Source organism: Humibacter antri (assembly GCF_054777235.1).
The window spans coordinates 115,344-307,140 of sequence record NZ_BAAHAW010000021.1; the positions used below are offsets into that span (position 1 = coordinate 115,344).

The following is a 191,797-nucleotide window of genomic DNA, read 5'->3' on the forward strand; positions in this document are numbered from 1 at the left end:
GTCTCCCCTGGTCGCACGTATGCGACGTCCGCGACGGGGATCGGCCCGGCATCGTTCCCGTTGTCGAGCACGTTGACGCGGATCAGGCCCGTGGTCGTCTTCGCACCCGCGGCGAGCGTGTACTCCAGGTAGTACTCCCCCGGCGTCGACGACGTCACCGTCACCGTCTGCTTCTGCGGATCCGTCACGATCGAGGGCTCTGCAGGCCCACTGCTGAAGTTCGCTCCCACCAGGCTCAACTCGTCGCCCGACGGCGACAGGTCGTTGTCGAGCGGGTTCACCACGATCGGTGCCCCCGCGAACCCGGAGGCGAAGTCGGGGGTGGCGATCGGGTCGAGCGTGCCCTGCGGCTTCACCGTCACGTAGAGCGAGCCGGTCGCACTCGCCCGTCCGTCGGTGACGGTGTACCGCACCTCCTTCACGCCGGTCTGGCCGTTCTTGCTGGTGAAGGTGATCTTGCCGTCCGGCTGGAACTGCACCTGGTCATCCGTCGTGGACTGGGCGCCCGACAACGAGATGTCATCGCCGTCCGGATCGATCCAGTCGTTCAACACGTCGTACGAGATCGACTGACCCACCTCGACCTGCGCGTCGCTCTCCCTCTTCGACACCGGAGCGGCGTTCACGTTCGGCGGATGCACCGTGGCGTTCACCTGCGCACTGGCGGTTCCGCCTCGGCCGTCGTCGATGGTGTACCGGAACGACACACTCCCTGTGACGTTCGGCGGCACGGTCAGCTGCACGGCGCGGCCGCCCTCGACGATGTCCAGGTGTCCCTCCGCAGCCGGCACCGGTGTCACCTGGGTGACGGTGAGCACGTCGCCGTCCTGGTCGGTGTCGTTGTCCAGCACCGGCAGCACAGTCGAGCGACCGGCTCTGACCCCGAAGTTGTCGTCCACGGCCACCGGCGGATGGTTGATCTTCGTGCGGTGCGCGAGCGTGTCCTGGAACGACTGCAGCACCGGCTTCTCCTGGCCTGTGTCGCCGTTCACCTGCGAGTCGTTCGGCTTCAGCGTCGCCCAGTTCTGCACCAGCACCATGTGGGTGGAGACCACCCACGCGTCGCCGTTGCGCAGGTTGTTCAGGGCGATCACGTTGTGGTTCACCCGGAACTCGAGATCGTCGCCGCTGACCTGCTGCGCGATATCGACACCGACGGATGCCCTGCCATCGCAGGCATACAGGTACCGGGACGCGCCCGCCCAGGCGCCGTACGAGCATCCGTTCAGCCAGACCGGCGCAGACACCTGGTCCGCCCTCGTCACGGCGTGCTGGATGCCCGCCCCTACGATGTCGACATGGCCTCCGGCCAGCGGCACCTTCATGAGCGCGCTGCCGGAGGCGACGAGCGCGTACGAGTTCGCCTCACCGGGCTGCTGCAGCTGCAGCCCCTCCGACGGCAGATTCACGGTCGTGCCGGTGCCGACGAGCAGTCGGTTCACCTTCGTGTCGAGCACCACCGGCTGGTCCCCGACTGCGGACAGCTGGAACGAGCTGGAGACGGCGAGGCTCGAGCGCTGCGCCTGCGCGCCCGGATGGTCGAAGCGCACGAGCAGGTGCTTGCTCGGCGAGACGCTGTACGCGACGCCGCCCTTGGTCACCACCGTCTGACTGCCCGAACCGAGCTTCGCGGTCGGCGTCGTCTTCGACGGGTCGAAGGCCAGCCGCGACGAGGCATCCAGAACCCACACCTTGCCGTCGGGTGAGGTGATCGCGATCGTGCTCGCCCCGTACGACACCTGCGATCCCGGCGGAATGCTCACCCGATCGACCAGCGACACGAACGCCGGATCGATCCGCTCCAGCGTGCCGCTCTTGGAATCGGCGAGAAAGTACGCCGAGCCGTCCTGCAGCACGTTCAGATCGCTGGACGCACCCGACACCGCGGCATCCAGCTGGTCGATCTGGTGGTTGAGACGACCACCCATCAGCTTCTGACCGTTCGTCACCCACACGTCGCGAGCATCGAGATTGACGTTGTCGGTAGGGAAACCCTTGTGCAGTACGGCGAACGTGACAGGGATGGAGGCGACCAGAGCAATCACGACGGCAGAAGCGATGGCCTTATGGGAGCGGATCCACGCGGCGAAAGGCCTGAGCACGATGCTGCGTTCTCCCTGATTCCGTCCTTGCCATCACGAGGAAGCGGCGCCCGCCTCTCAGCCCGAATCTGCTCCCCCGAGCCCGTTCAAGCTAGCACGCGCCCGTTCGCGGGACGAAACGGAGGGTGCGCTAGTCGGATGCCTCGTCGCGGTCCAGGAGCGGGAGATCCTCGACTCCGACCAGGTGCGTCGCGACCGCGTATTCGACCAGTCGGGTGCGTCTGCTGGTGGCGAGCTTGCCCGCTCCGCCGCGCAGCCCCGCCACGCCCAGCTTGTCGAGCTTGTCGCACACGTTGTCGAGCTTGCGGTTGAACGTGGTGAGCGACCACCCGAGTCGCCCTGCGGCGTCCGCGGACGTGGGCACTGTCGCTCTCCCCGGCAGCTGCTGCCTCAGCACACCCTCGGCGAGCGCGACGATCAACTGGCGCTGGGTGGTGGTGAGCGTGACGGGCAGGATCGTGGTCGATCCTCCGGACTCCTGCAGCACCCGCGAAGTCGTGTAGAGGTCGTCCGCATTCTGGATCGAGAAGTCGTACGTCGTGGGCCCGGCGCTGAACATCACGTGCATGGTCTCGAACACGATGGGAAGTCGTGCCCCGGGTGCCAGCCACGCCTGCACTCCGCCGGTGCCGTCCGTGACGGTGGCCGTGAGCAGGGTTCCCACATTCGCCAGCCACCACATTCCGTGCTCGTCGAACACGCGAAGGAACCGCCGGTGCAGGTACGGATTGTCGTCGAGGGTGAGGTCGGACTCACGGCCGATCGTGAAGTCGCCTGGGCTGTCGACCCGGTACTCCTCACCGCAGAATTCGATGGTCACGGACTTCACGACGAGCACGCCTTCAACGCGTTGGGTGACGTACGTCCGTCGCGCACGATGACCACGACGATGCACACGCCCGCTCCCGGGGTGAGACCCGTGACGGTGGCCTGGGGCTTGTCCGTGCTGGTAGGCCCGTGAGTCGTGCCCTCCTGCAGCCATTGGTACAGGTCCTGTGGCTTCGGCTTCGGGTTCTTCCAGGTGAACGTGACGCTCGTGCCGTCGGCGCTGCGTACGGCCGAGCCGAGCATCGGGTCGGGCACGGACGAGACGTCGATCTGCCCGTCGCCGCTGCCCGGGGCATCCGTGCGTGTCGAGGCGGGCGAACCGTGCGGGACGAGCAATGCGGCGGCCGTGATGCCACCGGCCACCACCAGCACGCAGGCTGCCGCGATTCCCGTGATCAGGGCGGCGCGACGGGGTCTGGCAGGGGCCGTCTGCTGCTCATCGGGCCCAGGCGATCCCGGGGGTGTCTCCGGCACCGGTGCGCTGCTCTGCTCGCCCTTCGCTGAGACGGGCATCGCACGCCGGATGACGGTGCGTTCGCCGGGACGGATGATCGTGGCCTCGTTCACGACCGGCGCCTGCGCCCGCACCGACGCGACATCACGCAGTCGCGTGGAGTCGACACTCGGCGCGGCTGAGACGCCAGCGGGCGACGGCGGCGGAGGCTGCGGTCCACGTGCCGGCGGCGCGCCACGCGGGGTCGGCGGCTGCGCCACAACCGTGGCGACCTGTCGAACCCTGGTCTCATCCGCCGGGTCGGCGGTGCCGGAGTCCGGACGGGACACTGCCGCGGCCAGGTTCGGCACCTCGATTCCCGTCGGCGAGTATCCGAGCTCGAGCTCCACGCGCTGCAGCGCCCTCGCGAAGTCGACGGCGGACGCGAAGCGGTCCTCGCGACGCGATGCCATGCCTTTGGCGAGCACCGCGATCAGCGTGCGCGGAGCATCCGGCCGGTTCAACGGTGTGATCGCGCCACGTTCGATGCGGCCGATCAGATCCAGTGTGCCGTTGGACCTGCCGGGGACTTCGAACGGGGTGTGCCCGGCCAGCAGGGTGTAGATCGTCGCGGCCAGCGAGAACACATCGCTGCGCACGTCGGGCTTCGGGTCGTCCTCGAACATCTCGGGCGGCGACCAGGGCACCGAGAGCCCGACGGACTGCCGCGAGGTGGTGTCGTTCCCGCCGGAGGCGGGCAGCCGGGACAGCGTCGTCGTGGTGTGGATGGGCAGCTCGTCCTCGAGCGTCGAGGAGATGCCGAAATCGGTGAGTGCCGGCCACCCGAAGTCGTTCGTCAGCACGTTCGCGGGCTTGATATCGCGGTGCAGGATGCCTGCGGCGTGTGCGGTTGCGACAGCGCCTGCCACGCGCACCCCGATTCGCAGTGCATCTTCGACGTCGAAGCGCTCACGCTTGTACCGCTCGCCCAGCGAGGGTCCCGAGCAGTACTCCATGACGAAGTACGGGCGGTCGTCTTGCGACACGTCGGCGTGGAAGATCGTGACGATGTACGGATGCGCCGACAGCTGCGCCATCACGTTCGCCTCGTCGACGAAATGCGCACGCGACTGCTGGTCGAGTTGGTCGGTGAGCAGGACCTTCACAGCGACCTTGCGCCGCGGAAGCTTCTGCTCGTAGAGGAACACGTCGGAGAAGCCGCCCGAACCGAGCAGCCTCTGGAGGCTGTAGCCGGGCAGCTCGGGCGCCTCGGATGCGACGCGCCTGCTCATGTCTGCATGAGGGCCAGCGTGACGCCGCTGCCGAGGTCGATCACGGTGCCCGCGATCACCGACGTGGGTTCACCTGCACGCAACTTCTGCGGCGGCTTGCCGGGAAGCGCGATGAGGGTTCCGTTCCGGGAGTGCAGGTCGGTCACCACCACCGTTCCGCCTTCGACCGTGAGCTGAACGTGATTGCGCGAGATGTCGTGCTCTGCGCTGTCGACGGTGACGAGGCGCGGCACCCGGCCGCCGCCCATCTTGCTCACACTGGGAGCCCGGCCGACCACGACCATGCCGTCGATGGGTTCCGTTCGGCCGTCGGGCAGTCGAAGAGTGAATCCGTCGTCGTCGACGGCGCCCGGGCGCACGACGTCGGACTCATGCGACGCATCCGCTGCCCCCGGAATCGGCACGGATGCCGCTGCACTGCGCATCGCCTTGAGGTCACCGCTCAGCACCGTGAGACCGTCGTGGTCGCCGAGTCTCGCCTCCGCCGGTGCGGCTGCCGCAGTGGTGGCTGGGGCTGCGGGAGGGAGCGGCGGGATCGCCGCGGATGCCGGCTCCGGCGAGGCATCGACGTCTTCCGTCTCTGGCCGGGCGGCGGCATCCTCCACCGTGCGCATCATGGTGGCGCCGAAGAGATGGTCGTACGCGGTGGTCTCGTGCGTCCCATCGTGGGCGGATGCTTCCGAGGGGACGGGCTGCTGCGCCATTGGCTGCTGCACCGCGGGCTCCTGCGCCGCGGAGCCGGACTCGGCCGCCGCCTCGCCGGCTACGGTGACCTCGAGGTCGGCGATCGTCCGGTCCAGGTCGTCCATCCGGGCCGCGGGCTCGGAGAGTATCGGCCCGCGTGCCGCCGGCGCAGAAGGCACCGGCGCAGAAGGCACCGGCGCAGAGGTCACCGGCTCGGGGGTGGCCTCCGACGGCGTCGGAATCGCGTCGATCTGCGTGGCATTGCCCGACTTCTCGGGCTGCTGCCTCTCGGGCCACTGCTTCTCGGAAGGCTGCGACGCCGCTCCGTGGGACTCAGCGGCGCTGCCGAACGACACCGCGCTCACCCATGCCGATCCCTCCATGAGCGGCAAGGGTGGCCCGCCGGCCGGCTGTGCCGGAATGCACTCGACACGGAACCCGCGCACGCCGTTCACCACACGCTCCACCCACGTGGAAACGCCGTTCGCCGTGATGTCCTCGCCGCCGGTCGCGGTCTCCACGACCACTCCCGCGCCGCCACGCACGATGAAACGGCAGTTGCACGCATCGCCGGCCCCTTCCCACTCGGCGAGCACGAAGCCCGGCACCGAGATGAGGCCGTTGCGGGCCAGCTCGTCGAGCACGTGACGGATGCCGTCGTCGCCGCCGAGCGCCGTCCACAGTCGCACCGCGAACGCGGCATCCGGTTCGGGATGATGCACCACGGCCAGTCGTCCCGGCATCACGGCGGCGAGCCAGCCGCCGGGGGCTGTTGGTTCGACTGTGATCACGGTGGTCATCCTTCGATCTTCGCGGTCGTGGGAATTGATGTCGTTCTGCACGGTGGCCGGCGGCCGGCGGTCAGACGCGCGGGCGGGTGTCCTCGAGGTACTGGCGCTGCTCGGGTCGGTCAACGGTATCCTGCTCAGCCGCTGCCGGGGTCGGCCACGAAGAGACGATCAGCGCTGTCACGTTGTCGCGTCCGCCTGCGGCGATCGCGGCGTCCGTCAGCACGTCCGCGAGGTGCTGGTCGTGCGGGTTCTCGCGCAGGATCGCGGCGATCTCGTCGTCGGCGAGTTCCTTGCTGAGGCCGTCTGAGCAGATCAGGAACGTCTGCTCCCCCCCGGCGGGCAGCATCCAGACGTCGACATCGACGTCGTCCGAGGCGCCGAGGGCGCGCGTGATGACGTTGCGTTCAGGGTGCCCGCCCGCCTCGGCTGCGCTGATCAGCCCCGCGTCGAGCAGCTCCTGCACCGCGGAGTGGTCCACGCTCAGCTGCGTGAGGCGGGCGCCGTCCCAGCTGTACACGCGGGAATCGCCGATGTTGACGATCATCCAGTAGCGGACGCCGTTGTCGCTGCCGTTCACCGCGACGACGCCGGCGAGCGTGGTGCCGGCGACGGACACACCCGAGGCATCGGCCGTCGAGAGTGCGCGCACGGCCTCGTTGGCTGCGGCGATGGCGTCGAGCACGTCGTTCGGCGTCACGAAAGCCCCGTCGCGGATCCGCTCACCCATCACCCGCACGGCCGAACTGCTCGCGAGGTCTCCCCGCGCATGTCCGCCCATGCCGTCGGCCACGATGAACAACGGGTCGCGCGCCAGAACGGCGTCTTCGTTGACCGCGCGCACCGCGCCGGCGTCAGTGCGGGCGCTCACCGCCAGCGTCAGCTTCACCGAACGCGTTCTCCTGCCTTGTACCGTGCTCGCGCGCGAGACTCTCGTTCCGCTCATCCGGAACGCGCGCGTCCAGAGGGCTCGCGGACCGACGGTCTACCCACATCGTGATCAGACTTGCCATGGTAGCCACAAGCATGGCGAGTGCGATGAATCCGAGCGACGCCCAGGTGCCGATCTCCGGCGCCCATTCGACCGGATGCCCGCCGTTGATGAACGGCACCTGGTTCTCGTGCAGAGCGTGGAAGACGAGCTTGACGCCGATGAAGACGAGGATCGCGGCGATGCCGTACTTGAGATAGACGAGACGCTTCACCAGATGCCCGAGCAGGAAGTAGAGCTGCCGCAGACCCATCAGCGCGAAGACGTTCGCCGCGAACACCAGGAACGGGCTCGTGGTGATGCCGAAGATCGCGGGGATGGAGTCGAGGGCGAACAACAGGTCGGTCGTGCCCAGCGCGAGGAATACCAGGATCATCGGTGTGAACATCCGCTTGCCATCGACCGTGATCCGCAGCTTCGCGCCGTTGAACTCGTCGTGCACCCGCAGGTGCCCGCGCGCGAAACGCACGAAGCCGGAGTCCTTTCCGCCGCCTTCCTCCGGATGCCCGAACGCCTGCGTGTAGGCGGTGTAGAGCAGGAATGCACCGAAGAGGTAGAAGATCCAGCTGAAGTTGTCGATGAGGCCGGCGCCGACCACGATGAACACGGCACGCAGCACGAGCGCGATGAGGATGCCCACCATCAGCGCTTCCTGCTGGTAGCGCACCGGAACGGCGAACCTGGCCATGATCACGATGAACACGAACAGGTTGTCGATGCTCAGGCTGTACTCGGTGAGCCAGCCGGCCAGGAACTGCCCTGCGTGCTCCGGGTCGCCCATCCAGAACAGAAGCAGAGCGAACAGCACAGCCAGTGCCGAGTAGAAGCCGATCCAGACGGCCGCTTCCGCAGGCTTCGGAACGTGCGGACGCTTGAGCGCCAGCAGTAGGTCGGCCGCGAGGATGAGGCAGAGCACCACGATCGACGTGATCTCGAACCAGAGCGGTAGCTCGGTCATACGGAGACTTTCGAGAGGACTCGTCACGACGCGGGTACCCGGTCGCGACGAGAGTCTCTCCCGCGCTTCACGCGCTGCACGCCCGGAGCCGTCGCGCCGCATTTCGCTGACGCTGGGTGCTCGTGATGACGACCGTGCTCACGACCGACGATGCGGCCGCTGGGATACTCCCCCTCGCAGGGACCAGTCTACCGGACGCGGCCGGACGGATGGCCCTAACGTGGACACTGTATGGGCTGGTTCGACGCGACGGAGTATGAACTGGCGCGGCAGGTGCTCGAGCGGGGCATAGCCGCGGTGTACCTCGTCGCCTTCTTGTCGACTCGCGCCCAGTTCCCGGCGCTGCTGGGAGAGCACGGTCTGCAGCCGGCTCCCACGTTCATCCGCCGCATGGGCGACCGGCTTCCACCCACACTGTTCAGGTGGCGGTACTCCGACCGGCTCCTGAAGTGGGTGACCTGCGTCGGGGCGCTGATCGCGGCATCCCTCGTCGCGGGACTTGCGCAACTGGCCCCGTCGTGGGCGCCGATGGTCGCGTTCCTGCTCATCTGGCTCGGTTACCTCTCCATCGTCGACGTCGGCCAGACGTTCTACTCGTTCGGCTGGGAGAGCCTCCTGCTCGAGGCGGGCTTCGCCGCCGCGTTCCTGGGAGCAAACGACCAGGCTCCGCCTTGGGTGATGATCGTGTTCTTCCGCTGGCTCGTGTTCCGGCTAGAGTTCGGCGCCGGCATGATCAAGATCCGCGGCGACCGTTCGTGGCGCGACCTGACCGCGCTGTACTACCACCACGAGACGCAGCCGATGCCAGGGCCCCTCAGTTGGTTCTTCCACCATCTGCCGCGCTGGGCGCACCGGGTCGAGGTCCTCGGCAACCACATCGCACAGCTGATCGTGCCGTTCTTCCTGTTCGCGCCGCAGCCTGTGGCGAGCGTCGCGGCGGGAGTGGTGATCCTCACCCAGCTCTGGCTCGTCGCATCGGGCAACTTCGCCTGGCTGAACGTGTTGACGATCATCTTGGCGTTCGCCGCGATCTCCGACCCCGTCTCTCACTTCGTGATCACGGCGATGCCCGCCCACACCGATCATCTGGTGACGCCGACCTGGTTCTTCGTCGTGATCTGCGTGGTCGGCATTCTGCTGCTCTGGCTGAGCTGGTGGCCGCTGAAGAACCTGTTCGCTCGGCACCAGCTGATGAATGCCAGTTTCAACCGGTGGCACCTCGTGAACGCGTACGGCGCATTCGGCTCGGTGACGAAGAAGCGGTACGAGGTGATCGTGGAGGCGACCGACTCGACGGATGCCTCCACCGCCGTCTGGCGCGAGTACGAATTCAAGGGAAAACCGGGCGATCCGCACCATTGGCCCCGTCAGTTCGCGCCCTACCACCTCAGGCTCGACTGGCTGATGTGGTTTCTCGCGCTCGGCTCGCGAGGTGAGAGCTGGTTCCACCCGCTGCTGCACAGACTGCTCGAGGCGGATCCCGCAACAGTGCGCATGCTCCGCACCGCCCCGCTCGGCACTGAGCGTCCCGCGATGGTGCGAGCGTCGCTGTACCTCTACCGGTTCTCCAGCTGGAAGGAGCTGCGCCGCGACCACGTCTGGTGGGTGCGCGAGCGCGTGGCGGAACTCGTGCCGCCGGTGACGTCGACCGGTCCGCGGCGCTGAGCTCGACGCGGTCGCGGCACGGGAGCTCTATCGCGATCCGTGCGCGTTCGGCCGGCTGGAGCGTGGTGGTCGCTCATCGCCGGCTGGAGCGTGGTGGTCGCTCATCGCCGGCTGCATCGTCGGGCGGCTCGGTGACCTCGCCGGCGTGGTGCGGTGCCGTCTCGCTGTCACCGTGCTCGTCGGCCGGCGCAGGGCGATCGTGCGAGTGCAGCATCGCCGTGATCATCGCGTTCGCCACGGCGAGGAACGGCACGGCGAACAAGGCACCGGGCACACCGGCGAGACCCGTGCCGGCCGCCACTCCGACCACGACGGCGAGCGGATGCACCTTCACCGCACCGCCGACCAGCAGCGGCTGCATCACGTGAGCCTCCAGCAGGTGCACACCGAGCACGCCGGCCAGCATGATGATCGCCTGGACCGGTCCCCCGAACACCAGCGCGATGGCTACGGCGACGATACCGGAGACGATGGCGCCGATCACCGGGATGAAGGATGCCAGCAGCACGATCACCGCGATCGGCACCGCGAGCGGCAGCCCGAGGAAGAACGCCACGAGGCCGATGCCGACGGCGTTGACGACGGCGACCAGAATCTGCACACGCACGAAGTTGGTCAGCGTGTGCCAGCCCGCGTCGCCTGCCGCGGTCAGCCCGGGCTTCGCCGCCTTCGGGAAGATCCGGACGATCCAGTTCCAGATGCCGCGACCGTCGATGAGCATGAAGATCGTCGCGAACACCGCGATCAGCGTCCCGGTGAGCAAGTGTCCGGTCGCCGTCCCCACCTTGAGCGCCCCGCCGAGGATCGTCGCCGAGTCCTTCTGGAGGAACGCCGCCGCCTGCGAGAAATAGCCGGCCAGCTGGTGGTCGCTGATGCTGAACGGGGGCTGTCTGAGAGCATCCCGCACCCTGTCGTAGGCGGCCACAGACTCCCGCTCGAGCTGGGGAAGCCCGGCGCGAACCTGCCAGACGATGAGCAGCACGAGTCCGGCGACGATCGCCGCCAGCCCCACCAGGCACACCACGATCGCGAGCCACTTCGGCCATCGGTGCCTGCGCAGCGCGCCGACGGACGGGGCGACCAGTGCACACACCAGCAGTGCCACCATCAGTGGCACCACGATGTCCTGGAAGACGATGACGAGATAGACGACGACGCCGGCGAGAGCGACGATGACCAGCAGCCGCCACGCCCACTCGGATGCCACCCGCATTCCACGCGGCAGGCTCGCGCTCACGCGACGAGGCCGGCCCTCATCCTGCACCTCGTACATCCGCCACTCCCCTCCGCTGCGCCGCGACCGGCGGTCGCAGGCGGACGATTCGGCCGCGCAGACACGAAACCCGGTTCCCTTGCATGAAGAGAACCGGGCTTCGCGGTGTGTGACCCCAGCGGGATTTGAACCCGCGTTACCGCCGTGAGAGGGCGACGTCCTAGGCCGCTAAACGATGGGGCCGTTCGTGCCGGAAAGGCAACTCATCGAGTATGCCATACGCCTCGGATGCCTGCCAAACCGCCCATCACCGGCCTGCTGACGCGCTTCGACGCGCGGCGCAGCGCGGCGCCACTCATGCGTAGAGCCGCAATGCTCCCGGCACCACCGAGACCTCCACCGGCAGCGGCCCCACCCGCTCTCCATCGGCGTAGGCGACGATCCCCTCCGCCTCGATCATCACCGTTCGGGCTCTGGTGATGTGCACCTCGGGAAGCGTCGTGTGCGCGCCGCGGAACACGCGAGGGAACAGGCGCAACAAGCGGTGCCTCGGCATGCGGTCGACGACGAACACGTCCAGCATTCCGTCGTCCACCTCCGCGTCGGGAACGATCCGCATGCCGCCTCCGATCGAGCGACCGTTGGCCACCGATACGAGCATCGCCTCCTGCACGGTCGCCGCGCCGTCCACCTCGATGCGGTACCTCGCCGGCCGGAACGACAGAAGCTCCCGAACCATCGCGATCGTGTAGCGATGGGCACCCCGTGGTCGCGTCATGCGGTTGGCACGCTCGTTGACGACCGCGTCGAAACCGGCGGAGAGCACGCACGCGAACCAGGTGGTCAGCGCGCCGTGGCGAACGCGGCCGAGGTCGATTCGACGAGGTTCGCCCGCGAGGGCGTTCAGCAGGGCGTCGATGGAGGCCTCGGTGTCGTCAACCGGCAGGCCGAGCGTTCTGGCCATGTCGTTGCCCGTTCCGCTGGCAACGATCCCGAATCCCACATCGGTGTCCGCCACGATGTTCACGCCGAGGCTCACCATTCCGTCACCGCCCACCACGATCAGCGCGTCGACGCCGCCGTCCTCGACGGCACGCGTCGTCTCCCGCCGAAGCAACTCGTAGTTCGGCTGCGCAAGCGCGATCACCTCGTGTCCGGATGCCCGCAGCGCGGCTACCACGGCAGGCCCGGCTGCGCGGCGCCTGCCGAACGACGCCTGGGGATTGATGGCGACGGCGATGCGCGAAACGCGCTGAAACGCATGCTGGGCGTGCGCGCCCTCCTGCGTGTTCATAGCCCGATTATGGCCGGGCCGGGCCCGAGGCTCGACTCTCGACTCGAGCCTCGGCCCTCGGCTCGACACGTCGGCCCGCCTCTGCAGGGCAAGACTCGCAGCGCGAGAATGAGTGCATGAAACTCACGAAGCTCGAGCATGCGGCACTCATCCTCGAAGACGACGGGGCCAAGCTGTTCGTGGATCCCGGCTCGTTCACCACCCCGATCACCGATGCGATGGGCGCCGTGGCGGTCGTGATCACGCACGAGCACGCCGACCACTGGACGCCTGAGCAGCTCAAGCGCATCCTCGAGCAGAGCCCCGGCGCCGTCATCCTCGGACCGGAGGGCCTCGCGAAGGCCGCTTCGGACTTCTCCGTGCGCGTCGTGCACGCGGGCGACACGGTCGAGCTGGAGCCGTTCACACTGCGGTTCTTCGGTGGTGAGCACGCGGTCATCCATTCCTCCATCCCGGTCGTCGACAACGTCGGCGTCATCGTGAACGAGCAACTCGTCTACCCTGGCGACTCGTTCGCGGCTCCCGACCTCACCGAGATCGACGTGCTCGCCGTACCGTCTTCGGCGCCGTGGCTGAAGGCATCCGAGTTCATCGACTATGTGCTCGATCTCAAGCCGAAGCACTCGTTCTCCACCCACGAGATGGTCAGCTCAGTGGTCGGCAAGCGGATGGCGGATGCCCGCATCCAGTGGGCGACGGAACAGGGCGGCGGACGCTACCTCAGCCTGCAACCCGGCGATTCCTACGAGATCTGAGGTGCGTTCGCCCGGGAGTTGACGGCGGAGACGGCCCACGCGATCCACACCAGCTGGCTGAGCAGGAACAGGCGTTCCACCATTCCCGACGCCTGCCAGGCCGCGGCACCGCCGAGCGCCAGCAGGAACACGATGCCCAGCGAGGCGACCACCAGCAGGCCCACCGCGGATCCCTGCGATGCCGCCTGCCGTCGGACGACCGCGAACGACATCACGAACGTCGCGATCGCCACCGCCACGAACCCGCCGAACGCCAGCACCAGGTGCACCAGGCCGCTCGGCACCCGAGGAAACCCTTCGACGTTCGCCGGAAAGAACGCCAGCAGAGCCGATGAGACCGCCCAGATGCCGAACAGCACCGCCGTCCAGGTACGTGCGATCCGACGCCTGAAGAGCACGATCAACGCGAGCGCCGACAGCACGCCGCGAACGACGAAGTTCACATCCATCAGCCAGGAGAACCTGCCGCGCCCGTAGTCGCTCTCGAAGTCGCTCACGATGCTGTAATCGGGGCGCAGGATGCCCAGCGCGACATCGATCAGCACGTAGACGACGATCAGGGCGATCGTGACGATGACCAGCACGCGGTCGCGCGAACCCTCTGCCCCGCTCATCCTGATGAATCCTCCCGACATCGTGATCATCACACCCGCGGCGCGCACGAACACGCCGGCAAGGGCTCGGATACCGCCATCTGTCTGAAGCCTCAGGGAGGCCTGACATCGCCTTCATGCCCCTGTCGGCGGCGGTTTTCGTCCCCATACCACTCATCCGCACCGTGCGCACAGGATTGCGGCGGGAGCCACGACGTGGTCGAGTCGAAGGGTTCCATCGCGAACACTGCGTTCCCCGCGAACGCCGACGAAGGGGATTGGACGGAAGCGATCTGATGCGACTGAAAGACAAGGCCGCCATTGTCACGGGCGGAAACAGCGGAATCGGTGAGGCGATCGTCAAGCGACTCGCTGCGGAGGGCGCGAGCGTCGTGATCGACTACGTGTCACGGCCGAATGACACGGCCGACCTGGTCGAAGACATCACGTCGGCCGGCGGCAAGGCGATCGGCGTTGAAGCGGATGTCTCGAAGCCGTCCGACATCCAGTCGCTGATCGATACCGCCGTTCGCGAGTTCGGCCGGCTCGACATCATGGTCAACAACGCGGGCATCGAGACGCGCCACAGCCTGATCGAGTCCGATGAAGACGCCTTCGACACGGTCATGGCCGTCGACCTGAAGAGCGCCTTCTTCGGCACACAGCTAGCGGCCAAGCAGTTCATCGCCCAGGGCGGCGGCGGCGTGGTCGTGAACGTCTCGTCGGTGCACGAGGACTGGCCGATGCCCGGCAACATCGCGTACTGCGTGGCCAAGGGAGGCATGCGGATGCTCACCCGCACCGCCGGCGTAGAGCTCGGCCCGCAGGGCGTGCGGGTGGTGAACGTGGCACCCGGTGCAGTGGCGACGCCGATCAATACCCAGACGCTGGACGACCCGGACCAGCGCAAGAAGCTGGAAGACGCGATCCCGCTGCGCAAGGTGGCCGACCCCTCCTACATCGGCGACGCCGTGCTCTTCGTCGCCTCGGACGCCGGCCGATACCTCACCGCCACGACGGTGTTCGTCGACGGCGGCATCATGCAGTCCAGCGTCGGTCTGTGACCATGGCCACCGCGAAGAACGGCACCGCGAAGAACGACGCCGCGAGCAACGAGCAGTCCGCCCCGATCGAGGACTACGCGATCATCGGCGACCTCCACACCGCCGCTCTGGTGTGCGTCGACGGATCGATCGACTGGCTGTGCCTGCCGCGTTTCGACTCCCCCTCCTGCTTCAGCAAGCTTCTGGGCACGAGTGACAACGGCTTCTGGCGTATCGCGCCGGACGGTGCCGCACGATCCACGCGGCGCCAATACCGGCAGGACACGCTCATTCTCGAAACGGAGTGGGACACCGACACCGGCACAGTGCGGGTGACCGACTTCATGCCCGTTCGCGACGACGTCGCCGATCTGGTGCGCGTCGTCGAAGGACTCAGCGGCACGGTTCGCATGCGGTCGGAACTCGCGCTCCGCTTCGACTACGGGCACACCGTGCCCTGGGTGACACGCAATGAGCGGGGCATCCGTGCCGTGGCGGGACCCGACGCCGTGGTCATCAGCACTCCCGCGCCGCTGAGAGGGCGCGACATGCGCACCGTGAGCGAGTTCACGGTCGACGAGGGCGAACGCATCCCGTTCGTGATGACCTGGTATCCGAGCCACACGCGCCCTCCGGTGCCGGTGGATGCGCTCAACGCGTTGGAGGCGACCGACGGTTATTGGGACACCTGGTCGCGTGCCAGCAAGGCTCACGGGCCGCACGCCGACGCCGTGCAGCGTTCGCTGATCACGCTCAAAGCGCTCACGTATGCGCCCACCGGCGGCATCGTCGCGGCGGCCACGACGTCGCTTCCCGAGCAGCTCGGCGGACCGCGCAACTGGGACTACCGCTACTGCTGGCTGCGTGACGCCACGCTCTCTCTGCAGTCCCTGCTCACCGCCGGCTACACGAGCGAGGCGAAGGCGTGGCGCGACTGGCTGTTGCGGGCTGTGGCGGGCGATCCGGCGAAGCTGCAGATCATGTACGGCCTGGACGGGCGACGCAGGCTGCCCGAGCAATCCCTCGACTGGCTAGGCGGCTACGCCGGTTCCCGCCCGGTACGTGTCGGGAACGCCGCCGCCGACCAACTGCAACTGGATGTCTGGGGCGAGGTGCTCGACGGCCTCGCGCTCACACGCGCCACCCTTCACACCGGCAACGACACATCGTGGAGCCTGCAATGCGCTCTCATCGAGCACGTGCAGAAGATCTGGCATGAGCCCGACAACGGCCTGTGGGAGATGCGCGGACCACGCAGGCACTTCACGCAGTCGAAGCTCATGGCGTGGGTCGCTGCGGACCGCATGGTGCGCGCCTGCGAGAGGTTCAAGCTCAAGGGGCCCGTCGAGAAGTGGAAGCGGTTTCGTGCCGAGGTGCGGGCGGACATCCTGAAGAACGGGTACGACGCCGACAAGAACACCTTCGTGCAGTCCTACGGCAGTACGGAACTGGATGCCTCGCTGCTGCAGATTCCCCGGGTGGGCTTTCTGCCGGGCGACGACCCCCGCGTGATCGGAACCATCGAGGCGATCCAGCGCGAGCTCACCGAAGACGGGTTCGTGCTGCGGTACCGGCCGCAGGCATCCGACGACGGTCTGCCGGGTGGCGAGGGCGTCTTTCTGGCGTGCTCGTTCTGGCTCGTCGACGCGCTGATCGGCGCGGGTCGCAGGGAAGAGGCGACCGAACTCTTCGAACGCCTTCTGACCCTCCGCAATGACGTCGGACTTTTGAGCGAGGAATGGGATACGATGAACAACCGGCAGCTCGGCAACACCCCTCAGGCGTTCAGCCACTTCGCGCTCGTGCGCAGCGGATTCCATCTGCTGGCCGACGAAACGCCCACCAGCGACAGCCCGATGTCCATTCCGTCGAACGGCAGGCGGAACCGCTGATCATGAGATGGTTTCGACGCGCGGCCGGCTGACGTCAGCTGAAGTCGGTTCGCGGGTCCGGCGGACAGTTCCAGCGCAGGATCGCCTGCTGCTCGTGCTCGTACCCGAGCTCGCAGACGCTTCCCGTCTCGAGCCGGATGACAGCGCCCGCCGTCACCGGAAGGCGTGCCCAGGTCACGGCGAGCATCCGCAGAAAGTGCCCGTGCGAGACCAGCAGCACGTCGTCGCCGTTCAGCAGGCTCGGGGTGCACTTGTCGATCACGCTCTGCGCCCGAGTCTGAACGTGCTCGGCGGTCTCCCCCGGCGTCTGCCCGGGGATGACGCCATCGCGCCAGAGGTCCCACGGCGCACCGTCTCGAGAGGCGACGATCTGGGGAGTCGTGATGCCCTCGTATCCGCCGTAGTCCCACTCGACGAGGTCGTCGTCGACCGTGGGATGCGCGTAGCCGGCGAGCGCCGACGTGCGCCGCGATCGTGCCCGCGGACTGCACAGCACGAGTGCGAAGTGATGCCCCCGGAGCATCGACCCCTGATCGCGCGCCTGCTGCTCGCCGCGCTCGGTGAGCGTGAGATCGGTGACGCTGGTGTGCTTGCCGACACGGCTCCACGGCGTCTCGCCGTGCCGGATCAGCACCAGCCGTCCGTTGCGATCGGTCTCGCCGTCAGACATGCGTCCTCCCGATGCTCGCGGTCTGTTCCCACCTTGTCAGATCCGGACGGCAGCGACCACGACCTCGAACGCCGGGCCGAACTCCGTCGCGCTACACCTATCGGCATCCGCTACACGAAAAAGCTGTCGCGAATGCCGATCGGTGTAGCGCCAGCGAAGCCCACAGCCCGCTAGCGACCTCTACGATTCGCTAGCGAAGTCCACCGGGCGCCGCAGGCCTCGGCTATCCTCGTTCTCGTCCGGTCCGCCGCCTGGCGCTTGCTCCCAGGCGCACGTGGAGCCGGTGCTCGAAAAAGGGGCACTTGAGCCGCGCACGTCGGCGAGACACATACGGAATCGCATCCGTCTCGTCTCGAAAGGCTTTGTCATGCCCTCCGTCTCCGCCCACGTCGCCATCACCCTTGCCGAACATCTGGACAACGTCTTCGGCGTGATGGGCAACGGAAACGCCTACTTCCTCGACGCGCTCGCACGTCAGACCGATGCGCGCTACACCCCGGTGCGCCACGAGGCCGGGGCGGTCGTGGCAGCGGATGCCCACTTCCGCGCCTCTGGCCGCATCGCAGCCGGAACCGCGACGTACGGTGCCGGCTTCACGAACACCCTCACCGCGCTGGCGGAGGCGGTGCAGGCGCACGTGCCGCTCATCCTCGTCGTGGGCGATGAGCCGACGTCGGGCCCTCGGCCGTGGGATGTGGACCAGATCGCGCTGGCCTCAGCAGTGGGTGCCCGCACCTACACGGTGGGACGAGCGGACGCCGCCGCCACCACCGCGATCGCACTCGAGCACGCGCTCGCGTACAGCGTTCCCACCGTGCTGGCCATCCCGTACGACGTCGCCCAGCTCGATGCCGGCCCGGTTCCCCAGGCTCCCGAGCCGAGACTGCCGGCACCGCTCGCCCCGCGCGACGAGTTCGCGCGGGCGCAACTGCAACGTCTCGCCCGAGCGCTCGGGGACGCGGAGCGGCCGTTCCTTCTCGCCGGCCGGGGCGGCTGGTTGGCAGGAGCGGGCAACGCGTTGGGCGAGCTCGCGGCCGCCACGGGAGCGGTCACGGCTTCCACAGCGCTCGGACGAGGCGTGTTCCCTGACGCCCGCTACGACCTCGGCGTGACCGGCGGGTTCGGCGCGGACGGCGCGATGGAACTGGTGCGCGAGGCCGATGTCGCGGTGGTCTTCGGGGCGTCTCTCAACCAGTTCACGATGCGTTTCGGCCGGCTCTTCTCCCCCGCGACGCATGTGGTGCAGGTGGACACCGGTGCCGCAGCCACGCATCCGAATGTGGGCGGATTCATCCGTGGGGATGCTCGGATCGTCGCCTCCGAACTCGTCGACTCGCTGCACGAACGGGGCGCGTCACCAAGCGGTTGGCGCGAGACGATCGACCTGGACGCGCTCACCAGGCGCCCCGAAGGTGCCGGAATCGCCTCCGACGGCCGACTCGATCCCCGCTCGCTCGCCGTGCGGATCGGAGAGCTGCTGCCCGATGACCGGGTCGTCGTCTCCGACGGCGGGCACTTCATCGGCTGGGCGAACATGTACTGGCCGGTGGCCTCTCCTGATCGGATGATCATGGTCGGCACCGCCTTCCAGTCGATCGGACTCGGGATGTCGTCGGTCGCCGGCGCCGCGCTCGCGAAGCCGGACTCCACGGTCGTGCTCACCACGGGCGACGGCGGCGGGCTGATGGCGCTCGCCGATCTGGAGACCGCCGTGCGCGTGGCCGGCGGACGCGGCATGGCCGTGGTATGGAACGATGCCGCCTACGGTGCCGAAGTGAACCTGTACGGGCTGAAGGGTCTCGCACGCGAGCCGATGCTGATCCCGGAGGTGGACTTCGCGGGCCTTGGCGCCGCGGTCGGAGCCGAAGGCGTGGTCGTGCGCACCCTCGGCGACCTCGAACGCCTGCGCACGTGGGCGGCGACGCCGGCATCGGACCGGCCGTTCCTGCTTCTGGACTGCCGCATCACCCACCAGGTGATCTCGCCGTACCAGGAAGAGGTCATTCGGGTGAATTCGTAGGCCTGGTACAGACTCCAGGCCGCCGGTCCCTACGCCGCGGTCAGCACGACGGGCCCGTCCTCCGTGATCGCGATCGTGTGCTCACTGTGGGCGGTGCGCGCTCCGGTGGCGCTACGCAGGGTCCAGCCATCCGGATCGGTCACCAGCACGGCCGTGTCGGCCATCACCCAGGGTTCCAGGGCCAGCAGCAGCCCGGGTCGCAGTTTGTAGCCTCGGCCCGGCCGACCCGCGTTCGGGATGTGCGGATCCTGATGCATGGTCGTTCCGACGCCATGCCCACCGAACTCGGTGTTGATCGGATACCCGGCGTCGGAGAGCACTGCGCCGATCGCCCGCGAGATGTCGCCGATGCGCGATCCGAGCACGGCGGCCTCGATGCCGCGAGCGAGCGCGCTCTGCGTGGTCTCGATCATGCGGGCGTCCGCGTCGTCGACCGTGTCGCCCACGATGAAGCTGATCGCCGAGTCCGTCACGATGCCGTCCAGGGATGCCGCGAAGTCGAGCGAGAGCAGGTCACCGTCGCGTAGCGAATAGTCGTGCGGCAGCCCGTGCAGTACGGCGTCGTTCACCGAGGTGCAGATGACGTGGCGGAAGGGCCCTCGTCCGAACGACGGCGCATAGTCGACGTAACACGACACCGCACCCGCGTCGGCGATGAGCTGTGCGACCCACGCATCGATCTCGAGCAGATTCGTGCCCACCTTCGCGCGGTCGCGCATCTTTCGCAGAACGTCGCCGACGAAGGCGCCGGTCGAGCCGGCGCGACGCAGTTCGTCGGGTCCGAGAAGTTCGATCATGGGTTCCTCACAATGCACGAAACGCGGTACCGGTAATACTATACCGGTATTATCATCGGTTCATGGTCAGATTGCCGCTGTCACCGCTCGAGGTTCACCGGGGAGAACGTCTCGGCGCACTTCTGCGTCGAGCGCGGAGCAAGCGCTCGATGGTGGATGTCGCGCTCGCGGCCGGCATCTCGCCGGAGACGCTGCGCAAGATCGAGACCGGCCGCATCGCAACGCCGTCTTTCACCACGATCGCCGCGATCACCACGGCGCTCAGCCTCTCGCTCGACGACGTCTGGACGTCGATCAGCGATGACGACACCCGGCCGTCCGCCGAAGGCGACCGCCGGATCGCCTCGTAGCGCTCACATGCCCGACCCGCAACCGCTCGTCGCCGACGCTCGCACTCAGCTGACCCGCCTCGTCGACCGCATAGACCCGTCGGCCTTCCGCGAACTCCGCATCGGTGATCGCGGCGAGCGCCCCGCCGCAGTGCTGGTGCTCTTCAGCGAAGCGGAGGCGCGGGCATCCTCTCCTGCTGAGCTGTGCATCCTGCTGCAGCTGCGTGCAACCACGCTGAGGCAGCACGCCGGTCAGGTGTCGTTTCCTGGTGGCCGGGTCGAGTCCGGAGACGCGGATGCCGCCCAGACGGCTCTCCGGGAGGCGGCGGAAGAGACCGGGCTGGACCCGAGCGGGGTCGAGGTGCTCGCAACGCTTCCGCCGGTGCCGCTGGCCGTGAGCAATCACCTGGTGACGCCCGTGATCGGGTGGTGGGAGCGGCCGATCGTACTGAGCGCGATCGATCCGGCCGAGACGACGCTCGTGTGGCAGGTTGCGGTGTCCCAGCTCCTGGACCCGGAGAACCGCTTCACGTTCGTCATCGAGCGCAGCGAGTCGCGTTTCCGTGGCCCGGCGTTCGACATCGACGGCGTCGTCGTCTGGGGATTCACGGCCATCCTGCTCGATCGCCTCTTCGACGCCCTCGGCTGGACGCAGCCGTGGGATGCCACGCGAGAGCGCCGTATCGAACGCTGACGTGCGTCAGATCTCCACGTCGCTGCCCATGGTCACCGTGCGCAGCGCGGGCAGGCCGAAGCGTGCCGCCGGATTGGCGGCGTTGTGCGCCAGTGCGACGAACAGAGATCGCCGCCACGGGACCATGCTGTGCGTGCGGGTGGTGCGGATCGCGCCGCGAGAGATGAAGTACGACGCCTGCTGGAAATCCCCTGCCTTGAGCGGCAGTACACCGGCGCGGCACGCGGCACGCAGCGCTCTGGGCAGGTCGGGCTTGTCGGAGAAGCCGAAGCGGATGCTCAGATGCTCGATGCCGTCATCCGCGTACCCGAGGTCGTCATAGGCGAAGGCCTCCGACGTCGGCACGTGCGGCACCTGTGCGGTCGTGACCGAGACGATGATCACGTGCTCGTGCAGCACGTGATTGTGTTTCACGTTGGCGCGAAGCGCCAGCGGAGTCGTGTCTTTGTTCGGGTGCGGGAAGATCGCTATCCCCGGCACCCGAGGCAGATTCTTCTCCCGTACGTCCTCGATGAACCGTGCCAGCGAGCCCTCTTTGCGCCGCCGGTCCTGTTGTACGAGCTGGCGCCCTCTGCGCCAGGTCGTCATGACCAGGATGACCAGCGCCGCGATGAGCAGGGGCACCCAGCCGCCGTTGAGGATCTTCGACAGGTTGCCGGCGAGGAACGTCAGTTCCAGGCCGCCGAATGCGACGGCCGCGATCACGATCTTCCAAGGAGCCCAGTGCCACAGGGGTCGGGCGACCAGGAGCAGCAGCAGCGTGTCCACGACCAGAGCTCCGGTCACAGAGATGCCGTACGCGGTCGAGAGGCGGTCGGATGAACCGAATCCGAGTGTCACTGCGATGACGCCGATGAAGAGCAGAATGTTGACCGCGGGGAGGTAGATCTGGCCGCCTTCCTGTTTGGATGTCTGCCTAACGGTGAGCGGCGGCAGCACCCCCAGGTGCACGGCTTGACGCGAGAGCGAGAACGCGCCGGAGATGACGGCCTGGCTCGCGATGACGGTCGCCGCGGTGGCAAGGATCACCATCGGAAGCCGCCCCCATTCCGGGATCAGCAGAAAGAACGGATTGACCCGCGCTGCAGGATTGTGCAGGATCAGCGCCGCCTGGCCGAGGTAGTTGATCGTCAGTGCGGGGAAGACGAGGAAGAACCAGGCGCGGCGGATGGGCGAACGTCCGAAGTGGCCCATGTCGGCGTAGAGGGCCTCTGCACCCGTGATGGTCAGCACGACGGCGCCGAGCGCGATGAACGACACTGCCGGATGAGCGACCATGAACACCACGGCGTAGGTGGGCGACAGCCCGAGCAGAACGGACGGATACTGCACGACCATCGTCAGGCCGGCCACCGCCAAGGCAACGAACCAGAGCACCATCACCGGCCCGAAGAGCACTCCGACGCTGCCGGTTCCGAAGCGTTGAACCACGAAGAGCGCGACCAGGATGACCGCCGCGATCGGGATGACCAGATGGGTGATCGCCGGAACTGTGACGTGCAGGCCTTCAACGGCCGAAAGCACACTGATGGCCGGGGTAATGATCGAGTCGCCGTAGAAGAGCGCGACGCCCACGATGCCGATCACCAGGAGCGCTCCGGCGCGTGCGGCCTTGCTGGCATACAGGCGCTGCGCAAGCGCCGCCAGGGCCATGACACCGCCCTCGCCGTCGTTGTCCGCGCGCATCAGGATGGCGAGGTACTTGATCGACACGATGATCGTGATGCTCCAGAACATCAACGAGACGACACCGTATACGTCGTCCTGCTCAGGGCGCACCGCGCCGCCGTCGAGCAGGAACACGGTCTTCAAGGCGTACAAGGGGCTGGTGCCGATGTCGCCGAACACGACCCCCAGCGCAGCGAGGGCCGCCGCCGCTGTCGCGCCGTGTCCGCTACCTCTTGTGGGCGCCTTGGCGCCGTGATCGGCCGCCGGCCCGGCGACGGTCTTCCCTCTCGGATGCACCTGCGTCACGCTACGCCGGTTCCGCACCCATGCGCGTAACGGCGCTCGCACGAACACGGCGAGAACACAAAGGAAGCACTCAGCATCACCCTCGACCGCCATCTACTCGACGCATTCCGGTCGTGTTGATCGGGATTCGGCTGCGCACGTCCTGAATTTGCTCTTCGAGTCGGTCGTCGTCCCGTTGACATGTTCCGCCGCGGCGCGTAGCACGGAAAGTGCGGGTTCTTTCGGGGTGATCAGCCGCCGCGACCACGCGAATTCGCCGATCGGACCACCCCTGGTGGGTGCGACATCAGCGGGAGTTTCCGTAGGCGAGGAAGCCTGGCACTGGTTATCGGGGCGCAATTTGTCGGGGCGCAACGACGAACTCCGTGTTCGTGGATGTCGTCGGGCAGGCAACAGGGAGGGCGATCATGGCGGGAAACATCCTCAAAGTCACCGAGTCCCGCGAGGTGCATGTGCGATTGGATATCGATGCGGACCGGATCGAGACCGTGAGCCTGGTGGTGGTGCCGCGGGACAACGATCTCGTCGAGATCGATCTCGAACGCCATGTTCTCGGATTCATCGAGCGGGCCGGCCAAGTGTTCGTGGCCCTCGCCGGCGAACGCCTGGATCGCGCCGAGGAGTGCGGCCAATCCCTGCTCTGGGATCAGGCGGCGGCCGAGCTGATCAAGAAGGCGAGACTGGAGCGAACGCGCGCGTCGCTGTCTGCGTGAGTCGGTACGGGCCGACGCACTCGGATGATCCACACGAGCCGACACGCAGCGGACGGTCCACCACGCAGCGGACGAACCACCACACAACGGGCACCCGTAATGTGCTGACTCGTCAGCACCGTGCGGGGTGGACCACTTCGTGGCCGCTCGTCACGTCATTCGGCAGAACGCCGCGGCCCGAGGCGGGCGGGACCATCCATACCGCGGTTTCGCATCGTTCGCACCCCCTGTCGCCCGACCCGGCGTCGGCGTAGCGTCCGCATCATGGAGAACACCAAAGCCGGGCTCCTTGAGACGCTCGACACACGCGATATCGGCCGGTTCTACATCTATCTGGCCGTGCTGGCGACCATCGGCGGGTTCCTGTTCGGATTCGACTCATCGAACATCGGCTCGGCCCTGATCTTCCTCCCGTTCAAGCTCGGCCCTGTGGCGATCGGCATCATCGTCGCCGGTGCGTCGCTGGGCTCGTTCGTCGGGGCTCTTGCTGCGGGCCCTCTCACCGACAGGTTCGGCCGCAAGTCGTTGCTGCTGATCGACTCGGCGTTGTTCGCGCTCGGCTCCCTCATCTCGGCGTTCGCGTTCGAGCCGACCACGTTGACGATCGGGCGGTTGATCATCGGGATCGCCATCGGAGCGGATTCGGCCATCGCCACCGCCTACATCTCAGAGTTCGCGCCGAAACGCCGACGCGGCTCCCTCGCCATCATCCAGCAGTGGATGATCACCATCGGCATCCTCGCCGCCTACGTGATCGCCGTGATCGTCTTGTCGATCGCGCCGGGCGCGGCGTCCACCGTCGACTGGCGCATCCTGCTGGGCATCGGGTTCATTCCCGCGATCATCTCGCTGATCATGCGGGCACGTATGCCGGAATCGCCTCGATGGCTGCTCGAGCACGGCAAGGAGGAGAAGGCCGTCAAGGCGTTCCACCTGCTGGGACTGGAGGCGAGCCCGGAGCAGGTGCATGCCGAGGCCGTCGCTGTGCGGACGGAACAGGAACGTGTGGCCGGCCGCACGCAATGGACCAAGCCGGTCAAGCGCGCGCTCGTGATCGTGTGCGTGTTCTTCATCCTGCAGCAGATCACCGGCATCAATGTGGCGTTCTACTACGGCCCGCATCTGCTCACGCCGTACTTCACACACCCCGGAACCAGCCCGGTGCAGGCCGAGATCCTCGGGGTCATCGCAGCGGGCATCCTCGCCGTCGTCAACGTCATCGCGACCTACTTCGCGTTCCGATTCATCGACAGCGTCGGTCGCCGGCGCCTCGCGATCGGGGCGTACATCGGCATGGCGGTCTTCCTGCTCATCGGTTCGTACGGTGCGTCGTTCCTCTCCGGAGTGCCGCAGCTGATCGTCATCATGGTCGGGTTCGGACTGTTCATCGCCTGCTTCGCGATCGGGATCGGCGGCACCGGATGGCTGCTGCAGGGCGAGGTGTTCCCCACCGCCGTGCGCGGGCGCGCCTCGGGAATCGGCGCGGCCGTCGACTGGCTGGCGAACTACGGGCTGGTGCTCGCCTTCCCGATCATGCAGGTCGGAATCGGTCTGGGCTGGACGATGATCCTGTTCGCAGTGCTCTGTGTGGTCGGCATCTTCTTCGTCTACTTCTTCCTGCCGGAGACGAAGGGCCGCTCCGTCGAAGAGATCGTGCGCTTGTTCGACGGACCGGTGAACCGCAAGAACCCCTCGGAGCCGTCGGTGAGCCGTTGAGCGGCGATGCGCCCTCGCGTTCCTCCTGACCGTGCGCGAGCATCACCTGATCTCGATCGCCCCTCCGGTGGAACGTCAGACGATGCCACGCCCTTGCAAGGTGGCCAAGACCGTCGCGCCGTATGCATGGTTGGTTGTGAAGATCAGGCGCGTCCTGCCAATAACGGTACGCGATTGACAGTCTTATTGCGGGCCAACCTACTCATCTGGGTCGCTCCCGAATTAGACAGGGCGGGCGCGAAGGACCGCGATGTCGCGCTCGTGGTCGCGGACGGCGACGTCGGGCTGGGTCAGGAACGCGGGCTCGAGCCCGATGTGCGCACTAGCTTCCATGCCAGACAGGTGCGTAGCGCGTACTCATGCGCGTCTGCGGGGACGAGTGCGTACCTCATCAGCAGAGACGACCGTGAGACACGACTTACGAGGGTTTCTGGTCACTAAACACCAGATCGCGTCACTCAACGGAGTGATGAGGGAGCCGGACTTCTCAGGGAACTCTATCGATTCAGTGCTGGGGTACCTGGACTCGAACCAAGAACAACTGAACCAGAATCAGTCCGCTCCGCCTTCCGGCGATCCTCGGAGATTCGCCCCAATCCCTTTTATCAACTGGGATGTCACGCCGTCTCGTCCACTGCTAGAGTGTAGATGAGCAGGGCCAACTTGGGTTGAGATATCCCACGATGTCCCACGACGGAAGCAGTCACAGTGGCGAAGCGAAAGAAGCGCGAGACGTTCGGGCAGGTCGAGAAACTGCCCTCGGGCCGCTACCGTGCCCGCTACACCGGACCCGACGGGCAACGCCACGCAGCACCGACGACGTTCGACACGATGGGAGATGCACGCACCTGGCTCACGCTGCGGCACACCGATGTCGCTCGCGGCGAATGGCAGCCGCCAGTACGACGCAACCCCGTCGCATTCGCCGTCTACGCGCGCGAGCAGATTGATACCCGAACAAGCTCTCGCGGCGAGCACCTGAAGCCCCGTACTCGTGTCGAGTATCTGCGGCTGCTCGACGGCCCGCTCGCCCTGTTCAAGGACGATGCCCTCACCGCGATCACTACTGAGCGTGTGCGCCGTTGGTACAAGGAGCAGACAGCGACGGGACACAAGACCCAGACGGCTCGCGCCTATCAGGTGCTCAAGTCCGTGCTGGCCACCGCCGTCGCTGACGGGCGGATCACCTCGAACCCGTGCCAGGTGCGCGGTGCAGTCAAAGCGTCCACCGGGAAGCGCGTTGAGCCACCGACAGACGCCGAACTGGCAATCATCGTCGCGAGTATCGATCAGCGGTTCGCGCTCGCCGTGGGAGTCGCGGCGTGGGGTGGACTCCGCTACGGAGAACTGACCGAACTGCGCCGAGGCGACATCACATTCGTTCCGGGCATCGCAGCACCCGATGCGGCACTCTTGTCGATCACGCGCGCGGTCTCGCACACTGCCGACGGCGGCGATATCGTGGGCCCCCCGAAGTCCGCAGCAGGTGTGCGCACGATCGCACTGCCTGACACCCTTACAGATGACCTCAGGGCCCGCCTGGCAGAGATTGCGGCCACGGACGACGCGCTAGTGTTCCCGTCGCTATCCGACCCGGAGCGGCACCTGTCGTCAGGCTCGTTCTCGGCATACTGGCGGCGAGCGCGTGCCGCGGCCGGACGCCCTGACATGCCGTTCCACGCATTGCGGCACTACGGGGCGACACGGTACGCGATCGCCGGGGCGACAACGAAGGAATTGATGCGACGCATGGGCCACAACGACCTGGCCCTCGCGATGAGGTACCAGCACGAGGCTGGGCGGGACGCCGAACTGGTGGCAAGGATGGGAGCGACACGGTGACCGCACAACAGGAACGACCGACTGGCAGCGGGCTGCGAGACGCGGACTTTGTGAAACGCCGCACGATCCCGGCAACCGACGCCCAGCGTGAGCGCGAGACGCTGGCGGGTGCGCGTGCGATTGCGAAAGCCGAGGCACGCCGACAGGCCCAGGCAGCAGCCGATAGGCCGCGTATGTTCGCCAAATGGGAACATGAGTACCGGCGCGTATCGGACCAGGTGATCGCCGCAGCCGCCGAAAGCAAGAAGCTTCGCAAGTTCCTGACCCACCCGCAGCACCTGCCGGTCTGGCTAACGTGCGACGGCGGTAGTCCCGGCCACTGGCACCATACGGGGCACGGCATCTACCTGTACGAGCGTGACGGCCAACTCGTCATGGAGCCGGTGCATGACCCTGACCTGATCGAACCGCCTGCCGACGTGCTCGTCGGCCCCGGCCTGCCTACGCACGCCGCGTACTCCCCGCACAACCGCGTGAGCGTGACCAACCCGATGTCAGCGGCCCCGCACGCAGACGCCTGGTCGTGGTGGTGCGCAGGATGTGGGCGAACCGCCGAAATGGCTCAGGTTCATCTGTTGCAACAGGCCGTGGCCACTGTCGTCAAGGGTGTGTACGACGGCAAGCGGCTGGTGCTGCGAGTGGCGTCATGACAGCGGATCGACTCGCCGACGCATGGATTAGCGCAGCGAACCGGGGTGGAATATAGTTGCGAATGTTGAAGTTGATCTTCGACCGCATCGCCGGGGCTGGCGTACATAGTTCCGGGTAAGCAGACCTCTCAGATCGGGAGGAAGCGGAATCCCCAGATGGGGACTACGTGGCTGACGGGCCTCTGATTGATGGGCGCATTGCGCCTAGAAATCGAGCCAATAATGTCAACCGCTGTACCCGCCGCTACTGCGCTCACCACCCGTTGGGTGACCATCGCGGACGCGGCCAAATACCTCTCGTTCACTCCGTGGACGATCCGCCACATGATCGCTGAGGGGCAGATCACGGCCCGCCGCTTCGGCAAGCGGGCGATCCGCGTCGACTTCGACAGCCTGGTCGCATTGGGCCGCCCAGTGGTATGGGGCGGTGAGACAGCATGACCGCCGCCGACTGCTTCGCAGGAACGGTGCGTCACCGCGACCCTGGCACGAGCTGGGATGCGGCAGCGTTGCAGACACCCGAGCGCGTCGACGCACGTCAGCGGGCGATCCTGGCTGCGCTGCACCGGTACGGGCCGATGACCGATGAGCAGATCGCCGATCAGCTCGACGCCATGCGTGTGTTCGACTCCTCGATCCCGGCGAGCACACCGCAAGCGTTCAGGACGGCTCGCAGCGGCTTGTACGTCGGCGGTCGGGTGATCGCCACACACGAGCGTCGCCGCACGCGCAGCGGTGCCACAGCGACCGTGTGGGCGATCGGGGGTGATGCTCAGTGACGGATGCGCGACTACCGAGCAGATGGCTTACGGATGCTGCCGTCGATGGGCTTTCCGATCGCGCCTGGCGGACGTTCACCTTTTCGCTGATGTGGTGCAACGAGAGCGGCACTGATGGCACCATCCCGCGCTCAGCATTCCGTTGGTTGCATCCTGATGGCGTCGACTCTGCGACCCTCGGCGAGTTGGTGAAGGCGAGGCTCTGGGAGCCTGCCAAGGCCGATGTCCGTGTGCCCGACTGGGACACGCGCATGGGGCAGAGCACCGCCGCGATGGTCGCACGACAGCGCGAAGGCAACGCCAAACGCAGTAGGCAGTACCGTGCCCGCCAAGCCGCTCAGATGACCAAGCGTGACGCGTCACGTGATCCGTTGCGTGACGCATCCACGGGAGGACAGGACAGGCGAGGCGAGGACAGGCAAGGACAGGCTCTTAGCGAAGTGGATTCACGAAGAGACGCGAATGTTGTGGCTTGGCCCGTTGCGGCGATCCCGAATGACGGAGTGGCGTAACGATGCCGAGATATCGGCCGACCAGCTTCGCCGGACCGTGCTCAGAGTGCGCGGCGATATACGACCCATTGGATCGCACGGCAGTGGCCCGCGTCACGCACGAGATCAAGTGCCCGTACTGGGCACCGGCCGAGTCGCCGTCGCGGCCGCTGAAAGAGAACCACGACGGCACAACCCAAAGAGAGAACCGATCATGGGAATAACCCAGCTTCCACCCGCACACGACCTCGCGAAACGGCTATCAACGCTCGAACAGCAGGTGCAATCACTTGCCACCCGCGACGTGCTCAAGAACGCGTCAATCGGGTCGGACGGGCTCACCGTGTACGGCGGGCAGATTCACGTCACACAGGGGCGGCTCGCTGCTCGTCGATGATGACGGATCGATCACCATTCAGGGCGCGGGCTCGCTGAACGTCGGCTCGGGTGCGCTCAACTCGGCCGGTTCGATCACCGCAGGCACGACGATCAGCGCAGGCACCACCGTAAAGGGTGCGTCGCTCGTATCGACCGGCGGAGCATCCGTCGCCGGTAGTTTCGCCGCGGGCAGCATCGCCGCGGGCAACGTGATCAGCTCAGGTCAGGTGCAATCCAACGGCGCACCTTTGCTGTCGGTCCCGTCGCACAACTACATCGTGAACAAGGGCAATTGGGTCGCCTGGTGGATCGACTCGGACGGCACGCTCGGCACGTCGTCATCATCCGCAACCGTGAAGACTGACCTCACCGCGATGAACGGCACCGAGATCGACAAGCTCACCCCGTACTGGGGCCGGTACGTGTGGGACGACCCCGCAGCACCGCTGAAAGTGTTCGTGCTCGCCGAAGACGTGCAGGCTGCAGGGTTCGGGCCCGACGTTGCACCCCTGGTCGAAGGCGAAGCACTGAACATCTCCGCAGACCCCGACCGCCCGGTGCTCGTACAGCCGGGCAGCGCTTGGACCGTGAACTATTCACAGCTCGTCGTCCCGCTGCTCGCCGCATACAAAGCGCAAGCCGCGCAGATCACCGACCTACAGAACCGGCTCGCAAGGGCCGGCATGGCCTAACCCCGAACCGAACAAAGTGAGGAACACCATGACAACCCGAACAGGAAAGACAACGCGCAGCACGGCACGCGCTCTCAGCGATGCCCAGAAGGCCGCTGAGGCGGTCCGGATGCGCGTAACCGGCATGACCTACCGCGAGATCGCCGTCGTGCAGCACGTGGCCGTCTCGACGGTGCACGAGCGTGTCTGTCGCGCGCTCGCCGCGGTCCCGGTTGAGGCCGTGAACGAGCTGCGTGCGCTGGAGCTGCAACGGCTGGACGACCTGCAAGCCCGTCTGACGGCGATTGCATCGGCATCGCACCCGAAAGTATCCCGTGGCCGAGTTATCACGGGAGTCGACGACTGGGGGCCGGTGCTACGGGCTCTCGGGCAGTTGCGGCAGGTGTCAGAGTCACGTCGGAAGCTCCTCGGGCTCGACGCCCCGGCGAAGGTCGATCTGCACGTGTCCGACGAGATGACGGCGGAGATTGAACGTCTCGCCGCCGAACTAGGGGTCACCGATCCGACCGCCCGAGCGTCGGAGTGAGCCAGTAGACCAACGATCGATCACCGGTGAGGCCGGGTGCAGCAGACCTGACAGCGGCTGCGCCCGGCCCACTCGTGTCCGGGCCACTCGTCATCGACTCACGGCGACAACCACCCGCGCAGGTGTTCCCACGACACGAACGCCACGCTTCCGAAGCTGCCGTGTGCCGTCGGCCTACATCATCCACCGCAGGAGCTGATTCGTCGTCCAGTTGACGCGCGCCGGAAAGGGCGAGACCCGATGACGCGTGCACGCTTGCACTAGCGCTGTGATGAGCCACACGAGTGCGACCAGGATCACGATCATGAACCACGCCAGTAGGACGAACATCTTCACGAACGCCACCACAAGCCAGAGCACCATTCCCACGGCCGTGATCCTAGATCTTGACGAGCGGCCCTGAGAACATTCCCCCGAAGAGAGTCGCCACGATCTCGGCTCGATGACGCACGCCCGCACCATCGTGCTACCCCTTTGTTGGGGCACGCGGCTACGCGAATCTGACCGCTAGCGTTTCAGTGCTCAACGAACGAAAGGCCCTCGCCATGGCGAAGATCACGACCGAGACAATCGATGGCTGGCCAGTCATGCAGCCGCTCGGCAAGAAAGAGTCCGCGCTGCTGACGAGTCACTTGCTCGAAGGAGAACAAGTGCTCGGACAAGTGATCGGCAACTTCGGGCAAGCAGCAATCGCGACTGCACACAAGCTCATCGTGGTCAAGACGGGCATGATGTCCGGACAGAGCTTCGGCGGCAAGGCGACCACGTTCGACTATCGAACGGTCTCCGGGATCGAAGTCAGAACCGGCTTCACTCAGGGCGAGTTCGCCGTCATTGCCGCCGGCCTCTTAGCACCAGGTCAGCGGAACAGTGTCGGTTCCAAGGTGAACATCGCTGAGCAGCCCAACGGGATCGTGTTCCAGAAGCAGGACGCCGACAAGTTCAACGCGTTCGCTGCGAAAGTTCGGGAACTTGTGTCCCACAACCTCGGCCCATCGAACGCTCAGCCCGAGGCGACGATCGCATCTACTGACGACGTATTCGAAACACTTCGCAAGCTCGGCGAGCTTCGAGATGCAGGCATCGTCACAGGAGACGAATTCGAGACCAAGAAGGCAGAACTGCTCGGTCGCATCTGAGTCACCGCTGCACAGCGCTAACAGGATGCCGGCCCCGACGAAGGTCGATCTGCACGTGTCGGATGAGATTGAACGTCTCGCGGCTGAGCTGGTGTCATGGACCCAACCGCCCGCGGGTCGGAGTGAGACAGTAGACCAACGATCGATCACCGATGAGGCCGGGTGCGGCAGACCTGACAGTAGCCGCACCCGGCCGACAGCCCGTCGTTGCTTCACCGCGGCAACTCCAGCCCGCTCACGTGTTCCCACGGCACGAACGACACGCCGATGACGCTCGGCCCTGATCAGTGGGTCTACCTGACTGACCCTGGCGTTCGATCTCGGGAAACGACTGTCGGGTGACGGGTGGGCAAGGGGCTACCGACTCGCCGTGCGGGACGCGGAGGCAGCCTGCTTGCCCTGCTCATCGATCGCGCGTTCCAGGAACGTCACGGCGACCCGCAACAAGGCGTAGAGCATCGCGAAATTGCTCGTCAATTCGTACTCGGCTGAAGTTGGTGTCCTAGTGCGCCCCGTGCGCTGATGATCCAAAGTTGCGAGTGCGAACGAGCGATTGCCGTGCGCGAATCCGCTGCACGCTCGCCATGCATCTATGCCCGCAAAGCCGTCACGCAGCTTCACCACCCTGTCGGCCTCAATGACGATATCTGTGATGCTCGGAAACGCTCGGTCAAGTCTGTACTGAGTGCCGCCCTTGACCGAATCCTTGATCTGCGAAAGTCGCTTCCAAAGTGCGTCGGTTGTCTCAGGGGTGTGAAAGCCCATCCGCTTTGTGAACGTGTCCACGTTCTGGCGATCATTCCAAGTGAGCTGCAGGGAGCGAAAGACGCGCTTGGCCCGCACGCCACCATTCATGAGCCATATCGCGAGGCTGGACGTCTCGATCGCACTCCGTACAAGGACGTACCAAGCGAAGGGCGGCAGGCCGTCCTTCGAGGCGAGGATCACCTCCAGGGCTCGAAGGTGATCGGCAGAGCTACCAATAAGGAACCCAACCTGAAATGACTTGTGGTCATACGGGGTGCATTGGTCGTCACCGTACAGCTGGCTTCCGATGGTTGGCTCAGGGAGGTCGAATGCCCCCCGGACCACTTCAATCGTTCGAGTCCGCATGGCCGGCAGCTGCGCTACCGCGTATTGCTCTCGCTCATCCACGGTTGTGCTAGGAAGCCACCGTTGGGCCGTGGGCGTATCGCTCAAGTCAGCCATTCCGCGAGCGTATCTTGAGGTCAGTCTCCGGACCGATCTCCCACATATCTCCCACAGCCCCACTCAGTTGTCCGTTGGCGGAAACATGAGAAACAACGAAACCCATATCTGACCGGGGATTTCTTCACTGCTGGGGTACCTGGACTCGAACCAAGAACAACTGAACCAGAATCAGCCGTGTTGCCAATTACACCATACCCCACCGGTCTACCTCTAGGGGTAAACCGCCAGTCGGGATTCAATCCCAACTCGTACCGCCTGGGCGGCACGAGGGACCACTTTACCGGACGCGAGCCACGGCGGCCAAAACGACGATCGATCGCAGGCCCACCACTGTTGAGGCGCTGACCTGGCGGGTCTACCGTGAGCGCATGACGCAGGAGGATGCCGCTGGGTCCGACGACGTGAACGATCGCTTCGACGAGCTGGTCACCGAGTTCATCGGACGCGACGGCGTCGTGCCTCCCGGCGCGACCTCCGGCTTCGGCCACGGTTCGCTGCGCGTCGACGGGAGCATCTTCGCGATGCTCGTGCGCGGACGCCTGGTCGTCAAGCTGCCCGCTGGACGAGTTGGGGAACTCGTCGACGCGGGCGATGGCATCCGGTTCGACGCGAACAAGGGCTCGCCGATGAAGGAGTGGCTCGCGCTGGATCCCGCCTCCCGCGTCGACTGGGCTGAGCTCGCCGACGAGGCATACCGCTTCGTCCGCCGGCGGCGAGAGTAGCGGCGTAGCGAACGGAGCCGTTACACGCTTCGAAGCGCGAGTAGCCGCTCCAGCCGCGCGAGCGTCTCCGTCTTGCCGAGGATCTCCATGGACTCGAACAGCGGCGGAGACACGCGGCGACCGCTCATGGCGACGCGCAGCGGTCCGAACGCCACCCGCGGCTTCAGGCCCAGCACCTCGATCAGCGCCACACGCAGCGTCACCTCGATGCCGTCGTGCGTCCACAGGTGCTCGGCGAGCCGCTCCAGCGCCGGAATCGACTCGCGCAGCACCTCGACCGTGTTGTCAGGCAAGCCGGCGAGCGCGTCGTCCTCGTAGGGCAGCGCAGCCGCATCCGAGAACAGGAATCCGAGCATGCCGGGGGTCTCCCCGAGCAACTGCACCCGCTCCTGCACGAGTGGGGCCGCGGCATCCAGGACCGCGAGCTGCTCGTCGGTGAGCGGCTCAGAAAGCACGCCGGATTCGACAAGGTAGGGAATCGTGCGCTGCGCGAAGTCGGCGGCCCCGAGCATGCGGATGTGGTCCGCGTTGATCGCCTCCGCCTTCTTCAGGTCGAACCGCGCGGGGTTGGGATTCACGTCGGCGACGTCGAACCTCTCGACCATCTCGTCGAGGGTGAAGACGTCGCGGTCGTGCGAGTAGCCCCATCCGAGTAGCGCGAGGTAGTTGTCGAGGCCCTCTGGAATGAATCCGCGCTCTCGATGATGGAACAGGTTCGACTCCGGGTCGCGCTTCGACAGCTTCTTGTTTCCGTCACCGAGCACCGATGGAAGGTGACCGAACTGTGGGATGAAGTCGGCCACGCCGATGTCGATGAGCGCTCGATACAGCGCGATCTGACGGGCGGTCGATGGCAGCAGATCCTCGCCACGCAGTACGTGCGTGACGCGCATCAGCGCATCGTCGACCGGGTTCACGAATGTGTAGAGCGGTCGGCCGTTCGGACGCACGACGACGAAATCGCTGAACGATCCACCCGGGAACGTGATCGGTCCGCGCACGAGGTCGTCGAATCCGAGCTCGGTGTCGGGCACGCGAAGGCGCAAAGCCGGCTGGCGGCCTTCCGCGCGGAACACCTCGAGCTGCTCCGGCGTGTGCTCGCGATCGCCGTTGTCGTACCCGTGCTGCTTCGGACGCCCGGCGTCGACGTTGCGGGCCTCGATCTCCTCCGGCGTCGAGTAGCTCTCGTAGACATGACCGGAATCGATCAGTCGGTCCAGCACTGCTGCGTAGATCTCGCTGCGCTGCGACTGACGGTACGGGCCATCGGGACCACCCGTCACGACGCCCTCGTCCCAGTCGATCTTCAACCAGGTGAGCGCGTCGAGAAGCTGCTCGTAGCTCTCCTCGGAGTCACGCGCGGCATCCGTGTCCTCGATGCGGAAGATGAGCTTGCCACCGGTGTGCCTCGCATACGCCCAGTTGAAGAGCGCGGTACGGATGAGGCCGACGTGCGGAGTGCCCGTGGGCGACGGACAGAAGCGCACGCGCACGTCGGTTCCAGTGGCTGTGCTGAACGGATACGCGGCCGGCAAGGAGGTCTCGGACATCGCCCTCAAGTCTACGGGCGACGGTGCGTCCGACTCGTCGCGGCGGCATCCGTTTCGGCATGCCGACCCGCCGCCGCACGCTCAACCGGCTCGGGACGATCCACATGCGCTCAGCCGGCAGGGGCGAGCGACCAGGCCTCGGCATCCAGCTCGAGGATGGCCGACACGGTCGCCGCGATCGCCGGCACCTGGTCGCTCCCCTGCGCTCCGACCAGCTGGATGGTGCGATGGTCGTGATTCGCCGTCGGCCTGATCGTGACGCCCGCCGGGAGCGTCGAGACGGCAAGTGCGAGCGACGGGATGAGCGCCACCCCGAGTCCGGCAGACACCATGCCGAGCACGGCCGTGAAGTTGTCTGTCTCGTACGCGATCGCGGGGCGGAACCCGGATGTCTCGGCCAGCTGCAGCAGGTGTCCGCGGCACCGAGGGCATCCGGCGATCCAACTCTCGTCGCCGAGCTGTGCGAGGTCGACGGCGGCGGAACCGGCAGCCGGATGCCCCGATGGAACCGCGACCAGCATCTCGTCGCGCCACAGCGGCACGACGGCCAACCCCTTGGCACCCTCCGCATGAGGGTCGACGCGGTCGCCAGGGTAGGCGAACGTGATCGCCAGGTCGGCGCGCTGGGCGCGCACGGCCTCGACGGCCTCGGGCGGCTCGGCCTCCAGATAGCCGACCCCGATGCCCGGATGCGTCCCCTGCAGCCTGCGCAGCACCTGCGGCACGAGCGTGGACGACGCGGTGGGAAAGGCCGCGAGTCTCACCCGTCCGGCGCGCAACCCCGACAGCTCGGCGAGCTCCCCGGCTGCGGCGTCCAGCGCCGTCGTGATCGTGCGAGCATGCCGCGCGAGCACCCGTCCCGCCTCCGTCAGCCGCACACCTCGCCCGGAACGCGCGACGAGCGGCATGCCGATACGCGCCTCCGTGCGCCGCAGGTGCTGACTCAACGCGGGCTGACTGTAGCCGAGTGCCCCGGCTGCAGCGGTGATCGAGCCGTGCTCGACGATGGCGCGGATGATGCGCAGCGTGTGGGCATCGAGCTCCAGGTCCGTCGGGTCCGGCTGCAGGGTCATGAACATAGCATAAGCGCACGTTATGGATGTGATTGAACACCTGCGATTGTGCAATGACTTCGCATCGCTCAGGCTCGAAGCATGCTTGAACACTTCCGCTCCGAGTTCGATGGTGCAGGCGCCGGATACCTGGCCGCGTGCACCGGAGGCCTGCCAACGGGCGGTTCGATGAACGCGCTCCGCCGCGACCTCGACCTCTGGCGCGCCGGCGCCGCGAGCCCAGCCCACTATGACGAGTCGGTGGTGCGCTCACGAGCCGCTTTCGCACGTCTGGCCGGCATCGATGTCGAACGCGTGGCCATCGGCTCGCAGAGCTCGGTCTTCGCCGGGATGATCGCGGCATCCGTTCCCGACGACGCCGAGGTGCTCTGCGTCGACGGCGACTTCAGCTCTGTCGTGTTCCCGTTCCTGCAGCATGAGCGCAGGGGCGTGCGGGTACGTCACGTTCCCCTCTCCGCTCTGGCCGATGCCGTTTCCGACCACACCTGGCTGGTCGTCTACTCCCTCGTGCAGTCCGCGACGGGCGAGATCGCGGATGCCACAAGCATCCGCTCCGCCGCCTCTCGCGTCGGCGCGCGTGTGCTGTGCGACACTACGCAGGCCGCCGGCTGGCTTCCGCTTGCACCGGAGACCGCAGATGCCACGATCTGCCACGCCTACAAGTGGCTGTGCTCGCCGCGCGGCGTCTGCTTCTTCACAGTGACGCCTCAATTCGCAGACGAGCTGGTCCCGTTGCATGCCGGGTGGTACGCGGGTGAGAACCCGTGGACCTCCTGCTACGGGCCCTCCGCTCCCCTGGCCGCCTCGGCCCGGCGGTTCGACGTATCACCGGCTTGGCAGGCCATGGCGGGCGCGGCGCCCGCCCTCGAGTTGTATGCCGGTGCGGACATCCGCGCAATCCGTGACCACGACGTCGAACTCGCGGATGCCTTCGCCGAGGGTCTCGGACTGCCGGGTCGCGGCAGCGCCATCGTCACCTGGAAGGACGCGGACGGCGACGATCTGCGCGCGCTCACCGAGGCGGGCATCGTGGCGTCGGGCCGGGCCGGTCGGGCGCGCGTTGCGTTCCACGTGTGGAACGACGAGATCGATGTCGACATGGCCCTCCGCGCGCTGCGCCGAACCCACCGCGAGCCCGACACGGCCTTGGCCGGAGTCAGCGCTGGATCTCGACGAGAAGCACCCACGCGTTGAGCATCGAGCTCACGAGCACTGCCACGATCGCCGCAGCGAGCAACGCCACAGCCAGGGTGCTTTCCGCGATCATGAAGGCGCCTCCGAGCACCGCCAGCCCCACCGGCACGATGCAGAGAGCGCCGATGAAGGCGATCGACGACCCGGAGCGGTGATACGACGAATCGACGGCCATCCGCCGAACCATCACCAGTGGCGGAGCGAGACCGATGAGACTGGCAACCAGGATCTCGATGCCGAGAACGGTATCGGGCTGGTGCGGGATGAGCGCAAGCACCGCGATGACGAGGATCAGCACCATCGAGCTCACCGTCGTCGCTGCCCGCGACGGCAGCGAAGGCGACGCCAGGATCTCCTTGATCGTGACGCTGATCGCCACGATGATGAGGCCGGCCAGCGCGGCGGACGCTCCAGCTATTGCGACGAAGAACTCGCCCCAGCCTTCGGTCATGGCGGCAGTCTAGGGGTTTCGACAAGCTCAACCCACGGGAGAACTCAACCCACGGGAGAAGTGAACCCACGGGAGAACTCAACCCACGGGAGAAGTGAACCCACAGGAGAGCTCAACCCACGGAAGAGCTCAACACACGGGAGAGCTCAACCCACGGAGGACAGCCCGGCCCACGGGGGGCAGCCGACCCGACGGGACTGCCGAGTCCATAAGACAGCCCGGCCCACGGGACAGCTGAACCCGCGGAAGGCCGAACCCACGCGACGACGCCGCTCAGGATGGTGCTCAGCCCTTCGCGCGCACCGGGTTCGAGAGCGTACCGATGCCGCTCACCGTGACGTCGACACGGTCGCCCGCCGTCAGTGGGCCGACGCCTGCCGGGGTGCCAGTCATGATCACGTCGCCGGGCAGCAGTGTCCACACGCTCGACGCATAGGCGACGAGCTCCGGAATGCCGTGCATCAGGTCGGCGATGCGGCCGGACTGCCGCACCTCATCGTTCACCCGCGTCTCGATCGTGGCCGATGCCGCGTCGAACTCCGTCTCGATCACGGGCCCGAGCGGGCAGAACGTGTCGAACCCCTTGCCGCGCGCCCACTGGCCGTCTTTGCGTTGCAGGTCGCGTGCCGTGACATCGTTGCCGACCGTGTAACCGAAGACGTAGTCGAGCGCGTTCTGCGCCGAGACATCCTTCGCGATCCTGCCGACCACCACGACGAGTTCGCCCTCGTGCTCGACGCGTTCGGACTGCGGCGGCAGCACGATCGCGTCGTCCGGGCCGATCACCGCCGTGTTCGGCTTGAGGAACATGAGCGGCTCGGCCGGCGCCTCTGACCCCATCTCCTCCGCGTGCTCACGGTAGTTGCGTCCGATCGCCACGACCTTCGAGCGCGGGAGCACGGGCGCCAGCAGTGTGGCATCCGCCAGCTTCACCCGCTCCCCCGTCGTGTCGTAGCCGGTGTACATCGGGTCGCCGGTGAGCACGACCCACTCCCGCTCTTCCTCGTCGAGGATGCCGAACGAGAGTGTGCCCGCGTGGTTGAAGCGTGCGATCTTCACGCCGGGTCTCAGCCGTTCACCCGGGTGAGCCAGCCGTGCCGGTCCTCGATACGCCCATACTGGATGTCGGTCAGCTCCTGCCGCAGCGACATCGACAGCTCGGACGACTCGGCGCCATCGTGGACGATCTCGAAGTCATCCGCGGCGAGCCGCCCGATCGGAACGAGCACCGCAGCGGTGCCGCATGCGAACGCTCCGACGATCTCCCCGGACGCAGCACCGGCGCGCCACTCGGTGATCGTCACCGGCCGCTGTTCGATGGCCAGACCACGATCCTCGGCCAGTTGCAGGATCGACTTCAGCGTGATCCCTTCGAGGATCGAATCGGACTCCGGAGTCACCAGCGAGCCGTCGCGGCGAACGAGAACTATGTTCATGCCGCCGAGCTCTTCGAGGTACTCACCGTCGAGGTAGAGCACCTGCTCGCAGCCCTTCGCGTACGCCTTCGCCTGCGGGAGAAGGCTCGACGCGTAATTGCCGCCCGTCTTCGCCGCGCCCGTGCCACCCTTGCCTGCGCGAGAGTAGTTCTGCGCAAGGGCGATGCTCACCGGCTGCACTCCATGGGCGAAGTACGCACCCGCGGGGCTCGCGATGAGGTAGTAAGCCACCTTGCGCGCGGCGCGTACACCGAGGAACGCCTCCTTGGCGAACATGAACGGCCGCAGGTAGAGGCTGGTCTCGGCCGCACCGGGCACCCATGAACCGTCGAGGGCGATGAGCCGGCTGATCGATTCGAGGAAGTACTCGGTCGGCAATTCCGGCAGAGCCAGGCGCCTGGCCGAACGCTGCATCCGCGCGGCATTCTGGTCCGAACGGAAGGTGTGGATCGAACCATCGGCATGGCGGTACGCCTTGAGCCCCTCGAAGACCTCTTGCGCGTAATGCAGCACGGCCGCGGCCGGATCGAGCTGGATCGCACCGTACGGGCTCACCCGCGGGCGGTGCCATCCGCCCTTCTCGGACCAGCAGATATCGACCATGTGGTCGGTGAAGTGCTGCCCGAAGCCCGGGTCGCCCAGAATCGCCTCCCGCTCGACGTCGGCGATCGGGGCCGGGTTCCGCGTGACCTGCCACAGCAAGCCGCCGTTGGATGCCGGCAGGTTCGTGATGTCGGTGAGCGGAATGGTCATCAGTGATCCCCTTCGAGGTCGGTCGACGCGTCGAGCATTACGCCGCGCGTCGAGAACAGATTACGTCAGCAGCCCGAGCGCATTGAGGGACGTGCCCAGGGCGTTCAGCCCGCCAGCGCAGCGGCGATCGCGTCGCCGATCTCCGACGTGCTCCGCTGTGTCGACCGCCCGGCGAGGTCGGCTGCCACGGCCGCGCGAACACGGCCTGCGGCATCCTCGTACCCGAGGTGGTCGAGCAAAAGAGCGACAGAGAGGATGGCTGCTGTGGGGTCTGCCTTGCCCTCTCCGGCGATGTCGGGTGCTGAGCCGTGCACCGGCTCGAACATGCTCGGAAACACGCCGTCCGGGTTGATGTTGCCGGATGCCGCGAGACCGATGCCGCCGCTGATCGCGGCCGCGAGATCGGTCAGGATGTCGCCGAAGAGGTTGTCCGTGACGATGACATCGAATCTAGCAGGATCGGTGACGAGGAAGATCGTCGCTGCGTCGACGTGCAGGTAGTCGACCGCGACATCCGGATGCTCGGCCGCCACCTCGTCGACGACGCGCTTCCACAGGCCGCCGGCATGCACCAGCACGTTGGTCTTGTGCACGAGCGTGAGCCGCTTGCGCCGCTTCTCGGCCTGCTCGAACGCGTAACGCACGACACGTTCGACGCCGAACGCGGTGTTCACCGACACCTCGTTGGCGATCTCGTTCGGCGTGCCGACCCGGATGGCGCCGCCGTTGCCGACGTACGGCCCCTCCGTGCCCTCGCGAACGACGACGAAGTCGACGTCACCGGGTGTGCTCAGCGGGCTCGTGACACCGGGAAGGATTGCCGCCGGCCGCAGGTTGACGTACTGGTCGAGTGCGAACCGCAGCTTCAGCAGCAGTCCCCGCTCGATGTTCGCCCCGACCAGCCTCTGGTCGCCGGGCCTGCCTCCGACAGCACCGAGCAGAATGGCGTCGTGTTCGGAGATCGCCTCGAGGTCGTCATCCGTCAGTACATCGCCGGTCGCGAGGTAGCGGGCAGCGCCCAGCTCGAAATAGGTCTTCTCGAAGACGACATCCGCCCGATCCACCACGGCGTCAAGCGCCTTGACCGCCTCGGCGACCACCTCGGGACCGATGCCGTCCCCGGGAATGACGGCGAGCCTGATGACGGATGACATGGCGCTCCTTGCGAAGTCGTGGGCGTTGTGCACCCCTGCTGGTCGGCCGATGCGCGTTCCGTGCGGGCGGGACGCCACCGTGGGATACCAGCCTATCGGCCCACTCGTTCGTGGCGGAGCGTGATGGCGGCCAGCACCGCAGCGGCGAGCACCAGCAGCGCACCGATCGCGGCGGTGACCGTCACGCCGCTGTCGAAGGCGGCTCCGGCAGATGCCATCAGCGCGGCTCCCTGGTCGGCCGGCAGTTGCCCTGCAACTGCCGCGGCCCCGCCGATCGTCTGACTGGCGGCATCAGCCTGATGTGCGGTGAGGCCATCGGGCAGCACGACGGATGCCCGGTAGAAGACCGTGATGATGGTGCCGAGGATGGCCGTTCCGAGCACGGCGCCGAGTTCGTACGCCGTCTCGGACACTGCTGAGGCTGCACCTGCTTTCTCGGCCGGCGCCGTCGCGATGATGAGCTCGTTCGACACCGTCTCCGCCGCGCCGATGCCGATGCCGAGTGCGATGAACGCGACGACGAACGCCGGCACCGTGAGGTGGTGGGCCATCACGGCGACGAAGCCGTACCCGAAGACCGAGAAGGCCAGCGCCGCCGGAATGACGATGCTCGGCCGCACCCGGCGCGCGATCGGTACCACCACCAGTCCCGCCACGATCATGACGATCAGACCCGGCACGAGCGTGAGGCCGGCCTGCACAGGGTCCTGTCCGAGCACGAGCTGGAGGTGCTGAGAGACGAAGAACAGCCCGCCGACCAGCGCGATCACGCTGAGCAGGTTCACGAGCACGGCACCGCTGAACGCCGGGCGTGAGAACAGCCGCATGTCGAGCATCGGATTCGAGCGCCGAAGTTGCCTGCGTACGAAGAGCCAACCGCATGCGAGTCCGACCAGAACAGCCAAGACACCCAGCACACCGATGCCCTCGGTGGCGAGCGACTTGATGCCGAAGACGAGCGGAGCCATCGCACCGAGCCCCAGAACGATACTCGGAACATCCACCGGGCCGGGGTTCGGGTCCCGGGACTCCGGCACGAGGATCGGCAGCAGCACCAGCAGCGGAACGAGCACGGGCACGGCAATGAGAAAGACGGAACCCCACCAGAAGTGTGCGAGCAGCAGGCCACCGAGAATGGGGCCGAGCGCGGACCCGGCAGCGAAACCCGCCGACCAGATCGCGATGGCGAGTCTGCGCTGGTCACGGTCGGTGAACACCGAGCGCAGCAGCGACAGCGTCGACGGCATGAGCATGGCGCCGAAGAAGCCGAGCAGGGCACGTGCCGCGATCAGCATCGCGGCGGTCGGAGCGAACGCCGCCAGCATCGACACGAGGACGAAGCCGATCGAGCCTATGAGCAGTAGCTTGCGGCGGCCGATGCGGTCGGCGAGCGACCCCATGGCCACCAGCAGGCCGGCGAGTACCAGCGGATAGATGTCGATGATCCACAGCAGCGCGACACCGCTCGGTTCCAGCGCCGTCGAGATGGCGGGGAGTGCGAAGTTGAGCACCGTGTTGTCGACCGAGACGAGCAGCACAGGCAGCATGAGCACGGCGAGCGCCACCCACTGGCGCGCCCCGGCGCGAGCGGGCACCTGACGAACTTCGATCAGCTCGGTGTCGGACATCTTGCGGCACTCCCTCCAGTAGACTATACCGTCCAGCCGGTACACTAACGGAGATGGCCGGGCGTTCGCTGGGCATCCGACAATGGAAACGTGAGGGAGGATCCATGAGCAGGCGGGAGAGCTCGCGTGAGCGCATACTCGATGCTTTCGAAGAGCTGCTCACCGAAGACGGTGAGCGGATCGCGACTCTCGATGCCGTGGCGGCCAAGGCGGGCGTCTCGAAGGGCGGGCTGCTGTACCACTTCGCCTCGAAGGATGCCTTGGTCCAAGGTCTCCTCGAACGTCTGTCCGCACTCGTGGCCGACGACGTGCAGAGCATCCGCACCGCTCCAGAAGGTGCGATCGAGTACCTGCTGCGCACCTCCGTCGCCTCGGACTCGCCGCTGGAGCGCACGATCATGGCGTGCCTCGCCCTCGCACAGGGCGCGAACGAAGAGGTTCGCGCTGCGCTGCGCCAGATGCAGGATGCCTGGTTCGACGTGGTCGCGGAGGCGGTCGGAGATCCTGTACGTGCGCGCGTCATCTCGCTGGTGAGCGACGGCCTGTACTTCAACTCGGTGCTTCGTCAAGGAGACGAGGCAATCGATCAGCAGGAGCTCGACGAGGTGGTCGCGTTCGTCGCCCGCATGGCAAGGGGCTAGCTTGCTCGTGCTTGTCGCACGTAGGCTGGCCGAAACCGACGAAGGGGGCCTTTCGTGAGTCTCGGAGGCGGCATCTTTCTGATCGTGGTGGGCGCCATCCTGGCCTTCGCGATCAACGTCAACGTCAGCTGGATCGACCTGCATCTGGTCGGGTGGATCCTGCTCATCGCCGGAGTGGTCGTCTCGATCCTTGGAATCGTGCTGCTCACGCGCAAGCGCACGTCGAAGGTCACACGGAGCACCACTGTCGATCCGCGCTCAGGTCAGCAGATCGACACGACGCGGCGCGACGACCAGGGCTGAGTGGGACGCGAGCCCGGTCAGAGCCACACGACGCCCTCGAGCACCGTTCGGGTGCGACCGCCGATCCAGTATCTGCCATCCGAATGGCGCACGTGCACACGGCCCGATCGGCCGAGCACCGTTCCCTGCGATGCGACGTAGTTCTCGGGCGCACGACCTGATTCGATGAGCCACATCGCGAGTCCGGCGTTCAGACTCCCCGTCACCGGGTCTTCTGGCACCCCGAGCCCGGGCACGAATGCCCGCACTTCGAAGCGGATGTCCGAGCCATCCGGGTAGGGCGCGACGACTCCCACCTTCAGCTCACCCCTGACGGCGAAGTCCGGCTTCAACGCGAGCACCTGCTCCGGCGTGCGCAAGAGCACGGCGAGCCATCCTGGTCCGTTGTCGACCCACTGGCTCGACACGACGTCATCGGCCGCGATTCCGAGGGCCGCCACCACCTGGCGCACCGTGTCTGCATCGACCTCGCCATCGCGAGCAAGGGGCGGCGCCGCGAACGAGAGTGTGCTTCCGACCCGACTCAGCTCCACGAGTCCGACGCCGCACTGCTGCACGACCGTGCCGGTTCTCGCCGGCACGCCGCCTGCCTGCAACCACGCGTGCGCGCTGCCGAGTGTGGGATGCCCCGCGAACGGCAGCTCACCGCCCGGTGTGAAGATGCGCAGCCGGTAGTCGGCGGCCGGATCGGTCGGCGCCAACAGAAAGGTCGTCTCCGAGAGGTTCGTCCAGCGGGCGAACGCCGCCATCGTCTCCTCGGACAGGTCGTCGGCATCCACGACGACCGCGACCGGGTTGCCGCGGAGCGCCTCGGAACCGAACACATCGACCTGCGAACCGGCGCTCGTGCGACATGTGCCGGCCTACGATTCGGTGATGTCGATCGCCTGCATCACGTCGGCATCGATCGCGGCCCGAACGGTCTCGAGGATGCCGTCGGGAACCGGCGAGTCGACCGTCAGCACGCTGAGCGCCTTGCCGCCTGCCGTCGTGCGCGCGATCTGCATGCCGGCGATGTTGATGCCCGCATCGCCGAATTCACGACCGTACACTGCGACGATGCCGGGGCGGTCGTCGTACACCATGACGATGAGGTGCTCGGCGAGCGGCACCTCGACGTCGTAGCCGTCGATGCCGACGATCTTCTCGATCTGCTTCGGTCCGGTGAGCGTTCCCGATACTGAGACCTGCGACCCGTCGGCGAGCGCGCCGCGCAGGGTCAGCACATTGCGGTAGTCCTCGCTTGCGGCATCCGTCAGCAGGCGAACCTCGATGCCGCGCTGCTCGGCCAGGAGAGGCGCGTTCACATACGAGACGTTCTCGCTCACGATGTTCGTGAAGATGCCCTTCAGCGCGGCGAGCTTGAGCACGCTCACGTCGTAGTCGACGAGCTCACCACGGATCTCCACGTCGACACTCGTGATGGGGCTGTTCTTCGCCAGGCCGCTGAACACCTGCCCGAGCTTCTCGAGCAGCGGGATGCCCGGGCGCACGTAAGGATCGATCACCCCGCCCGCCACGTTCACCGCGTCGGGCACGAGCTCGCCGGAGAGCGCAAGGCGCACCGATCGCGCCACCGAGACGCCGGCCTTCTCCTGCGCCTCGGCCGTCGATGCGCCGAGGTGCGGCGTGACGACGACGTTGTCGAGCTTCAGCAGGGGCGATTCAAGCGGCGGCTCCGTGCTGAACACGTCGAGGCCCGCGCCGGCGATGGTGCCGCTGGTCAGTGCGCGGTAGAGGGCATCTTCATCGATGAGTCCGCCGCGTGCGACGTTGACGATGAAGGCGCTCTTCTTCATGAGCGCGAGCTGGTCGTCGCCGATCATGCCAGTGGTCTCCGGCGTCTTCGGCATGTGGATGGTGATGAAGTCCGCGCGCTGCAGCAACTCGTCGAGGCTCACCAGCTGCACGCCGAGCTGCTGCGCCCGTGCCGAGGTGACATAGGGGTCGTATGCGATGACCGACGTACCGAACGCCTGCAGACGAGCCGTGATCAGAGCCCCGATGCGCCCGAGGCCGATGATGCCGATGGTCTTCTCGTACAGCTCGGTGCCGGTGTACTTCGATCGCTTCCACTCCCCGGCGGTCAGCGACGCGTTGCCCGCAGGGATATACCGAGCGAGGGAGAGGATGTGCCCGATCGTCAGCTCGGCCGCCGAGATGATGTTCGACGTGGGCGCGTTGACCACCATCACGCCCGCTTCCGTGGCCGCCTTCAGGTCAACGTTGTCGAGGCCGACCCCGGCTCGCGCCACGACCTTCAGCTTCGGTGCATGGGAGACGGCTTCGGCATCGACCTTCGTCGCCGAGCGGATGAGCACGGCGTCGGCGTCGGCGAGAGCCTCCAGGAGTGCGGCGCGATCAGTGCCGTCGACCGAGCGGACATCGAAGTCGGACCCCAGGGCCTCGACGGTCGCGGGCGAGAGTTCTTCGGCGATCAGTACGACCGGCTTCGACACGGAAGGGACCCTTCGACGAGAGTGAGCGATTTCAGGTGGGGCGGACGCGCCCGCACGCCACGGTCATCGGGGCGCAAGTCACTCCAGATTAGCCGCCGTCGTGCACCGCCAAGCGCACATGAGCACTCACCGGGCGGCACGACACCGCGGAACGGCGCACACTCCTGCGCGGGAATCGGACCGGTGCGGACGCGCCCGCGCTCGTAGCCTTGCTGCGCAACATGACGAATTGTGAAGGGACCACGATGCGCATCCTCCTCGCCGGCGGCGCCGGCGCCATCGGACGACAACTCACACCGGCGCTCGTCGCAGCTGGGCACCAGGTGTGGGCCACGAGCCGCTCCGCCGTGAAGTCGAGTGCGATCGCTGCGATGGGAGGGCATCCGCTCGTGATGGATGTCTACGAACCGGCCTCGGTCGAGGCGGCGTTCGACGCCGCGCGGCCCGACGCGGTCATTCATCAGCTCACCGACCTCTCCGACTACGATCTGTCGGCGAACTCCCGCATCAGGATCGAGGGAACGCGAACACTCGTAGCCGCCGCAAAGCGGCACGGCACGCAGCGCATGGTGGCGCAGAGCATCAGCTGGGTCGTGGCGGACGGCGACACACCCGCGACCGAGAGCGAACCGTTCCGCGACGGGCTGATGCCCGGGGTCGCGGAGCTCGAGAGCGCCGTGCTCGGGATGCCGGCGGGCATCGTGCTGCGATTCGGCCAGTTCTACGGCCCGGGAACGTGGCGCAGCTCCCGCGCTGCGGGGTCGGCGGCCGAACTCGAACGCGCGTTGACTCCGATGGCTGAGATCGCCAGTTTCGTCCATGTCGGGGATGCGGCGATCGCGACCGTGGCCGCGCTCGGCTGGCCGCACGGCGTCGTCAACATCGTCGACGACGAGCCTGCGCGCGCTGAGGAGTGGATGCCCGTGCTCGCCGCTTCCCTCGGCACGACTCCTGCGCCGATTCCGACCGGCCTGCCGCACGGCCGTCCGGTCTCGAACGCGCTCGGGCGTGAGCTCGGCTGGACGCCACGATTCCCCTCTTGGCGCGAGGGCTTCATCGACCCGGATGGCGGTGTCGCGGTTGCTAGCAGGGAACTATAGCGACGCCGCGCCGCCTCAATCGGCCGGCGTCGCGAGCGACTGACGCGCCTGCATCACCGCGCGCACCGCGTCGGCGTCCGTCGCGTCGTATTCCGGATGTCCGCCGCCTGGCCCGCTGGCCTGGCCGGTGACGGTCATCCGCGCGGAGAGGTGAACTGCGTCCACGCCCGTCTCGGTGAGCATCGGCAGCTGGTCGGCCGTGACACCTCCGCCGGCCATGATCTGTACGACACCGGCCGCGCGTTCCACGAGCGAGCGCAGCATCGGCAGTCCGTCGATCGCGTGCGCGGCGGTGCCAGAGGTGAGGATGCGGCGCACGCCGACCGCGGCCAGCGCTTGCACCGCCGACGAGGCATCGCGCGCCACGTCGATGGCCCTGTGGTAGGTGACTGGCAGCGCACCTGCCGCGCTTACCAGTGCGGCCGTCGACGAGACATCCACGTTGCCGTGCTTGTCGATGAGACCCACCACGACGCCCCCGGCGCCGAGCTCCCTGGCCTGGCGGATGTCGCGCAGCATCACGTCGAGCTCGTCGACCGAGTAGAAGAACCCTCCGCTGCGCGGGCGGATCAGCACGTGCACGAAGCCGTCCCGTCCGCGCTCGCGGCTCAGCGCCGCCGCGCGCTCGATCAGGCCGGCGCTCGGGGTGAGCCCTCCCACCCCGAGCGCACTGCACAGTTCAACGCGATCGGCGCCCTCGTCGAGGGCGATGCGAACACCCTCGAGGTCTTGAACAGCGATCTCGATCTCGGGCGCGCCGGTGCGTGTCATGTGATCAGTATGGCCATCGGATGCCTCATCGCCGCCGACGATCAGAAGACCGGCGTCACGCCTCGCACCAGCCGCCAGTTCTCCACGTGGAACTGCGCAGGATCGATCGTGCCCTGAGCCGTGGCGTAGGCGACGATCGCCTCGCGGATGGCGACCTGCGCGTTGTACACGACCGGGGCATCCGCGATGTGCGGGAACCCGCCGCCACCTGACTGCCGGTAGTTGTTCACGGCGACCACGAACTGCTGCTCATCGGCCACCGGAGCGCCGTCGTACGCGAGCCCCGTGATGCGGGATCCTTCCGGCTGCGAGATGTCGATGTCGTAGACGATTCCGGAGAACTGGTCGTAGTTGTAGTCGGGCAGGTTGTGGTTGTTCGTCCACGACGCCGGGTCGACCGGCGCATCGGCGGCGACCTGCCGGTAATAGCGCGCCGAGTACTCCAGGTAGTCCTTGATCTGAGAGCCGGTCAGCACGGATCCGAGCAGTGTGTTGTCGTAGATGTAGAGCCCGGCGACATCCTTGATGGTCACGGATCCGGCGGGGAACGTTGCCGCCCGGTTGAAGGGCGCGGCAATCGACACGACCGGAAGCGAGGCGGAGGGGGTGCCCGCGATGGCCTCCGTGACCTTGGCCGTCTGCACCACGTTGATGTAGTCGAGGATCGCCGTGTCCTTCCAGCAGGCCTCGGCGGCCGACATGGTCTCGGTGGATGTCGCAACCGCCGTGTTCACGTATGCCACTACCGCGTCGTGCTCCGACTTCACCACCGCGACGAGCCTCGGGTCGTCGACGACCGTGTTCGTGTTGACGGTGATCGCCGACTTGGAGCTCACTCCCCAGCGCCCGCGCTCGAACTTCAGCGACAGATCGAAGACGCTCAGCCGCTCGCCCCAGCATTTCGGCTCGCTCATCACGACCTGCTCGCCCGTCGTCTTGTTCGTGACGAAGCGCTGCGGAACGTCGATGTGCGCGTGGCCGAACAGGATGGCGTCGACGCCGGGCACCTGCTCGGCGAGCATGGCTGCGGCGTTCTCCACCGGGATGTCGCCGCTGTACGACGACAGGCCGCTGTCGCCGGCGTGCACGCTCACCACCACGACGTCGGCTCCGTCCCTGCGCATGCGCGGCACCCAGCTCTTCGCCGTCTCGACGACGTCGAGCACATCGAGCTTGCCGCTGACGTTCGCCTTGTCCCAGATCACGATGCCTGGATTCGTAAGACCGAGCACGCCGACCCGCAGCGGCGGCATCCCTTTGAACTTCATGGTCTTGACGACGTACGGCTTGTACTTCGGGATCTTCGTGCCCGGGTGCACGGCGTTGGCCGCGAGGACCGGCGCGTGCATCTGCGAGATCCAGTGGTCGAGGAATTCCAGGCCGTAGTTGAATTCGTGGTTGCCGAGAACGACGGCGTCATAGCCGATCGCGTTCATCTGCAGGGCCATCGGGTGGACAGCACCGGTCTTCGTGGTGGGCTCGACAGTTGCGTAGTAGAAGCCGAGCGGTGTGCCCTGGATGATGTCGCCCGCATCGAACAGCAACGTGTGGTCGCGACCTCGGTCGGCCCTGATCTCGTTCACGACGCTCGACACCCTGGCCAGGCCGACCACGTCGTCTGCGGCGTCGCTGAACGGCCCGTCTTTGTAGTAGTCCCAGTTGATCGCGTTGCTGTGGATGTCGGATGTGCCCATGATCGTGATGGTCACGTCCTTGCCGGGTCCGCCGTGGCCCCCTTTGTCCGGCTGTGCCGCCTGTGCCGCGCCGGGCCAGCCGGCGGCGGCGAGAACACCAGCAGCGGACGCGCCGGCGATCAGACCGCGTCGGCTGATTCCGTGGCGGCGCGCTTCTGCGCGCTGTGCCTCGACGTCATCCGGCACGGCGCACGAGCACCAGCGCGGCGTGGGTTCGTTGTAGTGAGATGCCTCGTGGTCGTCCGTGGATTCGCTCATGGGACCCTATGCGACCACAGCCCCGACCCCCCGAACAAGGGACGATCAGGTGAACATCGCGTACTTGCTCGTCTGCGCGCAAACGACCGACACCGGGGCTCCCTACCGATAGGACCGAAACCGCCGGTCGAACCGAAACCACCGGTTGAGCATGTCGAAACCGCCGGTCGAGCCGAACCCGCCGGTTGAGCTTGTCGAAACCGCTGGTCGAGCCGAACCCGCTGGTTGAGCTTGTCGAAACCAAGGCCCCGCCCGGCGTGGCGGTTTCGACAAGCTCAACCGGCGGTGGGAAGCTCAACCGGCGGTACGAAGCTCAACCGGCGGTACGAAGCTCAACCGGCGGTAGGAGGCTCGACCGGCGATCGGAACTCCAGCCGGCCGTTGCGTGTCGGCAAGCTAACTCGCCATCCACACGGTGTCGACCAAAGGTCGACGCCCATAAGCACAGTCGCCTACGACTATGTGAAAGGCGAAGCACGAGCGTCAGCGAGCTACTTCGCCATCCACACAGTGTCGACCAAAGGTCGACGCCCATAAGCACAGTCGCCTACGACTATGTGAATGGCGAAGCACGAGCGTCAGCAAGCTACTTCGCCATCCACACGGTGTCGACCAAAGGTCGGCACCCATAAGCACAGTCGCCTACGACTATGTGAATGGCGAAGCACGAGCGTCAGCAAGCTACTTCGCCATCCACACGGTGTCGACCAAAGGTCGGCACCCATAAGCACAGTCGCCTACGATGTGAATGGCGAAGTACGAGCGTCAGCGAGCTACTTCGCCATCCACATAGTCGTCGTCGTCCGACGAATTCCACGCGAACAGCTTGCGGAGCTCGCGCCCGGTGGACTCGATCGGGTGGTCCTCGCCCTCCTTGCGGAGCCGGAGGAACTCGGGGGCACCGGCGTCCTGGTCGCCGATGAAGCGCTCGGCGAACGCTCCCGACTGGATGTCAGCGAGGATGCCCTTCATTCGCTCCTTCGTGCCGTCGTCGATCACGCGTGGCCCGGAGACGTAGTCGCCGTACTCGGCGGTGTCGGAGACGCTCCAGCGCATCTTGGAGATGCCACCCTCCCAGATGAGGTCCACGATGAGCTTCATCTCGTGGAGCACCTCGAAGTACGCGATCTCCGGCTGGTAGCCGGCGGCGGTCAGCGTCTCGAAGCCCGCCTGGATCAGGTGCGACACACCACCGCAGAGCACCGCCTGCTCACCGAAGAGGTCGGTCTCGGTCTCTTCGGTGAACGTGGTCTTGATGCCGCCGGCGCGCAGGCCGCCGATGCCCTTCGCGTAGCTGAGCGCGAGCGCCCAGGCGTTGCCCGTCGCGTCGTTCTCGACGGCGACGATCACCGGAACGCCGCGGCCGGCCACGTACTCGCGGCGCACCGTGTGGCCCGGCCCCTTCGGGGCGACCATGACGACATCGACGCCCTCGGGCGCCTTGATGTAGCCGAAGCGGATGTTGAAGCCGTGCCCGAAGACCAGCGCCTTGCCGTCGCTGATGTTCGGGGCGACGTCGTTCGCGTACAGGTGGCGCTGCACCTGGTCGGGCGCGAGGATGACGATGACGTCGGCCCATGCCGTGCCCTCTGCGGGTGCGACCACCTGGAAGCCTGCCTCCTGCGCACGCTGCGTGGACTTCGAGCCCTCCTGCAGCCCGATGCGCACCTCGACGCCCGAGTCGCGCAAGTTCTGTGCGTGGGCGTGACCCTGCGACCCGTAGCCGATCACGAGCACCTTCTTGCCCTGGATGATCGTCAGGTCGGCGTCGTTGTCGTAATAGATCTCAGCCATGGATGTTTCTTCTCCTTGTGAATCGTCCCCTGAACTTGTCGAAGGGTCCGTTGGTGTGGTGCTCCCGGCCTTTCGACAGGCTCAAGGCGCGGTGAGTGAGTACGTCAATTCTTGAAGACACGGTCGGTGATCGATTTGGAGCCGCGGCCGATCGCGAGAAGTCCGGACTGCGCCATCTCCTTGATGCCGTACGGCTCGAGCACCCGCAGCAGCGCTTCCGTCTTGCCGGTGTCGCCGGTGACCTCGATCACGAGGGCGTCGGTGGCCACGTCGACGACGCGGGCGCGGAACAGGTTCACCGCTTCCAGCACCTGCGACCGCGTGGTGTGGTCGACACGCACCTTGATGAGCAGGTGTTCGCGCTGCACCGACTGATCGGGGTCGAGTTCGACGATCTTGATCACATTGATCAGCTTGTTCAGCTGCTTGGTGACCTGCTCGAGCGGGGCATCCTCCACGTCCACCACCACAGTGATGCGTGACAGGCCGGGCACCTCGCTGACGCCCACCGCGAGTGAGGAGATGTTGAAGCCGCGCCGCGAGAACAGTCCGGCGACCCGCGTGAGCAGACCCGCCTTGTCTTCGACGAGCAACGACAGCACGTGCGTCGACATGGCCTACTCCTCTCCCCAGGTCGGTGCGTGATCTTTCGCGTACTGCACGTTCGAGTTGCTGACCCCCTGCGGCACCATCGGCCACACCATGGCGTCACGGCTCACGATGAAGTCGATGACGACCGGCCGATCGTTCGTCTCCAGCGCCAGCCTGATCGCGTCGTCGATCTCCTCTTCCTTAGTGACCCGGATGCCCAAGGCCCCGTACGCCTCGGCGAGTTTGAGAAAGTCGGGGATCATTCGCGTCTCGTGCCCCGTGTCGAGATCGGTGAACGAATGACGCCCGCCGTAGAACAGCGTCTGCCACTGCCGCACCATGCCGAGCGACGAGTTGTTGATGATCGCGACCTTGATCGGGATGTCGTTGATCGTGCAGGTGGCGAGCTCCTGATTGGTCATCTGGAAGCATCCGTCGCCGTCGATCGCCCACACCACCCGGTCGGGCTGAGACACCTTCGCGCCCATCGCGGCGGGCACCGCGTAGCCCATCGTTCCCGCGCCTCCCGAGTTGAGGAAGGCGTTCGGGCGCTCGTACTTGATGAACTGCGCCGTCCACATCTGGTGCTGCCCGACGCCCGCGACGTAGACGCCTTCCGGGCCGGTGAGCTCGCCGATGCGCTGGATGACGCCTTCCGGCGCCAGGAGACCGTCGCTGGTGGGCGCGTAGCCGAGCGGGAACTGCGTGCGCAGCCCGTCGAGCTTGGCCCACCAGTCGCTCAGGTCGGACTTGCCGACGGCGGCGACCTCGTGCTCGTAGGCGGAGGTCAGGTCGGCGATGACGTCCTTGGCATCGCCGACGATCGGTACGTCGGCGTGCCGGATCTTGGAGATCTCGGCCGGGTCGACGTCGACGTGCACGATCTTGGCGTGCGGGGCGAATTCCGACACCTTGCCCGTCACGCGGTCGTCGAACCGGGCGCCGAGCGAGACGATGAGGTCGGCATCCTGAAGCGCGAGCACAGCCGCCACCGTTCCATGCATGCCTGGCATGCCGAGGTGCTGCCGGTTCGAATCCGGAAAGGCACCCCTGGCCATCAGCGTGGTCACGACCGGAGCACCGGTCGCCTCGGCCAGCACCGCCAGCTCACCGGATGCCTGGGCCCGCACGACACCGCCGCCCACGTAGAGCACCGGCCGGCGCGCTTCTGCAAGAAGACGTGCGGCCGCGTGAACCTGCTTGCCGTGCGCCTTGGTCACCGGACGGTAGCCGGGCAGGTCGACCACGGGCGGCCAGGAGAACTCCATCAGGTTCTGCTGGGCGTCCTTCGTGATATCCACGAGCACCGGCCCCGGTCGCCCGGTCGAGGCGATGTGGTAGGCCGCTGCGACCGTGGCGGGAATGTCGTCGGCACGCCTGACCAGGAACGAGTGCTTGGTGATCGGCATGGTGATGCCGACGATGTCGGCTTCTTGGAAGGCATCCGTTCCCATCGAGGTGGAGAACACCTGACCGGTGATGAACAGAGTGGGAACGGAGTCCATGTGCGCGTCGGCGATGGCCGTGACCAGGTTGGTCGCTCCGGGTCCGGACGTCGCGATCGCGACGCCGACTCCGCGGCCGGCACTCGCGTAGCCTTCGGCGGCATGGCCTGCGCCCTGCTCGTGGCGCACCAGGATGTGCCTGATGGCATCCTGCGCCATGAGCTCGTCGTAGAACGGGATGACGGCGCCGCCCGGGATGCCGAAGACATCCTTGACGCCGAGGTGGGCGAGCGACCGCAGAATGGCGGCCGATCCAGTGATGAGATCTGGTTTCTCCGAGGAACCGTCGGTCCCGGCAGCACGCGCTGCCGGAGTCGGCACGGCTCGAGGTTCCGTTGTCATGGGGGACGACTTCCTTGAGATGCGTCGAATGGGAACTGTACGAGAACGCGAGAGCTACCCCGTGATCGCGCCCTCGGCGGCCGAGTGAACGAGCTTGGAGTACTTCGCGAGAACGCCACGGGTATAGCGCGGAGGAAGGGGCGCCCAGCCTTCACGGCGGGCGGCCAGCTCGGACTCGTCGACAAGTAGGTCGAGGGAGCGAGCCGCGATATCGACCCGTATCAGATCACCATCGCGCACGAAGGCTATGGGACCACCGTCCACTGCTTCGGGTGCTATGTGGCCGATGCACAGACCGGTTGTGCCGCCTGAGAATCGACCGTCTGTCAAGAGTAGTACATCTTTTCCGAGCCCTGCGCCCTTGATGGCGGCGGTGATCGCGAGCATCTCGCGCATTCCTGGGCCGCCCTTCGGGCCCTCGTAGCGGATCACCACGACGTCTCCGTGGTCGATCGCACCGTTGGTCAGAGCGTCCATGGCCTCACGCTCGCGCTCGAACACACGAGCGGGTCCCTCGAACACCGTCGCGTCGAATCCGGCGGTCTTCACGACCGCGCCGTCGGGCGCGAACGTGCCCTTGAGAATGGTCAGTCCACCAGTGGGATGCAGCGGGTTCTCGAGCGTGTGCAGCACCTCGCCGTCCAGTGGCGCGGGATCGAGTTCCGCGAGGTTCTCGGCGATGGTCTTGCCGGTCACCGTGATGCAGTCGCCGTGCAACAGGCCGGCGTCCAGCAGTGCCTTCATGAGCACCGGGATGCCTCCGTGCCGGTCCACGTCGTTCATCACGTACTTGCCGAACGGCTTCATGTCGGCGATATGAGGCACCCGGTCGCCGACGCGGTTGAAGTCGTCGAGCGTGAGCTCCACCTCAGCCTCACGGGCGATGGCGAGCAGGTGCAGCACGACGTTGGTGGAGCCTCCGAGCGCCATGGCGACCGTGATGGCGTTCTCGAACGCCTCTTTGGTGAGGATGTCGCGCGCCGTCAACCCGAGACGCAGCATGTTCACGACGGCCTCGCCTGAGCGGTGCGCGTAATAGTCGCGCCTGCGGTCCGCGGAGGGCGGAGCGGCAGATCCCGGGTAGCTCATCCCGAGCGCCTCGGCGACCGAGGCCATGGTGTTGGCTGTGTACATGCCGCCGCACGCGCCCTCGCCAGGCGCGATCGCACACTCGATGCGCTTCAGATCGTCGAGACTCATCGTGCCCGCCTTGCAGGCGCCGACGGCCTCGAAGGAGTCGATGATCGTGACGTCTTTCTCTGTCCCGTCACTGAGCTTGACCCAGCCGGGGGCGATCGACCCCGCGTAAAGGAAGACGGAAGCCAGGTCGAGCCGCGCCGCCGCCATCAGCATGCCGGGGATCGACTTGTCGCATCCCGCCAGCAGCACGGACCCGTCGAGTCGCTCGGCCATCATGACCGTCTCTACGGAGTCGCAGATGACCTCGCGGGAGACCAGTGAGAAGTGCATGCCCTCGTGGCCCATCGAGATGCCGTCAGAGACCGAGACGGTGCCGAACTCGAGTGGATAGCCGCCTCCGGAGTGCACGCCCTCCTTCGCCGCCTGCGCGAGGCGGTCGAGCGAGAGGTTGCACGGCGTGATCTCGTTCCAGGAACTGGCGATGCCGATCTGCGGTTTGTCCCAGTCCTCATCGCCCATACCGACCGCTCGAAGCATTCCACGGCTGGTGGTGGCTTCGATCCCGTCGGTGACCACGCGACTGCGCGGTTTCATGTCGATCTCTGGCATGAAGTCGAGTTTAGGGCCGTGCAGGGTGGCCGCGCAGAGCCGCAAGGAGTGCCAGCACGGCGGCCACTGCGTCCGGGTCCGCGACCCGGTGACCCGCCTTCGTCATTCCCCGGCCGACCTTGACGCCGACGTCGCCAGGGTGGAGCGCCGCGAATGCGTCTTCGTCGGTGACGTCGTCGCCCGCGTAGAGCACGGCGGTCGCCCGAACATGCTCCCGGAGCCGCTCGACGCCGTCACCTTTTGTCGCGTCGCGCACCGCGAACTCGAGGATGTCCTTGCCCGCCCGTTCCAGGAATCCGCCCCCGAGCGACACCACGGCCTCCCTCGCCGCGTCATCGGCCGCTCTCGCCCGCTCGGCCGGCACACCTCGGGTATGCAGGCCGAGGCCGACGGGCTTGCGTTCCAGCTTGGATCCGGGCGTCGCAGAGACGATGCGTCCAAGCTTGGCGGCGAGCGCCTCCAGCTTCGCGCGTTCCTCGTCGGTGAGCCCGACATCGACCGCTCCGCCGGCCAGGCGAACCTCCACGCCGTGGGAGGCGATCAGCAGCGCCTCGTCGTCGGCCTCGGTCACCCGAGCCAGTCCGGCGAGCGGGCGACCGGAGACGAATGCCACCCAGGTGTCTGGCATCCGTTCCAGAGCGTCGATGGCTATCCGCGCCTCGGGCGACACACGCGATTGCGCTGGATCATCGACGAGCGGGCTGACCGTGCCGTCGAAGTCCAGGGCGACCAAGAGGCGCTGTGTCTCCGCGAGCCGGCGGATCGCACGCCCCAGCCGATCGTCGATCATCGGTCGGTGTTCTCCTGTGCCTGTTCCGCTCGACGGTCGTGCGGGTGCTCTCCGGCACGACTCCTGGCCTGCCCGTGGGTGTCGGTGGCCATCTGCGGCAGCTGCGCGATCTCGTACGAGCCGTAGTCGTCTTCGTTGGTCACATGCGTCAGCGCGTCGAAGAAGGTCGCCGACCAGCGCTGCACGTCGTAGGCGAGAACACGTTTGCGCAATATGCGCATGCGGCGGGCGCGCTCGCGCTTCGGCATCTCGATCGCGCGGATCATCGCATCCTTCAGCCCGTCGATGTCGTGCGGGTTCACCAGGAGTGCCTGCTTCATCTCGTCGGATGCCCCGGTGAACTCGCTCAGCACGAGCACACCGTCATTGTCGATGCGACTCGCGACATACTCCTTGGCCACCAGATTCATGCCGTCGCGCAGCGCGGTGACCAGCATGACGTCGGCAGCGAGATAGAGCGCGACCATCTCCTCGCGCGGATAGCCCTGGTGCAGGTAGCTGATAGCCGTGTGACTGATCGTGGAGTAGTCGCCGTTGATGCGGCTGACGGTGAGCTCCACCTCATCGCGCAGCAGTTTGTATGTCTCCACCCGTTCGCGCGAAGGGCTCGCCACCTGCACGAGAGTGACATCCTCGACGTCGATCGAACGGTCGCGCAGGAGTTCGCCGTACGCCTTCAGCCGATGCCCGATGCCCTTCGTGTAGTCCAGACGGTCGACGCCGAGCATGATCGTGCCCGGATTGCCCAGCTCCTCGCGGATCTGAAGCGCTCGCGCCTGAATGTCCGGCCTCGATGCGAGATCCCGGTAACGCTCCGCGTCGATCGAGATCGGGAACTGCTTCGCGAGCACTGTGCGAACACGGGTGCCACGCCGATTCGTCTTCACGTGCCGGTGCCCGACGCCCTCATCGTCGTGCAGCGGCACCTCGATGACCGATCCACGGGTCTCGTAGCCCAGCAGTCGGCGCACGGCACGGGCGAAGTTGCCGGCGTCGGCCAAACGCTGGAATCCGATCACATCGGCGCCGAGCAGGCCCTCGACGACCTGCTTGCGCCACGGGAGCTGGGCGTAGATGCCGTACGGCGGGAACGGGATGTGGTCGAAGAATCCGATGACCAGGTCGGGACGGGCGTCGCGCAGCATCTTCGGCACGAGCTGCAGCTGGTAATCGTGCACCCACACGACGGCGCCGGGCGCGGCCACCGCGAGCGCGGCATCCGCGAACCGGCGGTTGACCCGCACGTACGCCTCCCACCACTCGCGGTGGAAGCTGGGAGGCGCGATGACATCGTGATACAGCGGCCACAGAGTGTCGTTCGAGAAACCCTCGTAGTAGTACTCGACGTCCTGGGCACTCAGTGCAACGGGCTTGATGTCGATCCCGTCGGCCTCGAACGGCTCGAACTCGGCGTCGGGTATGCCCACCCAGCCGATCCACACGCCATCCTCGCGCTTCATCATCGGCTCGAGCGCGGCGACGAGCCCTCCGGGCGAAGGACGCCAGACCGCGTCCTCGCCCTCCCCGGAGACGTGGTCCACCGGGAGTCGGTTCGAGACGATCACGAGGTCGAAGGTGCGAGACCGCTTGCCGGGCCCAGAACCGCGCTTGGGCCTCGGCGACCGTTTCGCCACTGCTTCCCCGTCACCGGACTCGGACTCGTCGTGAGCGGACGTCGGAAGAATGAGCGCCTCCTGAATGAAAGCCTGGTCGGCGTGAAGAACGTTACCAGGAGGGCAGGGAACACGCCGGAGACCCGAAGGTCGTTGACAGTGCGCACGGCGGCACGCTAGGCCGGAGTAGTCGGCCGACGAGGTGAGGGGATTCGATGCGCAAGTACCTGTTGAACTGGGGAGTCGTGAGCACGGCGCTGGGGGTCGTCTCCGTCATTCAGACCACACGCAACGGACCGCGCGACTGGCGGGTTCTGCTGGCCTGGGCGAGCTGGGGGCTCTCGCTCGCAGTGGTGATCACGAGCGTGCACGACCACTCGAAAGAGCTCACGAGTCGAAGGCCGCCGAGGTGAGGGCGACGCGAATCTGCTTGCGTCACCGAGCCGGTGAGCCACTGAACGGCATGACCGCGACAGCGATAGTTCAGCGGCCGATGGCTCGCGCTGCCGCACGGCGGCGTGTCAGCGGGAGCCTGAGTCAGGCATCCGTCAGACTGTGTCGTGCGGGGGTTGATCACGCACCACACAAGGGAGAAACCGGTCATGTTCGGTCGTCGGAGGCATGCTGCTCAAGCGGTGGCCCCCATCGTCGAGGTCGTCGAAGCCTCGGCTCCTCTCCCCCGCCTGGCCGAGGAAAAGGTCTTCGAGCTCGTGCACACGCGCATCTCCGCAGCGATCGGTGAAGGCGGCGAGTGGGTTGTGCGCAGGCGCACACCGAACGACACCGACGATCTCTTCCGTGCCGTGCTCGCACACCAGGTGGCACTGGATGTGACGAGTGCGCTCCGGAGCGCACAACTTCAGCTCGAGGCCGGTCAAGATCTCACGGTCGCCACACGCGAGCATGCAGTCGCGTTGCGGTCGGAGGTCCAAATGGACGAGACGGCCGCGCCCTCGTATCCGGTCGAGCGAACCGACGACGACCGCGACGGGGTCGCTGTCCCGAGTGCGCTGCACGAGACCACGCCGGCGCCGGATGACGAGGCTGAAGCCGTTCCTACGACCGTTGCCGCGGTGGACGATACGCACGACATCGAAGATTCCGAACACGGCCCGGCGCACCGGCACGACGAACCGTATGGCGACGACGCCGCCGTGCTCGACGAAGACGCCATCGCCCTGCAGTGGGAGCCCGCACCCATCACGGTGTGGACCGACCTGAAGAAGCCGGTGACCGACTCCATCGCCCTGCAGCTGAGCCAGGTCTGACCTCCGACACGGTGGGTCGTCGCCGTATCGGTCAATCGCGCAGCAACGACCTCAGCGACTGGATCGTGTCAGCCTCTGCTGCAGTCTTGTCGTCGCGGTATCGCTTGACTCGTGCGAACCGCAATGCGATGCCGCCCGGATAGCGAGAGGATGCCTGCACGCCGTCGATCGCGATCTCCACGACTGTGACCGGCTCCAGCCACACCGTGCCGGCGGTACGCCGCACCTCCAGCTGCAGGAACCGCTCGGTCTGCCAACGCAGCAGCCCATCCGTCAGGCCTTTGAACGTCTTGCCGACCATCACGAACCCGCCAGGGTCGCCGAACTCGCCCGTAGGGTCGTACGCGCCGAGGTGCAGGTTGGACAGCCATCCTTGTCGACGCCCTGAGCCCCATTCGCACGCCAGCACGACGAGGTCGTAGGTGTGCACCGGTTTCACCTTGACCCATCCGGAACCGCGTCGCCCAGCGGTGTACGTCGAGTCGATCGCCTTCACGACGACGCCCTCGTGGCCCTTCGCCAGGGCTTGTCGAGAGAACGCCTCGCCGACGTCCGGATCGCTCGTGACGACACCAGGAACGAGGAGGTGCGGGGCGATCTCATCCAGGAGTCCGCGACGCACCGACAGCGGCTCGTCGATCAGGTCCCGGCCGTCGAGATGCAGCAGGTCGAAGAACCACGGGCTCAGCAGCGCGTCGCGCGACGCCTCGGCTCCGAAGCGCGACATGGTCTGCTGAAAGGGCCGCGGTGCGCCCTCCTCGTCGAGGGTGAGAGTCTCACCGTCGAAGATGGCGTCGGTGAGCGGCAGGCGCTGCACCGCCTCGACGACCTCGGGCAGACGATGCGTGACCTCGGCGAGGCTGCGCGTGAAGACTCGCACCTGACCGTCACGGCGGTGCACCTGGATGCGCGCACCGTCGAGTTTGAACTCCACCGATGCCTCACCCGTGTCGGCGAGCGCCTCACCCACGGTCGGAGCCGACGCCGCCAGCATCGGCCGCACCGGGCGCCCAACGGTCAATGTCACGCGGGCGAGGGCATCCGCTCCGCCGAACAGGGCGAGCACGGCCGTGTCGCCGAGGCTCCCGGACAGCATCACGGCGCGTCGCACCACCTCGCCCGGCGCGTCGGCGGCACGCGCGATGGCGTCCACGAGCACGCCTTCCAGCGCACCCGTACGCATTTCGCCGAGCATCGTCCGAATCAGAAACCGCTGCTCGGCCTCCGTCGCGCGACCCAGGAGCTCCGCCAGCACAGCCCCGCGTGCCGCGGCCGAGCCCGCGCCCTCGGTGGCGACGAGCCGATCGAGGAACGCATCGACCTCGGCCACCGTCAGCGTCGGATCGACCGCCGGCAACACAGTGGAGGTCGACATGGAGCGCCAGCCGACGCCGAGCCGGCCCTGCACCGGTGAACCGATCAGCAGTCCCACTGCAGGCGCCACCTCGTCGCGGCCCACCCGCGAGAGGAGCGCGGCGAGAGCATCCACCTTGGCCAAGCGCGACCTCGTGGCCCCGACGACGGAATCAGTGGTGACCAGCTCGTTCAGCAGCACGGCTACAGTCTGCGCGTCGCCGCCGACACCCGGCCGAACCTGATCACGGTATGGCGGGCCAGTCCGACGGCCCATCCGAGCCGGCCGGGTAGTTCTCGAGCGGCACGTCTCCGCCGCGCCACGCCGTCAGCACCGGCGCGACGATGCGCCAGCACTCCTCGGCCGTGTCACCGCGTACCGACAGCGAGGGATTCCCGTCGAACAGGTCGGCGAGCACCTCGCCATAGGCCAGGAGGCTCCCCGGCCCGAAGTCGGCTTCCAGCGACGCCCGGCTCAGATAGTGCGGGTCGCCCGGTCCGTTCGTGTTGAGTTCGAGCTGCATCACATCGGGCCCGAGACGGATGCGCAGCCTGGTCGGATGCGCCGCACCGCGCAGGCCCTTCGGCACCCTGTGCGCGTCCCGGAATGTGATCACGATCTCGTGTCGTTGACGGCCGATCGCCTTCCCCGACCGCAATGTGAAGGGCACGCCGGCCCAGCGCCAGGTGTCGATGCTGAACGTGGCCTGGGCCAGCGTTTCGGTGTGGCGGCTCGGATCCACTCCGTTCTCCGCCACGTAGGACCGGAGCTCGCGCCCATCGATCCGTCCTTCGGTATAGCGGCCGCGGTGACTGTTCGCGATCGCGTCGTCGTCCCACACGTGCGTGGCGCGCATCACGATGCCCTTGGCATCCCGGATGTCGGCGGCACTCATCGTCGACGGCGGCTCCATCGCGGTGACGGCAAGCACCTGCAGCAGGTGGCTCTGCAGCATGTCGACCAGGGCGCCCGCATGGTCGTAATAGCCCGCGCGGCCCTCCAGGCCCAGGCCCTCGTCGTACACGATGTCGACCCTGGCGATGTGCTCAGCACTCCACAGCGGCTCGAAGATGCGGTTGGCGAACCGCAGCCCGAACAAGTTCTGCACCGTGGAGTTGCCGAGGAAATGGTCGATGCGGTGCACCTGGTCCTCCGGCACCAGGTCCGCCAGCCGGCGATTGAGCGCCGCAGCGCTCCGCTTGTCGGTTCCGAAAGGCTTCTCGAGAGCGAACCGAAGGCCTGCAGGCAGGTCGACCCCGGCAAGGGCGGCGCAGACCTCCTTCGTCACCGCGGGCGGCAGCGCGAAGTACAGGGCGGGCGTGCCGTCGGCGTGAGAGAGAAGTTCTCGCAGGTGATCGGGATCGGTCACGTCACCCGAGACGAAGTCGGTGCCGTCCAGCAATGCGTCGACCGCCGGGCCCTGAGCATCCACCGTCTTGAACGACGCCGTGACGACGCTGCGCCAATGCTGCGCATCCCAGTCGTGCATACCCGCGCCGATCAACGTGACGCGTCGCTTGCCTTCTTCGGTCAGCAGCTGTCCCAGCGCAGGCAGCAGGAGCCGCGACGTCAGATCGCCGTCCGCGCCCAGGATGATAAGAGTCCGCACCGCCTCGGTCATGATCCTCACGCTACCTGCCATGATGACTTGCGTGGCGTTGGCGATCGAAGACTATGCACTGATCAGCGACTGCTACACGGGCGCGCTGGTGGGGACAGACGGCAGCATCGACTGGCTCTGCCTACCGCGATACGACTCCCCATCCGTCTTCGGCGCGCTGCTCGGTACCCAGGATCACGGCAGGTGGTTGGTTGCGCCCGCGGACCCGGAAGCTATCTCCGTGAGGCGGTACAACGGCAGCTCTTTCGTCCTCACAACGAGATGGACCACGGCGACCGGCGTGGTCGAGGTGATCGATGCGATGCCGCGCACGGTGCACGGTGCGAACGTCGTGCGACGCATCCGCGGTGTATCCGGCGAGGTCGAGATGCGCGTTGATCTACGGTTGCGCTTCAGTTATGCGGCTGCGGTGCCCTGGGTGCGACAGCTTCGCGATCGGCATCACACGCTCGTGGCCGTCGCCGGCCCCGACGCCGTCGTGGTCAGGGGCGTCGCGCTCCACGCAACGAACCACGCACACGAGGCGACGTTCACCGTTCGCGATGGGGACGTCGTGGACCACACCATGACGTGGCATCCGTCGCACAAGCCGCTGCCTGGCCCGCTCGACGTGTCGAAGGGCATGAACGAGAGCGAGAAGTGGTGGGAGGACTGGGCGGCCACGTTCACTCATCGTGGTCAATACGCCGATGAGGTGCTGCGCTCGCTGCTCGTGCTGCGCGCACTCACGCACACGGACACGGGCGGCGTCGTCGCGGCGGCGACCACGTCGCTGCCCGAGGAATTCGGTGGCGGCCGCAATTGGGATTACCGCTACGTGTGGCTGCGGGATGCCTCGCAGACGCTCAGCGCGCTGCTCGGCCATGGATACAAGGACGAGGTCGACCACTGGCGCTGGTGGCTGCTGAGGGCGCTTGCAGGCGATCCGGCAGACGTGCAGATCATGTACGGGCTGGGCGGCGAGCGGTTCCTGCCCGAGTATGTGATCGACTCGTTGCCGGGGTACCACGGCGCCTCGCCCGTGCGCATCGGCAACGCGGCGGCCAAGCAGTTTCAGGCGGATGTGATCGGCGAGGTGATGATCGCCCTGCACGACGCCCGCCTTGCGGGCATCAAGGAGACGGGTTTCTCGTGGTCCCTGCAATGTGCGCTGATGGGTCGGCTGAACGAGGTGGCCCACCGCGCCGATCAGGGTATCTGGGAGATCCGCGGTCCGGCGCGAGACTTCACACACTCACGAGTCATGGTGTGGGCGGCTTACGACCGAGCCATCCGCGGCGCAGAGGAGTTCGGGCTGGAGGGCCCGGTGCAGGACTGGCGCAAGCGACGGCGCGTGCTGCGCAAGGAGATCGAACAGAAGGGGTATGACCGCCGCCGCAACACGTTCACCCAGCACTTCGATACCACAGAGGTGGATGCATCCTTGCTCCAGCTGTCGCAGGTGGGGTTCATTGCGCCTGACGACCCGCGCATGCTCGGCACGGTGGAAGCGATCGAGAACGACCTCATGCACAGGGGCTTCCTGCTGCGCTACCGCTCGCGTACCGACCTGGACGGACTGCCCCAGGGCGAGTACCCGTTCATCGCATGCTCGTTCTGGCTGGTTGAGCAGTATGCGCGTTCCGGCCGGTTGGAGAAGGCGCACGAGTTGATGAAGCGCATGTGCGCCGTGGCGAACGACGTCGGCCTCCTCAGCGAGGAGTACTCGACAGCCTCTGGCCGGCAGGCGGGCAACACCCCGCAGGCACTCTCGCACCTTGCGCTGGTTCGTGCCGCCGACGCGATCGCCCGAGCGGAGGGCCACGACGAAGCCATCGTCGGCGGTGCGAGCCCGTCGCGTGCCCTGGAGCTGGACGAGGACTAGGCCGGCGTCACCTCAATCGCCTCAATCGCCTCTATCGCGGCTTCGCGCTCAAAGGCTCAATCGGCTCGGCCGCGCGAGCAAGCTCGCCCGTCTCTCACCTCAATCGCCTCTATCGCGGCTTCGCGCTCAAAGGCTCAATCGGCTCGGCCGCGCGAGCAAGCTCGCCCGTCTCTCACCTCAATCGCCTCTATGCTGGGGCGGTGCCTGATCCGCTCACTCCGCCCTTCCGGAACCCGCACGACTACGACCACCGGCATTCGGACGTCTCCGGCGGCTGGTTGCGCGCCGCGGTGTTCGGCGCGATGGACGGCCTCGTCACGAACATCGCGCTGATCGCTGGGATCGGCGCGGCGGGGGCGCCGCTCGGCACGATCATCCTCACCGGACTCGCCGGACTCGTGGCCGGCGCCTTCTCGATGGCGCTCGGCGAATACACGTCTGTGACGACCCAGAACGAGCAGGTCGACAAAGAGGCCGCGGTCGAACGGAACGCGCTGGACCGCAATCCGGAGGGCGAGATGTACGAGCTCTCCGGGATGTTCCAGGAGATGGGAATGTCGGCCGGAACCGCGCACCAGGCGGCCGCCGAGGTGCATGGCAACCCCGACCGCGCCTTGCGCGTGCACGTCACGCAGGAGCTCGGCGTCGACCCCGACGCCAAGCCGTCGCCGTGGATCGCCGCCGTCTCGTCGTTCGTGATGTTCTCGGTCGGTGCGGTCATCCCACTGCTGTCGTTCCTGTTCGGATTCGACCAGCTGTGGCTCGGCCTCGCGATCGGCGGCGTCGGGCTGCTGGTGGCGGGGGCGTTCGCCGCCTATTTCACCGGCAAAGCCTGGTGGCGAGGTGCGTTGCGGCAACTCGTTTTCGGGGCGATCGCCGTCGCCGCAACGTACCTCGTCGGCCACTTGCTGGGCGTGCAGGCCGGCTGAATCAGAACCAGGAATTGAACGTGGCGTAGGCGTTGCTGAACGCCCAGCTCGGCTGTACGAGACCGTCGCAGGTGTTCGCGCCCTTCACGCCGGGGCATCCGCCGTTGTCCCGTTGCAGTGCCCAGAAGCTCATGGTCTGCACGCCGTGCGATTTCGCCCAGGCGACCAGCGGCGCCGCTTCATCGAGTGTGAAGGTCTCCTGCGGCCCGTAGTCATCGATGCCGTTCATCTGGATGATGCCGACCGTGTGCCGCAGTTGCCAGGATGAGGCGTGCGGCAGGATGGTCTGCTTCAGCTGGCCGGTGAGCGCGGTCGCAGCCTGCTCCGCGTCGGCGAGCATGTCGTGAGTGGCGCCATCCTAGTAGTCGAACGTCATCACGTTGACGTCGGCGATCTTCGCACCGTACTTGGCAGCGGACTGCAACACCGCGACACCGCTGGGAGCGAGCCCGGTCGGGAAGGTCGGCAGCGTGTACGAGAACGAGACCGGCCAATGGTGCGCTCTCCCCCACTGCTCCACCTCGGTGATCGCCTGATTGCGCCTGTCGATGCCTGCCTGGTTGGTGATCGAGTCGGCCTCGACATCCAGATCGATGCGGTGCACCTTGTAGACCGCGAACACGTTCTCGTAGGCGAGCGCGATGCTGTGCACGTCGGCGCAGCTGTCGGCGATGTCGGTGTTCGTGGTGTCTGCCGCGTATCCACCGAAAGACGGAATGACGTCGCCGCCGTGATTGCGGATGCGGTCGAACTGCGCGCCGTAGACATCCGGCGTCACGGGCTTCGACGTGTCGCCCGCCCAGTACGGCGTGCACGAGCCTGGCGCCTCGGTCTGCAGGAACGCGAGGCTGAGGAATCGCGACCCGGATGCCTGCGAAAGGTCGGCGAGATCGCTCACCGCGGTGATATCGACGTACGGCGCCGCGATGCGTGAAGGCAACGGAAGACCCGGGTACACGATCGTGTGCGAGTGCGGCGTCGGCAGCCAAGGATCCGGGCCCTGCGATCCGGCGGCCGATGCCGGTGCTGCAACGCCGAACAGGGCGAGTGCGGCAGCCAGTCCGGCGCCGACGACAACGGGGACTCGTTTCATCTGATGCTCCCTTGCATAGTGGTGTCGCGCGCGGATGCACGGCACGAGATGAGGCGGCCGACAGGGTTAGTATGTTTTCCTAACAAACCCACCGCCCTCCAGCCTACCTAGAGCACTGACCCCCGTACAAGGGTCATGTTCGACGCGGGAAGACACTGCTGCTACCGTCGGAGCATGCTTCGCTCCGGGCTCCTCCTCCTTCGCCGCCACGGCGGGGCCTGATTCACGACCGGCCTCCCGCCGTGGAGGTCGTCGCGTGCCGGTCGATCAGACCTGATGAAGAAGGATCATCGAACATGTCCGGCACTGTTTTCCCCTCCATCTCCACGCCCGCAGGGCCCGTTCCCGACCGCTCGCCATCGTGGAATCGTCAGCGACGTTCGCAGATGCCGTCGCACCGCTATACGGATGTCTACAACCGGGTGGCCGTGCCGCTCGCCGACCGCACGTGGCCTTCCCGCAGCCTCGAGCACGCCCCGCTCTGGGTGCCGGTCGATCTCCGCGACGGCAATCAGGCGCTCGCGGAGCCGATGGACTCGACCCGCAAACGTCGCTTCTTCGAACTCCTCGTCGCGATGGGATACAAGGAGATCGAGATCGGCTACCCGTCCGCATCGCAGACGGACTTCGACTTCGTGCGTCTCATCGTCGAGACCGCCGAAGCGGGAGCGCCGATCGCTCCCGACGACGTCACCATCGTCGTGTTCACCCCGGCCCGGCGCGAGCTGATCGAACGCACGGTCGAGTCGGTGCGGGGCATCCGCAATCCTGTCGTCATCCACATGTACGCCGCGACCGCCCCTACCTGGCGAAACGTCGTGCTCGGGCACGACCGCGACGCGCTGAAGCGTGTGATCCTCGGCGGCGCCGCAGACATACTGAGGTTGACGGGCGATGAGCAGCACGTGCGGTACGAGTTCTCACCTGAGGTCTTCAACCTCACCGAACCGGACTACGTGCTCGAGGTCTGCGACGAGGTGACGCAGTTCTGGGATGCCTCGGCCGAGCGTCCCGTCATCCTGAACCTGCCGGCGACGGTGGAGGTGGCGACGCCCAACGTGTACGCGGACCAGATCGAGTACATGCACCGCAACGTGGCCAGGCGCGACGCCGTCATCCTCTCTGTGCATCCGCACAACGACAGAGGCACGGGGATCGCGTGTGCCGAACTCGCCATGCTGGCCGGAGCACAGCGGGTCGAAGGCTGCGTGTTCGGCAACGGCGAGCGCACCGGTAACGTCGACCTGGCGACGCTTGCACTGAACCTGCACGCGCAGGGCATCGATCCGATGATCGACTTCAGCGACATCGACGAGGTGCGCCGCACCGTGGAGCACTGCACACGGATGCCCGTGCACGAGCGGCATCCGTACGTCGGCGACCTGGTGCACACGGCGTTCAGCGGCACGCATCAGGATGCCATCCGCAAAGGCTTCGCCGAACACCGCTCGCGGGCGAAGCAGATCGGCGTTCCAGAACGCGAGCTCGACTGGCGGGTGCCGTATCTACCGATCGACCCGACCGACATCGGCCGCAGTTACGATGCCGTCGTGCGGGTCAACTCGCAGTCCGGCAAGGGCGGCATCGCGTACCTGCTCGAGACCGAGTACGGGCTCTCGCTGCCCCGCCGGCTGCAGATCGATTTCGCGCGTCACGTGCAGCGGCACACCGACACGACGGGCGAGGAGGTCACCGCTCGGCAGTTGTGGCGACTGTTTCAGGATGCCTATCTGCCGAAACCCGGCGCCCGCAGCATCGAGCTGGTCGCGTTCGACGTCAGCGAAGGCGGCACCAGCGACAGGATCGCCGACACGGCAGTCGCCGTCACGATCGAGGGGGTCGAGCGCACGCGCATCAGGCTGTGCGTCGACGGTGTGGAGCACACGACCGAGCACAACGGCGTCGGTCCGGTGGAGGCCCTGACGGAGGCGCTGGCTGCGCGGGGCATCCGTGTCGACGTGCTGTCGCTCGCTCAGATGTCGACCACTGAGGGATCGTCGAGCCACGCCGTGACGGTGGTCGAGTTCCGCGGGGCCGATGGACCGCGATGGGCCGCGAGCCGAGATCGCTCCGTGCTCAGGGCGACGGTCGCGGCGGTACTCGTGGCGGCCGAACGAGTTCGGGCGTCGGATGAAACCGACCCGGAGGCCGCGAACGCGCCCGTGTCTGCTGCCTAGCGAACACCGTGCCACGTCGGGCCTGCCCCGAAGAGCCGGATCGGGTCTGTGGCCCGGGACGTCGTTCACCGTTGCTGAAACGACGTCCCGGGCCCGAGATTCCTCGATGCCGGTCGGCTCGCCGACTCCGACGTCACCAGGCGCTTCCGACATCTTCCCCGCACCGGATCGATTCGCCCCCGGCCGTCGGCTGATGCTATCGTTGTGCTTCGGTTCGGCAGTCCTCGTGGAAGCCGCACCATGCACCTCTAGCTCAATCGGCAGAGCAACTGACTCTTAATCAGTGGGTTCAGGGTTCAAGTCCCTGGGGGTGCACCACGTTCCCATCCTCTTCGTTGGTTCGACGAAGCGCACTTCAGTCGCGTACTTCGCGAGACTCCAGGTGCATGCACTGAAATCAGCCACATGGGCAAAGGTCTCATCGCATTTGCCCAGGCTCACAGCCGGGTTGCACATGCCGTCGGTCGATAGGCTTTCGCTTGTGCCCGACCTCGACGACGACCTGCAGCTCGCCCTCCGCCTCGCCGATGCGGCAGACGCCGTCTCCGGCGCCCGATTCCGCGCGAACGACCTGCACGTGACCACGAAACCCGACCGCACTCACGTGACGGACGCCGACCAGGCGGTCGAACGGACGATCCGAGCGCTGATCGAAACCGAGCGCGAGGGCGACGAGATCCTCGGCGAGGAGTATGGGAGCGCCGGCGGCGATCCTCGTACCGCACATCGGCTCTGGATCATCGATCCGATCGATGGCACGCACAGTTACGAGCGCGGGCTTCCGATGTGGGGCACACTCATCGCACTCGTGGTCGACGGCGAACCTGTGCTCGGGGTCGCCAGCTCGCCCGCGCTCGGCGGATCCGACGGCGTCGGCAAGCGCTGGTGGGCGTCGGTGGGTGGCGGAGCGTGGGTGAGCGAGAGCGGCCGGCGGCCGGCGAGGCTGCAGGTGTCAGGCATCCACGCGTTGGCGGATGCCACGATCAGTTTCCAGAGCATTCGCCAATGGGATGCAACCGGTCACCTCGACCAGCTCATCGCACTCAGCAGGAACGTCTGGCGCGATCGGGCATACGGCGATGTCTGGGCGTACACCCTGCTGGCGGAAGGACTCATCGAGGCGGTTGCAGAGTTCGGCCTGCATCCGTACGACATCGCAGCGCTGATCCCGATCGTGCGCGAGGCCGGCGGGCGGATCACCGCCGCGGACGGCGGCTCCGCGCTGTGGGACGGCAGCGCCGTGGCGACGAACGGCGCTCTGCACGACGAGTTGCTCGCGGCGCTCGCGGGTTGACAGTCGCTCGCAGGTCGATGAAGGCTCGCGTCGTCTCTCACTGGGTGCCGTCGGCGTCAGCGCTCGTCGAGGTGCGCCCGGCGTAGGCGGCGTCGATCGAGGCCACCACGCGTCGAGAAGCGACCAGCGTCCGGAACCATTCGGACTTCTCGAGCAGCTCGCGTGCACCGGGCTGCACATTCGCAAGCACGAGGAGCACCCCCGTGCCCTTCAGCTCCCGATCGAGGTCTTGGAGCCCGTCGAGCACGGTGGCTGAGGCGACCCTCATGTGCCCGACGTCCACGACCAGCGCGTCGAGCGGACGGGCAGCGTCGACCAGGGCCAGCAGGCGATTCTCCGTCGCCAGCATGTTCGCGGTGTACATTCCGCTGTCAACCGACACGGAGAGCATGCCGTCCCGACGCGCATGCTGGGTGGTGCGAACACGCGTGATCTCGCGGATCACGAGCGCGAACGTGATGATCACGCCGGCCGCGACGGCTACCAGCAATCCTGCGCTGAGCCCGAGCGCGGCAACGACGATGGCCGTCCAGAAGTCTCTGCTGCTCAGTCTCGCGAGCCGGATCAGCGCTTTCACATCGATCAGGCCGACAACGGCCACGAATACCAGCGAGGCGAGTGTCGCCTGCGGCAGGAGGCTCAGAACCGGTGCGAGCAGCACCGCGACGAGGATGGCGAGCACGGCCGTCACGAGGCCGGAGACCTGAGAACGCGCGCCCGCATCCTTGTTCACGGCACTCTGCGAGAACCCGCCTGCCGCGGGCATCGCCTGGAAGAACGCACCGGCGACGTTCGCACACGCGGTGGCCAGAAGTTCCTGATTGGAGTCAATCTGGGGTGCTCCGGGCTCACGGATGCCGCGCGCCACCGCCGCCGATTCGAGGAACGCCATGACAGCGATCGCCAGCGCGCCGGGAACGAGGCCGACGATGTGGCCGAACGAGGGCACCGTCGGCAGCGGGATGCCATAGGGAACAGGCGAGATCAGCTTGACACCGGCATCGGTCAACGGTGTGACCGCCGCAAGCACGATCCCCGCCACGACGACGAGCAGGGGGCCCGGAATCCGTTTGGCGAACCTTCGCAGCACGAAGAGGGTCGCGATCGAGCAGAATGCGAGGATCGTGGTCGCGAGGTTCGCATTCGGTACGGCGTCGATGACCGCGATCAGGGAGCGGATGAATCCGTGCCCGCTGACGTTGTCCGTCTCGCCGAGCAGCTTCGGCAGCTGTCCCACGGCGACCGTGGCCCCTACCCCGACCTGCACACCGATGAGCGTGGACTTGTTGATGGCCTCGACCACACCACCCAGGCGGAAGATGCGGGCGACGAGCAGCATCGCCCCGACGAGGAGCGTCAGCATGCACAGGTCCGTGGCGGGATCCTTGCTCGACGACGCCACCCCCGCCGAGACCAGAGTGGTGGCCGTCAACGTAGCGATCGTCGAGGTCGTAGAGACGCTCATCGCACGGGAGCCGCCGAGCATGGCGTACACGATCATCGGCACCATGCACGTGTAGAGGCCGACCTGCACGGGAAGGTTCGCGATGGTGGCGTAGGCCATCGCCTGCGGCACGACCACAGCACCGGCGGAGAGGCCCGCCAGCACGTCCCAGCCCAGGTTGGCGGGCCGGTACCCGGAGAGCGTCGGCAGGAACCATGAGCGCCTGGCCGTCCGCTCCACCGACGCTGCGGTCGTCATTCAGCCCCCGCGCTTCTCGGGCTCTGGGCTGTTCGACATCACCGCTCAGTCCCTGGCCATCGCCGCCGCGAGGTGCGCCTCCAGGTCGACGTAGGCGTCGTCGGCGATGTCGAAGACGACCTTCTTGATCTCGCCGCCCGTGTAGTCGAACCGGGATCCCTCGTACTGCTTCGAGACCGAGTCGGCACTGTCATATCCGATGCACAGGCCCTCGCCGCAAAGGGAGAAGTGCCCCAGCACCGTATGGATGTCCTGCTGGGCAACGAGTTCATCGTCGACGTACAGACGCAGCGGGCCGGTCGCCTCGCGATATTGCCCCGTTCCGGTCTTGGTGAACTCGACGCCGAAGATGTGCTTGCCGGGAGCCGGGACTGACGCGGAGACGTCGATCTCCGGCGGGATGCCCAAGAAGTTGTACGCGTAGGTCAGCCTTCCGTCCTTCACGAACAGCGCATGCCCGCCGAAGCGTGAACCGTGCGCGAAGATCACGCCCTCGGTGTCGGCGGTGGTCTCCACCTCGGCCAGCACCTTGTACGAGACCCCGTGCACATTCGCCGCACTGCGCTCTGGCACCTCGGTCGTTCCGGGGTAGTACGTGTACTGCCCCGACGGCGGAACCGGCACATGGAACTCCATGTTGATGAACGTCTCGAAGTCCTTCGGGTTGCCGAGGATCTGCAGATCGTTCAGCGGCAGCACGAGGTTGCGCTCCGCCTCCGCGAACCAGAGCTTCCTGAGCTCCTCGAGCTTCTCCGGATGCTCGGCTGCCACGTCGTGCGCCTCCGAGCGGTCGACATCCGTGTGGAAGAGCTGCCAGACATCGTTCTCGAAGTCGCCCTTGCCGCTCACCGGCCCGTGCTCGGTGACGGCCTTCCAGCCGTCGTGCCAGATGCCGCGGTTGCCGAACATCTCGTAGTACTGCGTCTGTTTCTGGGATGCCCCGTCGCCGATCGCGTCGAAGCTGTAGCGCATCGAGACGCCGTCCAGCGGGCGCTGCGTCACACCGTTGTAGCTCTCGGGCATAGAAGCGCCGCACACGTCGAGGATGGTCGCGACGACGTCGGTCGAGTGGTGGTACTGATGCCGCACCTCGCCCTTGGCGCTGATGCCCGCCGGCCAGTGGATGACCATCGGATCGCACACGCCGCCCTGATAGACGTAACGCTTGAACATACGGTAAGGCGACGAGAATGCGGCCGCCCACCCGGTCGGGTAGTGGTTGTAGGTGTCAGGGCTGCCCAGCTTGTCCACCATGCGCAGGTTCTCCTGCTCGTCGTCCGGGTAGCCACCGAAGATCTTTCCCTCGTTCACCGACCCGTTCGGGCTGCCCTCCCCGGATGCCCCGTTGTCGGCGCAGTAGAAGATGATCGTGTTGTCGAGTTGTCCGGTCTCCTCCAGGTAGTCGACGATGCGGCCGACCTGGGCGTCCGTGTACTCGCTGAAGCCCGCATACACCTCCGCCATGCGGCAGAACATGCGCTTCTCGTCGTCGTTCAGCTCATCCCACGGCCGCACCCGGTCGCTCTCCGAGAATGTGCCCTCCGGCATGGGATTGAGCTCGGTGAGTTCCGTGCCCTCCGGCACGAGACCCTTCTCGATCATGCGGGCGAGCACCCATTCGCGGTACGCCTCGTAGCCGTCGTCGAAGACGCCCTTGTATTTGTCGATGTACTCCTGCGGCGCGTGGTGCGGTGCATGGTTTGCGCCGGGGCAGAACCACAAGTACCACGGCTTTCCGGGCTCTGTCTGCTTGACGTCGCGCAGCATCTTCAGTGCTTGGTCTGCCAGGTCCTTGGAGAGGTGGTAGCCCTCTTCCGGCGTGTACGGCTGCTCGATGTAGCGGTTGTCCTCCGCCAACGACGGATACCAGTTGTTCGTCTCGCCACCGATGAAGCCGTAGAACCGGTCGTAGCCTTGACCAAGCGGCCAGTTCTTCTTCGACCCACCCGCCGTCCACTCGTCGATCGGCACATTGTGGTTCTTGCCGACCCAGAACGTCGCCCAGCCCGCATCGCGAAGGATGTGCGCCATCGGAGCATTCTCCGGCGGGATGTGCGAGTTGTAGCCGGGGAATCCGGTCGACGACTCGGCGATGGTCGCGAAGCCGTTGGCGTGGTGGTTGCGTCCGGTGAGGAACGTCGATCGCGTCGGCGAGCACAGCGCCGTCGTGTGCCATTGCGTGTACGTCAAGCCGCCAGCTGCGAGGCGCTCCATCGTCGGCATGTTGATGCGTCCGCCGTACGGCGACCAGGCGGCCTGCCCGGTGTCGTCGAAGAGCACGACGAGCACGTTGGGCGCCCCCTGTGGCGGTTTGTCGGGCAGGAAGGCGTCCCAGTCCGCCTTCGAGTCCCGCACGTCGAGCTTGATGTCGCCCTTGAATTCGCGTGGCATGTCCGCACCCTCCCTGTGGATATCACGAGTCTGGCGACGCCCGGCAGGGCGTCACCCTCACGCTAGGCAGGACAGTCGGCCCGCAACGGCGACGCGGAGGCAATCACCCGAAACGGAGGACCGTGACCCGGCGAGTTCGACTAGCGTCGAGCGCGGGGAATCGCCTTAGAAGCCGCACGAACGCGTAGATCGGAGGCCGTCATGGGACCATTCATCGGAACGACACTGCCCGTGGCGATCGGCATCGCCATCAGCCCCGTGCCGATGATCGCGGCGATCCTGATGCTTCTGTCACCGCGGGCGAAAAGCACGGGGGTCGGTTTCCTGGTCGGCTGGATCGTCGGGATCGCCGTGGCCGTCGCGGTGTTCTCCGCACTGTCGTCGATCCTGCCCGTCGCGGATCCGGCGGCGACGCATCCGATCGTGGGCGTGATCGACATCGTTCTCGGCGCGCTTTTGCTGCTGATCGGCATCCGCCAGTGGCGCAGCAGGCCGAAGAACGACGAAGAGCCGAAACTGCCGGCGTGGATGAAGGCGATCGATTCCATGACGGCGCTTCGGGGCTTCGTGCTCGGCATCGTGCTCTCCGCCGTGAATCCGAAGAACCTGCTCCTGGCGGTCAGCGCAGGTCTGGCCATCGGGTCCTCCGGCATCGTGCTCTGGCAGGAGATCATCGTGATCGTCGTATTCGTGCTGATCGCGGCGAGCTCGATCATCATCCCGGTCGGCGCGTACCTTCTGTCATCCAAAGCGATGGCGCATCCACTGGATGCGCTGCGCCGCTGGCTCACCGACAACAACGCCACGATCATGGCGGTGCTCATGTTCGTGATCGGCTTCGTCGTCATCGGCAAGGGCATCGGACAGTTCTGACACCGTCGCGCCGGACTGCGTGGAGTTCTGTCGCGCCCTACCTCAGGCGTCCTGTCGAACCTCGAGAATCTCCAGACCCATGTCGGCGATGCGGGCGAGCAGTCCGTGCAGCTGCGCCTGGTCGCGCAGAGTGCCCACCAGGATCGTCGTGGCCGGCGCGATCTGCACGGCCTCCATCTCGGGGAACGCGGCGGCCAGCCGCTCCGAGAGGGCATACGGAAGTCGGATCTCGTAGCGCTTCACACCGCACCTCCCCTGTGCTGCACATCCAGGTTCGTGCACGCCGGAGAGGTATGCGTCACCTACCGAGGGTGATTCCCTCGGTAGGTGGAGATGGTCGTCAGATCAGGCCGAGACGTTGCGCCGTGCCGACCGCTTCGCTGCGGTCGGAAACCCCGAGTTTCTGGTAGATATTGCGCAGATGCGTCTTGATGGTGTTCACGCTCAAAGAGTGTTTGCGCGCGATCTCCGCCACCGACTGGTGCACCGGCAGTTCCGCGAGGATGTCCCTCTCCTTCGGCGTCAGCGACTCGATGACCAGAGCCTCCGTGTCCGGATGCGCGCAAGCCCGGGGCGCGAACGACACGATGCGTCGTGCCTCGTCTTCCAGGTATCCGAAACGACCGAGCCGCCGCGTGATGAGTCCTATGCCATCGGTGGCCGGCGCGAGGAACGGACGTTCGACCCGGTAGCGCACCGCGAGCTCCACAGCCTGCAGCGTGAAGGCATCCGCCTCGGTGCTGCGGCCGTTGTCCTCGGCAGAACGGGCCAGATGCAGTGCCGCCGTGACGAACGAGGCGGAATGCCAGGCACGCCCGGTCTGGGCCGCTTCGCCGAGCTGGCGGGCGGCGGGCTCCGTGTTGCGCAGCGGCGGGCTCAGAAGATAGCGCACAATGGCGCCTTCCACACTGTTCGTTCCGAGCACTGATTGCGCGAGTTCAGCCGTCTCCTTCGCTCGGGCCCGCCCGTCGAGCGCGAAGCGTGCCGCGACCATCCGCGGTGCCGCGAGAGCGAACGTGCGCGGTACGTACACGGCGGTCTCTCGCATGAGTCGCTCGAGTTCGTCGAGCGCGTGCCGGGGGTTCTGCACGGTGTCGAGCGCTGGAAGCAACTCGAGCACACGTGCCGTCGCACTCAGCTCCGGGTCGAGACCGAGCGGGTCGGATGCCACGACAGCGCCCAGCCCGAGCGGTCCGCCCTCGACGCAGCGCAGGTAGCGCCTGGTAGCCGCTACCACCTCTACTCGCCGCCGCGCGCGGTCCCTCGGAGCGGAGGTGAAGCGGTCCGCAGCGTCGACCAGTCGGTCCTCTAGCACGACGGCCTCGTCCCAGCGACCGAGATGACTGAGGATGCTGATCGAGAACTCGCTGGCGACGAGGAACAGCCAATCCATGCCTGCACGGTGTGCAGAGACCCGCACATCGCGCAGCATCCCGAGCGCCCGTTGGGATTCGCCGATTCGGGCGAGGAGCCAGCCTTCCGCGGTCACGCAGAGCAGGTCGAGACCGAGACTCGCCTGACGCTCGGCAATGGCGACGGCATCCGTGAGACGGGATGCCCCGGCGGACGACTTGCCATCGCGCACCTCGACGAAGCAACGAACAGCGTCCAGCGCAACCACCCACGCGTCGCCGCCGGCCGGCGGGGATGCCGCAGCGGCGAGATCCGCCATCGCGAACACATGGTGCACTCGGCGGCGGTCCGCGAATGCGGGGGCGTCCAGCAGCAGTCGGAGAACGAGAGCGACCAGTGGCTCCTCGTCCTCAGGCGTGAACCGCGCGAGCGCCGAGGCGATCAGTCGGCTGCGTCCGGCGAGAGCGAGTTCGAGCCCGACGCGGGAGAGCATGTCGGCCAGCACCGCGCTGTCACCCGACTCGATGGCCTGGTGCAGGGCGTCCGCGGGCTGTTCGTGCGCCGCGTACCAGTCGGCGGCGCTCGCGTGGCCGCGTGCGGCACGGCTTCGGTCGAGCCTTCGTGCCTCCGCCTCGAGAAACGCCAGCAGCACCGGGTGGAACCGGAATCCGTGCGCATCCTCGGTGATCAACGCGTTCGAGGTCGCCACCGTGCGCAGCAGCGCCGCATGATCGGCGCGTCCGCTCAGCAGCGCGGCAAGATCGAGCGGCACGTAGCGGTTCACCGCCACTGAGACGAGCAACCGCCTGGTGTCATCGTCGAATCCCGCGAGCACCTCCGAGATGAGAAAGTCGGCGACTGCTCCGTCGTCGCCGCTGAACTCGCCGACGGCGGCCCCGACATCCGCGCTTCGTGCCAGCCACGGCATCGCCAACGCGATCGCAGTCGCCCAGCCGCCGGTGCGCTTGACCAACGCCGCGGCCGCGTCGTCGGCGAGTTCGAGACCATGGCGTGAGGCGAGTTCGGTGACCTCGTCCCCGTCGAACGCGAGATCATCGGTGCGCAACTCCAGCAGCCGGCCGGATGCCTGCAGGAGCGCGAGTCCCGACACCGGTTGATACCGTCCCGCGACCACCACGCGAATGTCGCCCACCGGGTCCTCGAGCACCGAGGTCAGTGCGGCCTTGGCCCGCACCGAGCTGATGCGGTGCGCATCGTCGATGAACAGGAAAGCCCTGCGTCGACTACCGCGCAGTTCCGCGAGTGCGTCGAGCAGCGCCGGTCCCCGCACCCAGCGCACCGTGTCGCCGCGCTCCTTCAGGCTGCGTGCCCACTGCGCGATGAGGGCGCTCTTGCCCGCTCCCGCCGCCGCCCACAGCGCTATTCCGGTGCGTTCCCCCGACGCCAGCTGTTCCAGCGGCTCAACCAGTCGTGGTCTGGCGACCTCGAACACCGCCTCACTCGGTATTCCGGCTGTCTGACGTGCACCGCTCTCGCGGCGCGTCTGTCCTGCAACCTCGGACCGTGCCGAGCGTGCTCCGATAGTCGACATGCGCCTCCCCCTGCAGCAGTGTCCCTGCCACCCTATCGACGGAGAGGCCCTCTGCAACAGATGTCGGTCATCTCGGCGACTCTGCCGACATCACCCCATTCAGGTGTGCCTGCCCGCGTTCTCCGTCTGTTGACTGGCAGTGGCCGCAAGCCTCGCGGTCTCATCCGCGCTCCCTGGCGCACAAGAGAGGACAACCACCATGAGTTTCTGGGACAACTTCTGGAATGTGATCTGGGTCATCTTCTGGAGCTTCGCGTTCGTCGCCTACCTGTTCGCGCTCTTCGCAGTGGTCGCCGACCTGTTCCGCGATCACAAGCTGAACGGCTGGTGGAAGGCGCTGTGGATCATCTTCCTCGTGTTCGTGCCCTTCCTCACCGTGCTCGTCTACCTCATCGCTCGCGGCAGGGGCATGGCAGAACGCAGCTCGAAGGAGCAGAAGCAGGTGCAGCGGGCGACGGATGATTACATCAAGCAGGTCGCGGGCGCTTCACCCGCCGATGAGATCGCCAAAGCGAAGTCCCTGCTCGACGCCGGCACGATCACTCAAGACGAGTACAACTCGTTGAAGACCAAGATCCTCGCCTGAGCGGGGGCATCGACATGACGTTCGCGGGTCTCATCTGGATGTTCCTCGACATCCTGTTCTTCGTCGCATACCTCGTCGCGGTGTTCTACATCCTCTTCGATCTCTTCTCCGACCAGAAGCTGAACGGATGGTGGAAGGCGCTGTGGGTACTCTGCCTGATCTTCATTCCACTGATCACGGCACTCGTGTACGTGATCGCGCGAGGGCGCGGCATGGCGGAGCGGGCGCAACGACGTCGCGGCGTCGTGCCGGAGGACGACTCGTATCGACCCCGCCCGTCGGCCAAACCGGCCAGCGACATCGCGCGGGCGCAGGATCTGCTGAACCAGGGTGCGATCTCACAGGGTGAGTTCGAGGCGATCAAGAACAAGGCGCTCACCGGCCGCTACTGAGGAACGGCCGGCCGGCGCCGGCGCCGGCGCCATCGAAGCGGGTACGGAACCACAAGGTTCCGTACCCGCTTCTTCGCCGTCGATCTCCTGTAGGCAAGTGGGTTCAGTTGCTCTTAGCTCGAGAGTTAGACTGATCTAACTTTTTGCACTACAGGTCATGAGGCGGGGCGATGACGCAGGGGTCGGTTGAGCAGTCGGCCACGGGCGTCCGCATTTCCCACCCGGCAGAGCGCCGACTTCTCTGGCTCATCGGACCCGCCTTCGTCGCCGCGATCGCCTATGTCGATCCGGGAAATGTGGCGGCGAACCTGACGGCCGGTGCCGAGTACCGGTACCTGTTGGTGTGGGTGCTGGTTGCAGCGAACGTCATGGCCGTCATCGTGCAGTACCTCTCTGCGAAGCTCGGCATCGTCACCGGGCGCAGCCTCCCCGAGCTTCTCGGGGAGCGGATGCCCCGCACCGCTCGCCTGTTGTACTGGGCGCAGGCGGAGATCATCGCGGCCGCCACCGACCTGGCCGAAGTGATCGGCGGAGCGATCGCATTGCAGATCCTGTTCGGGCTGCCACTCCTCATCGGCGGGGTCGTCGTCGGTGTCGTCTCCATGGGCATCCTGGCGGTGCAATCCCGCCGCGGACAGCGCGCGTTCGAGTTCGTGATGATGGGTCTGCTGGCCGTGATCACGATCGGGTTCGCCGCGTCGCTCGTCGTGAGCCCAGTCGATTGGGGCGAGGCTGCTACGGGCCTCGTCCCGCGCTTCGAAGGGTCACGGTCTGTTCTGCTGGCGGCCAGCATGCTGGGTGCGACCGTCATGCCGCACGCCGTCTACCTGCACTCGGCGCTCGCCCTCGACCGGCACGGCGCGTCGGATGACCCGCGGCGTGTGCGACATCTGCTGCGCGCAAATCGATGGGACGTGATCTTCGCGCTCATCGTGGCCGGATCGGTGAATGTCGCGATGCTGCTGTTGGCCGCGGCGAGCCTTCCCGGCGCGGGCGGGACGGACAGTATCGAGGGAGCGCACACCGCGATCACGCAGGCGCTGGGGCCCGTGGTCGGCGTGATCTTCGGCATCGGGCTGCTGGCATCCGGTCTGGCCTCCACCTCCGTCGGATGCTACGCGGGCGCCTCGGTCATGTCGGGACTGCTGCATGTGCAGGTGCCCATCCTCGTCAGACGCGCCATCACCCTCGTTCCCGCTCTCATCGTGCTCGGGCTCGGCCTCGACCCCACCTGGGCCTTGGTCATCAGCCAGGTCGTGCTGAGCGTGGGCATTCCGTTCGCGGTGATTCCGCTGGTCTGGTTCACCTCACGCCGCACGACGATGGGAGCGTTCGCGAACCGCACCGTGCTGCGAGCGGCGGGCATCGTGACGGTCGCCGCGATCGTCGCTCTGAACGGCGCGCTGATCGTACTGACCGCCACCGGCGCGGTGTAGGGCTACTATCGGCGCGTGTCTTCCGTGCGACGAAGCCTGACAGACGCCCAACGGCGTGAGTTCCACGAAGCCCTCGAGGCGCAGCGCCTTCAGGTGCTGGCGAGGCAGGGCAGGCTGGATGCCTCGCTCAGCGATGCGCGCGAGGCACGCTCGGGAGGGCAGGCCGACGACGAACACGACCCGGAGGGTCCGACGATGGCGGCGACCTGGTCGCAGTTGACGGGGCTGCATGAAGATCTCGAGCTGGAACTGACCGAGATCGATCACGCACTGGCTCATCTCGAGGCCGGAACCTACGGTGTCTGCATGAACTGCGGCAAACCGATCGGTGTGGCTCGATTGCGCGCCCGACCGTTCGCCGAGCTGTGCATCGACTGCGCAAAGGCACTCGAGTCGCATTGAGCCTGCATCACGCGCCGATCGAAAGGTCGGGCGTCGTCGTTATGCCGAATTCACGCTCGAGCGCCCTCAACGCGGCGTTCCATCCTCCGAGACCGTGCACGCCGGGCCCCGGCCAGGTCGACGCCGAGCACAGGTAGACGCCTCGCACCGGGGTCTGCCACGGGTATCGTCCGAACGTGGGACGCGCGATCAGCTGCCCGAAGCTCATCGCGCCGGACGCGATGTCGCCGGCCACGTCGTTCGGGTTCCGCGCATCCAGCTGTTCGGCGCTCTGCCCGTTGCTGGCGACGATCGTGTCCCTGAATCCCGGAGCGAACTGCTCGATGCGCTGCACGATCGACTCGGTCGGATCCTGGACCGACCCGGCAGGCACGTGCGTGTACGCCCAGAGCACGTGTCGCCCCGGCGCACGTTCCGGGTCGAGCAGGGTGGGTTGCGCGGTGAGCACGTACGGACGCCTGGCATGACTGCCCGCAGCGACCGCATCCTCCGCTTCCGCCAACTCGGCTCGGGACCCGCCTACGTGGACCGTCACTGCGCGGCGCAGCTCTTCATTTCGCCACGGCACCGGATCGGAGAGCACGAAGTCCGCCTTGGCGGCGGCGTTGCCGTAACGGAACGTTCGGTACTGCCGCGGGGTGCGCACGCGGTCACCGGCCAGTCGCAGGAAGGCGCGCGGCGTGACATCCAGCACCGTCGCCCGCGCGGGTGGCAGCTCGTCGAGACTCTGCACCCACACGCCGGTCTCGATGCGTCCGCCATGGGCCAGGAGGTCCTCGACGAGGGCCGCAGCGATCGCGCCGCTCCCGCCGCGTGGAACGGGCCATCCGCCGCAGTGCGCAAACGCTGCAAGAGTGAGCCCGGGTGCGGCCGAGCCGAGGGACGGCATCCGTTGAATGGTGTGTGCGAAGACGCCGGTCAGCAGGGCGGCCGCCTCTTCGGTCTCGAAGGCGCTGTTCCACAGACGAGTACCGTGCCTGAGCGAGCGCCATGCGAGATGGGAGAGTGCGAGCGGATGCCTGGGCACCCGCGCCGGCGGCCTCGCCATCACCTCCGCGAGCGCTCGCCCGTCGTCCCGAGCGAACGACGCGAACAGTCGCCTCCATGTCTCGCCGTCAGCGGCCAGTCCCTCGGCCGTCCGCTCCAGATCACGGTAGGCGATCGCCGCTCGCCCATCGTCGAGCGGATGCCCGTAGGAGATCTCGGGTACCAGCAGCTCGATGCGACGCTCCAGCTCGAATCTCCGGAAGAAGTCGCTGGCGAACGCCATCGGATGCACAGCTGAGCAGACGTCGTGCAGCACTCCCGGAATGGTGAGCTCGGCCGACGCGCTCCCGCCTCCGACGCGCTCACTGCCTTCGAGCACTGTCACGGAGAGCCCGGCGCGGGCGAACGCAACCGCTGCGGCGAGCCCATTGGGCCCCGACCCGACGACCACGACGTCTAGCACGGCTCGTCCTCCCTGCTGTGACCGATCAACTCCGTTCTATCCGATCCTGACGGCCCGCGTCAGACGAGTCCGAGCGTGGCGTGTTTGCGCCCTGCCCAGGATCGGGGTCTGCGATCGGACACGAAAGGCCGCCCCTTTCGGGACGGCCTTTCGTTCTCTATCGCGCGACAGCGACCCACTGGTGTGATCACGTGGAGATGGGGGGAATTGAACCCCCGTCCATCGCTGTGGTCATACGCCTTCTACGGGTGTATCCAATGACGGCGCTTTACTCGGTTCCGGAACTTGCCATTGGCAGCTGATCCGACGAACCCAGTCACGGTTGGAGTCCCTCTACGCCCCATGACGATGCGTAGAAGCAATCTCTCTAGCTGACGCCAGGATCCGGGTAGAGAGCATTCCCGGGCTGACGGTCTCTCAGATCGCTAAGTACGATCAGGCCGCGAGAGCGACCTGGGCCTTAGCGGAGACAGTGCTGTTGGAATTGGCACTTATTTTTTGCAGGGAGCGTTAGCGAGATAACCCTGCATCCTCGACCCGCTTCTCGTAATCTCGCAGACGATGTCGAAACCGATCATCCCCGGGAGGCGGGTCACTGTCGCGCGCTGTTGAGTTTCTTGCCAGATGCATCCGCAACTTGTGCGGCGTTACAGACTACAACACCGGGCGCGCGCATGTCATGCCGGGATGTGCGAATCTGGAGTGGTGGCATCCTCGATCCCCGCGCCCAGCACGATCGAACGCACCGATGAGGCGCTCGATCTCACGCCGCGCCACACCCTCGACACGCCGTGGCGAGCCATCGTGTGGAACGACCCGGTCAATCTCATGTCCTATGTCGTCTACGTGTTCCGCAGCTACTTCGGCTTCAGCCGCGAGAAGGCGACTCGGCTCATGCTGCAAGTGCATCATGAGGGCCGCGCCATCGTCGCGACTGGCACACGGGAGGCGATGGAGGTGCACGTGCACGCGATGCACGGCTACGGAATCAGTGCAACGGTCGACAGGGCCGAGAAGTGACGCGGTTTCGACGTCTCGGCGGCGGAGATCTCGCTGTCACGATGTCGGACAACGAGTTCATCGCCCTCTCGCGACTCGAGGCCGACCTCCTCGGGGTTCTCGCCGAGCGACTCACCTCACTGGCGACCGGTGCGGCAACCCGTGAGCGCATGTTCCCGGATGCATACCACGACGATGCCGAGGCGGCGGAATTCCACGCGCTCACCGACGTCGATCTGGTCACTGCGAAGAGCGAAGCCGCGCGGAACGTGATGGATGCCTTCATGGCCGCAGAGCAGGAATCCTCCGGCTCCCGCTGGAAGCACGCGAGAACGCGCACGGTCTCCGCCGATCACGAACTCTCCATCGCACTGCTACGCAACCTCACCGATCTGCGGCTGATGGTCGCCGACCGGTTGGGGATCCACGACGACGACGACGGGACGGGCGGTGCCGCCGCCGACCGCGTCGTGTACTGGTGGCTGGGCGAGACACAAGAACTGCTCGTCGAAGCGCTCGCCGCCGGTGCGTTCGACCGTGAGCACGGGTGAGCCGCTCGGCCTACTCGCCGAGGTGGTTCCGATTCGACATCGCGCGGTCGGCCTCACGCCTGTCCTGCCGCTCCCGCAGAGCTTGCCGCTTGTCGTATTCGCGCTTGCCTTTCGCGATTCCGATCTCGACTTTCGCGCGGCCGTCGGAGAAATACAATTGAAGTGGTATGAGCGTGTATCCGCCGTCTTTGATCTTGTTCGCGATCTTCACGATCTGCTGCCTGTGCAACAAGAGCTTGCGTTTGCGACGAGGTGCGTGGTTGTTCCACGTTCCGTCGAGGTACTCGGGAATGTACACGGCGTCGAGCCACGCCTCTCCCCCGTCGATGAACGCGTATCCGTCGACGAGCGACGCTCGACCCTCGCGCAGCGACTTCACCTCCGTGCCGGTCAGCACCAGCCCCGCCTCATACGTGTCTTCGATCAGGTAGTCGTGGCGGGCGCGGCGATTGGTCGCCACCACCTTCTGTCCACGTTCCCTGGGCATGACTCACCTCTCAACTCGACACGAGGTGCGGACGGGCTCCGCACGCGGCTGCCGCACCCGGTTTCGGCGCAGCAGCCCATCAGCCTATCGCGCCGAGGGGGGGCGCGTGCCGGTCAGACCCGTAGATACCGACGGATCGCGACGCTGGAGGCCAACGCCGCCAGCCCGATGCCGACGATCACGAGGATCGGTGCGACGATCCAGGCGCTATCGAGACCGACGAACGAGGTCAGCTGCATCTTCTGCGACAGGTAGCCGCGCACGAAGAACTGCACTATCGCGAACACCGCACCGACGGAGAGCAGCGATCCGATCAGCGCGGCGAGCACACCCTCCAGTACGAATGGTGTCTGGATGAATCCGTTCGAGGCGCCCACCAGTCGCATGATGCCGAGCTCTCGTCTTCGCGAGAATGCTGAGAGCCTGATGGTCGTGGCGATCAGCAGTGCTGCAGCGACGAGCATCACGACGGCTATCGCTATCGCGGTCAGGCTCGCCGCGTTCAGGATGCGGAAGATCTGGTCCAGGTAACTTCGCTGGTCGGTGACGCCCTGCACCCCGGCGACCCCGCTGAGGCTCTGGGCGATCACGTCGGACTGCGCCTGGTTCTTCAGCTTGATCCAGAACGTCTGGTTCAGCAGTTCGGGGGTGACGTAGTCGGCGACCGGGTTGCCTTTGAACTGCTTCTTGAAGTCCGCGTACGCCTGCTGGTGGTTCTCGAAGTAGAACTTCTCGATGAACGGCGTGAGCGCCGACGACGACAGCTTCGTCTTCACGGCCGCGATCTGTTCGGGCGTCGCATCCTGACCCTGACAGGTCGAGGACTGATCAGTCTCGGTGCACATGTACACCGCCACCTGGGCGCGGTCATACCAGTACGTCTTCATCTGGCCGATCTGCATCTGCATCAGGATGGCCGTGCCCACGAACGTGAGCGAGATGAACGTCACCAGGACGACAGAGATCACCATGGACACGTTGCGCTTCAGGCCGCTTCCCGCCTCAGACATGACGAGTGCGAATCTCATGACACCGGCCCCACATCCTGGTTGGAGTCGTCTTCGTGGTCGTGCTTGCCTGCAGCACGGAGTCCGAGCCGCTCAGCGAGCGTGAGTTCGGCGACGTCCGCATCTGCACGCCGGACGGGCGACGTCGGCGGATTGGCGAAGTGGCCGTCGAGCACGGACTCGTGACCCGCCGGTTCCCCGCGCGGAACCCCTGCGGGCACCGGCTCACGTTCGACACGGGGTCGCGCATGCTGCGGCGCCGAGGAGTAGGCGGACTCCCCACGCTCAGGCGCCTCCGACATCCGCTCCGCGGCGGTGGCCGGAGGCGTGTGCTGCTGCGTCGGATCGGTTGGCGACTGCACAACGACGGGCACGGCGGCGGGTCCCGCTGCTGCCGGTTCGGCAACAGCCTCCTGGGCGGGTGCCACCTGAGGCGGCACCGGTGAGTCTTCGCCAGAAGCGTTTCTGGGAACGGGCGTTGTCGCAACCGGCATGGCAGTGAGCCCGGGCGCAGTCGGGTTCTGTACCGACCGCTCCGCAGCCCGCTCCGAGCGACGCGTGCGCGAGGCATCCTTCGCAGCCTTCTTCTCCGCCTTGCGCTCGGCTCGCGAAGGCTTCGCGCCCCGGGCGCTCACGTGCGTCGCGGATGCGGCGACACCGGCGCCGACAGGGTGCCTCGCTGATTCGTCTTCTGCACCGTAGGCGCGGGGTACCTCGGCGCGACCGTGCTCGTCGAGCACCGGGATCGCGGCGGTGAAGCCGTAGCCGCCGTGCCGCTCGTCGCGGACGAGTTGGCCGCCCACGAGTTCGATGACGCGCTTCTGCATGCGGTCGACGAGGCCGGCCTCGTGCGTGGCCATCAGCACCGTGGTGCCCGAAGCGTTGATGCGCTCCAGCACCGCGGTGATGCCTGCGCTGGTGGCGGGGTCCAGGTTTCCGGTGGGCTCATCGGCGAGCAGGATCTGCGGCTTGTTCACGACGGCACGGGCGATTGCCACGCGCTGCTGCTCACCGCCGGAGAGCTCGTGCGGGAAGCGTTGGCCCTTGCCCTCGAGCCCTACCATGGCGAGCACGTCGGGAACGGCCTCGTGGATGAACCCCTTCGACTTGCCGATCACCTGCAGGGTGAAGGCGACGTTGTCGAAGACGGTCTTGTTGGTGAGCAGGCGGAAGTCCTGGAACACCACGCCGACGTTGCGCCGGAAGTACGGCACCTTGCGGTTGGAGATGCTGCTGAGGTTCTGACCCAGTACATGCAACTTGCCCCGCGTGGCGCGCTCTTCGCGCAGAACGAGTCGCAGGAAGGTGGACTTGCCGGAACCGGAGGCGCCGACCACGAACACGAACTCTCCGCGGAGAATCTCGGTCGTGATGTCGTCGAGTGCCGGTCGGGGGGTTCCCTTGTAGCTCTTGCTGACGTGGTCGAATCGGATCATGACCCGCTCAGCCTAAGCACTCGGCACGCCTCCGCGACCGAGCGACTCACCGCTGGAGCGGCTCAGTCGGTCGGCTTCTGCTTACGCCATCGGATGCCCGCAGCGATGAAGCCGTCGAGGTCGCCATCGAAGACCGCCTGCGGGTTGTTCACCTCGTGCTCCGTGCGGAGGTCTTTCACCATCTGGTACGGCGCCAGCACGTAAGAACGCATCTGGTCCCCCCAGCTCGCCGTGATGTTGCCGGCCAGCTCCTTCTTCGCAGCCGCCTCGGCCTCGCGCTGAAGAAGCAGCAACCGGGACTGCAGCACACGCATCGCTGCGGCTCGGTTCTGAATCTGCGACTTCTCGTTCTGCATCGACACCACGATGCCTGTCGGCAGGTGCGTGATGCGCACCGCGGAGTCGGTCGTGTTCACCGACTGGCCACCTGGGCCAGAAGAGCGGAAGACATCCACGCGGATGTCCGTCTCCGGGATGTCGACCTCCTGCGCCTCCTCCATCAGCGGGATCACCTCGACTGCGGCGAACGACGTCTGCCGTTTGCCCGCCGAGTTGAACGGGCTCATGCGCACCAGCCGGTGCGTGCCCGCCTCCACCGAGAGGGTGCCGAACGCGTACGGGGCATCCACCTCGAACGTGGCGGACTTGATGCCGGCCTCCTCGGCATAGCTGGTGTCCATCACCTGCGCCGAGTAGCGGTGCTGCTCCGCCCATCTCAGATACATGCGCAGGAGCATCTCGGCGAAGTCTGCGGCATCCACTCCGCCGGCGCCGGCGCGGATCGTGACGACGGCCGGCCGTTCGTCGTACTCGCCGTCGAGAAGTGTCTGCACCTCCAGGTCGCCGACGGACTTCTGCAGCTCCTGCAGCTCGTTCCTGGCCTCCTCGGCCGACTCGTCGTCACCCTCCGAGTTGGCGAGCTCCACCAGTACTTCGAGGTCGTCGAGCCTGCGCTCGATGCCGTTCAGCCGGTTGAGTTCGGACTGCCTGTGGCTCAGCGCACTGGTCACCCGTTGCGCTTTCTCCGGGTCGTCCCAGAGATCGGGGACGCCGGCCTCCTCGCTCAGCCGTTCGATGTCGGCACGCAGCCGATCCACGTCGGCGACGGCGCGGATGTCTGCGAAGGTCGTGCGCACTTCGGCGATCTGCGCGCTCAGGTCCAGTTCGATCATGACCGCCCAAGCCTAGCGGCGACCGAGGTGAGAGCCGTGAGAGCTCGCTCTCACGGCCGAGGCGACCGAGCCGCTGAGCGCGCAGCCGCGATACAGATGACTGAGGCGAGAGCCGTGCGAGCTTGCTCGCATGGCCGAGCCGATGGAATCTGCTGAGCGGCGCAGCCGCGATTCAGCTGACCGAGGCGAGAGCCGTTGAGCGGCACAGCCGCGATACAGCTGACCGAGGCGAGAGCCGTTGAGCGGCACGGCCGCGAACAGCGGCAACAGAGACGGGAGCAGCGGTGCAAGCTGGTATACCAGTAGCTCTAGGCTGGTACCCGACATGACCTCGAGCGGCGCGAACTTCAGCATCCGCGACATCGCGCTCGCCGCATTCCTTCCCACGGCGCTGTTCTCGATCGGCGAAGGCGCGGTCATCCCGATCATCCCCGTGCTCGCGCACAACCTGGGCGCGGGACTCGCCCTTGCCGGGTTCGTCGGCGGGATGATCATGGTCGGCGAGATGATGGGCGACATTCCCAGCGGCTGGGTCGTCTCCCGGTTCGGCGAACGCAGGTCGATGATCGGCTCCGCTCTGCTCTGCGTGGTCGGCCTCGTGATCTGTCTTCTCGCGCCCGGCGATCTCATGCTCACCATCGGCGTCTTCCTGATCGGTCTGGCGACGAGCGTCTTCGCTCTTGCGCGGCACGCCTTCATGACCGGATATGTGCCGCTACGGTACCGAGCACGCGCCCTGTCGACTCTCGGCGGGGTCTTCCGCGGCGGCTGGTTCGTGGGGCCGTTCATCAGCGCAGGCGTCATCGCGCTTTTCGGCAACGCGCACGCAGTGTTCTGGGTGCACATCGTGATGTGCCTCGCGTCGACGGCTGTGCTGATCGTGGTCCCCGATCCCACTGAGAAGATCGTGGCCGCACGACCGGTCTCGAGTACGGCCACGGGCGTGATCGTCGAGCCCGCGTCGCAGTCGCTCGGTGCTCGGGATGCCGGCCGCGTGGAAGCGAAGGAACGCACGGAGGGCCTCTTCCGCACCATCTGGAACAATCGCGCCATGCTGCTGCGCATGGGCACGTGCGCCGCATTGATCTCGGCACTGCGGTCGTCCCGCACCGTCATCCTGCCTCTGGCCGCCGTCGCGATCGGGATATCGGCCACGAACACGGCGTTCATCATCGGCATCGCCGGCGCGGTGGATTTCGCGCTGTTCTACACGTCCGGTCAGATCATGGACCGGTTCGGTCGTCTGTGGTCCGCACTGCCCTCGATGCTCGGACTCAGCGTGACGCACCTCGCACTCGCGTTCGTCACCGACCAGACGTGGTTCACGGTCGTCGCGATCGCGATGGCCGTCGTGAACGGAGTGGGCAGCGGCATCCTGATGACGCTCGGCGCCGACCTCGCTCCGCGGTCCGACCCTGCACCGTTCCTGGGCGCGTGGCGCTTCACCAACGACGTCGGCCAGGCAGGGGCCCCCATGTTCGTCTCCGCCGTGACGGCGCTGTTCTCGCTTGCAGCGGCATCCATTTCGATGGGTGTTCTCGGCCTCATCGGCGCCGGGATGCTCGTTCGCTACGCACCGAGATTCGTCCCGCGAAGGCGCGCGGCCGCGAACGGGTGAGCTTCGGCCCGCGACCGCGCCTTGTCGCGGTCGCAGCACGAGAGGATCCTGGAAGCGACAGTGTGGATCTGACGGGAGGTGGCCCTCCTGCTGCGCACATCGCGACTGACGGGCGGTGCCCTCGCCGTCGTGCTGTTCGGCACGACGACCGGTATCGTGCTGGCATCTGCGCCCATGGCATCCGCCGAACCGGCACGCACGATAAGTGTGGATGCCGGCGATGACGTGAACACCGCGATTGCACGGGCACGCACCGGCGACACCGTCGTTCTGGGCCCGGGGCTCTATCACGGAACAGTGCGGGTGGATAAGTCGATCACGCTCACGGCGATCCAGGCGACGGTGGCATCGCCGAAGCGCGGTCCGGCGATCTCTGTCGCGGCCGACAATGTCACGATCGACTCGGTCGCCACCAGTTGTTCCGACGCGGACGGGTCGTCCACGGGGATCGCGGTGAAGGCGCAGCACGTGCGCATCGTCGATGCACCTGTGCTGCAGTGCGCGACGGGGATCCGCCTCGACGGCGCCGACGACGCCTATCTCCAGGGCGACTCGTTGCTCGGCAGTCGATTCGCCGACGGTCTGGGGGTGGGGGTGAGCGCGACCCACGCCGATGGAGTCACGATGCTGGGCGACACTTTCGACGACGACGACACCGGCGTCATCATCCAGGGAACGGCGACACCGCTCATCGATTCGAACACCTTCTCCCAGGTCGGAACGGCGGTGTCGCTGGATGCCGTCAGCGAGGCCGTCGTCAACGGCACACTCGTCGTCGGAGCGACCGGACCGGCGCTGGTCGTCACCGGCAGCCGCGGAGCAGAGATCGATCGGCTGAATCCGTCTGGCAATGGGCGCGGATCGGGGCCGGCGATCGAGCTCTCGGCGACGTCCGGCCCGTCATCCGTTGTGGATGTCGAGAACTCGAACCTCGCCCACTTCGACACCGGAATGAAGATCGACGCCGGTTCGGTGGCAGGCAGCGTGATCGTGATCGGCACAGCCTTCGACGGGGTCGGGCAGGCGGCCATCGTGATGGCGGCCGGTGCGGGCGGCACGGTGGACGCCACCATCGGCGACTATTTCGGAGGCTGCGGGCCCCGTGCTCCCGATCACGGCTACAACGGAGGGGGTGCGAGCGTCGTCGATCCTGACCGCGCAGTCACGTACAGCGAGCACGACTGCCGCGCTCCCGTCTCCACACCGCCGCCTGCCGCACCAGGCGGCGGCGCCACTCCCCCGGTGGTGGCGAACGGCACCGGCGGATCGAACAGTATGGACGTGCCACCGGCGATCGGCTCTGTGCTCGCTACCGTCGGCGTGTCTCTGCTGCTGATGGTGTGCACCGGTGGCGTGTTGTACGCCACCCGGAGGAACCGGCACGTGCATTGACACGCCAGGGCAAGGCGGCCGCGATCACCAGAAGACGTTGCGTGCCGTAGAGGTGACGCCGATGCGGATTCCCGCTGGCACAAGCACCGACACCACCGGCGGATGCCAGACGGCGGACAACCGAACAACGGCGCTGCGTCCATCGACAGTGCCCGCTCGCTCGACCGTCAGCGCGTCGAAGCCGTCCGCGACGGACGTCGACACGAACTCGGCGACGGCGGCCCGTACTGCCGGAGACTCCAGCGCAGGTCGCGGATGCCCGTCGACCACGGCGACGCTCGCGAGGTCGTAGGACTCGGCGCCCGCGAGCGCTGCGCCGTCCGCCACCGCGTACAGGCGTTCGCGCTCGAGGTACAGCGAGGTGATCGCTGTGACGAGGAGTACGAGAACCAGGCAGAGAAACGCGTAGAAGATCACGAGCGGCAGGATCGACCCGGTCTCATCGGCGAGGCCACGCGCAATCAGCCGTGACCGAGTGGCCGCGCGGAGTCGGACCCCGAACGCCTTCGCGTTCACCGTGCACCCCACAGGCGCGACACCCTGTTCGTGCTGGACGCCTGCACGGTCACTGAGGCATCGTGGCGCAGATCGAGCACATCAGGCACGAGCGGCAGTGGCGCGTGCACCTGCACGGTGACAGTGACCGTTCCGAGACGGGTGAGGCAGGCATCCGGGCGCGGCATGCATCGGACGCGCACCGTGGCGGCATCGGTGGGCAGGCCGAAGTCGGCGAGCGCGAACGCTACGGCGGCGGATGCCTCGGCGGAGGCATCCGCCTCGCTCCGCGCCTGCACGAACACCCGTGCGGACTGACGCGCAGCGCCGGCTGCAGCGAGTTCGGCACCCTGGATGCTCGCCAGCGCCACGACGAGATAGACGGTGGGCACGAGGAGGATGAGGCCCGCGGTCACGAACTCCAGCGCGGCGGTTCCGTGCTCGGATCCCAAGACGCGGGCGAGTCGACAGCGGCCTCCGCGAACCTCAGTGAAGGGATTCCACTGGTGCATGGCCACTCACCTCCAGCGCTCGACGCGGCCCGAGCAGGCCTGCCATCGGAAGCGGAGCTCGAACGGTGATGACCACCGAGCGAGTGCCACGATACGTTCCGTAGGCGGCGGTGACGCCGTTCGTGTAACCGTCGCCGAGGGCGGAACCGATGAGCTCTCGCGCGCGCTGCTCACCGTCGCCGAGCGTGTTGTCGGCCAGCGCGGCGATGTGCGCACCTTCCGCCGCTGCGTCGATCAGCGTGTTGCGCACAAGCAGAGCCAGACCGAGTTGCAGAACAGCGACAGTCAGGACCGTGAGCAATGCCCCCACCATCACGAACTCCGCCGGGGCGGAACCTCGTTCCTCGCGCCACCTCGTCATGTCAGAACGACGTGACGCGTTCGATCGCCTGCTGGAACACTCCGCTCAGTGCGGGGCCGGCCAGACCCCAGATGATGATCACCAGCCCGGCTGTCATCAACGTGATGAGCACCCAGCCGGGCACATCCCCGCGTTCATCGCCTGCGAGAGATACCACTCTCCCTCTCGCCCGCCACGACTCATTCCTCCAGCGCGTGCTACTCATCGAGCCCACCGTTCCTTCCTCATTGCTCTCGCCTTCTTCACGTATCCCGCCTTCTGCGCGTCTCTCGCCGTCTACGGGCGCCTCGGCTCCCACGCGCCTCTGCACGGCGCGCCGCAACGCGTGTTCGCCTTTGCATCAGAAACCCGTCTCCAGCACGACGATCCCGGGGAACACGGCGAACAGCACCGTCACCGGAAGAATCAAGAAGACGAGCGGTATGAGCATCCCGATCTCCTTCTTGCCCGCCTGTTCGAGGAGTCCTCGCTTCGCCGCGTCTCGCGCATCGGTCGCCTGTGCGCGCAAGACCTCCACCACCGGGGTACCGCGCTCGAGCGCCGTGACGACCGCGTCGACGCAACGCGTGAACTGCGGCAGGCGGATGTCTCGACTCGCCTGAGAGAGCGCCGTCGTCAGCGGTACGCCCATGCCCGTCTCCGCGACCACGCGACCCAGTTCCGCTGCCAGCGCACCGGAACCGCTGCGCGCCACGCGCCGCATCGCGTCGAGGATGCCTTCGCCCGCGCTCAGCGACAGCGTCAGCAGTTCGAGAATGGTCGGGAACTCCTCCGTCATACGGGTCAGCCGTCGCACGACTCGCCGGGACAGCAGACGTTCCGGCAGGAGGAACCCACCGGCCGCCAAGACGATCGGCAAAGCGAGCAGCAGGGCGGGAGGCAGTGGCCGGAGAGAACCGGCGATGGCCGTCAATGCACCGCCCACGGCGAGGGCACCGAGCGCCCAGGCCACCTGTCGCAGCCGGAACTCCTCCACGGTGAGCCTGCTCGCGCATTGGCGAAGGCGGCCTTCGATGGCATCGCCGCCGCCGAGCATCCTCGACGCCGCGCTGCGCAGCACGCCGACCGCGGGAGCGAGCGCAGAGCCGATCACCGGAAGCGGCTGAATCGTACCTCGCGCCGCGTACGCCCGCGCCGCCTCGGAGACATCGACGAGGTACGGCGCCACCCGATCGGCCAGGCGCGGTCGCCGCATGCGCGGGAGCAACGCAACCAGCGACCACATGCCGAGCCCGAGCCCGATGCCGCACAGCACACCCCATCCGAGCTCGCCCGTCATCGAAACCACCTGTGCTCCTCAGGGAGCCGGCCTATGGCGAGCATGCCGCGATATGCAACGAGCGACACCACGAGGCCCACCACGATGACGATGGCTCCGAGCGGCGTGTTGTACGCAACGGATGCCTCAGGCCGGGTTGCCAGCAAGGCGAGCACGAGCCACGGTGCGGCAATGCCGAGGCGTGCTGCACCGACCGTCCAAGACTGCCTCGCCTCGATCTCGGCACGTACCGCAGCGTCGTCGCGCAATGACGCGGCCAGCGCTTTCAGCACCCCGACGAGCTCGCCGCCGCCGACCTCGCGCGCCATCTTCAGGGTCTCGATGATGCGGTCGGCTACGGGATCGGCCAGTGCCGCCTTGAGACGATCCGCCGCTGGAGCGAAGACACCGCTTGACCGATAGTCGCGCTCGAATGTCGCGAACGCTGCGCGTGTGGACTCCGGTGCGGTACGGGCCAGCGCCGCGACACCGTCGGGGAGCGCGAGTCCCGACCGCACCGCGGAGACCAGCTGGTCCACCACATCCGGCCACATGGTGCGATGGGCTCGCGAGCGCGAAGCAGCGCGCCACGAGAGAAGGCTCCACGGGAGCCAGGCTCCCACCGCGGCCAGCCCGACGGACAGCGCGATGAGTCCGAAGACCGCTTGCGCGATGGCGAAGAACACGAGTGTCAGCAAGGCGCTGACTCCCACGAACGCAGATGGGGCCAGCCCCGGCATCCCTGCAAGCACAAGCTTGCGCCGCAGCCCGTCGGTGCGCGGCGGCTTCTGCGTCTTCACCCGCGACGGCCACAGAAATGGCGACGCGGCCAGCAGCAGCCCGATCCCGAGTGCCCCACCGATTCCGATTCCTGCGATCATCGTGCCAACACCACCGCCGGGTCGAGGCCCGCAGCTTCGAACTTTGCCCGCTTGGCCGGATAACCGCCGGTGGCGACGAGTTCTCCGTTCCGGGATGCGAACACCGGACTCGCCTCGGTCACACCACCGGTCACCCCTCCGGTCGGCGCCAGAATCTCTGTCACGCGTCGCCGCCCGTCGCGCTCCAGCGAGCAGAACACGACGATGTCGACGCACGACGCCACCGTGGGGATCACAAAGCCGGAATCGATGTTTCGACCGGCCAGGAGTGGCAGTGTGCAGAGTTTGGCCAGCGCCTCGCGCGCGCTGTTCGCATGAATGGAGCAGGCACCCGGCAGTCCGGAGTTGAGAGCCAGGAGCAGGTCGAGGCTCTCCGCCTCGCGCACCTCGCCGACGACCAGTCGGTCGGGACGCATGCGCAACGCCTCTTTGATGAGGCGCCGCAGGGTGATCTCGCCTGTCCCCTCGAGACTCGGCTGCCTGCACTGCATGCTGACCACATCGGTCGCGGTGATGTCGAGCTCGAACGTCTCCTCCACCGTGACGATGCGCTCACCGGGACGAGCCGACGTCAGGAGCGCACCGAGCAGGGTGGTCTTTCCGCTCTGGGTCGCACCCGCGATCAGGATGTTCTGATTGGCAAGCACGCACATCCGCAAGAATTCTGCGGCCTGCCTGGTGATCGAATCGACCGCGACCATGTGACCGAGGTCTTTGATGCGCTGCGAGAACTTGCGCACATTGACCGCCCAGTGCGCTCTCGTGACGTCGGGGATCACCACGTGCAGCCGCGAGCCGTCGGGCAAGGAGGCGTCGACGAATGGCGATGACACGTCGACTCGACGGCCGGATGCCTGCAGCATCCGCTCCACGAGGTCGCGCACCTGCGCATCGGTGAGCGCGAGATCGATCCGCTCCGAGCGCCCGTCTCGAGCGATGAACACACGGTCGGGGGCGTTGAGCCAGATCTCCTCGACCGTCGGGTCGTCGAGGTACGGCTGTAGCGGCCCGAAACCGGTCAGCGACGCGAGCACCTCCCGCTCGGTGCGCACCTCGTCGGCGACGAGCGGCAGCGATCCGCCCAGCGCGTGCTCCGAGTACCGGCGCAGTTCGTCTCGCGCGTAGGCCATGGCTCGCGGCGCATCCGCCGTGAGATCGACCCCGTCGCGCCGCACCCGGTCTCGTACGCGGTCGGCGATGAGCCGCACGGGATCGTTCATGCGGTCATGATGCCGCCAGCGCCGGATGCCGCGCCGAAGTTATCCCCAGGTACCGACGGGAGGGCTGGAGTCCACGGAAGCACAGGCGCAGAAACTGGCTGCGGCTATGCTGATGGGCGCCCTCGCGGGAGTGGTGAAATTGGCAGACACGCAGGATTTAGGTTCCTGTGCTTTCGAGCGTGGGGGTTCGAGTCCCCTCTCCCGCACCCTTAGTCGTTCCTTGACGTCTCGCTGCGACCCTGGACCGAGAGAGCAGTACACCATCGATTCGTGGGGTTAACACCCGGTTTCGCTCGACCAGCCGTCGGTAGACTCACTGCAAACGCGTATTCGACGCACTGCTCATCGTCACATCCCTCAGCCCATCGCCGACGGCCGGTTGCCGCTTTCAGCGGGCGCCGACGACAGGAGACTCGTGTTCCACACCGCACTCATACCGTGGCTCGACCCGAACGTGATCATCCACTCGGTCGGTCCATGGTCGCTGCTCGTGGTGTGTGCGATCATTTTCGCCGAGACCGGGCTGCTGGTGGGCTTCATCCTGCCGGGCGACACGCTTCTCGTGATCAGCGGCATCCTGACGTTCACGAAGATGGTGTTCGGTCTGCCGATCTGGTGGGTCTGCATCTTCATCGCCATCGCCGCCTTCCTCGGTGGAGAAGTGGGTTATCTGATCGGCCACAAGGCCGGGCCGAGGATCTTCGAACGCAAAGACAGCGGCCTGTTCAGCATTGAGAACGTGAAGCGCACCAATCGCTTCTTCGAACGCTTCGGTCCGTTCGCGGTCATCCTCGCGCGCTTCGTTCCCGTCGTGCGCACGTTCGCGCCGGTCGCAGCCGGCGTCGGCCACATGAGCTACCGGCGCTACACGATCTACAACGCCATCGGCGCGTTCCTGTGGGGCGCCGGACTGACGCTGTTCGGATGGCTGCTCGGCTTCATCCCCCCGGTGGCGCACTTCGTGGAGAAGTACATCGACCTGATCCTGATCCTCGCCGTGGTGGTGACGGTGGTTCCGGCCCTCGGGCACTACCTGCTGGGCGTTCGCAAGTCACGCAAACGGGCCAAAGCCGCCGCAGCGGCGGCGGATACGCTTTCGCCAGCAGGCGGGACGACGGATGCCGCAGAGCAGGCCTCATCCTCCGCGCACCGCGCGAGTGAGCCTGAAGTCTTCGGCGCGAAGCGGAACTCGGGCAGTCCCAGCGGGGTGGACTAGCGCACCGCGAGTATGCACCACACCGCATCGCGGCCGACAAGTAGCCCCTATCGCGGCCTGCCGAGCTACGCCGGCCGGCAGCGCTCCTCGTCAGCGATGCGTGTCGCCCTCGTGCTCCGCGTGCTCGGCCGGCTCGAGCTGGAACGTCGAATGAGCGACGTCGAAGTGCTCACTCAGGCATCCGGCCAGCTCATCGAGCAACGCACCGGCCTGACCACGCGCGAAGACGATCGGCGCCACGACGACGTGCGCAGAGAACACAGGTGCGCCCGAGGTGATGGCCCACACGTGCACGTCGTGCACGGCCACGACTCCGGCCGTACCGAGAATGTGCTTGCGAATCTCGGCCACGTCCGTCGACGCCGGCGCCGACTCGCTGAGCACGCGCACCACCTCGCGCAGCAGGCTCAGCGCGCGAGGAACGATGAGCGCGGCGATCACGAGCGACGCGACGGAGTCGGCCCAGGCGATACCGGTCGTCAGGATGACCACGGCTGCCGCGATCGTGGCGAGCGAACCCAGTGTGTCACCGAGCACTTCGAGATACGCGCCCCGCATGTTGATCGATGCCTTCGCCCCGCCCCGCAGCACCAGAAGCCCGGCGACGTTGCCCGCCAGTCCGATCACGGCGACCAGGAGCATCCAGCCGCCCTGCACCTCCGGATGCCCACCCAACCGGAATGCGGCGCCGATCGCCACCGCCACCGCCACCCCGATCAGGATGAGGGAGTTCACAAGCGCGCCGAACACCTCGACCCGTCGGAATCCGAACGTCTGACGGTCGGTCGCCGGGCGCGCGGCGACCGTCGCCGCGACGAGCGCCACGACCAGGCCGACGAGGTCGCTGACGAGGTGCCCGGCGTCGGCGAGCAGCGCGAGCGATCCACTGAGAAGCGCGCCGACGATCTCGAGCACGAAGACCCCGAGCACGATCGCGATGACGACCACCAGGCGGCGCCTGCTGGATGCGTGAGCGCCGTGGTCGTGGCCGACGCCGTGATCGTGAGAATGCGACATGTCTCTTCAAGGGTAGGCGGGCCCGCAGGGCGCCGATCGGGTGGGGCTACTCCCCCACGAGAAGTTCGTGGAGCACGGGAACCATCGCTTGGAATGCCCGCGCCCGGTGGCTGTTCGCGTTCTTGACTTCGGGGTCGAGTTCGGCCGCGGTGAGCGTCGAGCCGGCGGGGACGAACGCGGGGTCGTAGCCGAACCCGTTGGTGCCGCGCGGCTCGCGCTCAAGCGTGCCGTCCCAATCACCCTCCACGGTGCGCTCGTCGACGGTCCGGAGGCCTTCGGCCGGTCGCACCAGTGCGATGGCGCACGTGTAGTGCGCACCGCGATGTCGGTCGGGCACATCGGCCACCTGTGCGAGCAACAGCGCCAGGTTCCCCGTGTCATCGCCGTGCTTTCCGCTCCAGCGGGCCGAGAAGACGCCGGGCGCACCGCCCAGCACGTCGACGCAGATTCCCGAGTCGTCTGCAAGCGCGATGAGCCCGGTGTGCTCCGCCGCGACACGCGCCTTGATCAGCGCGTTCTCGGCGAATGTCACACCGTCTTCAACGGGCTCCGGCCCGTCATACTCCACGAGGTCGACCTGAGGCATGCTCTGCCCGATGATCGCCGCGAACTCCTCGAGCTTGTGTCTGTTGTGGGTCGCGAGCACGACCCGAACCCGGGCGGGATCATCCGTTCGGAAGGCAGCCTTCGACGCCTCGCTCACGACGAGGCCGCGCCGGACTCGCCGTCCTGCACGCTGTCCGGGGCACTGTTGTCGCCTGTCTCGCCATCGGATGAGTCATCGCCGAGCGCCCGGGACTGGAACGAAGCCAGCTCACGGCATCCGTTCTCCGCAAGGTCGAGGAGCGAGCCGAGCTCACGACGATCGAACGGTGCGCCCTCGGCCGTTCCCTGCACCTCGACGAAGAGTCCTCGGCCGGTGACGACGACGTTCATGTCGGTCTCGGCCCGCACGTCTTCGACATATGCCAGATCGAGCATGGGCTCGCCGTCGATGATTCCGACGGAGACCGCGGACACACTGTCGATGAGCGGCGTCGCGCGCTGTGCGAGGAACTTGCGCTCCTTGCCCCAGGCCAATGCGTCCGCGAGCGCAACGTAAGCACCCGTGATGGCGGCGGTGCGCGTGCCGCCGTCCGCCTGGAGCACGTCGCAGTCGAGCACGATGGTGTTCTCTCCGAGCGCCTTCATGTCGACGACGGCGCGCAGGCTGCGTCCGATCAGCCGGCTGATCTCGTGCGTACGGCCGCCGATGCGTCCCTTGACGGATTCACGGTCGGTGCGCTCGTTGGTCGACCGGGGCAGCATCGAATATTCGGCCGTCACCCAGCCCTTGCCCTTGCCGGTCAGCCAGCGGGGCACGCCGTTCGTGAACGACGCCGTGCACAGCACGCGCGTGCGCCCGAACGAGATGAGCGCGCTCCCTTCCGCCTGCCCGCTCCAGCCACGCTCGATGGTGATCGGGCGAAGCTGGTCGGTCGTTCTGCCGTCGGCTCGAATGGTCTCGCTCACCGCTCCACCCTATCTGCGAGCGTTGGCCTATCTGCGAGCGTTGGCCTATCTGCGAGCGTTGGCCTATCTGCGAGCGTTGGCGTATCTGCGAGCGTTGGCGTATCTGCGAGCGCTGGCGCGTGAGCGAGCGATGGCCGTCTGCGAACGGCGGATGCAGCACGCTACGCATTTCTCAGGGGACGGTGGCTCGGTCGTCGCCACGATCGCGGAAACCCGCGGGTGCATGGTCGGTAGCGCCGCAGACACCCTGATTCATGCGCCGTGCTCGCCGGGCAGATCGATGGCGCCTGTGCGCACCACGTCGACCGCGGACACATCCGCGCCGATCATGCGGTGCGCAAGGCGCACGAAGTCCTGCGTATCATCGCCGGTCGCCTCGTAGCGGATGCTCGGCTCGCTTGCGGCCACGCGCTCCAACCCCCGAGACACCAGCACCCGGTACACGTCGTTCGCCGTCTCCACATCACTGGAGACCAGCGCTACTGCCTCTCCCATCACGTATGAGATCGCGCCCTTGAGGAACGGGTAGTGCGTGCAGCCGAGCACCAGGGTGTCCACCTGGGCGTCTTGCAGGGGGCGAAGGTACTCCGCCGCTACCTCCAGCAGCTCTGGCCCGCTCGTGACGCCCGCCTCCACGAACTCGACGAAGCGCGGGCACGCCTGGGTGAAGAGCTGCAGCGACGGAGCTGCGGCGAAGGCGTCCTCGTACGCTCGCGAGTTGACCGTGCCGATGGTGCCGATCACGCCGACGCGCCCGCTGCGGGTGGTGGCGACGGCGCGCCGCACGGCGGGCTGGATCACCTCGACGACCGGCACGTCGTAACGTTCCCGAGCGTCTCGCAGCATGGCCGAAGATGCCGTGTTGCAGGCGATCACCAGCATCTTGACACCCTGCTCGACCAGAAAGTCCAGCGTTTCCAGCGCGAGCGCGCGCACCTGCGCAATCGGTTTGGGTCCATACGGTGAATTCGCAGTGTCGCCCACGTACAGAACCGACTCGTTCGGCAACTGATCACGCACAGCGCGGGCGACCGTGAGTCCGCCCACACCTGAATCGAAGATGCCGATCGGAGCGTCTGTCACAGTCTCACAGCCTAGGGTGTCCCGCAATTCGGGGTCGGGTGAGGATGCCTGAGAGACACACCCTCGATGCGATCGATGGCCGGCGTTGCGAAGGTGCCGAGGCTCCACCCTGATCGAGCCTGCGAGCGGCCCGGCAGACAGGACGGCCGCCTCGCTCCCATAGGCTGAGACCCGTGACGCCATTGCACGAGCGCCGCTCCTCCGCTCTACTCACGGACCGCTACGAGCTCACGATGCTCGACGCCGCCATGCTCTCCGGCACCCACGAACGCGAGTGCGTGTTCGAGGTCTTCGCCCGCTCCTTGCCCGGCGGACGTCGATATGGCGTCGTGGCCGGCACGGGGCGCCTGCTGGAGCTGATCGAACGATTCCGGTTCGAGGATGCCGACCTCGAGTGGCTGCGCCGCAACCATGTGGTGCGCGAGGAGACGCTCGACTGGCTGGCCGACTACCGGTTCAACGGCACGATCCGCGGTTATCGCGAAGGCGAGCTGTACTTTCCGGGATCGCCCATCTTCGTCGTGGATGCCCCGTTCGGAGAGGGCGTACTCCTGGAGACGCTGGCGCTGAGCGTGCTGAACCATGACTCCGCCATCGCCAGCGCCGCTGCCCGGATGGTGTCCGCGGCGGGCGGGCGGCCCCTTGCCGAGATGGGCTCACGGCGCGCGCACGAGGAGGCGGCGATCGCCGCAGCCCGAGCCGCCTACATCGCCGGATTCAGCTCGACATCCAACCTCGAGGCGGGTCGAACCTGGGGCATTCCGACGATGGGCACTGCCGCACACGCGTTCACCCTTCTGCACGACACCGAAGAGGATGCCTTCCGCGCCCAGGTGCGCTCCCTCGGTCCCGGAACCACCTTGCTCGTGGACACCTACGACGTGCACAAGGCGATCGAGACCGCCGTGCGCGTGGCTGGTACCGAGCTGGGGGCCGTGCGACTCGACTCGGGCGACCTTCCGGTGCTCGTAGGGTCTGTACGCGCTCAGCTCGATGCCCTCGGTGCATGCAACACGCGCATCACGGTGACGAACGATCTGGACGAGTTCGCGATCGCCGCGCTACGCGCATCGCCGGTCGATTCGTACGGTGTGGGTACTTCGCTGGTGACCGGTTCCGGAGCGCCGACGGCCGGAATGGTGTACAAACTGGTCGCACGCAAAGGCACGGGCGGTGCGTGGGCTCCGGTGGCCAAGGCATCCACAGGCAAGACGTCCATCGGTGGATCGAAGGTGCCGGTTCGAGCGATCGACAAGCTCGGTGTGGCGTCGGCCGAGGAGATCCACGTACTGCGCAGTCCCGATCCGGCGCCCGCCGGCCGGCACCTGCTGGTGCCGCTCATGCGCGACGGCGTCGCGGTGCCCGAGCACCTCGGCGCGGCCGGTGTCGAGGCCGCTCGGCGACATCACGCCATCGCGCGGGAGGAATTGCCGGAGTCGGCATTCCGGCTCGGCCGCGGTGAGCCGGCGCTGACGACCGAATACGTCTGAGAGCTACTCGTCGTTGAGACCGTCGTAGATCTTCTTGCACTCCGGACAGACGGGGAACTTCTGGGGATCGCGGTTCGGCGTCCACCTCTTGCCGCAGAGCGCGATCACAGGCTTGCCGGTGACGGCGGACTCCACGATCTGCTCTTTGCGCACATAGTGCGAGAAGCGCTCGTGGTCGCCCGGCTCCATCTGCTCGTTCTGGATCAGTTCCTCGAGCTCACGGTCGAGGGTCGCCAGACCGCCGCCCTCTGGCGCCGCGCCGGGACCGCCGGGTTCTGCGATGCTGTTGTCGACCATTCGGCCAGCTTAATCGAGAGGCCGCAGGTGGCGGTTGCCAGTGGCGGGCCCTGGGTCGGTTTCGACGAGCTCAACCTACGGGAACGGCCCAACCCACGGGAACGACTGGACCCACGGGGACGACCCAACCTGCGGAAACGACCCAACCTGCGGGAACGACCCAACCTGCGGGAACGACCCAACCCGCGGGAACGGCTCTATCCGCGGGGACGAGGCTCGAGCAGCGGGAACGGCTGAACCCACGAGAACGTCAGGCGTTGCGCAGGGCGAACGCCATGATCTCGGGCCCCCTGCGGTTGTATGCGAGGGCGCCGAGCAGCACACCGGCCACGAGCACGACGACCCCGATTCCGAGCCCCGCCCAGAGGCACATCGTGAACCATTCCGGATTCTGAACGACGCCGAGCACCATCATGGCGATGGGTACGCCGGCGAACAGCGCGGTCAGCAGCAGGCTCGCGAACTGCGCGAACGTCGCCGCTCCGCCGGTGTGCTGCGGATGTGCGAACGCGCTGTCACCGGGGCGAGGCGCCGCATACGGGGCGAGCGCCGACGACACGCTGGAGAGGCCGAGCCCTGTGAGAACGAGGCACACGCTCACGCCCGTCACCGCGGGCAGGACATCCCAGTTTCCGTACGCCAGTACCGTCAGGATGCTTCCGACTGCGACGACCGGAATCGCGATCAGCACCACTGGTGCGAGGCGACCCAAGCGATCGGCCACACCGCGGGTGCTGGAGGCGATGTGCAACCAGATCGCCGTTCCGTCGTAGGCGATGTCGTTGTGCGCGACCCAGCCGACGAACAGGCAGATCACCGGCAACGGGATGAGGGCCACGTCGTGCGGTCGCACGGCTCCGGAGACGAGCAACGCCGCCACCATGATCAGCGGGAACAGTGGAACGAGCACGAGCTGCACCCAGTACCGTGAGTCGCGGCCCCAGTAGGTGAGGCTTCGTGCCGCGATTGCACCGGCCGGCCGGGCAGGCATCCTGCCGAACCAGCCCAATCCGACGTAGGTCTTCGCCGACACCTGTCGATCGGGCGCGACGACCATGTGCCGCACCAGCGCCCACCAGGCGACGGCGACGATCGCGAGCGACGCGATGGCGATCAGGAGCTTCAGAACGGCGGCACCCCACTGCCCGGCCGCCGCGTCACCGCCCACCGACCATGCCGCCCCGAACGGCGTCCAGCTCACCCAGTTCGCTGCCGAGTGCACGACGCGCAAGCCGTCTCGGCTCCAGTTCAAGGTGGCTAGAAAGAATGCGGCCGGCGAGAGCATGACCACGATCAGTACGGCGATCGTCGCGCTGAACTCCCGAGCGCGACGCGTCGAGAGCACGAACGAGGCGACGGATACCGTCAGGCGCGCTGCGAGCATCCATGTCGGCACGCAGATCACCGCTGCGATCAGCGCGAGCACGGCGGCACCGGGCGATCTCGACCACGTCACCACGGTGAACAACGCGCAGACCAGGAGCACGAGCGCCGGCACCGACACCAGCGTCGCGGCCCCCAACCCGATCGAGATCGGCCGCGGCTCCAGGCCCAGCATGGCGTACGATCGCGGATCGAACGTTCCGTCGTGCCTGCTGAACAGCGGAACGAGAAGGAAGCACAACGCCACGGCGCCGCCGGCGATCACGAGGATGTCGCGCACAAGCTGTCCATCGCTCGCCGTGCGTGCCGACGCGAGAATCCAGCACACCACGACGGTCATCGCCCCCGTGTACAGCAGGCCGACGACCAGTCCGAACGCGTGCCAGCCGCCCCGCCGGAAACCGCTGCCGAGCGACGCCAGCCTCAGTCGGAGAAACTGTGCAACCATTCGAGCCCCTCCACCGCCTTGCGGCCGCCCGCGAGTTCGATGAAGTGGTCCTCGAGCGTCTTCTCCCCGCGCACCTCGTCGACGGGCCCGGAGTCGAGAACGACACCGCCGACGATGATGGCGACGCTGTCGCAGATGCGCTGCACGAGGTCCATGCCGTGGCTGGAGAGCAGCACGGTGCCTCCGGCACCCACGTAGCGCTGCAGGATGCCCGTGACCGTCGCCGCGGACACCGGGTCGACACCCTCGAACGGCTCGTCGAGCACCAGCAGTCGCGGCGAGTGGATCATCGCCGCCGCCAGCGACACCTTCTTCGTCATTCCCGCCGAATAGTCTGCGACGAGGCGACCCATGGCGTCTTCGATCCCGAATGCGGCCGCGAGGTCCGCTGAGCGCTGCCGGGTGGTGGAGGCGTCGAGCCCGCGCAGTGTTCCTGCGTAATACAGAAGCTGCGCACCGGTCAGCTTGTCGAACGTGCGCAAGTGGTCGGGCAGCACGCCGATGGCGCGTTTCGCGGCGCGCGGATTCTTGCGGGCATCCACTCCGTTGACGTAGACGACCCCGGAGTCGGCGCGCAGCAAGCCCGTGATGATGGACAGCGTGGTCGTCTTTCCCGCACCGTTCGGTCCGACGATGCCGTACATGGATCCGGCTCGGATGCTGAGGTTGACGCCGTCGACCGCGACCACATCGCCATACCGCTTGTGCAGACCCGTCACCGCCAGCACGACCGGCGCCGTCGTCGCCGGAGCCGGTCGTGCCGGCGGGAAGATCCGTGTCTCGGCCGCCCGGCGGGCCCGCGCAGGCTGCGCGGTTTCCGACTCAACCGCCTCGGCCACGGATGCGTCGTACTGGTGCGTCAGCGTGCCGCGATCGACCGTCTCCTGCAGGAACTCGGCCTCGGGAACCCGGCCTGCGAGCGTCTCGCTTCGCCCGTCGAGAGCGCCGGCTTGCCCGACGACGTAGGCATCACGCGTCGTGGAGTCGCTCGACTCGGTCTCTCGAACGAGCTCCGCGAGCAGATCCGAACCATCGACTTCGGTCTCCGGCTCGGCCACGGCTGCGGCCTCCGCCGCCGCCCTGCGCCGCCGTCCGAAGAGTGTGATGCGCTGGCGGGAACCGGTGTTCTCGTCGACTGTTGAGGATTGGGCTGGCATCGGTCCTGTGTCGACGACATCGTGCTCGGAAGCGGCTGCGGCCTCTTGCGTGGTGATATTCGCCGTGTCCACGGGTGCCGGAGTGGTCGAAGCCGCGTCTGACTCCGCTCCGGCGGTGTCGACGACCGGGACTTCGACCTCGACGGCCGTGGCCTGGACCTGGGGTGTCGCCACCCGTTCGGCGAGTGGCGCCGGCGCGGCCTGCGACAGTCGTGGGGAAGCCGCGACGCCCGTTCCCTTCGTCGCACGGGTGACGGTGCCCCGAGCGTGTGAGGAACCCCGGGGGCCGCGTGATCCCGTGGTCGTGACGACGGTGACGGACTCGCCGGCACCGGCATCGGCGATGACCGAGGCTGCTGCAGCGGCACCAGTCGCACGAGGGCGTCCGCCACGGCGGGCATCCGCCGGCTTCGCGCCGCGCGTGCCAACGACCGGCGCGTCGCCTGATGAGCCGGAACCGGGAGAAGCTGCTCCAGTCACCGTCTCGGCGCCGCCCGCGATCGTCGTCTGCGGGTCATCTTGCACGCGCCTTACCCCCGTTACCGTGGTCCCCTCGAACGCTGGAGCCGCTCATCTCGCGGCCACCACCGTTCGCCATCGGCACCGGCGGGGATGCTGTCCCCGAGCCGGCGGGCCGACCCGGTAACCCTCCCCATCGGAGCCATTCGAATTCCTTACGCTAACCTACCAATCTTCGTCGGAACACCCCTGGATGGACCCACCGTTCTGTGCCCCGATGGTGCGCGTGCGACTTGGTGTCGTTCGCCCGAACATCCGACCCGGACCTCCGCTTCAGCGAAGGTGGGCTGCCGGAGATCTGGATGGTGTGCCGACGTCCGCTTTCTAAGAGCACTCCCATAAAACGATCACGAAACGGCAACGCCCCGTATTCGGGGTGCAGTGACCCGGTAGATTCGTTCCCGGCACAAAGCGGTGTCCTTGCACACACGCAAAAGTGACACTTCGGTGAACGGAAGCGGTCGGCGCGGAAATGCACCTCAAGATTCACCGCTGATCGGCTGTCATCAGCACGTCACACAGTTCAACTCATGGGGGGTCGACTATGCGCACGAATGACAGGAGACGAAACGTGACCACCGCACCGCAGGTCGTGATTCTCGCGGCAGGCATGGGCAGTCGGCTCGGACGTTCGCTGCCGAAGCCGCTGACGGAACTCAGCGACGGTCGCACGATCATGCAGCAGCAGTTCGACAACATCCATGCCGCCTTCGGCCCGAAGGCCAAGGTCACGATCGTCGTCGGCTACAAGCTCGAGCACATCGTCGAGGCGTTCCCCGACGCATCCTTCGTCTACAACGAGCAGTACGACCAGACCAACACGTCGAAGAGCCTCATGCGTGCGCTCAAGTCGAGCGGAAACGGTGGCGTGCTCTGGATGAACGGCGACGTCGTCTTCGACCCGGGCTTGCTCGTACGTGCCGCGGCCGCTGTAGCCCGCGACCAGTCGTTCGTGACGGTGAACACAGCCAAGGTCTCCGATGAAGAGGTCAAGTACACCACCGGAGCCGAGGGCTACATCGAGAAGCTCTCGAAGACGGTCACGGGCGGGCTCGGCGAGGCGGTGGGCATCAACTACGTCTCCAGCCACGACAAGGCAGCACTGCTGCACCACCTGCAGCGCGTCGACGACCAGGACTACTTCGAGCGCGGTCTCGAACTGGCCATCCAGCACGATGGAATGCTCGTCGAGCCCATCGACATCTCCGACCTGTACGCGGTCGAGATCGACTTCGCGGAAGACCTGGAGCGCGCGAACCTCTTCGTGTGAACGAGCTGCACCAAGATTTGACGGATGCCGTCGGCCTGCTGGGCCGGCGGCATCCGTCTTCTGCCCAGCCGGTCGTCGCTACGATCGTGGGGTGACGATCTCTGCCGCCGCGCGACCGACCGAGCGTACTCAGCGGTCGCCGGTCGGGCGCTACCGGCATTCGCTGTGGTTGCTGACCAAGCGCGACCTGCACGTGCGCTACGCGACGAACGCACTCGGCTACCTGTGGTCGATCCTCGACCCGCTGCTGATGGCGGGCATCTACTTCCTCGTGTTCACCGTGATCTTCCAGCGCGGTGGTGTCACCGAAGACCCGTACATCGTCTTCCTGCTCTCCGGGATGCTGCCATGGACGTGGTTCAACGGCGCCGTGTCGGACTTCACGCGGGCGTACAGCCGTGACGCCAAGCTCATCCGTTCCGTGGCCATACCGCGCACGATCTGGATCAACCGGATCGTGCTCAGCAAGGGCATCGAATACCTCTTCTCGCTGCCGGTGCTGGCGTTCTTCGTCATCGTGACGGGGGCACACGTGCATTGGCAACTTGCGCTGATGCCGCTGGCGTTCCTCATCCAGGCCGTATTGCTGGTCGGCCTGGGCTTGTTGATCGCGCCTCTCGTGATGTTCTTCCGCGACCTCGAGCGCGTGGTGAAACTGCTGTTGCGCCTGCTTTTCTATGTGTCGGCCGTTCTGTACCCGGCTACGGCAGTACCGAAGGACTTCCCCATCTTCAAGGTGTTCTCCGACCTCAACCCGTTGGTCGGGCTCTTCGGCATCTATCACTCGGCATTCTTCCCTGGCGACCTGCACTGGGACCTTGTGCTCAGCTCGGCGATCGGCAGCCTGGTCTTCCTGATCATCGGCTGGATGGTTTACTCCCGCACGATCCGCAGCGTGCTGAAGGAGATGTGATGACGACTTCGACGACGACCTCGACGATGATCGAAGCGACGGATGTCGGCATCCGCTTCAAGCGGAATCGTTCTTCCCGTCGCAGCTTCAAGGACCTGTTCTCCTCCCGTCAGCGTCGTGTGAAGCCCGACGAGTTCTGGGCGTTGCGCCACGTGTCGTTCGCCGTGCCGGCCGGTGAAGCGGTCGGCGTGGTCGGACGCAACGGGCAGGGCAAGTCGACGCTGCTCAAGCTCGTGGCCGGCGTCATCCTGCCCGACGAGGGCACCGTGGAAGTGAAGGCGGGCACCGCGCCGCTGATCGAGATCACGGGCGGCTTCGTCGACGACCTCAGTGTGCGCGACAACGTCTACCTCACGGCCGGACTCCACGGCATGTCAAAGGCGGAGATCGACGAACGATTCGACGAGATCACCGGATTCGCCGACATCGGCAACTTTCTCGACACGCCGTACAAGCACCTCTCCAGCGGCATGAAGGTGCGCATCGCCTTCGCTGTGATCACCCAACTCGACGAGCCGATCCTCATCGTCGACGAAGTGCTGGCGGTGGGCGACCGCATGTTCCGGGAGAAGTGCTACAAGCGCATCGAGGAGATGCTCGCGAACGGCCGCACGATGTTCTTCGTCTCGCACAACGAGAAGGAGATCCGCCGCTTCTGCACCCGCGGTCTCTATCTCAACGACCACGGGCTCGCGCTCGACGCTGACATCGATTCAGTGCTGGCGCGTTACAACAGCGACTACGGCGGCTGAGCCAGTTTGCGCCGGGCGGGCCATCATCTCTTTCCGTCCACGCCATCTCTTTCCGTCCACAGAGCCCCGCCTGGCGTGCCGTCCCCAGCAGAGACCGGTCCGTCGGATGCCCCGCCTAGCGTGCCCTGCATGACCACGACCAGACGCGCTGAGAGCACCGAGGACTCGAACCTCGCATATCCCGTTCCGTTCGCCTTCGATCGCAGCGCTCCCCCGCGCTACCGGCTGCGCAACGTCAGCCTGGAGATTCTCACCGGCGTGCGCTTCTCCCTGCTGGGCGCGGGCAGCATGCCAGTGCAAGCACCCATCACACTCGATCCAGGCGCTGTCGCGGAGATCCCGATCCACGGTCACGACCTGGCCCGTTCGACGGTGCTCGTCGTTCGTTGGCACAGAGCGAACGGCGATGAGTACCTGTGGCGGGCGAGCTTCTGACGTACCTCGGAGCCGCGACCATTCAGTCACTGTCGCGTTTCGGTCGCGGAGCGGATCGTGCTGCCTAACGCATCCGCTCGCGCGCTTCGAGCCACTCCTTGGCCGTGACGTTGTGCTGATGACCCGGGTAGTCCGCCGTCGTCAGCCCGTGCAGCAGCTCGCCCGGTTCGACTCCGAGAACAGTGGAGATGCGGATGATCGTCTCCATGTTCGGGTTCGCCCGACCGCGTTCGAGCTTGCCGTAGTTCGTCGGATGGATCTCCGCGAGGTGCGCCACCTCTTCCTGGCTCAGCGCCAGCCCGGTGCGGATGTGGCGCAGCCGTTTTCCGAACACGCCTGCGGCGTTGGAGTACGGCTCGACCACGCCTTCTTGTCTACGGAGCGGACAGCGTTCGAATCCAGAGCGTTCGTGCCCTATCGACGGAACGAGCTCGCAGCCGCGTTGCGTGAGCGGTGCCGCGACCATACGCCAGCACGCAGCACGTCAGGATCGGGTCCGACTCGTTCATCCGTGGATCACTGCCGCTGGTGAGCTACGCGCGGCCGGAGAAGCTGTTCACTGCGAGCCGCTCATCGTTGGGAACCGCAGCCGCGGGCGCCGATGAACGAACACTGGAAGGAGCCTTGCGAGTCGCGCGGGAACTGTTTCACGGCTGATAGCGCGCCGCCCGCGAGCACATGCCCGGGCGCGAGGACTACTCCTCCGACTCCAACTCCGCCGCGTAACGTTCGATGATGATGGCGGCCGCGCCGTCGAGCGTGTCCTGACGGACCCCGAGCTCCGAGCGAACTCGTGCGCGGCCGATCAGCATGGACTCGTACTGGGACTCCGAGCCGGGCACGTTGCCACTGTCCATCGCCCGGATGCCCATCGAGTACCAGCGCTGGGCCTGCTTGAACTCGTCGACGAGTTCGAAGAAACCGCCCAGCACCAGGAAGGTGTTGAGTTGTCGTGGGGACTCTTTGCGCAAGGCGTCGGCAAGCTCTAATGCGGAAGCCGTCTGCCCGATCTGATAGAGCCCCTGCACGATCAGTGCACGCGGGTCGACATAGGTCGCCCCTCCGTCATCCCGAGCCGCCTCGTACATGCGCAGCGCCTCGGCGTGGTCGCCCCCGTAGCCGAAGTCGTCCCCCGCCTCGACGAGCACCGCGGCGCGCGAGACGTCATCCGCGAGGCTGAAGCGTTCGGGTTCCATCGCCCAGGCACGCAAGGTCTCCGCGATGGAGCCGTCTACTCGATCGGTGCGGAGTCGCACGTCGTCGAAGTCGTTCTGCGTGATCAGGCGGGGCACCCGGCCAGCTTAGGAGAATCCGTTCACGACGACAGTCGCACCGTCGTCTATGCAGCGAGCGGAATGCCTCCCGTCCGTAGACTCGAATGCATGGCTCGCTCGAAGAAGGTCAAGCCGTTCGTGGGTGTCACCGGCACGAGCACCTCTCGCGGAGTCGGCATCCCGACCCGCATCAATCGAGGTGTCGACCGGTTTCTCGCAGTGCAGCGACCGGTCGTCCTGGCCCATTTGCGCAGCGTCAGGCGCAGGCATCCGGATGCCGCGCCCGACGAAGTCGCATACGTCGTCGGGCGCCGATACCTCGCCGCGATCACCGCGAGCGGTGCCGCGGTCGGCACGACCGCTGTGATTCCGGCCGTCGGCACGGTCACCACGCTGGCGCTCTCCGCCGTCGAGACCGCCGCGTTCCTCGAGGCGACCGCACTGTTCGCGCAATCGATCGCCGAACTGCACGGACTGCCCGTCGATGATCCGGAGCGCGCCCGCGCCCTGGTATTGGCCCTCATGCTCGGCAAGGAGGGATCCGATCTCGTGCGTCAGTGGGGCATCGAACTGACTGAGAAGGAGGTCAGCCGCGAGCTGTACTGGCGGCAGGTGGTCGCCAGCAGCATCCCGCGCGTCGTCATCGGACCGCTCGTGCAGCGTCTGCAGTCCGCGGCGGCGAAGCGTCTGGCGACCACCGGAACGGCGAGCATCCTCGGCAAGGCGCTTCCGTTCGGCGTGGGGGCGCTCGTTGGCGGCGCAGGCAACCGCATCACCGGATCCCGGGTCGTGCATTCCGCGCATGTGGCGTTCGGGTCGCTGCCGGAAGTGTTCCCCGCGGCGCTCAACGCGCGCTTGGCTGCAGGTGATGCCGACAAGGCCGAGCTGGCTGCGGTCGAGTAGGGCGGGTTCGACAAGCGTGCCACTACGCGGCACCTGCTGAACAGGTGAGACTCGCACTGCCCGACGTGCAGGGCGCGCTGCTCGATCGGCGAGCTGCCTGCCCTCAGACGACAGGCGCCGCTGCACCGTCAGACGATGGGCGGGCGGCCCGCCAGAGTCATGCGCCACACGGTGCGCCACCGGAGCGGGCGCCGCTCCCCCGGGTCGTCGCGCCAGCCGGCCGCCCAGCCGGCGAACCAGGGTCGGAGGGTCTTCGGGTTGCGAGCGCCGCGCAGGAGCTGCACGCCCGTCCACGTCGCCACATACACGGGCGCGAGCACTGCCGGGAGGTTGCGCCTGGCGACCCATACCCGGTTGCGGGCGTTGCGCCAGTAGAAGTCCGTGTGCCTGGTGGTCGGCACGTTCGGATGCCGTGCCTCCAGATCGCCCGCATACCAGGCGCGCTTGCCCTGATCCCAGACGCGCCACGCGAGTTCGATGCCCTCATGCGCGTAGAAGAACGGCGCCGCCCATCCACCGGCCGCCTCGAATACGCTGCGAGGCAGCACGATCGCCCCTTCGACGAGCGAGAAGACTGCGCTGGGCCGTGCAGGGTCTCCTTTGCGCATGCGCGGAACCCAGCGGCGCGGCGGACTGGAGTCGTCGATCGTGCGCACCCGGGGCTGCAGCACGCCGACCGCGGGATCGGTGCGGAAGCGAGCAATGGCATCCGCCAGGAACGTCTCGGATTCGACGTATTCGTCGTCGTCGAGGAAGAACAGGAACTCCCCCGTCGTCTCCGGAACTCCGGCGTTGCGGCCAGCCGGAATACCGAGATTCTCCGGCAGCCCGTGCCCCTTCACTCCGTTCGGCAGATCCGTCGGCTGCCAGCCGTTGCCCACGCAGACGATGTTGACCTCGACATCGCGTTGAGCGAGCACGGATGCCAGTGCTCGCGCGAGCTCCTGCGGTCGCGTTCCCTGCGTCAGCACCACGACACCGGCCGTGGGCAGGACTGAATTCATGACCTGAGCCGGTTGGAGCTCATGATCGCCAGGAAGTGACCGAACATGGCCAGGAGCGCGAACGCGAGAAGCACGACGAGGTAGACGCGGTCGGTGGCGGGCGACCCGGTGAACAGGGCGATCACCGCGACGACGAACGTGAGCAGCGTCAGCTCAACCGAGTGGAACATCCTGTGGAAGGGGAAGAACTTCACCGCGCGGCGGGCCAGCGCGATGAGGCGATGCTGAGGGGCGGCATCCGCTTCGGCGTTGCCGAGTCTGGGCAGTCCGGCGTATGCACGAGCCACTCGGGTGAGGTCGTTCAGCGCCTTGTTCAGCACGAGCACGAGCGCGAGCGCGAAGCCGAGCGTCGTCCACAGGTAGTCGTCGGGCGTCTGGAACGGCCAGGCGGCTGCACGCAGGCCGAGCGCGATCGCGATGAACGTCTCCGTCGAGTAGTGACCTACCGCATCCAGGAAGTGCCCGGCCGGCGACGAGCTGTTCCGCCACCTGGCGACCTCGCCGTCGCAGCAGTCGAAGAGCATCTGCACCTGGCCGAGCATGACGGCGATCAGTGCACCCCAGAAGCCGGGGATGAGCAGGGCGGCAGCGGTGAGCCATCCGCTCAGGATCATGAAGCCGGTGACGCCGTTCGCGCTGATGCGAGTCTTCAGCAGCGCCCAGGTGAGGTACGGCGAGATGGCGCGTAGGTAGAGATGCGCCGTCCAGTGCTCCGCGTTGCGCCGCTGGCGCACCTCCGGTGGTTGCGTCACCTCGCGCAGCTGAGCGATCGACGCAGGACGGCGGTGGGAATCAGAAGCCGACACGCTACCTCCCGGACCGGCTGTGCAGATCGTGCGACAGCTCGAAGTATCCCCCGATGAAGCCGATGCCCCAGCTCAGGTGGATCGTCGGCACGACGATGATGAATCGCAGCATGGCGGCGAACCCGTCTCGGGAGCCGATGCTGAACGACGCGGCGAGCACGAACAGCAGGTAGAGCACGGGGACGACGAACGCCAGCGTCAACCATCCCAGCGGCGCTCCGATGATCAGCCCGACGATGCCCAGAAGCCCGACGACGATGGCAACCCCGAGAAGCACCACGAGCACGGGTGGTGCGAAGTAGCGCAACGAATTGGCGGACCGGAAGCGACGCACCAGTTCGCCGCGCCACATTCCCGTCGCGAAGAACTGGTTGACGAGCGAGCGGATGCTCGACCGCGGCTGATACGTCACCACCAGTCGCGGAGTGAACCACACCGTGCCGCCCGCGGCCCGCAGACGGCGGTTGAGCTCCCAGTCCTGCCCGCGACGCACGCGCTCGTCGAAGAGACCGACCGCCTCGAGGCGATCACGCCGGAACGAGCCGAGGTAGGCGGTCTGCGCCGGTCCTTCCTTGCCGCCCACGTGATGCTGCGTGCCGCCTAGGCCGATGCGGGAACGGTAGGCGCGGGCGACCGCCTTCTCGAAGGGGGTGGTGCCGCGGGCATCCATCAGCCCGCCGACGTTGTCTGCGCCGGTGCGTCGCAGTGTCTCGACGGCGACACGGGTGTATTCCGGCGGCAACAGCGAATGCGCATCGACACGCACCACGATCGGATAGCCGGATGCCCGGATCGCCTCGTTCAACCCGGCAGAGGTCGACGCCGCGGGGTTGGGCACCACCCGCACGTTCGGGTGCTCGCGCGCCAGCGCGGCCAACACCTCTTCGGTGCCATCGGTGCTGGGCCCGACGGCGAGCGTGATGTCGTAGGGGCCCTGATAGTCCTGGGCGAGAAGCCGCTCGACCGCTGCGCGCACGTACGGAGCTTCGTTCAGCACCGGCATCACGTACGAGACACCCGGGAGTGCACCCGCCCCGTCGAGGGCGCTTTCGGCGCCTGAACTGCTGGCCTCGCCCATCACATCCGCTCGTCGAATCGTCGGCCCAGCCTATCAGCGCGATGGGAGGCGGCTCGGCGAGGGCGTGCTGAGACGACCGCGGGTTGAGCTCGGTCGAAACTTGGAATCTGCAAGGATCGGGGGTTTCGACAGGCTCAACCCACGGCGACAGGCTCAACCCGCGGCGAGCGGCTCGACCCGCGACAGGCTCGACCCGTGGCGATCGGCTCGAGTCGCGGCGAGCGCTCCACACGCCGCAGCGGGCTCTACCAGCGGAATGCGCTCCGCTGGGGCTCAGTCGGTGGCGAGTGTGCCGAGTGTGACGTCGACCTGCTGCGTCTGCCCGCCCCGCTCGTACGTGAGCGTGGCCTTGCTGCCGCCGGCCAGGGCACGAACCTGTGCGGTGAGGTCTGTGGAGTTGGTGATCGGCTTGCCGTTGAAGTTGGTCACGATGTCACCGGCCTTCAGGCCCGCGTTCGCCGCTGCACCGCCGGAGCTGACCGACTTGATCAGAGCACCGACCGTCGTCGCGTTGCTGTTCGATGTCGAGTCGGAGACCGTCGCCCCGAGCAGACCGCTTGACGCCTTGCCGTCCTTGATGATGTCGTCGGCAACGCGCTGCGCCACGTTCGACGGGATGGCGAAGCCCACGCCGATACTCCCGGACTGCCCGCTGGAGTTGCTCGACGAACTCGCGCTGGCGATCGCGACGTTGATGCCCATCACCTGGCCCTTGCCGTTGAGCAGGGGGCCGCCGGAGTTGCCCGGGTTGATGGCGGCATCCGTCTGGATGACCGGGAGCGAGATTGTGCTCTGCGCCGACGACTGGCCTTTGCTGCCGCCGTTCTGGTCGAAGTTCCAGAAGTTGAACGGGCTGTTGCCGCCCTGATTCTGCTGGTCCTGCTTGGGTGCGGCGGACGATGCGATCGAGATGCTGCGGTTCAGTGAGCTGACGATGCCGTTGGTGACCGTGCCGGAGAGGCCGAGCGGGGCGCCGATCGCGATCGTCTGGTCACCGACGTTGACCTTGTCGGAGTTCGCGAACGTCACAGGGGTGAGACCGCTGGCGTTCTGAAGCTTGATCACCGCGAGGTCGAGCACCGGGTCGGTGCCGACAACTGTCGCCTTGTAGATCTTGCCGTCGTTGGTCGTGACGCTGACGGTGGCGGCGCCGGTGGACCCGTCGAGGGTGACGACGTGAGTGTTGGTCAGGATGTAGCCGTCGGAGCTGAGGATGACGCCGGATCCGGTGCCCGCCTCCTGACTGCCCGTGACGTTGATGGTGACGACGCTCGGGCTCACCTTCGACGCGACAGCGGTGACGTTGGTGGCGGTCTGCGGGTCGTTCACCGTGACATTGGTGGCGCCCGTGGATGCCACAGGTCGGCCCGAGTTCGAGTTCGCCGCGTAGATGCCGACCACGCCGGCGCCTACGCCGCCGCCGAGGAGACCCGCGAGCACGAATCCGGTGATCAGGAGTCCTGCACGGTTTCCCTTGCCGTCCTTCTGCTTGGCCGGCTTCGGTGCTTCAGCCGGCTGCTGCTGAGCGTAAGGTTGCTGGCCGGCGTACGTCGGCTGCCCGAATGCTCCGTGCTGGGGCGCCTGCTGCGGTCCGGCCTGCTGCGCCCCGTACTGATACGGTCCGGGCTGCTGCGCGTAGCCCGGCTGCTGACCATAGCGGTAACCCTGCTGCGCGTAAGGGTTCTGCGGGCCCTGCACGGGCTGCGCGGGTGCCGGCGGTGCTGCGTTATAGGGCGGCAACTGCTCCGTCGGCTGAGTCTGGTTGGCTTGCACGTCATGAGCGGACTGCTCTGTCGCGGACTGCTCAACCGCAGGTTGCTCGACGGCCGGCGCCGAGTCGGCAACCGAGTCCTGCGCGTGCGGCTGCTGCGGTGCCGTCTCCGGCATCTCCGCGGGATCCTTCGGTGTGTCGGTCATCTGTCGTGCTCCTTCCAAGCGCTTAAAGCATCCGCTGTCATGCTGGGCATGGGTTATGGGCAATCTGTGAACGGACTAGAACAATCCCATGGGACCGGAATGAGTGGGCGACCGCCGCGCCGTGCTCCGGTGTTGCGAGGCGGATATCCCGCTCGATTGCGTCAGCAGCCCGGCGCTCCCGGGTCGGCCTGGCAGTTGCGCTGCACCAGCACGGTCTTCGCGTCGGCGGCGATCACCGTGAACGTCGGCGCGGAGAGCCTCAGCGTGCCCGGCACGTCTCGCCATGACCCGCCTCCGATGCGATATTGCGCGGAGTACTCCACTGTGAGGGCGACGCCGTATCTGCCCCCCGCTGTGTAGATGTGACTCGTGGATGTCGGGCTGAACTCCGGAACGCCGAGCGACTGCCAGGTGGCCCCTCCTGTTGTGGTCGAGGCGTGCACGCCGTCGCCGTAATCCCACGCGAAGCGCACCGGCGTGAAACGCACCGTCGCGGGCTGTCCGGCCAGGGACCCGGATGCCGTGTGCCGGCCGGCATCGGAGACGAAGTTGGCGTCGAGGCCGATGATCGCCCATCCGTTCGGCTCGCCGGAGACCGTGGGCGCCTGCGGGTAGAACGACGCGAGCGCGGACATCGTGACACCGCCCTGAACCTGCACGACCATGTTCCCGCTGCAGACGACGCCGGCCGGACAGGGACTGCCTGCCGGGCCCGGCGCGGCGTCCGTGCCGTCGTCGGAGGCGCTGTCGCCGCCGGAGCTGCCGCCGGAACCGCCGTTCGTCCCGACGTCGACGTGGTCGCCGGCGATTGAGCCGGTGGAGCAGCCGCCGGTGTATTGCCCCCAGCGGCCGCAACCGTCATTACTACTTGCCGCGCACGGGACGGCAAGACTGATCGAAAGCGCCAGAAGACCGACAACTAACCCGCGCAAAAGCCACCGCCAGTCCACAGAGCGCGTTCCGCTACGAGTAGGTGACCTTCGTTGGCAGGCCTAACGAACGTCACATGCCAGGGCGTGCGTGCTTTTCGATCTGGCGCGACCAATGACTTGCCACTCGAATCGACGACGTCCACATTGCTTACGTCATCACACACGTAGATTGCTACTGGCTGTCGCGCACCCGGCTCAAAGAACGCCAGGCGAACGGAGTCGAACTTGGTGGTCCCGACCGTATGTGCGTTGTTGTCCTTGAAATCCGCCGTGTCAGCACGAACCTTCTTCAGGGCATCCCCGGAGGCAACCGACTCAAGTCTCGCCGAGTCTGCGCCGCCTTCGCTGAGTACGTTATCGGTCACCTTCAGGTACGCCGCGTAGGCATCCGTTGCGGCCTTGAGCGCTTCCGCATCCGAGGCGAAGAGGCGCGTGTGCGCTGATGTCGGCGACGGCGTCGGTGCGGGCTGCGCGGGGGTGCAGGCGGCGAGCGGGAGCGCGAGGAGCGCGGCGATGGCCGCTGCGGGCATCCGTCGGCGCACTGACATGGGGACAACCGTAGGGCACGGCGAGGTTCGGGGCAGGCGTTATCCACAGCCGTACCTGTTCGTCGCGAGACGTAGAACGCAGGGCGTCGCACTCAACCGCGCACTACCGTGAGAAGCACGGCCGGTGACGACGATTCGGCCGCGCGACAAGCGAACCGGAGGAACGATGGCGGCGCTGATTCCCGGCAACTGGCAGCGGGCGGCGCGCGGGGCTGGGCTCCTGAGCGCGGATGGCGCCGTGTCTGCGACGATCTTCGCGGAGATGAGCGCGCTCGCTACGCGGACAGGGGCGATCAACCTCGGGCAGGGGTTCCCCGACGAAGACGGACCCGCCGAGGTGCTCGACGTTGCCGTTCGGAGCATCCGTGACGGGGTCAACCAGTACCCGCCGGGAATCGGGATGCCCGTGCTGCGCGAGGCGATCGCCGAGCACCAGCACCGCTTCTACGGACTGGAGGTCGACCCGGATCGCGAGGTGCTGGTGACTGCCGGGGCGACCGAGGCGATCGCCGCGACGTTGCTCGCCCTGCTGGAAGACGGCGACGAGGTCGTCACCTTCGAGCCGTTCTACGACTCGTACGGGGCGATCATCGAGCTGGCAGGCGGGGTGCACCGCACGGTTCCACTGTCGGCGCCGAGCTTCGAACCGGACCTCGACGACCTGCGCGCAGCGGTCACCGACCGGACCAGGGTCATCCTCGTGAACGACCCGCACAACCCGACGGGCGCGGTCTTCGGACGTGAAACGCTCGAGACGATCATCGAGGTCGCGCACGAGCACGACGCGATCATCGTGACGGACGAAGTGTACGAACACCTCACCTTCGATCGGCCGCACATTCCGATCTCCACGCTGCCGGGCGGACGTGATCGCACGGTGACGATCTCTTCGGGTGGAAAGACGTTCAACACGACAGGCTGGAAGATCGGCTGGCTGATCGCTCCCCCGGAGCTCGTGACGGCGATCACAGCGGTGAAGCAGTTCCTCACCTACGTGAACGGCGCGCCGTTCCAGCCCGCGATCGCGGCAGGGCTGCGGATGCCGGACTCCTTCTTCACCGAGATCGCCGCGACGCTCGCTGCGAAGCGAGACTTGCTCTCGGCCGGTCTGGAGAGTGCCGGGTTCGGAGTGTTCCCGTCGCACGGCTCGTATTTCGTCGTGGCAGATGCGGCTCCCCTCGGCTACCTGGATGCCGTTGCCTTCTGCCGCGAACTGCCGTCGCTCGCCGGGGTGGTCGGCGTGCCGATCACCGCGTTCTGCGGACCGCGGATGCGCGAAGAGGCCGCATCGCTCGTACGTTTCGCGTTCTGCAAACGCATCGACGTGCTCGAGCGAGCCGCCGCGCAGCTGACTCGGCTCGGTCAGGCCTTCGGCACGACCGCGTAGCGCCGCAGGGACAGCGCGGGGTTCAGCGCTCGCACCTGTGTCAGCCGCTCGCGGTCGATCATGGCGAGAGCGAACCCGGGCCGCTCACCGGCATCCGCGAGCACGACGCCCATAGGATCCACTATGACGCTCGAGCCGATGCTGACGCCGCCCACTTGGTCGGCCGCAGCGACGAACACCGTGTTCTCGATCGCCCGCGCCGTGATCAGGGTGCGCCAGTGATGCTCCTTGAGCGGCCCGCGCACCCACTCGCTCGGCACGACGACGAGGTCGGCGCCGGCATCCACGATGGTGCGGGTGATCTCGGGGAAGCGCAGGTCGTAGCAGGTCTGAAGCCCGACGGTGAGCCCATCGACATCGAACAGCTGTGGCGGCTCGAGCGGCCCGGGTCGCACGACCTCGGACTCGCGAACACCGAACGCGTCGTACAAGTGTTGCTTGCGGTACACGGCACGGATGCCCGAGCCCGGCGCGACGGCGACGAGCGTGTTGAAGAAGCGGTTCTGGTCATCCGTGCGTTCGGCGAAGCCCGCGACGATCGTGAGTGCGAGTTCGTCGGCAAGTCTCGCAAGTGACGTCGTGAAGGGACCGTATAGCGGCTCGGCGTGGTCGAGGTAGAGGGCATCGACCGGATCGACGAAGTACGACGAGTACTCGGGGAAGACGACGAGCCGTGCTCCGCGCTGTGCGGCTTGCGATGCGAGGTCGGCGATCGTGGCGAGGTTCTCCGCCGTGTCGTGCCCTGGCGCGAACTGCGCGGCTGCGACCGCAACGAGCATTTCCGAACCCGACATGGTGCCACCCTACGGTCTTTGCTCGATGCGGCAGCCCGAAGAAGCGGCCGCATTTTCGCACTTGCGCCACAAGTGGAGAAGGGAGCCCCTACCGGGACGCCCTTCTTCTTTTTGGTTGCGGGGGCAGGATTTGTCCCTACCGCCCCTCCACTCACGGCTTCGCCGCGCCCGGAGCCTCCGGCGATGGGGGCCCACCTACGGGCAGGTTCATTCACACACCCCGTGACGAAAAGAAGAAGGGCGCCCCTGCCGGGACGCCCTTCTTCTTTTTTGGTTGCGGGGGCAGGATTTGAACCTACGACCTCTGGGTTATGAGCCCAGCGAGCTACCGAACTGCTCCACCCCGCGGCACGATCACTGAGCCTAGCACGGCGTGCGCGGCCCCGAAAATCGCACCGCACGCGTTGCAGGACCACAAGGTGGCGGTACAGGTGCGCCGCCTACGATGTGAGAAGTCTTTGAGTCGCATGCAAAGACTCATCGGGGCCACGTATTGCCAGGAGTCGTCAGTGAAGTCACCGCTCGCCCGCATTCGCCGACAAGCGCGAAAACTGAAGCGCGCTGCGCAATACGACAGGCACGCGTACTGGCGTAAGCAGCCGGTGCGCCCGGCAACGGTGCTGTACGAATCGTTCTCGGGCAACGGCGCCCTGTGCAACCCGGAGGCGATCTTCCGCGGCCTGATCGCCGACCCGGAGTTCGCCGGGTTCGAACACGTGTGGGCGCTGGCCGAACGCGATTCCGCACCCGAACTCGTGCGCGAGTTCTCGAACGAGCCCCGCGTCACGTTCGTGCGCTACCGCAGCGGGGCGTACTACAAGGCGCTCGCCACCAGCCAGTACCTCGTGAACAACGCGACGTTCCCCGCGGAGTTCAGCAAACGGCCGGGGCAGGTGTATCTGAACACCTGGCATGGCACGCCCCTGAAGCAGATGGGCTTCGACATGCCGGGCGGGGCGCTCGAAGCGGCGAACACGCTGCGCAACTTCCTCGCCGCAGACTTTCTGCTCGCCGCCAACGACTTCATGGCCGAGCGCATGTACGAGGATGCCTACCGCCTGCGCAACATCTACACGGGCCGCATCATCACAGAGGGCTATCCGCGAATCGACCGACAGCGACTCGACAGCCCGGCCGTCGGGCGCGTGCGCGCCGCCCTGGAACAATCCGGTGCGGAGCTGAGCGGGCGCGGCATCGTGCTCTACGCGCCGACGTGGCACGGCGAGGCCTTCGGACGGCCCGAGGATGATGTCGACCAGCTGATCGTCGACGTGCGGCGGCTGCAGCACGAACTCGGTTCCGATTACGTCGTGCTGCTGAAGACGCACCAGATCGTGCACGGGTTCGCGGCGTCACGGCCTGAGCTGCGGCGCATGCTCGCCCCGAATTCGTTGCCGACGAACGTGATCCTCGGCGTCTGCGACGGGCTCATCACCGACTACTCCTCGATCTTCTTCGATTACCTCGCCACCGGGAGACCGATCGTTTTCTACACGCCCGGCGCCGACGAGTACGCACAGACGCGCGGAACGTACTTTCCACCCGAGGAGTTGCCGGGCCCGGTGGTCGACGACGCGGCAGAGGCGGGCCAGGCCATGGTGCGGCTGCTGAAGGGCGAGCCCGCCACCGAACGGTACGCGCAGTGGCAGGAGCGGTTCTCCCCACACGAAGACGGCCATGCGACCCAGCGCGTCATCGACGTCGTCTTCAAAGGCATCACCGCAGACCACGCTGTGCGAGCCGCAGCCGACGACGGCCGGCGCCGCCTGCTCCTCTACCTCGGCGGAATGCGTTCCAACGGCATCACCACCGCCGCGATGAACCTTCTGGCAGGCATCGATCACGAACGCTACGACGTGACCGCGCTGATGTCGTACTCGCGACGCAGTTGGGCACGCGCGAACCAGGCGCTGATCCCCCAACAGGTGCGGCAGATCTACCGCGTCGGAGGCATGAACGGCAGCAAGCTCTCCCACGTGCGCCGCAAACTCGACGAGCGGCGCGGCGAGGTGCTGCAGCATGACGATCCGCTGCGGTACAAGGCGCTGTGGGACGACGAGTGGAGGCGGGTCTTCGGCGACGCGAAGTTCGACTGGGTCGCCGACTTCAGCGGGTACGGCCCATTCTGGGCGACGCTTCTGCTGCACTCGCCCGACGCCCCCCGTGCGATCTGGCTGCACAACGAGATGGCGGCCGATCGGCACCGCGAGGTGAACGGCAAGAAGCGCATGCTGCGCAGCCTCGGTCATGTCTTCGCGCTATACCGCTCATACGATCAGCTGGTCTCGGTCTCGCCGCGGCTGACCGATCTGAACCGCAGCGAGCTGGCCGAGTTCGCACCGGCCGACCGCTTCGTGACCGTGCGGAACCTTCCGAACGTCGAACGCGTTCTCGCCGGAATGCAGCAGCCGCTGGCCGAGCTGGACGGGCATCCGATCGACCCGGAGACCGATGAGGTGCTCGTACCCGACTGGGTGCGAGCGTTGGAGCAGCATAACGGCCGCTGGTTCGTGACCGTCGGGCGCCTGTCGCCGGAGAAGAACCATGCGCGACTGATCAGGGCGTTCGGCGACGTGCACGTCAAGCACCCGGATGCCCGCCTGCTGATCGTGGGCGGCGGACCGCTCAGAGAGGAGCTGTCTGCTCTGATCGACGAACTCGGACTCACGGACTCCGCCACGCTGACCGGCGCGTATCAGAACCCGTTCGCCATCCTGGCTGCTGCCGACTGCTTCGTGCTCTCGAGCGTCTACGAGGGACAGCCGATGGTGTTGTTGGAGGCGGCCGTGTGCCGGCTCCCGATCGTCTCGACGGCGTTCGCGTCGGTGCACGACGCGCTGCCCTCCGGCGCGATCCACGTCGTGGGACAGGCCGATTCCGCTCTGGCCGACGGCATGCTCGCGTACCTGAACGGTGACGTGCCGCCCAGTGCGCTGGACGCCGACGCCTACCGCGCCGAGGTCGCTGAAGAGTTCACCGGCATCGCGGATGCCGCAAGGCAGGGTGCAGGATGACCGCCGGCGACCCGCTTCGCCCGGTACGGCATCCGATTCCCCTCCTCGTTCTGGGGCTGTGCGGCATCGTGCTCACCGGAGCGCTCGGGTTCGCAGTCACGCACGTGCCGCACTGGACGGTGTCGGAGACGGATGCACTGGGCGCCATCGCCACGACCCACACGCAGGCAGGACTCGCGCTGGCGGAGTTCATCGCGTGGTTCTTCTCCCCACTGATCGCCGCATCGCTGACCTTGCTCCTCGCGATCGCGGTGTGGGCACTCACCCGCTCGTTCACGCGGGCACTCGTGTTCGCCGTCATGATCGGCCTGTGCTGGGGTGGCACGGAGGCTATGAAGTTCCTGGTGCAGCGGCCCCGCCCCCACCTGTCCGTGACGGTGGTCGAGACGCCCACGAGCTTCAGCTTTCCGAGCGGACACACGGCGTTCGCGTGCGCAATAGTGCTCGCGCTGCTGCTGACGCTCCGCGACTGGCGCTACGAGTGGGTCGTCATCGTGCTCGGCTCGGGTGTCGTGGTGCTCGTGGCGTGGTCGCGGATGTATCTGGGCGTGCATTTCCCGACGGATGTCACGGCATCCGTGCTTCTGACGGTCTCCGTCGCAGGCGTCGTGATACCCCTGATCGTGAACGTGGCGATACCGGCGCTGCGTGGCCGGCACGGCACAGGGCCGGGACGAACCGGTGCGGGACACCGCGGAAGAGAAGGTGCGATTCATGGGCAATAGCGCGGGGGGCGAGACTCCCCCGCTCCTGCTTCTCGTCGAAGACGACCCCAGGCTCGGACCTCTCATGGCCAAGGTGCTGCACACGTCGTTCGAGGTCGAGCTCGTCGCCGACGGTCAGCAGGGCTACGAACGTGCCCTCAGCGGCGACCACGACGTCATGGTGATCGACCGCCGACTGCCGTCACTTGACGGGTTGAGCATCGTGCAGAAGGTCAGGCACGAACGCGTGGCGACTCCGATCATGCTGCTCACCGCGCTCGGCACCACCGCCGACAAGGTGGACGGCCTCGACGCGGGCGCGAACGACTACCTCGTGAAACCGTTCGAGTTCGACGAACTGCTGGCACGATTGCGCGCCCTGACCAGGCGATTCGACCCGCAGGGCGCCGGTCTGCCTGTCGGCGAGTGGACCTTCTATCCCGATGACGGATGCATCTACTCGCCACACATCGGGCGCATTCTGCTGACCCCGCGCGAGTGCGCACTTCTCCGCCTGTTCGCCGAGAACCCCGAACGCACCTACACCCGGGAGCAGATTCTGCGCGCGGTGTTCAGTGCCGACGACCAGCCGGGGACCGTTGACACGTACGTGCACTACCTGCGCCGCAAGACCGATCGCGACATCGTGCTCACCGTGCGCCGCAGGGGCTATCGGCTGGGACAGTTGTGAGCCGGCGGCGGGGCCAGGGAGCGGACGCCGCCGCGATCTCCCACGCCTCCCGCGTCGTGACCGCTCAGATCACCGTGGCGGCCGCCGCCATCGTCGTGCTCGTGGTCGCCCTCTCGGTGGCGTTCATCACGAAGCAGTCCGAGCCGAGCGAACTGCTCGAGAGGCCCGCGCCAGGGCAGACGAAGATCTACGTCGATGCGAACGAGATGCTCATCGCCCTCATCGTGGTCGGCGTCATCGCGATCGCGCTGGCCGGCCTGATGAGCTGGGTGATCGCCCGCCGGGCGGTGCGTCCGCTGGGTGAGGCGCTGCGCATCCAGCGCACGTTCGTGGCGGATGCCAGCCACGAACTGCGCACACCGGTCGCGGTGGTCGCAGCGCGCGTCGAACTGCTCGGGCAGGAGATCGACGCCGGCGCCGACACGACCGAGAACCTCGACGGTCTGCGCGAGGACGTGCGCGTGCTCGGCGACGTGATCACCGATCTGCTGCTCACCGCCGCTCCTCCCGCCGAAACCGAACCCGACCGTCTCACCTCCGTCGCGGCCCTGAGCCGCACGACCATCGCCGACCTGCAGATGATCGCCGGCCAGCGCGGCATCGCGCTCAGCCTGACGGCCGACGACGATGTCCAGCTGGAGGAGGCCCAGTCGGGAAGTGCCCAGACGAGGGAAGCCCCGTCGGGAGAACAGTCGGGAGACGTGCGCACACGCGTGCCGGCCAGCACCCTGCGACGCTGCATCGTCGCGCTCGTCGACAACGCGATCGCTCACTCGCCGAGCGGCGGATCCGTGGAGGTCGTGGTCGCGCCGGCGAAGGATCGCGGATACTTCGCCCTCTCGGTGCACGACCACGGCGAAGGGATCGTCGGCATCGACCCGCACCGCCTGTTCGAACGGTTCGCCCACGGAGACGGTGCAGCACGGAACGGCACCCGCTCGGGATTCGGCATCGGGCTCGCGCTCGTGCGCGACATCGCCGACCGGTACGACGGACGCATCGAGGTCTCCGACACCTCCACGGCGGGCACCACGTTCACGCTGACGCTGCCGCGGGCGTGAACGTCACTGGACGGACATCCGTGCGATAGGCGGCCGGTCGTGTTCTGAGACGAAACTGGGACGACGAATGGCACACTCGGCAGGAGATTCGGGAGGACCTGTGGACGTCAAATGGACGACTGCGACCGCGACCCTTGGCGCGACTCTGCTCGCCGGTGCGGCCCTTTTCGCGCTGTCGCTGTTAGGCGACGAGCGGCGCCTGCGGAACGAGGAAGCGACCCCTGACGACGTCGACGAACTGGACGAGTGACTTTCGCAGAGGTGGCGCTCAGCGCCACCTGGCCCGACGACGCGACGCGGGCAGCACCAGGTCGAGCATGACCGGATAGTAGATCGCCGCGACGGCCCCGCCGACCAGCACGCCGGCGACGACATCCGTCGGGTAACCGGCACCGAGGTAGAGCCTGGCCCAGAGGGAGATGGCCAGGGCGACTCCCCCGGCAAGCGCCACGAGCCAGCGCCAATCGCTTCCGCGGGCGGCGAGCAGGAGCCCGATGACGGTGGCGGCACCGAAGGCGGTGGGCGTGCTCGGGTAGCTGAGCGTACCCGACAAGGCGACGACGTGCCCCGCAGACGACTCGAGGAGCGGGCGGTTCACGGCCACCGACACGGCGAGCGAGGCCAACCAGGCCAGGCACACGCCGCCGAGGAAGACCAAGGATGTCGCGCCATCCGCCATCAGATACACCATCAGCGCGGCGATGAGCAGCAGAACGACGCCGGCCGCCGTGCTGACCGTGATGTCGAAGACGAGCGCGACGACGCCGACGAGCGCAGACGAGCCCACACCGGCCCATCGGTCGACGGCGACCTCGGCTGCGGACCACGACGGATGCCCGTCGAGCACAAGCCCCGCGACCAGCACGAGGGCCATCGCGGCGACTCCGGCCGCGATCCAGAGCACGGGATGCCGCAACGGCGCCAACGCGCGCTGGGCGCGCTGGCTCTCCCGTACACCGGCCCCCGCCTGGAACGAGGTAGCGGTGCGTGTTCGTGCATCCACGGCGCCATGCTGGTCGCCGCATCCCCATGGTCGTCTAAGAAATCGGCGATCTAATGGATGCATGCTCGTCATGTGCTTCCGCCTCGTCGATCCGTGCTTGCGAAAGCTGACAGAAACACGCCAGGACTCGCCGGTCTTAGCCGGTTCTTGGACCCGCGCGAATTGACTGCGAGCATGGTCGACACTGCCACCGCACCGGTCGTCAGCGCCGTCCGCACAAGCGAGCGACGTCGTCTCGGCGGCATCGCCGTCGCGGCGGGCCTGGTCGCCTTGGCGGTCAGCCTGATCGGCTCATGGATTCCTTCGCTGTGGGGCGACGAGGCCGCCAGCCTGCTCTCGGCGCAGCGTTCGTTCGGCAGCCTCTTCACGATGCTCGGGCATGTGGATGCCGTGCATGGCCTGTACTACGTGCTGCTGCACTTCTGGGTGAACGTCGCAGGCACTTCCCCGTTCGCCATCCGGCTGCCCAGCGCGGTCGGCGTGGGCCTCGGCGCGGCCGCCGTCGTCTGGATGTGCGGAAGGATGCGCGGGCTACGGTTCGCCGTGATCGCCGGCATCGTCGCCGTGGTGCTGCCCCGCCTGACTTATGCGGGCGAGGAGGCCCGGTCGTACGCCACGGATGCCGCCCTGTGCGCCGTGGTGTGCGCGATCGTCGTCGAGATCGTGCTGAGACGTCACCGGAGCGTCGGGCTGTGGACGGCGTACGGCCTCGTGCTCGTGTTCGCCACCTACCTCTTTCTCTACAACCTGCTGATCGTGATCGCGATCGGCGTGTTCCTCGCCCTGACGCCGATGGCACACAGGCACCTCCGCGGGTTCGTGACGGCGACGGGCCTCGCCGTCATCGCCTCGGCGCCGCTGCTCGTGTTCGCGTATCTGGAACGCGCCCAGGTGGCGTATCTGGCCGATCAGGCGCAGGTGACCTCGTCATCCGTCTTCGTGCAGATGTGGTTCGGCGCCGTGCCGTTCGCGATCGTGGCATGGCTGCTCATTCTCGTGGCCGTCGGCGACCTGGTGCTGCGCACGGTGAAGAGCCGCCGAGAGGCACGTGCGATCGCGGTGCGCACACCCATTGCGAATCGCCCGGAGCTCGTCGTGCTGGCGTTGTGCTGGCTTGTGCTGCCGATGGGCGTCCTGATCGCCACGAGCGCACTGATGCACGGCTTCACCGCGCGGTACGGCACCATAGCGGCCCCCGCCGCGGCCATTCTCATCGCTGCGGGCATCGATCGCCTCGCTTCTCTGACCGCCCGCCGATGGGTGGGGGTCGTCGGTGTCGCCGCCGTGCTGGTCGCTGCGGCGCCCGTCTGGGTGAGCCAGCGGGAACCCTACTCGATGAACGAATCGGACTGGAACCAGATCGCCGCGACCGTGCACGCGAACGCCCAGCAGGGTGACGGCATCGTGTTCGACGAGGGTGTTCGCCCCTCCCGCCGCACCCGGCTGGCCATGAGCACGAATCCGGCGGCCTTCTCCGCGGTCAAAGACGTCACGCTGCGCGTTCCGTATACACAGAGCCACACCTGGTACGGCTCCGCGTACACCGTCGAGAAGGCAGCAGCGATGGGTCGCTTCCACGGCATCGACCGGGTGTGGGTCGTCGAGTACTCGATGCCTGGCCACGTCTACCTGTGGGGCACCCAGTCGCTGGAACAGCTCGGCTATCACAAGACCGCCCAGTACTCGCTGCATCGAAGCGTGATCTACCTGTTCACTCGCTGACGGCATAGCCCATCGACCCCCAGCACACGACGCCCGATCGACAGAGACAACGGATGACACGACGCGCCACCGCCCGCCACAGCAGCCCTCGACTCCCCCGCGTTCCCGATCCGACACCGGTCTTCTGGATCACCAAGGCGGTCTCGACCGCGATGGGGGAGGCCGTCTCGGACTACTCGATCCATGTGCTGCCTCCGGTGGTCGCGGTACTGTGCGGTTTCGCCCTGTTCGTCATCGCGCTGATCGTGCAGCTCACACGCGGCAGGTACACGCCGTGGTCGTACTGGCTCACGGTCGGCATGGTCGGCGTGTTCGGCACCATGGCAGCAGACGTGATGCACGTCGCGCTCGGCGTGCCCTACGCGATCAGCACCACGTTCTACGCCGTGGTTCTCGCCGCCGTCTTCCTGCTCTGGCGACGGCTCGAGCACACCCTGTCGGTGCACGACATCGTCACACCGCGACGCGAGCTGCTGTACTGGGCCGCCGTCGTCGCCACCTTCGCGATGGGCACCGCGCTGGGCGATCTCACCGCGATCGGGCTCGGCATGGGCTACCTCGCGTCGATCGTGATCTTCGCCGTGGTCATCCTCATCCCTGCCCTCGGCTTCCGATTCGCCCGCTGGAATGGCGTGTTCTGCTTCTGGTTCGCCTACGTGGTCACGCGACCGCTCGGTGCCTCGATCGCGGACTACTTCGGCAAACCGCGAGCCGACGGCGGCCTCGGCGCCGGTGCGGGCCCGGTATCACTCGCTCTCGTGCTCCTGATGGCGGCGCTGGTCGCTTTCATGTATCTGCGGGCGCCTCGTCGCGAGCGCGCACTCGCAGACGGATCGTTCACGGGAGTCGAATCGTAGAGCGGTGGCGCCCTCAATCGCCCATATCGCGGCTGCGCCACTCAAAGGCTCCATCGCCTCGGCCGTGCGCGCAAGCTCGCACGGCTCTCGCCTCAGTCGCCTCTATCGCGGCTGCGTCGCTCACGGACTCAATCGGGTCGGTCGTGCATGCAAGCACGCACGACCGACCCTCAATCGCCCATAGGCTCCTGTCATGACCACTGTGCTGGTGAACAGCCTCATCGGCATCGCCGTTCTGATCGCGCTCGCCACCGGTGTGCTGTGGTTCTACGGCGCGCCACACCACTGGGCGCCGGCGCTCGCGGTGCTGCGGGGCGTGCTGCAACTGGCGGTCGTGAGCATCATTCTCACCGGCGTCATCACGAACGGATGGTGGGTGGCGCTCGCGCTGCTCGTGATGTTCGGCGTGGCGTGCGCGACCGCGATCCGCCGCATCGGGTGGACCCGGCAGCACGCGTACATGCTCGTGTCCGCCATGGCGGCCGGAATCGCCCTGACGCTCACGATCGTGTTCGTGAGCGGCGCCATCGAGTTCTCGCCGCGCTACGTGCTGGCGATCGGCGGCATCGTGATCGGCAACACGATGACCATCGCGACACTGGCGGGGCGTCGGTTCGTGGAGCTCGTGCGTGACCGCTGGGATCAGGTGGAGGCATGGATGTCTCTGGGTGCGACTCCGCGCCAGTCCACACACGAGCTGGCCCGAGATGCCGTGTACGCGGCGCTCATCCCGTCGACCGACCAGACCAAGACGACCGGGCTGGTCACGCTGCCCGGCGCGTTCGTCGGTGCGATCTTCGGCGGGGTCTCACCGCTGGAGGCCGGCCGATTCCAGATCGTGGTGCTGGCATCCATCATGGCGACCGGCGCGATCACGGCGGTGATCGTGGCGCTCTGGATGTCGCCGGTGCGGGTGAAACCCGCAGCGCTGGTGTGAGTATGCGAGCTCCGGCGGGCAGGCTGAGGCTGATCGCCACTGTGGTGCTCTGCGCCGTGGGCCTCACGCTGACGGCATGCTCGCCGGCATCCGTCGCGCCGTCCGTTCCACCGCATGTCGCCACGCCGCCGATGGGTTGGAACAGCTGGAATCACTTCGGATGCTCCGTCACCGAGTCCGACGTGAAGGCCGCAGCCGACGCCATCGTCGCGGATGGCCTGCGCTCGGCCGGCTACCGCTACGTGAACGTCGACGATTGCTGGCAGGCGCCGAGCCGCGCTCGTGACGGCGCGTTGCGGGCAGATCCGAAGCGGTTTCCCCACGGCATCGCCGCGCTCGCCGCCTACGTTCACTCGAGGGGCCTGAAGTTCGGCATCTACGCCTCCCCCGGTGCGCAGACGTGCGCCGAGCGTTACCAGGGGTATCCCGGCCACCTCGGCAGCCTCGGGCACGAGCAGCAGGACGCCCGAACCTTCGCCGCCTGGGGCGTCGACTACCTGAAGTACGACTGGTGCGCCGCCGACCGCGAGGGCGTAGGGCACGAGCAGGCGTTCGCGCGCATGCGGGCTGCACTGAACGCGACGGGGCGGCCGATCGTGCTCAGCATCCACGACAAGCCGGAACAGCCGGTTCCGGCCTGGCGCCGCTGGGTTTCCGACCTTTCCCGCACCACGCCAGACATTCAGGACTCCTGGGCCTCGGTCGTCTCGATCGTGCGGTCGACGCTGAAGGTCGCACACCTGGCATCGCCCGGGTTCTGGAACGACCCCGACATGCTCGAGGTGGGCAATGGCGGCATGAGCGACGACGAGCAACGCAGCCACTTCGCGCTCTGGGCGCAGCTGTCCGCGCCACTTCTGATCGGATGCGACCTGCGCTCGGCATCGCCGTCCACGTTGCGCATCCTCGGCGCGCGCGGCCTCATCCGGGTCGATCAGGATGTTCTCGGCGCGGCTCCCGCGGTCATCCGGTCCTCTCCCGGCGAACTCGTGCTGCTCAAACGCCTCGCCAACGGGTCGTGGTCCCTCTCGATCACGAATCTCGCGCCGCGTCTCCAGCGGATCAGCGTCACCGCACAGGAACTCGGCGTCGGCTCGAGATTCACGGGCAAGGACCTGTGGACGGGCGCCAAGGTCTCCGTTGCCCGGGATTCCCGTGGCGCCGAACTGGTCAGCGCTCGCTTAGCGTCGCACGCGACCGCGACGTATCTGCTTTCCCCGCTGCCGTAGCGGCGGCCATCACGTTCTCCTCGCTCCCGCCCGTCTGCGGCGCGTTTCTTGCGCGCTCCTCCCGCGCCCAGACGACGGCGGCCGTCAGAAAGAGCGCGCCCAGTCCCATCGCGGCGACGATGAACCCCACGGTCACCCACGCCCAGATCATCTCGGCACCCCTTCGAGGTCGGGAATGCGCTCCCGTCAAGACCGGTCCGCACCGGGAGACGCACCCTGACATCAGCCTTTCCATGTGGTTCTCAGAATTCGCCCAGGCGATGGTCATCGACAGCGCCGTCACGGCCGATCACCTGGTTGGGTGCTGCAGCGGGCGCGCAGCCCCTGATCGCCGGTGCCCACGCGGGCCGCGCCGCAGCCGACCGAGGCCGTGTATGCCTATGCATGTTCTCTGACATCCATGGGAGAGCCGGATTCTTGCAACTGTCTCAAAACCGCGCAAGCACGATCGAACTATGACCACCTATCGGGAGCCGCCCGGGCTCTCGTCCGACGCCTCGAGCGCCGGCCCCGACCGGGCCGCGCCCCTCGATCGCGGCCGCATGACCACCGATTGGTGGCGCATCGGCGCGGTCTCCGTGGTGTGGCTGACGAGCCTGTTCGTCGTGGCGCTCTGGGTCGCCGGCGGCGCGGTCGAGGATCTGCTGCGGTGGAACCCCGACACGATCGACACGCTCGGTCGCATCACCGGCCTCGTGGCGGCGAACCTGCTGCTTCACCAAGTGCTGCTCATGGCGCGCATCCCACTCTTCGAGCGCGGGTTCGGCCGCGACGGCATGACCAGGATGCACCGGCTCGTCGGCTTCTGGTCATTCTGGTTGATGCTCGCGCACATCGTGCTGATCACGATCGGGTACGCCGTGGAGAGCGGCACGAACCTCGTGGTGCAGGCGTGGCAGTTCGTGTGGGACTACCCGGGCATGTTGCTGGCGACGGCGGGAACGGCGCTGCTGCTCCTGGTGGTCGTGACGTCGATGCGGCGCGCGCGACGGCGCATCCGCTACGAGTCGTGGCACCTGCTGCACCTCTACGCCTACCTCGGAGTGGGATTCTCCATCCCGCACATGCTGTGGACCGGCGCCGACTTCCTCTCCTCGGCACCCGCCACCGTCTACTGGTGGACCTTGTGGGCTCTCGCGGCGGCGAGCATCGTCGTGTACCGGCTGGTGCTACCAGTGACGCGGTCGCTGCGGCACAGTGTTCGGGTCGCATCCGTCGCACCCGACGGTGACCGCGGTGTGCTCGTGCGCATGCAGGGCCGCGGCCTGAGCAGGCTCCGCGCCGAGTCCGGACAGTTCTTCGTCTGGCGATTTCTCGATGGACCCGGCTGGATGCGCGGGCATCCGTTCTCGCTCGCTGCAGCTCCCAGCGGGGATGAACTGGCGATCTCGGCTCGGGTGCTGGGCGACGGCACCCGACGACTGGCCGCCATGCGGCCGGGAACGCGGGTCGTGTTCGAGGGTCCGTTCGGACGCTTGACCGGGCGCGATCGGCACGGCCGGAAACTGATCATGTTGGGCGCCGGAGCGGGTGTCGCCCCCCTCGTGTCCCTTCTCGAGTCCGAGCCGTACGAGCCGGGCGAGGCCACGCTCGTGGTGCGCGACCGGATATCGGGCGACGGCCTGCGTGGTGAGGCGATCGGCGAGTTGGTGCGCGGCCGGGGACTGCGGTACGCACGGCTGGACGGCAGGCGCTCGAGCGGGGCATCCGCCTGGCTTCCCGAGTCCCACGCCGATTGGCCCGGCGACGAGTTGATCCGGTACCTCGCGCCGGATCTCGAGGAGTACGACGCCTACGTCTGCGGACCCGAGCCGTGGATGCGCAGCGTCACGCACGATCTGCGGACGGCGGGGATGCCTGCGGCGCGCATCCACACCGAACGGTTCTCGGTGTGACCGGGCGAGGAGCCTCCGGGTCGACCGGGCGAGGAATGGAGTTCACGCGATGAAGAAGATCATCTACGGTCTGCTGGCAACGGTGACAGGCACGGTTCTGCTGCTGAGCTACCGCACGTCGTTGGATGCTGTGAACCCGACCGCGTCGACGAGCACGAGCGGCGCGGGTTCCTCGACCACGGGATCTTCGGGCACCTCGTCGGGCTCGTCCGCCGGCTCGAGTTCCGTGAAGAGCGGGTCATCGGGCTCGGGTTCCCAGCAGGGCGGTTCAACCCCGTCGTCGTCGCCTTCGGCCTCCGCGTCGTCGAGCGGCCCCAAGGACGGCACATTCACCGGGCAGTCCGTGGACACCCGATATGGTCCGGTGCAGGTGCGGGTGACGGTGTCGGCCGGAAAGATCACGCAGGTGGATGTGCCGACGTACCCCACCGAGAGCTTTCGCGACCAGGAGATCAACCAGCGGGCGGTCCCACAGCTCGTCTCCGAGACGCTGAGCGCGCAGAGTTCGAAGATCGACATGGTCTCCGGCGCCACGTTCACGAGCGACGGATACGAGCAGTCGCTGCAGAGCGCGCTCGATCAGGCCGCGTCGTGACCTCCGCCTGTCGGCATCGCCACGTGCGCACCGACGCGGTGATGGGAACGATGGCGAGCATCCACCTCATCGTGGACGACCCCGCTTCGTCTGCGGACCCCGCATCGCCAGGGGCCGCGGCACCGGTCGCTCACGCACTGTCGGCGGATGCAGAGAGCGCCGTCGATACATGCTTCAGTGAGTTGCGCGACGTCGATCGCGTGTTTTCGACGTATCGGATCGACTCCGACGTCTCGCGCCTGCGCTCCGGTGAACTCGAACTGGATGCCGCAGACCCGCGCGTGGCCATCGTGCACCGCGCCTGCCTGAGCGCGAAGGACGCGACAGGCGGTCTCTTCGACGCCTGGCATCAGGGCTGGTTCGATCCCACCGGCTACGTGAAGGGCTGGGCGATCCGGGCCGCGGCCGAGCGAAGCCTGCTCCCGTTGCTCGGCCGCTCCGGGGTGCTGGCCGCCGGGCTCAGCGTGGGCGGCGACATGCAGCTGTACACCGCTGCCGGCTCGGACTGGTCGTGGCACGTCGGCATCGCCGATCCGCACAGATCCGGCAGTGTCAGCGCCACGCTGGAAATCGGGACGGGTGCGGTCGCGACCTCGGGCACGGCCGAGCGCGGATGCCACATCGTCGATCCGCGCACCGGCTCACCGCCGCGCTCGATCGCGTCGGCCACGGTCGTTGCCGCCGACGCGGACATCGCCGACCTGTGGGCCACGACGGCCGTGATCGCGGGATTCCACGACCTCTCGTGGATCTCAGCACCTGGAGTGCAGTCGGGGCTCGTCGTCTCATCGACCGGCGAGGTGCGGCGATTCGCCAGGGGTGTCGAACTCACGACGTGGGACCCGTCGGCCTCCGCTGTGCACCCGCCGCCGGCAGCTTGAGCACGAAGGCGGTGCCGGCCGCCGAGGTCTGCTCGACCGCCACACTGCCGCCATAGCGCGTCGCCACCTGTCGCACCAGGGCGAGCCCGATGCCGAACCCTCGCCGCCTGCCTGACTCGCCCGACCGCGCGAACCTGTCGAACACACGATCCGGCTCGATGCCCTGGATGCCGCCGCCCTGATCCTGCACTCGCACGGTCGCGAATCCGTCCTGCCGATCCACGTGCACCATCACTGCGGTGTGTGCAGGCGCGTGTTGAACGGCGTTGTCGATGAGGGCGATGACCACCCGCGCGATCGTCGACGCCGGAACCTGAACCACGGCAGCCGATGCGACGTGCAGATCAAGCCGCACTTCGGCATCCGCAGCCAATGGGACCATAGCGTCGACCGCCTGCCGAACGGCATCGGCTACGACCGCCGGCCGTTCAGGCACCACTGCTGCTCCCTCGGCGGTGAGAAGCAGATCGGTGAGCAGCTCGGTCATGGCGTCCACGTCGCGTCGCAGTTCGAGCAAGGTCTCATCGATCGGCTGTTGCCGATCATGACGGCGTTGCAGAAGCTGGATGCGACTGCTCAGCGCGGTCAGCGGTGTGCGCAGCTCGTGGCTCGCGTCGGCGACGAAGTCGCGTTGCAGAGTCAAGGCATCCGACAGCGGCTTGGACGCCCTTCGCGCCGCCAGCCAGCCGACAACGGCGAGCAGGAGCACGCCCACGATGCCGAGGCCGATCACCCACGGCAGAACGCGGTCCACATCGACGACGAACCGGTCGCCCACGATCGGTCGCCCGCCCGGCGGCCGTCCCGGTTCGCCCTCGTGACGGCCCGTGACGAGGATGACCGCGAGCAGGATGGCGACGCCTGCCGCGATGATCACCGCAGACGCGACGCCGACGAAGAGACCGACGGAGAGCGAGGCCCGCCGGGCGCGGCGTTGATCATCGCTCACGTCGAACCCGCCCGGTATCCGCGGGCACGGACTGTCTCGACGACCTCTCGCGCAGTCTTGCGCCTGATGAAGTGCACGTAGGTGTCGACGGAGCCGGCGCTCTCGCCACCGGGAAAGACGGATGCGAGGATCTCATCTCGCGTGAACACGTGCTCCGGGCTGTCGGTGAGCAGCTTCAGGAGCGCATTCTCCGTCGCCGTCAAGGTGACGCGCGAGCCGCCCACCGAGTACATCGCCTGCGAATCGGGCACGTACAGCCAGTCCGCCACGTGGCGTCTCCGCCCCTCCGCGCGAAAGCCGCGCCGGAGCGCCCGCAGCCTCGCAAGGAGTTCGTCGAAGTCGAACGGCTTGACGAGGTAGTCGTTGGCGCCCGCATCCAGCCCATCGACACGGTCGCGGGTGGCGTCGAGCGCGGTCAGCAGCAGGATCGGGGTCGTGATCTGCGCCTTTCGCACGGCACGCACGAGCTCGATTCCGTCGAAGCCCGGAAGTCGGCGATCGACGACGAGTGCGTCATAGCTGTCGCGGAGCGCGTGACGCAACGCCGTCTCACCGTCTGCGACGTGATCGATGTCGTACGTCTCGGACAGCACCTCGGAGACCATGCCCGCGATCTCCCGGTCGTCCTCGACGTACAGAATGGCCGGGCGCGGTTCGTGCGACATGTCAGAAGCACACCACACAGTGGCGCCGCACCGCATGTGCCATGACAACCTCGCGCCGCATTCCGAGACGAGTGGATGCCCGCTTCAGTCGGCGCGATTCAGTTGGCCCGCTTCAGCCGGCGCGATTCAGTTGGCCCGTCTCAGTCGGCGCGATTCAGTTGGCCCGTTTCAGCCGCTTCACCCACTGGTATTCACACCGCGACATGAAGTGGTGGTTCGGTGGCCGTGATGACCTGCTCGGTGGTGACGCCGGGTGCCAGCTCACGCAGTACGAGCCCGTCCGGGGTGACATCGATGACGGCGAGGTCGGTGATGATGCGGTCAACCACCTGCTTGCCGGTCAACGGCAGCGTGCACCTCTCCACGATCTTCGGGGAGCCGTCCTTGGCGACGTGCTCCATCAGCACGATCACCTTGCGCGCACCATGCACCAGATCCATCGCCCCGCCCGGACCCTTGACCATCTTTCCCGGGATCATCCAGTTCGCCAGGTCGCCGGTGACCGACACCTGCATCGCACCCAAGATCGCGGCGTCGATCTTGCCGCCACGGATCATCCCGAAACTCAGACCCGAGTCGAAGAACGCCGCACCGGGGTTCAGCGTCACGGTCTCCTTGCCTGCGTTGATCAGATCGGGGTCCACGTCATCCTCCATCGGGTACGGGCCGACGCCGAGGATGCCGTTCTCGGATTGCAGCACCACCGTCACACCATCCGGCACATAGTTCGGCACCAGGGTGGGCAGCCCGATCCCCAAGTTCACGTACGCACCATCCGGCAACTCCCGTGCTGCACGGGCGGCCATCTGCTCCCTACTCAACCCCACGATCAGGCCTCCTTCCGCACCGTGCGACGTTCCACGCGCTTCTCCACGCCGGCACCGACCACCACGACCCGGTCGACGTAGATGCCGGGAAGGTGAACAGCGTCCGGATCGATCGCACCGGCATCCACCACCCGCTCCACCTGCGCTATGCACACCCGGCCCGCCATCGCCGCCAAAGGGGAGAAATTGCGGGCGGACTCGTGGAACACCAGGTTTCCGTGCCGGTCCGCCAGCTTCGCGTGCACCAGTGAGAAGTCCGTCGTGATCGCCTCCTCGAGCACGAATTCCTTCTCCACACCACTCACCGTGAAGGACCGCACCGGCTTCACCGGCGACGCCACCGCGACGCTCCCGTCCGGGTGATACCGACGCGGCAAACCGCCCTCCGCCACCTGCGTCCCCACCCCCGTCTGCGTGAAGAACGCCGCTATCCCGGACCCGCCGGCCCGCAACTTCTCCGCAAGCGTCCCCTGAGGAGTCAACTCCAACTCCAACTCGCCCGACAGAAACTGCCGCTCGAACTCCTTGTTCTCCCCCACATACGACGAGGTCATCTTGCCTATCCGATGCGCCGCCAGGAGCACCCCCAGGCCCCAGTCATCCACACCGCAGTTGTTCGAGACAACACTCAGCCCGTCCACCCCAGACTCAAGGAGCGCGTCGATCAGCACCATCGGAACGCCGCACAACCCGAACCCACCGACCGCCAGGCTCGCACCACTCGGAATGTCGGAAACCGCCTCAGCCGCACTCCCGACCACCTTGTCGATCACGGCGCGATCACCTCCACGCGTCCTTTCGAGAACGTCCGATGATCTTGCATGCCGGCCTCCTTGCCTGCTCGGGGTTCATGCGATCCCTTCTGAGAATGCGCCGAACCCGCCGAATCGCACCTGCCTGCGACCCGCTTTGTGGCGGGTCGCAGCCGCTCACCTCCACCATGGCACGACCGATGGCGAATCGCGGGTCGAAGCTCACAGCGTGAAGTCGAAGATCGAGGAGTCGAATCGGTCATAGCCCTCGTAGTCGATCAGGTCGTAGAGCTCGGAGCGGTGCTGCATGTCGCGGAGCTTGCCCGTCAACGAGCCGTTCTCGTTCAGCTCGTCGAGGCCCCGCACCGCGGCACCCATGGCCAGGCGCAGCAGCGACACCGGCCAGATCACCACGTTCATGCCCACATCGGCGAGCTGCTGCACGGTGAACAGCTCGCTCTTGCCGAACTCGGTCATGTTCGCCAGCAACGGCACGTCGACAGCGGCGCGAACGGCGGCGAACTCCTCCAGTGTCGTCATCGCTTCGGGGAAGATCGCGTCCGCTCCGGCATCCACGAGCGCCTTCGCCCGGTCGATCGCGGCCTCGAGACCGTCGATGGCGCGGATATCGGTGCGCGCCATGACGAGGAAGTTCGAGTCCCGGCGCGCATCCACGGCCGCACGAATCCGTTGGAGTGCGGTCTGCTCGTCCACGACCTGTTTGCCGTCGAGGTGGCCGCACCGCTTGGGGTTCACCTGGTCTTCGATGTGCAATCCGGCGAGGCCGGAATCCTCCATTTCCTGCACGGTGCGTGCCACGTTCATGGGCTCGCCGAAGCCGGTATCCGCGTCGACGAGGGCGGGCAGGTCCGTCATCCGAGCGATCTGCCGCGCACGACCGGCCACTTCGGTGAGTGTGGTGAGACCGATGTCGGGAAGTCCGAGGTCAGCGGAGAGAACCGCACCGGAGATGTAGACCCCCTCGAATCCCTTACGCTCGATCAGGCGTGCGCTGAGCGGATTGAAGGCGCCGGGGAACCGCAGAAGACGACCCGAGGCCAGCGCAGCTCGTAGGTCGATTCGCTTATCGGCAGGGCTCTTGCCTGAGTACAGCATCGATGCGGCCTTTCGCGTGGTCGGAGGATCCATTGCGCCTCGACGGGCGCTCCCTTACGCCATGGATGGCGCTCCCTCGAACGTAACAGCGCAGGCCGCCGACGTCTCGCGCGCGATCTGGCCCTGACCAGCGTGGGCCATACGCGAGCGGAGGACGAGGCTCGCCGAAACGGCATCCGCACCCGCCGCCGATGCAAGCTCGACGGCGGCCATGCGCGATGCCCGGCTGAAGCGGCGTGATCCGAACGGCCCCGCATGTGCGATGTGGTTGTCGACTGTGACGCCGAACACGTTCCGTTTCCCGTCGAGCAGGCTCCCGACCGGGTCGGTACACAGAGCACGGACCGCGAACTGGATGTTGTGGCACACGCCGCAACTTCAGGCAGTGCAGTGATCGAACGAGATCCATACATTCGAGTTTCTCTTCGAACAATGTTCATTGCACGCCCGAATTGACGGCCTTTCCGTCCACAAGTAGGCGATTATTCGAGTTTCTCACATTCGAAGATTTCTCCTATCATCTCGGTTATAGTGGACGCATGCCCTCAACGATCGAGCGTCTGGAAGCAGCCACGCAACACGCGTGTTCCGTCCTTCGCTGCTCGACGGCGAACGCCCTTCGATCGGCGCGGACTCGGGCCGCCGGGAACGAGCCTGACGCGCCGTCGCTCGTGCAGCAGGTCGCTGCGCTCGACGATGACGCGCTGGCGCGACTGATGTCGGAGGCCGCTCGCGGCCGCAGCGAGTTCGACACGGTCATCACGGTGGCTGCCGGCGTCGCGGCCAAGCGGTCCGAGCGCTCGCAGGGGCAGTCAGGGCTTGCGCAGCGGTACGGGCATCGCGACGCCGTGCGCTTCGTCCAGTCGATCACCGGCTCTGGTCACGGCGAGGCCGCACGTCAGGTTCGCCTGGGCGGGGCGATGGGCGAGGCGGACGCGGCGGAGCAAGTGTTGCTCATGCGCTCCGATGGCTCGCCCGAAGACGACCCCAGCCGCGGTGTATCGACGAGTGACGGCACCGATACCGACGCGGGCAACCGTGACTCAACGGATACGCCGACGGCGTCCGCGATGCTGCCGTGGAATCATCCAGTGACTTCCGCCGTCGGGGTAGGCGCCATCACACCCGCCGCTGGCGACGCGATCGTTCGCGGCCTCGTCGGGCCGAGTGAAACCTGCGATATCGAAACGCTCCGGACCGCGGCATCCGAGATGGTGCACGACGCCCGAATCACGCACGTCGACGAACTGTTTCGGATGGCGCGACGAATGCGCGACGAGATCGACCCGGCGGGCGTTCAAGTGCGCTGGCAGCGGCGTTACCACAATCGGTCGTGGATCATGCGTCGGAACAACGACGGCCAGCTGACGGCTCATGTCGTCTTCGATGACGAGTCCGGGGTCTTCGCTACCCAGGTGCTCGACATCGCACTCAGTCCACGGCGGGGTGGTCCCCGGTTCATCTCGGAAGCGGAACGAGCCCAGGCAGACAAACTCATCAACGACCCACGCACGAACGAGCAACTGGCTTTCGACACCATGCTGGACGTGCTCCGGTGCGGGGCTGAATCCGACGACTCGACGACGTTCCGGACTCACCGCCCCGCGGTTCGCGTTATCGTCACGCGAGACGACGACTTAGCCTCTGGCGTTGCCGACGGCATCGGGCATCTCGAGGGAAGCGACCATGCTATCCCGTTGGCTGTAGTGCAGGGGTGCTTCTGCGACGCCGGCTCTCAACTGCTGATCGTCGACAGTTGCGGAAACCCTCTCGATCTCGGCCGAGAGCAGCGGCTCTTCTCATCGAAGCAGCGGGTCGCCCTACGGGTGCGTGACGGCGGGTGCATATGGTCCGGCTGCGAGAACTCTGCGTGGACCTGCGAGGCGCACCACATCAATCCTTGGTACGAGGATCAAGGCCGCACCGACATCGCGGACGGCGTGCTGCTCTGCCGATTTCACCATCTCCTGCTGCACAACAAGGGGTGGAGGATCGAGCGAGACGCATCCCCGGGCGCAACGAGATATGTGCTGATTCCGCCGGGATCGGTCGACACGGAACGAGTCCCTATCGAACTTCGCTCGAAGTCGGCGGCATGGCTCTACCATCGCCGGCGAACGAGGCGACGCCGCACCCTCTCTGACGGACAGAATCCGGCGCCACCACCCGGGTCCACCATCGCGCGCATGTGAGTGACAGTGCACAGCTTGAGACGCGCGCACGTGACATCGCGCCGTCGGAGACACACCCACGGGTGACATTGCGGCGCCCCCTGAGGCACGCGCACTCATCCCTCCGCTCCGCGCGGCCGGGCTAGCACCGCGTCGGAGACCGTCTTTCCTCCCGCCGCACGCATGTTGCCGTCACCCGCTCAACGGCGCATTCTGAAAACGTAGGAGAGGCGGTCGACGATGTCCGAACCTGCTGCACGAGAGCACGTGCTTGTCGTAGGCGTCATGACGAACGCGATCGGCGCCACGAAATCCAGTCGGGCCACGTCCGACACCGTGGGATCGGGTACGGCGAGATCCGGTATCGCGGAGTCCGGCACCACTGAATCTGGCGCCACTGAATCCGGCGCCACGATGTCCGACACCGTCCTGATCGAAGCGATCCGCTTCGCCCGGATGCTGGGAGCCCAACTCGTCGTGGCCAACGTCGACGCCACCAGGTACACGACGAAACGCAACCCCGACGGGACGGTGTTCGCATTCCCGATCGATCCGGACTCGGCGGACTCCGTCACGGAAGAATTCGACCAGCTCCTGGCCGCGCACGTCACGGCGTTGCTGAAGAACTCCGGTGTCCGATGGAGCATGCGGGCACTGGCCGGAGACCCGGCCCACGAACTGGCTAGGCTTGCGCACGAGGTCAACGCCTTGGCCATCGTCGTCGGCACCCGAAAACGCGGACTGCGCACGACGGCACACGAGTTCTTCAACGGATCCGTTGCGGTTCACCTCGCTCACCGGCAGCATCACCCCGTGATCGTCATCCCACTCGACCCCGTCGCCCACGACGAGCCACTTCCCTGGGAGGTATAGATACTGGTGCGCCCCACCGTTCTCGCCGCATCGCACGGCACCTCCTCCCTTGCCGGACGGCTCGCGGTGCGGATGCTCGTCGAACGCGTCGCGGCCTCACTCGAAGTTCCCGTGATCGGATGCCATGTCGACGTTGAGCAACCGGATGTCGACTCAGCGCTCGCCGACGTCACGCATACCGCCGACCGCGCCGTCATCGTGCCCCTGCTGCTCTCCGCCGGGTATCACGTGTACGTCGACCTCGCCGAGAGCGCCGAACAAGCCGCGGTTCCCGCGGCGGTCGCGCCCGCGCTGGGGCCGGACGACCGATTGGTCGTCGTGCTGGCCCGGCGCCTGCGCGAAGCCGGATATACGCCAGGCACGTCCGTGGTGCTCGCGGCCGCAGGCTCGAGCGACGAACGAGCCGTCGCGGACTGCCAACGCACCGGCAGCATGCTCGCCGAGGAGCTCGGCACCCCCGTTGAGGTCGGCTTCATCTCCGCCGCAAAGCCGCCTCTTGCCGAGGCGATCAGGTCTGCGCGAGGTCGGAATCCGGGTGCACCCGTCGCGATCGCAACCTACCTCCTGGCTCCCGGATACTTCGCCGACCTCGCACAACGCGCGGGAGGGGACCTCGTCGCCGAGCCGCTGCTCAGCCCGGAATCGACGCCTCGAGAACTGGTCGACATCGTGCTGGACCGCGCCGCCGCCCTCGTCTGAGACGGGCGCGCCGTGCCCGGCTGGGGTGGACGCGGCACCAGATTGAGGCGGACCCCAGACGACTGAGACGGACGCGGCACCAGACTCGAGCGGCCTCTGCGCGAGGCTGAGGCGGCGGCGGTACGCGACTGCACCGAGCTGAGAGCTCGCCCGCGTCGGGTGCCGCATAAGGGCGTCGTCACGCGCAAACTGGCGTCGTCACGTGCAAACTGGCCACGCCACATGCAAACGGGCCGCGCCATATGCAAACGGGCCGCGCCACATGCAGATGAGCCGCGCACGTTCATATTCACGCGCAAACATGCACCGGCAGAGGCGCCGGCGCCGGCGTAACGACGTCATTGCGCACCCGAACGCTTGAACTGACGCGCGCATCAGCGTGCTCATATGAGCAACGCGTCTCCTACGCAAGCACGTCACGAACTATGACGCCACGTGTACCGCTGTTGCAGCGACGGTCGCGCAGAGCGGGGGCCGCACGTAGCGTGAACGCCGGTCCGGACATCAAGCACCGTCATCCTGAGCGCCGCCATCGTGCGCAACCGTCGCCGGACCGACTCCAGCGAGGTGAGCATGACGTCAGTGGAATCACGACCGGCGCGCCGGGTACGCCCGCCACGCGCCGGCACGCCGAACGGGCAGTGGAAGGTCGACGGCCCCGAGCCGCTGAACCCGACCGAGGTGCTGAAGGGCGCCGACGACGGGCTCAACGTGCGCGAGCGCATCGAGACCGTCTATGCGAAGAACGGGTTCGACAGCATCGAGTCGACGGACCTGCACGGCAGGTTCCGCTGGTGGGGCCTCTACACGCAGCGCAGACAGGGCATCGATGGCGGAAAGACGGCGACACTCGAGCCCGAAGAGCTCGAGGACCGCTACTTCATGATGCGCATCCGCACCGATGGCGGCGTTCTGACCACCCGGCAAGTGCGCACGATCGGCGAGCTCTCTCGCGACTTCGCCCGGAACACGGCCGACATCAGCGACCGGCAGAACGTGCAACTGCACTGGGTCGAGATCGAAAACGTCCCTGAGATCTGGCGCCGCCTCGAGGAGGTCGGCATGCGCACCACCGAGGCGTGCGGCGACGTGCCGCGCACCATGCTCGGCAGCCCCGTCGCCGGCATCGCAGCCGACGAGCTCATCGACCCGACTGACGCGCTCCGCCAGCTCAGCGAGCGCTACATCGGAGACCCCCGTTACTCGAACCTGCCGCGCAAGTACAAGACCGCGATCACGGGGCACCCGAGCCTCGACGTCGCCCACGAGATCAACGACATCTCGTTCGTCGGCGTGGTGCATCCCGAACTCGGCCCTGGCTTCGATCTCTGGGTCGGCGGGGCGCTGGCCGCCACGCCGCGGTTCGCCGAACGGCTCGGCGCATTCGTCTCCGAAGAACGCGTGCCCGAGGTGTGGGAAGGCGTGACCGGCATCTTCCGGGATTACGGATACCGCAGGCTGCGCAACAAGGCACGGCTCAAATTTCTGCTCGCCGACTGGGGGCCCGAACGATTCCGCCAGGTGCTCGAGACCGAATATCTCGGGTACGAGCTTCCCGATGGCCCGGCTCCACAACGCGCGACCGGTCCGGGCGACCACGTCGGCGTGCATAATCAGAAGGATGGCCGGTACTACATCGGCGCCGCGACCACCGTCGGGCGCACCTCCGGGACCGAGCTCATCGAGCTGGCGGATGCCGTCGAGCGGCACGGATCGCAGCGGTTGCGGTTCACCGCGTTCCAGAAGGTGCTCGTGCTCGACATCGCCGAGGAACTCGTGCCCTCGATGGTCGCGGAACTCGACGCCCTCGGGCTTTCGAGCAGGCCGAGCCCGTTCCGGCGCAGCACCATGGCGTGCACCGGGCTGGAGTACTGCAAGCTCGCCATCGTCGACACCAAGGACACCGCGCGCGACGCGATCGCCGAACTCGAGCAACGTCTGGCCGACGTCGAACTGCCGGAGGCGATCAGCCTCCACGTGAACGGATGCCCGAACTCGTGTGCGCGCATCCAGGCCGCCGATATCGGGCTCAAGGGCCAGATCGTGACCGACGAGCACGGCGTGCAGCATCCGGGTTTCCAGGTGCACCTCGGCGGCGGGCTCGCCTCGCACACTCGCGCAGATGCGGCTCTCGGCCGCACGGTGCGCGGGCTGAAGGTGATCTCATCCGAGTTGCCGGACTACGTGGAGCGTCTCGTTCGGCGCTACCTCGCCGATCGCACCGAGAACCAGACATTCGCCGAATGGGCGAACTCCGCCGACGAGGAGGCGCTGCGATGAGCGAGACACGAACGCCGCGGGAATCCGACGCACCGGCAGCCCCGACCGGCAACCGCGCACGGTCGTCCGACGAGCTGCGTGCCCTGGCCGAGGCCGGCGCTGCCGCGGTCGGCTCGGGAACGAGCAACGAGGTGTCGGCCGCCGACGTCGTGGCGTGGGTCGCCGAGAACTTCGGCGTGCGAGCGGCCGCCGTCGCGTGCTCCATGGCGGATGCCGTGCTGCCGCACCTCGTCTCGCAGCACGTGCCCGGCGTGGACGTGCTGTTCCTCGACACCGGGTACCACTTTCTGGAGACCAGGATCACGCGCGACGAGGTGGCGCGGTCGCTCGACGTCGCTGTGGTCGACGTGCTGCCCGCGCAGACCGTCGCGCAACAGGATGCCGAGTACGGCTCTGAACTCTTCGCCCGTGACCCCGGGCTGTGCTGCGCGCTGCGCAAGGTCGCGCCGCTGAAGAAGGCGCTGGCCGGCTACGAGGTGTGGTTCACCGGCGTGCGCCGCGACGAGGCATCCACCCGGACCGGCACCCCGCTGATCCAGTGGGACGAGCGCCACGGACTCGTCAAAGTCAACCCGCTCGCCGCGTGGAGCTTCGATGAACTGCTCGACTACGCGGAAGAGCATGCCGTGCCGCTGAACCTGCTGCTCGGCAACGGCTACCCGTCGATCGGGTGCGAACCGTGCACTCGCGCGGTGGCACCGGGAGAGGATGCGCGATCCGGTCGCTGGGCCGGGCTCGCCAAGACGGAATGCGGGATACATCTGTGACTGACATGACGACCGTGGCCGAGCGTTCGAGGCGGGACGCGGGTTTCGATACGGGCGCTGACACGCCCTACTCGACCGACGAGACAGCGAGCGCTGAGACGCCCAACTCGACCGACGAGACGGCGGGCACTGACACGCCCCACTCGACCGACGAGACGGGAGGCGCCCTCGGAAGCGCACTGGACGCGCTGGAGAACGAGGCGATCCACATCATCCGCGAGGTCGTCGCCGAGTTCGAGCGACCGGTGATGCTGTTCTCCGGCGGCAAGGACTCCGTCGTCATGCTGCACTTGGCGGCGAGAGCGTTCTGGCCCGCGCGCATCCCCTTCCCCGTGCTGCATGTGGACACCGGGCACAACTTCCCTGAAGTGATCGCGTTCCGGGATGCCACTGTCGAACGGCTGGGACTGCGCCTGAGCGTGGCCCGTGTGCAGGACTACATCGACGATGGACGCCTGTCCGACCGCCCGGACGGCACCCGCAATCCGCTGCAGACGCTGCCGTTGCTCGACGGCATCCGGGAGGGGCGGCATGACGCCGTCTTCGGCGGCGGGCGCCGCGACGAGGACAAGGCACGGGCCAAGGAGCGCATCATCTCGCTGCGCGACGAGTTCGGCCAGTGGGATCCGCGCAACCAGCGCCCCGAGCTCTGGAACCTCTACAACGGGCGCCATACCGCCGGACAGCACGTGCGTGCGTTCCCGATCAGCAATTGGGCGGAGCTCGACGTGTGGCGGTACATCCAGCGCGAGGCCATCGAACTCCCCCCGCTCTACTACGCCCACGAACGTGAGGTGTACCGGCGCGAGGGCATGTGGCGAGCGGTCGGCCCGGTCTCGCCACCCCGCTCCGACGAGGTGGTCGAACGGCGCACGGTGCGCTACCGCACGGTCGGCGACATGTCGTGCACGGGTGCCGTGGAGTCGGATGCCGCCGACGTCGCCTCCGTCGTGCGCGAGGTGGCGGCATCCACCATCACCGAGCGAGGCGCCACCCGGGCCGACGACCGCATCTCGGAGGCCGGAATGGAAGACCGCAAGAAGGACGGGTACTTCTGATGACTTCGAGCTTCGCCGCTTCCTCACAACCGATCGAGCACAGCTCGATCGGCGCTGGCGTCGCGGAGGAGGTCCACCGGACCTCCTCTTTCAGCTCCAGCGCGCTGTTCCGCTTCGCCACGGCGGGCTCCGTCGACGACGGCAAGTCCACGCTGGTCGGACGGCTTCTGCACGACAGCAAGGCGATCCTCGCGGACCAACTGGATGCCCTCACCCGGGCGAGCGCCGCACGCGGGTTCGGCGGCGGCGACCGCATCGACTTCGCCCTGCTCACGGACGGGCTTCGTGCGGAGCGCGAGCAGGGAATCACGATCGACGTCGCCTACCGGTACTTCGCGACCGACCGGCGCAGTTTCATCCTCGCCGACTGCCCGGGCCACGTGCAGTACACCCGCAACATGGTCACCGGGGCGACCACGGCCGACGCCGTCGTGGTGCTGATCGACGTGCGCAAGGGTGTTCTCGAACAGACCCGCCGCCACCTGTCCGTCGTGCGGCTACTGCGTGTGCCGCACCTGATCGTCGCCGTCAACAAGGTCGACCTCGTCGATTACGACGAAGCGGTGTTCCGCGCGGTGGAATCCGACGTGCTCGTCGTGGCGACGGAGCTGGGCATCGAGGATCCACACGTCATCCCGGTGTCGGCACTGGAGGGCGACAACGTCGTCGAGGCATCAGCGAACACGCCATGGTACGAGGGCTCGACGCTGCTCGATCTGCTGGAGACCCTGAGCGTGATCGACGAGGTGGAGTCTGCTGTCGCACCCTTCCGCTTTCCGGTGCAGTCGGTCATCCGTCCGCAGGGTGCGCTTGCGCCGGGTCTGGATGAGGATGCCTACCGCGACTACCGCGGATACGCGGGCCAGATCGCATCCGGTTCGGTGCGGGTGGGCGATCGCGTCACCGTGATCCCCGGCGGGGCCACGACGACCGTCACGGCGATCGATCGCGCCGGCGAGGCCCGGGAGGCCGCGTTCGCCACGCAGTCGCTCGCGCTGCGCCTGGCGGACGACCTCGACGTGGCGCGCGGTCACGTGATCGTTGCGGAGGGCAGGCATCCACTCCCCTCCGCCGACCTGACGGCGTCTCTCTTCTGGCTCGACCCACGCCCACTCACGCCGGGAGCGCGCGTGCTCGTGAAGTACGGCACCGCCACAGTGCAGGCGTTCGTGCGCGAGCTGCAGGGCAGGTTCGATCTCGACACCCTCGCGCTGCGGCCGACCGAGCGGCTCGACATCAACGACATCGGGCAGGCGACGCTCCGGCTCGCGACCGAGCTGCCGTTGCAGCCGTACGCCGAGCACAGACGGGCCGGAGCGTTCGTCGTCATCGACCCCCACGACGGCGCCACCCTCGCCGCCGGCACGGTCATCCGCACCTCGGCGTGATCGGGCCTCAGCCGTCGCCGATCTGAATCGTCCCGCGCTCTCCGGCTCTGTTGTCAAGGGCCCGTCCGCTTCTCAACGGCCCGTCCACCGGCACATTCCACTCGAAAGGAGAACCACCATGGCACCACGCACGCGTAAGCCCATCCTCCGACTCCTGAGCGTGCTGGCGATGTGCGGCTGCCTGGTAGCGGTGGCTTCCGGATGCTCCTCCCCCGCCGCCGACGCGGCCGCGACGCCGAGCGCTGCCAAGCAGCTCCGACTCGGATACTTCGACAACGTCACGCACGCGCCGGCGCTGATCGGCATGCAGGAGGGTCTCTTCCGCAAGTCGCTAGGCTCTGTCAGCCTCAAGGCCGAGCAGTTCAACGCCGGCCCCGCCGCGATCGAGGCGCTGAGCGCGGGCGCGATCGACGCCGCGTTCCTCGGTCCGTCGCCCGCGATCAACTCGTTCACCGCCAGCGGCGGCACATCGCTCCGTGTCGTCGCCGGCGCGACGAACGGCGGTGCGGCGCTCGTGGTACGCAGGGGCATCGACACGGTGTCGCAGCTCAAGGGCACTACCCTCACGACGCCTCAGCTCGGGAACACCCAAGACGTCGCGCTGCGCACCTACTTGACGAAGAACGGTCTGAAGACCTCGATCAGCGGCGGGGGCGACGTGACCATCACTCCGACCGACAACGCCCAGACGCTGCAGCTGTTCACGCAGGGCAAGGTGGACGGCGCGTGGCTGCCTGAACCCTGGGCATCCCGCCTGGTTCTGGATGCCGGTGCTCACGTTCTGGTCGACGAACGCACCCAGTGGAAGGGTGGCGCGTTCCCCACGACCGTGCTCGTGGTGCGCGCCGACTTCCTGCACCAGCATCCGCAGACCGTCGCGAGGCTGATCGCCGGTGAGCGCGGCGCGATCGCCTGGCTGCACGACCACGACTCCGCAGCGGCCGTGAAGGCGATCAACGCCCGACTGACGGTGGACGGCGCATCCGCTCTCCCCGACGCCGTGGTCGCGCGGGCGCTGAAGAACGTGTCGTTCAGCGTCGACCCGCTCGCGTCCACGTTCCCCGTGCAGTTGAGGCACGCCGTCGATGCCGGGATCGCCAAGGACGCAGAGCTGAACGGCCTCTTCGATCTGCGCACACTGAACTCGGCGTTGGAGAAGAGCAGGGCGACGCCCGTCTCCACGGCGGGATTGGGTGAGCGATGAAGGCCGAATCGACCACGCTCGACACCGCGCTCGGCGGGTATGCCGCTGACGGAGGAGCCGCGGCCGTCGACATCCGAGGGCTGACGAAGCGCTACGCCGCCCGGGGACCCGTCGTGCTCGACGACGTCTCTCTCTCCATCGCGCCCGGCGAGTTCGCGTGCCTGGTCGGGGCATCCGGATGCGGCAAGTCGACGCTGCTGAGCATCATCGCGGGACTGGAAGCCCCGACCTCCGGCACGGTGAACGTGCCGAGCGGCCGCGCCGCCGTGATGTTCCAGGAGCCCGCCCTGTTTCCCTGGCTGAGCGCATCCCGCAACGTCGAGCTCGCGCTGAAGCTGGCCGGAACGCCGAAACAGCGTCGCCGGCCACGAGCGCTCGAACTGCTCGACCTGGTGAACCTGGCCGAGGCGGCCGACCGACGGCCGCACGAGCTCTCCGGCGGCATGCGGCAGCGCGTCGCACTGGCCAGGGCGCTTGCTCAGGATCGCGGCGTGCTGTTGATGGACGAGCCGTTCGCCGCACTGGATGCGATCACCCGCGACCTGCTGCACGACGAGCTCGTGCGGGTCTGGCGCGAGATGCGCCGCACGATCGTCTTCGTGACGCACAACGTGCGCGAAGCCGTGCGTCTCGGCGAGAGGGTGGTGCTGCTCTCGTCCCGCCCTGGGCGGGTCGCGGCGCAGTGGCACGTCGCGTCCGCGTTCGACGGAGTCGGCGAGCGCCGTATCGAGTCGCCCGAGGTCTCCCGTCTGGCGATCGAGATCACCGATCAGCTGCGAACGGAGATCCGCCGTGCCGCGTGAAACGACGACGGTGGACGATGCTGGTTTCGATACACCGCTGCGCGGCTACTCAGCCCGCGAGAGCGCACCGTCAAGCGGCGACTCGACCCGCGGTATGGATGCGCCCCCTCGCGACGCCTCAGCCGACGGGGCGGGCACGCAGTTACGCGGCGACTCGACCGGCGACGAGAGCGACCTGCGCACCCTCGAGTCCGGCCTCGACTCACTGCAGGCGGAGGGCACCGGGCCGGGCCGCTCCTGGCGACGGGTGCTGAGCAGTGTGCTCCTGCCCGTCGCGCTCCTCGCCGTGCTCGTCGTGGTGTGGCAGTTGTACGTGACGATCGCGCATCCGCGTCCCGACATCGTGCCGAGCCCTACGGATGTCGTGGCCTCGTTCGGTCAGCTCACCGCCACCGGACGCCTGCAGCAGGCCGTGTTCACCAGCCTTGAACGCGGTGTGATCGGGTTCCTCATCGCCGCGGCCGTCGCGACGCCGTTCGGACTCCTGCTGGCCGAGGTGCGGGTGCTTCGCCGGGCGTTCGGGCCGCTGATCACCGGGCTCCAGGTGCTGCCGTCGGTGGCCTGGGTTCCCGCCGCGATCCTCTGGTTCGGACTCACGGATGCCACCGCCTACTTCGTCGTGCTGATGGGAGCGATCCCCTCCATCGTGAACGGTCTCTTGAGCGGCGTGGATCAGGTGCCGCCGCTGTACCGCCGTGTCGGAACGGTGCTCGGCGCCGGACGTGTGCAGCAGGGCACCCTCATCGTTCTCCCCGCCGCGCTGCCCGGCTACCTCGGCGGGCTCAAGCAGGGCTGGGCGTTCAGTTGGCGCTCGCTCATGGCGGCGGAGATCATCACGACCGGCGGCACGATGGGCTTCGGGCTCGGCACGCTGCTCGACCAGAGCAGACAGCTGGCCGACATCTCGGGTGTGTTCGTGGCGATCCTGTCCATCCTCGCGATCGGCATTCTGGTCGAATTGCTCGTGTTCGCCCCGCTCGAGCGCCGGCTGGCCCGCTCTCGCGGCCTTGCGCACGGCAGCGCGACATGAGGTACCGCATACCGCTGGTCGAGCTCAACGAAACCGCTCTTCAGCGTTCGGGTTTCGACACGCTCAGCCAGCGGGTCCAGCGGTCATCCCACCGATCTCTCGGTCGCGCAGCGGCTCCCAGGTTCGATGCACGCCTTGTTCTGGCGAGTGCAGCTCGCTCGGCACGGGTCGCGCGAAGGTCCCCCGGGCCTTCGCCGCTGAGCGATCCGCGCTACTCGAGGGTCGGATCCGTGACGCTGATCGGCGGTGGGCCCGGTGACGCCGGGCTCATCACCGTTCGGGGGCTCGAACTGCTGCACGCGGCGGATGTCGTCGTGGCCGACCGGCTGGGTCCGCGTTCGCTGCTCGACGAGCTCGGCGACGACGTGCTCGTGATCGATGTGGGCAAGCATCCCGGGCATCATCCGGTGCCGCAGCATGAGATCGACCGCATCATCGTCGAACACGCGCTCGCGGGCCGCGCGGTGGTGCGCCTCAAAGGCGGCGACCCCTTCGTGTTCGGCCGCGGCTTCGAAGAGGTCGCCGCCTGCCGCGCGGCCGGCGTGCCGGTCGAGGTCGTGCCCGGAGTCTCCAGCGCGATCGCGGTGCCGGCCGCCGTGGGCATCCCGGTCACCGCCCGCGGCATCGCGAACGGCTTCACCGTGCTGACCGGTCACGAGGACATCGCCGACATCCCCGGCGGATCGAGCCACACCGTCGTGCTCCTGATGGGTGTCGGCGGACTCGCCGCCAGCGCCGCCGCCCTGGTGCGCTCCGGTCGATCCGCCGGTACGCCGGTCGCCGTGATCGAGGACGGTTTCGGGCCGCATCAGCGTGTGACGACAGGCACGCTGGGCACCATCGCCGCGATCGCCGCGATCGCAGACATCCGCCCGCCCGCCGTCACGGTGGTGGGGGACGTCGTGAAACTCTACGAGAGGAACGAACCAACATGACCCGGCACTTGCGTGTAGCGATCATCGGCGCCGGACCGGCCGGAATCTATGCCGGTGACATCCTGAGTCGCACCGGACTGGATGTCTCGATCGACCTGTTCGAGGCGCTGCCTGCGCCGTACGGCCTGATCCGATACGGCGTCGCGCCCGATCACCCCCGCATCAAGGGCATCGTGAACTCGCTGCACGAGATGCTCGACGGCGGCCGCATCCGCCTGCTCGGCAACGTCACCTTCGGCCGCGATCTGACGCTGGCCGACGCCCGCCGGCTGTACGACGCCGCCATCGTCGCCACCGGGGCATCGCGTGACGCCGCGCTCGACATCCCCGGTATCGACCTGCCCGGATCGTTCGGCGCCGCCGACGTGGTGAGCTGGTACGACGGACACCCGGATGTCGCGCGCGAGTGGCCCCTGAACGCCCGCGAGATCGCGGTGATCGGCAACGGCAACGTGGCGCTCGACGTGGCCAGGGTGCTGGCGAAGCTGCCGGAGGACATGCTGCGCACCGACATTCCGGCGAACGTGCATGCGGGTCTGGCGGCCTCGCCGGTGACCGACGTGCACGTGTTCGGCCGGCGCGGCCCCGCCCACGTGCGGTTCACGCCGATCGAACTGCGCGAACTCGGCGAGATCCGTGGCGTCGACACGATCGTGTACGAGGAGGACTTCGCCGACACCGCCGGCATCGACGCGGTCGTCGCCGCTGCCGGCAGCAACCAGGTCAAGGTGATGACGCGCACCATGCGCGGCTGGGTGGACCGCCCGCGCACGGATGCCGCACGCAGGCTGCATCTGCACTTCTGGCACCGGCCGGTGCGGGTGCTGGGCACCGGCTCGGTCGAAGGCGTGCGCTTCGAGCGCACCGCACTCGGCAAACGCGGTGGAGTCGTCGGCACCGGAGAGTTCCGCGACCACGAAGCGCAGGCGCTCTACCGTGCCATCGGCTACGTCGGCTCGCCGGTGCCCGACGTGCCGTTCGACACCGAGCGCGCTGTCGTGCGCAATGCGGAGGGTCGAGTGCTCGACGAGCTCGGCGCTCCCATTCCGGGCTTGTACGCGACCGGCTGGATCAAGCGCGGGCCGGTCGGCTTGATCGGCCACACCAAGGGCGACGCGATGGAGACGATCGAGCACCTGGTCAGCGATCTCGACACCATACCGGCCCCACCGGACCCGAGCCCGGACTCCGTGCTCGACCTGCTGCATGAGCGCGGCATCCAGTACACGACCTGGCAGGGCTGGCTGTCTCTCGACGCCCACGAGCGCGCACTCGGCGCGGCCGACACCTCGCCCGTCGAGCGCGAGCGCGTCAAGGTCGTTCCCCGCCACGAGCAGGTCGCCGTCTCCAACGCCACGGCGTCGGTCAGGTGAATCGGCACCCGCACGCGGACTCCCACGCGCATGGGTTACGGTGAACCCCGATGACTACGCAGGAGCAGACCGCAGTCGCAACGCGCAGCAGGTGGCGTCCCCTCACGTGGATCATCCCGCTCATCGTCGTGGGCGCCGTGGTCGTGGTGCTCGCCGCACGCTGGTTCGTTGCCGTGCCGGCCATCGCCGACTTCATCCGCGCCTACCCCGGGCAGAGCCATCTGCCCTCCTGGGCCCCGGTCGGGTTCCCGCTGTGGCTTGCGGTGCTGCACTTCCTGAGCGGCGCGTTCCTTCTCTTCATCGTTCTCTCCGGCTTGACAGTGCGCCGCACGCGGCGCTCAGGCGTGCGACCGCGCGAGTTCTGGATCCGCGACAACGACCGGCTCGTGCGCACGCCCAACCCGCCGGTGCGCATCACGCTGACGTCGTGGTGGCATCTGACCGTCGACGGCCTCTGGGTGCTGACCGGCCTGCTGTTCGTGGTGCTGCTGTTCAGCACCGGGCAGTGGGTGCGCATCGTGCCGATCCGGTGGGATGTGATCCCCAACGCCGCCTCCGCCGCCCTGCAGTATGTCTCGTTCCACTGGCCGCACACCGACGGCTGGGTGAACTACAACGCGCTGCAGCTGCTGACCTACTTCGCCACCGTGTTCCTCGCGGCGCCGCTCGCCGTGCTCACGGGCATCCGCCTCGCCCCTGGCCTTTCCGTTCGGTGGCGGCGATTCGACAAGCGGTTCCCGTTGAAGACGGCGCGCGTCATCCACTTCGCGACGATGATCTGGTTCGTGGCGTTCACCGTGGTGCATGTGGCGCTCGTGCTGCTCACCGAGCCGCTGCGCAACCTCAACCATCTCTATGGTCTGCGCGATGACGACACCTGGATCGGCCTCATCGTCTTCGTCGCGTCGCTCATCGTGATCGCCGTGGCGTGGGCGGTGCTGCGGCCGCCGCGACTGGATGCCGTCGCCGAGCTCACCGGGAGCGTCAAGCGACGCTGATCGTCGGCCCCGCGCTGCGCTTCAGCGTGCCGTCCATCCGCCGTCGATGGCGAGCGTCTGGCCCGTGATCAGCGACGCTGCGGACGACGCGAGGAACACCGCAGCACCCGACACCTCGCGCGGGACACCGATGCGGTGAAGCGCGGCGATGCGCTCCACCGTGTCCGCCCGGAACGCCGGGTCGGAGAGTGCCGCCCGGGTGCCGTCCGTCTCGATGAAGGTCGGGGCGAGCGCGTTCACCCTGATGCCGTATTCGCCCCACTCGATCGCATGGCATCGCGTCATGTGCACGACGGCCGCCTTCGCGATGCAGTATGCGGACTCGCCGGGCAGCGCAACGAGTCCGGCCTGCGATGCGACGTTCACGATGGCGCCGCCGCCGGCGTCCCGCATGTGCAGGGCGGCATGCTGCGACAGAAAGTACGTCGACTTCGCATTGAGCGCCCACACCAGGTCGAAGTCCGTCTCCGTCGCCTCGATCGCCGGCGCCACGATGCCACCGCCGGCGTTGTTCACCAGCGTGTCGAGCCGGCCGAGCTCGGCCACCGTTCGATCGATGGCTCGCCGGCCCGAGTCGAGGTCGGTGGCATCCAGCCGCACCCGGAGGGCACGACGGCCGAAAGCCTCGATCTCGGATGTCAGCCCCGCGTCGTCGGTGTCGTCGCGCAGTCCGATGGCCACCTCGGCGCCCGCACGGGCGAACTCGACCGCGATGGCGCGGCCGAGCCCGCGCCGCGCACCGGTGACGAGCACCGTGCTCCCTGAGAGGTCGAACGGCGATGCCGCGGTGAAGAGGTCTGTCATGTCAGCAACGTTATGGGACGGGCAGCACCCGCACGGGAGCACCGCGAAGGTACCCCAGCACGTCTTCGACGGCGTCGCCGTAGAACGCGCGGTAGTTGTCCGTGGATACGTAGCCGATGTGCGGGAGCAGCAACGTGTTCGGCGCCGACCGCAGCGGGTGGTCGGCCGGAAGCGGCTCCTGATCGTAGACGTCGAGCGCTGCACCGGCGATGCCGCCGCCGTGCAAGGCATCCAGCAGCGCCGCCTCGTCGACGATGGGACCGCGCGATGTGTTGATCAGATAGGCGTCCTGGCGCATCAGAGCGAGTTCGGCGGCTCCGATGATGCCGCGCGTTCCCGGAGTGAGCGGCAGATGAACGGTGAGGATGTCGGGCACCGCGAACAGTTCGTCGCGCGTCACCGCCGTCACGCCGTGTTCCGCCGCCCGTTCAGGCGTGAGCGAGCGGCTCCACGCGATCACGCGCATGCCGAACGCCCGCGCAAGTCGCGCGACGGGAACACCGAGGCGCCCGAGTCCCAGCACGCCTAACGTGCGATCGGCGAGCCCCGGCCCGATCGTGTGCTGCCATCCGCCGGAGCGAACAGCGGTGTCCTCCTCCACGAAGTGCCGCGTCAGCGCGATCATCATGCCGATGGTGAGCTCGGCGACACTGTTGCCTGCCGACCCCGTGCCGCTGACCACGATGCCGGATCGCGTCGCGACCTCCAGATCGATCGATGCGTTCCTCATGCCCGTCGTCACGAGCAGCCGCAGCTCGGGCAGCTCCCCGAGCAGTTCGGCCGGGAATCGCGTGCGCTCGCGCATCGCCACGACCACCTCGCTGGAGCCGATGCACTCCAGAAGCTCGGCTCCCTCCAGATGCCGGTCGACCTGAACGATGTCGAACACGTCGGCGATGGGCGCCCAGTCAGCGGATCGCAGCGCGATCCGCTGGTAGTCGTCGAGAACGGTGAGAGTGCGTGGCATATCGAATGTCCGGGGTGAGGGGGTGTCAGAACGTCTGCTGAACGGTTCGGAGTGCCGTCCGGCTACTTCGAACCACCGGAGGAACCTGACGATCCGGCGATCGCCTGCTGCGCGGCGAGGGCATCGGCGAGGTCCTTCTGGAGTCGAGCATCCTGTTCTCCATACGTCGTCCAGTCCCCCGCCTTCAGCGCGGCATCGCGGGCCGTGAGCGCCTGCTTCGCGTCATTCAGGGCGTTCTGCAGGTTCTGTTCCTGTGTGGCGTTCGCCGACGAGGATCCGCCGGTGCTGCCGGTGCTGCCGGTCTGGCCGCTGCTGCTGCCGCTGGTGGTCGGCTCGCTGGTAGAACCGGTCCCGGTGTCACCGGCGGTCGCGCCGGAATCACCGCCGAACAGTACATCGAGTGCCCCGTTGAGCGTGTCTTCGAAAGCGATCTTGTCGCCGAACGACACGAGCACCTTCTGCAGCAGCGGATAGCTGGTCGATCCGCTGGACTGCACGTACACCGGTTCGACATAGAGCAGGCCGCCGCCGACAGGGAGGGTCAGAAGGTTGCCGTTGATCACCTTCGTCGATCCCTGCCTCAGCAGGTTCAGCGCAGCAGACACGTTCGGATCGGAGTCGAAGCTGTTCTGCACGGAGCCCGGGCCCGGAATCGTGTCCTGCGATGGCAGGCGGAGCAGTCTCAGGGTGCCGTAGTCCGATGCTTTCGTACCGGACTTGTTCCCGGCGTTGGAGTCCACGGCCAGGTATCCCTTGAGAATGCTGCGATTCGACGCGCTCGTCGATTGCGGGATGTAGGTCGAGTAGAGCGAGAACTCCGGAGACTTCTGGCCGGGCATCTGCATCGTCAGGTAGTACGGCGGTTGCAGCGATGCGGCATCCGAACTCGACGGATCGTCAGGAACCTGCCACGCGTCGGTGCGCGAGAAGAACGAGCCGGGGTCTGTCACGTGGTACTGCGCCAGGATCTGGCGTTGCACCTTGAACAGGTCTGCAGGATAGCGAACGTGGCTCATCAGAGCCCCGCTCATGTCGCTGATCGGCTTCACCGTGCCGGGGAAGACCTTCTCCCACGTCTTCAGCACCGGGTCGGAGGCGTCCCAGGCATACAGGGACACCTTGCCCGAGTACGCATCGACGGTGGCCTTCACGGAGTTGCGGATGTAGTTGACGTTGTCCATCCCGAACCCGGTGGTCGACGAGTTCTGCGAGTCGGAGATGGCGTCGCCGTACGAGACCTCCTGCGAGTACGGATACTGATCGCTGGTCGTGTACCCGTCGATGATCCATACGACGCGGCCGTTCACCACAGACGGGTACGGGTCGCTGTCCAGCGTCAGATAGGGCGCGACCTGCCGCACACGCGAGAGCGGGTCGCGGTTGTAGAGGATCTGCGAGTCGTTGTTGACGGCATCTGACAACACGATCTGCTCGTCCTGGAACTTGATCGCGTAGGCGAGGCGCGTGAAGAGGTTGTCGAGCTTCGGACCGCCGTCGCCGGAGTACGTCGTGTACGTCGCCTGCTGACTGCCCGAGCCTGCCGGGTAGTCCAGCTCGACCGGTTTCGAGCCCTTCGGAGCGCCCACGATCGAGTACCGGGGCGAGTCCTGACCGAAGTAGACCCGTGGCTGGTAGTCGCCGAGCGCTCCCGAGGTCGGGATACCCGACTCGAAGAAGTCCGGTTGCCCATCGGCCTGGCGCTTGTTGCCGTACGCGGCGACCAGGCCGTAGCCGTGCGTGTACACGAAGGTCTCGTTGTACTTTCCGGAGTTGCCGAGGCCGGACTGGTGCAGTTCGCGCACCGCCACCACGCTGTCCTGTTCCTTGCCGTCGATCGTGTAGCGGTCGACGTCGAGGTCCGTGCTGAACCCGTAGTACTGACGGAACTGCTGCAGCTGCGCGAATGCACCGGAGACCACGGACGGGTCGAGGATGCGGATGCTCGCTGTGGTGTCGGCATCCTTGCGCAACGCGCCTTGCTTGGCGTCCGTCTTGGCGTCGTACGTGCTCACCTTCACGTTGTCGACGCCGAACGCCTGCTGCGTGGACTTGATCGATCTTTCGATGTACGTCGACTCGATCGTCTTCTCGCTCGGCGCGACAATGAGCTTCTGCACGCCCCACGGGTAGATGACGCCGACGATGATCGCCGACACGATGAGAAGCGCCGTACCGACCAGCGGGTAGCGCCACCGACCGATGAACGCGGTCAGCACGAAGAGCAGCGCCACCACGACGGCGATGCCGGCGAGGATGGCGCGCCCTGGGATGGTGGCGGTGACGTCGGTGTAGGCGGCGCCGTTGACGCGGCCGTCGACCGAGGAGTCCGTGAGCGAGGCGTATCGATCGAGCCAGATGCTCACGGCCTGCAGCAGCAGGTAGAAGGCGGCGATCACGGCGATCTGCACCCGAGCGGCGCGCGAGATGCGCACCTCGCGGCCGTTCACCCGAATGGAGCCGTACAGATAGCAGGTGGCGATCGTCGCCAGCAGCCCGATGATGGTGACGGCCGACATGTATGCCAGCACACTGCGATAGAACGGCAGCGCGAACATGTAGAACGAGACATCGAGATGGAACTGCGGGTCTGTCCTGCCCGCCGGCACCCCGTTCAGCCACAGTGCGGCGGTCTGCCACCTGCTCGAGGATGCGGCACCGGCGAAAAGGCCGAAGATGACCGGGATGCCGTACGTCGCGACGCGACGGAGGGGCTCGACGACCTGCTGGTAACGCCCGACTCCCGAGTCGAGCTTCGCATACACCGGACGCAGCCGGTAGGCGAGGAAGATGCACAGCCAGAGCGGGATCGCCATGGCGAAGAAGCCGATGAGGAACATCGCCCACCCCGCGAACCACTGGGTGGTGAGCACCTCGAGATAGCCGAGCTGGCCGAACCACAGCACATCGGTGTACAGGCTCGTGAAGATGAAGAACGCGATGACGAGCACGGCCACGATGCCGAGCGTGATCCAGATCGCCGCTCGGCGACGTCGACCTGGACGGCCTACTGCTGCGGATGTCACGAATGATCCTCTTGGTGGGGGCGCACGAACCGCACGGTTCGCTGTCGGGCGTCAGGATGCGCGTACCGTGTCGGCGACCGCACGCCCTGAAACATCCATCCTAGGGCGGGCAAGCCGCGCACCGGTCGGACGTCACCTGGGAGTGAGCTGATCGACAATGATGAGTAAGCCGACGGGTCGGTGCTTCAGACGGCTGAGCGTCACGACGCCTTGCAGGTGGGAAGATGCGCGGTGCTCGAGCCGGTGCGCACGGCATCCAGCACTGTGAGCGAGTCCTTCAGCGTCTTGACCGCATAGACGTGCAGGCCGGCCGGGATGTGCCCCGTCACCTCGTCGCAGTTCGAAGCGGGCGCGAGGAACACGGTCGCCCCCGCGGAGCGCGCGCCGAACATCTTCTGCCTGATGCCGCCGATCGGACCGACGTTGCCCTCGTTGTCGATCGTGCCTGTCCCTGCGACGCGGGCACCGCCGTTCAGCGAGCCGGGCGTGAGCTTGTCCATGATGCCGAGTGCGAACATCTGGCCGGCGCTCGGCCCGCCCACGTTGTTCAGTTGGATCGTGACGTCGAACGGGAACGTGTAGTCCATCGTCGCGCCGATGCCGATCACCACCGCACCGGCTGTCTTCTCCGGCGTCACAGTGACATCGTGCTTCTTGCCGCCACGCACGATCGTGATGGTCGCCGGCGTGCCCGCGCCGTTCTTCGCCAGCTGGTCACGCAGCGACTGCACGCCCAGAACCGTGACCCCGTCGACTGCGGTGATCTCGTCCCCGACGTCGATGACACCCTTCGCCGGGCCGTTCGCCACCTGCTTCACCATGATGCGCTGCGAAAAGGTGTAGCCGAGCTCGTTGAGAGCCGCAGCGACGGCATCCTTCTGCGAATCGGTCATCATCTGGGCGTTCTCGGCGTTCTGCTGTTGCACGTTCTGCCCTGGCGGAAACGCGACGCCGACCGGAATCACCGCGCGCGACGGCGACAGCCATGCCTGAATGACCTGGCCCCAGTTGGGCAGCTGGCCCGGCGCGCCGATCTCCGAGACCGTGAGCAGGTCGAGCGACCCCTTCGTCGGGTAGGTCTTGTGCCCGTCCACCACGATGAGCGGCTTCTTCTCGGCAGCGTTCGACGGTGTCTGGCCGACCGGATGGTCGTAGCCGAGCGTGTTGAACACCGGTCCAGGCGCCTCGATCACGTACGGCGCAGGCGAGAGCGCCATCACCAGCAGCAGCACGAACGCCACGACCACGAGTGCGGTGCCGATGCGGCGCGAACGAGGAACGCGGGCGTCGTCGAAGACTTCGTCGCCGGCATCCGCTCCCCCGCCCGCGCTTTCCGCCTGCGCGTGATCGGAGAAAAGCGACACGGATGGCTCCTGTTCGCGACGGGCGGACGGCGGACCAGCCCAGCGTAGGCGATTTCCCACCTGCGGCCCCTGTGCAGCGGTCTAGCGTTGATTCAGACAGTGATTCGCAAGAGACGGCGACGACGGGAAGAGGCATCGCATGTCCGATGACGACCGGAACGACTCCGAGGACGAGCTGCGCGAGATGCTGCGGCAGTTCCTGTCGGGAAACGCGTCGTTCGATCCCAGTCAGCTCGCCGGTGCGGCGGGTCTGCCCGGCGATGCTGCGAGCATCCAGGCGCTGATGAGCCAGCTGCAGGGCGCGCTGCGCTCGTCGTCCGACGGCATCGACTGGAACATCGCGCTCGAACAGGGCACGACGATCGCCTCGAAGGATGCGCTGGAGGCGACTCCTGCCGACCGCGCGTCGCTCGACCAGGCGTTCACCGTCGCGGCTCTCTGGCTCGACGAGGTGACGAGCATCTCCGAGCTGATGACGACGCCCGTTCTGATGAGCCGCCGGCAGTGGGTGAAAGACACCATGCCGGTGTGGACACAGCTGGCCGAGCCTGTGGCGACGAGCATCTCGGATGCCCTCACGAATGTCATGCAGGAGCAGGCTCCCGAAGAGATGCGCGGCATGCTGCAGAACGCGGGCCACATCGTACGAGCGGTCGGCGGCACGCTGTTCGCCGTGCAGCTCGGCCAGGTGGTCGGGCGGTTGTCGGCAGAAGTGGTGTCCGGCGGCGACGTCGGCATCCCCCTGCTGGGCGACGGCACGGCCGCGCTGCTGCCGCAGAACGTCGCCGCGTTCGGCGAGGGGCTCGACATCCCGTCCGACCAGGTGGCGATCTATCTCGCTGTGCGCGAGTTGGCGCACGCCAGGCTGTTCCGGCACGCGAAGTGGCTGCGGTTGCGGCTGATCACCGCGATCACCGAGTTCGCCCGCGGTGTCACGATCGATTCCGACCGCATGCAGGAGCTCGCGGAGGGTTTCGATCCGTCGAATCCGGACGAGTTGCGCGAGGCGATGGTGAGCGGCGCACTGATCCCTCCGAGAACGGAGGCGCAGGAGGCTGCACTCGTGCGGCTGGAGACTCTGCTCGCCCTCATCGAGGGCTGGGTCGACGTGGTCACCGCACGCGCGACGTCGCGTCTGCCGAAATCGGACGCCGTCGCCGAGACCGTGCGGCGCAGGCGGGCGGCAGGGGGTCCGGCGGAGTCGGCGTTCGCCACGCTCGTCGGCCTCGAGCTGCGCCCCCGCCGGCTGCGCGAGGCCGCCTTCATGTGGTCGCAGGTCACGGATGCGGCGGGCGACGACGAGCGGGACCGCCTGTGGTCGCACCCCGACCTGCTGCCGACCTCGGAGGACGTCGACGACCCGAGTGCCCTCGTCGCGCGGCTGACGGCATCCGCTTCGGGCGTCGAGCCGGAGCTCGACGAGCTCGACGAGGCGATCGCGGCCCTGCTGAACGGCGTGAATCCGGGCGAGGCGCCAGTCGGCGGAGACGGAGACGCACCGCGTTCGGACGACGATCGAGCGTCAGGGAGCGCAGAAGGCGACGAGGGCACGAAGCCGGTGTGAGGTGTCTGCTCGGGTCGCTTTCAGCCGAGCAGATGCCGCAGATAGCGCTCCGGTGCGTCGAGGTACGAGCGCCAGTGTCGTACGAGTTCGAGGTCGCCCCAGGCGGTCTCCCGCATTCCCCACGGGCCGAGTTCGAGAATGCGTGCGCCGGGAAGCGCCGCAAGAACAGGTGAGTGTGTGGCGCAGATCACCTGACCGCGTTGCTCGACGATGCGTTGCAATGTGGCGATCAGCGCGAGCGTCGAACCGAATGAGAGTGCGGCCTCGGGCTCGTCCAGGCAATAAAACCCTGGTGAGTCGAAGCGTGTCTCGAGGATGGCGAGAAAGGACTCGCCGTGACTCATCTCGTGGAATGCCGGCTCCGGACCGCGGCGGGAATTCGACGGATGCTGCTCGAGGTACGTATAGAAGGAGTGCATCGTCTCGGCACGGAGGAAGAACCCCCATCGCCCCGCGCCGACGCCGCGCTGGAGGCCCAGCCAGTCCGAGAGCCGCGACTCGGTGCTCCGCGTACTGTGCTGGGCGTACACCGAACCGCCCTCCGGCGCGAGGCCGTACGCGACCGCGACGCCTTCGACGATCGTCGACTTCCCCGAGCCGTTCTCGCCGACCAGGAACGTGACCCCCGGTGCCGGCTGCAGCCCCTCGTCGAGGAGCTGCGCGATCGCGGGAACGGTTCGTGGCCAGATTCCAGGCCGGTCGTCCGCATCGGGGCTGCGAGAGACCGCGACGACAGGAGGTTGAGTGAACGGGTCGGTCGTGCGCACAGCGACAGTGTGGCAGGCAGGTGCGACGTACCTCGCACGCCTCGACATGTCTCCGCACACCCTGTGGACAGACCCGACAGCCCGGGTCCGAGTGGCGGCATGATGGCGCTCATGATCCATCGCCTCGATCCCGCGGTACCGCTCGTGTGGCGCGACCCGCACACGTTGCAGCTCGGCGTGGATCGCGTCGTGTGCGTCTTCGCGAACATCGCACCGCAGACGGAGCGGATGCTCGCGGCGCTCCGCACAGGCGCCCCGCGTTCGGCGCTCGAGGTGGAGGCGATGAGGGGTTCGCGAGCGGACGCGGCGGAGCAGGTGGACGCCCTGCTCGCCTCGGTCGCCGGCGCGCTCGAAACACCGGAGCCGTCGCCGTCGCCGTCGCCGACCGTCGCCCTCGACGGTGCGGGGCCCACCGCGGAGCGACTGCTTCGCCTGCTTCGCGAGGCGGGGCACAGCATCGTCCTGGGTGATCGAAGTGGTGACAGGGCAGACGACGTGGCCGCGGCGATCATGGTCGGCTCGTACGTCATCCCGCCGTGGCGGCACGGCCATTGGCTGCGGCGCGACATCCCGCATCTGCCGATCGTCATCGGCGACGACGGCGCCCGCGTCGGCCCGTTCGTCGACTCGTCGTACGCCGATCCCGCGCTAGACGGTGATGCCGGTGCACACGACCAAGACCCTTGCCTGCGCTGTCTCTCCCTGGAGCGTCGCGACCTCGACCCCGCATGGCCGGCGATCGCTGTGCAGCTCGACGCCCACGTGCCCGCTCCGGAGCCGACACTCCTCTCGGCGCAGGTCGCCTCGCTCGCGGCACGATGGGTGGATGCCCGGGTGCGCGCGGGCGATCGCTCTCACGCGGCCACGAGCATCCATGTGCACCGCGACGGGAGCGTCAGCGAGCAGACCCACTCGGCTCACGCGCTGTGCGGATGCCGAGCTCTGCCAGAAAACGTGACGGCTCTCGTGGCCCGGCAGCACTCGCAGCCCAGCTCAGCGCCAGTCGGCGTCTCGCGCGGGTGATGCCGACATAGAGCAGGCGACGCTCCTCGTCGATCGCCTCCGGAGTTCGGGCGTAGCCGATCGGGACGAGCCCGTCGCCGAGTCCGACGAGGTGCACGTCGTCCCACTCCAGTCCCTTCGCGGCGTGCAGCGTGCAGAGCGTGACAGCGGCGATGGCGGGTTCGTGCTGCGCCGCCTGTCGTGCAAGGAGATCTTCGGTGAACTGCCGGAACGAGGTGCCGGACGGCGCTTCGTCGACGAGACCCATGATCGCATTGAGCGACTCCCAGCGGTCTCGCACGCTGCCCGCGGACTGCGGGGCATCGAGGGTCCAACCGAGCGAGCGCAGCACGTCGCTCACAGACTGGAAGAGCGGGTCGTCCGACACCGTCAACGAAGCGGCCCGCAGCGTCATCACCGCCTGCCGCACCTCGGGCAGGTCGAAGAACCGCCTCGACCCGCGCATCTGGTAGGCCACCCCGGCATTGCTCAGCGCCGCCTCCAGCGTCACCGCCTGCGCGTTCACGCGGTACAGCACCGCAAGGTCCTGCGGCTTCGCGCCGGCGCGCATGGTCGCGCTCAGCTGGGCGGCGACCGCGGCAGCCTCCTCGGCGTCGGTGGCGTAGCCGGAGAGCGTTGGTGCGGGTTCGCCCGTGGAACACGGTTCCAGAGGCGTGCCTGACTCGTCCACAACGTCGACCGGTCGAAGCGCGTGCAACGTCAGTGCACCGGGTCGTCCGCGCATCAGGCGGTTCGCGGTCTCCACGATGGGCGCGCTCGAGCGATAGTTCTGCTCGAGCCGCACGAGAGTGGCATCCGTGTACCGGCGGGAGAATTCCAGCAGGAACGAGCTGGATGCACCGGCGAACGAGTAGATCGTCTGGCTCGCGTCACCGACGACGCAGAGGTCGGAGCGGTCCCCGAGCCACAGGTCGAGCAGACGCTGCTGAAGAGGCGAGACATCCTGGTATTCGTCGACGACGAAGAACCGGTACTGTTCGCGCACGTGCATCGCGACGGACGGCTCGGCCTCGATCATGCCTGCGCATGCGAGCAACACGTCTTCGAAGTCGAGCTGCCTGCGCTCGTCCTTCAGCGCTTCGTACGCGCGCTGCAGGTCGAGCGCCTGCTCGGCGCTGAGAGCCCCGGGCGCGGAACGCTGCGCTCCGGCGTAGTCGTCCATGCTCAGCTCGCTGACCTTGCGCCACTCGATCTCTGCGGCCACATCGCGCAGGGTGGCTGTGTCGACCCGTAGCCGGATGCGTTCGGCCGCCTGCCCGAGCAGCCTCGCCTTGCCGTCGAGCACGCGCGGCAGGCCGCCCCCGACGACGATGGGCCAGAAGTAGTTCAGCTGGCTCAGCGCAGACGCGTGGAATGTTCGAGCCGCGACCCCGGATGCGCCGAGCGCGCGCAACCTTGTGCGCAGCTCGGACGCCGCGCGACTGGTGAAGGTGAGCGCCATCACGCGGTTCGGCGCGTACACGCCGGTCGCGACACCGTACGCGATGCGGTGCGTGATCGCCCGCGTCTTGCCGGTGCCGGCGCCGGCGAGAACACACACCGGCCCGAGCAACGCCTCGGCCGCGACACGCTGTGCGTCATCGAGCGCGTCGAGCAGTGCCTGGGGGGAGCCTGGATCGCGCTGCTCCGGCACCTCACCGGGCCGCACCGCTCCGGACCCGGCGAAGTCGGTCACGCAACCTCCGCAGGCGGCCGATCCAGCGGCCCTCCGTACCAGTCGCGCACGATCGCGTGTGCGATCGACGAACCACCGGGCAGAAGGATGTCGTCGCGCTGCCGCCAGATGTCGTCACGGCTGAACCAGCGCAGCGCGAGGATCTCCTCGCCGTCGGGACGAGGCTCGGTGTGGCCGGCGACCGCGCGGGCCTCCATGCCGATCATCACGGATGCCGGGAAAGGCCACGGCTGAGACCCGAGGTACTGCGGGTCGGTGACGAGCACTCCCGACTCCTCTGCGACCTCGCGCACGACCGCGTCTTCGAACGACTCCCCCGCCTCCACGAATCCGGCAAGCAGCGACCAGCGGTTGTTCTCCCACAGCGCGTTCGAGCCGAGCAAGAGGCGATCATCGTCGTCGAGAACCCTCATGATCACGGCGGGGTCGGTGCGCGGGAAGATCTCGTTGTTGTCGACGAAGCAGCGGCGCATCCACCCGCCGTGCTCCACGACGGTCGGTGTGCCACAACGCGGGCAATGGGTGTGGGATGCGTGCCAGTTCGCCACCGCGACGGACTCCGTGACGAGACCGGCATCACGGTCGCAGAGGGTTGTGGAGAGCTCGCGCAGGCCCCGCCACGCGCTCTCATCCGCCTGCAGTTCACGGGCAGCGGCATCCGCCAGAACGGAGAGGATCACCGGGGTCCCGGCGGGCTCGTCGGGACCGCCCTCCAGCGTGCGGCCGAGATAGACGCGCGTGAGCGCCGACGTCACCTCGTCGGCGCGGAAGAGTGTGAGACGGGACCCCTCCTCGACGTCCGTCGTCAGCACCCTGCCGTTCCAGAGCGGGAGCACCTTGGTGGACTCTTCGGCGAGCAACTCGTCGAAGAGCGACTCACGGGTACGACTCACGGCATCGCGGTCGACAGCGGATCGCGCCAACGGGAGCGGACCGAGCGGGCGGGGCATGGGCGGATCTCCTCGGAACGGCTGGTTCTGGGTGAGTGGGTTCTGGGGGGTGAGTGGGTTCTGCGTGAACGAGTCTGCGTGATCGAGTCTGAGTGATCCAGTCTGGGCGACTGGGCCTCTCCGGCTGCATCGGAGCAACCGGATCTGGGCAGCCGGGCCTGGGCGACATGGGCTGGCCCACCGGCCTGGCCCGCAGCGCGTGGCGCACTGCCTCGGTGCGCTGGCGGGAGCCTAACCTTGTCGGTATGGCCAGATCCCACCTCACTCTAGCTGCGCTGGCCACGTCGGCCGTGCCCGACCTGGACATCGCCGGCACCCGCAGCTACAGCTACGATCTGCACGGCGATTTCGAGTCAGCGCTGCTCACCAGCCGCGACGGCACGGAGCTGATCATCCGGGTGCCGGCTTCGCAGGACGCCGAGACCGAGCAGAGCGCAGACCTCGTCGCTTTGCACTCGCTCACGCCTGGGGTGCGTGCGCGCTTGCCTTTCGACGTACCCGAATACGTCGGTCAGACCCCGATAGGCGGTACTCGCGCGGTCGTCTACACATTCCTGCCCGGCAGCAAGGTGGCACTCGAGAACGTGCAGCCCGGAGACGGCCTCGCCGCCTCGATCGGCCGGGCGATCGCCGCCATCCATACGCTGCCGACGTCTTTCGTGAGCCAGGCGGGACTGCCGGCACTGACGGCTGCCGAGTGCCTCGCCGCGACGAAGGCACTCATCGCCGCGGCCGATGCCACCGGGCTGGTGCCCGCCGCGCTGTCGAAGCGCTGGAGAGAAGCGGTCGACGACGAGGAGCTCTGGCGGTTCCAGCCGACCGTGATCAACGGGGCCCTGACGATCGACTCCTTCATCGTGCGCGAGGAATCGGTGGTCGGCCTCATCGGCTGGTCCGCACTGCGCGTGGGCGACCCGGCACGCGACCTGCACTGGGTGCTCGGCATGAACGCGGATGCCGCGGAGAGCGCGATCGAGGCGTACTCGCTGGCACGCGGGGCGGCATCCGACCGTAACCTCCTCTTCCGGGCGACGCTCTACGCCGAACTCGAACTGGCACGATGGTTGATGCACGGCCGCGAGTTGCACGACCAGCTCATCGTGGACGATGCCGTGACGATGCTCGACAGCCTCGTGGAGCGGGTGCACGACGACGACGTCGACCCGCTCGCTCCGCACACCGGACCGATCATGGCCGTCACCGATGTGGAGGCACTGCTGGATGCCACGCCGCTCGATCGCGACGCCGGCACCGCCTCGCAGGGTCTCCCCCCTGTCGCAGAGGACCGTCCGCCCACAGACGACGAGTTCGAACGCGACGACGACTGAGCTCGGACGGTCTGGTGCTCCGCCGTCCCGGCTAACAGTTCTGGGGTGCTTCGCGCAGCGGTGACAGTATCGCCGTGAGCGCGGCGAAAGCGAAGACGACGATCACCCCGAGGAGGGTGAACCGATCGCCGACGAGCCCGGCGACGAAGCCTCCTGAGACGGCACCGAGGGCTGCGAGCGTGCGATTCCCCGAGCGTCGGGTGGCGTTGGTTCGGCCGAGCAGCTCGTCGGGGGTGAGCGTCTGCCACAGGACCTGCTCCGGAGAGTTCTCCACGCCCATGGCAAGCCCTTGGAGCGCGAGTCCGACGAACAGGAGCACTCCGCCGACCACGCTCGGAGGAGCAACCGCCACGAGTATCCATGCGATCGGGTAGATCATGCGTGCGACGACGATCACTCGTCCTGCTCCGAGTCGGGCACCGACCCGCGGTGCGAGGGACGCGCCGATCAGACTGGTGACGCCGAACACCGTGAGCAGCAGCCCGAACGTGAAGGCGGAGAATCCCAACGTCCTCAGCGCCAGGAGCGAGAGCACCGTCATCGCTGCACCGTTGGCGATGAACCAGATATGCGTGGACACCGTCAAAGGGCCGAGCGTGCGGTGCCGGTACGTCCACTTCAAACCCTCCCGTATCTCGGCGACGAAGTTCGCCGCACGGGCAGCAGACCGCGGCTCATCGATCCGGATGCCGGCATTCAGCACTGCGTCGACGAGGTAGCTGACCGCGTCGACGACGATCGCCACCGGGGCGCCGAGCAGGCCCACGAGTCCGCCGCCAAGCGCCGGACCGAGAGTCTGGGCTGCGGCGTCCGTCTGGTCGAGCCGGGCATTGGCTTGCCAAAGTCGTGCGCGCGGCACCAGACGTGGGAGCAGCGACTGCGTCGCTGCGAACCCGAACACCGAGAACGCACCGAACGTCAGCAAAGCGGCGACCAGCATCCAGACCTGCAGCACACCGGATAGCCACAGGAGGGGGACGGACCCCAGTGAGAGCGCCCGCCCCACGCTGGCCCACACCAGGATGGGCTTGCGCCGCCAACGGTCCGTGTACACCCCGGCAGCAAGCCCGAGCAACGCGTACGGCACGAACTGCGACGCGTTCACCACACCGACCTCGAACGGTGTCGCGTGCAGCAACTGCACCACCAACACCGGCATCGCCACCGCGGTGACCGCCGAGCCGAACGAACTGACCGTGGCCGCCGTCCAGTACCGGGCGAACGAAGATCGGGAAGCCGAAGCATCCACCTCGCCCATCGTCCGCCCTCCTCTGTCGGCTTGGACTGTCGGCTTGGACCCGACGGTAGCCGAGAACTCGATACCGACCGCGCAAACCTGCGGTTGCCAGGGCGCCCGCAAATGCGGTCCCCCGCGCCACCATCTTGCCGTTCGCCGGGGGCGGTCGGAGCGCGTTCTTCTCGGTGGTCGTCCTGGTCGTCGTGTTCGGGATCCCGCAGCGCGCGAGCACCCGTAGACCGGCCGGATACGCTGAGCTCGTGGCCCAGGTAGTCGTCTATGGTGTGCGTGAATCGCTCACCAAGCATCGTTCCGCCCTGTCCGAGGCGATCCACGAATCGATCATGGTCGCCCTCGAATACCCGCCCGAGAAGAAGTTCCAACGGTTCATCGCACTCGACGGTGATGACTTCGTCTATCCCGACGATCGAGGGCCGAACGACACGATCATCGAGATATCGATGTTCGAAGGCCGCTCGGAAGCAGCCAAGAGGGCTCTCATCGCCGAGCTGTTCGCCCGCATCGAGACGAAGGTCGGCATCGGCCAACAGAGCGTCGAGATCACGCTCTACGAGACGCCGAAGGCCAACTGGGGCATCCGCGGCCAGAACGCGGCCGATCTTGCGCTCGGCTACCGCGTCGAAGTGTGAACCGCAGGGAGGCACAGGAGCGGTGCACGACCTGGAGGTCCTGTGCCGATGCGGTGCGCCCGACTGATTCGCCCGCGGGCGAATCCCTCACCGCGAGGCTGGCGCAGTGAGGGGCCGAAAGTCATCCGGTTTGCGAAACCCCCTCCGGGATGTGTCCTGCAGGTCATCAGTGGAGCGGCAGCATAATGATTCAATGCCCGGTCCGACGATCAAGATCGCCCGCACGATAGCTCAGGCGCGAACCTGTTTCCCCGTATTCGCCGAGCTACGTCCTCACCTTGACGAGGAGTCGTTCCTCGACCGATGGCAGGTGCAGGCCCGAGCCGGATACGAGATCGCATACGTCCAAGACGACGAAGGCGTGGTCGTCGCTGCCGCAGGCTACCGCGAGATGACCACAATGGCGTGGGGTCGCATCCTCTACCTCGACGACCTCATTGCTCGATCCGATCACGTGGGAACCGGTCTCGGCACGGCGTTGCTCCGATACCTGCAAGACGAAACGCGACGACGCGGATGCGACGAGCTGCACCTCGATACCGGCTACACCCGCCATGCCGCGCACCGCAGCTACCTTCGCAACGGGTTCGACATGGTGTGCCACCACATGGCCTGGCCCGCCGCTTGACCCTCGGCCATCGATAACGGGACTGCCGCACGGACAGGAGACCGAGATGACCAGGCGACGGCGACGGCCGCGCAGGTGCCCTGGCCGTTGTTCCGCCGCACAAGATTGCAGACAAGCTGCATTGCGGACAGGATGCCTAATCCAGCGTCGATTCGACGGCCATTGTGGCTTCGCCGCACGACGCGCACTACGCAACGGCCGATCCTTTCGGGAGCTGTTCAACCGTCAACGGCCGTCACGCCGCGGCGAAGCCGCTCCCTTCCGCGCCCGTGCTTGCCCGCCAGAGCCGGAGCAGTTCGTGCTCATCCACGAGCTCCGTCGGCCGAACGACCCGGTCGTCGGAGACGTAGTAGAACGCCGCATCGACCAGGCCTGGATCGATGCCACGCCATTGCGAGAACGCCAGGCGATATAGCGCAAGCTGAAGCTGCTTGCTCGCGAGGTCGGCATCATCCTTCGGCGGTTTGCCGGTCTTCCAGTCCACGATCTCGTAGCGTCCGTCACTCTCATAGACCGCGTCGATCTTGCAGATCACGAGGTGGCCGTCGAAAGGCAGATGGATCTCGCGCTCGACCTCCACCGGTTGCCGATCAGCCCACGGCGAACGCTCGAATGTGCGCTGCAGCGCGGCCAGCCGTTCCCGCTCCAGCTGGTCGGCGGATCTGTCGGCGTCGAGTTCCGGCCCATCACCATCGCCATCGCCATCGGCCCGGCCCGGCGTCAGCGGCTCCTCGTCGAGCTCCGCAGCGAACGCATCGATCACCTCCGTCCCACCCGCGACGCCGGCACGGCGCTCCACCCACGCGTGGAACAGTGTGCCCAAGCGTGTCGCACGATACGGCCGGTCCGGCATCGGTCGACGAAGCCCCTGCGCCACCTCACCCGGAGTGTCGATGTAGTCCTTGAAGCGGGATGCCGGCACACGCGTCGGCACCGTGACGACGCCGGATGCCCGCAGCATCCGGTCGCGCTCCCGCAGCAGCAGCTCCACGTCGTGGGTCCAGCGACCCGGCCTGCTCGGGTCCGCGCTGCGCACCAGTTCGGCAGCGCGCTCGACCGTGGCCCTGCGACCGCCGAGCGGATCGACCGGCCACCTGATGGGCTCGGCGCCCTCGCCCAGCGGGTTCTCGTCGTGCACGGAAGCCTCCGGCAGCGCAGCGACGATGCCCGTGTCGGCCAGTTCGCTCAGGTAGCGGCTCGGGCGTCGCGGCTGCTTCTGCGTCGACCAGAACGACCCGGTCAGCAGAAGGGAGTGCCTGGCGCGCGTGACGGCCACGTAGGCGAGCCGCCGCTCCTCGCGTTCGTAGTGTTCACCGACCTCGTCTTTGAATCGCTGCCTGGCCTCCTTCACTTCCTTGCGCGTGGTCGCCTCGCGCCAGTCGAAAGACGGCAATTCGTCCGCATCACCGCGAAACTCCCACGGCAGTCGCCCGAATCCGAGCCACGCGCCCGTGCCCTCGTTCGGTTTCGCGGGCAGTTCCTCCTCGACCAGTCGCGGTACGACGACGTGGTCCCACTCGAGTCCTTTCGACCCGTGCACTGTGAGGATCTGCACGCACCCCGGCTCGGGCTTCTCCGACCTGGGTGCGAGCGAGTCGCGTTGCTCGGCCTCACGCAGCCAGCCGAGGAACCCGGGCAGACCCGCCGTCTCGCTGACTGCCAGGTAGTCGGCGAGGGCATCGAAGAAGGCATCCATCGCCCCGCGACCGCCGGTGCGGAACTCGTTGGCCGCCAGTTCGATGTCGAGGCGGAACTCTTGCTCGACCAGTGTGACGAAATCGAGCAGGTCGAGCCCGCTGCGTGCCCTGAGGCGAGCGAACAGGCGGCCGGCGTCGCGCATCCTGGCCAGCCCGGCATCGGAGATGCCCTGCAGCATGCGGTGCCCGTCGGGCGCGTGAACGAGCGCGTCGAGTGCGTCGACGACGGATGCCTGCTCGCTGTCGATCACGCTGGCTCGCATCGATGCCCGTACGTCGGCATCCAGCCGCTGCTGCTTGTAGTCGTGCTCGGCGAGCCAGCGCGCCGCATCCCGCAGCCCGCGAAGGTCGCGCACGCCGATGCGCCACCGTCCACCGGAAAGCAGTCGCACCAACTCGGACCCGGCGGTCGGATCGTCCACCACCCTCAGGGCGCTGACCAGGTCTGCGATCTCCGGCTCGGCGAGGAGTCCGCCGACGCCCAGCACGTGGTATTTCACACCGTGCTCGCGCAGGGCGGCCGTGAACGCGGACTGCGTTCCGCGCGAGCGGAACAGCATCGCGGCGCTCGGCACCGCGCGACGTCCTTGCGCGTCGAAGACCGGCCGATCATCGACATCCAGCACGGAATATGCGAGCCGCTCTTTCAGCCAAGCGGCGGCTGCATCCGCCTCATCGGCAACCGTCTCGACGAACACGGTTTCGATGTCCCTGGTGCTCGCCGCCGGCGACGGCGTGAGTACATCGACAGCGACTCTGGACCGGGCCGTGAGGGGCTCGACCAGGCGGTTGGCCGCATCGAGGATCCGAGTGCCGTTCCGCCAGCTCGTGCTGAGCCCGTAGCGACGAACGCCTTCGGTGCGCGGCTCATGCGTGCCTCCCCTGTCGCGGTCCGTTGAGCCCTCCCTGGCCGCCTCGCCGCTGGTGCCGAAGGTCTCCGCGAACTGGTCGAGGTTCGACGCGCTCGCTCCGCGCCAGCCGTAGATCGACTGATGAGGATCGCCGACGGCCATCACCGGTCGGCCTGCGAACAGCGCAGCCAGGAGCCGAGTCTGCACGACGGACGTGTCCTGGTACTCGTCGAGAAGCACCACCTCGTGTCGTTCGCGGATGCCCCGTGCCACGTCGGCCGACCGCTCGACGATCTGCAGCGCGAACGCCACCTGATCGGAGTACTCGACGAGCCCGCGGCGCAGCTTCTGCGCGTCGAATGCCCGCGCCAGATCGAGCAGGAGCGGCAGGTGCCCGACGGCGCGCACCGGTTCCACAACCTCTTTCAAGTAGGAGCCGGGTCCGCCGTTCGGCAGCTCCTCGAGACGCACGAATTCTCGTGCCATCGCCGCCACGGCAACCGGATCGGCCGTATTCTCGGCCACCGCGTGGGCGAGCTGCAACACGGCGCGCGTGACCTGGTCGACGGACTGGTCGAGGTCGTGCAGCCGCGGGTCACCGCTGGAGATCACGACGCTTCGCGCGAGCTGCCAGGCGGATGCCTCCCCCAGCACGGTTCCATCGCCCTCCCGCCCGAGCAGCAGCGCGTTGTCGCGGTAGATGGTGTTCGCCAACGAGTTGTAGGTGGCGACCACGGGCGGATCGAACTCGTCGGGCTCGTCGATGAGTCCGGCGCCGGCCAACCGCGCAATGCGGTCACGGATGCGTTCACGCAACTCTCCCGCTGCCTTGCGGGTGAACGTCAGGCCGAGCACTCTGCCGGGATCCACCAGGCGATTGGCGAGCAGCCAAAGCACCCGGAACGCCATGGTCTCCGTCTTGCCGCTCCCTGCGCCCGCCACGACGAGCGCCGGAGTGAGCGGAGACTCGATCACCGCTCGCTGCTGATCGGTGGGGCGGTGGGTGCCGAGAGCGTCGGCGATGGCATCCGCACGCACGATCTCCGCCACTCGGCCGGGCCCGTCACCGACCTCCTTCACCACGTCCTTCTCATTCACCGCAGATCGCCCCCACCCGGTGAAGGCGGCGCACCGCGAATCCCGGACGGTGTTCATCGAGCTCGGCCTTGCCCTCGAACTCGGCCACCGCGATCGCCTGCGCGGCCTGGCGGATGCGCTCCCGGAAAGCCTCCAGCCCGTCCTCGTCTAGAGCCGACTGCGCGCCTTCCCGATAGGACTTCGCCCGCACGCCGTCGCGCACGAAGAGCAGCTTCGCCCCGGCGCCGCGATGCGGTGCGAACGGCTCGCACAGCTCGTCGAGCTGCCCGGAGGCGTAGGCGAGCTGGTAGACGCCGAGCTGCGGCATCTCAGCCAGCTTCGCCGCGCTCGTCTCCGGCTTGCCGGTCTTCAGGTCGACGATCGTGATCCCTCCCGACGGGTCGACCTCGACCCGGTCGATCTTGCCGTGCACCTGGGCACGGCCGACATCGAGGCTGAACCCGGTCTCGGCCGCCACGAGTCGCGTTCCGGAACGCGCAGCATCCGCGAGATACTCAGCGACCCCCTGCACGAGTCGCCGTGCGGCGCGCTTCTCGCGTGCAGAGATCCACGGCGCTTCGAACACGAGCTCGTTCCAGCGCGACTCCACCGCCGCGAAAAGCGCATCGATCGCCGGATCGTCCGCCGTCTCCATCGCCCAGTGCACGATGGTTCCAATGCCCATCGAGGTGCTCGTGCTCGATCCGGCGATGTGGTCGAGAAACCAGTCCAGCGGCGACTCCTCGATCGCCTCGATGCGCGATGGCGCGATCGGAATGACCTCGGCATCATCGAACAGCGGCGCGCTGGTCGACGGTTCGAGCATCCCCTGCCACTGCGCCGGGTCGGCGCCCGTCACACCCGATGAGGCCAGCGCGGCCAGCGCTGACGCCGCTTCGCTGCGCGCGGCGCTCGTCGCCTCGCCGCGGGTGAGTTCTCTGCGCAGCCTCCCCGTGAGCCCGCGAAGGGTAAGAGCAGGAGCCGAGACATCCACCCCCGGCGTTCCCAGCGGTGCCAGGCCGAACAGCACGCTCGGGGACTCGTCGTCGTCGGATGCGGCTGCGAGTACGACCTGCCTGCTGGCTCGCGACACGGCGACTGCGAACATGCGCAGCTCGTCGGCGGCCACCTGTTTGCGCGCGTCGAGCACCACATCCGGTTCCTCCGCTGCCGCCCTGACCAACGCGTCGGTGTTCAGCAGAGTTCCGCGCACGCGCAGATCGGGCCAGACGCCCTCCTGCAGGCCGGCGACGATCACGACGTCGAATTCCTGCCCGACGACGCCGGACGGCGTCGCCACGAGAACCGACTCGGCGATACGGGTCGGTGAGAGCGTGTCTTCTGGCACATCGGCGTCGAGTACGCGAGAGAGGAACACCGACGGCGGCGAATCCGGCTCACGCTCACCGAAGCGTTTGGCCGCGGTGAACAGCGCCACCACGCCGTCGAGATTTCGATTCGCCTCGGATGCCGCAACACCCGATCCCGATGCCGCCTGCCGCCATTGCTCCCCGCGTCCGGTGCGTTCCCAGACCGTCCACAGCAGCTCTTCGATCCCCGCTCCGGCGACGGATGCCTCCCGCACAGCATCCAGGGTGCGTGCCAGCCGGTCGGCGTCGCGGGCGATGCGGTGGTCGATGGTGGCAAGGCGGCCGGGTGCGGCGAGGGCCTCGACAAGGAGATCGTCGGCGGGCCGTATCCCGCCCGATGCCACCTCCTCCGTTCGCAGGGCGACCCGCAACCGTCGCACGGCCAGCCGGTCCAGGCGCCCGAACGGGCCGAGCAGCATGGCCGTCGCGCCAGCGATGTCGAGCGGCGAGCGGCCGATTCCACGATCGACGATGTCGAGCAGCGCCCTGGCCGCCGAGTCGTCACGCAGGGCGGTTGACGCACTCGTCGTTCGCACCGGCACCTCGGCCACGGCGAGGGCTCGAGCCACGCCATCGATCAGTGCGCCGGAGCGCACCACGACGGCCAGCCGAGACCAGGGCACGTCGTTCATGAGATGCCGCTCCCGCAGCACGCGTGCCATGGCGGCCCACTCTCGCGCGGGCGTCGGCGCCTCGATGGTGAGCAGCGGGTCGAGCGATTCGTCGGCGATCCGAGCCGGAAGCGCGCCCCGGTGGCCGACGACTCCTGCCGTGCCCACACGCTCGGTCACCCTTTGTGTGAGCTCGCGCAAGACGGGCGGCTGCCGGTGCGCGACACGTAGAAGGCGGACGGGCATCCCGAGAGCGAAGCGACCGACCACGTCGGCCGAGCCGCCGCGGAAGACGCTCGTAGAGGCATCCGGATCGCCGAACGCCACCACAGTCACACCACGCGAGCGAAGGGCCTCGATCAACGCCAGCCCCAGCTCCGTCGCCTCCTGCAGGTCGTCGACGGCTACGAGCTTCAGCCGCGCGACAGCGTCGCTGACCTCTCCGCGCTCCAATGCGGCGACGGCGAAACGTGCCAGCTCGGCCGAGTCGAGCTGGTCGGGGCGTGCCTGGGAGATGGATGCGAGATAGTCGTCGATGAAGTCGGCCGCAGCGATCCACTCCGCATGCCCGCGCGTTCGGCCGAGTTCGCGCATCCGTTGCGGCGTCACGCCGCGCTCGGTCGCCCGGGCCATCAGCTCGCGCAGCTCGGTGCGGAACGAGCGCAACCCGCGCACCGTCTCGCCCAGGTGGTCGGGCCACCGCGGGCTCGCCGCCGCATGCGGCGCCGATACCTCGGCATCTTCCATGTGCCCCGCCAACAGGGTCGCGACGTCGGCGTCCTGCTCCGCCCCGGTGAGCAGGGTCGGTGGCTCTGTTCCTGCGCGGATCGCCGCCTGCGTCACGATGCCGAACGCGAGCGAGGACACGGTACGTGCAAGAGGTCCGTTGACCGCCTGGCCGATCCGCAGGCCCAGTCGGTCGCGCAGACGTGTCGCACTCAGGCGATCGAAGGTCAGGGCGAGCACCGACTCGGGGTCGAATCCGCAGCGATGCACCCGGTCGGCCAGCAGTTCGACGAGCGTCGTCGTCTTGCCTGTGCCGGGGGCCCCGATGACGACGGCGGATGCCCGAACATCGATTCCGAGCACCCCCCGCTGCGACGCGTCGAGGTCGGTGGCGCTCGCGACGATCGGGTTCTGGTGCATCACGCCCCTTACGGTATGAGACACCGCCGACAACGATGCCCCGACACCGTTGGCCGGGGCGAAGTCCTAGCTGCCGGCATCCGCCGGGTGTTCGTTCTGCCGACAGTGAACTGCACAGAACGGGTCGCGCGGCTGCCGTAGTGTGACTGACACCCGCGAACTCAAGTCGGAAGGCACCTGAAGTGGATATTCGCATCGGCATCGTCAACGCCCCCCGTGAGCTCAGCTTCGAGTCGACCCAATCGGCCGCAGAGGTCGAGGCGGCCGTCAGTGCGGCGCTCGGCAGCGACGCCGGCACGCTCGAACTCCGCGACGAGCACGGCAGCCTCTTCATCGTGCCGACCGCCGGAATCGGCTACGTGCAGATCGGCAGCGAGGAATCCCGCCGGGTCGGCTTCGTCGCGTAGTCTCTACCCTGCAATGGAGCTTCTGTTCATCACGCTGGGCGGCGCCATCATCGGCCTGATCGCCCGCTACGCACTCCCCTACCGCCACGCGCATGGCAGCGTGCTCGTGCCGGCGTTCGGCGCAGGGCTCGCCGCGGCAATCTGGGTGGCGCTCACCTGGGCGGGCCTCAAATGGAACGGCGGCTGGATCTGGTGGATCACCATCGTCGCGACCGCCGTGCTCACGGTCGGCGTCGATCTGCTGCTGGGGGCACTGCGAACCAGGGGCGACGAACGCCGCCTGCACCACTTGACCCGAGCGGGCGTGCCTTCGGCAGGGACCTGAGATGAGCGAGTCGGAGGCGTCTGACGAGCCGGATCAGATCGCTGATTCCGTGCCCGGCGCCGAGTTGCGCACCCAGGGCATCCCGAATCTGAGGGATATCGGCGGCTACGCGACCACGGACGGCAGGAGCGTGCGTCTCGGCCTCGTCTACCGTTCCACCGCGCTCGGCCACGCGACCGCCTCCGACCTCGAACTCCTGGCCTACCTCCGCCTCCGCACGGTGTTCGACCTCCGCACGCCCGCCGAACGCAAGGCGGAGCCCGATCGGCTCCCGCCCGGCGCGAGAGACCTGGATCTCGACGTTTTGGCGGACTCCCCGGGGTCAGCAGCGGCGCGCATCCCCGAGGTGTTCGCCCACCCCGACGAGGCGAGCACACTGCTGGCGAAGACCGACATGGGCACGATCTTCGACCAGATCTACCGCGGACTGGTATCGCTGCCGAGCGCGCTCGCCTCTTACCGCACGCTGTTCCGCGACCTTTCCGAACCGTCCACGCTGCCCGCGCTCTACCACTGCACGACGGGCAAGGACCGTACCGGCTGGGCGACCGCGGCGCTCCTGACCCTGCTCGGTGTCCCGGGCGAGTCGGTCATGAAGGACTACCTGCTCAGCAACACCTACCTGCGTCATGCCCTGCAACCGATGCTCGACTCCTTCGCCGAGCGTGGCGGCGATCCGGAACTGTTGAAGCCCATCCTCGAGGTCAGGCCCGAATACCTGCAGGCGGCCTTCGACGAGTTGCGCTTGCGGTTCGGCACCATCGAGGGCTACTTCACAGAAGGTCTCGGACTCGGCCCCGACTCTCAGAAGCGCCTCAGCGACCTCTTCCTGGAGTGATGGCTCGATTCCTGGAGCGGTGGCCTTCAGGCGGTGAGCCCCAGCGCGTCCATTCGCCTGGTGTGGGCTCCGATGACCTCGGTGAACACCGGTTCGGTGCGTTCCTCGTCTGAACGTTGATTGCCCGAGAGCTTCAACGCCGACCGGGCGACGAGCAGGGTGTCGCCGACGAGCCTCCTGCCCCACATCGCCAGCCGCGAGCCGAGCGTCGCATCCGCCTGGATCTCCAGCTCCAGGATGCCCGCCAGCTGCTCCGTGCTGCTCTGCGCGCCGAGCAGGCTCGCCGCCCGCGGTCCTACATCGCCTGGAAGTCCTCGAGCCAAGCGCATGAAGAAGTCGCTGAGCAGGCCGTCGGTCACGTACACCGCGAGCAGCGTCTCCTGCCAGTCGCGGCCGATCGTGATCGCCTGGAACCCGTCGATCGCTCGCGCGAATGGCGCCATCACGTCTGCGGGCTCTGCTTCGTGCCTGCGGATCTCAGCCACCACGGCTTGGTGCTTGCTGAGCGCGGCGCCCGCCGTGAGCGAGATGGTCTCTTTGCTCGTCAGCGACGGCACCTTCTGCACGACGCCGGAGAGCGTCTCGAAGGCCTGCAGCTGCAGATAGGCGACCTGTCCGAGAAAGGGCAGCAGGTCGGGGGCGATCTCGTGCAGGTCCACCCGTGTTCCGGATGCCTGTTCGCGTCGCGGCTTCAACTTCGGCGCGTCGACGGGCGCCGTCCTCCGGGCGAACCAGGGTGTCACGAAACCCAAGCTTAGAGGCGATCGCGCGCAGCGCCGCGAGAGCCGCTCACGGCCCAGCCGGTCAGTCGCCGGGGTTCGTGCTGCGCGGCCGAACCCCTCAACCGCGCTGCGAGCGCTTCGCGCTCGACCGACTCAATCGGGGCTGGGCCGTGAGCGAGCTCACGGCCCAGCCCCTCAATCGCCGGTAGACTGGTCTGGCCGTCGGCGCAGGATCGACGGCCACCGTGCCCTCGAAGACATGATCAACCGTTCGGGCGCGGCCACGCGGATCGACCTCGATCCGCCTCATCACCTTCGACAGGCAGACAACACGTGACGTTCTCCGATCTGAACATCGATGCCGACATGGTGCAGGCACTCGCTGCACAAGGCATCACCGAACCCTTCCCCATTCAGCAGCAGACCATTCCGCTGGCGCTCTCCGGCCAAGACATCATCGGCCAGGCCAAGACCGGCACCGGTAAGACGTTCGGCTTCGGGCTCCCGCTCATCCAGCGCCTCGGGCTGGACCCTGCTCCCGGCGTGCAGGCACTCATCGTGGCGCCCACGCGAGAACTCGCCATCCAGGTCGCCGAAGACCTCGAACTGGCGACATCGGGCCGCTCCACGACGATTGCGTCGATCTACGGCGGCAAGGCGTACGAGGGTCAGATCGAGCAGATCAAGGCGGGTGCGCAGATCGTCGTCGGCACGCCCGGCCGCCTACTCGATCTTGCCGGCCAGCACCTGCTCGACCTCTCGCACGTGCGCGAGATGGTGCTCGATGAAGCGGACCGGATGCTCGACCTCGGCTTCTTGCCCGACGTCGAGCGACTCTTCTCTCTCACCCCCGCCACCCGGCACACGATGCTCTTCTCGGCCACCATGCCTGCGCCGATCGTGGCGCTGGCTCGCCGGTTCATGACACGCCCGATCCACATCAGGGCATCCGATCCCGACGAGGGCCTCACGCAGGCGAACATCAAGCACCTCATCTACCGTGCGCACGCGCTGGACAAAGACGAGGTCATCTCGCGCATCCTGCAGGCGGACGGCCGCGGCAAGACCGTGATCTTCACACGCACGAAGCGCGCGGCGGCCAAGCTCGTCGAAGAACTTGCCGACCGCGGATTCAACGCGGCCGCCGTGCACGGCGACCTCAGTCAGGAACAACGCGAGCGCGCGATGAACGCGTTCCGTGCAGGCAAGCGAGATGTGCTGATCGCCACGGATGTCGCCGCGCGCGGCATCGACGTGATCGACGTCACGCACGTGATCAACCACACGATCCCTGAGGATGAAAAGGCCTATCTGCACCGCGTCGGCCGAACGGGTCGCGCCGGCAGACAGGGCACGGCGGTCACCTTCGTCGATTGGGACGACCTGCACAAGTGGGCGCTCATCAACCGGGCGCTGGACTTCGGTCAGCCGGAGCCGACGGAGACCTATTCGTCCTCGCCGCACCTGTTCAGCGACCTCGGAATCCCGGAGAACGTCAAGGGTCGACTCAAGCCCACGCCTGCGCCGAAGGGCGACCGCCCGCGCGGCCAGGCCGACGGTGGTGCTGAGGTTCAGACATCCGGTTCCGAGGGCCGGTCGCGCAACCGCCGCCGCACGAAGAACAGCTCGGGCACGCAGACCGCCGTTGGCGCGGATGCCCAGGTCGCCGGCGAGAAGGTCGCCACCGGTACGCACGACGGTCAAGGTCATCAGCATCACGACGGCAATGCGGCACCGGGCCGTCGTCGCCGTCGTCGCCGACCCTCCGGCGGCGCCCCCGCCGCGCAGTAGGTAGCCCTTTCGCTGCAGCGAGGACTGATCCGCGGGGCGGCGGGCGCTTGACCCGCCGCCCCGCCGCGGTCAGTACGCTCCGAGATCCTGCCAGGGTCCGCCTCGAGTACCAGGCTTGTCATCACGGCTCCACCATCTGGCGCGCCAGAGATGCCCGTTGAAGGCCACGAGGTCACCGTCGCCGTAGATCCACGAGTCTGTCCAGCGCGCAACTCGACCTTGCGACGTGGTGACGGGCTCGCCGACCTCTGACCATGCGCTCCACGGGGAGGCGCCGGGAACCTGGTTCCTGGTGTACCACTGCGCAACGAAGACGCGATCCTCGTAGATGACCCGTTCCCCTGCTCGATAGACCGTCGTGGCCTTCCAATCGGGATACGTCACCAGCGACGCGATCGCTCCTTTCAACGCTGAGGCCGCCGCATCGAGCTGGTACTGGAAGGGGAATGGCGCGTCGTCGGAGCGCTGCGCTGTGGCAAGTGCGGCGGGGAACGGTCTCCAGCTGTCCAACGTGTAGTGCGACTCCGGCAGGGCTTTCGCCGCCGCGATGAGGTCGCGGAGCGCCGTGTGATCGGCGGTTGGCGCACCGAACACCTGCAGGTCCGCGAGCTGCATGAGAGTGCCGTCTCTGGAATTGCCGCCGCTGCGCAGCTTGCTGCTGATGACGCGAACGAATGATGCCGACACGGGGGTGTCGAGCACGAAGTCCCGCGGCGCTGCAGTGCTGCCATCGTCGCCGGTGACGGACGCCACGGTCGTCCAGTCACTACCGTCTGCTGACAGCTGCACTCGGTAGTCGACGGCGAAGGCGCCGATCGCGTACAGCTTGATGTCGTTCACATCGAACGGTGCGCCGAGAGCGACAGCCGCCCATTCGGTGGCATCCGGAGAGGAGTGCCGCCCGACGTCGCTCGTCCAGCCGTTATCGGTCTTGCCGTCCACGAGGAACTTCGGAGCCCAGCCCCACTGCTCGAAGCTGCTCGGCGTGGTCGATGACACCACCACCGTTCTGCCGAGCGCGACATCGTCTCCGGCCGAGTACGCGAGGGGCAACGGTATCGAAGGGGGCTTCGGGGGCGCAGCCGTCTTGCCGTCGTCGTTGTAGACCTCGATCTCTGCGAGGCCGGCCCGGTATCCGTCGCCCGTTTCGTTCATCGCCAGCACCTGCACGCGCACGTATCGTGCCGTCACCGTCGAGAACGACAGCGTCGAGGCACCGGATGCCCGTCCCTGCCCCGTCTTCTCGGCGACCGTCGTGTACGTCTTGCCGTCACTGGAGACCTCGATGCGGTAATCGCGAGGGAAGGATGCGCCGTAGTCGAGCAGGTTTCCGGCGGGATACAGGTCGACGCGGTCAACCGACTCAGCCCTCCCGAGGTCGACGGTGAGGTGCGCCTGCGCCGACGAATCGGTGGCGGGTGTCGCCCATCCGTTGGTCTCGGTAGCTCCGAACCGCACGCCGTCCGTCGCCTGGGCGGCGGACCACCCCGCCGCTGAATCGACTGCATCCGTGGTCGCGAACGCACCGGCGGCGAGGTTGACGTCGTCGGGCGTCGGTCGCTTGTCGTAGTCGTATCCTGCAGGCAGCTCGTAGAGCACCGATTCACCCTCGTCGAGGTGCAGTGCCAGGTCTCCGCCTGAGAACGCCACCGGCTCCGGCTTGCCCGTCTTCCTGCTGACCGTCTGCAGCGAGTCGATCGCTTTGTCGAAGCCGAGAGTCGTGTTGATCGGCTTGGTGAAATCATTGTTCACCACCATCAGATAGTTGCGCCCGGTCTCGCGATCGCGCAGATACGACAGTGTGAGATCGTCACCCGCCGGTGCGTGCACGAAGAAGTCCGACGGAACGGCGGGGCGACCCCAGGTCTGACCGTTCAGGTACACCTCCTCGGCGTCGAGCTTCATCAGTGTCGGGCCGAGCGCATGGATCTCGGAGTTCAACTCCTGCACCGGTTGGTAGAGGTCGGTCTTCTCACCGGTCGGACTCATGATCGCCTGCGTGAAGTTCTCGCCACGGTTCGTCGGCGTCCACCAGGTGAAGTACGAGAGCTGCTTGTACCCGTACGCCATCGCCATGTTCGCCTCGTAGCGGATCTCGGTCGCGTTCGTGCGGCGATAGTTGTTCACGACCCCGACCGATTGCAGGTAGGTGGCCGTCTTGGCCCCGGTGCGCAGACCCACCTGCCGCACAGCATCCATGTTGCCGAGGAAGCCCTGGTAATCAAGGCTGTTCGCAGTCCAACCGAACGGATAACGGTCGTACATGAGGTAGTCGCCGTTGCCCACCAGATCGACCCAGCTCTGCATCGCCGCCGCCGCCGCTTGGTCCGAGCCGTATGAGCCGCTCGGCAGAAAGTTCAGGTGCGCGTAATAGTCGGGTGCGGCGGCCTTGATGTCCTTGTACGCGCGAGCAAAATCGGCGGCGTTCGAGGGTTCGTCGTCCACATAGAACCCGCCAACGCCTGGCACATCGGTGTAGTCGTTCGCCATCGCCGTGATCTGGTCGTCCGTCATCGTGGCGAGGTTCGAGGACCGGTCGTCGGCGACACCGATCTGGATGCCGTGCTTGGCAGCCAGCGCAGCCAACGCGAGTTGCGTGCTCTTGGCCGTCAGGTCACTCGTCGGAACCGTCTGCAGGTAGTCGATACCGCCGTCGGCCAGGTTTGCCACTTGTTGGTCGTTGACGTACTGCTCCGTCACTGGCCAGAAGGCGGTGATCAGGAACTTGTCACCGGGGCGCTCGATCGTGTCCTTCACTGTCACCGGAATACTCACAGTGCGATCGATGCCGGTCGCGGCGAGCGTGATCGTGCTCGTACCGGGTGCGACGCCGGTGACCATGCCGGCCTGATCGACGGTCGCGACAGCCGAGTTCGACGACGACCACTGCACCGGCACCTGGCCGGTCGCCGAGCTGGCGTGGAACGGCAGGTGGTCGACACCACCCGTCTTCAGCAGAAGCGCCGGCTTGTCGATCGAGAGCGTCACGCCAGGTGTGCCGAATGCCGCCAGCTCGGAGAGCTGTACAAGATATCCGTCTCCGCCCGGCGGACCGCCGCGTTGTTCGACGTCGAGGCGAACCGTTCGAGCGGTGACCGGGGTGGGCGGATCGATCACAACGGGCGCAGTGGGAGCGCTCGTCTGGGTCAGCGCCCTACTGAACACAGGAGTGCCGGAGTCGTCGAGGAGTTGAAGGGTGTAGGCAGCCGGGAAGGATGCTCCGTAAGACCCATCGCTGCGCGGGAACAGCACCACGCGACTGATCGCCACGTTGGTGTTCGCGGTGACGTCGACCCGTGCGGGGGTGGCGGAATCGGCGACCTTGTCATAGGGGCTGGTGCTCCATCCGTCGGGTGCGCCCGGCGCCGACAGCACACCGTCGACGAGCTTCGCGGCGGCCCACCCCTCGGTCGGCATCTCGTACGAGGACGACGCCGACACGGATGCATCCTCGATCACGTCTGTGGTGCCAGGCGGGGCGAACGAATCGATCGATGCGAGGGCAGTGCTCGTGCCCGCGTCGTCGGCAGTACCGGCTGCGCTCGCGGCGGAGGTCGGCGCAACCGCGGCGATCGCGAGCAGTGCGGCTGTGAAGACTCCCAGTGCGTTGGTGCGGCGGTGCAGACGCATGGCGATTCCTTGTCGAGTTCGGTGGTTCCTATGACGATCGTGAGAATTGCTCCTCACCTATCTACACGAGCCGGCCCGAAAATGAAACGTTTAAATCAGAATGATCACTTTTCTGCGCATTCGTCATCCGACATTCGACGCGCGAGCGCCTGCGATCAGACGGTGCGAGTCAGATACGCCGACTCGGCGAGTATGCGCCCCAGCGCCTCGGGCGTCGTGGTGTGCTCTCCCAGCCGGTTCGGCTTGCCCGCACCGTGGTAGTCGCTGGACCCTGTGAGCACGAGGCCATGACGGTCTGCGAGGCCGCGAAGCGCGAGCTTGCCATCTTCGGTGTTCTCCCTGTGGTCGAGTTCGAACCCGGCGAGCCCCGCGTCGATGAGTCGCTGCAGATAGAAGTCCTGAATGATCCCGTCGCGGCCCCTGGTGGCAGGGTGCGCCAGCACGGGAACCCCACCGGCACCTCGGATCAACCGCACCCCGTCGAGTGGAGTGGGCGCGTAGATCGGCTCGTAGTAGCCGCCGCGCGGATGCAGCAGCGTCGCGAAGGCCGCCGATCGGTCGGGCACGACGCCCCTGGAGACCAGTGCGTCCGCGATGTGCGGCCGGCCGACGGTCGCACCGGGTGCTGTGTGCGCGAGCACATCGTCCCAGCTCAGGTCGTAGTCCAAGGCCAACCGCGCGACCATCGTCTCGGCGCGGCTCCTGCGCCCCGCTCGAATGCGTTCCAGCTCGGCCGTCAACGGCTCATCGGCCGGGTCGAAGAGGTAGGCGAGCATGTGCACGCTCTTCCATCCATAGCGCGTGGAGAGCTCTATGCCGGGAATGAACGTGACGCCGACTTCGGATGCCACCCGGGCGGCATCCGCCCACCCCGCGGTCGAGTCGTGGTCGGTGAGCGCTACGGTGCCGAGCCCCGCGCCGGCGGCGGCCCGCACCAGTTCGTCTGGCGACTCGGTGCCGTCCGAGACGCTGGAGTGCGTGTGCAGATCGATCGGGGCCCTGAATTCCCATGGGTCGTCGGCCATCCCACCATCGTATTGCGACAGCGTCCATCGACCCGGCAGGTGCGGGCATCCGGAAAGACAGGGCGCACTCGGGTGCACGCGAGAGAATGAACCCCATGTCCGACACCGCCACTTCCTCGACCGAAACGGCTGCGACCACAGGGTCGGTCGCAGCCTCGACGACGGATGCACCGACGCCGCGCGCGACGCAGAACCGCTCGACCACGCCGGCGTCATCCGCCTTCGCCGAGTACATCGGCGCAGGGTGGGCGGATCGCGACGAGACGGTTCCGGGGCCTCGGGATGCCGTGGCCTCTGCCGCCGCGCATCGGCAGGCGATCTCCCGCAGGCACCCGAGCGCGCGCCTCATCGTTCCGGCCGGGCGGCTGAAGCAGCGCTCGAACGATACGGACTACCCCTTCCGCGCGCACTCCGCGTTCACGCAGCTGACAGGGTGGGGATCGGATGCCGAGCCCGGCAGCGTGCTCGTTCTCGAGCCCGCCGAGAACGGTCACGTCGCGACCCTGTTCTTCCGCGAACGCGCCGGGCGCGATTCGGACGAGTTCTACGCCAACCCCGAGATCGGGGAGTTCTGGATCGGTCCTCGTCCTTCGCTTGCACAGGTGGCCGGCGACCTCGCGCTGCCCACCCGGCCCATCGCCGAGCTGCGGGAGTTGCTCGACGACGGCGACGACGCGACGCTGATCGTGCGGGAGGCGGATCCCGAGCTCACGACAGATGTCGATGATCTGCGCCTTGTGCGAGCGGACGATCATAACGGCGACGCGTCCGCCGAAGATGCGGATGACGAGCTGGCGCGCGACCTTTCCGAGCTGCGCCTCACGAAGAACGGTTGGGAGATCGCGGAACTGCGCGCGGCGGTCGCGGCTACCGCCGCCGGTTTCGACGACATCGTGCGGGAACTCCCCCGCATCGCCGAGCACGAGCGTGGCGAACGCGTCATCGAGGGTGTGTTCAACGCGAGGGCGCGGCTTGACGGCAACGCCGTCGGCTACGACACGATCGCCGCGGCGGGCCCACATGCCTGCATCCTGCACTGGACGCGCAACAACGGGCCCGTGCGCCCCGGCGGTCTGGTGCTCATCGACGCGGGCGTCGAGGTCGACAGCCTTTTCACCGCCGACATCACGCGCACCCTGCCCGTGAGCGGCACGTTCACGCCGACGCAACGGCTGGTGTACGAGGCGGTACGAGAGGCAGCGGATGCCGCGCTGAACATCGTGCGTCCGGGCATCCGCTTTCGCGATGTGCATGCAACTGCGATGGAGGTGATCGCCCGTCACGTCGCCGAGTGGGGCATGCTGCCCGTCACCGCCGAAGAGGCGCTGCAGGCCGACCAGCAGCAGCACCGCCGCTACATGGTGCACGGCACGAGCCACCACCTCGGACTGGACGTGCACGACTGCGCACAGGCCCGCCGCGACTTCTATATCGACGGCGAGGTGCGCGCCGGCATGACGTTCACGATCGAGCCGGGCCTGTACTTCCAGCCGGACGACCTCACGGTTCCAGTTCAGTTCCGCGGCATCGGCGTCCGCATCGAAGACGACATCCTCGTCACCGAGTCCGGAGCCGAGAACCTCTCGATCACCATCCCTCGTACTGCGGACGACGTCGAAGCCTGGATCGCCCGGTTGCGGTAGGCCCATCCACGTCGCCGACTGCGGTAGGCCCATCCACGTCGCCGACTGCGGTGGGCCCATCCACGTCACGTGGCTACGGCAGCCCGTTTTCCAGTCGGTCGCACGGTCTGCCGGCAAACGCAGGGTCTGCCGGAGGGTGCGCCCGAAATCGTGCGGCCGATCGTGCCTTCTCCGGCGCAGCGCGCGTCAGCGCTGATCGTCCTGGGGCGGCTCCCCCGCTCGCTCCCCGTACCGTGGGGGCTCCCCTGTGCGTTCTCCGTACCGCGGCGGCTCACCGGAACGCTCTCCGTACCGCGGCGGCTCGCCGTCCTGCGACACATCACCGCTCGAACCTTGGCCGTGGTCCGGTTGGGCGGAAGGTGTCGCAGGCTGCGCCGGAGGCGGATCGGACGGATGCTCGCCCGGCGGCGCGAACGTCGGTCCGGCGTCGTGCCCGGCCGGTGCTGAGCCACTGCCGATGCCCTCCGGACCGAGCAGGTTTCGTGCCCGGTTCGCCAGCTCGGGATCAACGATGATCGAGTAGCTCGTCGCCAGCACCTGCGTCAGCGACGTGTAGTCACGGCGGCGACGCGTTATCGCATACGACACGAGGCCGAACAATATGCCGAACCCGGCGCCCAGCAGCAGCGCCGCCAGCAGCACGCCGAAGCTCGTGGCCGGACTGAAGATGAACAGCAGCAGCCCGAGGAAGATGCCCAGCCATACACCGGACGCCGCACCGGCCGCGGCGACTCTGCCCCACGTGAGCTTGCCGGTGACCCGTTCGACAGTCTTCAGGTCGCTGCCCACGATGGACACCTGCGCGACCGGGAAGTCCGACCTCGCCAGTACGTCCACGGCGCCCTGCGCCTCCGGGTACGACTCGAAAGTCGCGACCACCTCGCCTCGCGGCACGGTCGGCGATGCTCCGCGCTGACGCCCGCCCAGCGGGCCCTGGCTGCTCATGCGGCCATTGTTTCATGCTCCGCGACAGGGCCGCCGAGGGCATAACCCTTAAGGTTTACATGTGAGTGCAGCACGCGTCTTCGTGGCCCGGCTCGCCGGGTGCACAGTCTTCGACCCAGCGGGTGACCGCGTGGGCAAGGTACGCGACGTGCTCGTGGTCTACCGCAAGAGCGATCCGCCACGCGTCGTGGGTCTCGTCGTCGAGATCCCCGGCAAACGGCGCGTGTTCGTCTCCATCGGCCGCGTCACCAGCATCGGTGCCGGCCAGATCATCACGACCGGGCTCATCAATGTGCGCCGTTTCGAGCAGCGCGGCGGTGAGGTGCGGGTGATCGCGGAGATCCTCGGACGCACCGTCGACTTCAGTGACGGCTCCGGCCCGGCCACGATCGAAGACGTCGCCATCGAGCAGTCCGCGCCTGCCGAGTGGTCGATCTCGCAGCTCTTCGTGCGCCGTCCGAAGACGAGCGCGTCGCCGTTCGCGAAGGGCGCGACGGCCTTCGTCACCTGGAGCGATGTGCGGGAGCGGCCGGCGAAGGGCGAACCGCAGTCCGCCGAGCAGCTGATCGCCACCTACTCCGAGTTGAAGCCTGCCGACCTGGCCAACACCCTCCTCGACCTGCCCGAACAGCGCCGGCTCGAGGTGGCGGGCGAACTGCCCGACGACCGCCTCGCCGACGTGCTCGAGGAGATGCCGGAGAGCGACCAGATCGAGATACTGTCCAGCCTCGACGACGATCGCGCCGCCGACGTGCTCGATCAGATGCAACCGGACGACGCTGCCGACCTCGTCGGGCTGCTGCCGAGCGACCGTGGCGAGCACCTGCTCGGCCTGATGGAGCCCGAAGAGGCAGATGACGTTCGCATGCTTCTGAGCTACGAGCCGGACACCGCGGGCGGTCTCATGACGACCGAGCCGATCATCCTCTCCGCCGATGCCACGGTCGCAGAAGGGCTCGCGCTCATCCGCAAGCAGGAACTCGCCCCGGCACTCGGCGCGGCCGTCTGCATCACGCTGCCGCCTTACGAGCCGCCGACCGGGCGCTTCCTCGGCCTCGTCCACTTCCAGCGGATGCTTCGCTACCCCCCGCACGAGCGGCTCGGCACGATCATCGACCAGACCCTGGACCCCGTCACGGCGAACACGTCTGCGGCCGAGGTCTCGCGCATCCTGGCCAGCTACAACCTGGTCTCGGTGCCCGTCGTCGACGACAACTACCGACTCGTCGGGGTGGTGACCATTGACGACATCCTCGACTTCCTGTTGCCCGACGATTGGCGAAGTCACGACGAAGACGCCGAGCTGCCCGCAAGGCATTCGGCGGCGAACGTCCGCCCACGTAACAGCACGGGAAAGAGGGTGAGTGATGGCACGCGCTGACAAGACCGTCGCACGATTGGATGCCCCGCTGGGCCTGCGGACCCCGATGCTGCGCCGGAGTGGAACAGGCGGTCGCGACTCGTTCGGCCGCTTCTCCGAGGCGTTCGCGCGGGCGATGGGCACCTCGGCCTTTCTGATCGGCATGACCATCTTCGTGACGGTCTGGCTGGTCTGGAACATCGCCATGCCTCGCTCGCTGCAGTTCGACCCGTCGGTGACCAATTTCACCCTTCTGACGCTCATGCTCTCGCTCCAGGCGTCGTATGCCGCACCGCTCATCCTGCTGGCGCAGAACCGACAGGATGACCGCGACAGGGTGCAGATCGAGCAGGACAGGCAACGTGCCGAACGCAACCTCGCCGACACGGAATACCTCGCCCGCGAGGTGGTCGCGCTGCGGTTGGCCGTGAAAGACATGGCGTCGAAGGACTTCATCCGTGCCGAGTTGCGCTCCCTGCTGGAAGAACTCGAGCGCGACCGCGATGAGCGCGTGCGCGATGAGACCGGCGAGTCGGCGGACGAGCGGACGGATGCCGAAGCCTCCCGTGTTCCCGTGTCCCGCCGTGCGACGCGCGATGAGCCCACGCGTGGATGACGCCGCCGATGGCGTGCGTTCGGCTCTGGCGCGCGTCATCGATCCGGAGATCCGCCGGCCGATCACCGAGCTGGGCATGGTCGGCGAGGTGTTCGTGGATGCCGTCGGGCGGGCATCCGTCGGCATCAAGCTGACGATCGTCGGATGCCCGGCCGCCGACACGATCGAACGCGACGTGCGCAAGGCGGTCACCACCGCCCCCGGTGTGACCTCGGTCGACCTGACGCTGTCCGTCATGACGCCGGCCGAGCGCGCGGTGCTCACCGAGCGGCTGCGCGGATCCCGTGGCCGCGTCAACCCGTTCACGGCGGACTCGCTGACCCGTGTGTATGCGGTGACGAGCGGCAAGGGCGGGGTCGGCAAGTCGACCATCACGGCGAACCTTGCTGTGGCGCTGGCCGAGCGTGGTCTTCGCGTGGGTCTCGTGGATGCCGACGTGTACGGGTTCTCGATTCCGGGCATCCTCGGTCTCGTCCACGACGGCATCACACTGCAGCCCACCCGGGTCGACGACATGATCCTGCCGCCGGTGGCCTACGGCGTGAAGACCATCTCCATCGGCATGTTCCTCGACCCGGCCCGAGGCCAGGGAGCGTCGACCGCCGTGGCGTGGCGCGGTCCGATGCTTCACCGCACGATCTCGCAGTTTCTCACCGACGTGTACTTCGGCGACCTCGACGTTCTGCTGCTCGATCTGCCGCCCGGTACCGGCGACGTCGCCATCTCGGTGGGACAGCTTCTGCCCGGTGCCGACGTGATCGTCGTGACGACGCCGCAACCGGCCGCCGCCGACGTCGCGGTGCGCAGCGGCGTCGTCGCCAGACAGACGGGCCAGCACGTGTTCGGCGTGATCGAGAACATGGCAGGACTCCCCCAGCCCGACGGCACGGTGCTCGAGCTGTTCGGTTCGGGAGGCGGGGCTGCGGCCGCCGCACGTCTCTCCCAGGCGACGGAGGGCGAGGTTCCGCTTCTGGCATGCGTTCCGCTCAGCGTCGCCCTCCGACAGGGCGGCGATACCGGAGAGCCCATCGTGGTCGCCCACCCGGATGACCCTGCAGCGGTCGCGATCGTGTCGGTGGCCGACCGCATCGCGTCACGTCCCCGTGGCCTGGCTGGCCGCTCATTGAACCCCAGCCCGCGCAACAACTTCGCGGGCTGAGGTGAGCGAAGTCCGGCACGTCCATCACAAGGTGCGCCGGACAACGCACGATCCGCCGGTCCGACCGCCTAGCTGTACCCGGCCATCAGGTTGGTTGCAGGCGGCTGATGGGTGGTTTGCCTCCGAGTGCACTGTGGCGTCG

167 protein-coding genes, 5 tRNA genes, 1 other RNA gene and 1 pseudogene (1 of these 174 running past the window's edge) are annotated in these 191,797 nt (G+C 67.2%); 83 read left to right on the plus strand and 91 right to left on the minus strand.

Features of this window, described 5'->3' with window-relative positions; genetic code table 11:
* The 6 genes from ACYVDK_RS09685 to ACYVDK_RS09710 form a co-directional block, all read right to left on the minus strand.
* A protein-coding gene (locus tag ACYVDK_RS09685; protein WP_460521110.1) for an Ig-like domain-containing protein crosses the window boundary here: on the minus strand, nucleotides 1-2,102 show its 5' portion. Its footprint begins 3,172 nt before the window's first position; 2,102 of the gene's 5,274 nt are visible here — the first part of the coding sequence; the start codon lies at nucleotides 2,100-2,102; its stop codon lies beyond the left edge, outside the window.
* Between the two features lie 130 nt (nucleotides 2,103-2,232).
* Complete coding sequence (locus ACYVDK_RS09690; RefSeq protein WP_460521112.1) at nucleotides 2,233-2,931, minus strand: hypothetical protein; 699 nt, start codon at nucleotides 2,929-2,931, stop codon at nucleotides 2,233-2,235.
* A complete protein-coding gene (locus ACYVDK_RS09695) occupies nucleotides 2,928-4,655 on the minus strand; it encodes a serine/threonine-protein kinase (protein ID WP_460521114.1) in 1,728 nt (575 codons plus the stop codon). Before ACYVDK_RS09695 ends, ACYVDK_RS09690 begins: the two co-directional genes overlap by 4 nt.
* Entirely contained in the window at nucleotides 4,652-6,139 is a 1,488-nt protein-coding gene (locus tag ACYVDK_RS09700) for an FHA domain-containing protein (RefSeq protein WP_460521116.1), read from the minus strand. Before ACYVDK_RS09700 ends, ACYVDK_RS09695 begins: the two co-directional genes overlap by 4 nt.
* Before the next feature lie 61 nt (nucleotides 6,140-6,200).
* A complete protein-coding gene (locus tag ACYVDK_RS09705) occupies nucleotides 6,201-7,016 on the minus strand; it encodes a PP2C family protein-serine/threonine phosphatase (protein ID WP_460521118.1) in 816 nt (271 codons plus the stop codon).
* Complete coding sequence (locus tag ACYVDK_RS09710) at nucleotides 6,982-8,076, minus strand: TerC family protein (RefSeq protein ID WP_460521120.1); 1,095 nt, start codon at nucleotides 8,074-8,076, stop codon at nucleotides 6,982-6,984. Before ACYVDK_RS09710 ends, ACYVDK_RS09705 begins: the two co-directional genes overlap by 35 nt.
* Before the next feature lie 231 nt (nucleotides 8,077-8,307).
* Here ACYVDK_RS09710 and ACYVDK_RS09715 point away from each other — a divergent pair, with 231 nt between their 5' ends.
* Nucleotides 8,308-9,741, plus strand: a complete 1,434-nt coding sequence (locus ACYVDK_RS09715; RefSeq protein WP_460521122.1) for a lipase maturation factor family protein — start codon at nucleotides 8,308-8,310, stop codon at nucleotides 9,739-9,741.
* Nucleotides 9,742-9,814: 73 nt separating this feature from the next.
* On the opposite strand, the gene ACYVDK_RS09720 is transcribed toward ACYVDK_RS09715, so the two are convergent.
* From ACYVDK_RS09720 to ACYVDK_RS09730, 3 genes are all read right to left on the minus strand, one after another.
* Nucleotides 9,815-11,014, minus strand: coding sequence for an AI-2E family transporter (locus ACYVDK_RS09720; RefSeq protein ID WP_460521124.1), 1,200 nt, complete (start codon nucleotides 11,012-11,014; stop codon nucleotides 9,815-9,817).
* Nucleotides 11,015-11,124: 110 nt separating this feature from the next.
* Nucleotides 11,125-11,197 (minus strand) — tRNA-Glu (locus ACYVDK_RS09725).
* Between the two features lie 112 nt (nucleotides 11,198-11,309).
* Nucleotides 11,310-12,248 carry a YegS/Rv2252/BmrU family lipid kinase gene (locus tag ACYVDK_RS09730; RefSeq protein ID WP_460521126.1) on the minus strand — a complete coding sequence of 313 codons (939 nt, stop codon included), beginning with the start codon at nucleotides 12,246-12,248 and terminating at the stop codon, nucleotides 11,310-11,312.
* A gap of 116 nt (nucleotides 12,249-12,364) precedes the next feature.
* Here ACYVDK_RS09730 and ACYVDK_RS09735 point away from each other — a divergent pair, with 116 nt between their 5' ends.
* Nucleotides 12,365-13,003, plus strand: coding sequence for an MBL fold metallo-hydrolase (locus ACYVDK_RS09735; protein ID WP_460521128.1), 639 nt, complete (start codon nucleotides 12,365-12,367; stop codon nucleotides 13,001-13,003).
* Here the strand turns inward: ACYVDK_RS09735 and ACYVDK_RS09740 are convergent.
* Entirely contained in the window at nucleotides 12,991-13,617 is a 627-nt protein-coding gene (locus ACYVDK_RS09740) for a DUF998 domain-containing protein (protein ID WP_460521130.1), read from the minus strand. The genes ACYVDK_RS09735 and ACYVDK_RS09740 overlap by 13 nt on opposite strands.
* A gap of 275 nt (nucleotides 13,618-13,892) precedes the next feature.
* Between ACYVDK_RS09740 and ACYVDK_RS09745 the strand changes: the two genes are divergently transcribed.
* Together ACYVDK_RS09745 and ACYVDK_RS09750 are read left to right on the plus strand one after the other, a co-directional pair.
* Nucleotides 13,893-14,660, plus strand: coding sequence for a Rossmann-fold NAD(P)-binding domain-containing protein (locus tag ACYVDK_RS09745; RefSeq protein ID WP_460521132.1), 768 nt, complete (start codon nucleotides 13,893-13,895; stop codon nucleotides 14,658-14,660).
* A 2-nt stretch (nucleotides 14,661-14,662) separates the two neighbouring features.
* Entirely contained in the window at nucleotides 14,663-16,531 is a 1,869-nt protein-coding gene (locus ACYVDK_RS09750) for a glycoside hydrolase family 15 protein (protein WP_460521428.1), read from the plus strand.
* Between the two features lie 34 nt (nucleotides 16,532-16,565).
* On the opposite strand, the gene ACYVDK_RS09755 is transcribed toward ACYVDK_RS09750, so the two are convergent.
* Complete coding sequence (locus tag ACYVDK_RS09755; protein ID WP_460521134.1) at nucleotides 16,566-17,201, minus strand: histidine phosphatase family protein; 636 nt, start codon at nucleotides 17,199-17,201, stop codon at nucleotides 16,566-16,568.
* Nucleotides 17,202-17,568: 367 nt separating this feature from the next.
* On the opposite strand from ACYVDK_RS09755, the gene ACYVDK_RS09760 reads away from it, so the two are divergent.
* Nucleotides 17,569-19,221 (plus strand): thiamine pyrophosphate-binding protein, encoded by a 1,653-nt coding sequence (locus tag ACYVDK_RS09760; RefSeq protein ID WP_460521136.1) that lies wholly within the window; start codon nucleotides 17,569-17,571, stop codon nucleotides 19,219-19,221.
* 29 nt (nucleotides 19,222-19,250) lie between these two features.
* Here ACYVDK_RS09760 and map read toward each other — a convergent pair whose 3' ends face one another.
* On the minus strand, nucleotides 19,251-20,018 hold the full coding sequence (map, locus tag ACYVDK_RS09765) for a type I methionyl aminopeptidase (RefSeq protein ID WP_460521138.1): 768 nt from the start codon (nucleotides 20,016-20,018) through the stop codon (nucleotides 19,251-19,253).
* Nucleotides 20,019-20,080: 62 nt separating this feature from the next.
* On the opposite strand from map, the gene ACYVDK_RS09770 reads away from it, so the two are divergent.
* Both ACYVDK_RS09770 and ACYVDK_RS09775 read left to right on the plus strand, forming a co-directional pair.
* Entirely contained in the window at nucleotides 20,081-20,368 is a 288-nt protein-coding gene (locus ACYVDK_RS09770) for a helix-turn-helix domain-containing protein (RefSeq protein ID WP_460521140.1), read from the plus strand.
* A gap of 7 nt (nucleotides 20,369-20,375) precedes the next feature.
* The gene (locus ACYVDK_RS09775) at nucleotides 20,376-21,041 is read left to right on the plus strand and encodes an NUDIX hydrolase (protein WP_460521142.1); all 666 of its coding nucleotides are present in this window, start codon (nucleotides 20,376-20,378) and stop codon (nucleotides 21,039-21,041) included.
* Nucleotides 21,042-21,047: 6 nt separating this feature from the next.
* Here ACYVDK_RS09775 and ACYVDK_RS09780 read toward each other — a convergent pair whose 3' ends face one another.
* Nucleotides 21,048-23,006, minus strand: a complete 1,959-nt coding sequence (locus tag ACYVDK_RS09780; RefSeq protein WP_460521144.1) for a potassium transporter Kup — start codon at nucleotides 23,004-23,006, stop codon at nucleotides 21,048-21,050.
* 416 nt (nucleotides 23,007-23,422) lie between these two features.
* Between ACYVDK_RS09780 and ACYVDK_RS09785 the strand changes: the two genes are divergently transcribed.
* The 8 genes from ACYVDK_RS09785 to ACYVDK_RS09820 all read left to right on the plus strand — a co-directional run bounded on the left by ACYVDK_RS09785 (nucleotide 23,423) and on the right by ACYVDK_RS09820 (nucleotide 30,802).
* Complete coding sequence (locus ACYVDK_RS09785) at nucleotides 23,423-23,728, plus strand: hypothetical protein (protein ID WP_460521146.1); 306 nt, start codon at nucleotides 23,423-23,425, stop codon at nucleotides 23,726-23,728.
* Between the two features lie 264 nt (nucleotides 23,729-23,992).
* Nucleotides 23,993-25,444 carry an MFS transporter gene (locus tag ACYVDK_RS09790; RefSeq protein ID WP_460521148.1) on the plus strand — a complete coding sequence of 484 codons (1,452 nt, stop codon included), beginning with the start codon at nucleotides 23,993-23,995 and terminating at the stop codon, nucleotides 25,442-25,444.
* Nucleotides 25,445-26,152: 708 nt separating this feature from the next.
* Entirely contained in the window at nucleotides 26,153-27,286 is a 1,134-nt protein-coding gene (locus ACYVDK_RS09795; protein ID WP_460521150.1) for a tyrosine-type recombinase/integrase, read from the plus strand.
* A complete protein-coding gene (locus ACYVDK_RS09800) occupies nucleotides 27,283-27,936 on the plus strand; it encodes a hypothetical protein (protein WP_460521153.1) in 654 nt (217 codons plus the stop codon). Before ACYVDK_RS09795 ends, ACYVDK_RS09800 begins: the two co-directional genes overlap by 4 nt.
* Before the next feature lie 267 nt (nucleotides 27,937-28,203).
* Nucleotides 28,204-28,377 (plus strand): helix-turn-helix domain-containing protein, encoded by a 174-nt coding sequence (locus ACYVDK_RS09805; protein ID WP_460521155.1) that lies wholly within the window; start codon nucleotides 28,204-28,206, stop codon nucleotides 28,375-28,377.
* The gene (locus ACYVDK_RS09810) at nucleotides 28,374-28,715 is read left to right on the plus strand and encodes a hypothetical protein (protein WP_460521157.1); all 342 of its coding nucleotides are present in this window, start codon (nucleotides 28,374-28,376) and stop codon (nucleotides 28,713-28,715) included. The genes ACYVDK_RS09805 and ACYVDK_RS09810 overlap by 4 nt, the downstream gene beginning before the upstream one ends.
* 781 nt (nucleotides 28,716-29,496) lie before the next feature.
* The gene (locus tag ACYVDK_RS09815) at nucleotides 29,497-30,276 is read left to right on the plus strand and encodes a hypothetical protein (RefSeq protein ID WP_460521159.1); all 780 of its coding nucleotides are present in this window, start codon (nucleotides 29,497-29,499) and stop codon (nucleotides 30,274-30,276) included.
* A gap of 28 nt (nucleotides 30,277-30,304) precedes the next feature.
* Nucleotides 30,305-30,802: a sigma-70 family RNA polymerase sigma factor gene (locus ACYVDK_RS09820; protein ID WP_460521161.1), complete on the plus strand. Its 498-nt coding sequence runs from the start codon at nucleotides 30,305-30,307 to the stop codon at nucleotides 30,800-30,802.
* A gap of 174 nt (nucleotides 30,803-30,976) precedes the next feature.
* Here the strand turns inward: ACYVDK_RS09820 and ACYVDK_RS09825 are convergent, their stop codons facing one another.
* Nucleotides 30,977-31,171 carry a hypothetical protein gene (locus ACYVDK_RS09825; RefSeq protein WP_460521163.1) on the minus strand — a complete coding sequence of 65 codons (195 nt, stop codon included), beginning with the start codon at nucleotides 31,169-31,171 and terminating at the stop codon, nucleotides 30,977-30,979.
* 176 nt (nucleotides 31,172-31,347) lie between these two features.
* Here ACYVDK_RS09825 and ACYVDK_RS09830 point away from each other — a divergent pair, with 176 nt between their 5' ends.
* Nucleotides 31,348-31,941, plus strand: coding sequence for an SHOCT domain-containing protein (locus tag ACYVDK_RS09830; protein WP_460521165.1), 594 nt, complete (start codon nucleotides 31,348-31,350; stop codon nucleotides 31,939-31,941).
* A 357-nt stretch (nucleotides 31,942-32,298) separates the two neighbouring features.
* Here ACYVDK_RS09830 and ACYVDK_RS09835 read toward each other — a convergent pair whose 3' ends face one another.
* Together ACYVDK_RS09835 and ACYVDK_RS09840 are read right to left on the minus strand one after the other, a co-directional pair.
* Nucleotides 32,299-33,150, minus strand: a complete 852-nt coding sequence (locus ACYVDK_RS09835) for a hypothetical protein (protein ID WP_460521167.1) — start codon at nucleotides 33,148-33,150, stop codon at nucleotides 32,299-32,301.
* Between the two features lie 130 nt (nucleotides 33,151-33,280).
* Nucleotides 33,281-33,352, minus strand: a tRNA-Gln gene (locus tag ACYVDK_RS09840).
* Between the two features lie 169 nt (nucleotides 33,353-33,521).
* Between ACYVDK_RS09840 and ACYVDK_RS09845 the strand changes: the two genes are divergently transcribed.
* Nucleotides 33,522-33,875, plus strand: a complete 354-nt coding sequence (locus ACYVDK_RS09845) for an MmcQ/YjbR family DNA-binding protein (protein WP_460521169.1) — start codon at nucleotides 33,522-33,524, stop codon at nucleotides 33,873-33,875.
* A gap of 20 nt (nucleotides 33,876-33,895) precedes the next feature.
* Here the strand turns inward: ACYVDK_RS09845 and gltX are convergent, their stop codons facing one another.
* Both gltX and ACYVDK_RS09855 read right to left on the minus strand, forming a co-directional pair.
* Complete coding sequence (gltX, locus tag ACYVDK_RS09850) at nucleotides 33,896-35,425, minus strand: glutamate--tRNA ligase (protein WP_460521171.1); 1,530 nt, start codon at nucleotides 35,423-35,425, stop codon at nucleotides 33,896-33,898.
* 110 nt (nucleotides 35,426-35,535) lie between these two features.
* Nucleotides 35,536-36,498 (minus strand): LysR family transcriptional regulator, encoded by a 963-nt coding sequence (locus ACYVDK_RS09855; RefSeq protein ID WP_460521172.1) that lies wholly within the window; start codon nucleotides 36,496-36,498, stop codon nucleotides 35,536-35,538.
* An 81-nt stretch (nucleotides 36,499-36,579) separates the two neighbouring features.
* On the opposite strand from ACYVDK_RS09855, the gene ACYVDK_RS09860 reads away from it, so the two are divergent.
* Nucleotides 36,580-37,692: an aminotransferase class V-fold PLP-dependent enzyme gene (locus ACYVDK_RS09860; RefSeq protein WP_460521174.1), complete on the plus strand. Its 1,113-nt coding sequence runs from the start codon at nucleotides 36,580-36,582 to the stop codon at nucleotides 37,690-37,692.
* Here ACYVDK_RS09860 and ACYVDK_RS09865 read toward each other — a convergent pair.
* From ACYVDK_RS09865 to ACYVDK_RS09885, 5 genes are all read right to left on the minus strand, one after another.
* Nucleotides 37,655-38,143, minus strand: coding sequence for a hypothetical protein (locus ACYVDK_RS09865; RefSeq protein ID WP_460521176.1), 489 nt, complete (start codon nucleotides 38,141-38,143; stop codon nucleotides 37,655-37,657). The two genes, ACYVDK_RS09860 and ACYVDK_RS09865, sit on opposite strands and share 38 nt — an antisense overlap.
* Before the next feature lie 285 nt (nucleotides 38,144-38,428).
* Nucleotides 38,429-39,202 (minus strand): fumarylacetoacetate hydrolase family protein, encoded by a 774-nt coding sequence (locus tag ACYVDK_RS09870; RefSeq protein ID WP_460521178.1) that lies wholly within the window; start codon nucleotides 39,200-39,202, stop codon nucleotides 38,429-38,431.
* 8 nt (nucleotides 39,203-39,210) lie between these two features.
* The gene (locus ACYVDK_RS09875) at nucleotides 39,211-40,332 is read right to left on the minus strand and encodes a branched-chain amino acid transaminase (RefSeq protein WP_460521180.1); all 1,122 of its coding nucleotides are present in this window, start codon (nucleotides 40,330-40,332) and stop codon (nucleotides 39,211-39,213) included.
* Between the two features lie 104 nt (nucleotides 40,333-40,436).
* Nucleotides 40,437-41,486, minus strand: a complete 1,050-nt coding sequence (locus tag ACYVDK_RS09880; protein ID WP_460521182.1) for a 3-isopropylmalate dehydrogenase — start codon at nucleotides 41,484-41,486, stop codon at nucleotides 40,437-40,439.
* Between the two features lie 92 nt (nucleotides 41,487-41,578).
* Complete coding sequence (locus ACYVDK_RS09885; protein WP_460521184.1) at nucleotides 41,579-43,114, minus strand: MFS transporter; 1,536 nt, start codon at nucleotides 43,112-43,114, stop codon at nucleotides 41,579-41,581.
* A gap of 104 nt (nucleotides 43,115-43,218) precedes the next feature.
* On the opposite strand from ACYVDK_RS09885, the gene ACYVDK_RS09890 reads away from it, so the two are divergent.
* Together ACYVDK_RS09890 and ACYVDK_RS09895 are read left to right on the plus strand one after the other, a co-directional pair.
* Nucleotides 43,219-43,755: a TetR/AcrR family transcriptional regulator gene (locus tag ACYVDK_RS09890; protein ID WP_460521186.1), complete on the plus strand. Its 537-nt coding sequence runs from the start codon at nucleotides 43,219-43,221 to the stop codon at nucleotides 43,753-43,755.
* A 54-nt stretch (nucleotides 43,756-43,809) separates the two neighbouring features.
* Nucleotides 43,810-44,058 carry a DUF6458 family protein gene (locus ACYVDK_RS09895; RefSeq protein ID WP_460521187.1) on the plus strand — a complete coding sequence of 83 codons (249 nt, stop codon included), beginning with the start codon at nucleotides 43,810-43,812 and terminating at the stop codon, nucleotides 44,056-44,058.
* Nucleotides 44,059-44,075: 17 nt separating this feature from the next.
* Here the strand turns inward: ACYVDK_RS09895 and ACYVDK_RS09900 are convergent, their stop codons facing one another.
* Nucleotides 44,076-44,882: a PhzF family phenazine biosynthesis protein gene (locus ACYVDK_RS09900; protein WP_460521189.1), complete on the minus strand. Its 807-nt coding sequence runs from the start codon at nucleotides 44,880-44,882 to the stop codon at nucleotides 44,076-44,078.
* Between the two features lie 39 nt (nucleotides 44,883-44,921).
* The gene (gene serA / locus ACYVDK_RS09905) at nucleotides 44,922-46,517 is read right to left on the minus strand and encodes a Rossmann-fold NAD(P)-binding domain-containing protein (RefSeq protein ID WP_460521191.1); all 1,596 of its coding nucleotides are present in this window, start codon (nucleotides 46,515-46,517) and stop codon (nucleotides 44,922-44,924) included.
* Nucleotides 46,518-46,738: 221 nt separating this feature from the next.
* Between serA and ACYVDK_RS09910 the strand changes: the two genes are divergently transcribed.
* Entirely contained in the window at nucleotides 46,739-47,617 is an 879-nt protein-coding gene (locus tag ACYVDK_RS09910; protein WP_460521193.1) for an NAD-dependent epimerase/dehydratase family protein, read from the plus strand.
* Nucleotides 47,618-47,632: 15 nt separating this feature from the next.
* On the opposite strand, the gene ACYVDK_RS09915 is transcribed toward ACYVDK_RS09910, so the two are convergent.
* The 8 genes from ACYVDK_RS09915 to otsA all read right to left on the minus strand — a co-directional run bounded on the left by ACYVDK_RS09915 (nucleotide 47,633) and on the right by otsA (nucleotide 58,745).
* Nucleotides 47,633-48,388 (minus strand): copper homeostasis protein CutC, encoded by a 756-nt coding sequence (locus ACYVDK_RS09915; protein ID WP_460521195.1) that lies wholly within the window; start codon nucleotides 48,386-48,388, stop codon nucleotides 47,633-47,635.
* 41 nt (nucleotides 48,389-48,429) lie between these two features.
* Nucleotides 48,430-50,340, minus strand: coding sequence for a 5'-nucleotidase C-terminal domain-containing protein (locus ACYVDK_RS09920; RefSeq protein WP_460521197.1), 1,911 nt, complete (start codon nucleotides 50,338-50,340; stop codon nucleotides 48,430-48,432).
* Between the two features lie 765 nt (nucleotides 50,341-51,105).
* Entirely contained in the window at nucleotides 51,106-52,134 is a 1,029-nt protein-coding gene (gene ilvC, locus ACYVDK_RS09925) for an NADP-dependent ketol-acid reductoisomerase (RefSeq protein WP_460521199.1), read from the minus strand.
* 104 nt (nucleotides 52,135-52,238) lie between these two features.
* The gene (gene ilvN / locus ACYVDK_RS09930) at nucleotides 52,239-52,748 is read right to left on the minus strand and encodes an acetolactate synthase small subunit (protein ID WP_170024247.1); all 510 of its coding nucleotides are present in this window, start codon (nucleotides 52,746-52,748) and stop codon (nucleotides 52,239-52,241) included.
* A gap of 3 nt (nucleotides 52,749-52,751) precedes the next feature.
* Nucleotides 52,752-54,572: an acetolactate synthase large subunit gene (locus tag ACYVDK_RS09935; RefSeq protein WP_460521201.1), complete on the minus strand. Its 1,821-nt coding sequence runs from the start codon at nucleotides 54,570-54,572 to the stop codon at nucleotides 52,752-52,754.
* Nucleotides 54,573-54,626: 54 nt separating this feature from the next.
* Nucleotides 54,627-56,321: a dihydroxy-acid dehydratase gene (ilvD, locus tag ACYVDK_RS09940; protein WP_460521203.1), complete on the minus strand. Its 1,695-nt coding sequence runs from the start codon at nucleotides 56,319-56,321 to the stop codon at nucleotides 54,627-54,629.
* Nucleotides 56,322-56,331: 10 nt separating this feature from the next.
* Nucleotides 56,332-57,111: a trehalose-phosphatase gene (otsB, locus tag ACYVDK_RS09945; RefSeq protein ID WP_460521205.1), complete on the minus strand. Its 780-nt coding sequence runs from the start codon at nucleotides 57,109-57,111 to the stop codon at nucleotides 56,332-56,334.
* A complete protein-coding gene (otsA, locus tag ACYVDK_RS09950; protein ID WP_460521207.1) occupies nucleotides 57,108-58,745 on the minus strand; it encodes an alpha,alpha-trehalose-phosphate synthase (UDP-forming) in 1,638 nt (545 codons plus the stop codon). Before otsA ends, otsB begins: the two co-directional genes overlap by 4 nt.
* 194 nt (nucleotides 58,746-58,939) lie before the next feature.
* Here otsA and ACYVDK_RS09955 point away from each other — a divergent pair, with 194 nt between their 5' ends.
* On the plus strand, nucleotides 58,940-59,137 hold the full coding sequence (locus tag ACYVDK_RS09955) for a hypothetical protein (protein ID WP_460521209.1): 198 nt from the start codon (nucleotides 58,940-58,942) through the stop codon (nucleotides 59,135-59,137).
* Nucleotides 59,138-59,359: 222 nt separating this feature from the next.
* Nucleotides 59,360-59,992 carry a hypothetical protein gene (locus tag ACYVDK_RS09960; protein ID WP_460521211.1) on the plus strand — a complete coding sequence of 211 codons (633 nt, stop codon included), beginning with the start codon at nucleotides 59,360-59,362 and terminating at the stop codon, nucleotides 59,990-59,992.
* Nucleotides 59,993-60,023: 31 nt separating this feature from the next.
* Here the strand turns inward: ACYVDK_RS09960 and ACYVDK_RS09965 are convergent, their stop codons facing one another.
* Together ACYVDK_RS09965 and ACYVDK_RS09970 are read right to left on the minus strand one after the other, a co-directional pair.
* A complete protein-coding gene (locus ACYVDK_RS09965; protein WP_460521213.1) occupies nucleotides 60,024-61,547 on the minus strand; it encodes an ATP-dependent DNA ligase in 1,524 nt (507 codons plus the stop codon).
* A gap of 43 nt (nucleotides 61,548-61,590) precedes the next feature.
* Complete coding sequence (locus tag ACYVDK_RS09970) at nucleotides 61,591-62,967, minus strand: glucose-6-phosphate dehydrogenase (protein ID WP_460521215.1); 1,377 nt, start codon at nucleotides 62,965-62,967, stop codon at nucleotides 61,591-61,593.
* A gap of 22 nt (nucleotides 62,968-62,989) precedes the next feature.
* On the opposite strand from ACYVDK_RS09970, the gene ACYVDK_RS09975 reads away from it, so the two are divergent.
* Both ACYVDK_RS09975 and ACYVDK_RS09980 read left to right on the plus strand, forming a co-directional pair.
* Nucleotides 62,990-64,831 (plus strand): glycoside hydrolase family 15 protein, encoded by a 1,842-nt coding sequence (locus tag ACYVDK_RS09975; protein ID WP_460521430.1) that lies wholly within the window; start codon nucleotides 62,990-62,992, stop codon nucleotides 64,829-64,831.
* A gap of 200 nt (nucleotides 64,832-65,031) precedes the next feature.
* Nucleotides 65,032-65,760, plus strand: a complete 729-nt coding sequence (locus tag ACYVDK_RS09980) for a VIT1/CCC1 transporter family protein (RefSeq protein WP_460521218.1) — start codon at nucleotides 65,032-65,034, stop codon at nucleotides 65,758-65,760.
* A gap of 1 nt (nucleotide 65,761) precedes the next feature.
* Here ACYVDK_RS09980 and ACYVDK_RS09985 read toward each other — a convergent pair whose 3' ends face one another.
* Together ACYVDK_RS09985 and ACYVDK_RS09990 are read right to left on the minus strand one after the other, a co-directional pair.
* Entirely contained in the window at nucleotides 65,762-66,100 is a 339-nt protein-coding gene (locus ACYVDK_RS09985) for a glycoside hydrolase family 18 protein (protein WP_460521220.1), read from the minus strand.
* 18 nt (nucleotides 66,101-66,118) lie between these two features.
* A complete protein-coding gene (locus ACYVDK_RS09990; protein WP_460521222.1) occupies nucleotides 66,119-66,853 on the minus strand; it encodes a glycoside hydrolase family 18 protein in 735 nt (244 codons plus the stop codon).
* 296 nt (nucleotides 66,854-67,149) lie between these two features.
* Here ACYVDK_RS09990 and ACYVDK_RS09995 point away from each other — a divergent pair, with 296 nt between their 5' ends.
* From ACYVDK_RS09995 to ACYVDK_RS10005, 3 genes are all read left to right on the plus strand, one after another.
* On the plus strand, nucleotides 67,150-69,030 hold the full coding sequence (locus ACYVDK_RS09995) for a 2-isopropylmalate synthase (protein WP_460521224.1): 1,881 nt from the start codon (nucleotides 67,150-67,152) through the stop codon (nucleotides 69,028-69,030).
* Nucleotides 69,031-69,272: 242 nt separating this feature from the next.
* Nucleotides 69,273-69,348, plus strand: a tRNA-Lys gene (locus ACYVDK_RS10000).
* A 136-nt stretch (nucleotides 69,349-69,484) separates the two neighbouring features.
* Nucleotides 69,485-70,324 carry an inositol monophosphatase family protein gene (locus ACYVDK_RS10005; RefSeq protein ID WP_460521226.1) on the plus strand — a complete coding sequence of 280 codons (840 nt, stop codon included), beginning with the start codon at nucleotides 69,485-69,487 and terminating at the stop codon, nucleotides 70,322-70,324.
* A 37-nt stretch (nucleotides 70,325-70,361) separates the two neighbouring features.
* On the opposite strand, the gene ACYVDK_RS10010 is transcribed toward ACYVDK_RS10005, so the two are convergent.
* Nucleotides 70,362-72,026, minus strand: a complete 1,665-nt coding sequence (locus ACYVDK_RS10010; RefSeq protein ID WP_460521228.1) for a SulP family inorganic anion transporter — start codon at nucleotides 72,024-72,026, stop codon at nucleotides 70,362-70,364.
* A gap of 45 nt (nucleotides 72,027-72,071) precedes the next feature.
* Nucleotides 72,072-74,417, minus strand: coding sequence for an arylsulfatase (locus ACYVDK_RS10015; RefSeq protein ID WP_460521230.1), 2,346 nt, complete (start codon nucleotides 74,415-74,417; stop codon nucleotides 72,072-72,074).
* Nucleotides 74,418-74,618: 201 nt separating this feature from the next.
* On the opposite strand from ACYVDK_RS10015, the gene ACYVDK_RS10020 reads away from it, so the two are divergent.
* Nucleotides 74,619-75,290: a GAP family protein gene (locus ACYVDK_RS10020; RefSeq protein ID WP_460521232.1), complete on the plus strand. Its 672-nt coding sequence runs from the start codon at nucleotides 74,619-74,621 to the stop codon at nucleotides 75,288-75,290.
* Between the two features lie 42 nt (nucleotides 75,291-75,332).
* Here ACYVDK_RS10020 and ACYVDK_RS10025 read toward each other — a convergent pair whose 3' ends face one another.
* Nucleotides 75,333-75,533 carry a hypothetical protein gene (locus ACYVDK_RS10025; protein WP_460521234.1) on the minus strand — a complete coding sequence of 67 codons (201 nt, stop codon included), beginning with the start codon at nucleotides 75,531-75,533 and terminating at the stop codon, nucleotides 75,333-75,335.
* A gap of 97 nt (nucleotides 75,534-75,630) precedes the next feature.
* Entirely contained in the window at nucleotides 75,631-78,195 is a 2,565-nt protein-coding gene (locus tag ACYVDK_RS10030; protein WP_460521236.1) for a LuxR C-terminal-related transcriptional regulator, read from the minus strand.
* A 199-nt stretch (nucleotides 78,196-78,394) separates the two neighbouring features.
* On the opposite strand from ACYVDK_RS10030, the gene ACYVDK_RS10035 reads away from it, so the two are divergent.
* The 4 genes from ACYVDK_RS10035 (at nucleotide 78,395) to ACYVDK_RS10050 (ending at nucleotide 81,011) form a co-directional block, all read left to right on the plus strand.
* Nucleotides 78,395-78,781, plus strand: coding sequence for an SHOCT domain-containing protein (locus tag ACYVDK_RS10035; protein WP_460521238.1), 387 nt, complete (start codon nucleotides 78,395-78,397; stop codon nucleotides 78,779-78,781).
* A 14-nt stretch (nucleotides 78,782-78,795) separates the two neighbouring features.
* Nucleotides 78,796-79,173: a hypothetical protein gene (locus ACYVDK_RS10040; RefSeq protein ID WP_460521240.1), complete on the plus strand. Its 378-nt coding sequence runs from the start codon at nucleotides 78,796-78,798 to the stop codon at nucleotides 79,171-79,173.
* 170 nt (nucleotides 79,174-79,343) lie between these two features.
* Nucleotides 79,344-80,609, plus strand: a complete 1,266-nt coding sequence (locus ACYVDK_RS10045; RefSeq protein ID WP_460521242.1) for an SLC5/6 family protein — start codon at nucleotides 79,344-79,346, stop codon at nucleotides 80,607-80,609.
* 15 nt (nucleotides 80,610-80,624) lie between these two features.
* The gene (locus ACYVDK_RS10050) at nucleotides 80,625-81,011 is read left to right on the plus strand and encodes a TraR/DksA family transcriptional regulator (protein WP_460521244.1); all 387 of its coding nucleotides are present in this window, start codon (nucleotides 80,625-80,627) and stop codon (nucleotides 81,009-81,011) included.
* 7 nt (nucleotides 81,012-81,018) lie between these two features.
* On the opposite strand, the gene ACYVDK_RS10055 is transcribed toward ACYVDK_RS10050, so the two are convergent.
* Entirely contained in the window at nucleotides 81,019-82,461 is a 1,443-nt protein-coding gene (locus ACYVDK_RS10055; RefSeq protein WP_460521246.1) for a phytoene desaturase family protein, read from the minus strand.
* A 189-nt stretch (nucleotides 82,462-82,650) separates the two neighbouring features.
* Nucleotides 82,651-83,043, minus strand: a transfer-messenger RNA (tmRNA) gene (ssrA, locus tag ACYVDK_RS10060).
* A 105-nt stretch (nucleotides 83,044-83,148) separates the two neighbouring features.
* Between ssrA and clpS the strand changes: the two genes are divergently transcribed.
* Nucleotides 83,149-83,481, plus strand: a complete 333-nt coding sequence (clpS, locus tag ACYVDK_RS10065) for an ATP-dependent Clp protease adapter ClpS (protein ID WP_460521248.1) — start codon at nucleotides 83,149-83,151, stop codon at nucleotides 83,479-83,481.
* Nucleotides 83,478-84,011, plus strand: a complete 534-nt coding sequence (locus tag ACYVDK_RS10070) for a DUF2017 family protein (protein WP_460521250.1) — start codon at nucleotides 83,478-83,480, stop codon at nucleotides 84,009-84,011. The genes clpS and ACYVDK_RS10070 overlap by 4 nt, the downstream gene beginning before the upstream one ends.
* Nucleotides 84,012-84,021: 10 nt before the next feature.
* Here the strand turns inward: ACYVDK_RS10070 and smpB are convergent, their stop codons facing one another.
* The 4 genes from smpB to prfB form a co-directional block, all read right to left on the minus strand.
* A complete protein-coding gene (gene smpB, locus ACYVDK_RS10075; RefSeq protein WP_460521252.1) occupies nucleotides 84,022-84,498 on the minus strand; it encodes an SsrA-binding protein in 477 nt (158 codons plus the stop codon).
* A 113-nt stretch (nucleotides 84,499-84,611) separates the two neighbouring features.
* Nucleotides 84,612-85,526 (minus strand): permease-like cell division protein FtsX, encoded by a 915-nt coding sequence (ftsX, locus tag ACYVDK_RS10080; RefSeq protein WP_460521254.1) that lies wholly within the window; start codon nucleotides 85,524-85,526, stop codon nucleotides 84,612-84,614.
* Entirely contained in the window at nucleotides 85,523-86,941 is a 1,419-nt protein-coding gene (gene ftsE / locus ACYVDK_RS10085; protein ID WP_460521256.1) for a cell division ATP-binding protein FtsE, read from the minus strand. Before ftsE ends, ftsX begins: the two co-directional genes overlap by 4 nt.
* A gap of 62 nt (nucleotides 86,942-87,003) precedes the next feature.
* Nucleotides 87,004-88,113, minus strand: a complete 1,110-nt coding sequence (gene prfB, locus ACYVDK_RS10090; protein WP_460521258.1) for a PCRF domain-containing protein — start codon at nucleotides 88,111-88,113, stop codon at nucleotides 87,004-87,006.
* 325 nt (nucleotides 88,114-88,438) lie between these two features.
* Between prfB and ACYVDK_RS10095 the strand changes: the two genes are divergently transcribed.
* Nucleotides 88,439-89,731, plus strand: a complete 1,293-nt coding sequence (locus tag ACYVDK_RS10095) for an MFS transporter (RefSeq protein ID WP_460521260.1) — start codon at nucleotides 88,439-88,441, stop codon at nucleotides 89,729-89,731.
* 78 nt (nucleotides 89,732-89,809) lie between these two features.
* Nucleotides 89,810-91,123 carry a right-handed parallel beta-helix repeat-containing protein gene (locus tag ACYVDK_RS10100; RefSeq protein WP_460521262.1) on the plus strand — a complete coding sequence of 438 codons (1,314 nt, stop codon included), beginning with the start codon at nucleotides 89,810-89,812 and terminating at the stop codon, nucleotides 91,121-91,123.
* Nucleotides 91,124-91,147: 24 nt separating this feature from the next.
* Here ACYVDK_RS10100 and ACYVDK_RS10105 read toward each other — a convergent pair whose 3' ends face one another.
* From ACYVDK_RS10105 to ACYVDK_RS10135, 7 genes are all read right to left on the minus strand, one after another.
* Complete coding sequence (locus ACYVDK_RS10105; RefSeq protein ID WP_460521264.1) at nucleotides 91,148-91,639, minus strand: pilus assembly protein TadG-related protein; 492 nt, start codon at nucleotides 91,637-91,639, stop codon at nucleotides 91,148-91,150.
* Entirely contained in the window at nucleotides 91,636-92,070 is a 435-nt protein-coding gene (locus ACYVDK_RS10110; RefSeq protein ID WP_460521266.1) for a hypothetical protein, read from the minus strand. The genes ACYVDK_RS10105 and ACYVDK_RS10110 overlap by 4 nt, the downstream gene beginning before the upstream one ends.
* 34 nt (nucleotides 92,071-92,104) lie before the next feature.
* A complete protein-coding gene (locus tag ACYVDK_RS10115) occupies nucleotides 92,105-92,491 on the minus strand; it encodes a TadE/TadG family type IV pilus assembly protein (RefSeq protein WP_460521268.1) in 387 nt (128 codons plus the stop codon).
* 1 nt (nucleotide 92,492) lies between these two features.
* Entirely contained in the window at nucleotides 92,493-92,696 is a 204-nt protein-coding gene (locus ACYVDK_RS10120; RefSeq protein WP_460521270.1) for a hypothetical protein, read from the minus strand.
* 135 nt (nucleotides 92,697-92,831) lie between these two features.
* Nucleotides 92,832-93,770: a type II secretion system F family protein gene (locus tag ACYVDK_RS10125; protein WP_460521432.1), complete on the minus strand. Its 939-nt coding sequence runs from the start codon at nucleotides 93,768-93,770 to the stop codon at nucleotides 92,832-92,834.
* Nucleotides 93,767-94,630: a type II secretion system F family protein gene (locus tag ACYVDK_RS10130; RefSeq protein WP_460521271.1), complete on the minus strand. Its 864-nt coding sequence runs from the start codon at nucleotides 94,628-94,630 to the stop codon at nucleotides 93,767-93,769. Before ACYVDK_RS10130 ends, ACYVDK_RS10125 begins: the two co-directional genes overlap by 4 nt.
* Nucleotides 94,627-95,850 (minus strand): CpaF family protein, encoded by a 1,224-nt coding sequence (locus ACYVDK_RS10135; protein WP_460521273.1) that lies wholly within the window; start codon nucleotides 95,848-95,850, stop codon nucleotides 94,627-94,629. The genes ACYVDK_RS10130 and ACYVDK_RS10135 overlap by 4 nt, the downstream gene beginning before the upstream one ends.
* 124 nt (nucleotides 95,851-95,974) lie before the next feature.
* On the opposite strand from ACYVDK_RS10135, the gene ACYVDK_RS10140 reads away from it, so the two are divergent.
* A tRNA-Leu gene (locus tag ACYVDK_RS10140) sits at nucleotides 95,975-96,056 on the plus strand.
* 209 nt (nucleotides 96,057-96,265) lie between these two features.
* On the plus strand, nucleotides 96,266-97,066 hold the full coding sequence (locus ACYVDK_RS10145; protein ID WP_460521275.1) for a DedA family protein: 801 nt from the start codon (nucleotides 96,266-96,268) through the stop codon (nucleotides 97,064-97,066).
* A 90-nt stretch (nucleotides 97,067-97,156) separates the two neighbouring features.
* Here ACYVDK_RS10145 and ACYVDK_RS10150 read toward each other — a convergent pair whose 3' ends face one another.
* The 4 genes from ACYVDK_RS10150 to murI form a co-directional block, all read right to left on the minus strand.
* Nucleotides 97,157-98,083, minus strand: a complete 927-nt coding sequence (locus ACYVDK_RS10150) for a cation diffusion facilitator family transporter (protein ID WP_460521277.1) — start codon at nucleotides 98,081-98,083, stop codon at nucleotides 97,157-97,159.
* Nucleotides 98,084-98,129: 46 nt separating this feature from the next.
* Nucleotides 98,130-98,786, minus strand: a complete 657-nt coding sequence (gene rdgB, locus ACYVDK_RS10155; protein ID WP_460521279.1) for a non-canonical purine NTP pyrophosphatase — start codon at nucleotides 98,784-98,786, stop codon at nucleotides 98,130-98,132.
* Nucleotides 98,783-99,595 (minus strand): ribonuclease PH, encoded by an 813-nt coding sequence (rph, locus tag ACYVDK_RS10160; RefSeq protein ID WP_460521281.1) that lies wholly within the window; start codon nucleotides 99,593-99,595, stop codon nucleotides 98,783-98,785. Before rph ends, rdgB begins: the two co-directional genes overlap by 4 nt.
* 252 nt (nucleotides 99,596-99,847) lie before the next feature.
* Nucleotides 99,848-100,678 carry a glutamate racemase gene (gene murI / locus ACYVDK_RS10165; protein ID WP_460521283.1) on the minus strand — a complete coding sequence of 277 codons (831 nt, stop codon included), beginning with the start codon at nucleotides 100,676-100,678 and terminating at the stop codon, nucleotides 99,848-99,850.
* A gap of 233 nt (nucleotides 100,679-100,911) precedes the next feature.
* Here murI and ACYVDK_RS10170 point away from each other — a divergent pair, with 233 nt between their 5' ends.
* Nucleotides 100,912-102,168 carry a nicotinate phosphoribosyltransferase gene (locus tag ACYVDK_RS10170; protein ID WP_460521434.1) on the plus strand — a complete coding sequence of 419 codons (1,257 nt, stop codon included), beginning with the start codon at nucleotides 100,912-100,914 and terminating at the stop codon, nucleotides 102,166-102,168.
* 3 nt (nucleotides 102,169-102,171) lie between these two features.
* On the opposite strand, the gene ACYVDK_RS10175 is transcribed toward ACYVDK_RS10170, so the two are convergent.
* The 3 genes from ACYVDK_RS10175 to ACYVDK_RS10185 form a co-directional block, all read right to left on the minus strand.
* Nucleotides 102,172-102,465 (minus strand): DUF3039 domain-containing protein, encoded by a 294-nt coding sequence (locus ACYVDK_RS10175; RefSeq protein ID WP_460521285.1) that lies wholly within the window; start codon nucleotides 102,463-102,465, stop codon nucleotides 102,172-102,174.
* Between the two features lie 250 nt (nucleotides 102,466-102,715).
* Nucleotides 102,716-104,296, minus strand: coding sequence for a hypothetical protein (locus tag ACYVDK_RS10180; protein ID WP_460521287.1), 1,581 nt, complete (start codon nucleotides 104,294-104,296; stop codon nucleotides 102,716-102,718).
* Complete coding sequence (locus ACYVDK_RS10185; RefSeq protein WP_460521288.1) at nucleotides 104,272-105,978, minus strand: ABC transporter ATP-binding protein; 1,707 nt, start codon at nucleotides 105,976-105,978, stop codon at nucleotides 104,272-104,274. The genes ACYVDK_RS10180 and ACYVDK_RS10185 overlap by 25 nt, the downstream gene beginning before the upstream one ends.
* 565 nt (nucleotides 105,979-106,543) lie before the next feature.
* Between ACYVDK_RS10185 and ACYVDK_RS10190 the strand changes: the two genes are divergently transcribed.
* From ACYVDK_RS10190 to ACYVDK_RS10205, 4 genes are all read left to right on the plus strand, one after another.
* Nucleotides 106,544-107,242 (plus strand): phosphocholine cytidylyltransferase family protein, encoded by a 699-nt coding sequence (locus tag ACYVDK_RS10190; protein WP_460521290.1) that lies wholly within the window; start codon nucleotides 106,544-106,546, stop codon nucleotides 107,240-107,242.
* A gap of 91 nt (nucleotides 107,243-107,333) precedes the next feature.
* Complete coding sequence (locus tag ACYVDK_RS10195) at nucleotides 107,334-108,155, plus strand: ABC transporter permease (RefSeq protein WP_460521292.1); 822 nt, start codon at nucleotides 107,334-107,336, stop codon at nucleotides 108,153-108,155.
* Nucleotides 108,155-108,907, plus strand: a complete 753-nt coding sequence (locus ACYVDK_RS10200; protein WP_460521294.1) for an ABC transporter ATP-binding protein — start codon at nucleotides 108,155-108,157, stop codon at nucleotides 108,905-108,907. Before ACYVDK_RS10195 ends, ACYVDK_RS10200 begins: the two co-directional genes overlap by 1 nt.
* Nucleotides 108,908-109,036: 129 nt before the next feature.
* Nucleotides 109,037-109,342: a hypothetical protein gene (locus ACYVDK_RS10205; RefSeq protein WP_460521296.1), complete on the plus strand. Its 306-nt coding sequence runs from the start codon at nucleotides 109,037-109,039 to the stop codon at nucleotides 109,340-109,342.
* Between the two features lie 64 nt (nucleotides 109,343-109,406).
* Here the strand turns inward: ACYVDK_RS10205 and ACYVDK_RS10210 are convergent, their stop codons facing one another.
* On the minus strand, nucleotides 109,407-109,706 hold the full coding sequence (locus ACYVDK_RS10210; protein ID WP_460521298.1) for a helix-turn-helix domain-containing protein: 300 nt from the start codon (nucleotides 109,704-109,706) through the stop codon (nucleotides 109,407-109,409).
* A 331-nt stretch (nucleotides 109,707-110,037) separates the two neighbouring features.
* A complete protein-coding gene (locus tag ACYVDK_RS10215) occupies nucleotides 110,038-110,634 on the minus strand; it encodes a tetratricopeptide repeat protein (RefSeq protein ID WP_460521299.1) in 597 nt (198 codons plus the stop codon).
* Nucleotides 110,635-110,724: 90 nt separating this feature from the next.
* Between ACYVDK_RS10215 and ACYVDK_RS10220 the strand changes: the two genes are divergently transcribed.
* A complete protein-coding gene (locus ACYVDK_RS10220) occupies nucleotides 110,725-111,519 on the plus strand; it encodes a hypothetical protein (RefSeq protein WP_460521301.1) in 795 nt (264 codons plus the stop codon).
* 128 nt (nucleotides 111,520-111,647) lie between these two features.
* Here ACYVDK_RS10220 and ACYVDK_RS10225 read toward each other — a convergent pair whose 3' ends face one another.
* The 6 genes from ACYVDK_RS10225 to ACYVDK_RS10250 form a co-directional block, all read right to left on the minus strand.
* Nucleotides 111,648-112,523, minus strand: coding sequence for a glycosyltransferase family 2 protein (locus ACYVDK_RS10225; RefSeq protein WP_460521303.1), 876 nt, complete (start codon nucleotides 112,521-112,523; stop codon nucleotides 111,648-111,650).
* On the minus strand, nucleotides 112,520-113,329 hold the full coding sequence (locus tag ACYVDK_RS10230; protein WP_460521305.1) for a CDP-alcohol phosphatidyltransferase family protein: 810 nt from the start codon (nucleotides 113,327-113,329) through the stop codon (nucleotides 112,520-112,522). The genes ACYVDK_RS10225 and ACYVDK_RS10230 overlap by 4 nt, the downstream gene beginning before the upstream one ends.
* A 1-nt stretch (nucleotide 113,330) precedes the next feature.
* A complete protein-coding gene (locus ACYVDK_RS10235) occupies nucleotides 113,331-114,407 on the minus strand; it encodes a glycosyltransferase family 2 protein (RefSeq protein ID WP_460521307.1) in 1,077 nt (358 codons plus the stop codon).
* 273 nt (nucleotides 114,408-114,680) lie between these two features.
* Complete coding sequence (locus ACYVDK_RS10240; protein WP_460521309.1) at nucleotides 114,681-116,324, minus strand: S1C family serine protease; 1,644 nt, start codon at nucleotides 116,322-116,324, stop codon at nucleotides 114,681-114,683.
* 161 nt (nucleotides 116,325-116,485) lie between these two features.
* Nucleotides 116,486-116,989 (minus strand): PKD domain-containing protein, encoded by a 504-nt coding sequence (locus ACYVDK_RS10245; protein ID WP_460521311.1) that lies wholly within the window; start codon nucleotides 116,987-116,989, stop codon nucleotides 116,486-116,488.
* Nucleotides 116,990-117,243: 254 nt separating this feature from the next.
* The gene (locus ACYVDK_RS10250) at nucleotides 117,244-117,804 is read right to left on the minus strand and encodes a hypothetical protein (protein WP_460521313.1); all 561 of its coding nucleotides are present in this window, start codon (nucleotides 117,802-117,804) and stop codon (nucleotides 117,244-117,246) included.
* Nucleotides 117,805-117,970: 166 nt separating this feature from the next.
* Between ACYVDK_RS10250 and ACYVDK_RS10255 the strand changes: the two genes are divergently transcribed.
* Complete coding sequence (locus tag ACYVDK_RS10255) at nucleotides 117,971-119,191, plus strand: pyridoxal phosphate-dependent aminotransferase (protein ID WP_460521436.1); 1,221 nt, start codon at nucleotides 117,971-117,973, stop codon at nucleotides 119,189-119,191.
* On the opposite strand, the gene ACYVDK_RS10260 is transcribed toward ACYVDK_RS10255, so the two are convergent.
* Both ACYVDK_RS10260 and ACYVDK_RS10265 read right to left on the minus strand, forming a co-directional pair.
* Nucleotides 119,167-119,985, minus strand: coding sequence for a carbon-nitrogen hydrolase family protein (locus ACYVDK_RS10260; RefSeq protein ID WP_460521315.1), 819 nt, complete (start codon nucleotides 119,983-119,985; stop codon nucleotides 119,167-119,169). The genes ACYVDK_RS10255 and ACYVDK_RS10260 overlap by 25 nt on opposite strands.
* A gap of 271 nt (nucleotides 119,986-120,256) precedes the next feature.
* Nucleotides 120,257-120,333, minus strand: a tRNA-Met gene (locus ACYVDK_RS10265).
* A 161-nt stretch (nucleotides 120,334-120,494) separates the two neighbouring features.
* On the opposite strand from ACYVDK_RS10265, the gene ACYVDK_RS10270 reads away from it, so the two are divergent.
* The 5 genes from ACYVDK_RS10270 (at nucleotide 120,495) to ACYVDK_RS10290 (ending at nucleotide 125,705) form a co-directional block, all read left to right on the plus strand.
* A complete protein-coding gene (locus ACYVDK_RS10270) occupies nucleotides 120,495-122,999 on the plus strand; it encodes a CDP-glycerol glycerophosphotransferase family protein (RefSeq protein WP_460521317.1) in 2,505 nt (834 codons plus the stop codon).
* Nucleotides 122,996-123,724, plus strand: a complete 729-nt coding sequence (locus tag ACYVDK_RS10275; protein WP_460521319.1) for a phosphatase PAP2 family protein — start codon at nucleotides 122,996-122,998, stop codon at nucleotides 123,722-123,724. Before ACYVDK_RS10270 ends, ACYVDK_RS10275 begins: the two co-directional genes overlap by 4 nt.
* The gene (locus ACYVDK_RS10280; RefSeq protein WP_460521322.1) at nucleotides 123,714-124,394 is read left to right on the plus strand and encodes a response regulator transcription factor; all 681 of its coding nucleotides are present in this window, start codon (nucleotides 123,714-123,716) and stop codon (nucleotides 124,392-124,394) included. Before ACYVDK_RS10275 ends, ACYVDK_RS10280 begins: the two co-directional genes overlap by 11 nt.
* Before the next feature lie 56 nt (nucleotides 124,395-124,450).
* Complete coding sequence (locus ACYVDK_RS10285; RefSeq protein WP_460521324.1) at nucleotides 124,451-125,455, plus strand: sensor histidine kinase; 1,005 nt, start codon at nucleotides 124,451-124,453, stop codon at nucleotides 125,453-125,455.
* 100 nt (nucleotides 125,456-125,555) lie between these two features.
* Entirely contained in the window at nucleotides 125,556-125,705 is a 150-nt protein-coding gene (locus tag ACYVDK_RS10290; protein WP_460521326.1) for a hypothetical protein, read from the plus strand.
* An 18-nt stretch (nucleotides 125,706-125,723) separates the two neighbouring features.
* On the opposite strand, the gene ACYVDK_RS10295 is transcribed toward ACYVDK_RS10290, so the two are convergent.
* A complete protein-coding gene (locus tag ACYVDK_RS10295; protein WP_460521329.1) occupies nucleotides 125,724-126,458 on the minus strand; it encodes a phosphatase PAP2 family protein in 735 nt (244 codons plus the stop codon).
* Nucleotides 126,459-126,632: 174 nt separating this feature from the next.
* Here ACYVDK_RS10295 and ACYVDK_RS10300 point away from each other — a divergent pair, with 174 nt between their 5' ends.
* The 7 genes from ACYVDK_RS10300 (at nucleotide 126,633) to ACYVDK_RS10330 (ending at nucleotide 134,574) form a co-directional block, all read left to right on the plus strand.
* Nucleotides 126,633-128,180 (plus strand): glycosyltransferase family 39 protein, encoded by a 1,548-nt coding sequence (locus ACYVDK_RS10300; RefSeq protein ID WP_460521331.1) that lies wholly within the window; start codon nucleotides 126,633-126,635, stop codon nucleotides 128,178-128,180.
* A gap of 53 nt (nucleotides 128,181-128,233) precedes the next feature.
* On the plus strand, nucleotides 128,234-129,037 hold the full coding sequence (locus ACYVDK_RS10305; RefSeq protein ID WP_460521333.1) for a COG4705 family protein: 804 nt from the start codon (nucleotides 128,234-128,236) through the stop codon (nucleotides 129,035-129,037).
* Between the two features lie 193 nt (nucleotides 129,038-129,230).
* Nucleotides 129,231-129,974: an ABC transporter permease gene (locus tag ACYVDK_RS10310; RefSeq protein ID WP_460521335.1), complete on the plus strand. Its 744-nt coding sequence runs from the start codon at nucleotides 129,231-129,233 to the stop codon at nucleotides 129,972-129,974.
* Nucleotides 129,975-129,976: 2 nt separating this feature from the next.
* Entirely contained in the window at nucleotides 129,977-131,203 is a 1,227-nt protein-coding gene (locus tag ACYVDK_RS10315) for a glycoside hydrolase family 27 protein (RefSeq protein WP_460521337.1), read from the plus strand.
* 455 nt (nucleotides 131,204-131,658) lie between these two features.
* A complete protein-coding gene (locus tag ACYVDK_RS10320; RefSeq protein ID WP_460521339.1) occupies nucleotides 131,659-133,098 on the plus strand; it encodes a ferredoxin reductase family protein in 1,440 nt (479 codons plus the stop codon).
* Nucleotides 133,099-133,147: 49 nt separating this feature from the next.
* Nucleotides 133,148-133,693: an FMN-binding protein gene (locus ACYVDK_RS10325; RefSeq protein ID WP_460521341.1), complete on the plus strand. Its 546-nt coding sequence runs from the start codon at nucleotides 133,148-133,150 to the stop codon at nucleotides 133,691-133,693.
* Nucleotides 133,694-133,716: 23 nt separating this feature from the next.
* Nucleotides 133,717-134,574 (plus strand): FAD:protein FMN transferase, encoded by an 858-nt coding sequence (locus ACYVDK_RS10330; protein WP_460521343.1) that lies wholly within the window; start codon nucleotides 133,717-133,719, stop codon nucleotides 134,572-134,574.
* On the opposite strand, the gene ACYVDK_RS10335 is transcribed toward ACYVDK_RS10330, so the two are convergent.
* The 5 genes from ACYVDK_RS10335 to prpB all read right to left on the minus strand — a co-directional run bounded on the left by ACYVDK_RS10335 (nucleotide 134,522) and on the right by prpB (nucleotide 138,883).
* A complete protein-coding gene (locus ACYVDK_RS10335) occupies nucleotides 134,522-135,523 on the minus strand; it encodes a sensor histidine kinase (protein ID WP_460521345.1) in 1,002 nt (333 codons plus the stop codon). The genes ACYVDK_RS10330 and ACYVDK_RS10335 overlap by 53 nt on opposite strands.
* Nucleotides 135,520-136,188: a response regulator transcription factor gene (locus ACYVDK_RS10340; protein ID WP_460521347.1), complete on the minus strand. Its 669-nt coding sequence runs from the start codon at nucleotides 136,186-136,188 to the stop codon at nucleotides 135,520-135,522. The genes ACYVDK_RS10335 and ACYVDK_RS10340 overlap by 4 nt, the downstream gene beginning before the upstream one ends.
* Before the next feature lie 191 nt (nucleotides 136,189-136,379).
* Complete coding sequence (locus ACYVDK_RS10345) at nucleotides 136,380-137,015, minus strand: CoA transferase subunit B (RefSeq protein WP_460521349.1); 636 nt, start codon at nucleotides 137,013-137,015, stop codon at nucleotides 136,380-136,382.
* 2 nt (nucleotides 137,016-137,017) lie between these two features.
* Nucleotides 137,018-137,788, minus strand: coding sequence for a CoA transferase subunit A (locus tag ACYVDK_RS10350; protein ID WP_460521351.1), 771 nt, complete (start codon nucleotides 137,786-137,788; stop codon nucleotides 137,018-137,020).
* Nucleotides 137,789-137,989: 201 nt separating this feature from the next.
* A complete protein-coding gene (prpB, locus tag ACYVDK_RS10355; RefSeq protein ID WP_460521438.1) occupies nucleotides 137,990-138,883 on the minus strand; it encodes an isocitrate lyase/PEP mutase family protein in 894 nt (297 codons plus the stop codon).
* 539 nt (nucleotides 138,884-139,422) lie between these two features.
* Between prpB and ACYVDK_RS10360 the strand changes: the two genes are divergently transcribed.
* The 13 genes and pseudogenes from ACYVDK_RS10360 to ACYVDK_RS10420 all read left to right on the plus strand — a co-directional run bounded on the left by ACYVDK_RS10360 (nucleotide 139,423) and on the right by ACYVDK_RS10420 (nucleotide 154,462).
* On the plus strand, nucleotides 139,423-141,075 hold the full coding sequence (locus ACYVDK_RS10360; RefSeq protein WP_460521353.1) for an HNH endonuclease signature motif containing protein: 1,653 nt from the start codon (nucleotides 139,423-139,425) through the stop codon (nucleotides 141,073-141,075).
* A 219-nt stretch (nucleotides 141,076-141,294) separates the two neighbouring features.
* The gene (locus ACYVDK_RS10365) at nucleotides 141,295-141,927 is read left to right on the plus strand and encodes a universal stress protein (protein ID WP_460521355.1); all 633 of its coding nucleotides are present in this window, start codon (nucleotides 141,295-141,297) and stop codon (nucleotides 141,925-141,927) included.
* 6 nt (nucleotides 141,928-141,933) lie between these two features.
* A complete protein-coding gene (locus ACYVDK_RS10370) occupies nucleotides 141,934-142,626 on the plus strand; it encodes a sirohydrochlorin chelatase (RefSeq protein ID WP_460521357.1) in 693 nt (230 codons plus the stop codon).
* Between the two features lie 573 nt (nucleotides 142,627-143,199).
* Nucleotides 143,200-144,906, plus strand: coding sequence for a nitrite/sulfite reductase (locus ACYVDK_RS10375; protein ID WP_460521359.1), 1,707 nt, complete (start codon nucleotides 143,200-143,202; stop codon nucleotides 144,904-144,906).
* Nucleotides 144,903-145,673: an adenylyl/phosphoadenylyl-sulfate reductase gene (locus ACYVDK_RS10380; protein ID WP_460521361.1), complete on the plus strand. Its 771-nt coding sequence runs from the start codon at nucleotides 144,903-144,905 to the stop codon at nucleotides 145,671-145,673. The genes ACYVDK_RS10375 and ACYVDK_RS10380 overlap by 4 nt, the downstream gene beginning before the upstream one ends.
* On the plus strand, nucleotides 145,670-146,731 hold the full coding sequence (cysD, locus tag ACYVDK_RS10385; RefSeq protein WP_460521363.1) for a sulfate adenylyltransferase subunit CysD: 1,062 nt from the start codon (nucleotides 145,670-145,672) through the stop codon (nucleotides 146,729-146,731). Before ACYVDK_RS10380 ends, cysD begins: the two co-directional genes overlap by 4 nt.
* Nucleotides 146,731-148,119 (plus strand): sulfate adenylyltransferase subunit 1, encoded by a 1,389-nt coding sequence (locus ACYVDK_RS10390; protein WP_460521365.1) that lies wholly within the window; start codon nucleotides 146,731-146,733, stop codon nucleotides 148,117-148,119. Before cysD ends, ACYVDK_RS10390 begins: the two co-directional genes overlap by 1 nt.
* A 118-nt stretch (nucleotides 148,120-148,237) precedes the next feature.
* Nucleotides 148,238-149,323, plus strand: a complete 1,086-nt coding sequence (locus ACYVDK_RS10395) for an ABC transporter substrate-binding protein (RefSeq protein WP_460521367.1) — start codon at nucleotides 148,238-148,240, stop codon at nucleotides 149,321-149,323.
* Nucleotides 149,320-150,126 (plus strand): ABC transporter ATP-binding protein, encoded by an 807-nt coding sequence (locus ACYVDK_RS10400; protein ID WP_460521369.1) that lies wholly within the window; start codon nucleotides 149,320-149,322, stop codon nucleotides 150,124-150,126. The genes ACYVDK_RS10395 and ACYVDK_RS10400 overlap by 4 nt, the downstream gene beginning before the upstream one ends.
* Nucleotides 150,127-150,220: 94 nt before the next feature.
* Nucleotides 150,221-151,156, plus strand: a complete 936-nt coding sequence (locus ACYVDK_RS10405; protein ID WP_460521371.1) for an ABC transporter permease — start codon at nucleotides 150,221-150,223, stop codon at nucleotides 151,154-151,156.
* A 143-nt stretch (nucleotides 151,157-151,299) separates the two neighbouring features.
* Nucleotides 151,300-152,091 (plus strand): annotated as a pseudogene (gene cobA / locus ACYVDK_RS10410) (uroporphyrinogen-III C-methyltransferase); the annotation flags it as partial.
* Nucleotides 152,088-153,464, plus strand: a complete 1,377-nt coding sequence (locus ACYVDK_RS10415; RefSeq protein WP_460521373.1) for a ferredoxin--NADP reductase domain-containing protein — start codon at nucleotides 152,088-152,090, stop codon at nucleotides 153,462-153,464. The pseudogene cobA and the gene ACYVDK_RS10415, both read left to right, overlap by 4 nt.
* A gap of 50 nt (nucleotides 153,465-153,514) precedes the next feature.
* Complete coding sequence (locus ACYVDK_RS10420; protein WP_460521375.1) at nucleotides 153,515-154,462, plus strand: cytochrome b/b6 domain-containing protein; 948 nt, start codon at nucleotides 153,515-153,517, stop codon at nucleotides 154,460-154,462.
* Nucleotides 154,463-154,483: 21 nt separating this feature from the next.
* Here the strand turns inward: ACYVDK_RS10420 and ACYVDK_RS10425 are convergent, their stop codons facing one another.
* From ACYVDK_RS10425 to ACYVDK_RS10440, 4 genes are all read right to left on the minus strand, one after another.
* The gene (locus tag ACYVDK_RS10425; RefSeq protein ID WP_460521377.1) at nucleotides 154,484-155,266 is read right to left on the minus strand and encodes an SDR family NAD(P)-dependent oxidoreductase; all 783 of its coding nucleotides are present in this window, start codon (nucleotides 155,264-155,266) and stop codon (nucleotides 154,484-154,486) included.
* Between the two features lie 10 nt (nucleotides 155,267-155,276).
* On the minus strand, nucleotides 155,277-156,233 hold the full coding sequence (locus tag ACYVDK_RS10430) for a D-2-hydroxyacid dehydrogenase family protein (RefSeq protein ID WP_460521379.1): 957 nt from the start codon (nucleotides 156,231-156,233) through the stop codon (nucleotides 155,277-155,279).
* A gap of 62 nt (nucleotides 156,234-156,295) precedes the next feature.
* Nucleotides 156,296-159,256, minus strand: coding sequence for a UPF0182 family membrane protein (locus ACYVDK_RS10435; protein ID WP_460521381.1), 2,961 nt, complete (start codon nucleotides 159,254-159,256; stop codon nucleotides 156,296-156,298).
* A gap of 200 nt (nucleotides 159,257-159,456) precedes the next feature.
* Nucleotides 159,457-160,620 (minus strand): YlbL family protein, encoded by a 1,164-nt coding sequence (locus ACYVDK_RS10440; RefSeq protein WP_460521383.1) that lies wholly within the window; start codon nucleotides 160,618-160,620, stop codon nucleotides 159,457-159,459.
* Between the two features lie 139 nt (nucleotides 160,621-160,759).
* Between ACYVDK_RS10440 and ACYVDK_RS10445 the strand changes: the two genes are divergently transcribed.
* The gene (locus tag ACYVDK_RS10445) at nucleotides 160,760-162,184 is read left to right on the plus strand and encodes a zinc-dependent metalloprotease (protein WP_460521385.1); all 1,425 of its coding nucleotides are present in this window, start codon (nucleotides 160,760-160,762) and stop codon (nucleotides 162,182-162,184) included.
* Between the two features lie 20 nt (nucleotides 162,185-162,204).
* Here ACYVDK_RS10445 and ACYVDK_RS10450 read toward each other — a convergent pair whose 3' ends face one another.
* The 3 genes from ACYVDK_RS10450 to nudC form a co-directional block, all read right to left on the minus strand.
* The gene (locus tag ACYVDK_RS10450; RefSeq protein ID WP_460521387.1) at nucleotides 162,205-162,951 is read right to left on the minus strand and encodes an AAA family ATPase; all 747 of its coding nucleotides are present in this window, start codon (nucleotides 162,949-162,951) and stop codon (nucleotides 162,205-162,207) included.
* An 895-nt stretch (nucleotides 162,952-163,846) separates the two neighbouring features.
* Nucleotides 163,847-165,622 (minus strand): ATP-dependent helicase, encoded by a 1,776-nt coding sequence (locus tag ACYVDK_RS10455; RefSeq protein WP_460521440.1) that lies wholly within the window; start codon nucleotides 165,620-165,622, stop codon nucleotides 163,847-163,849.
* Nucleotides 165,623-165,645: 23 nt separating this feature from the next.
* Nucleotides 165,646-166,599: an NAD(+) diphosphatase gene (gene nudC / locus ACYVDK_RS10460; protein WP_460521389.1), complete on the minus strand. Its 954-nt coding sequence runs from the start codon at nucleotides 166,597-166,599 to the stop codon at nucleotides 165,646-165,648.
* 245 nt (nucleotides 166,600-166,844) lie between these two features.
* Between nudC and ACYVDK_RS10465 the strand changes: the two genes are divergently transcribed.
* Complete coding sequence (locus ACYVDK_RS10465; protein ID WP_460521391.1) at nucleotides 166,845-167,927, plus strand: phosphotransferase; 1,083 nt, start codon at nucleotides 166,845-166,847, stop codon at nucleotides 167,925-167,927.
* 31 nt (nucleotides 167,928-167,958) lie between these two features.
* Here the strand turns inward: ACYVDK_RS10465 and ACYVDK_RS10470 are convergent, their stop codons facing one another.
* The gene (locus ACYVDK_RS10470; RefSeq protein ID WP_460521393.1) at nucleotides 167,959-169,185 is read right to left on the minus strand and encodes an MFS transporter; all 1,227 of its coding nucleotides are present in this window, start codon (nucleotides 169,183-169,185) and stop codon (nucleotides 167,959-167,961) included.
* 239 nt (nucleotides 169,186-169,424) lie between these two features.
* Here ACYVDK_RS10470 and ACYVDK_RS10475 point away from each other — a divergent pair, with 239 nt between their 5' ends.
* Nucleotides 169,425-169,814, plus strand: coding sequence for a tautomerase family protein (locus tag ACYVDK_RS10475; RefSeq protein WP_460521395.1), 390 nt, complete (start codon nucleotides 169,425-169,427; stop codon nucleotides 169,812-169,814).
* Nucleotides 169,815-170,007: 193 nt separating this feature from the next.
* On the plus strand, nucleotides 170,008-170,442 hold the full coding sequence (locus ACYVDK_RS10480) for a GNAT family N-acetyltransferase (RefSeq protein WP_460521397.1): 435 nt from the start codon (nucleotides 170,008-170,010) through the stop codon (nucleotides 170,440-170,442).
* Nucleotides 170,443-170,677: 235 nt separating this feature from the next.
* Here ACYVDK_RS10480 and ACYVDK_RS10485 read toward each other — a convergent pair whose 3' ends face one another.
* A complete protein-coding gene (locus tag ACYVDK_RS10485) occupies nucleotides 170,678-174,088 on the minus strand; it encodes an ATP-dependent helicase (protein WP_460521399.1) in 3,411 nt (1,136 codons plus the stop codon).
* Nucleotides 174,081-177,194, minus strand: coding sequence for a PD-(D/E)XK nuclease family protein (locus tag ACYVDK_RS10490; RefSeq protein WP_460521442.1), 3,114 nt, complete (start codon nucleotides 177,192-177,194; stop codon nucleotides 174,081-174,083). Before ACYVDK_RS10490 ends, ACYVDK_RS10485 begins: the two co-directional genes overlap by 8 nt.
* Before the next feature lie 182 nt (nucleotides 177,195-177,376).
* On the opposite strand from ACYVDK_RS10490, the gene ACYVDK_RS10495 reads away from it, so the two are divergent.
* The 3 genes from ACYVDK_RS10495 to ACYVDK_RS10505 are packed head-to-tail and all read left to right on the plus strand — an operon-like array spanning nucleotide 177,377 to nucleotide 178,764.
* Nucleotides 177,377-177,601, plus strand: a complete 225-nt coding sequence (locus ACYVDK_RS10495) for a DUF3107 domain-containing protein (RefSeq protein WP_460521401.1) — start codon at nucleotides 177,377-177,379, stop codon at nucleotides 177,599-177,601.
* A gap of 13 nt (nucleotides 177,602-177,614) precedes the next feature.
* Entirely contained in the window at nucleotides 177,615-177,926 is a 312-nt protein-coding gene (locus ACYVDK_RS10500; RefSeq protein ID WP_460521403.1) for a hypothetical protein, read from the plus strand.
* A gap of 1 nt (nucleotide 177,927) precedes the next feature.
* Complete coding sequence (locus tag ACYVDK_RS10505; protein WP_460521405.1) at nucleotides 177,928-178,764, plus strand: tyrosine-protein phosphatase; 837 nt, start codon at nucleotides 177,928-177,930, stop codon at nucleotides 178,762-178,764.
* Nucleotides 178,765-178,790: 26 nt separating this feature from the next.
* Here the strand turns inward: ACYVDK_RS10505 and ACYVDK_RS10510 are convergent, their stop codons facing one another.
* A complete protein-coding gene (locus ACYVDK_RS10510) occupies nucleotides 178,791-179,507 on the minus strand; it encodes a ferritin-like fold-containing protein (RefSeq protein WP_460521407.1) in 717 nt (238 codons plus the stop codon).
* 312 nt (nucleotides 179,508-179,819) lie between these two features.
* On the opposite strand from ACYVDK_RS10510, the gene ACYVDK_RS10515 reads away from it, so the two are divergent.
* On the plus strand, nucleotides 179,820-181,277 hold the full coding sequence (locus ACYVDK_RS10515) for a DEAD/DEAH box helicase (protein ID WP_460521408.1): 1,458 nt from the start codon (nucleotides 179,820-179,822) through the stop codon (nucleotides 181,275-181,277).
* 69 nt (nucleotides 181,278-181,346) lie between these two features.
* On the opposite strand, the gene ACYVDK_RS10520 is transcribed toward ACYVDK_RS10515, so the two are convergent.
* Nucleotides 181,347-184,907, minus strand: a complete 3,561-nt coding sequence (locus tag ACYVDK_RS10520) for a discoidin domain-containing protein (RefSeq protein WP_460521410.1) — start codon at nucleotides 184,905-184,907, stop codon at nucleotides 181,347-181,349.
* Between the two features lie 155 nt (nucleotides 184,908-185,062).
* Nucleotides 185,063-185,932 carry a PHP domain-containing protein gene (locus ACYVDK_RS10525; RefSeq protein ID WP_460521412.1) on the minus strand — a complete coding sequence of 290 codons (870 nt, stop codon included), beginning with the start codon at nucleotides 185,930-185,932 and terminating at the stop codon, nucleotides 185,063-185,065.
* Between the two features lie 95 nt (nucleotides 185,933-186,027).
* Between ACYVDK_RS10525 and ACYVDK_RS10530 the strand changes: the two genes are divergently transcribed.
* Nucleotides 186,028-187,575, plus strand: coding sequence for an aminopeptidase P family protein (locus ACYVDK_RS10530; protein WP_460521414.1), 1,548 nt, complete (start codon nucleotides 186,028-186,030; stop codon nucleotides 187,573-187,575).
* A 186-nt stretch (nucleotides 187,576-187,761) separates the two neighbouring features.
* On the opposite strand, the gene ACYVDK_RS10535 is transcribed toward ACYVDK_RS10530, so the two are convergent.
* Entirely contained in the window at nucleotides 187,762-188,520 is a 759-nt protein-coding gene (locus ACYVDK_RS10535; RefSeq protein WP_460521416.1) for a YflT domain-containing protein, read from the minus strand.
* A gap of 61 nt (nucleotides 188,521-188,581) precedes the next feature.
* Here ACYVDK_RS10535 and ACYVDK_RS10540 point away from each other — a divergent pair, with 61 nt between their 5' ends.
* Genes ACYVDK_RS10540 through ACYVDK_RS10550 form a run of 3 tightly spaced genes read left to right on the plus strand, consistent with a single transcriptional unit; the run spans nucleotide 188,582 to nucleotide 191,655 of the window.
* Nucleotides 188,582-189,901, plus strand: coding sequence for a magnesium transporter MgtE N-terminal domain-containing protein (locus ACYVDK_RS10540; RefSeq protein ID WP_460521418.1), 1,320 nt, complete (start codon nucleotides 188,582-188,584; stop codon nucleotides 189,899-189,901).
* Nucleotides 189,888-190,496 carry a DUF1003 domain-containing protein gene (locus ACYVDK_RS10545; protein ID WP_460521420.1) on the plus strand — a complete coding sequence of 203 codons (609 nt, stop codon included), beginning with the start codon at nucleotides 189,888-189,890 and terminating at the stop codon, nucleotides 190,494-190,496. The genes ACYVDK_RS10540 and ACYVDK_RS10545 overlap by 14 nt, the downstream gene beginning before the upstream one ends.
* Nucleotides 190,477-191,655: a P-loop NTPase gene (locus ACYVDK_RS10550; RefSeq protein ID WP_460521421.1), complete on the plus strand. Its 1,179-nt coding sequence runs from the start codon at nucleotides 190,477-190,479 to the stop codon at nucleotides 191,653-191,655. Before ACYVDK_RS10545 ends, ACYVDK_RS10550 begins: the two co-directional genes overlap by 20 nt.
* Nucleotides 191,656-191,797 lie beyond the last annotated feature (142 nt).

Bases quoted from the DNA above. Each gene is read 5' to 3' on its own strand.
- ACYVDK_RS10325 (WP_460521341.1), top strand. From the start codon at position 133,148: ATGAAGAAGATCATCTACGGTCTGCTGGCAACGGTGACAGGCACGGTT.
- ACYVDK_RS10420 (WP_460521375.1), top strand. From the start codon at position 153,515: ATGACTACGCAGGAGCAGACCGCAGTCGCAACGCGCAGCAGGTGGCGT.
- ACYVDK_RS09770 (WP_460521140.1), top strand. From the start codon at position 20,081: ATGGTCAGATTGCCGCTGTCACCGCTCGAGGTTCACCGGGGAGAACGT.
- ACYVDK_RS10005 (WP_460521226.1), top strand. From the start codon at position 69,485: ATGCCGTCGGTCGATAGGCTTTCGCTTGTGCCCGACCTCGACGACGAC.
- ACYVDK_RS10300 (WP_460521331.1), top strand. From the start codon at position 126,633: ATGGTCGACACTGCCACCGCACCGGTCGTCAGCGCCGTCCGCACAAGC.
- ACYVDK_RS09860 (WP_460521174.1), top strand. From the start codon at position 36,580: ATGCTTGAACACTTCCGCTCCGAGTTCGATGGTGCAGGCGCCGGATAC.
- ACYVDK_RS10375 (WP_460521359.1), top strand. From the start codon at position 143,200: ATGACGTCAGTGGAATCACGACCGGCGCGCCGGGTACGCCCGCCACGC.
- ACYVDK_RS09985 (WP_460521220.1), bottom strand. From the start codon at position 66,100: ATGCTCGCCGACGCGGAGCAGGCTGCGACCGCGCTCACCGGCCAGCTG.
- ACYVDK_RS09710 (WP_460521120.1), bottom strand. From the start codon at position 8,076: ATGACCGAGCTACCGCTCTGGTTCGAGATCACGTCGATCGTGGTGCTC.
- ACYVDK_RS09720 (WP_460521124.1), bottom strand. From the start codon at position 11,014: ATGTACGAGGTGCAGGATGAGGGCCGGCCTCGTCGCGTGAGCGCGAGC.
- ACYVDK_RS09820 (WP_460521161.1), top strand. From the start codon at position 30,305: ATGACAACCCGAACAGGAAAGACAACGCGCAGCACGGCACGCGCTCTC.
- ACYVDK_RS10445 (WP_460521385.1), top strand. From the start codon at position 160,760: ATGTCCGATGACGACCGGAACGACTCCGAGGACGAGCTGCGCGAGATG.
- ACYVDK_RS09790 (WP_460521148.1), top strand. From the start codon at position 23,993: ATGGAGAACACCAAAGCCGGGCTCCTTGAGACGCTCGACACACGCGAT.
- ACYVDK_RS10320 (WP_460521339.1), top strand. From the start codon at position 131,659: ATGACCACCTATCGGGAGCCGCCCGGGCTCTCGTCCGACGCCTCGAGC.
- ACYVDK_RS10040 (WP_460521240.1), top strand. From the start codon at position 78,796: ATGACGTTCGCGGGTCTCATCTGGATGTTCCTCGACATCCTGTTCTTC.
- prfB (WP_460521258.1), bottom strand. From the start codon at position 88,113: ATGATCGAACTGGACCTGAGCGCGCAGATCGCCGAAGTGCGCACGACC.
- ACYVDK_RS09935 (WP_460521201.1), bottom strand. From the start codon at position 54,572: ATGACAACGGAACCTCGAGCCGTGCCGACTCCGGCAGCGCGTGCTGCC.
- ACYVDK_RS10180 (WP_460521287.1), bottom strand. From the start codon at position 104,296: ATGGTTGCACAGTTTCTCCGACTGAGGCTGGCGTCGCTCGGCAGCGGT.
- ACYVDK_RS10245 (WP_460521311.1), bottom strand. From the start codon at position 116,989: ATGGTCGTGCAGGTTCAGGGCGGTGTCACGATGTCCGCGCTCGCGTCG.
- ftsE (WP_460521256.1), bottom strand. From the start codon at position 86,941: ATGATCCGATTCGACCACGTCAGCAAGAGCTACAAGGGAACCCCCCGA.
- ACYVDK_RS09785 (WP_460521146.1), top strand. From the start codon at position 23,423: ATGGCGGGAAACATCCTCAAAGTCACCGAGTCCCGCGAGGTGCATGTG.
- ACYVDK_RS09880 (WP_460521182.1), bottom strand. From the start codon at position 41,486: ATGTCATCCGTCATCAGGCTCGCCGTCATTCCCGGGGACGGCATCGGT.
- ACYVDK_RS10205 (WP_460521296.1), top strand. From the start codon at position 109,037: ATGACCACGACCAGACGCGCTGAGAGCACCGAGGACTCGAACCTCGCA.
- ACYVDK_RS09970 (WP_460521215.1), bottom strand. From the start codon at position 62,967: ATGACCGAGGCGGTGCGGACTCTTATCATCCTGGGCGCGGACGGCGAT.
- ACYVDK_RS10130 (WP_460521271.1), bottom strand. From the start codon at position 94,630: ATGATCGCAGGAATCGGAATCGGTGGGGCACTCGGGATCGGGCTGCTG.
- smpB (WP_460521252.1), bottom strand. From the start codon at position 84,498: ATGCCCAGGGAACGTGGACAGAAGGTGGTGGCGACCAATCGCCGCGCC.
- ACYVDK_RS09700 (WP_460521116.1), bottom strand. From the start codon at position 6,139: ATGACCACCGTGATCACAGTCGAACCAACAGCCCCCGGCGGCTGGCTC.
- ACYVDK_RS10545 (WP_460521420.1), top strand. From the start codon at position 189,888: ATGGCACGCGCTGACAAGACCGTCGCACGATTGGATGCCCCGCTGGGC.
- ACYVDK_RS10095 (WP_460521260.1), top strand. From the start codon at position 88,439: ATGACCTCGAGCGGCGCGAACTTCAGCATCCGCGACATCGCGCTCGCC.
- ACYVDK_RS09845 (WP_460521169.1), top strand. From the start codon at position 33,522: ATGACGCAGGAGGATGCCGCTGGGTCCGACGACGTGAACGATCGCTTC.
- ilvN (WP_170024247.1), bottom strand. From the start codon at position 52,748: ATGTCGACGCACGTGCTGTCGTTGCTCGTCGAAGACAAGGCGGGTCTG.
- ACYVDK_RS10520 (WP_460521410.1), bottom strand. From the start codon at position 184,907: ATGCGTCTGCACCGCCGCACCAACGCACTGGGAGTCTTCACAGCCGCA.
- ACYVDK_RS09875 (WP_460521180.1), bottom strand. From the start codon at position 40,332: ATGACCATTCCGCTCACCGACATCACGAACCTGCCGGCATCCAACGGC.
- ACYVDK_RS10220 (WP_460521301.1), top strand. From the start codon at position 110,725: ATGGCTCGCTCGAAGAAGGTCAAGCCGTTCGTGGGTGTCACCGGCACG.
- ACYVDK_RS10235 (WP_460521307.1), bottom strand. From the start codon at position 114,407: ATGGGCGAGGCCAGCAGTTCAGGCGCCGAAAGCGCCCTCGACGGGGCG.
- ACYVDK_RS09760 (WP_460521136.1), top strand. From the start codon at position 17,569: ATGCCCTCCGTCTCCGCCCACGTCGCCATCACCCTTGCCGAACATCTG.
- ACYVDK_RS10260 (WP_460521315.1), bottom strand. From the start codon at position 119,985: ATGTCGGGTTCGGAAATGCTCGTTGCGGTCGCAGCCGCGCAGTTCGCG.
- ACYVDK_RS10170 (WP_460521434.1), top strand. From the start codon at position 100,912: ATGCTCGACGCCGCCATGCTCTCCGGCACCCACGAACGCGAGTGCGTG.
- otsB (WP_460521205.1), bottom strand. From the start codon at position 57,111: ATGATCGACGATCGGCTGGGGCGTGCGATCCGCCGGCTCGCGGAGACA.
- ACYVDK_RS10315 (WP_460521337.1), top strand. From the start codon at position 129,977: ATGCGAGCTCCGGCGGGCAGGCTGAGGCTGATCGCCACTGTGGTGCTC.
- ACYVDK_RS10365 (WP_460521355.1), top strand. From the start codon at position 141,295: ATGTCCGAACCTGCTGCACGAGAGCACGTGCTTGTCGTAGGCGTCATG.
- ACYVDK_RS10465 (WP_460521391.1), top strand. From the start codon at position 166,845: ATGGCCAGATCCCACCTCACTCTAGCTGCGCTGGCCACGTCGGCCGTG.
- ACYVDK_RS10360 (WP_460521353.1), top strand. From the start codon at position 139,423: ATGCCCTCAACGATCGAGCGTCTGGAAGCAGCCACGCAACACGCGTGT.
- ACYVDK_RS10305 (WP_460521333.1), top strand. From the start codon at position 128,234: ATGACACGACGCGCCACCGCCCGCCACAGCAGCCCTCGACTCCCCCGC.
- ACYVDK_RS09745 (WP_460521132.1), top strand. From the start codon at position 13,893: ATGCGACTGAAAGACAAGGCCGCCATTGTCACGGGCGGAAACAGCGGA.
- ACYVDK_RS10255 (WP_460521436.1), top strand. From the start codon at position 117,971: ATGGCGGCGCTGATTCCCGGCAACTGGCAGCGGGCGGCGCGCGGGGCT.
- ACYVDK_RS10470 (WP_460521393.1), bottom strand. From the start codon at position 169,185: ATGGGCGAGGTGGATGCTTCGGCTTCCCGATCTTCGTTCGCCCGGTAC.
- ACYVDK_RS10200 (WP_460521294.1), top strand. From the start codon at position 108,155: ATGACGACTTCGACGACGACCTCGACGATGATCGAAGCGACGGATGTC.
- ACYVDK_RS09915 (WP_460521195.1), bottom strand. From the start codon at position 48,388: ATGACACGCACCGGCGCGCCCGAGATCGAGATCGCTGTTCAAGACCTC.
- ACYVDK_RS09715 (WP_460521122.1), top strand. From the start codon at position 8,308: ATGGGCTGGTTCGACGCGACGGAGTATGAACTGGCGCGGCAGGTGCTC.
- ACYVDK_RS10400 (WP_460521369.1), top strand. From the start codon at position 149,320: ATGAAGGCCGAATCGACCACGCTCGACACCGCGCTCGGCGGGTATGCC.
- ACYVDK_RS10020 (WP_460521232.1), top strand. From the start codon at position 74,619: ATGGGACCATTCATCGGAACGACACTGCCCGTGGCGATCGGCATCGCC.
- ACYVDK_RS10045 (WP_460521242.1), top strand. From the start codon at position 79,344: ATGACGCAGGGGTCGGTTGAGCAGTCGGCCACGGGCGTCCGCATTTCC.
- ACYVDK_RS10525 (WP_460521412.1), bottom strand. From the start codon at position 185,932: ATGGCCGACGACCCATGGGAATTCAGGGCCCCGATCGATCTGCACACG.
- ACYVDK_RS09995 (WP_460521224.1), top strand. From the start codon at position 67,150: ATGTCCGGCACTGTTTTCCCCTCCATCTCCACGCCCGCAGGGCCCGTT.
- ACYVDK_RS10405 (WP_460521371.1), top strand. From the start codon at position 150,221: ATGGATGCGCCCCCTCGCGACGCCTCAGCCGACGGGGCGGGCACGCAG.
- ACYVDK_RS10125 (WP_460521432.1), bottom strand. From the start codon at position 93,770: ATGACGGGCGAGCTCGGATGGGGTGTGCTGTGCGGCATCGGGCTCGGG.
- ACYVDK_RS09750 (WP_460521428.1), top strand. From the start codon at position 14,663: ATGGCCACCGCGAAGAACGGCACCGCGAAGAACGACGCCGCGAGCAAC.
- ACYVDK_RS09855 (WP_460521172.1), bottom strand. From the start codon at position 36,498: ATGACCCTGCAGCCGGACCCGACGGACCTGGAGCTCGATGCCCACACG.
- ACYVDK_RS10550 (WP_460521421.1), top strand. From the start codon at position 190,477: ATGAGCCCACGCGTGGATGACGCCGCCGATGGCGTGCGTTCGGCTCTG.
- ACYVDK_RS10390 (WP_460521365.1), top strand. From the start codon at position 146,731: ATGACTTCGAGCTTCGCCGCTTCCTCACAACCGATCGAGCACAGCTCG.
- ACYVDK_RS09990 (WP_460521222.1), bottom strand. From the start codon at position 66,853: ATGAAACGAGTCCCCGTTGTCGTCGGCGCCGGACTGGCTGCCGCACTC.
- ACYVDK_RS10175 (WP_460521285.1), bottom strand. From the start codon at position 102,465: ATGGTCGACAACAGCATCGCAGAACCCGGCGGTCCCGGCGCGGCGCCA.
- ACYVDK_RS09810 (WP_460521157.1), top strand. From the start codon at position 28,374: ATGACCGCCGCCGACTGCTTCGCAGGAACGGTGCGTCACCGCGACCCT.
- ACYVDK_RS09835 (WP_460521167.1), bottom strand. From the start codon at position 33,150: ATGGCTGACTTGAGCGATACGCCCACGGCCCAACGGTGGCTTCCTAGC.
- ACYVDK_RS09910 (WP_460521193.1), top strand. From the start codon at position 46,739: ATGACGAATTGTGAAGGGACCACGATGCGCATCCTCCTCGCCGGCGGC.
- ACYVDK_RS10535 (WP_460521416.1), bottom strand. From the start codon at position 188,520: ATGAGCAGCCAGGGCCCGCTGGGCGGGCGTCAGCGCGGAGCATCGCCG.
- map (WP_460521138.1), bottom strand. From the start codon at position 20,018: ATGATCGAACTTCTCGGACCCGACGAACTGCGTCGCGCCGGCTCGACC.
- ACYVDK_RS10500 (WP_460521403.1), top strand. From the start codon at position 177,615: ATGGAGCTTCTGTTCATCACGCTGGGCGGCGCCATCATCGGCCTGATC.
- ACYVDK_RS09830 (WP_460521165.1), top strand. From the start codon at position 31,348: ATGGCGAAGATCACGACCGAGACAATCGATGGCTGGCCAGTCATGCAG.
- ACYVDK_RS10035 (WP_460521238.1), top strand. From the start codon at position 78,395: ATGAGTTTCTGGGACAACTTCTGGAATGTGATCTGGGTCATCTTCTGG.
- ACYVDK_RS09975 (WP_460521430.1), top strand. From the start codon at position 62,990: ATGACTTGCGTGGCGTTGGCGATCGAAGACTATGCACTGATCAGCGAC.
- ACYVDK_RS10340 (WP_460521347.1), bottom strand. From the start codon at position 136,188: ATGTCGCACGAACCGCGCCCGGCCATTCTGTACGTCGAGGACGACCGG.
- ACYVDK_RS10015 (WP_460521230.1), bottom strand. From the start codon at position 74,417: ATGCCACGCGAATTCAAGGGCGACATCAAGCTCGACGTGCGGGACTCG.
- gltX (WP_460521171.1), bottom strand. From the start codon at position 35,425: ATGTCCGAGACCTCCTTGCCGGCCGCGTATCCGTTCAGCACAGCCACT.
- ilvC (WP_460521199.1), bottom strand. From the start codon at position 52,134: ATGGCTGAGATCTATTACGACAACGACGCCGACCTGACGATCATCCAG.
- ACYVDK_RS09885 (WP_460521184.1), bottom strand. From the start codon at position 43,114: ATGTCCGACACCGAGCTGATCGAAGTTCGTCAGGTGCCCGCTCGCGCC.
- ACYVDK_RS10240 (WP_460521309.1), bottom strand. From the start codon at position 116,324: ATGACCGACACACCGAAGGATCCCGCGGAGATGCCGGAGACGGCACCG.
- ilvD (WP_460521203.1), bottom strand. From the start codon at position 56,321: ATGCCAGAGATCGACATGAAACCGCGCAGTCGCGTGGTCACCGACGGG.
- ACYVDK_RS10380 (WP_460521361.1), top strand. From the start codon at position 144,903: ATGAGCGAGACACGAACGCCGCGGGAATCCGACGCACCGGCAGCCCCG.
- ACYVDK_RS10310 (WP_460521335.1), top strand. From the start codon at position 129,231: ATGACCACTGTGCTGGTGAACAGCCTCATCGGCATCGCCGTTCTGATC.
- ACYVDK_RS09865 (WP_460521176.1), bottom strand. From the start codon at position 38,143: ATGACCGAAGGCTGGGGCGAGTTCTTCGTCGCAATAGCTGGAGCGTCC.
- ACYVDK_RS09755 (WP_460521134.1), bottom strand. From the start codon at position 17,201: ATGTCTGACGGCGAGACCGATCGCAACGGACGGCTGGTGCTGATCCGG.
- ACYVDK_RS10225 (WP_460521303.1), bottom strand. From the start codon at position 112,523: ATGAATTCAGTCCTGCCCACGGCCGGTGTCGTGGTGCTGACGCAGGGA.
- ACYVDK_RS10115 (WP_460521268.1), bottom strand. From the start codon at position 92,491: ATGACGAGGTGGCGCGAGGAACGAGGTTCCGCCCCGGCGGAGTTCGTG.
- ACYVDK_RS10280 (WP_460521322.1), top strand. From the start codon at position 123,714: ATGGGCAATAGCGCGGGGGGCGAGACTCCCCCGCTCCTGCTTCTCGTC.
- ACYVDK_RS10150 (WP_460521277.1), bottom strand. From the start codon at position 98,083: ATGTCGCATTCTCACGATCACGGCGTCGGCCACGACCACGGCGCTCAC.
- ACYVDK_RS10425 (WP_460521377.1), bottom strand. From the start codon at position 155,266: ATGACAGACCTCTTCACCGCGGCATCGCCGTTCGACCTCTCAGGGAGC.
- ACYVDK_RS09740 (WP_460521130.1), bottom strand. From the start codon at position 13,617: ATGAGCGGGGCAGAGGGTTCGCGCGACCGCGTGCTGGTCATCGTCACG.
- ACYVDK_RS10430 (WP_460521379.1), bottom strand. From the start codon at position 156,233: ATGCCACGCACTCTCACCGTTCTCGACGACTACCAGCGGATCGCGCTG.
- ACYVDK_RS10395 (WP_460521367.1), top strand. From the start codon at position 148,238: ATGGCACCACGCACGCGTAAGCCCATCCTCCGACTCCTGAGCGTGCTG.
- ftsX (WP_460521254.1), bottom strand. From the start codon at position 85,526: ATGAGATTCGCACTCGTCATGTCTGAGGCGGGAAGCGGCCTGAAGCGC.
- nudC (WP_460521389.1), bottom strand. From the start codon at position 166,599: ATGCCCCGCCCGCTCGGTCCGCTCCCGTTGGCGCGATCCGCTGTCGAC.
- ACYVDK_RS10530 (WP_460521414.1), top strand. From the start codon at position 186,028: ATGTCCGACACCGCCACTTCCTCGACCGAAACGGCTGCGACCACAGGG.
- ACYVDK_RS09735 (WP_460521128.1), top strand. From the start codon at position 12,365: ATGAAACTCACGAAGCTCGAGCATGCGGCACTCATCCTCGAAGACGAC.
- prpB (WP_460521438.1), bottom strand. From the start codon at position 138,883: ATGCTGTACTCAGGCAAGAGCCCTGCCGATAAGCGAATCGACCTACGA.
- ACYVDK_RS09955 (WP_460521209.1), top strand. From the start codon at position 58,940: ATGCGCAAGTACCTGTTGAACTGGGGAGTCGTGAGCACGGCGCTGGGG.
- ACYVDK_RS09730 (WP_460521126.1), bottom strand. From the start codon at position 12,248: ATGAACACGCAGGAGGGCGCGCACGCCCAGCATGCGTTTCAGCGCGTT.
- ACYVDK_RS09695 (WP_460521114.1), bottom strand. From the start codon at position 4,655: ATGAGCAGGCGCGTCGCATCCGAGGCGCCCGAGCTGCCCGGCTACAGC.
- ACYVDK_RS10490 (WP_460521442.1), bottom strand. From the start codon at position 177,194: ATGCACCAGAACCCGATCGTCGCGAGCGCCACCGACCTCGACGCGTCG.
- ACYVDK_RS09920 (WP_460521197.1), bottom strand. From the start codon at position 50,340: ATGAGCGAATCCACGGACGACCACGAGGCATCTCACTACAACGAACCC.
- ACYVDK_RS10120 (WP_460521270.1), bottom strand. From the start codon at position 92,696: ATGAGTAGCACGCGCTGGAGGAATGAGTCGTGGCGGGCGAGAGGGAGA.
- ACYVDK_RS10010 (WP_460521228.1), bottom strand. From the start codon at position 72,026: ATGACGACCGCAGCGTCGGTGGAGCGGACGGCCAGGCGCTCATGGTTC.
- ACYVDK_RS10030 (WP_460521236.1), bottom strand. From the start codon at position 78,195: ATGTCGACTATCGGAGCACGCTCGGCACGGTCCGAGGTTGCAGGACAG.
- ACYVDK_RS10415 (WP_460521373.1), top strand. From the start codon at position 152,088: ATGACCCGGCACTTGCGTGTAGCGATCATCGGCGCCGGACCGGCCGGA.
- ACYVDK_RS09775 (WP_460521142.1), top strand. From the start codon at position 20,376: ATGCCCGACCCGCAACCGCTCGTCGCCGACGCTCGCACTCAGCTGACC.
- ACYVDK_RS10135 (WP_460521273.1), bottom strand. From the start codon at position 95,850: ATGAACGATCCCGTGCGGCTCATCGCCGACCGCGTACGAGACCGGGTG.
- ACYVDK_RS10480 (WP_460521397.1), top strand. From the start codon at position 170,008: ATGCCCGGTCCGACGATCAAGATCGCCCGCACGATAGCTCAGGCGCGA.
- ACYVDK_RS10505 (WP_460521405.1), top strand. From the start codon at position 177,928: ATGAGCGAGTCGGAGGCGTCTGACGAGCCGGATCAGATCGCTGATTCC.
- ACYVDK_RS09890 (WP_460521186.1), top strand. From the start codon at position 43,219: ATGAGCAGGCGGGAGAGCTCGCGTGAGCGCATACTCGATGCTTTCGAA.
- ACYVDK_RS10250 (WP_460521313.1), bottom strand. From the start codon at position 117,804: ATGTCAGTGCGCCGACGGATGCCCGCAGCGGCCATCGCCGCGCTCCTC.
- ACYVDK_RS10275 (WP_460521319.1), top strand. From the start codon at position 122,996: ATGACCGCCGGCGACCCGCTTCGCCCGGTACGGCATCCGATTCCCCTC.
- clpS (WP_460521248.1), top strand. From the start codon at position 83,149: ATGTGCGAATCTGGAGTGGTGGCATCCTCGATCCCCGCGCCCAGCACG.